193 protein-coding genes and 1 riboswitch (1 of these 194 running past the window's edge) are annotated in these 230,686 nt (G+C 72.1%); of the genes, 135 read left to right on the top strand and 58 right to left on the bottom strand.

Annotation, left to right across the window (positions count from 1 at the left end):
* The first annotated feature begins 261 nt into the window (after nt 1–261).
* Together ACH4U8_RS20455 and ACH4U8_RS20450 are read left to right on the top strand one after the other, a co-directional pair.
* Entirely contained in the window at nt 262–1,635 is a 1,374-nt protein-coding gene (locus tag ACH4U8_RS20455; protein WP_360306383.1) for a sensor histidine kinase, read from the top strand.
* On the top strand, nt 1,632–2,309 hold the full coding sequence (locus ACH4U8_RS20450) for a response regulator transcription factor (RefSeq protein ID WP_020552051.1): 678 nt from the start codon (nt 1,632–1,634) through the stop codon (nt 2,307–2,309). Before ACH4U8_RS20455 ends, ACH4U8_RS20450 begins: the two co-directional genes overlap by 4 nt.
* A gap of 37 nt (nt 2,310–2,346) precedes the next feature.
* Here the strand turns inward: ACH4U8_RS20450 and ACH4U8_RS20445 are convergent, their stop codons facing one another.
* Nucleotides 2,347–3,294 carry a RecB family exonuclease gene (locus tag ACH4U8_RS20445; RefSeq protein WP_395779147.1) on the bottom strand — a complete coding sequence of 316 codons (948 nt, stop codon included), beginning with the start codon at nt 3,292–3,294 and terminating at the stop codon, nt 2,347–2,349.
* A gap of 137 nt (nt 3,295–3,431) precedes the next feature.
* Here ACH4U8_RS20445 and ACH4U8_RS20440 point away from each other — a divergent pair, with 137 nt between their 5' ends.
* Nucleotides 3,432–4,871: a cellulase family glycosylhydrolase gene (locus ACH4U8_RS20440; RefSeq protein WP_395779145.1), complete on the top strand. Its 1,440-nt coding sequence runs from the start codon at nt 3,432–3,434 to the stop codon at nt 4,869–4,871.
* 46 nt (nt 4,872–4,917) lie between these two features.
* Here ACH4U8_RS20440 and ACH4U8_RS20435 read toward each other — a convergent pair whose 3' ends face one another.
* The gene (locus tag ACH4U8_RS20435; protein WP_395779143.1) at nt 4,918–6,093 is read right to left on the bottom strand and encodes a M50 family metallopeptidase; all 1,176 of its coding nucleotides are present in this window, start codon (nt 6,091–6,093) and stop codon (nt 4,918–4,920) included.
* Nucleotides 6,094–6,188: 95 nt separating this feature from the next.
* Between ACH4U8_RS20435 and ACH4U8_RS20430 the strand changes: the two genes are divergently transcribed.
* Both ACH4U8_RS20430 and ACH4U8_RS20425 read left to right on the top strand, forming a co-directional pair.
* Complete coding sequence (locus ACH4U8_RS20430) at nt 6,189–7,097, top strand: tRNA (adenine-N1)-methyltransferase (protein WP_360306371.1); 909 nt, start codon at nt 6,189–6,191, stop codon at nt 7,095–7,097.
* Nucleotides 7,098–7,177: 80 nt separating this feature from the next.
* Entirely contained in the window at nt 7,178–7,942 is a 765-nt protein-coding gene (locus ACH4U8_RS20425) for a hypothetical protein (protein ID WP_360306368.1), read from the top strand.
* A 33-nt stretch (nt 7,943–7,975) separates the two neighbouring features.
* On the opposite strand, the gene ACH4U8_RS20420 is transcribed toward ACH4U8_RS20425, so the two are convergent.
* The gene (locus ACH4U8_RS20420; protein ID WP_360306365.1) at nt 7,976–8,263 is read right to left on the bottom strand and encodes a ferredoxin; all 288 of its coding nucleotides are present in this window, start codon (nt 8,261–8,263) and stop codon (nt 7,976–7,978) included.
* A 223-nt stretch (nt 8,264–8,486) separates the two neighbouring features.
* Here ACH4U8_RS20420 and arc point away from each other — a divergent pair, with 223 nt between their 5' ends.
* From arc to prcA, 6 genes are all read left to right on the top strand, one after another.
* Nucleotides 8,487–10,253, top strand: coding sequence for a proteasome ATPase (gene arc, locus ACH4U8_RS20415; protein WP_360306362.1), 1,767 nt, complete (start codon nt 8,487–8,489; stop codon nt 10,251–10,253).
* A 220-nt stretch (nt 10,254–10,473) separates the two neighbouring features.
* Entirely contained in the window at nt 10,474–11,979 is a 1,506-nt protein-coding gene (dop, locus tag ACH4U8_RS20410) for a depupylase/deamidase Dop (protein WP_360306359.1), read from the top strand.
* Nucleotides 11,980–12,154: 175 nt separating this feature from the next.
* Nucleotides 12,155–12,364, top strand: coding sequence for a ubiquitin-like protein Pup (locus tag ACH4U8_RS20405; protein ID WP_360306356.1), 210 nt, complete (start codon nt 12,155–12,157; stop codon nt 12,362–12,364).
* 6 nt (nt 12,365–12,370) lie between these two features.
* Entirely contained in the window at nt 12,371–12,976 is a 606-nt protein-coding gene (locus ACH4U8_RS20400; protein WP_360306354.1) for an endonuclease VII domain-containing protein, read from the top strand.
* A complete protein-coding gene (prcB, locus tag ACH4U8_RS20395; RefSeq protein ID WP_395779141.1) occupies nt 12,928–13,773 on the top strand; it encodes a proteasome subunit beta in 846 nt (281 codons plus the stop codon). Before ACH4U8_RS20400 ends, prcB begins: the two co-directional genes overlap by 49 nt.
* 64 nt (nt 13,774–13,837) lie before the next feature.
* Nucleotides 13,838–14,623, top strand: a complete 786-nt coding sequence (gene prcA, locus ACH4U8_RS20390; RefSeq protein WP_395779139.1) for a proteasome subunit alpha — start codon at nt 13,838–13,840, stop codon at nt 14,621–14,623.
* A 70-nt stretch (nt 14,624–14,693) separates the two neighbouring features.
* On the opposite strand, the gene ACH4U8_RS20385 is transcribed toward prcA, so the two are convergent.
* A complete protein-coding gene (locus ACH4U8_RS20385) occupies nt 14,694–15,773 on the bottom strand; it encodes a LacI family DNA-binding transcriptional regulator (RefSeq protein WP_395779137.1) in 1,080 nt (359 codons plus the stop codon).
* 98 nt (nt 15,774–15,871) lie between these two features.
* On the opposite strand from ACH4U8_RS20385, the gene ACH4U8_RS20380 reads away from it, so the two are divergent.
* The 5 genes from ACH4U8_RS20380 (at nt 15,872) to ACH4U8_RS20360 (ending at nt 20,924) form a co-directional block, all read left to right on the top strand.
* Entirely contained in the window at nt 15,872–17,101 is a 1,230-nt protein-coding gene (locus ACH4U8_RS20380) for an MFS transporter (RefSeq protein WP_360306346.1), read from the top strand.
* Nucleotides 17,102–17,110: 9 nt separating this feature from the next.
* Complete coding sequence (gene pafA / locus ACH4U8_RS20375) at nt 17,111–18,472, top strand: Pup--protein ligase (RefSeq protein WP_360306344.1); 1,362 nt, start codon at nt 17,111–17,113, stop codon at nt 18,470–18,472.
* A gap of 162 nt (nt 18,473–18,634) precedes the next feature.
* Nucleotides 18,635–19,471 carry an ABC transporter ATP-binding protein gene (locus ACH4U8_RS20370; protein ID WP_395779135.1) on the top strand — a complete coding sequence of 279 codons (837 nt, stop codon included), beginning with the start codon at nt 18,635–18,637 and terminating at the stop codon, nt 19,469–19,471.
* Nucleotides 19,472–19,554: 83 nt separating this feature from the next.
* On the top strand, nt 19,555–20,463 hold the full coding sequence (locus tag ACH4U8_RS20365; RefSeq protein WP_395779133.1) for an FKBP-type peptidyl-prolyl cis-trans isomerase: 909 nt from the start codon (nt 19,555–19,557) through the stop codon (nt 20,461–20,463).
* Between the two features lie 83 nt (nt 20,464–20,546).
* On the top strand, nt 20,547–20,924 hold the full coding sequence (locus ACH4U8_RS20360) for an FKBP-type peptidyl-prolyl cis-trans isomerase (protein WP_360306339.1): 378 nt from the start codon (nt 20,547–20,549) through the stop codon (nt 20,922–20,924).
* Nucleotides 20,925–21,041: 117 nt separating this feature from the next.
* Here ACH4U8_RS20360 and ACH4U8_RS20355 read toward each other — a convergent pair whose 3' ends face one another.
* Complete coding sequence (locus ACH4U8_RS20355; protein ID WP_395779131.1) at nt 21,042–22,127, bottom strand: DUF3866 family protein; 1,086 nt, start codon at nt 22,125–22,127, stop codon at nt 21,042–21,044.
* A gap of 127 nt (nt 22,128–22,254) precedes the next feature.
* Between ACH4U8_RS20355 and ACH4U8_RS20350 the strand changes: the two genes are divergently transcribed.
* The 9 genes from ACH4U8_RS20350 (at nt 22,255) to ACH4U8_RS20310 (ending at nt 31,652) form a co-directional block, all read left to right on the top strand.
* Nucleotides 22,255–23,238 (top strand): helix-turn-helix transcriptional regulator, encoded by a 984-nt coding sequence (locus ACH4U8_RS20350; RefSeq protein ID WP_379990896.1) that lies wholly within the window; start codon nt 22,255–22,257, stop codon nt 23,236–23,238.
* Nucleotides 23,235–24,209 (top strand): WYL domain-containing protein, encoded by a 975-nt coding sequence (locus tag ACH4U8_RS20345; RefSeq protein WP_360306333.1) that lies wholly within the window; start codon nt 23,235–23,237, stop codon nt 24,207–24,209. The genes ACH4U8_RS20350 and ACH4U8_RS20345 overlap by 4 nt, the downstream gene beginning before the upstream one ends.
* A gap of 113 nt (nt 24,210–24,322) precedes the next feature.
* Nucleotides 24,323–24,526 (top strand): hypothetical protein, encoded by a 204-nt coding sequence (locus tag ACH4U8_RS20340; protein WP_078978606.1) that lies wholly within the window; start codon nt 24,323–24,325, stop codon nt 24,524–24,526.
* Between the two features lie 42 nt (nt 24,527–24,568).
* On the top strand, nt 24,569–24,796 hold the full coding sequence (locus ACH4U8_RS20335; protein ID WP_360306331.1) for a hypothetical protein: 228 nt from the start codon (nt 24,569–24,571) through the stop codon (nt 24,794–24,796).
* Nucleotides 24,797–24,925: 129 nt separating this feature from the next.
* On the top strand, nt 24,926–25,207 hold the full coding sequence (gene tatA / locus ACH4U8_RS20330) for a Sec-independent protein translocase subunit TatA (protein ID WP_360306329.1): 282 nt from the start codon (nt 24,926–24,928) through the stop codon (nt 25,205–25,207).
* A 106-nt stretch (nt 25,208–25,313) separates the two neighbouring features.
* Nucleotides 25,314–26,192, top strand: coding sequence for a twin-arginine translocase subunit TatC (tatC, locus tag ACH4U8_RS20325; RefSeq protein WP_379990898.1), 879 nt, complete (start codon nt 25,314–25,316; stop codon nt 26,190–26,192).
* 26 nt (nt 26,193–26,218) lie between these two features.
* A complete protein-coding gene (locus ACH4U8_RS20320; protein WP_379990895.1) occupies nt 26,219–27,106 on the top strand; it encodes a diacylglycerol kinase in 888 nt (295 codons plus the stop codon).
* 216 nt (nt 27,107–27,322) lie between these two features.
* Nucleotides 27,323–30,052 (top strand): DEAD/DEAH box helicase, encoded by a 2,730-nt coding sequence (locus tag ACH4U8_RS20315; protein WP_395779532.1) that lies wholly within the window; start codon nt 27,323–27,325, stop codon nt 30,050–30,052.
* 175 nt (nt 30,053–30,227) lie between these two features.
* Nucleotides 30,228–31,652 (top strand): amidase, encoded by a 1,425-nt coding sequence (locus tag ACH4U8_RS20310; protein ID WP_395779129.1) that lies wholly within the window; start codon nt 30,228–30,230, stop codon nt 31,650–31,652.
* A gap of 97 nt (nt 31,653–31,749) precedes the next feature.
* Here ACH4U8_RS20310 and ACH4U8_RS20305 read toward each other — a convergent pair whose 3' ends face one another.
* The 5 genes from ACH4U8_RS20305 to ACH4U8_RS20285 all read right to left on the bottom strand — a co-directional run bounded on the left by ACH4U8_RS20305 (nt 31,750) and on the right by ACH4U8_RS20285 (nt 37,413).
* Nucleotides 31,750–33,486 carry an RNA polymerase sigma factor gene (locus ACH4U8_RS20305; protein ID WP_395779127.1) on the bottom strand — a complete coding sequence of 579 codons (1,737 nt, stop codon included), beginning with the start codon at nt 33,484–33,486 and terminating at the stop codon, nt 31,750–31,752.
* Nucleotides 33,487–33,728: 242 nt separating this feature from the next.
* Complete coding sequence (locus ACH4U8_RS20300; RefSeq protein WP_360306317.1) at nt 33,729–34,457, bottom strand: hypothetical protein; 729 nt, start codon at nt 34,455–34,457, stop codon at nt 33,729–33,731.
* Nucleotides 34,458–34,608: 151 nt separating this feature from the next.
* On the bottom strand, nt 34,609–35,550 hold the full coding sequence (locus ACH4U8_RS20295) for a 5'-3' exonuclease H3TH domain-containing protein (protein ID WP_395779125.1): 942 nt from the start codon (nt 35,548–35,550) through the stop codon (nt 34,609–34,611).
* Nucleotides 35,551–35,590: 40 nt separating this feature from the next.
* Nucleotides 35,591–35,965 (bottom strand): STAS domain-containing protein, encoded by a 375-nt coding sequence (locus ACH4U8_RS20290; protein WP_360306313.1) that lies wholly within the window; start codon nt 35,963–35,965, stop codon nt 35,591–35,593.
* Between the two features lie 197 nt (nt 35,966–36,162).
* On the bottom strand, nt 36,163–37,413 hold the full coding sequence (locus ACH4U8_RS20285; protein ID WP_360306311.1) for an amino acid deaminase/aldolase: 1,251 nt from the start codon (nt 37,411–37,413) through the stop codon (nt 36,163–36,165).
* A 145-nt stretch (nt 37,414–37,558) separates the two neighbouring features.
* Here ACH4U8_RS20285 and ACH4U8_RS20280 point away from each other — a divergent pair, with 145 nt between their 5' ends.
* Both ACH4U8_RS20280 and ACH4U8_RS20275 read left to right on the top strand, forming a co-directional pair.
* Nucleotides 37,559–39,133, top strand: a complete 1,575-nt coding sequence (locus ACH4U8_RS20280; protein WP_360306309.1) for a carboxyl transferase domain-containing protein — start codon at nt 37,559–37,561, stop codon at nt 39,131–39,133.
* Between the two features lie 676 nt (nt 39,134–39,809).
* Nucleotides 39,810–40,547 carry an SseB family protein gene (locus ACH4U8_RS20275; protein WP_380018050.1) on the top strand — a complete coding sequence of 246 codons (738 nt, stop codon included), beginning with the start codon at nt 39,810–39,812 and terminating at the stop codon, nt 40,545–40,547.
* A 356-nt stretch (nt 40,548–40,903) separates the two neighbouring features.
* Here ACH4U8_RS20275 and ACH4U8_RS20270 read toward each other — a convergent pair whose 3' ends face one another.
* Nucleotides 40,904–41,263: a DUF1844 domain-containing protein gene (locus ACH4U8_RS20270; RefSeq protein WP_360306467.1), complete on the bottom strand. Its 360-nt coding sequence runs from the start codon at nt 41,261–41,263 to the stop codon at nt 40,904–40,906.
* Between the two features lie 393 nt (nt 41,264–41,656).
* On the opposite strand from ACH4U8_RS20270, the gene infC reads away from it, so the two are divergent.
* The 7 genes from infC (at nt 41,657) to pheT (ending at nt 49,074) form a co-directional block, all read left to right on the top strand.
* On the top strand, nt 41,657–42,370 hold the full coding sequence (gene infC, locus ACH4U8_RS20265) for a translation initiation factor IF-3 (RefSeq protein WP_360306464.1): 714 nt from the start codon (nt 41,657–41,659) through the stop codon (nt 42,368–42,370).
* Between the two features lie 96 nt (nt 42,371–42,466).
* Nucleotides 42,467–42,661, top strand: a complete 195-nt coding sequence (rpmI, locus tag ACH4U8_RS20260; RefSeq protein ID WP_360306305.1) for a 50S ribosomal protein L35 — start codon at nt 42,467–42,469, stop codon at nt 42,659–42,661.
* Nucleotides 42,662–42,781: 120 nt separating this feature from the next.
* Nucleotides 42,782–43,174, top strand: coding sequence for a 50S ribosomal protein L20 (gene rplT / locus ACH4U8_RS20255; RefSeq protein ID WP_020552013.1), 393 nt, complete (start codon nt 42,782–42,784; stop codon nt 43,172–43,174).
* Between the two features lie 73 nt (nt 43,175–43,247).
* Complete coding sequence (locus ACH4U8_RS20250; protein ID WP_360306303.1) at nt 43,248–44,096, top strand: RNA methyltransferase; 849 nt, start codon at nt 43,248–43,250, stop codon at nt 44,094–44,096.
* Nucleotides 44,097–44,232: 136 nt separating this feature from the next.
* Nucleotides 44,233–45,282 carry an ATP-binding protein gene (locus ACH4U8_RS20245; RefSeq protein WP_360306301.1) on the top strand — a complete coding sequence of 350 codons (1,050 nt, stop codon included), beginning with the start codon at nt 44,233–44,235 and terminating at the stop codon, nt 45,280–45,282.
* A 163-nt stretch (nt 45,283–45,445) separates the two neighbouring features.
* On the top strand, nt 45,446–46,567 hold the full coding sequence (pheS, locus tag ACH4U8_RS20240; protein ID WP_360306299.1) for a phenylalanine--tRNA ligase subunit alpha: 1,122 nt from the start codon (nt 45,446–45,448) through the stop codon (nt 46,565–46,567).
* Nucleotides 46,567–49,074, top strand: coding sequence for a phenylalanine--tRNA ligase subunit beta (gene pheT, locus ACH4U8_RS20235; protein ID WP_395779123.1), 2,508 nt, complete (start codon nt 46,567–46,569; stop codon nt 49,072–49,074). The genes pheS and pheT overlap by 1 nt, the downstream gene beginning before the upstream one ends.
* A gap of 61 nt (nt 49,075–49,135) precedes the next feature.
* On the opposite strand, the gene ACH4U8_RS20230 is transcribed toward pheT, so the two are convergent.
* Nucleotides 49,136–50,998, bottom strand: a complete 1,863-nt coding sequence (locus tag ACH4U8_RS20230; RefSeq protein ID WP_395779121.1) for a hypothetical protein — start codon at nt 50,996–50,998, stop codon at nt 49,136–49,138.
* Nucleotides 50,999–51,089: 91 nt separating this feature from the next.
* Here ACH4U8_RS20230 and ACH4U8_RS20225 point away from each other — a divergent pair, with 91 nt between their 5' ends.
* Nucleotides 51,090–51,764: an SDR family oxidoreductase gene (locus ACH4U8_RS20225; RefSeq protein WP_395779119.1), complete on the top strand. Its 675-nt coding sequence runs from the start codon at nt 51,090–51,092 to the stop codon at nt 51,762–51,764.
* Between the two features lie 33 nt (nt 51,765–51,797).
* Here ACH4U8_RS20225 and ACH4U8_RS20220 read toward each other — a convergent pair whose 3' ends face one another.
* The gene (locus tag ACH4U8_RS20220; protein WP_395779117.1) at nt 51,798–53,657 is read right to left on the bottom strand and encodes a hypothetical protein; all 1,860 of its coding nucleotides are present in this window, start codon (nt 53,655–53,657) and stop codon (nt 51,798–51,800) included.
* A gap of 79 nt (nt 53,658–53,736) precedes the next feature.
* A complete protein-coding gene (locus tag ACH4U8_RS20215) occupies nt 53,737–55,623 on the bottom strand; it encodes a hypothetical protein (protein WP_360306289.1) in 1,887 nt (628 codons plus the stop codon).
* Between the two features lie 261 nt (nt 55,624–55,884).
* Here ACH4U8_RS20215 and argC point away from each other — a divergent pair, with 261 nt between their 5' ends.
* The 23 genes from argC to ACH4U8_RS20100 all read left to right on the top strand — a co-directional run bounded on the left by argC (nt 55,885) and on the right by ACH4U8_RS20100 (nt 86,443).
* Entirely contained in the window at nt 55,885–56,913 is a 1,029-nt protein-coding gene (gene argC, locus ACH4U8_RS20210; RefSeq protein ID WP_360306287.1) for an N-acetyl-gamma-glutamyl-phosphate reductase, read from the top strand.
* A complete protein-coding gene (argJ, locus tag ACH4U8_RS20205; RefSeq protein ID WP_395779115.1) occupies nt 56,910–58,064 on the top strand; it encodes a bifunctional glutamate N-acetyltransferase/amino-acid acetyltransferase ArgJ in 1,155 nt (384 codons plus the stop codon). The genes argC and argJ overlap by 4 nt, the downstream gene beginning before the upstream one ends.
* 32 nt (nt 58,065–58,096) lie before the next feature.
* Nucleotides 58,097–59,053, top strand: a complete 957-nt coding sequence (gene argB / locus ACH4U8_RS20200; protein ID WP_360306283.1) for an acetylglutamate kinase — start codon at nt 58,097–58,099, stop codon at nt 59,051–59,053.
* Entirely contained in the window at nt 59,050–60,258 is a 1,209-nt protein-coding gene (locus ACH4U8_RS20195; protein WP_395779113.1) for an acetylornithine transaminase, read from the top strand. The genes argB and ACH4U8_RS20195 overlap by 4 nt, the downstream gene beginning before the upstream one ends.
* 45 nt (nt 60,259–60,303) lie before the next feature.
* Nucleotides 60,304–60,852, top strand: a complete 549-nt coding sequence (locus tag ACH4U8_RS20190) for an arginine repressor (RefSeq protein ID WP_360306279.1) — start codon at nt 60,304–60,306, stop codon at nt 60,850–60,852.
* A 123-nt stretch (nt 60,853–60,975) separates the two neighbouring features.
* A complete protein-coding gene (locus ACH4U8_RS20185) occupies nt 60,976–62,175 on the top strand; it encodes an argininosuccinate synthase (protein WP_360306277.1) in 1,200 nt (399 codons plus the stop codon).
* Nucleotides 62,172–63,590: an argininosuccinate lyase gene (argH, locus tag ACH4U8_RS20180; RefSeq protein WP_395779111.1), complete on the top strand. Its 1,419-nt coding sequence runs from the start codon at nt 62,172–62,174 to the stop codon at nt 63,588–63,590. Before ACH4U8_RS20185 ends, argH begins: the two co-directional genes overlap by 4 nt.
* 255 nt (nt 63,591–63,845) lie before the next feature.
* Nucleotides 63,846–65,084, top strand: coding sequence for an alpha/beta hydrolase family protein (locus tag ACH4U8_RS20175; protein WP_395779109.1), 1,239 nt, complete (start codon nt 63,846–63,848; stop codon nt 65,082–65,084).
* Entirely contained in the window at nt 65,081–66,733 is a 1,653-nt protein-coding gene (locus tag ACH4U8_RS20170; protein ID WP_395779107.1) for a wax ester/triacylglycerol synthase family O-acyltransferase, read from the top strand. The genes ACH4U8_RS20175 and ACH4U8_RS20170 overlap by 4 nt, the downstream gene beginning before the upstream one ends.
* A complete protein-coding gene (locus tag ACH4U8_RS20165) occupies nt 66,730–67,560 on the top strand; it encodes an SDR family NAD(P)-dependent oxidoreductase (RefSeq protein WP_395779105.1) in 831 nt (276 codons plus the stop codon). The genes ACH4U8_RS20170 and ACH4U8_RS20165 overlap by 4 nt, the downstream gene beginning before the upstream one ends.
* A gap of 261 nt (nt 67,561–67,821) precedes the next feature.
* Nucleotides 67,822–68,298, top strand: a complete 477-nt coding sequence (locus tag ACH4U8_RS20160) for a GNAT family N-acetyltransferase (RefSeq protein WP_360306267.1) — start codon at nt 67,822–67,824, stop codon at nt 68,296–68,298.
* Between the two features lie 391 nt (nt 68,299–68,689).
* A complete protein-coding gene (locus ACH4U8_RS20155; RefSeq protein WP_360306265.1) occupies nt 68,690–69,751 on the top strand; it encodes an ATP-binding cassette domain-containing protein in 1,062 nt (353 codons plus the stop codon).
* Between the two features lie 2 nt (nt 69,752–69,753).
* The gene (locus tag ACH4U8_RS20150) at nt 69,754–70,410 is read left to right on the top strand and encodes a methionine ABC transporter permease (RefSeq protein WP_360306263.1); all 657 of its coding nucleotides are present in this window, start codon (nt 69,754–69,756) and stop codon (nt 70,408–70,410) included.
* Between the two features lie 52 nt (nt 70,411–70,462).
* Complete coding sequence (locus ACH4U8_RS20145; protein WP_395779103.1) at nt 70,463–71,284, top strand: MetQ/NlpA family ABC transporter substrate-binding protein; 822 nt, start codon at nt 70,463–70,465, stop codon at nt 71,282–71,284.
* A 424-nt stretch (nt 71,285–71,708) separates the two neighbouring features.
* Entirely contained in the window at nt 71,709–73,787 is a 2,079-nt protein-coding gene (locus ACH4U8_RS20140; RefSeq protein WP_395779101.1) for a putative cobaltochelatase, read from the top strand.
* A gap of 87 nt (nt 73,788–73,874) precedes the next feature.
* Nucleotides 73,875–74,489: a cob(I)yrinic acid a,c-diamide adenosyltransferase gene (gene cobO, locus ACH4U8_RS20135; protein WP_360306257.1), complete on the top strand. Its 615-nt coding sequence runs from the start codon at nt 73,875–73,877 to the stop codon at nt 74,487–74,489.
* Complete coding sequence (locus ACH4U8_RS20130) at nt 74,486–75,934, top strand: cobyrinate a,c-diamide synthase (protein ID WP_379989029.1); 1,449 nt, start codon at nt 74,486–74,488, stop codon at nt 75,932–75,934. Before cobO ends, ACH4U8_RS20130 begins: the two co-directional genes overlap by 4 nt.
* 121 nt (nt 75,935–76,055) lie before the next feature.
* Complete coding sequence (gene cbiE, locus ACH4U8_RS20125) at nt 76,056–77,270, top strand: precorrin-6y C5,15-methyltransferase (decarboxylating) subunit CbiE (protein ID WP_360306253.1); 1,215 nt, start codon at nt 76,056–76,058, stop codon at nt 77,268–77,270.
* Nucleotides 77,271–77,326: 56 nt separating this feature from the next.
* The gene (locus ACH4U8_RS20120) at nt 77,327–77,794 is read left to right on the top strand and encodes a cobalamin biosynthesis protein (protein ID WP_395779099.1); all 468 of its coding nucleotides are present in this window, start codon (nt 77,327–77,329) and stop codon (nt 77,792–77,794) included.
* 226 nt (nt 77,795–78,020) lie between these two features.
* Nucleotides 78,021–79,124, top strand: a complete 1,104-nt coding sequence (cobC, locus tag ACH4U8_RS20115) for an Rv2231c family pyridoxal phosphate-dependent protein CobC (protein ID WP_360306249.1) — start codon at nt 78,021–78,023, stop codon at nt 79,122–79,124.
* Nucleotides 79,121–84,130: a nicotinate-nucleotide--dimethylbenzimidazole phosphoribosyltransferase gene (gene cobT / locus ACH4U8_RS20110; RefSeq protein ID WP_395779097.1), complete on the top strand. Its 5,010-nt coding sequence runs from the start codon at nt 79,121–79,123 to the stop codon at nt 84,128–84,130. The genes cobC and cobT overlap by 4 nt, the downstream gene beginning before the upstream one ends.
* Nucleotides 84,131–84,350: 220 nt before the next feature.
* Nucleotides 84,351–85,574 (top strand): uroporphyrinogen-III C-methyltransferase, encoded by a 1,224-nt coding sequence (gene cobA / locus ACH4U8_RS20105; RefSeq protein ID WP_360306245.1) that lies wholly within the window; start codon nt 84,351–84,353, stop codon nt 85,572–85,574.
* Nucleotides 85,575–85,651: 77 nt separating this feature from the next.
* Nucleotides 85,652–86,443 carry a TrmH family RNA methyltransferase gene (locus ACH4U8_RS20100; protein WP_395779530.1) on the top strand — a complete coding sequence of 264 codons (792 nt, stop codon included), beginning with the start codon at nt 85,652–85,654 and terminating at the stop codon, nt 86,441–86,443.
* Nucleotides 86,444–86,491: 48 nt separating this feature from the next.
* Here the strand turns inward: ACH4U8_RS20100 and ACH4U8_RS20095 are convergent, their stop codons facing one another.
* Nucleotides 86,492–87,385 carry a hypothetical protein gene (locus tag ACH4U8_RS20095; protein WP_395779095.1) on the bottom strand — a complete coding sequence of 298 codons (894 nt, stop codon included), beginning with the start codon at nt 87,383–87,385 and terminating at the stop codon, nt 86,492–86,494.
* A 412-nt stretch (nt 87,386–87,797) separates the two neighbouring features.
* Between ACH4U8_RS20095 and ACH4U8_RS20090 the strand changes: the two genes are divergently transcribed.
* Nucleotides 87,798–88,916, top strand: a complete 1,119-nt coding sequence (locus ACH4U8_RS20090) for a DUF2637 domain-containing protein (RefSeq protein WP_379990468.1) — start codon at nt 87,798–87,800, stop codon at nt 88,914–88,916.
* A 201-nt stretch (nt 88,917–89,117) separates the two neighbouring features.
* Here ACH4U8_RS20090 and ACH4U8_RS20085 read toward each other — a convergent pair whose 3' ends face one another.
* A complete protein-coding gene (locus ACH4U8_RS20085) occupies nt 89,118–91,175 on the bottom strand; it encodes a protein kinase (RefSeq protein WP_360306239.1) in 2,058 nt (685 codons plus the stop codon).
* 199 nt (nt 91,176–91,374) lie between these two features.
* Between ACH4U8_RS20085 and ACH4U8_RS20080 the strand changes: the two genes are divergently transcribed.
* Complete coding sequence (locus tag ACH4U8_RS20080) at nt 91,375–91,602, top strand: hypothetical protein (protein ID WP_020548744.1); 228 nt, start codon at nt 91,375–91,377, stop codon at nt 91,600–91,602.
* Nucleotides 91,603–91,756: 154 nt separating this feature from the next.
* Nucleotides 91,757–92,332 (top strand): phosphoribosyltransferase family protein, encoded by a 576-nt coding sequence (locus ACH4U8_RS20075; RefSeq protein ID WP_360306237.1) that lies wholly within the window; start codon nt 91,757–91,759, stop codon nt 92,330–92,332.
* Between the two features lie 26 nt (nt 92,333–92,358).
* On the opposite strand, the gene ACH4U8_RS20070 is transcribed toward ACH4U8_RS20075, so the two are convergent.
* A complete protein-coding gene (locus tag ACH4U8_RS20070; RefSeq protein WP_395779093.1) occupies nt 92,359–92,721 on the bottom strand; it encodes a WhiB family transcriptional regulator in 363 nt (120 codons plus the stop codon).
* 262 nt (nt 92,722–92,983) lie between these two features.
* Here ACH4U8_RS20070 and ACH4U8_RS20065 point away from each other — a divergent pair, with 262 nt between their 5' ends.
* The 7 genes from ACH4U8_RS20065 to ACH4U8_RS20035 all read left to right on the top strand — a co-directional run bounded on the left by ACH4U8_RS20065 (nt 92,984) and on the right by ACH4U8_RS20035 (nt 104,810).
* On the top strand, nt 92,984–94,876 hold the full coding sequence (locus ACH4U8_RS20065) for a penicillin-binding transpeptidase domain-containing protein (protein WP_395779091.1): 1,893 nt from the start codon (nt 92,984–92,986) through the stop codon (nt 94,874–94,876).
* A 324-nt stretch (nt 94,877–95,200) separates the two neighbouring features.
* The gene (locus ACH4U8_RS20060) at nt 95,201–95,431 is read left to right on the top strand and encodes a hypothetical protein (protein WP_360306231.1); all 231 of its coding nucleotides are present in this window, start codon (nt 95,201–95,203) and stop codon (nt 95,429–95,431) included.
* 121 nt (nt 95,432–95,552) lie between these two features.
* Nucleotides 95,553–95,954 carry a hypothetical protein gene (locus ACH4U8_RS20055; protein ID WP_379992418.1) on the top strand — a complete coding sequence of 134 codons (402 nt, stop codon included), beginning with the start codon at nt 95,553–95,555 and terminating at the stop codon, nt 95,952–95,954.
* A gap of 211 nt (nt 95,955–96,165) precedes the next feature.
* A complete protein-coding gene (locus ACH4U8_RS20050; RefSeq protein WP_360306227.1) occupies nt 96,166–97,581 on the top strand; it encodes a HEAT repeat domain-containing protein in 1,416 nt (471 codons plus the stop codon).
* Between the two features lie 89 nt (nt 97,582–97,670).
* Nucleotides 97,671–99,218, top strand: coding sequence for a hypothetical protein (locus tag ACH4U8_RS20045; protein ID WP_360306225.1), 1,548 nt, complete (start codon nt 97,671–97,673; stop codon nt 99,216–99,218).
* Nucleotides 99,215–100,066, top strand: a complete 852-nt coding sequence (locus ACH4U8_RS20040; protein WP_360306223.1) for a hypothetical protein — start codon at nt 99,215–99,217, stop codon at nt 100,064–100,066. The genes ACH4U8_RS20045 and ACH4U8_RS20040 overlap by 4 nt, the downstream gene beginning before the upstream one ends.
* A gap of 193 nt (nt 100,067–100,259) precedes the next feature.
* Complete coding sequence (locus tag ACH4U8_RS20035; RefSeq protein ID WP_395779089.1) at nt 100,260–104,810, top strand: hypothetical protein; 4,551 nt, start codon at nt 100,260–100,262, stop codon at nt 104,808–104,810.
* Here ACH4U8_RS20035 and ACH4U8_RS20030 read toward each other — a convergent pair.
* Nucleotides 104,807–105,379: a nuclear transport factor 2 family protein gene (locus tag ACH4U8_RS20030; RefSeq protein ID WP_395779087.1), complete on the bottom strand. Its 573-nt coding sequence runs from the start codon at nt 105,377–105,379 to the stop codon at nt 104,807–104,809. The two genes, ACH4U8_RS20035 and ACH4U8_RS20030, sit on opposite strands and share 4 nt — an antisense overlap.
* A gap of 98 nt (nt 105,380–105,477) precedes the next feature.
* Between ACH4U8_RS20030 and ACH4U8_RS20025 the strand changes: the two genes are divergently transcribed.
* A complete protein-coding gene (locus ACH4U8_RS20025) occupies nt 105,478–106,605 on the top strand; it encodes a serpin family protein (RefSeq protein ID WP_395779085.1) in 1,128 nt (375 codons plus the stop codon).
* 28 nt (nt 106,606–106,633) lie between these two features.
* On the opposite strand, the gene ACH4U8_RS20020 is transcribed toward ACH4U8_RS20025, so the two are convergent.
* Entirely contained in the window at nt 106,634–107,437 is an 804-nt protein-coding gene (locus tag ACH4U8_RS20020; protein WP_395779083.1) for a sugar phosphate isomerase/epimerase family protein, read from the bottom strand.
* A 76-nt stretch (nt 107,438–107,513) separates the two neighbouring features.
* Between ACH4U8_RS20020 and ACH4U8_RS20015 the strand changes: the two genes are divergently transcribed.
* The gene (locus ACH4U8_RS20015) at nt 107,514–108,488 is read left to right on the top strand and encodes an LLM class F420-dependent oxidoreductase (protein ID WP_395779081.1); all 975 of its coding nucleotides are present in this window, start codon (nt 107,514–107,516) and stop codon (nt 108,486–108,488) included.
* Between the two features lie 17 nt (nt 108,489–108,505).
* Here the strand turns inward: ACH4U8_RS20015 and ACH4U8_RS20010 are convergent, their stop codons facing one another.
* From ACH4U8_RS20010 to ACH4U8_RS19995, 4 genes are all read right to left on the bottom strand, one after another.
* Nucleotides 108,506–109,372, bottom strand: coding sequence for an amidohydrolase family protein (locus tag ACH4U8_RS20010; RefSeq protein ID WP_395779079.1), 867 nt, complete (start codon nt 109,370–109,372; stop codon nt 108,506–108,508).
* Nucleotides 109,373–109,475: 103 nt separating this feature from the next.
* The gene (locus ACH4U8_RS20005) at nt 109,476–110,669 is read right to left on the bottom strand and encodes a lipid-transfer protein (RefSeq protein ID WP_360306209.1); all 1,194 of its coding nucleotides are present in this window, start codon (nt 110,667–110,669) and stop codon (nt 109,476–109,478) included.
* Nucleotides 110,666–111,112, bottom strand: a complete 447-nt coding sequence (locus ACH4U8_RS20000) for a zinc ribbon domain-containing protein (RefSeq protein ID WP_360306207.1) — start codon at nt 111,110–111,112, stop codon at nt 110,666–110,668. Before ACH4U8_RS20000 ends, ACH4U8_RS20005 begins: the two co-directional genes overlap by 4 nt.
* A gap of 133 nt (nt 111,113–111,245) precedes the next feature.
* Nucleotides 111,246–112,157: a diiron oxygenase gene (locus ACH4U8_RS19995; RefSeq protein ID WP_395779077.1), complete on the bottom strand. Its 912-nt coding sequence runs from the start codon at nt 112,155–112,157 to the stop codon at nt 111,246–111,248.
* 165 nt (nt 112,158–112,322) lie between these two features.
* Here ACH4U8_RS19995 and ACH4U8_RS19990 point away from each other — a divergent pair, with 165 nt between their 5' ends.
* From ACH4U8_RS19990 to gcvP, 16 genes are all read left to right on the top strand, one after another.
* The gene (locus ACH4U8_RS19990; RefSeq protein WP_395779075.1) at nt 112,323–114,350 is read left to right on the top strand and encodes an acetoacetate--CoA ligase; all 2,028 of its coding nucleotides are present in this window, start codon (nt 112,323–112,325) and stop codon (nt 114,348–114,350) included.
* 644 nt (nt 114,351–114,994) lie between these two features.
* Nucleotides 114,995–116,431, top strand: coding sequence for a glycosyltransferase 87 family protein (locus tag ACH4U8_RS19985; protein ID WP_395779073.1), 1,437 nt, complete (start codon nt 114,995–114,997; stop codon nt 116,429–116,431).
* Nucleotides 116,432–116,548: 117 nt separating this feature from the next.
* Complete coding sequence (locus ACH4U8_RS19980) at nt 116,549–117,157, top strand: CDP-alcohol phosphatidyltransferase family protein (RefSeq protein WP_395779071.1); 609 nt, start codon at nt 116,549–116,551, stop codon at nt 117,155–117,157.
* Between the two features lie 113 nt (nt 117,158–117,270).
* Complete coding sequence (locus ACH4U8_RS19975) at nt 117,271–119,766, top strand: sugar phosphate nucleotidyltransferase (RefSeq protein WP_395779069.1); 2,496 nt, start codon at nt 117,271–117,273, stop codon at nt 119,764–119,766.
* A gap of 204 nt (nt 119,767–119,970) precedes the next feature.
* Nucleotides 119,971–120,948 (top strand): DUF881 domain-containing protein, encoded by a 978-nt coding sequence (locus ACH4U8_RS19970; RefSeq protein ID WP_360306195.1) that lies wholly within the window; start codon nt 119,971–119,973, stop codon nt 120,946–120,948.
* A complete protein-coding gene (locus tag ACH4U8_RS19965) occupies nt 120,945–121,277 on the top strand; it encodes a small basic family protein (protein WP_020548716.1) in 333 nt (110 codons plus the stop codon). The genes ACH4U8_RS19970 and ACH4U8_RS19965 overlap by 4 nt, the downstream gene beginning before the upstream one ends.
* A gap of 442 nt (nt 121,278–121,719) precedes the next feature.
* Nucleotides 121,720–122,610 (top strand): DUF881 domain-containing protein, encoded by an 891-nt coding sequence (locus tag ACH4U8_RS19960; RefSeq protein WP_395779528.1) that lies wholly within the window; start codon nt 121,720–121,722, stop codon nt 122,608–122,610.
* A gap of 74 nt (nt 122,611–122,684) precedes the next feature.
* Complete coding sequence (gene gcvH / locus ACH4U8_RS19955; protein WP_360306193.1) at nt 122,685–123,071, top strand: glycine cleavage system protein GcvH; 387 nt, start codon at nt 122,685–122,687, stop codon at nt 123,069–123,071.
* A 373-nt stretch (nt 123,072–123,444) separates the two neighbouring features.
* Complete coding sequence (locus ACH4U8_RS19950) at nt 123,445–123,963, top strand: FHA domain-containing protein (protein WP_360306191.1); 519 nt, start codon at nt 123,445–123,447, stop codon at nt 123,961–123,963.
* Nucleotides 123,964–123,989: 26 nt separating this feature from the next.
* A complete protein-coding gene (locus ACH4U8_RS19945) occupies nt 123,990–124,712 on the top strand; it encodes a MerR family transcriptional regulator (protein WP_379988731.1) in 723 nt (240 codons plus the stop codon).
* Nucleotides 124,713–124,859: 147 nt separating this feature from the next.
* Entirely contained in the window at nt 124,860–125,333 is a 474-nt protein-coding gene (locus ACH4U8_RS19940) for a bifunctional nuclease family protein (protein WP_020548711.1), read from the top strand.
* Nucleotides 125,334–125,749: 416 nt separating this feature from the next.
* Nucleotides 125,750–126,364, top strand: a complete 615-nt coding sequence (locus tag ACH4U8_RS19935; RefSeq protein WP_360306187.1) for a MerR family transcriptional regulator — start codon at nt 125,750–125,752, stop codon at nt 126,362–126,364.
* A 57-nt stretch (nt 126,365–126,421) separates the two neighbouring features.
* Nucleotides 126,422–127,108, top strand: a complete 687-nt coding sequence (locus tag ACH4U8_RS19930; protein WP_395779067.1) for a vancomycin high temperature exclusion protein — start codon at nt 126,422–126,424, stop codon at nt 127,106–127,108.
* A 62-nt stretch (nt 127,109–127,170) separates the two neighbouring features.
* Nucleotides 127,171–128,520, top strand: a complete 1,350-nt coding sequence (locus ACH4U8_RS19925; protein ID WP_395779065.1) for a DNA polymerase IV — start codon at nt 127,171–127,173, stop codon at nt 128,518–128,520.
* Between the two features lie 55 nt (nt 128,521–128,575).
* Entirely contained in the window at nt 128,576–129,268 is a 693-nt protein-coding gene (locus ACH4U8_RS19920) for a DUF4230 domain-containing protein (RefSeq protein ID WP_360306181.1), read from the top strand.
* A 48-nt stretch (nt 129,269–129,316) separates the two neighbouring features.
* A riboswitch (glycine riboswitch) is annotated at nt 129,317–129,413 on the top strand.
* Nucleotides 129,414–129,613: 200 nt separating this feature from the next.
* On the top strand, nt 129,614–132,535 hold the full coding sequence (gcvP, locus tag ACH4U8_RS19915) for an aminomethyl-transferring glycine dehydrogenase (RefSeq protein ID WP_360306179.1): 2,922 nt from the start codon (nt 129,614–129,616) through the stop codon (nt 132,533–132,535).
* A 27-nt stretch (nt 132,536–132,562) separates the two neighbouring features.
* Here the strand turns inward: gcvP and ACH4U8_RS19910 are convergent, their stop codons facing one another.
* The 6 genes from ACH4U8_RS19910 to ACH4U8_RS19885 form a co-directional block, all read right to left on the bottom strand.
* Complete coding sequence (locus tag ACH4U8_RS19910) at nt 132,563–133,153, bottom strand: TetR/AcrR family transcriptional regulator (RefSeq protein ID WP_360306177.1); 591 nt, start codon at nt 133,151–133,153, stop codon at nt 132,563–132,565.
* 164 nt (nt 133,154–133,317) lie between these two features.
* Nucleotides 133,318–133,518, bottom strand: a complete 201-nt coding sequence (locus ACH4U8_RS19905; RefSeq protein ID WP_078978673.1) for a DUF5999 family protein — start codon at nt 133,516–133,518, stop codon at nt 133,318–133,320.
* 154 nt (nt 133,519–133,672) lie between these two features.
* On the bottom strand, nt 133,673–134,242 hold the full coding sequence (locus ACH4U8_RS19900; RefSeq protein ID WP_360306175.1) for a hypothetical protein: 570 nt from the start codon (nt 134,240–134,242) through the stop codon (nt 133,673–133,675).
* A gap of 222 nt (nt 134,243–134,464) precedes the next feature.
* On the bottom strand, nt 134,465–135,454 hold the full coding sequence (locus ACH4U8_RS19895) for a hemolysin family protein (RefSeq protein WP_395779063.1): 990 nt from the start codon (nt 135,452–135,454) through the stop codon (nt 134,465–134,467).
* On the bottom strand, nt 135,451–136,683 hold the full coding sequence (locus tag ACH4U8_RS19890) for a hemolysin family protein (RefSeq protein WP_395779526.1): 1,233 nt from the start codon (nt 136,681–136,683) through the stop codon (nt 135,451–135,453). Before ACH4U8_RS19890 ends, ACH4U8_RS19895 begins: the two co-directional genes overlap by 4 nt.
* A 340-nt stretch (nt 136,684–137,023) precedes the next feature.
* Nucleotides 137,024–137,863 carry a polysaccharide deacetylase family protein gene (locus ACH4U8_RS19885; protein WP_360306171.1) on the bottom strand — a complete coding sequence of 280 codons (840 nt, stop codon included), beginning with the start codon at nt 137,861–137,863 and terminating at the stop codon, nt 137,024–137,026.
* A gap of 298 nt (nt 137,864–138,161) precedes the next feature.
* Between ACH4U8_RS19885 and ACH4U8_RS19880 the strand changes: the two genes are divergently transcribed.
* The 13 genes from ACH4U8_RS19880 (at nt 138,162) to ACH4U8_RS19820 (ending at nt 158,810) form a co-directional block, all read left to right on the top strand.
* The gene (locus ACH4U8_RS19880; protein WP_395779061.1) at nt 138,162–139,640 is read left to right on the top strand and encodes a glutamate--cysteine ligase; all 1,479 of its coding nucleotides are present in this window, start codon (nt 138,162–138,164) and stop codon (nt 139,638–139,640) included.
* Nucleotides 139,641–139,668: 28 nt separating this feature from the next.
* Nucleotides 139,669–140,466, top strand: a complete 798-nt coding sequence (locus ACH4U8_RS19875; protein ID WP_395779059.1) for a CPBP family intramembrane glutamic endopeptidase — start codon at nt 139,669–139,671, stop codon at nt 140,464–140,466.
* A 138-nt stretch (nt 140,467–140,604) separates the two neighbouring features.
* On the top strand, nt 140,605–141,186 hold the full coding sequence (locus ACH4U8_RS19870) for a hypothetical protein (RefSeq protein ID WP_395779057.1): 582 nt from the start codon (nt 140,605–140,607) through the stop codon (nt 141,184–141,186).
* Between the two features lie 100 nt (nt 141,187–141,286).
* Nucleotides 141,287–142,510 carry a hypothetical protein gene (locus ACH4U8_RS19865; protein WP_395779055.1) on the top strand — a complete coding sequence of 408 codons (1,224 nt, stop codon included), beginning with the start codon at nt 141,287–141,289 and terminating at the stop codon, nt 142,508–142,510.
* A complete protein-coding gene (locus ACH4U8_RS19860) occupies nt 142,507–144,519 on the top strand; it encodes a caspase family protein (protein ID WP_395779053.1) in 2,013 nt (670 codons plus the stop codon). Before ACH4U8_RS19865 ends, ACH4U8_RS19860 begins: the two co-directional genes overlap by 4 nt.
* Nucleotides 144,512–145,684 carry an AAA family ATPase gene (locus ACH4U8_RS19855; protein WP_395779051.1) on the top strand — a complete coding sequence of 391 codons (1,173 nt, stop codon included), beginning with the start codon at nt 144,512–144,514 and terminating at the stop codon, nt 145,682–145,684. Before ACH4U8_RS19860 ends, ACH4U8_RS19855 begins: the two co-directional genes overlap by 8 nt.
* Nucleotides 145,685–145,687: 3 nt before the next feature.
* On the top strand, nt 145,688–148,426 hold the full coding sequence (locus tag ACH4U8_RS19850; protein WP_395779049.1) for an SAV_2336 N-terminal domain-related protein: 2,739 nt from the start codon (nt 145,688–145,690) through the stop codon (nt 148,424–148,426).
* Between the two features lie 276 nt (nt 148,427–148,702).
* Nucleotides 148,703–150,640 (top strand): hypothetical protein, encoded by a 1,938-nt coding sequence (locus ACH4U8_RS19845; RefSeq protein WP_395779047.1) that lies wholly within the window; start codon nt 148,703–148,705, stop codon nt 150,638–150,640.
* Nucleotides 150,637–151,596, top strand: a complete 960-nt coding sequence (locus ACH4U8_RS19840; RefSeq protein WP_395779045.1) for a hypothetical protein — start codon at nt 150,637–150,639, stop codon at nt 151,594–151,596. The genes ACH4U8_RS19845 and ACH4U8_RS19840 overlap by 4 nt, the downstream gene beginning before the upstream one ends.
* Nucleotides 151,597–151,599: 3 nt before the next feature.
* The gene (locus tag ACH4U8_RS19835; RefSeq protein ID WP_395779043.1) at nt 151,600–153,597 is read left to right on the top strand and encodes a VWA domain-containing protein; all 1,998 of its coding nucleotides are present in this window, start codon (nt 151,600–151,602) and stop codon (nt 153,595–153,597) included.
* A 61-nt stretch (nt 153,598–153,658) separates the two neighbouring features.
* On the top strand, nt 153,659–157,396 hold the full coding sequence (locus tag ACH4U8_RS19830) for a VWA domain-containing protein (protein ID WP_395779041.1): 3,738 nt from the start codon (nt 153,659–153,661) through the stop codon (nt 157,394–157,396).
* A 5-nt stretch (nt 157,397–157,401) separates the two neighbouring features.
* Nucleotides 157,402–158,199 (top strand): PhzF family phenazine biosynthesis protein, encoded by a 798-nt coding sequence (locus tag ACH4U8_RS19825; RefSeq protein ID WP_395779039.1) that lies wholly within the window; start codon nt 157,402–157,404, stop codon nt 158,197–158,199.
* Between the two features lie 158 nt (nt 158,200–158,357).
* Nucleotides 158,358–158,810, top strand: a complete 453-nt coding sequence (locus ACH4U8_RS19820; protein WP_360306145.1) for a VOC family protein — start codon at nt 158,358–158,360, stop codon at nt 158,808–158,810.
* A 62-nt stretch (nt 158,811–158,872) separates the two neighbouring features.
* Here the strand turns inward: ACH4U8_RS19820 and ACH4U8_RS19815 are convergent, their stop codons facing one another.
* Nucleotides 158,873–159,784 carry a LysR family transcriptional regulator gene (locus tag ACH4U8_RS19815; protein ID WP_395779037.1) on the bottom strand — a complete coding sequence of 304 codons (912 nt, stop codon included), beginning with the start codon at nt 159,782–159,784 and terminating at the stop codon, nt 158,873–158,875.
* A 120-nt stretch (nt 159,785–159,904) separates the two neighbouring features.
* Here ACH4U8_RS19815 and ACH4U8_RS19810 point away from each other — a divergent pair, with 120 nt between their 5' ends.
* Both ACH4U8_RS19810 and ACH4U8_RS19805 read left to right on the top strand, forming a co-directional pair.
* Nucleotides 159,905–161,407 (top strand): MFS transporter, encoded by a 1,503-nt coding sequence (locus ACH4U8_RS19810; protein WP_395779035.1) that lies wholly within the window; start codon nt 159,905–159,907, stop codon nt 161,405–161,407.
* Nucleotides 161,404–162,174 carry a siderophore-interacting protein gene (locus ACH4U8_RS19805; protein ID WP_360306141.1) on the top strand — a complete coding sequence of 257 codons (771 nt, stop codon included), beginning with the start codon at nt 161,404–161,406 and terminating at the stop codon, nt 162,172–162,174. Before ACH4U8_RS19810 ends, ACH4U8_RS19805 begins: the two co-directional genes overlap by 4 nt.
* A gap of 54 nt (nt 162,175–162,228) precedes the next feature.
* On the opposite strand, the gene ACH4U8_RS19800 is transcribed toward ACH4U8_RS19805, so the two are convergent.
* Both ACH4U8_RS19800 and ACH4U8_RS19795 read right to left on the bottom strand, forming a co-directional pair.
* Nucleotides 162,229–162,636 (bottom strand): RNHCP domain-containing protein, encoded by a 408-nt coding sequence (locus ACH4U8_RS19800; RefSeq protein ID WP_360306139.1) that lies wholly within the window; start codon nt 162,634–162,636, stop codon nt 162,229–162,231.
* 2 nt (nt 162,637–162,638) lie between these two features.
* On the bottom strand, nt 162,639–163,022 hold the full coding sequence (locus tag ACH4U8_RS19795; RefSeq protein ID WP_379992578.1) for an RNHCP domain-containing protein: 384 nt from the start codon (nt 163,020–163,022) through the stop codon (nt 162,639–162,641).
* Between the two features lie 371 nt (nt 163,023–163,393).
* Between ACH4U8_RS19795 and ACH4U8_RS19790 the strand changes: the two genes are divergently transcribed.
* The gene (locus tag ACH4U8_RS19790; protein ID WP_395779033.1) at nt 163,394–163,888 is read left to right on the top strand and encodes a GNAT family N-acetyltransferase; all 495 of its coding nucleotides are present in this window, start codon (nt 163,394–163,396) and stop codon (nt 163,886–163,888) included.
* Between the two features lie 36 nt (nt 163,889–163,924).
* Here the strand turns inward: ACH4U8_RS19790 and gdhA are convergent, their stop codons facing one another.
* Nucleotides 163,925–165,286, bottom strand: coding sequence for an NADP-specific glutamate dehydrogenase (gene gdhA, locus ACH4U8_RS19785; protein WP_395779031.1), 1,362 nt, complete (start codon nt 165,284–165,286; stop codon nt 163,925–163,927).
* Nucleotides 165,287–165,479: 193 nt separating this feature from the next.
* Here gdhA and ACH4U8_RS19780 point away from each other — a divergent pair, with 193 nt between their 5' ends.
* Both ACH4U8_RS19780 and ACH4U8_RS19775 read left to right on the top strand, forming a co-directional pair.
* On the top strand, nt 165,480–166,430 hold the full coding sequence (locus tag ACH4U8_RS19780) for a glutamate ABC transporter substrate-binding protein (protein ID WP_360306131.1): 951 nt from the start codon (nt 165,480–165,482) through the stop codon (nt 166,428–166,430).
* A 53-nt stretch (nt 166,431–166,483) separates the two neighbouring features.
* Nucleotides 166,484–167,401 (top strand): LLM class F420-dependent oxidoreductase, encoded by a 918-nt coding sequence (locus ACH4U8_RS19775; protein WP_395779029.1) that lies wholly within the window; start codon nt 166,484–166,486, stop codon nt 167,399–167,401.
* A gap of 62 nt (nt 167,402–167,463) precedes the next feature.
* Here ACH4U8_RS19775 and ACH4U8_RS19770 read toward each other — a convergent pair whose 3' ends face one another.
* Nucleotides 167,464–168,678 carry a pyridoxal phosphate-dependent aminotransferase gene (locus ACH4U8_RS19770; RefSeq protein WP_395779524.1) on the bottom strand — a complete coding sequence of 405 codons (1,215 nt, stop codon included), beginning with the start codon at nt 168,676–168,678 and terminating at the stop codon, nt 167,464–167,466.
* 300 nt (nt 168,679–168,978) lie between these two features.
* Between ACH4U8_RS19770 and ACH4U8_RS19765 the strand changes: the two genes are divergently transcribed.
* The 3 genes from ACH4U8_RS19765 to ACH4U8_RS19755 all read left to right on the top strand — a co-directional run bounded on the left by ACH4U8_RS19765 (nt 168,979) and on the right by ACH4U8_RS19755 (nt 172,255).
* Nucleotides 168,979–169,500: a GNAT family N-acetyltransferase gene (locus ACH4U8_RS19765; protein ID WP_395779027.1), complete on the top strand. Its 522-nt coding sequence runs from the start codon at nt 168,979–168,981 to the stop codon at nt 169,498–169,500.
* A 132-nt stretch (nt 169,501–169,632) separates the two neighbouring features.
* Nucleotides 169,633–170,625 (top strand): 2-dehydropantoate 2-reductase, encoded by a 993-nt coding sequence (locus ACH4U8_RS19760; RefSeq protein ID WP_360306125.1) that lies wholly within the window; start codon nt 169,633–169,635, stop codon nt 170,623–170,625.
* Nucleotides 170,626–170,878: 253 nt separating this feature from the next.
* Nucleotides 170,879–172,255, top strand: a complete 1,377-nt coding sequence (locus tag ACH4U8_RS19755; protein ID WP_395779025.1) for an SDR family NAD(P)-dependent oxidoreductase — start codon at nt 170,879–170,881, stop codon at nt 172,253–172,255.
* A gap of 152 nt (nt 172,256–172,407) precedes the next feature.
* Here ACH4U8_RS19755 and ACH4U8_RS19750 read toward each other — a convergent pair whose 3' ends face one another.
* The gene (locus tag ACH4U8_RS19750) at nt 172,408–173,004 is read right to left on the bottom strand and encodes a PadR family transcriptional regulator (RefSeq protein ID WP_395779023.1); all 597 of its coding nucleotides are present in this window, start codon (nt 173,002–173,004) and stop codon (nt 172,408–172,410) included.
* A 255-nt stretch (nt 173,005–173,259) separates the two neighbouring features.
* Between ACH4U8_RS19750 and ACH4U8_RS19745 the strand changes: the two genes are divergently transcribed.
* From ACH4U8_RS19745 to ACH4U8_RS19735, 3 genes are all read left to right on the top strand, one after another.
* Nucleotides 173,260–173,586 (top strand): hypothetical protein, encoded by a 327-nt coding sequence (locus ACH4U8_RS19745; RefSeq protein WP_395779021.1) that lies wholly within the window; start codon nt 173,260–173,262, stop codon nt 173,584–173,586.
* Nucleotides 173,587–173,630: 44 nt separating this feature from the next.
* The gene (locus ACH4U8_RS19740; RefSeq protein WP_395779019.1) at nt 173,631–174,059 is read left to right on the top strand and encodes a proteasome activator; all 429 of its coding nucleotides are present in this window, start codon (nt 173,631–173,633) and stop codon (nt 174,057–174,059) included.
* Nucleotides 174,060–174,170: 111 nt separating this feature from the next.
* Nucleotides 174,171–175,028, top strand: a complete 858-nt coding sequence (locus tag ACH4U8_RS19735; protein ID WP_395779017.1) for a thioesterase family protein — start codon at nt 174,171–174,173, stop codon at nt 175,026–175,028.
* A gap of 57 nt (nt 175,029–175,085) precedes the next feature.
* Here the strand turns inward: ACH4U8_RS19735 and ACH4U8_RS19730 are convergent, their stop codons facing one another.
* Nucleotides 175,086–175,958, bottom strand: coding sequence for an AIM24 family protein (locus ACH4U8_RS19730; RefSeq protein ID WP_360306113.1), 873 nt, complete (start codon nt 175,956–175,958; stop codon nt 175,086–175,088).
* A gap of 179 nt (nt 175,959–176,137) precedes the next feature.
* Between ACH4U8_RS19730 and ACH4U8_RS19725 the strand changes: the two genes are divergently transcribed.
* Nucleotides 176,138–177,121, top strand: coding sequence for a TIGR03620 family F420-dependent LLM class oxidoreductase (locus tag ACH4U8_RS19725; protein WP_395779015.1), 984 nt, complete (start codon nt 176,138–176,140; stop codon nt 177,119–177,121).
* A 75-nt stretch (nt 177,122–177,196) separates the two neighbouring features.
* On the opposite strand, the gene ACH4U8_RS19720 is transcribed toward ACH4U8_RS19725, so the two are convergent.
* Together ACH4U8_RS19720 and ACH4U8_RS19715 are read right to left on the bottom strand one after the other, a co-directional pair.
* Nucleotides 177,197–178,264: an aminotransferase class V-fold PLP-dependent enzyme gene (locus tag ACH4U8_RS19720; RefSeq protein ID WP_360306109.1), complete on the bottom strand. Its 1,068-nt coding sequence runs from the start codon at nt 178,262–178,264 to the stop codon at nt 177,197–177,199.
* Nucleotides 178,265–178,430: 166 nt separating this feature from the next.
* A complete protein-coding gene (locus ACH4U8_RS19715; protein WP_360306107.1) occupies nt 178,431–178,910 on the bottom strand; it encodes a hypothetical protein in 480 nt (159 codons plus the stop codon).
* 255 nt (nt 178,911–179,165) lie between these two features.
* Between ACH4U8_RS19715 and ACH4U8_RS19710 the strand changes: the two genes are divergently transcribed.
* The 3 genes from ACH4U8_RS19710 to ACH4U8_RS19700 all read left to right on the top strand — a co-directional run bounded on the left by ACH4U8_RS19710 (nt 179,166) and on the right by ACH4U8_RS19700 (nt 184,176).
* Nucleotides 179,166–180,632 carry an MFS transporter gene (locus ACH4U8_RS19710; RefSeq protein WP_395779013.1) on the top strand — a complete coding sequence of 489 codons (1,467 nt, stop codon included), beginning with the start codon at nt 179,166–179,168 and terminating at the stop codon, nt 180,630–180,632.
* Between the two features lie 176 nt (nt 180,633–180,808).
* Nucleotides 180,809–181,642, top strand: a complete 834-nt coding sequence (locus ACH4U8_RS19705; RefSeq protein WP_360306103.1) for an ABC transporter ATP-binding protein — start codon at nt 180,809–180,811, stop codon at nt 181,640–181,642.
* Nucleotides 181,642–184,176, top strand: coding sequence for an ABC transporter permease (locus ACH4U8_RS19700; protein WP_395779011.1), 2,535 nt, complete (start codon nt 181,642–181,644; stop codon nt 184,174–184,176). The genes ACH4U8_RS19705 and ACH4U8_RS19700 overlap by 1 nt, the downstream gene beginning before the upstream one ends.
* 174 nt (nt 184,177–184,350) lie before the next feature.
* Here ACH4U8_RS19700 and ACH4U8_RS19695 read toward each other — a convergent pair whose 3' ends face one another.
* Nucleotides 184,351–185,025 (bottom strand): response regulator transcription factor, encoded by a 675-nt coding sequence (locus tag ACH4U8_RS19695; RefSeq protein ID WP_360306099.1) that lies wholly within the window; start codon nt 185,023–185,025, stop codon nt 184,351–184,353.
* Nucleotides 185,022–186,401, bottom strand: a complete 1,380-nt coding sequence (locus ACH4U8_RS19690; protein ID WP_395779009.1) for a sensor histidine kinase — start codon at nt 186,399–186,401, stop codon at nt 185,022–185,024. The genes ACH4U8_RS19695 and ACH4U8_RS19690 overlap by 4 nt, the downstream gene beginning before the upstream one ends.
* 315 nt (nt 186,402–186,716) lie before the next feature.
* On the opposite strand from ACH4U8_RS19690, the gene ACH4U8_RS19685 reads away from it, so the two are divergent.
* Genes ACH4U8_RS19685 through ACH4U8_RS19675 form a run of 3 tightly spaced genes read left to right on the top strand, consistent with a single transcriptional unit; the run spans nt 186,717 to nt 190,738 of the window.
* Nucleotides 186,717–187,415, top strand: a complete 699-nt coding sequence (locus ACH4U8_RS19685; RefSeq protein WP_395779007.1) for a hypothetical protein — start codon at nt 186,717–186,719, stop codon at nt 187,413–187,415.
* Nucleotides 187,412–188,191 (top strand): ABC transporter ATP-binding protein, encoded by a 780-nt coding sequence (locus ACH4U8_RS19680; RefSeq protein ID WP_360306093.1) that lies wholly within the window; start codon nt 187,412–187,414, stop codon nt 188,189–188,191. Before ACH4U8_RS19685 ends, ACH4U8_RS19680 begins: the two co-directional genes overlap by 4 nt.
* A 6-nt stretch (nt 188,192–188,197) precedes the next feature.
* A complete protein-coding gene (locus ACH4U8_RS19675) occupies nt 188,198–190,738 on the top strand; it encodes an FtsX-like permease family protein (protein WP_395779005.1) in 2,541 nt (846 codons plus the stop codon).
* A 344-nt stretch (nt 190,739–191,082) separates the two neighbouring features.
* Here the strand turns inward: ACH4U8_RS19675 and ACH4U8_RS19670 are convergent, their stop codons facing one another.
* Both ACH4U8_RS19670 and ACH4U8_RS19665 read right to left on the bottom strand, forming a co-directional pair.
* Nucleotides 191,083–191,523: a VOC family protein gene (locus ACH4U8_RS19670; protein WP_395779003.1), complete on the bottom strand. Its 441-nt coding sequence runs from the start codon at nt 191,521–191,523 to the stop codon at nt 191,083–191,085.
* A 373-nt stretch (nt 191,524–191,896) separates the two neighbouring features.
* Nucleotides 191,897–195,733 (bottom strand): ABC transporter ATP-binding protein, encoded by a 3,837-nt coding sequence (locus ACH4U8_RS19665; RefSeq protein WP_395779001.1) that lies wholly within the window; start codon nt 195,731–195,733, stop codon nt 191,897–191,899.
* A gap of 193 nt (nt 195,734–195,926) precedes the next feature.
* Here ACH4U8_RS19665 and ACH4U8_RS19660 point away from each other — a divergent pair, with 193 nt between their 5' ends.
* Together ACH4U8_RS19660 and ACH4U8_RS19655 are read left to right on the top strand one after the other, a co-directional pair.
* Nucleotides 195,927–197,267, top strand: a complete 1,341-nt coding sequence (locus ACH4U8_RS19660; protein WP_395778999.1) for a GH1 family beta-glucosidase — start codon at nt 195,927–195,929, stop codon at nt 197,265–197,267.
* Between the two features lie 266 nt (nt 197,268–197,533).
* Nucleotides 197,534–197,737, top strand: a complete 204-nt coding sequence (locus tag ACH4U8_RS19655) for a hypothetical protein (RefSeq protein ID WP_360306083.1) — start codon at nt 197,534–197,536, stop codon at nt 197,735–197,737.
* A 195-nt stretch (nt 197,738–197,932) separates the two neighbouring features.
* On the opposite strand, the gene ACH4U8_RS19650 is transcribed toward ACH4U8_RS19655, so the two are convergent.
* Nucleotides 197,933–198,490, bottom strand: coding sequence for a heme-binding protein (locus ACH4U8_RS19650; protein ID WP_360306081.1), 558 nt, complete (start codon nt 198,488–198,490; stop codon nt 197,933–197,935).
* A 268-nt stretch (nt 198,491–198,758) separates the two neighbouring features.
* On the opposite strand from ACH4U8_RS19650, the gene ACH4U8_RS19645 reads away from it, so the two are divergent.
* The 6 genes from ACH4U8_RS19645 to ACH4U8_RS19620 all read left to right on the top strand — a co-directional run bounded on the left by ACH4U8_RS19645 (nt 198,759) and on the right by ACH4U8_RS19620 (nt 207,412).
* A complete protein-coding gene (locus ACH4U8_RS19645; RefSeq protein WP_395778997.1) occupies nt 198,759–199,946 on the top strand; it encodes a sensor histidine kinase in 1,188 nt (395 codons plus the stop codon).
* Nucleotides 199,943–200,575 carry a response regulator gene (locus ACH4U8_RS19640; protein ID WP_379988441.1) on the top strand — a complete coding sequence of 211 codons (633 nt, stop codon included), beginning with the start codon at nt 199,943–199,945 and terminating at the stop codon, nt 200,573–200,575. The genes ACH4U8_RS19645 and ACH4U8_RS19640 overlap by 4 nt, the downstream gene beginning before the upstream one ends.
* A gap of 105 nt (nt 200,576–200,680) precedes the next feature.
* The gene (locus ACH4U8_RS19635; protein WP_395778995.1) at nt 200,681–201,586 is read left to right on the top strand and encodes an SDR family NAD(P)-dependent oxidoreductase; all 906 of its coding nucleotides are present in this window, start codon (nt 200,681–200,683) and stop codon (nt 201,584–201,586) included.
* Nucleotides 201,583–202,599, top strand: a complete 1,017-nt coding sequence (locus ACH4U8_RS19630; protein WP_395778993.1) for a TIGR03617 family F420-dependent LLM class oxidoreductase — start codon at nt 201,583–201,585, stop codon at nt 202,597–202,599. The genes ACH4U8_RS19635 and ACH4U8_RS19630 overlap by 4 nt, the downstream gene beginning before the upstream one ends.
* A gap of 789 nt (nt 202,600–203,388) precedes the next feature.
* Nucleotides 203,389–204,960, top strand: coding sequence for a putative Ig domain-containing protein (locus ACH4U8_RS19625; RefSeq protein ID WP_360306071.1), 1,572 nt, complete (start codon nt 203,389–203,391; stop codon nt 204,958–204,960).
* 223 nt (nt 204,961–205,183) lie between these two features.
* The gene (locus tag ACH4U8_RS19620) at nt 205,184–207,412 is read left to right on the top strand and encodes a UvrD-helicase domain-containing protein (protein WP_360306069.1); all 2,229 of its coding nucleotides are present in this window, start codon (nt 205,184–205,186) and stop codon (nt 207,410–207,412) included.
* 60 nt (nt 207,413–207,472) lie between these two features.
* On the opposite strand, the gene ACH4U8_RS19615 is transcribed toward ACH4U8_RS19620, so the two are convergent.
* The 3 genes from ACH4U8_RS19615 to ACH4U8_RS19605 all read right to left on the bottom strand — a co-directional run bounded on the left by ACH4U8_RS19615 (nt 207,473) and on the right by ACH4U8_RS19605 (nt 210,954).
* Nucleotides 207,473–208,408, bottom strand: coding sequence for an alpha/beta hydrolase (locus ACH4U8_RS19615; protein WP_360306067.1), 936 nt, complete (start codon nt 208,406–208,408; stop codon nt 207,473–207,475).
* A gap of 29 nt (nt 208,409–208,437) precedes the next feature.
* Nucleotides 208,438–209,358, bottom strand: a complete 921-nt coding sequence (locus ACH4U8_RS19610) for an SDR family NAD(P)-dependent oxidoreductase (RefSeq protein WP_360306065.1) — start codon at nt 209,356–209,358, stop codon at nt 208,438–208,440.
* Between the two features lie 111 nt (nt 209,359–209,469).
* Nucleotides 209,470–210,954: a flavin-containing monooxygenase gene (locus tag ACH4U8_RS19605; protein ID WP_395778991.1), complete on the bottom strand. Its 1,485-nt coding sequence runs from the start codon at nt 210,952–210,954 to the stop codon at nt 209,470–209,472.
* A gap of 255 nt (nt 210,955–211,209) precedes the next feature.
* Between ACH4U8_RS19605 and ACH4U8_RS19600 the strand changes: the two genes are divergently transcribed.
* Both ACH4U8_RS19600 and ACH4U8_RS19595 read left to right on the top strand, forming a co-directional pair.
* On the top strand, nt 211,210–211,524 hold the full coding sequence (locus tag ACH4U8_RS19600) for a ubiquitin carboxyl-terminal hydrolase 14 (protein ID WP_395779522.1): 315 nt from the start codon (nt 211,210–211,212) through the stop codon (nt 211,522–211,524).
* 78 nt (nt 211,525–211,602) lie between these two features.
* A complete protein-coding gene (locus ACH4U8_RS19595) occupies nt 211,603–212,592 on the top strand; it encodes a sigma-70 family RNA polymerase sigma factor (protein WP_395778989.1) in 990 nt (329 codons plus the stop codon).
* Here the strand turns inward: ACH4U8_RS19595 and ACH4U8_RS19590 are convergent.
* Entirely contained in the window at nt 212,503–212,910 is a 408-nt protein-coding gene (locus ACH4U8_RS19590; protein WP_395778988.1) for a lipid asymmetry maintenance protein MlaB, read from the bottom strand. The two genes, ACH4U8_RS19595 and ACH4U8_RS19590, sit on opposite strands and share 90 nt — an antisense overlap.
* Before the next feature lie 189 nt (nt 212,911–213,099).
* Between ACH4U8_RS19590 and ACH4U8_RS19585 the strand changes: the two genes are divergently transcribed.
* Nucleotides 213,100–213,915 carry an SAM-dependent methyltransferase gene (locus tag ACH4U8_RS19585; protein ID WP_360306057.1) on the top strand — a complete coding sequence of 272 codons (816 nt, stop codon included), beginning with the start codon at nt 213,100–213,102 and terminating at the stop codon, nt 213,913–213,915.
* Nucleotides 213,916–213,996: 81 nt separating this feature from the next.
* Here ACH4U8_RS19585 and ACH4U8_RS19580 read toward each other — a convergent pair whose 3' ends face one another.
* On the bottom strand, nt 213,997–214,503 hold the full coding sequence (locus ACH4U8_RS19580) for a hypothetical protein (protein WP_360306055.1): 507 nt from the start codon (nt 214,501–214,503) through the stop codon (nt 213,997–213,999).
* Nucleotides 214,504–214,574: 71 nt separating this feature from the next.
* Complete coding sequence (locus tag ACH4U8_RS19575; protein WP_395778986.1) at nt 214,575–215,231, bottom strand: CoA transferase; 657 nt, start codon at nt 215,229–215,231, stop codon at nt 214,575–214,577.
* A gap of 198 nt (nt 215,232–215,429) precedes the next feature.
* On the opposite strand from ACH4U8_RS19575, the gene ACH4U8_RS19570 reads away from it, so the two are divergent.
* Complete coding sequence (locus ACH4U8_RS19570) at nt 215,430–215,786, top strand: hypothetical protein (protein ID WP_395778984.1); 357 nt, start codon at nt 215,430–215,432, stop codon at nt 215,784–215,786.
* Between the two features lie 15 nt (nt 215,787–215,801).
* Here the strand turns inward: ACH4U8_RS19570 and ACH4U8_RS19565 are convergent, their stop codons facing one another.
* Nucleotides 215,802–216,608, bottom strand: coding sequence for an enoyl-CoA hydratase-related protein (locus tag ACH4U8_RS19565; RefSeq protein WP_360306049.1), 807 nt, complete (start codon nt 216,606–216,608; stop codon nt 215,802–215,804).
* A gap of 88 nt (nt 216,609–216,696) precedes the next feature.
* On the opposite strand from ACH4U8_RS19565, the gene ACH4U8_RS19560 reads away from it, so the two are divergent.
* Both ACH4U8_RS19560 and ACH4U8_RS19555 read left to right on the top strand, forming a co-directional pair.
* On the top strand, nt 216,697–217,161 hold the full coding sequence (locus ACH4U8_RS19560) for a DUF4442 domain-containing protein (RefSeq protein ID WP_395778982.1): 465 nt from the start codon (nt 216,697–216,699) through the stop codon (nt 217,159–217,161).
* A 129-nt stretch (nt 217,162–217,290) separates the two neighbouring features.
* The gene (locus ACH4U8_RS19555) at nt 217,291–219,552 is read left to right on the top strand and encodes a hypothetical protein (RefSeq protein WP_360306045.1); all 2,262 of its coding nucleotides are present in this window, start codon (nt 217,291–217,293) and stop codon (nt 219,550–219,552) included.
* Between the two features lie 28 nt (nt 219,553–219,580).
* Here the strand turns inward: ACH4U8_RS19555 and ACH4U8_RS19550 are convergent, their stop codons facing one another.
* The 3 genes from ACH4U8_RS19550 to ACH4U8_RS19540 form a co-directional block, all read right to left on the bottom strand.
* Nucleotides 219,581–220,045 carry a hypothetical protein gene (locus tag ACH4U8_RS19550; protein WP_360306043.1) on the bottom strand — a complete coding sequence of 155 codons (465 nt, stop codon included), beginning with the start codon at nt 220,043–220,045 and terminating at the stop codon, nt 219,581–219,583.
* Nucleotides 220,046–220,156: 111 nt separating this feature from the next.
* Nucleotides 220,157–220,747, bottom strand: a complete 591-nt coding sequence (locus ACH4U8_RS19545; protein ID WP_360306041.1) for a DUF3558 family protein — start codon at nt 220,745–220,747, stop codon at nt 220,157–220,159.
* The gene (locus tag ACH4U8_RS19540) at nt 220,744–221,424 is read right to left on the bottom strand and encodes a DUF3558 family protein (RefSeq protein WP_395778980.1); all 681 of its coding nucleotides are present in this window, start codon (nt 221,422–221,424) and stop codon (nt 220,744–220,746) included. The genes ACH4U8_RS19545 and ACH4U8_RS19540 overlap by 4 nt, the downstream gene beginning before the upstream one ends.
* A 153-nt stretch (nt 221,425–221,577) precedes the next feature.
* Between ACH4U8_RS19540 and ACH4U8_RS19535 the strand changes: the two genes are divergently transcribed.
* Nucleotides 221,578–222,324, top strand: coding sequence for an NDP-sugar synthase (locus ACH4U8_RS19535; protein ID WP_395778978.1), 747 nt, complete (start codon nt 221,578–221,580; stop codon nt 222,322–222,324).
* A gap of 189 nt (nt 222,325–222,513) precedes the next feature.
* On the opposite strand, the gene ACH4U8_RS19530 is transcribed toward ACH4U8_RS19535, so the two are convergent.
* Both ACH4U8_RS19530 and ACH4U8_RS19525 read right to left on the bottom strand, forming a co-directional pair.
* Nucleotides 222,514–222,984, bottom strand: coding sequence for a MarR family transcriptional regulator (locus tag ACH4U8_RS19530; RefSeq protein WP_360306035.1), 471 nt, complete (start codon nt 222,982–222,984; stop codon nt 222,514–222,516).
* 148 nt (nt 222,985–223,132) lie between these two features.
* Nucleotides 223,133–224,332, bottom strand: coding sequence for a DegT/DnrJ/EryC1/StrS family aminotransferase (locus tag ACH4U8_RS19525; RefSeq protein ID WP_395778976.1), 1,200 nt, complete (start codon nt 224,330–224,332; stop codon nt 223,133–223,135).
* 113 nt (nt 224,333–224,445) lie between these two features.
* Here ACH4U8_RS19525 and ACH4U8_RS19520 point away from each other — a divergent pair, with 113 nt between their 5' ends.
* Entirely contained in the window at nt 224,446–225,381 is a 936-nt protein-coding gene (locus tag ACH4U8_RS19520; protein WP_360306031.1) for an aldo/keto reductase, read from the top strand.
* Complete coding sequence (locus ACH4U8_RS19515) at nt 225,378–226,154, top strand: GntR family transcriptional regulator (RefSeq protein WP_360306029.1); 777 nt, start codon at nt 225,378–225,380, stop codon at nt 226,152–226,154. The genes ACH4U8_RS19520 and ACH4U8_RS19515 overlap by 4 nt, the downstream gene beginning before the upstream one ends.
* A 474-nt stretch (nt 226,155–226,628) precedes the next feature.
* On the opposite strand, the gene ACH4U8_RS19510 is transcribed toward ACH4U8_RS19515, so the two are convergent.
* From ACH4U8_RS19510 to ACH4U8_RS19500, 3 genes are read right to left on the bottom strand one after another with little or no spacing between them, the layout of a single operon-like run.
* Nucleotides 226,629–227,375: a succinate dehydrogenase/fumarate reductase iron-sulfur subunit gene (locus tag ACH4U8_RS19510; protein ID WP_395778974.1), complete on the bottom strand. Its 747-nt coding sequence runs from the start codon at nt 227,373–227,375 to the stop codon at nt 226,629–226,631.
* On the bottom strand, nt 227,372–229,357 hold the full coding sequence (locus ACH4U8_RS19505; protein WP_360306025.1) for a fumarate reductase/succinate dehydrogenase flavoprotein subunit: 1,986 nt from the start codon (nt 229,355–229,357) through the stop codon (nt 227,372–227,374). Before ACH4U8_RS19505 ends, ACH4U8_RS19510 begins: the two co-directional genes overlap by 4 nt.
* 5 nt (nt 229,358–229,362) lie before the next feature.
* Entirely contained in the window at nt 229,363–230,076 is a 714-nt protein-coding gene (locus tag ACH4U8_RS19500) for a succinate dehydrogenase cytochrome b subunit (protein ID WP_360306023.1), read from the bottom strand.
* Between the two features lie 88 nt (nt 230,077–230,164).
* Here ACH4U8_RS19500 and ACH4U8_RS19495 point away from each other — a divergent pair, with 88 nt between their 5' ends.
* On the top strand, nt 230,165–230,686 hold the 5' portion of the coding sequence (locus ACH4U8_RS19495) for a LysR family transcriptional regulator (RefSeq protein ID WP_395778972.1). Its footprint extends 396 nt past the window's final position; 522 of the gene's 918 nt are visible here — the first part of the coding sequence; its start codon is at nt 230,165–230,167; its stop codon lies beyond the right edge, outside the window.

Here is a 230,686-nt window from a genome sequence, read left to right as displayed (position 1 = left end):
CCCCCGTACTACCCCCGTAGTACAGCCCCGAGGTTCCCGTTCCCGGGTTCCCCGTGTGTTGTCCAGTGTTGGCGATCGGGAAGACCAGGGCTTCAGGGAAGTCCCTCGCGTTCTCCGCATCCCCTTGCCCATCCCGCCAGACCGTTGAGTACGGACCGCGACTCCCTCCGGAGGAGGAGATCGGCCCACCGCTCCTCCCAGGGGACGAGACCGGGCCCCCAGGGGGTCAAAAGCCCCGGCCAGGGGCCCTACCGTAAGGGTGTGCGCGCCGTGACCCCCGACCCGGACACCCCCGCCGGGACCCCAGCCCGACCCGGACCCAGCGATGGCCTGCCCGGGCTCGCCCGAGCACGCGCCTGCCTCGCCGACATCGCCCACGAACTCGACCGCGACGCCCGCCAGCCGTGGCCGCGCCCCGGCGTGCTCGACGTGGCCCTGGTGGTGCTGCTGTCGGTGTTCGCCGTGGGCGGCCTGTACTTCCGCGACCTGGGCATGCGCAACGTCCGCGACCCGGACATCTGGGGCATCCTGCTCGCGTTGCTCACCGCCGTCCCACTGCTGTGGCGCGGGGCACACTCGCTGCGGGTGCTGATCTGGGTCAGCGTCGCCGGGCTGATCCTGGCCGGCGCGCACTACGAGTCCGCCGGGGCCGGACTGGGGCAGATCGTCGCGCTGTACGCGGTCGCCATCGGCCGCTCCCGAGTGCCCGCCGCGGCGGCGCTCGCCTTCACCGAGAGCGCCACCATCGTGTGGCTGGCGCTGCGCGACAGCAACATCGTCTTCCTCGACGTGGTCGCCAACATGGCCGCGATGTTCGCGGTCTGGGCCTTCGCCCGCAGCGTCGGATTCCGGCGCGCCTACACCGCCGAGCTGGAGGCCCGGGCCGACCGCCTGGAGCGCACCCGCGAAGCGGACACCCGCGCGGCGATCGCCGAGGAACGCGGTCGCATCGCCCGCGAACTGCACGACGTGGTCGCGCACCACGTCTCGGTGATGACCGTGCAGGCGTCCGCCGCGCAGCGCATGGTCGCGCGCAACCCGGACCGGGCGAAGGAGGCGATGGCGGCGGTCGAACAGACCGGCCGGGGCGCCCTGGTCGAGATGCGCCGCCTGGTGGGCATCCTGCGCGACACCACCGACGCCGTCGGCGGCCCCAACGAGGGCCACAACGCACCCCAGCCGGGCCTGGACCAACTCGACACGCTGGTCACCCAGGTCCGCGAGGCCGGGCTCCCGGTCGAGCTGTCCCTCGAAGGCGCCCCCTGCGAGCTCCCACCGGGCATCGACCTGGCGGCCTACCGGATCGTCCAGGAAGCCCTCACGAACACGCTCAAGCACGCCGGCCCCGCCGAGGCCAGGGTGCTGCTGCGCTACAGCCGCAGCGAACTGCTGGTACGCGTCGCCGACGACGGCCGAGGCGGCACCACCGTACCCACCGGCGACCGCACCGGACACGGCCTGCTCGGCATGCGTGAGAGGGTCTCCCTCTACGGTGGACGCCTGTACGCGGGACCGCGGGCCCAGGACGGCTTCGAGGTCCTCGCGCGCATCCCCCTGTCCGCCACGAACACCACCGACACCGCCGCGCCGCCGGACGGTGCCGCCCCCGACCGACTGGAGCAGACCCGCCCATGACGATCCGCGTCATCCTGGTCGACGATCAGCCACTGCTGCGCACCGGCTTCCGGATGATCCTGGAGGCCGAGCCCGACATCGCCGTCGTCGGCGAGGCCGCCGACGGCGAACAGGCCGTCGAACAGGTCCGCGCCCTGCAGCCCGACGTCGTGCTGATGGACATCCGCATGCCCCGCATGGACGGCGTCGAGGCCACCCGGCGGATCGCCGGCTCCGGCCGGGACGGGGAGAACACCGCCCGAGTGCTCGTGCTCACCACGTTCGACCTGGACGAATACGTGGTCGAGGCGCTGCGCGCGGGCGCGAGCGGCTTCCTGCTCAAGGACGTGCCCGCCGACGACCTGGTCACCGCGATCCGGGTGATCGCCGAGGGCGAGGCGCTGCTCGCGCCGAGCATCACCCGGCGACTCCTGGACATGTACGCCGCGCGGCTGCCCTCCGCCGAGGACCCCACCCCCGACACGCTCGCGATGCTCACCGAACGCGAGGTGGAGGTACTGCGGCTGGTCGCGCGCGGGATGTCCAACGCCGAGATCGCCGCCGAGCTCTACGTCAGCGAGACCACGGTCAAGACCCACGTCGGCCACGTGTTGACCAAACTCGGCCTGCGCGACCGGGTCCAGGCCGCCGTCTACGCCTACGAGAGCGGCCTGGTGCGCCCCGGCGCGATCTAGACCCACCCGATCTCCACCAGGATCCGCCGGGCGGGGTCTAGCCGAAGGCGGGAGCCTCCTCGGACGGGCCCCGGGCCGGCACCACCGGCAGCGGATACACCGGGGGTGTGCCACCGAACTCGGGGCACACCTCCCGGTGATCGCACCACCCGCACAACTTGGACTTGCGCGGCAGCCACTCGCCGGTCCGGGTGGCCAGGTCGATCGCCTCCCACAGCGCCCGCAACTTGCGCTCCACCGCGATCAGTTCGCTCTCGTCCGGGTCGTAGGTGATCACGTCGCCGCTGCCCAGATACACGAGCTGCAACCGACGCGGCACCCGCCCGTGCTCGCGCCACAACACCAGCGCGTAGAACTTCATCTGGAACAGCGGCTTGTCCCGGAACATCGGCGACGGCGCCTTGCCCGTCTTGTAGTCCACCACCCGCAGATCGCCCGCCGGCGCCACGTCCAGCCGGTCCACGATCCCGCGCAGCACCAGGCCGTCGTCCAGCGTCGTCTGCACGTAGAGCTCGCGCCGAGCCGGCTCCAGGCGGTTGGGATCCTCCAGCGTGAAGTAGCGCTCGACCAACTCGTCCGCATGCTGCAACCAGGTGCCCAGGCTCGCGGCGTCCTCGCCGAACAACTCGGCCAACTCCGGCCGTTCGGCCAACAACTCGTCCCACGCCGGCCGCACCATGGCCACCGCCCGGGCCGCGGTGCGCTCGCCGCTCGGCAGGTCGAACAGGCGCTCCAGGACGGTGTGCACCACCGTGCCGCGAGTCGCCGCCGCACTCGGCTTCTCCGGCAGCTTGTCGATCACCCGCAGTCGATACAGCAACGGACACTGCATGAAGTCCGCGGCCCGCGACGGCGACAAGGACACCGGCGGCCGCGGGGTCCGCTCGCCGGCCGGAGCGGGCACCACGACGCTCGCGGACTCGGCGGCCGGCTCGGCCGCGGGGGATTCCTCGGCAGGGGTGGTTTCGGAGGGGCTGACGCTCATGCCGACCACCCTAAGCGCGCGCGGCGACACCCTGTGCACCCCAGCGGCCGCAGCCCCTGTCAATCGTCGCTACCGCTCAATAGAGTCCCGGCACCCGCGAGTCCCAGGCACCCCATCCGCACCTCGACGGAGGTCCCATGCGCGTCCTCACCCGCCCCCGTACGCACGCCGCCGCCGCGCTCGCGGCCGGCCTGCTCCTGGCGAGCCTGCCCGCCCCCGCGTACGCGCACGGCGACCGGCACGGCCGCACGCCGGACAAGGTCACCGTCGGCGATCGCACCTTCATCGCCGACGAGCACGGTCGGGCGACCCAGTGGCGCGGCTTCAACATCGGCGACAAGGAGCACCGCGGCGCGGACGCGTTCAAGGACGTCACCGAGACCCAGTTCCGCGAACTGTCCGAACGCGGCTTCAACCTGGCCCGGGTGCTCTTCTTCTGGGACGACCTGGAGCCGCGCCCCGGCCGGTACAGCCGCGACTACCTGGCCCGGATCCACAAGATCCTGGGCTGGGCCGACAAGTACCGCGTCAAGGTCGTCCTGGACGCCCACCAGGACATCTACGGGCCGTACTTCAACGACCACCGGGGCAACCCGGAATGGACCACCCGGGACGAGGGCCTGCCCTACGAACCGGTGCCCGGCGACTGGTTCGCCGAGTACTACACCCCGGGCGTGCAGGCCGCGTTCGACCACCTGTACGGGGATCGCGACCTCCGGCGCGCGCACGCCGAGATGTGGATCAAGGTCGCCGCGACCTTCGGCCGACACCCCGCCGTGCTCGGCTACGACCTGATGAACGAACCGATGGGCCGCTTTCGCGACGGCGAGGACATCCCCACCGCCGCCGCCCGGCTCGAATCCACCCAGATCACCGACATGTGGAACCGGCTCGCCGACGCGATCCGCCTGGTCGACCGCCGCAACTGGATCCTGGTCGAACCCACCCCCGTGGTCGGCCTCGGCCTGCCCACCGCGCTCGGCCCGATCACCGACGACAAGGTCGCCTACGCCCCGCACTTCTACGAGAGCGCGATGGAGACCGGCGCCGACTACGACCCCGACGGCGGCTTCATCGAGAACTACGAGGCCGCGATCGGCGCCTACCCCAAGGCGAACAAGCTCCCGGTGATCGTGGGGGAGTGGGGCCCGCCGGACCAGTCGCTGCCCAACATCCCGCTGTTCTACCGACGAATGACCGCGGCCATGGATCGGTTCGCGAGCGGCTGGGCCGGCTGGCAATGGTGCAACGGCGGCGGCTACTGCACCCTGGACGCCGACGGCCGGATGAAGCCCAACAACAAGCTGCTCGTGCAGCCCTACGCCCGCGCCGTGGCCGGCGACCCGGAGAGCTACCGCTACGACCCGGACACCCGCACCTACACGCTGACCTTCGGCACCCGCCGAGGCGCCGACGGCCCCACCGAGATCGCCCTCCCCAAGGACGTCTACGCCAAGCCCCCGACCATCCGCATCACCGGTCCCGGCCGCACCCACACCGAGACCCGCGACAACACGGCCCGAATCACCACAACCGGCAGCGGCCGCTACACCATCACCATCACCCCGGCACCCTGACCCACCCACCCGGCCCGGCCGGCGCGTGCCGCCGAAAGCCCCGCCCTCAACCCCGCATCATGGCCAAAAACGCATGCTCGACATCCGTCCGGGACAACACCCCGTACACCTCGCCGTCCGACTCCACCACCAGGTACTCACTCGCCGGCGCCGCCCGCATCGCCACCAGCAGATCCTCCCCGGCCAGATCCGCGCCCACCTTCATCCCCGGCACCAGATCCCGCGCCAACGGCCCCACCGCCACCCACGGTCGGCGATGCTCCGGCGTCGCCAACACCGCGGCCTCACGCACCAGCCCGGTCGGTTCGCCGCCCCCGTCCACCACCACCAACCCGCGCGCACCCTCTTCGTGCGCCCGCCGCAGCGCCTCCGACAACGGCACATCCGCCGCCACCGGAATCGCCCGCCGGGTCAACAACCGCACCCGCAACTGCGGCAACCGCTCCCGGAGCCGCTCCGCGCGCAGCGACTGCACCGCACCCGCCCACATGAATCCGGCCACCAACGCACCGAAGATCAACGTGTACGTCCGCGCCCCGGCGTCCGCGCCCAACGACCACACCGCCGCCGCGACCAACACCACCACGGCCAGCACCCGTCCGGCCCAGGACGCCGCGATCGTGCCCGCCAACGGCCGACCGCTGACCCGCCACACCACCGCCCGCAACATCCGGCCACCGTCCAACGGCAGCCCCGGCAGCAGATTGAACGCCGCCACCAGCAGATTGGACACCGCCAACAACGCGATCATCCGCCCCGCCAACGTGTCCACGTCCAAGGCCAGGCCGATCACCCAGAACCCGCCACCGAGGACGAGCGACAACGCCGGACCCGCCGCCGACACCAGGAACTCGTGCCGAGCCGTCTCCGGCTTGTCGATCTCGGACACCCCGCCCAGAAACTGGATGGTGATCCGCCGCACCGGCAGGCCCAGCCGCAACGCCGTCACCGCGTGCGCCAACTCGTGCACCAGCACCGACACGTACAACAACACCGCGAAGCCGAACGACAACACGAAGCGCCACGGACCCAGATTCGGGAACAGGCTCTCGAAGGTCGGCGCGAACAACACCGTGATCACCGCGGCGATCACGAACCAGGTCGGCGCGACGTAAACCGGCACCCCGAAGGGGCGCCCCATGAGCAGGCCACGCCTCGGCTCCCGGCGCGGGGCGTCGTCCTGCCGCATCCTGCGTCCCTGCGGCCTGCTCGAATCAGTCACGTCCAAGATGCTATGCAACCGAGTCCGGGTTTGACCCCCACGGGGCCCGCACCCACGCGTCGGAGCGTCGCCCACGACCGACTAGGCTGACCCCCATGTCCGAACCGACCGGTGCCGCGCGCAGGCGCGGACCCTTCCAGGTCGGGGACCAGGTTCAGCTGACCGATCCCAAGGGCCGCCACCACACCTTCACGCTCGAAGCGGGCAAGGCGTTCCACACCCACAAGGGCTCGTTTCAACACGACGCGCTGATCGGCGCTCCCGAAGGGACCGTCGTACGGTCCACCGGGAACACCGACTACCTCGCGCTGCGACCTCTGCTCCCCGACTTCGTCCTGTCCATGCCCCGCGGTGCCGCGGTGATCTACCCGAAGGACGCCGGCCAGATCCTCGCGATGGCCGACATCTTCGCCGGCGCCCGCGTCGTCGAGGCCGGCGTCGGCTCCGGCGCGCTGAGCACCTTCCTGCTCCGCGCCATCGGCGACACCGGGCAGCTCGCCTCCTACGAACGTCGACAGGATTTCGCGGACATCGCCCGCAAGAACGTCGAGCGCTACTTCGGCGCGCCCCACCCCGCGTGGAAGCTCACCGTCGGCGACCTCCAGGACAACCTCGTGGAGACCGGGGTCGACCGGGTGATCCTCGACATGCTCGCGCCCTGGGAATGCCTGGACGCGGTCTACAAGGCACTCGCCCCCGGCGGTCTGGTGTGCTGCTACGTGGCCACCACCACGCAGCTCTCGCGCACCGTGGAGACCATGCGCGTGATGAACTGCTTCACCGAACCGCAGCCGTTCGAGTCGATGGTCCGCTCCTGGCACGTCGAAGGACTCGCGGTCCGCCCCGACCACCGGATGATCGGTCACACCGGCTTCCTGGTCACCGCCCGACGCCTCGCCGACGGGGTCGAGCCGCCGCTGCGCCGGCGCCGCCCGTCCAAGGGCTCCTACGGCGACGACTACGCCGGCCCCGGCGCGGAATCCGGTGCCCCGCTCGAACCCTGACCCATCGTCAGGCAATGGTTGAGACAAGGCGGGCCGGGACTCTATACCAGGGCCCGGCCCGCCGCATAGGGTCGTCCACCGTGGCGGACGATCACTTCGAGACCCGGCCCGTGCGCGGCGACAGTTCCCGCGGGCTCGTGACCACCGACGCACCACCCGACACCTCCGTGCCCCGGCACGTCGAGGTCCCCGACGTCCGCAACGGCATAGCCTTCGCCACCGCGGCCATCGTGTTCGTGTTCATCGTGGGCGCCGGCCTGGTGATCTGGGCCGCGGCCTCGCTGGACGGGGGTATACCGGGCGTCACCGCGCCCGCCCGACACCGCCCCAACCAGCAGGACCCACCGGCCGCACCGCGCACCCTGCAACCGGGCGAGAACCCCGCGAACACATCGAATCAGGGCCAATCGGTGGGTCACGCCCCCGAAGCGGCCCGGACCGTGCCACTCGCCGGCAGCCGCGGCCGCACCGCGGGCGGGCCGACGGAGGCGGAACTCGCGAACGTCGTGTTCCCGCTCGACTGCCCGGGTGTCGGAACCCGGATCGGGACCGTGTTGACCGATCCCACCGGCCCCACCGTGGTTCGGGTCGAGTGCGCGGCCGGCTCCGGCAGCCCACCCGCCGCGCTGCTGGCCTATGCCGACGCGGACCAGGGTTCACCCCGACTGGTGGCCACCCTGCTCGACACCGACGAGGGCCTCCAGGTGAGCGAGGTCACCCGCAGCGGCGACACGATCACCGCGCGCACCCTGGGCTGGTCCGCGCCGGACGTGCCCCGCTGCTGTCCCGACCTCGCCGGAACACTTCGTTGGCGACTGACTCCACTCGGTGCCGACCGGATCTGACGCGTCGCCAGACACCGGTGTACGAAGCGGAATTCAGGCCACGTCCGGGCCATACACCTCGACGCCGTCGGAAACCCGACGCATGTGGATGCATTCTCCCGGACACTTGCGTGTGGCGTCGATCACTTCCACGAGCAGCGGCCCGGGCACCGGGACCACCGCGCCCGGCTCGGTGCGCAGCTCGTCGTCGGCACCCTTGACGTACGCCAACCCGTCGATGTCCAGCTCGAAGACCTCGCGCGCGTATTGCACGCAGATGCCGTCCCCGGTGCAGAGATCCTGATCGATCCAGACCTCGAGAGGTTCGTTTTCTGCGGACATGGGCCTCACTCTTCACCGATTCGTATCGACACGCGCCCGACAGACCCTACTCGCGCCTGCTTCCCGACGTGGTGAGGTGGGTATCTGATCCTCACAAGCGTGGGGGCAATCGCACGGGTGAAGATCGGACACGCCCGGACAGTCTTGCTGATCAAGGGGTTTCAACCCCTCCTGCCGTAGGTAGGGTCGGAGACGTCGCAGCTCCCAGGAGGAGGTGAGGGCCGTGGCAGTCCACGACGACGACATGAACCGTGGTGGGAGGCCGGCTCGGGGTACGGACGACCTCGTAAGCCAGGTTTCTTTTCTAGAGCAGGAAGTCGCCGTCCTGCGTCGCAAGCTCGCCGACTCACCGCGCCAGAGCCGTTTGCTCGAGGAGCGGGTCGTCGACCTTCAGACGTCCTTGGCCGGAATGACCACACAGAACGAGCGATTGGTCGCGACCTTGAGGGAGGCTCGCGACCAGATCGTGGCCCTCAAGGAGGAAGTGGACCGACTCGCCCAACCCCCCTCGGGGTTCGGCGTGTTCCTACAGGCCAACGAGGACGGCACGGCGGACATCTTCACCGGCGGGCGCAAGCTCCGGGTGAACGTCAGCCCCAACATCGAACTCGACGAACTCCGGCGTGGCCAGGAGGTCATGCTCAACGAGGCCATGAACGTGGTCGACGCGATGGAGTTCGAGCGCGTCGGCGACGTGGTGATGCTCAAGGAGCTGCTGGAGGACGGCGAACGAGCGCTGGTCATCGGGCACACCGACGAGGAGCGCGTGGTGCGCCTCGCCGAACCGCTCCTGGACTCCCCGCTGCGTGCGGGGGACTCGTTGCTGCTCGATTCGCGATCGGGCTACGTCTACGAGCGGGTGCCCAAGAGCGAGGTCGAGGAACTGGTCCTCGAAGAGGTTCCGGACATCGACTACACCAAGATCGGCGGTCTGCGGAACCAGATCGAGATGATCCGGGACGCGGTCGAGCTGCCCTACCTGCACCCCGACCTGTTCAAGGAGCACGAGCTCCGTCCGCCCAAGGGCATCCTGCTCTACGGCCCCCCCGGCTGCGGCAAGACGTTGATCGCCAAGGCGGTCGCCAACTCGCTCGCGAAGAAGGTCGCCGAGGCCCAGGGCAACGAACAGGGCAAGAGCTACTTCCTCAACATCAAGGGCCCCGAGCTGCTCAACAAGTACGTCGGCGAGACCGAGCGGCACATCCGCCTGGTCTTCCAACGGGCGCGGGAGAAGGCCAGCGAGGGCACGCCCGTCATCGTCTTCTTCGACGAGATGGACTCGCTCTTCCGCACCCGAGGATCGGGCGTCAGCTCGGACGTGGAGAACACCATCGTCCCGCAGCTCCTGTCCGAGATCGACGGCGTGGAGGGCCTGGAGAACGTCATCGTGATCGGCGCCTCCAACCGCGAGGACATGATCGACCCGGCCATCCTGCGGCCGGGGCGGCTCGACGTGAAGATCAAGATCGAGCGTCCGGACGCCGAGGCGGCCAAGGACATCTTCGCCAAGTACCTCAAGGTCTCGCTGCCGCTGCACGACGACGATCTGGTGGAACACGGCGGCAACCGGGCCGCCACCGTCACCGGCATGATCCAGGTCGCCGTGGAGCGGATGTACTCGGAGAACGACGAGAACCGCTTCCTGGAGGTCACCTACGCCAACGGTGACAAGGAGACCCTGTACTTCAAGGACTTCAACTCCGGCGCGATGATCGAGAACATCGTGGGCCGCGCGAAGAAGATGGCGATCAAGGACTTCCTGGAGCACCGCCAGAAGGGCATCCGGGTGGCCCACCTGCTCGCCGCGTGCGTCGACGAGTTCAAGGAGAACGAGGACCTGCCCAACACCACCAACCCCGACGACTGGGCGCGGATCTCCGGCAAGAAGGGCGAGCGGATCGTCTACATCCGCACTCTGGTCTCGGGCAAGCAGGGCGACGAGGCCGGGCGCTCCATCGACACCGTGGCCAACACCGGTCAGTACCTCTGATCCCGATCGAGTACCGATTGACCACCGACACCGCGGCCCGTGTTCAGGTCGAACACGGGCCGCGGCGCCGTTCCGGGACGACATTTCCGCACAGGGCAATAGTTCCGGCCGTATCCCCAAGGCAATCCAACGGCAATAGGCTCGGCAGCATGACCAGGGTGTACCCGGACCACGGTGAGTGTGGATCGGGTACCGGCCGGGTGAGGGACGAGGGGGTCGCATGACCGTCCGGCGTGTGATGGGCATTGAAACCGAGTACGGGATCTCCGTACCCGGGCATCCGAACGCCAACGCGATGTTGACGTCTTCCCAGATCGTGAACGCGTACGCCGCAGCGATGCAGCGGGCCCGCCGGGCCCGCTGGGACTTCGAGGAGGAAAACCCGCTGCGCGACGCGCGCGGGTTCGACCTCGCGCGCGAACTGGCCGACTCGAGCCAGTTGACCGACGAGGACGTCGGCCTCGCCAATGTGATCCTGACAAACGGGGCTCGGCTCTACGTCGACCACGCCCACCCGGAGTACAGCGCGCCCGAGACCACCAATCCGCGCGACGCGGTGATCTGGGACAAGGCCGGCGAACGCATCATGGCCGAGGCCGCCCGGCGGGCGGGCGAGTTGCCCGGCGGGCAGCAGATCCTGCTGTACAAGAACAACACCGACAACAAGGGCGCGTCCTACGGCACGCACGAGAACTACCTCATGCAGCGCGCCACGCCGTTCGCCGACATCGTTCGACACCTGACCCCGTTCTTCGTCTCCCGCCAGGTGATCTGCGGCGCGGGTCGGGTCGGCATCGGCCAGGACGGCTCCGCGCACGGCTTCCAGATCAGCCAGCGGGCGGACTACTTCGAGGTCGAGGTCGGCCTGGAGACCACGCTCAAGCGGCCGATCATCAACACCCGCGACGAGCCGCACGCGGACGCCGAGAAGTATCGGCGCCTGCATGTGATCATCGGCGACGCCAACCTGTCCGAGGTGTCCACCTACCTCAAGCTCGGCACCACCGCGTTGGTCCTGTCGATGATCGAGGATCGTTTCCTCGGCAACGACCTGACCGTGGACCAGCCCGTGCGCACGCTGCACGAGGTTTCCCACGACCCCACCCTCAAGCAGCTGATCACGCTGCGCAACGGCCGCAAGCTGACCGCGATCCAGCTTCAGCTCGAATATCTGGAGCTGGCCCGCAAGTACGTCGAGAACCGGTTCGGCACCGACGTCGACGAGGACACCACCGACGTGCTCGACCGCTGGGAGTCGGTGCTGGCCCGGCTGGAGACCGATCCGATGTCGCTCTCGCGCGAGTTGGACTGGGTGGCCAAGCTGCAGCTCCTGGAGGGCTACCGGCAGCGCGACGCGCTGGACTGGGACGCGCCCAGGCTGCACCTGGTCGACCTCCAGTACGCGGACGTACGGCCGGACAAGGGCCTGTACAACAAGCTGGAGGACCGTTTCGAGCGGATCGCCGGCGAGGCGGAGGTGCAGCGCGCCGTGCACCTGCCGCCGGAGGACACCCGGGCCTACTTCCGCGGTCGATGTCTGGAGCAGTACGCCGACGAGGTCGCCGCCGCGTCGTGGGATTCGGTGATCTTCGACGTGGAGGGTCACGACTCGCTCCAGCGGGTACCCACCCTGGAACCGCTGCGCGGGACGAAGGCCCACGTGAAGGACCTGCTCGACCGTTGCCGCACAGCCGAGGATCTGGTCCGCGCCCTCACGGGTGGGTGACCTCGTTCGTTCGCGGGAACAAAGCGAATGAACGGATAAATCCCGTTCCGGAACACCTGGCATCCGACACTCGTTGGCACTTACACCCCCGATCCTTCGGGATCGGGGGTGTGGATGCTCCGAGGAATGGATAGGCACCGGTTCAAGGAAATGATCACAAGGTGGGGTGAGCTACATGGCCACTAAGGACAGCGGCGGTCAACAGCGCGCGACTAAGCGCTCGGAAGAGGTCGACGAGACCACTACCGAGGCGCAGTCCGACGTGCAGGAACGACACGAGAAGTTGACGGACGATGTCGACTCGGTATTGGACGAAATCGACGAGGTGCTCGAGGAGAATGCTGAGGAATTCGTTCGGGGATTTGTCCAAAAGGGTGGAGAATAGTAGCAAATGTCCGATTTGAAATCGGGCAAGAATTGCCCTGACTGCAAGGGATGGAAGCCCGCTCGGGACTTCGGCTCCAACGCGACAAGTCCCGACGGGCTTTCATTCTATTGCCTTGAGTGCAATAGGAGGCGGGCGGCGCACTCGTATCGCGCCAGGCGCGAGCGTGCGGGTTTCAAGGTGCGCCCGAAGGTTGATGTGCCGGTGGGGCACAAGCGTTGTCCGAAGTGTGAGCAGATCAAACCGCATTCGGAATGGCATAAAAGCTCCCGACAATGGGACGGTCTCGCGGCGCGCTGCAAATCGTGTCGTAAAGTCGACGGTCGAGCCGGATACTTCATGCGCAAATACGGTCTCACCGAGGCCGACCTGCAGGGCATGCTTGCCGACCAAATGGGCGTATGTCCGATCTGCCAGTCCACCAAGCCCGAACACGTCGATCATGATCACGAAAGCGGTAGGGTCCGAGCCGTACTCTGCTTCAACTGCAATGCCGCACTGGGCATGTTCAAGGATCGACCCGACGCGTTGCGCCGGGCCGCAACCTATGTGGAAGGGATCGTGTGGAAGCCAACACTCGTGGCACCGGGCGTCTACCGGCTGCCTTCCTGACCCCCGGGTCGTCCTCGTTCGCCGAATTTCTCGACGCCTACCGGCCCGAACTGTTGCCCGCGCGTAGGACGCCTCCGGTGCAGCCCGTGACGATCGAGGCGCCGCACGGCACGACGATCGTGACCGCGACGTTCGACGGTGGCGTGGTGATGGCCGGCGACCGGCGGGCCACGATGGGGAACCTGATCGCACAGCGGGACATCGAGAAGGTGTTCCCGGCCGACGATTACTCGGTCGTGGGCATCGCCGGCACCGCCGGCCTCGCGGTCGAGATGATCCGGCTGTTCCAGGTCGAGCTGGAGCACTACGAGAAGATCGAGGGCACCACGCTGTCCCTCGAGGGCAAGGCCAACCGGCTGTCGCAGATGATCCGCGGCAATCTCGGAATGGCCATGCAGGGTCTCGCGGTGGTGCCGCTGTTCGCCGGTTACGACGTCGACGGCGGGACCGGGCGGATCTTCAGCTACGACATCACCGGTGGCCGATCCGAGGAGCACGGCTTCCACTCGGTGGGCTCGGGCTCGCTGTTCGCCCGAGGCGCGTTGAAGAAGCTGTACCGCCCCCGGCTGAACGCCGACGACATCGTCACGGTGTGCATCCAGGCGCTCTACGACGCGGCCGACGACGACTCCGCCACGGGTGGGCCGGACCTGACCCGGCGGATCTTCCCGGTGGTGACCCTGGTGACCGAGGACGGCATCCGCCGGCTCTCCTCGGAAGAGGTCGGCGAGATCGTCCGCGCCGTGGTCGACGCCCGGATGGACGACCCCAACGGCCCGACCGCGCCGCTGAGGTGACGCCGATGTCGAGGACCCGACCAGCCGACCCATCGAGACCGGCTTCGACGAAAAGGACTCCACGGTGACGACGCCTTTCTATGTGTCGCCGCAGCAGGCCATGGCGGACCGGGCCGACTATGCCCGCAAGGGCATCGCCCGCGGCCGCAGTGTGGTCGTGCTGACCTACGCGGACGGCATCCTGTTCGTGGCGGAGAACTACTCTCGCGCCCTGCACAAGATCAGTGAGATCTACGACCGCATCGCGTTCGCCGCGGTGGGCAAGTACAACGAGTTCGAGAACCTGCGGATCGGCGGCGTGCGCTACGCCGACATCCGCGGCTACTCGTACGCGCGCAACGACGTCACCGCCCGCGGCCTGGCGAACGTGTACGCCCAGACGTTGGGCACGATCTTCTCCAGCGGTGGTGAGAAGCCGTACGAGGTGGAGCTGATCGTCGCCGAGGTCGGCAGCGCGCCCGAGGACGACCAGATCTATCGGCTCACCTACGACGGCTCGGTGGCCGACGAGCACAACTACGTCGCCATGGGCGGCAATGTCGAGCAGATCACCGAGCAGCTCAAGCGCCACCACCGCGAGGGGCTCACCCTCGAGGCCGCGCTCAAGGTCGCGGTGGACGCGCTCTCGCGCGACGGCGTGGGCGAGAAGCGCTCGATCACGGCCTCGCAGTTGGAGGTCGCCACGCTGGATCGCACCCGGCCGCAGCAGCGCAAGTTCAAGCGTCTGGTGGGCGGTCGGTTGACCCGCCTGCTCGGCGAGGCGGAGCCGGCCGCCGAGCCGGCCGAGGCCGATGCGGAAGGGGTGGCCGAGACCGCGCCCGAGGCCACGCCGGAGACCGGCGAGGAGTAGTCCCGCGCACGTCACAGGGCCCGCGTACCGCGTCGGTGCGCGGGCCCTGACGCGCGTGCGTCGGGTCGGTTCAGCCGGACGCCGGGGGCGCGGTCGAGCCGCGGACCAGCAGTTCGCCGGGCAGCACCACGTCCGGGCCCGCGTCGCCGGTGTCCAGCAGGTCGAGCAGCGCGGTCATGCCGCGCGCGCCCAGTTCGACGGCGGGCAGGCGCACGGTGGTCAGTTCCGGCTCGACCACGCGGGCGTAGCGCAGGTCGCCGAAGCCGGTGACGGACACGTCCCGGGGCACCCGGCGGCCGAGCGCGCGGGCCGCCTTGTAGGCGCCGGCCGCCTGGAGGTCGTCGTCGCACACCAGCACGGTGGGCCGGGCCGGCGAGGCGAGCAGCGCCAGGGCCGCCGTGCGCCCGCCGTCCAGGGTCAGCGGCGCGTGCGCCTCGGCGACCACCTCGGCGGGCCCGAGCGCGGCGCGGAAGGCCTCGTCCCGGGCCCGGAAGGTCCAGCTCTGCACGGCGGAGCGCAGCCGGGCGACCCGGCGGTGGCCCAGGTCGACCAGGTATTCGGCGAGTGCCCGCATGCCGTCGGCGACGTCGTCGTTCACGGTCGGCACGCCACGCCCGGGTTCGCTGTCCAGCATCACCAGCGGCAGGTCCTCGGTGCCGGGTCCGGCCGAGCGCAGCACGTCCAGCGGTTCGGCGGCCATCGAGGAGGCCAGCACGCCGTCGATGGCGGCCGAGGAGAACGGGTTCGGGGTCAGGTCGACGCCGTCGCGGGTGGGGTAGACCACCACGCCGAAGTCGCGCTCGGCCGCGACCTGTGCGGCCCCGGTGTGCACGGCGCCGAAGAACGGCGAGGTGAGCACGGGTACGACGAGCATCACCGTGTGCGTCCGGCCCAGCCGCAACGAGCGGGCCGAGGTGTTGGGCCGGTAGCCCAGTGCCGAGGCCGCGTCGCGGACCGCCTCGACGGTGGCGGCGGAGACCCGGCCGCGCCATTTGTCGGCGAGTACCAGGGACACGGTGGACTGCGACACGCCGGCGTGTTTGGCGACGTCCTTGCTGGTCGGACGACCGGCGGGGGGCTGGGGCGACGGCAAGGGGACCTCGGGCGGTGTCGGGGACGGTGCGGGCCCAGCGTAGAACCCGCTTGCCATCGGGTCGGCCCGACGGCACAGTGGTGATCGGGAGTCATACGTATGACTAAATAATGATCGGAGCGTGCCGGCCGCGGCACGGGAGGGCGGTACCGCGCATGCGGACCTATCTGGACCTGCTTCGGGTGCCGTATGCGGCGCGGTTGCTCGGCGGCACGTTGCTCGGGCGATTGCCGAACGGCATGGGCGCGTTGGCGGTGTTGTTGCTGGTGCGCGCGGACGGCGGCGGCTACGGGCTCGCGGGCGTGTTGTCCGCGGTCTACGGCCTGGCCACCGCGGCCGGGCAGCCGGTGCTGGGCCGGTGGATGGATCGGCGCGGCCAGACCGGCGTGTTGCTCGGCTCGGCGCTGGTCTCGGCGCTGGCCTACGCGGTCTTCGCGCTGGTGGGCGCGCATCCGTTGCCGCTCGCGGTGGGCGCGGTGCTGGTCGCCGGTTTCACCACGCCGCCCCTGGAGGCGGGGCTGCGCGCGTTGTGGCCCTCGGTGCTCACGCCCGAGCGGGTGCAGGCGGCGTACGCCCTGGACGCCGCGGCGCAGGAGATCCTGTTCACCGTGGGGCCGCTGATCGTGGTGGTCGTGGTGCAACTCGCCTCGGCGCAGTGGGCCGTGTTGCTGACCGGGCTGATCGGGGTGGCGGGCACGGTGGTCGTGGCCACCGCGCGGCCCTCCCGGGTCTGGCGCGGCGAGCAGCACACCCCGCACTGGGCGGGCGCGCTGCGTTCGGCCGGCCTGCGGGTGGTCCTGGTCGCGTTCACCTTGGCCGGTATCGCGCTGGGTGTGCTCAGCGTCGCGGCCGTGGCCTACGCGGACCACGAGGGCTCCGGCGCGCTCTCCGGGGTGTTCCTGGCGGCGATGTCGTTCGGTGCGCTGTTGGGCGGTCTGGTGCACGGGGTGCGGGCCTGGCAGACCCCGCCGGCCCGGCGGTTGTTGTGGTTCATGTGCTGGCTGACGGTGTGTTACCTGCCGCTGATCGCGGTGCCCGGGCCGTGGCTGATGGTGCCGCTCGCGGTGCTCTCCGGGGTGTTCCTGGCGCCGGCGATCGCGTGCGTGTTCACCCTGATCGACGAGTTGGCGCCACGCGGCACGGTGACCGAGGCGTTCGCGTGGCTGGTGGCGGCGATCGGGGCGGGTTCGGCACTGGGCATGGGACTGGCCGGCTGGGCCGGCGAAGTGGCCGGCGCGCGGGGCGCGTTCGCGGTCGCGAGCGTCGGCGCGGGGCTCGGATTGCTGGTATTGCTGGCCGGTCGGGGCCGGCTGATTTCAAACGTGATCCATTTGGTGGAAACCACCGACGCGGAGTTGTCCCGGAACGGCACGTCGTCGGCGTAATGTTGCCGCATGGACCGCCGCATCTTCGGGCTGGAGAACGAGTACGGCGTCACCTGTACGTTCCGGGGGCAGCGCAGGCTCTCCCCGGACGAGGTGGCGCGGTACCTCTTCCGCCGAGTCGTTTCGTGGGGCCGAAGCAGCAATGTCTTCCTACGCAATGGGGCCCGGCTGTATCTGGACGTGGGCAGCCACCCCGAATACGCGACGCCCGAGTGCGACTCGGTGCCGGAGCTTGTCGTGCACGACAAGGCCGGTGAGCGCATTCTCGAGGGCCTCCTCGTCGACGCCGAACGGCGGCTGCACGAAGAGGGCATCGCGGGCGACGTGTATCTCTTCAAGAACAATACCGATTCCGCCGGCAACTCCTACGGTTGCCACGAGAACTATCTGGTGGCGCGGCACGGGGAATTCTCCCGGCTCGCCGATGTGCTCATCCCGTTCCTGGTGACCCGTCAGATGTTGTGCGGCGCGGGCAAGGTGCTGCAGACACCGCGTGGTGCGGTGTACTGCGTCAGCCAGCGTGCCGAGCACATTTGGGAAGGCGTCAGTTCGGCCACGACCCGTTCCCGTCCGATAATCAACACGCGCGACGAACCGCATGCCGACGCCGAGCGCTATCGGCGGCTGCATGTGATCGTCGGCGACTCCAACATGGCCGAGCCCACCACGCTGCTCAAGGTCGGTTCCACCGATCTGGTGCTGCGGATGATCGAGGCCGGCATCGTGATGCGGGACCTGACCCTGGAGAACCCGATCCGGGCCATCCGCGAGGTCAGTCACGACATGACCGGTTCCCGCAAGGTCCGGCTCGCCAACGGCCGCGAGGCCAGCGCGCTGGACATCCAGCGGGAATACCTGACCAAGGCGCAGGAGTTCGCGGACCGCCGGGGCATTCGCACCGGCACCGTGGAGAAGGTGCTCGATCTGTGGGAGCGCACGCTCGACGCGATCGACTCCGGCAACCTGGACCTGGTCGGGCGCGAGATCGACTGGGTGATCAAGTATCAGTTGATCGAGCGGTATCGGGCCAAGCACAACCTGCCCATGTCCTCGCCGAGGGTCGCCCAGATCGACCTCGCCTACCACGACATCCACCGGCGCCGCGGTCTCTACTACCTGATGGAGAGACGCGGGCAGATCGAACGGATCGGCAACGATCTGAAGATCTTCGAGGCGAAATCGCTGCCGCCACAGACCACTCGGGCGCGACTGCGCGGCGAGTTCATCAAGAAGGCCCAGGAGCAGCGGCGCGACTTCACCGTCGACTGGGTGCATCTCAAGCTCAACGACCAGGCGCAGCGCACCGTGCTGTGCAAGGACCCGTTCCGGTCGGTGGACGACCGGGTGGAGAAGTTGATCGCCAGCATGTGAATCGCCGGCACCCACCGGCCACGATCCGCACGCGCACACCGACGATGATCGACGACCGGCGTTCTCGACCCGCGCCGGCGGCATGCGGCCACGGATGAGACGAATCGCTCGCCCGCCCCCTCCCGACGCCGGGAGCGGGCGGGCGAGTGGCATGCTGGCTCGATGGTCGATACACCTACATGGGACATCGCTCCACCCGTCTTCGAGCTCGACGCGGTGGATGTGTGGGCGCACGGGCCCGGCGGACGCACGGACATGCTCGTCGGCGTGGACTGGACGGTCCGCGAGGGCGAGCGCTGGGCGCTGCTGGGACACAACGGCGCGGGCAAGAGCACGATCCTGGCGCTCGCGGGCGCACTGCGTTTTCCCGGCAACGGTGCGGTGACCGTGCTGGGCAAGCGGCTGGGCCGGGTGGACGTGCGCGAGGTGCGGGCCCAGGTGGGCGCCGTCAACGCGGCACTGCGCATCCCCGAATACCTGACGGTGACCGACTACGTGCTCACCGGGGCGAGTGGCACGGTGCAGCCGTTGTACGGCAGGTACGGGCCGGCCGAGCGGGGTCGGGCCGCCGAGTTGATCGCGTTGCTGGGCCTGGAACGGCTGGCGCAGCGCGAGATCGCGGTGTGCTCGCAGGGCGAGCGTGGTCGGGCCCGGATCGCCCGGGCGCTGATGCCGGATCCGCGACTGCTGCTCCTGGACGAGCCGGCCAACGCGCTGGACCTGCCCAGCCGCGAGGAACTCCTGGAGGCGATCGACTCGCTGACCCGCGAGTATCCGCGGCTGACCCTGGTGATCGTCACCCATCACCTGGAGGAATTGCCCAGCGCGGTGACCCACGCGCTGCTGCTGCGCCGCGGCGCGACCGTGGCGGCCGGGCCGGCCCACGAGGTGATGACGGACGCCAACCTGAGCGAGTGTTTCGGCATCCCGCTGTCGGTCAGCAGCGAGGACGGCCGGTGGGCCGCGCGGCTCAAGCGACCCGGCCGCGAGGTTGCCTGAACGCGGTTGTCGTCTTCACGTCGTCCTCACATCCGGACCCCATAGAGTGTCCCGGTCCTTGTCCATCTCAGCAGAGGAACATCGTGCGCCGTCTCGCTGCGCTCCTTCTGGTCCCCGCACTGGCCTTCACCGCGGTCGCGTGTGGCGATGACGACGGAGGAAAAACCGTTACCCCCACCGTGACCGGAGCCTTCGGTCAGAAGCCGGACATCAAGATCCCCAAGGGCAAGTCGGGCGACAAGACGACGTCCGCGGTCCTGATCGAGGGCACCGGTGAGGTGATCAAGAAGGACGACTACGTCATCGCGGACACCGTCGGCAAGAACTGGGACGGCTCGGACGCGGGCAACTCGTACGACAGCAAGACTCCCGAGGTCTTCCAGGCCGGCGATCAGCAGCTCCTGAAGGAGATCGGGCAGGGGATAATCGGCAAGAAGGTCGGCACCCGACTGCTCGTGGTGGTACCGGCCAAGGTCACCCAGGAGAAGCAGGCCGTCGTGCTGACGGTGGACCTGAAGTCGACCAAGACGCTCGACACCAAGGCGGAGGCCAAGGGCGCCCCGGTGACCCCGCCGGCCGGCCTGCCGGTCGCCAAGGTCGAGTCCGGCAAGGCCGCGGAGATCACCATCCCGCCGGGCACCGCCGCGCCGACCAAGCTGATCGTGCAGCCGCTGATCGAGGGCACCGGCCCGGTGGTCCAGAAAGGCCAGACGCTGGTCGCGCAGTACACCGGCGCCCTGTTCGACAAGGGCACCAAGTTCGACTCGTCGTGGGACCACGGCGGCGCGACCGCGTTCAAGATCGGTGTCGGCCAGGTCGTGACCGGGTGGGACGAGGGTCTGGTGGGGCAGAAGGTCGGCAGCCGTGTGCTGCTGGTGCTCCCGGCCGACAAGGGTTACGGCGCCGAGGGCAAGCCGCCGACCATCCCGGCCAACTCGTCGCTCGTGTTCGTCGTCGACATCGTCGACGCGCTCGGTGGCACGGCGGCCTGACGGCTCGTCCGATGACCGGGTCGGGCGACCGGCCCGGTACGTTGGACCCCGCATTCAGCACTCGAACGGATACGGATAACGCTGTGAGCGAGCTTACGAAGCCCGAGATCGACTTCCCCGAGGGTGGCGTGCCCGCCGACCTGGAGATCACCGAGATCTGGGAGGGCGACGGCCCGGTGGCCCAGGCGGGTCACCACGTCAGCGTGCACTACGTCGGTGTCGCCTTCTCCTCCGGTGAGGAGTTCGACGCGTCCTGGAACCGCAACTCCCCGCTCGACTTCCGGCTCGGTGTGGGCCAGGTCATCGAAGGCTGGGACAAGGGTGTGCAGGGCATGAAGGTCGGCGGTCGGCGCAAGCTGGTCATCCCGTCGCACCTGGCCTACGGCGACCGCGGCGCGCCGGGTGCGATCGCGCCCGGTGAGACGCTGATCTTCGTGGTCGACCTGATGAAGGTCGGCTAGTCGGACCTCGTTCGGCCCCGGTTCGCGCATCCCGCGCGGATCGGGGCCGTCGGCGTTTTCGGGCCGGTTGTGCGGGGGCTGCCCGCTCGCCTCGGCTCGGGTGCGGTCCGAAACCGGCTACCGGGAGGGGAGTTGCGCCGCGAAGCGGCCCGCGGCGGCGGCGGCGAGGAAGTAGGCGTGGTCCGCGTCGAGGCCGCGGCCCATCGTGGACAGCCGGGCCGGACTCGTGCGCAGCGCCGCGTCGAGGCCGTCGACGGACACCGTGTGCACGTCGTGCGCGTCCCGCAGCGGCTCGACGTCCGCCGCGACCCGATCCGCCAGCGGCCGCGGCAACGTGGGCACGACCACATCCGCCCGGGCCAGTGCGACTCGGCCGTACGCGGTCAGGCAGTGGTGCGAGACGCCTCGGTGGCGTTCGCGCCCGTCCGCGTCGGAGAGCCGCAGCGAGGCCACCGGCCGGCCGCCGAGCGCGGCGATCGCGTTGATCGCCTCGCCCGCCGCGACGCCGGAGAAGCCCCACGGTGTGCCGGTGCCCAGGTTGCCCGGCCCCTGCGCGACGATCGCCAGATCCGCGCCCTGGACGTGCCGGGCCGCGAGCAGGCCGGTGTGCAGGGTGACCGCCTCCAGGTCGCCGCCGAGCGCCTGGCCCACCGTCACCGAGCCCGCCAGCCACCCGTGGTCGCGCAGGATGTCGACGGTCATCGAGAACCACAGCGGCAGCGTGCCGCCGTCCGTCATCACGTACACCACCCGCGCGTGCGGGCGCGCGGCGCGGATCCCGGCGCAGATCGCGGGCAGCGCGGAGTGCAGGTCGGCGACCACGACCGGCATGCCGTCCAGCGAGTCCGCGTCGCGCAGCGTCGCGTGGTGCGGCGAGTCCTGCTCGTCCACGCCGAGCACGACCGCCTGCATCGGGGTGTATCGGGCCTTGACCACGTGCCCCGGTCCGGGCGCCGGGTCCTCGGGCAGTCGATCGGGCAGGGCCACCACCAGCGCGTAGCCGCCGGTGCCCAGGCCCATGTCCTGGGCGGTGGTGTTGAGCAGCACGGTGTCGCCGACCACCGGGGTGCCGGTCAGGTGCGGGTAGGCGATCGCGCGCAACTCCCGCGCGGGGGCGGGTTCGGGTACGGCCACGGTCAGCTCGACCGCCCCGCGCCAGGCCCGTCGGATCGCCGTCACTTCGCCGCGTCGCCAGGTGATCACGGTCCGGCAGCCTAACGCCGGCGGGAGCGGTCGGGCGAACCGGAGGGCAAGATCGGCGGCCGCGACCAACCGACGCGCCGAACGCGGTACGGTCGGGGCTGCGCCTTGTGGGAGGGACTGGGATCTGATGGCGATTCCGAAGCAGGAGCGGTTGGTGAGCCTGGTGATGTGTCTGCTCGCCGCCCGTCGCTACGTCACGAAGGAAGAGCTGCGGCAGTCGATCGAGTCGTATCGGCTGTGCACGTCCGACGAAGCCTTCGACCGCATGTTCGAGCGGGACAAGGACGACGTACGCGAACTCGGCTTCATCGTCGAGACCGGGGCCAACGACCCGCTGATCGAGTCGGCGGACGGCTATCGGATCCGCCCCGAGAAGAACGCGCTGCCGCCGGTGGAGCTGGACCCGGAGGAGGCCGCCGCGCTCGCGCTGGCCGCCGGTGCCTGGCAGCAGTCCGCGCTGGCCGGCGCCGCGACCGGCGCGCTGTACAAGCTCAAGGCCGCCGGTGTCGAGATCGACTCGGCGCCGCTGACCAGCGTCGAGCCCCGGGTGACCGCGCGCGAGCCCGCGTTCGGGCCGCTGCTGGACGCGCTGCGCACCCGCCGCCCGGTCCAGTTCGCCTACCGCCGCTCCGGCGCCGCCGAGGCCACGCCCCGAGTGGTGGAGCCGTGGGGGATGAGCTGCTGGCGCGGCCGGTGGTACCTGGTCGGCTTCTCCCGGGACCGACAGGAGCAGCGGGTGTTCCGGCTCGACCGGATCGCCGACAAGCCCAAGCCGAAGCCGCTCAAGGAGCAGTTCCGGGCCGAGGTGCCGGAGAAGGTGGACGTGCGCGGCCAGGTCGCGCGCTTCGCCGGGGAGGGCGGCGAGGGCATCGCCCGGATCCGGGTCCGCACCGGTGCCGGGTTCCCGCTGCGCGCCCGGGCGAGCGCGGTGGTGCCGGCCGGTGAGGGCTGGGACGAGTTGGAACTGAGCCACGGGCACGGACTGCACCACTGGCTCGCCGAGTTCGGCCCCGACGTGGTCGTGCTGGAGCCGCCCCATCTGCGCGCCGCCGTGGTCGCGCAACTGCGTGAGGCCGCCGGAGAGGCGACGGGACAGGTGAAGGTCGGATGAGCAACGCGATCGACGACACCCGGCGGCTGCTGTCGCTGGTGGCCTACCTGCGCGAGCGCCCCGGCACGCATCTGGACGACGTGGCGCGGGCGTTCGGCCTGCCGGTGGCGCAGGTCGAGGCGGACCTGGGCACGCTGCACATGTGCGGCACCAGCTTCATGGCCGACGACCTGTTGGAGCCGCACGTCGACTTCGAGGGCCGGGTCTTCCTGGACAACGCCGACGCGCCGGTGCGGCCGGTGCGGCTGGCTCCGCACGAGGCGCTGGCCCTGCTGGTGGCGCTGCGCGCGCTGGCCGGCCTGTCCGGGCTGCGCGAGCGGGACAAGGTCGCGCTGGGCCGGGTGACCGCCAAGCTGGAGGACGCCGCCGGTGAGGCCGCGCGTGCCGCGCAGGGCGTGACGGTCGAGTTCGAGGGCGACGACGCCGCCCAGGAGTCGGCGTTCGCCACGATGGACCGCGCGGTGAGCGAGAAGCGCCGGCTGCGGCTGCGCTACTACGTGCCGCGCCGGGACGAGATCACCGAGCGCGAGGTGGATCCGATCCGGCTGGTGCTGGTCGACGGGCACACCTACCTGGTGGCGTGGTGCCGACAGGCCGAGGGCCGCCGGTTGTTCCGGCTGGACCGGGTCGCCGAGGCGGTGCTCCTGGACGAGGCGTCCGAGCCGCAGCCGATCGAGCCGCTGGATCTCGCGGACGGTTTCGCGCCCACCGCGGCCGACGGCATCGAGGTGGTGCTCGAACTGGGACCCGGCGGGCGCTGGGTCACCGAGTACTACCGGCACGACAAGGTCGAGGAGCTGGCCGACGGCGGCCTGCGGTTGACCCTGCGCACGCCCGACCCGGCCGGGATCCGGCGGCTCGCGCTGCGATTGGGCGGGCACGGCAGGGTGATCTCCCCGCCGGAACTCGTCGACGATGTACGACGGACCGCCTCGGCCGCGCTCGCGGCCTACGCGGACCCGGCCGGCTGATTCGCCGCGGCCGGAGGCGATTGTCCAAAAACGGCACACGCCCCCGACCGCGGCCCAGCGGCACCTCCGGTACCACCGACGACAACCTTCCCGAGATTGCGAGGAGGCCCACGGTGTCGACGTTCACGGCGCGCTGCCCGGTTTGCGGGCGCGTCGAGCTGACGGCGGATCAACTGCGGCTGGTGCTCCGACCGAACAAGTCCTTCTATCTGTTCCGCTGTCCCACCTGCGCCGACTCGGTGCGCCGGCCGGCGGGGGAGCGGATCGTCGAACTGCTCACCGACGGCGGCGTGTCGTCGATGCAGGTCGCACGCTGAACGGGGGCGCGTGGCGGACTCGGGGGCTGTTAGGGTCGCCGCATGTTGCCGTGGGTCCTCGTCTTCATCGTGCTCGTCCTCGCCGGACTCGGCGTCATCGGCTGGTTCGCCTGGCGATTGTTCGGTGACGTGCGTCACCTCGGAGCGACCGTCGCGGACGCCTCGACCCGGCTGTCCGCGGCCGCCGCCGAGCTGGACGCGGCCGGTGGCCGGTCCCTGCGGCGCGATTCCGTCCCGCACGCCCGCCCCTCGGCCTCGCACCGATCGTGATCCGTACTCGTGACCCCTGGGGGTTACGTCCGGTGCAGTTGTTCGCCACCATTGCGTTGCACGTCTGTCATACGCACCGGCGTACGATCGAACCCATAACCCCCCGGCCCCGGCAATGAGGTACTGACTATGTTTGGCAAGCTCGGTTGGCCCGAGATCATCCTGATCCTGGTTGTCGTCGTGCTGCTGTTCGGCGCCAAGCGTCTGCCGGACACGGCGCGTGCGCTGGGCCGTTCGCTGCGCATCCTCAAGAGCGAGACCAAGGCGATGAAGGAGGACGGGACGGCCGAGGCCCCCGCCGCCGACAAGCCCGCCAAGACCACCGAGGCGCCGCCGCGCACCATCCAGGCGGCTCCCGGCGACGTGAGCGAGGCGCGGCCGGTCGGCGAGCCCGACCACAACCGTCGCTGAATCCGCGCGCGCCTTTTAGGAGTCGGCCCTCAAGGTGCTTGACAAGGCAGGGCGCGGACGAGAGTCCGGCCCGAAACAAAAGAAGATCAAGGACGCCGAGGGGCGCATGCCCCTCATGGAGCATTTGCGCGAACTGCGCAATCGCCTCGTCAAGGCGCTCCTGGCCATCATCGTCGTGACCATCGTCGCCGCGTTCTTCTACGAGGACATCGGCGCGTTCCTGGTCAATCCCGTCTGTGACCTCAAGAACGTCAAGGGCACCGGCGTCACCAAGTGCGGCCAGGGTGTCCTGGTGCAGCAGGGTGTGTTGTCGCCGTTCTCGATGGCGCTGAAGATCTCGCTGGCCACCGGCATCATCGCGGCCTCACCGATCTGGCTCTACCAGATGTGGGCCTTCCTGGCGCCGGGGCTGCACAAGAACGAGAAGAAGTACTCGCTGGCCTTCGTCGGCGTGGGTGTGCCGCTGTTCCTGGGCGGCGCCTACTTCTCGTACTGGATCCTGCCGCACGCCCTCCAGGTGCTCCTGGACTTCACGCTCACCGACGCCAGCAACCAGATCCAGCTCGACGACTACCTCAACTTCGTCATCCGCATGGTCGTGGTGTTCGGCATCGCGTGCGAGCTGCCGCTCGTGCTGATCATGCTGAACTTCGGCGGGGTCGTCACCGCGAAGCAGCTCGCGAGCTGGTGGCGCTGGGTGGTGATGGGCATCTTCATCTTCGGCGCGGTGGCCACGCCCACCACCGACCCGCTGACGATGATCCTGCTGTCGATTCCGATCACGATCCTGTACGGGATCGCGCTGATCGTGGCCTGGGTCAACGATCGCCGGCGCGGCAAGCGGCACGCGGAAGTGTTCGGCGCCGACCTCGACGACGACGAGGCGTCCGTCCTGGACACCTCGGTGCGCCCGGTCGAGCGCCCGAGCGCCGTCGCGGACGATTCGGACCCGGGCCCCGCTGCCAGGGTGGACGACATCACCTGAGGTCGGGTGGGCTAATCTCGCGCCTTGTGTCTCGGGAGATAGCAGTATTCGTCAACCCCACCGCGGGTCGTGGTCGCGGCCTGAAGGCGGCGTCCGTCGCCGCCGATCTGCTCCGCGAGCGGGGGCTGACACCGCATCAGGTGTCCGCCCCCGGCGCCGCGGAGGGGATCGCCCGGCTGCGCGGGGTGGTGCGCCGCGGTGTGGACGCCGTGGTCGCCGTGGGCGGTGACGGCACGGTGGCGGCCGCGTTGCAGGCGGTGGCGGGTACCGGTACGCCGCTGGGCGTGGTGCCGATCGGCTCCGGCAACGACTTCGCGCGGGCCCTGGAGCTGCCGCTGGGCGACGTGGCGGGCGCGGCGCGCGTGGTGGCCGACCTGTATGCGCGGCCGATGGACCTCGGCCGGGTGGGCGAGCGCTGGTTCGGCACGATCCTGTGCACCGGCTTCGACTCGCGGGTCAACGAGCGCGCCAATCGCATGACCTGGGCGCGCGGGCGGACCCGCTACAACGCCGCGCTGCTGGGCGAGCTGGGCGCGTTGAAGCCGATCGCCTACGAGCTGGAGCTGGACGGCAAACCCTTCGACGTCGAGGCCACCCTGATAGCGGTGGGCAACGGCCGCTCCTACGGCGGCGGCATGCGGATGTGTCCGGACGCCGATCCCGGTGACGGTCTGTTCGACGTCACGGTGGTGGCCGGCTGCGGGCGGGCCGAGTTGTTGCGGGTGTTCCCCAAGGTCTACAGCGGGAAGCACGTGAGCCACCCGCTGGTCTCGGTGTACCGGGCCGCGACCGTGTCGATGACTGCGGGCGGGCTCAGCGGGTGGGCCGACGGCGAGCGGCTGGGCGCGTTGCCGCTGACCGCGGACTGCATACCCGACGCGGTCCGGGTCCTGATACCCCGGCCGCGCGACTGAGCGACGCCGGAGAGCGAGCCGGGTCCGGTGATCGAGGCCCGGGTCTTGATCGAGCCGCCTGTGATGATCGTGCTGCCTGTCTTGATCGAGCTGCTTGTCATGATCGAGCTGCTTGTCATGATCGAAAAAAGGTGATCACAGCCGTCGGCCCCGGCCGGTAGTCTGCTTGACGAGATGCCTCTCGATCCTTCACGCGGCACGGACCGCGACACCCAGATGTCCCCCGCCGAGCGCTACGCGGCCTCGCGCCGCCGGGCCGCCGACGAACGGACGAGCCTGCACGCGTTCCGCGAGCAGTATCCCTTCGGTCTCGACCCCTTCCAGGTCGAGGCGTGCCGCGCGTTGGAAAGCGGCAAGGGGGTGCTGGTCGCGGCGCCGACCGGTTCGGGCAAGACGGTGGTCGGCGAGTTCGCCGTGCACCTCGCGCTCGAACAGGGCCGCAAGTGCTTCTACACGACGCCCATCAAGGCGCTGTCGAACCAGAAGTTCGCCGACTTCCAAAAGCTCTACGGCGCGGCGAACGTGGGCCTGCTCACCGGGGACAACTCGGTCAACAGCGACGCCCCGGTGATCGTGATGACCACCGAGGTGCTGCGGAACATGCTCTACGCGTCCTCGAACGCGTTGAACGGCCTGGGCTACGTCGTGATGGACGAGGTGCACTACCTCTCCGACCGCTTCCGCGGCGCGGTGTGGGAGGAGGTGATCATCCACCTCTCCGAATCGGTCACCCTGGTCTCCCTCTCGGCTACCGTCAGCAACGCCGAGGAGTTCGGCGACTGGCTGGGGACTGTGCGCGGCGACACCGCCGTCGTGGTCTCCGAGCATCGTCCGGTGCCGCTGTGGCAGCACGTGATCGCGGGCAACCGCACCTACGACCTGTTCACCGACGAGAACCACACCGAGGTCAACCCCGAGCTGATCCGGCTGGGCCGGATGGAGAGCGAGCGCGCGGGCCGACCGCAGGACCGCTACCGGCGCAACCGCGGCCAGGAGACCCGGCCGACGCGCAGCCGGATCTGGGCGCCCAGCCGCGCCGAGGTGATCGACCGGCTCGACGCCGAGGGCCTGCTGCCCGCGATCACCTTCATCTTCAGCCGCAAGGGCTGCGAGGCGGCCGTCCAGCAGTGTCTGCACGCGGGCCTGCGGCTCAACGGCGACGCGGAGCGGGCCGAGGTGCGCGCGATCGTCGAGGCACGCACCACCGGCATCCCGGACGAGGACCGGCACGTGCTGGGCTACCACTCGTGGCTGGAGGCGCTCCAGCGCGGGATCGCCGCGCACCACGCGGGCATGTTGCCGACCTTCAAGGAGGTCGTCGAGGAACTGTTCGTCAAGGGCCTGGTCAAGGCGGTGTTCGCGACCGAGACGCTGGCCCTGGGGATCAACATGCCCGCCCGCTCGGTGGTGCTGGAGAAGCTGGTCAAGTGGAACGGCGAGACGCACGCCGACCTGACCGCCGGCGAGTACACCCAGCTCACCGGGCGCGCCGGGCGGCGCGGCATCGACGTGGAGGGCCACGCCGTGGTGTTGTGGCATCAGGGCTTCGACGCCGGTCACCTGGCCGGCCTCGCGGGCACTCGTACCTATCCGCTGCGCTCGTCCTTCAAGCCGTCGTACAACATGGCGGTCAATCTGGTCGGCCAGGTCGGCCGGCATCGTTCGCGCGAGCTGCTGGAGACCTCGTTCGCGCAGTTCCAGGCGGACCGCTCGGTGGTCGGGCTGACCCGCCAGGTGCAGCGCAACGAGGAGGGGCTGGCCGGCTACCACGAGGCGATGACCTGCCACCTGGGCGACTTCGCCGAGTACGGGCAATTGCGCCGCGCGCTCAAGGATCGCGAGACCGAGCTGGCCCGCGAGGGCGCCTCGCAGCGCCGGGCCCAGGCCGCCGCGTCGCTGGAGAAGCTCCGGCCGGGCGACATCATCGTGGTGCCCACCGGCAAGTACGCGGGTCTCGCGGTGGTGCTGGACCCGGGCACCGACCAGGGACCGGAGGGGCCGCGCCCGTTCGTGCTCACCTCGGACCGGCAGGCCCGCCGACTGGCCGGGATCGACTTCCCCGTGCCGGTCACCGCGATCGACCGGCTGCGCATCCCGCGCTCGTTCAACGCGCGCAATCCGCAGTCCCGCCGCGACCTGGCGTCCTCGCTGCGCAGCAAGGTCGGCTACGTGGACCAGCCGCGGGCCCGCAAGCAGCGCTCGCCCGCGGCCGACGACCCGGAGCTCACCCGGCTGCGGCAGGCCATCCGGCAACATCCGTGCCACGGCTGCGACGAGCGCGAGGAGCATGCGCGCTGGGCCGAGCGCTATTACCGGCTGCTGCGCGACACGCAGGTGATCGAGAGCCGGATGAAGGGGCGCACGCACACCATCGCGCGCACCTTCGACCGGGTCTGCGCGATGCTCACCGACCTGGACTACCTCGTGGGCGACACGGTCACCGAGGACGGGCGCCGACTCGCGCGGATCTACGCCGAACTGGACCTGCTCACCGCCGAATGCCTGCGCGAGGGCCTGTGGGAGGAACTGACGCCGGCCGAGTTGGCCGCGTGTGCCTCCGCGCTGGTGTACGAGTCGCGGCAGCCGGACGACGCGATGGCGCCCAAGCTGCCGGGTGGCGCGGCGCACGCCGCGCTGGCCGACATGGTGCGCCTGTGGGGTCACCTGGACGCGCTGGAGGGGCAGCACCACCTCGACTTCCTGCGCGAGCCGGACCTGGGCTTCGCCTGGACGGCGTACTCGTGGGCCTCGGGGCTGAGCCTGGACGTGGTGCTGGGCGAAGCCGACCTGCCGGCGGGCGACTTCGTCCGCTGGATCAAGCAACTCGTGGACGTACTCGGCCAGATCGCCGCCGCAGCCCCCGACGACAGCAAGGTCGGCGGCACCGCGCGCAAGGCGATCGAGGGGCTGCGCCGCGGCGTGGTCGCGTACTCGTCGGTGGGCTGAGCGGGCGCCGCGGCGGCACCTTCGGTGGCGCCGCGTGGTGGGGCTCGGGGCGCCTGCCGTGGTCAACGCGCGGCCACGCGCCGGATTTTGCCGATCCGGCCGCGGGCGGACGGCGCCGGGCAACCATCGCGTACGGTGCGGGACGGATGTGTTCACCAGCGCTGGAGGTCGTGCCGTGCGGATCGACGAGTATCAGTCCTATGACGCCACCGGGCTCGCGGGCCTGATCGCCCGCGGCGAGGTGACCGCGGACGAGGTGCTCGACGTCACCTTCGAGGCGATCAAGGAACGCGAGCCGGCCCTGGGCGCGGTGGTCGCGTTGTGCGAGGAGCAGGCCCGGGCCGCGGTCGCCGGCCTGTTGCCCGGGGTGCTCGCGGGTGTGCCGTACCTGATCAAGGACCTCGAGTGCGACGTGGCCGGGATGACCACGAGCAACGGGTCGCGGTTGTTCGCCGGTACGGTCGCGGCGCGTGACAGCACGCTGGTGACCCGGCTGCGGGCGGCCGGTGTGCTGATCGTGGGCAAGACCAACACGCCCGAGTTCGGGCTGGGTACGACCACCGAGTCCGGCCTGTTCGGCCCCGCGCACAACCCCTGGCACCCCGAACGCAGCGCGGGCGGCTCCAGCGGCGGGTCGGCGGCGGCGGTCGCGGCGGGCATGGTGCCGGTCGCGCACGCCACCGACGGTGGCGGTTCGATTCGCATCCCGGCCGCGTGCTGCGGGGTGTTCGGGCTCAAGCCGAGTCGCGGCCGGGTCACCCCGGGGCCGGACCACGGCGAGTCGTGGGCCGGTCTCGCGGTCGCGCACGCGGTCACCCGCACGGTGCGCGACAGCGCGACGCTGCTCGACGTCACCGGCACCCCGGAGCCGGGCGACCCGTATCACGCACCGCCGCCGGTGGGCCCGTACGCGGCCGAAGTGGGCGCGGAGCCGGGGCGGTTGCGGATCGGGCTGATCCTGACGCCGGTGGACGCGGAGGTCCTGGTCGACCCCGAGTGTGTGCGGGCAGCCGAGGAGGCCGCCGCGTTGTGTGTCGCCCTGGGGCACGACGTGGAGCCGGTGACCTGGCCGGACACGCTGACCCGACCGGGCGAGGTGATCGCGCCGATCAGCGCCGCGCACATGGCGCGCATGGTGGATCTGCGGCTGGCCGAGTTGGGGCGCGAACTCAGGGCGGACGACCTGGACGCCGCGACCCGGCTGATCGTGGACAAGGGCCGCGGGTTGTCGCTGGCGCGCTACCTGGCCGCGGTCGACCGGATGCACACGATCGGGCGGGTGGTGACTCGGCTGACCGGGCGCTTCGACGTGTTGCTGACGCCGACCATGGCGGTGGTGCCGCCGCTGCTGGGCGAGTTGGACCCCAACCGCGATCCGCGGGCCGCGCTGGGCGGGATGCGCGGGATGGCGGCGTTCACCGGCTTGTTCAACGTGACCGGGCAGCCCGCCATGTCGGTGCCGCTGGGGCGCACCTCGGACGGGCTGCCGCTGGGGGTGCAGTTCGCCGGCCGCTACGGGGACGAGAGCACGCTGTTCCGCCTCGCGGGTCAACTGGAGGCGGCGGCACCATGGGCGGGTACGGCGGGCGTGGCGGGTTAGGCCCTGTTCGGCATTTCCTTGCCGCGGGGTGCCCGCAGGCGGCGGTGGGCGGGCCGCGGGAGGTGTCGGCCCGGGGTCGGGCGGACGGGGTGTGGGGTCAGCGCCGGCACAGCGTGTAGTGCGAGCCGTTCTTGCCCTTCACCTCGGTGCACTCGGCGGTGGAGCCGGCCGGCATCAGCGGTGCGGCCAGTGCGCTGGGCACGGTGATGGTCGGGTTCTCGCACCACTTGCCCGCGCCGTTGTCGCATTTGAAGCCGACCTTGTTGTCGTCGGCACGGAACTCCTTGTTGTCGACCACCAGGGTCGGACCGGACCGGGTCGGCTTGACCTTGGTCGGGGCGGGCCTGGTCGGCGGGTACTTGGTGGGCGGGGGCGGCGGGGGCGGCAGTGGGGTCGCGGCCGGCGGCGGTGTGGCGGCCGGCTCGACCTCCGGGTCGGGCGGCGAGGGTTGCGGGGGAGGGGTATCGGCGGCGGCCGGCGGCAGCGGGGCGGGCGCGGAGGCGGCCACCGGCGGGGCCGGGCGCTTCGGCTTGGGTTTGTCGGAGTCCACGAGGGCGAACGCGGCCACCGCCACGGCCACCACCACACCGCCCGCGATCAGCGACGAGCGGCCGGCGGTGTGGCCGGCCTGACTCGCGCCCTTGGCCGCGGCCGCGCCCACGCCGGCGCCGGCCGCCGCGCTCCCGGCCGCGGCGGCGCCCGCGGCCACACCGCTCGCGACGCCGCTCGCGCCGGTGGCGCCCGCGGCCAGGCCCATGCCGCCGGCCACGGCCGCGGCCGCCGCGGTGGTGCCCGCGGCCACGGCCGTGCCGCTGAGGAAGATCGGCGCGGTGATGCCGATCAGCCCCAGCGCGATCGGCCCGTACCGGTCGCGGACGTCGACCATCTCGGCGTAGGTCTCGTTGCACCGGCTGCACTTCTTCAGGTGCGCGTCGATGCTTTCCCGGCGCTTTTCGGAGTCCATCCGGTTGCGGATGTGCCGGCCGTAGTGCCGGGTGAACTTCTTGCAGTTCTCGTCCTTGACGCCGCCGGTGGCGAACGCCACGAAGTAGTTGTCGCGCAGTTCCTGGCGGGCCCGCTCCAGGATCTTGCGCACGTTGTCCGGGTTCTCGCCGACCAGCGGGGCGACCTGCACGGCCTGCTCGCCTTCGATGTCCACGTGCCACAGCACCGTCCGGGACCGCTCGGGCAAGCCCTGGAAGGCCTGGAGTGCGAGCCGCGCGTCGTCGGCCTTCACGATCCGGTCCTGGTTCTCCCACGCGGACTCGAAGACGGTGAAATCCTCGGTGAGCCATTCGCGGCGGTCGCTCTTGGTCCAGTCGCCCGCGACGTGCCGCACGGTGGTGAGCAGGTAGGCCCGGAACGCCTCCTTCGGCCCCTGGCCCGAGCGCAGCGCCTGGAGCGTGCGGGCGAACGCCTCGGCGCACAGGTCGTCGGCGGCCTCGGGGGTGCGGGTGCAGGTGCGCGCGAAGCGGCGGACCGAGCCGACGTGGCGTTGGTAGAGCGGGCCGTAGGCGTCGCCGTCGCCGGCGCGCACCAGGTCGGCCAGTTCGCCGTCCGCCGGGCCCTCGAACGACACGGCCGCGGCGTCGCTGTGGCCGCCGCCCGGGTCGGTCGCGAAGGGGTGGGGCGTTGCGGTGTCGGGCGACCAGGGCTCGGCCGGTTGGGTTGCGGCCGGCTCGGGCCCGAGGTCGCCGTCACAGAACCGGGGGTGGTGTACGCCGCGTTGGCCGGGGACGAAGGGGGGACATGCGCCGGAGCCGGTCGCCTCGGCGGAGCCGCCGTTCGCGTCGCCGCTGGGGTCCGGGGTCGCCGCGTCGTCCTCGCGTGCCACCGTTTGCCCCCTTGTTCCCGTGCCGTACCCGATCGTTCGGACAGCATCGTGACCATCCGGACACGGTCTGTCCAGAAGCGGTGGGCCCCGGGAAGGCACCCGGAGTGCGCTCCGGCGCGGGTGGTGTGACACGGGCGCGAGGTCGGAACGCCCGCGCCCGTGCCGTGCGGCGGTCGGCGGTGGGCGTGACGCTGGGTCATTCGGGTGACGAGCATGTGTACGAAGAGCCGGTTCATCTCGGGTTACCGACCCGTCGTGCCCGGCGCGGTGGTCAAACGCACGCTCGAACGTGGGATGCGCGGGGCGCCACCGGGGACCCCGCCGGGACCGTCCAGCGGGTCCACGGGCGCCCGGCACAGGCGGTCCAGGCGGTCCGGCAATTCGGGGTCGTCGCCGTCGAGCAGGGCCATCAGTCGGCCGGGCGGCACCGCGTACGCCCGGTCGCCGAGCGCACGTTCCAGGTGGCGGGCGGTCAGCAGCAGGTGGCGCAGGTGGCCCCACATCAACGACTCGGGGACTTCCAGGCGCACCACGACGATCCGCACGTGCTCGCCCGCGGCGGCCCGCCGGCCCAGACCTTGTTGCAGGAGCGCGGCCGAGGGGAGTTCGGTGATCGGGTCGGTGCCGGGCGGCAGGGTGCCGGGCGGGATCGCCCGGGCGCGGGTGCTCAGGTAGGACTGCACGAGCGGGCCGGGCGCGCCCTGTGCGAGGCCGCACAGGAACAGCGCGTCCAGTTCGGCCAGTGCCACGTCCAGCGGGATCTCGGCGGCGGCTCGATCCCGGGCCAGGGCCGGGCACGCGGACTGCATGTCGCCGTTGCGGACGAAGGCGTCCAGGCATTGCTCGACGGCGTCGCTGTGCCAGGCGACCCGGCCCGGCCAGCCGGCCCGCAAGGTCACCCGTTGCCATTCGCCGCGGAGCCGATCGCGGTCGGGTCGGGTGGTGATCGTGGTGTCACACTCGGTACGCATGCCCGGGGAGACATGGCTTCGCGGTGAACGTGACAGATTCCGCGGAACTTTCCGATGTGACCTGGGTCACATTGTCGCCCGTGCGCCCGGCGCGTTCGGGAGCGACCCTTTCGAGTGGCCGGCCGCCGTCCTCAGGCGGAGATTCCGGGCATCACCGACCGGGGGTGAGCACGTCGAGCAACCGGTGCACCGGACCGCTCAGGCCCCACTGCCGGCGCAGCGCGTCGAGCGCGACCGGATCGGCCGGCTCGGTGGGCAGCGGCCGATCCCACTCGGCCGCCGGCGGCAGCGGTACGTCCCGCACCACCCGCACCACGCCCGGGGCCACGTCCAGGTAGTCGCCCGCCTCCAGGATCCGGGCCCGCCGCGCCGGGGTCAGCCTGGCCGCCGGGTCGGCCGCCGCGGCCCGCACGCCGGCCAGGTCGCCGTACTCGCCGATCAACTGCGCCGCGGTCTTGTCCCCGATGCCCTTGACCCCGGGCAGGCCGTCGCTGGCGTCGCCGCGCAGCGTGGCGAAGTCCGCGTAGGCCGAGGCGGGCACGCCGTAGCGGGCGAGCACGGCGGCCTCGTCGATCACCTCGTGCGCGGCCACGCCCTTGACCGTGTAGAGCACCCGGATCGCGCGTGCGTCGTCGACGAGTTGGAACAGGTCCCGGTCGCCGGTGACGATGTCCACCGCGATGCCGGCCCGCTCGGCCAGGGTGGCGATCACGTCGTCCGCCTCGAAGCCCGGCACGCCCACCCGCGGGATGCCCAACGCGTCCAACACCTGCTCGATCACCGGCACCTGCGGGGCGAGCGTGTCCGGGATCTCCTCCTCGTCCGGCCCGGCCGCCTCGGCGACCCGGTGCGCCTTGTAGGAGGGGATCGCGTCGACCCGGAACTGCGGTCGCCAGTCCGCGTCCATGCATGCCACCAGCCGGGTGGGCCGGCGGTCCTCGACCAGGCGGGTGATGAAGTCGACCAGGCCGCGCACGGCGTTGACCGGCGTGCCGTCGGGAGCCTTGACCGATTCCGGGACGCCGAAGTAGGCGCGGAAGTACAGGGACGCGGTGTCGAGGAGCATCAGACGTTGAGTCACCCGCCCGATCATGCCGCACCGCACCGACGCGGGCCCGCGCGGCGACGCGGACTCAGTCGGAGAACTCGTCGAGTACTTCCTGCAGGGTGTCGCGCACGCCCAGCACGTCGATCAGGCCGGTCATCCGCAACGTCGCGCGGACGTTGCGATCGGGTGCGGCCAAGCGCAGTTCGCCGGAGAACGCGTGCATCGACTTGAACGCGTCTATCAGCACACCCAAACCGACCGAGTCGCAGAAGTTCAGCCCGGTGGCGTCCACGACCACCCGGCGACAACCGCCGTCGATCAGCTCGATCAGCGTGCGATGCAGCAACGGGGCGTTGTGCAGGTCCAGTTCGCCGGCCAGGTGGACCACCGCGCAACCGCGCCAGATCGTTACCCCGGTCACGGGGTGTTCCTGCCCGAGCGTGCCCAAGCGCGCGATCATGGCTGCGACCTTTCAGCGGCCGGACGTACTGCCGCGCCGATACGGCGCCGGCAATGGGCATTGTGGGCCATCCGCAGTGGTGCCGGACAGCCCCTCAACGGGTCGTTTTTTGTCGGGTGGGCCGAACGGGTGGGTCTTGTCCGGTTAACGGCCGGTCGGTTCCCGTCGTCGACGTGATTCGACCGGCCCCGCGGCGGTCACAGGAAGGTGTGTCCCTCGCCCCGATAGGTGGGCACGGTACGCACCACCCGATCGCCGTCCACCAGATGCAGCGCGTCGAAACGCTCGCACAGTTCGCCCGCCTTGGCGTGCCGGAACCACACCGAGTCACCGATCCGCAAGTCGTCCGCCGGCGCGCCGCGCAGCGGCGTCTGCACCTCGCCGGCCGCCTCCTGCGACTGGTACGACAGGCCCGGCGGCAGGTACGGCTGGGGCAGCCGGTCGGCCGCGGGCACCCCCGAGGCCGGATAGCCGCCACCGAGCACGGTCACGCAGCCGTGTCCGTTGCGGCGCACCACGGGCAGCGCGAACAGCGCGGCGGGGCGGCCCCGGAAACAGGTGTAGTGGTCGAACAGGCGCGGTTGGAAGAGCCCGGAGCCGGCCGCGACCTCGGTGATCGAGGATTCCGCGGCGGTGCGCTCCACGCTGCCGGTGCCGCCGCCGTTGACGAACTCCAGCGGGGCGATCGCGCGCACCGCGCGGACGATCTCGGCCCGGCGCCGGCTCAGTTCGGCGCCCGCCCGCGCCTGCATCGCGCGCAGGATCCGGCCGTACAGCGCGCGGCCCTCGGGCGCGTCGCCGACCCCGGCGATGTGCGCCTCGTAGGCCATCAGTCCCACGAGCCGGAAGCCCGGCCGTCGGGTCACCTCCTCGGCGACCGCGACCACCTGCTCCGGTGAGTGCAGCGGCGAGCGGTGCGCGCCGATGTGCACCCGGCCGCCCAGCGGTTGCCACGAGGTGTCGATGTCCACGCACACCCGCAGCTCTGCCCGGGGCCGCACATCGGCGATCGCCCGCTCGATCAGGTCCAACTGGGCCGGGTCGTCGATCATGATCGTCACCCGTGCCGCGGCCTCGGCGTCCGCCGCCAGCCGGCGGTAGCCCGCCCGGTCCGTCGAGGGGTAGGCCACCAGCACGTCGGTGATCCCCTCGCCCGCCAGCCACAATCCCTCGGGCAGGGTGAACGCCATCACGCCCTGGAAGCCGTCCAGCGCCAACACCTCGTGCAGCAGCGGCAGGCAGCGCACCGACTTGCTCGCCACCCGCAGCGGTGTGCCACCCGCGCGCCGCACCAGGTCCGCCGCGTTGGCCCGGTAGGCGGCCAGATCCACGATCGCGAACGGTGCGTCCAGGTGCGCGGTGGCCCGGTCGTAGCGGGAACGGTCGGCGCCGAGGGTGGGCGTCGCGGCGGGAGCGGACACGGGCGGGGCGGCGGTGAGAGGAGCCATTCCCGCAGCCTGCCAGATCGGCGTACCGACCGGTAGGACTCATCGCCGGCGACGCACCGGCATCGGTCGGCGGGTGTACGGGTGTCGGGTGGGTCGCACGCCGCGACGGGGTGAACGTTGCCGGGCGTGGCGCTAGCTTGATCGTATGAGTCACCCCGAGCGAGTGCGGGCGCTCGATCTGATCGAACGCGTCCTGGATCCGGGCAGTTTCCGTGCCTGGAACGACCCGCTGCCCACACTCGCGGAGCCGGATCCGACGTACGCGGCCGAGTTGGCGGCGGCCCGCGCGCGCACCGGCCTGGACGAGGCGCTGGTCACCGGGGAGGGCCGGATCCACGACCGTCGGGTGGCGGTGGCCGCGTGCGAGTTCGACTTCCTGGCCGGCTCGATCGGAGTGGCGGGGGCCGAACGGCTGACCCTCGCGGTGGAGCGGGCCACCGCCGAGGGCCTGCCGCTGGTGGCCTCACCCACCTCCGGGGGCACCCGCATGCAGGAGGGCACCGTCGCGTTCCTGCAGATGGTCAAGATCTCCGCGGCGGTGGCCGCACACCGCGCGGCCGGCCTGCCCTATCTCGTCTATCTGCGACACCCCACCACCGGTGGCGTGTTCGCCTCGTGGGGCTCGCTCGGGCATGTCACGGCGGCCCAGCCCGGCGCGTTGATCGGGTTTCTCGGGCCGCGGGTGTACGAGGCGCTGCACGGGCACCCGTTCCCGACCGGTGTGCAGGTCGCGGAGAACCTGTACGAGCACGGCCTGATCGACGCGGTCGTGCCGCCCGGGGAACTGCGGCAGGTCGCGATCCGGGTCTTCGACGTGCTCGACTCGGGCTTTGCCGGGTCGGGGCCGGCGGCGGGCCCACCGGCCGATCCGGTGGCGGGGGCGCAGGTGGGGTCGCCGACGGGGTCGTCGGGTGTGGGCGAACCGCTGTTCGAGGACGTGCCGGCGTGGACTTCGGTGGAGCGTTCGCGTGATGCGCGCCGCCCGGGGTTGCGCGCGTTGTTGCGGCACGGTGCGCGCTCGGTCACCCCGCTGCGCGGGACCGGCGAGGGGGAGAGCGAGCCGGCGCTGCGCCTGGTGCTGGCCCGGTTCGGGGTCGGCCCGGGGCCCGGCGCGCCGTGCGTGGTGCTGGGCCACGATCGCACCCGGCAGAGCGAGCACGGTCCGTTCGGCCCGGCCGGGTTGCGTCAGGCCCGGCGGGGCATGCGGCTGGCCGCCGAGTTGGGCCTGCCGTTGGTCACGGTGGTGGACACCGCCGGCGCCGCGCTCTCGCGCGAGGCGGAGGAGGGTGGGTTGGCCGGCGAGATCGCCCGCTGCCTGGCCGAGTTGGTGCTGTTGCCCGCGCCGACGGTGTGTCTGTTGCTGGGTCAGGGCTCTGGCGGCGGCGCGCTCGCGCTGTTGCCCGCGGACCGGGTGATCTGTGCGCAGCACGGCTGGTTGTCGCCGCTGCCGCCGGAGGGTGCGGCGGCCATCCTGTTTCGCGGCACCGAGCGCGCCGCCGAGATCGCCGGACGACAGGGCATTCGTTCCGCCGACCTGTATCGGGACCGGATCGTGGACCGGGTGGTGCCCGAGCACCCGGACGCCGCCGAGGAACCCGAGGCGTTCGTGCGCCGGGTGGCGGGTGTGCTCGACCACGAACTCGGCACGCTGCGGGCGCTGGACGCGGAGGAGCGCCTGGCCGCGCGGAAGCTGCGCTATCGGCGCCTCGGCCTCTCCTGAGCGCTTCGGAAGTCATCGGGAGTCATCGGGAGTCACTCGAATGGGTGAGCTTTCTGGGAGTCCCGGACGGCAAATCCCGCCGCTTCCTACGCTGAACCCGGTTCGGGAACCGGACCGGTCACAGCCCACCCGTCCGAGCACGGGCCAGGACGGGCCGGCTCGGCCCGGCGCTCGGCCCGTTCGGACACGACGCCTCGATGATGCCGTCGTGGCTCGATCCGGTTCGAGCGAGCCGGACCTCGGTAGAGGTCGCGGGTCGGCAAGTGGTCGCCGAGCCGCGACCTTTGCCGTGGGCGGCCGGGGGTTTGGGGCGGCGGGGCCCTGTGTCTTGGCCGGGTGTGGGGCCGGGACACGCCCGGAGCTCGACGGATTGCCGGTGGTGGTCGCCGGTGTGGTGCGTCGTTGCCGGCGTGGGGTGGCCCGGACACGCCGATCGTGTCGCGTCGGCGCCGCTTTGTTCGGTGCGGGAGGGCGGTCGTGCGGTGTCCTTTGCCGCACGGATCGTGCCGGGTGTCGTGGCGATGGGGCGGTGGGTGGGGCCGGGGTCGGGTGCCGCGTTCGAGGGTGGCGGACGGGGCGACCGTTCGGGGCGTGGGGTGTTTCGGGGGCGCGGACGGGGCCGGGGTGGGCGCCGTGCCGGGATGAGCTTCGTCGGGCACGGGACTAGAGTCGACGGGTGGATTTCAGCGGCAAGAGCATTCCCGACACCGGTTTTCCCGACGACGACGGCAGCGCGCATCCGGCTCTGGCCGAGGCCCTGGCGGCTCGGGAGGTGGACGACGAGGCGGTCTCGCTGGCGTTGCGCGAGGCGCGGCTGCTGGTACCGGTGGTGGCGATCCTGACCGAGGAGGAGGACGTCGCGCCGGGCGAATTGCGCCGGGAGAAGTCCAGTGACATGGCCGTGCCCACGATCCAGGGGCCGGACGGGCGCCGGGCGCTGCCCGCGTTCACCTCGGTGGCGGCGCTGGCCCGCTGGCGCGCGGACGCGCGGCCGATTCCGGTCGAGGCCGCGCGTGCCGCGCACGCCGCGTACGCGGAGGAGGCGGACACGCTGCTGCTGGACCTGGCCGGGCCGCACCCGTACGAGCTCAGCGGGAGCCGGTTGCGGGCGGTGGCCGAAGGGCGGGCGCACCTGGCGCCGCACCGGGATCCGGAGATCCTGGGCGCGGTCCGGGCGGCGGTGCTGCCGGAGGGGGCGGTCTCGGCGGTCTACCTGACCGAGGGCGGCGAGCAGGAGCTGACGCTGAGCCTGGTCGCGGCGGCGTCGCCGACCGAGGTCACCGAGGCCGCGCGGCGGATCGTGGGACGGCTGGCCGAGGACGACGTGGTGCGGGCGCGGTTGGATCGTGGCCTGGACCTGGCGATGCTGCCGCCCGGCAGCGCGCTCGACGTGGACCCGCTGTACGTGCGCTGAGCGCGGGCGGGTGAGGTCGCGCCGACCCACCTTGTCCTCGGACGCCGGACGGGCTGGATGGCCGACCGGGCCGGGGCGGCGCGAGCCGGACGGGCTTGCCGGGTCGGGGTGGGCCGGCCTGCGGCCTGCTTGTCCTCAAGCGCCGGACGGGCTGGATGGCTTGGGCGGGCAGGGTGGGGCCGGCCGGGGTGGCGCGAGCCGGGAGGGGTCGGCCGGGAGGGGGTGGGCCGGCCTGCGGCCCGCTTGTTCTCAAGCGCCGGACGGGCTGGATCGTCGACCGGGGCGGGCGGTGGCTGCTTGGTTTCGAGTGCCGTGGCCGGGCGGGCCGGGGGGCGGCCCGGCCGGCCGGGGTGGGGTCAGGCGTGGACGGGGCCGGTGAGCTTTTCGCCGGGGCCCTTGCCGACCTGGTCGGGGTGTGTGGAGGCTTCGCGGAAGGCGAGTTGCAGGGTCTTGAGGCCGTCGCGCAGCGGGCCCGCGTGATAGGAGCCCACCTCGGGAGCCGCGGCGGTGACCAGGCCCGCGAGGGCGGTGATCAGCTTGCGGGCCTCGTCCAAGTCCTTGTGCGCCTCGCCGTCCTCGGCCAGACCCAGCTTGACCGCCGCCGCGCTCATCAGGTGCACGGACAAGGTGGTGATGACCTCGACCGCCGGCACGTCGGCGATGTCGCGGGTCATGGTCTCGACCCCGTCGAGGTCGTCGGAGGGGGCGGGTGACATAAGTGGGGCGCTCTCGCTCATGTGCCCAGTCTCGGGTATGCCCCGGAATCGGGGAACAACGGGGCCCTTCGGCATGTTCGAGCCAGTGGTAGAGTGGTGTATCGACCGACCGGGCATCTGCATGCCCGGCCTGCAAGCGGAGGCTCCGTCTCCCACCCGATCGACCTCACGGACGACGGGTACCGGTCCGGCGTGTCGCACCTCGTGTGCGTTCGTTTCGCGTTCGTCGCCCCCTGGGCGGCTTCGTTGCCGGTGGTGGAGCCTCGCATGCAACCGTGCGAGGCTTTTTCGCGTTGCCTGGATGGCTTCGCGCGGAACCTGGCTCGGGGGGAAGTTACACCGAGACACATGTGGCCGCTTCGCCCGCGGCCGCTTCAGGTATGAGGAGGCCCCATCAGCGCCGAGCCCCGCATCAACGACCGGATTCGCGTCCCCGAGGTGCGACTCGTTGGTCCTGGCGGCGAGCAGGTCGGAATCGTCCCGCTGGCCAAGGCCATGGAACTTGCCCAGGAGTACGACCTCGACCTCGTCGAGGTCGCGGCCAACGCCCGGCCGCCGGTCTGCAAGCTCATGGACTACGGCAAGTTCAAGTACGAGTCGGCCATGAAGGCCCGTGAAGCGCGCAAGAACCAGGCGCACACGGTCATCAAGGAGATGAAGCTCCGGCCGAAGATCGACCCGCACGACTATGACACCAAGAAGGGTCACGTCGAGCGGTTCCTGAAGCAGGGCGACAAGGTCAAGATCACGATCATGTTCCGTGGTCGCGAGCAGTCCCGGCCCGAGTTGGGCTACCGACTGCTGCAGCGTCTCGCGACGGACGTCCAGGATCTCGGGTTCATCGAGTCGAACCCGAAGCAGGACGGCCGCAACATGATCATGGTTCTGGGCCCGCACAAGAAGAAGACCGAGGCCATGGCCGAGGCCCGCGAGGCCCAGGCGGCTCGCAAGGACGCGCGCCGTGTGGCCGTCGAGGCCGGGGACGACCACCCCGACGAGACGGACGCCCCCGAGGCTCAGGCCGAGGCGGCCCCGGCCGAGGCCGCTCCGGCCGCCGAGGCACCCGTCGCGAGCGACGCGGAGCCGAAGGCCGAAGAGCAGGTCTGACCCGGAACGGGTCGCCCCGCGCCCGATATGCACACACATCTGTGCCTGCCCGGTGACCACCGGGCGGGTACGGCACGACGAGGAGACTGCGGCGACATGCCGAAGAACAAGACCCACAGCGGTGCCAGCAAGCGCTTCCGTATCACCGGCTCCGGCAAGGTGCTGCGTCAGCGTGCGGGTCGCCGTCACCTTCTCGAACACAAGCCCTCGACCGTGACCCGGCGCCTCGCCGGCACCGTCGAGGTGTCCCCGGCCGACGTCAAGAAGATCAAGAAGCTGCTCAAGAAGTAGTAGCAGCGAGCACGTCGTCGCACCGGCTGACGAGAACCCACCGGTCGGCGACAGGCGTCGGTCCCAGACTTACCCGGGTCGCGGTCGCACACCGCGGTCTGACATCAAGGAGTTCATCAAGTGGCACGCGTCAAGCGGTCAGTCAACGCCCACAAGAAGCGCCGCGTCATCCTCGAGCGGGCGTCCGGCTACCGCGGCCAGCGGTCCCGTCTGTACAGGAAGGCCAAGGAGCAGGTCACCCACTCCATGGTCTACAACTACAACGACCGCAAGAAGCGGAAGGGGGACTTCCGTCAGCTGTGGATCCAGCGCATCAACGCCGCTGCCCGCCTGAACGGGATGACCTACAACCGCTTCGTGCAGGGCCTCAAGGCCGCCGGTGTGGAGATCGACCGCAAGATGCTCGCCGAGCTCGCGGTCAACGACGCCCCGGCGTTCGCCGCCCTCGTCGAGGTAGCGCAGAAGGCCCTGCCGGCCGATGTCAACGCGAAGAAGGAAGACGCCGCGGCCTGATCGTCGACTCACGTCGTCGATGTCGCAGCATTTCCTACGTCGTTACAGGCCGAGAGCAGAGAACGGTAACGCGATGGCGAGCCCCGAGCTGACGTCCACCCGATCACCACGAGTGGCGGCGGCCCGGCGGCTCGCCAAACGCGCTTTCCGGGCCCGTGAACGGTTGTTCCTGGCCGAGGGCCCGCAGGCGGTGCGCGAGGCGGTGGCGCTGCCCGGGACGTTGCGCGAGTTGTACATCACCCCCGAGGTGGCCGAGCGCTACCCCGATCTGGTCACGGGCGCGGCAGCGGCCCGGGTTCCGGTGTTCACCGCCACCGACGAGGTGGTCGGGGCGATCAGCCAGACCGTGACGCCGCAGGGCGTGGTCGCGCTGTGCCGGTTCGTGGACGTACCGCTGGAGCAGGCGATGGCCGCGCGGCCGGACCTGGTGGCGGTGCTCGCGAACGTGCGCGACCCCGGCAACGCCGGCACCGTGCTGCGCGCGGCGGACGCGGCCGGCGCCGAGGCGGTCGTGCTCACCGACGCGTCGGTGGACCCGTACAACCCCAAGGCCGTGCGTGCCTCGGTGGGCAGCCTCTTCCACCTGCCGGTGGTGACCGGGTCCCGGATCGAGGACACCGTCGCCGCGCTGCGCGCCGCCGGGATGCGCGTTCTGGCCGCCGACGGCGCCGGGGACGCGGATCTGGACGGGGAGTTGGACGCGGGCGGGCTCGGCGGACCCACCGCGTGGATATTCGGCAACGAGGCGTGGGGGCTGCCCGAGGAGACCCGGGCGCTGGCCGACGCCGTGGTGCGCGTGCCGATCCACGGACGGGCCGAGAGTTTGAACCTGGCGACCGCCGCAGCCGTGTGTCTGTACGCGTCCGCTCGTGCGCAACGCGGGCCGGGGGGCTGTCGCTCGGGTGCGCGAAGCGAGCGATGACCCCGACGTACTCGGCTTGACGACCGGTGGTGGGGGAACGAGTCCGTTGCGTCCGGCGCATCCGGACGGCACGTCGCGCGTTGGGATAGTGTGTCCGGCCCGGAACTCCCTCGGGCCCGAAACGGGAAGGGGGCCGATGGACGCCGACATGCTGCCCGACGGCCTGGTGATCGCGGACGAGAACGGCACGGTGGTCACGTTCAACACCGCCGCCGCCCGAATCACCGGGACGCGTCCCGAGGACGCGCTCGGCAAACACATCGCGGACGCGCTGCCGCTGGAGGACCTCGAGGGCAGGCGCTGGTGGGTGTGCACCGACCCGTACGGCGGCCTGGGCACCCGGACCCGGCAGCCGGAGCGCAATCTGCTCCTGGCCGGTCGGGAGATCCTGGTCACGGCGTCCTTCGTGCACGCGGACGGGCCGCACAGCCCGCTGGACAAGCTGGTGGTGTCGCTGCGCTGTACCGACGCGCGTCGGCGGATCGAGCGCGGCCACTCCGACCTGATCGCCACCGTCGCGCACGAGCTGCGCTCGCCGCTGACCTCGGTCAAGGGCTTCACCGCGACCCTGCTGGCCAAGTGGGAGCGGTTCACCGACGAGCAGAAGCGGCTGATGCTGGAGACGGTCGACGCGGACGCCGACCGGGTCACCCGGCTGATCACCGAACTCCTGGACATCTCCCGGATCGACGCGGGCCGGCTGCAACTCAACCGGCAGGTCGTCGACATGGAGGAGGCGGTGCACCGGCATCTGCGCGCGATGGAATGCAACGGATGGCCCGACGAGCGGTTCGTGGTCGCCGTGGACGGGCCGCTGCCCAGCATGTGGCTGGACGCCGACAAGCTCGACCAGATCCTCGGCAACCTGCTGGAAAACGCGGTGCGCCACGGCGCCGGAACCGTCACCATCGAGATGCGCGCGGTCTCCATCGGGTCCGCGCCCGGTGCGCAGGGGACGGAGATCACGGTGAGCGACGAGGGCCCGGGCATCCCGGACGAACTCCTCGACCGCGTCTTCACCCGTTTCTGGCGCGGCAACCGCCGCGGTGGCACCGGCCTGGGGCTGTACATCGTCAAGGGCCTGGTGCAGGCCCACGCGGGCAGCATCGGCGTGGATCGTGCCGAGTCCGGCGGAGCCCGATTTCGATTCACCCTGCCGGCCGCGATGCCGGACGTCCTGATGTAGCTCGCCGTCGACGCGGCAAGCCGGGACGCTCCACCGCAGTTCGTCGCGGTCCGGCCGACACACGCACGCCCATGCGGCGTCAGTAAACTCGGAGCGCGGACGTCGCAGGACGTCGTTGCCGCCTCCACCACCGGCGGATCCCCCACAGGAGCACTGGACACAGATGTCGGCACCGAACAAGTCGTACGACCCGGTCGAGGTCGAGGCGTTGAAACCAGAGGAAGTCGAGCGGGCCCGCGACGCGGCGCTCGCGGCGGTGGCCGCCGCGAGCGACCTGGCCGAGTTGCAGGAGGCGAAGGTCGCGCACACCGGCGACCGGTCGCCGCTCGCGCTCGCCAACCGCGAGATCGGCGCGCTCCCGCCGCAGGCCAAGGCCGAGGCCGGCAAGCGGGTCGGGCAGGCCCGCGGCGCGGTCAGGCAGGCCCTGGAGCGGCGCCAGGTCGAGCTGGAGGCCGAGCGCGACGCGCGCGTGCTGGTCGAGGAGGCCGTGGACGTCACGCTGCCGTGGGACCGCGCTCCGCGCGGCGCGCGGCACCCGCTGACCACGCTGTCCGAGCGGATCGAGGACCTCTTCGTCGCGATGGGCTACGAAGTCGCCGAGGGTCCGCAGGTCGAGGCGGAGTGGTACAACTTCGACGCCCTCAACATCCTGCCGGACCACCCCGCGCGGACCATGCAGGACACCTTCTTCGTGCGCGCCGAGGACGGCTCGGCGGACTCCGGCGTGGTGCTGCGCACGCACACCTCGCCCGTGCAGATCCGCACCATGCTGACCCGGACCCCGCCGATCTACGTGATCTGTCCGGGCCGGGTGTACCGCACCGACGAGCTGGACGCCACGCACACCCCGGTCTTCGGCCAGATCGAGGGTCTGGCCGTGGACAAGGGCCTGACCATGGGCGACCTCAAGGGCACCCTGGACCACTTCGTCCAGGCGATGTTCGGCGAGGGCATCGTCACCCGGTTGCGCCCGTCGTACTTCCCCTTCACCGAGCCCTCCGCCGAGCTCGACCTCAAGTGCTTCGTGTGTCGTGGCGCCTCGGTGGGCGACCCGGAGCATCCGTGCCGGACCTGCCGGTCCGAGGGCTGGATCGAGTGGGGCGGCTGCGGCATGGTCAACCCGCGCGTGCTGATCGCGTGCGGCATCGACCCCGAGGTGTACAGCGGTTTCGCGTTCGGCGTGGGCCTGGAGCGTGCGCTGATGTTCCGGCACAACGTCGAGGACATGCGAGACATGGTCGAGGGTGACGTTCGGTTCACCCTTCCGTTCGGGATGGAGATCTGATGCGGGTCCCGCTTTCCTGGCTGCGGGAGTACGTCGACCTCCCCGCCGGCGAGTCCGGGCGCGACGTCGCCGACAAGCTCGTGGCGCTGGGCCTGGAGGTCGAGACGGTCGAGCAGCTCGGCGCGGACCTCAAGGGTCCGCTCGTGGTCGGCCGGGTGCTGGAGATCGAGGAGCTGGAGGGCTTCAAGAAGCCGATCCGGTTCTGCAAGGTCGACGTCGGCGATGCCAACGGCACCGGTGAGCCGCAGGAGATCGTCTGTGGCGCGCGCAACTTCGAGGTCGACGACAAGGTCGTGGTGATCCTGCCGGGCGGCGTGTTGCCCGGCCCGTTCGAGATCGCCGAGCGCAAGACCTACGGCCGTGTCTCGCGCGGGATGATCTGCTCGGCCCGCGAGTTGGGCATGGGCGACGACCACGACGGCATCATCGTGCTGCCGATCGAGGCGCAGGTCGGTGCGGACGCGATCGAACTGCTCGGTCTGGTCGACGAGGTGCTCGACATCGCGGTGACCCCGGACCGGGGCTACTGCCTGTCGATGCGCGGCGTCGCCCGGGAGACGGCGATCGCCTACGGGCAGCCGCTGCGCGACCCGGCGCTGCTGGACGTGCCGGACGCGAACTCGTACGGCTATCCGATCCTGGTCGAGGACGCGGCCGGGTGCGACCGGTTCGTGGCGCGCACCGTGGTCGGCATCGACCCCGAGGCGCCGTCCCCGCTGTGGTTGCAGCGCCGGGTGCAGATGGCCGGCATGCGGCCGATCTCGCTCGTCGTGGACGTCACCAACTACGTGATGCTCGAACTGGGCCAGCCGCTGCACGCCTACGACCGGGCCCGGTTGCAGGGCCCGATCGTGGTGCGCCGCGCGCACGAGGGCGAGACGCTGACCACGCTGGACGACGTGGAGCGCAGGCTCGACCGCGAGGATCTGCTGATCTGCGACAACCGCGGGCCGATCGGCCTGGCGGGGGTGATGGGCGGCGAGAGCACCGAGATCGGCGCGGAGACCGCCGACATCGTGATCGAGGCGGCGCACTTCGACCCGGTGGCGATCGCGCGCACCGCGCGCCGGCACAAGCTGGGTTCGGAGGCGTCGCGCCGGTTCGAGCGCGGTGTGGACCCGGAGGCGGCCCGGGCCGCGGCGCAGCGTGCGGTGGACCTGCTGGCCGTGCTCGGCGGCGAGCGGGCCCAGGCCGAGGCGGGCGTGACCGAGGTGGACGCGCCGCGCGAGGCGGTGCGGATCGTGCTCGCGGCGGACCACGCGGCGAAGGTCGCGGGCGTGCCGTACACCCGCGAGACGGTGGCCCAGCGGCTGCAGGAGGTGGGCTGCTCGGTCGAGGGCATCGACGAGCTGACCGTGCTGCCGCCGACCTGGCGGCCCGACCTGACCGACCCGAACGACCTGGCCGAAGAGGTCATCCGGTTGGAGGGCTACGAGCAGGTGCCCTCCACGCTGCCGCAGGTGCCGGCCGGTCGTGGGCTGACCGCGGACCAGCGGCGTCGGCGGCGGATCGGACGGGCGCTCGCGGGCGCGGGCTTCGCCGAGGTGCTCGACTATCCGTTCGTGGGGCAGAGCGCGTTCGACGACCTCGGGCTGGCCGAGGACGACGCGCGGCGACGCACCGTCGTGTTGGTCAACCCGATCTCCGAGGAGGAGCCGGCGCTGCGCACGACGTTGCTGCCGGGGCTGCTCGGGACGCTGCGCCGCAACCTGGGGCGCGGTAACGGGGACCTGGCGCTGTTCGAGTCGGGAGTGGTCTTCCTGCCGAACGCGTCGACCCCGCGCGCGCCGCAGCTCGCCGTGGACCGGCGGCCGACCGACGCGGAACTGGCCGAGTTGGCTGCGGCGTTGCCGAACCAGCCGCAGCGGGTCGCGGTGGTGCTGGCCGGCGAGTGGGAGCACTCCGGCTGGTGGGGCAAGGGCCGGCCGCAGCTCTGGGCGGACGCGGTCGAGGCCGCGCGGGTGGTCGCGGATGCCGTCGGCGTCGAGCTGACGGTGCGTCAGGACCAGTACGAGCCGTGGCATCCCGGGCGCTGCGCGGCGCTCGTGGCGACCGCGCCGGACGGGACCGAGCGGGTCGTGGGGCACGCGGGCGAGTTGCACCCCCGGGTACTCAAGACGCTGCACCTGCCCGAGCGGGTGGCCGCGATGGAACTGGACCTGGATCTGCTGACCGCGGACCTGGACGGGGAACACCTGCCGCAGGCGGGCCACATCTCCTCGTACCCGGTGGCCACGCAGGACGTCGCGCTGGTCGTGGACGCCTCGGTGCCGGCCGCGAGCGTGGAGGCGGCGCTGGTCGAGGGCGCGGGCGCGTTGTTGGAGTCGGTGCGACTGTTCGACGTGTACACCGGTGCGCAGATCGCCGAGGGCGGCAAGTCGCTGGCCTACGCGCTGCGTTTCCGGGCGACGGACCGCACGCTGACGGTCGAGGAGGCGACGGCCGCGCGCGACGCGGCGGTGGCGCTGGCGACCGAGCGGACCGGGGCGGTACTGCGCGGGGCGTGACGCGCTCGTGGACGGTCGGATGCGGCCCGCACTCCTTCGGGGGTGCGGGCCGCTTCCGGGTTCAGGGCGGGGTCGTGGTCGCGGTCGGGGGTGGCGGGGTGGGGAGGACGCCCGGCTTCAGGACGTCGACGCCGCAGATGCGGCGGGCGGCGGCGATCGGGTCGTCGGGGAAGCGGAAGGCCGTGCGGTCCACCGCGCCGATCAGGTTGGTGGTGAAGCGCCGCCAGGTCATCGGGGCGTGCACCGAGTCGCGCAGTTCCTTGAGTCGGCCGCGGTCGGTCGGGCCGCAGGTGAGGGTGTAGCGGGCGGCGGCGATCCGGATCGGGTCGATGCCCGGGGGCGCGGGCGCGGCCGGGTCGGCGTATTCGGCCAGCACCCATGCCGGGTCGATCCGCTTCTCGTGTCCGGGTCGGCCCCGGGTGGTCAGTCGGATGTGTGCGCCGAGCGGATAGGCCAGGCCGAGGTCGTCGAGCGCGATGCCGGTCACGGGGGTGGCGGCGCCGTTCATGCCCAGCGAGGGCCATATCGCCACGATCGACGCGCGCAGGTCCGGGCGCAGCGGGACCACGAAGGAGTGGGTCGGCGATCGGTCGACCAGGGTGTGTCGATATTCCGGATGCGGGCCTTGGATCATCGTCGGGAAGCCGGGGAAGCCGTTGACGAACGCGTCGGCGGTGACCGGGTTGGCGACGCCCAGGACGGACGTGTAGAAGCCGCGTTCGTCGGCGATGCCGCTCGGGCCGATGCCGGCGTAGGGCACCCGGAAGACGGTCGCGGTCAGCAGGGACCAGGCCAGCAGGGCGCCGACGGCGGGTGCCGCGAGTCGGCTCGCGGGGACCAGCAGGATCGGCAGGAGCAGCAGGAACAGGCCCGGGAGCAACATCCGGCCGTGCATGAAGTCGCCGCCGACGCGGACCACGTAGAGCAGCATCACCAGGCCGCACAACACGGGTGTGGCGTACAGGATGCGTCGGCTGCGATCGGCGGGTCGGTCGGGTCCGACGGGGCGCGGTCGGCCGACGACGGCGGCTGCGGCGAGGCCGGCCAGTACCAGCGCGGGCAGCCACAGGTGGTACGGGTCGGTCAGGTCGCGGACGTAGGCCCAGCCCCGGGGCCAATCGGCGGCGGTGGCCTCCTTGGTGATCGCGGGGAGGGGGAGCAGGACGCCGTAGTAGCCCATCCGGAAGATCTCGTAGGCCAGTGGGAGCGCGCCGGCGGTGCCGAGCAGGGCGAGTGCGCGGCCTGCCCGGGGACGGTGCAGGAGGGCGAGCGCGATCAGGAAGCCGGCGCCGGCGACGGCCAGGTCGGGGCGGACCAGCGGGCCCAGGCCGGCGAGCAGGGCCAGGGCGTACGCGGTGCGGGCGCGGGGGTCGTGGGGGAGGCGGACCAGGAGCCACCAGCAGCCGGCGGTCCACAGGGTGGTCAGGCCGGTTTCCAGGCCGGAGGTGGCGAAGTCCCACACCGGCGGCAGCGCGAGCAGGATCAGCGCGCCGCACGGGAGCAGGAAGGCGCTGCCGGGCCTGGCCCGGTGCAGTCGGCGGGCGGCGTCGGCGGCCAGGAACCAGCCGATCACGCTGCACAGCAGGCCCAGCCGCACGGCCAGCGGCGCGGGGTCCTGGCCGGTGAGTCGGGTGCCGGCCACCAGCAGCCACTGCCACAGCGTGCCGGTGGCCGCCTCGGCGCGCTCGCCGGGATTGAACACGGGGCCGTGGCCGGCCAGGATCTGCCGGACCGGTCGGGTGAAGATCAGGCCGTCGTCGCACAGCCAACTGCGTCGGCCGCCCACCACGGCGACGAACACGGCGGGCAGCAGCACCATCGCGAGGTTCCAGCGGGTGGCCGCGGCTGCCGGCCGGTCGGGGTGCGGGGCGGCCGGATCGGCGGGGGGTGGGCCGTGTCCGGGGAGGGTGGTGGTCAGGGTCATCGGTCGGCGGGCTCCAGTCGGGCGGGTGAGGCCGCACGAGACCGGACGAGAACGTCGGTCCCGGTGCTCGCGCACCTCGTAGGGTGGCGGGATGAGTACTTACGTGATCACCGGTGCAGGCAGTGGTATCGGCGCGGAGATCGCCCGCCTGTTGCGGGAGGGCGGCCACGACCTGGTCGCGATCGTGCGGTCGCAGCGGCGGGCCGCCGAGTTGGCCGGGCCCGGGGTGCGGACCGTGGTCGCGGACCTGGAGCGTCCCGAGACGATCGCGGACGCGCTTGCGCCGCTTGCCGAGGAGACGTTCGCGGGCCTGGTGCACAGTGCGGGCATCGCGGAACTGGGCACGGTGGCGGAGACGGCCGCGGACGTGTGGTCGCGCACACTGACCGTCAACGTGGTCGCGGTGGCGGAGGTTACGCGGGTGTTGTTGCCGGCGTTGCGGCGCGGGCGGGCCGGCGTGGTTTTGCTCAACAGCGGGGCGGGGCTGCGGACGAACGCGGGCTGGGCGGCGTATTCGGCGAGCAAGCACGCGCTGAAGGCGTTGGCCGACGGGCTGCGGGAGGAGGAGCCGGCGCTGCGGGTGACCAGCGTGTATCCGGGGCGGACGGCGACGGCGATGCAGCGTGCGGTGCGGGAGCAGGAGGGCGGGGTGTTCGAGCGCGAGCGTTACAGCGATCCGGTGACGGTGGCCGGTGTGGTGTTGTCGACACTGATGTTGCCGGTGGATTCGCGGGTCGACGACGTGACGGTGCGGTCTCGGGGGTGAGCGGGGGGTGAGGCCGGCGCCGCGCGGGTGGGGTCAGCGGTTGGGGTTGTCCGCGGGGAGCACGTCCTTGGCGAGGACGTCGATGCCGCAGATTTCCTTGGCGGCATCGACCGGGTTGCTCGGGAAGCGGAACGAGGTGCGGTCGAGGGCGCCGGTGAAGTTCTCCTTGAAGCGGCTCCAGGACATCGGCTCGTGGACCGAGTCCTGGAGTTCCTTGAGCTTGCCCCGGTTGGCGTCGCCGCAGGTGAGGGCGTAGCGGGCGGCCTTGACCCGGATCGGGTCGATGCCCGGGGGCAGGATCGCGTCGGGTGCGGCGTACTGGGCGAAGACCCAGGCGATGTCGAGCGACTTCTCGTGGCCGGGGCGGCCGCGAGTGGTGAGTTCGACGTGTGCGGCGAGCGGATAGGCCAGGCCCAGGATGTCCACGGAGACGCCGTCGAGCGGGGTGTTGGCGCCGTTCATGCCCAGGTTGGACCACACGGTGGCGACCGGGGCGGGCAGGTTCGGGTCGAGCGCGGTGACGTAGAAGCCGTCGTACCAGGGATAGACGATCACGTGCGTGTGGTCGGTGCGGGCGGCGTTCGCGGCGGCCGGGAAGCGCGGGTAGTTGGCCACGTAGGAGTACGCGGTGACCGGGTTGGCGACCTTGAGCGCGCTGACGTAGAAGGCGCGTTCGTCGGCGATGCCGCGGGGGCCGATGCCCTCGTAGGGCACCCGGAAGCTGATCGCGCAGACCGCGGCCCAGCCGACCAGGACGGTGGCCGCCGGGATCGCGAGCCGGTTCGCGGGGACCAGCAGGATCGGCAGGAGCAGCATGAACAGTCCCGGCAGCAACATCCGGGCGTGCATGAAGTCGCCGCCGACGCGGACCACGTAGAGCAGCATCGCCAGACCGCACAGCACGGGTACCGCGAACACGGTGATCCGGGCCCGGCCCGCGCGGTCGATCGCCCGCAGCCGGGCGCCCACGCCGGCGGGGTCGCGCAGGCGGGGCAGCGATCGGCCGATCGCCACGGCCACGAGCACGACCAGCGGGATCCACAGGTGGTACGGGTCGGTCAGGTCGCGGACGTAGTTCCAGCCGCGGGACCAGTCGGCCGCGGATGCCTCCTTGGTCACGGCGGGCAGCGGGAGCAGCACGCCGTAGTAGCCCATGCGGAAGATCTCGTACAGCAGCGGCACGGTGAACGCGGTGCCGAGCAGGCCCAGGGTGTGCAGGACGCGCGGGCGGCGGACGATGGCGAGCGCGATCAGGAAGCCGAGCGTGGCGATCGCCAGGTCGGGCCGCACCATCGGGCCCAGCCCGGCCAGGAAGGCCAGACCGTAGGTGACGCGGGCGCGGGGGTCGTGGGGGAGGCGGACCAGGAGCCACCAGCAGCCGGCGGTCCACAGGGTGGTCAGGCCGGTTTCCAGGCCGGAGGTGGCGAAGTCCCACACCGGCGGCAGCGCGAGCAGGGCGATCACGCCGAGCGGGACCAGCGGGACCGTCCGGGTGCTGCGGGTGTGCAGCCGGCGGGTGGTGTGCAGGGCCAGCGCGTAGCCGGCGGTGGTGCACAGCAGGCCCAGGTGGACCGCGAGCCGCCCCACGTCCATCTGGGTGATCCACGAGGTCAGGACCAGGAGCCACTGCCACAGCGTGCTCGTGGACGCCTCGGCGCGTTCGCCGACGTTGAACACGGGGCCGTGGCCGGCCAGGATCTGCCGGACCGTGCGGGTGAAGATCAGGCCGTCGTCGCTGATCCAGCGTCGATGCCAGCCCAGGACCAGCAGGATCAGCGTGGGCACCAGCACCATCGCGGTGTTCCAGCGGGTGATGCCGCGGGGCTGCGGGCCGTCCGTCGCGGGATCGGCCCGCGGCCCGGAGCGCCCGGACAGCACACTCACGAGGCTCATGGTTCGTTGACTCCAGACGGGGCGGGCGGACCGACCACACCATAACCACTGTTGAACGCCCGCCGTGCCGATGGCGGGCTCAGGAGGACGCGCAGAATTTCTTCTCGGCCTCGATCGGGTCGGCCGGAATCCGCAGGTCGGTGCGGCCCGCGGCGCCGGTCAGGTTCTTCCAGAAGCGCGACGCGGACATCGGCTCGCTGACCGAGTCGACGAGCTCCGCCAGGTCGCCGCACCGCAGCGCGGCCCGGGCGGCCCGGATCTGCTCGGCGGTCGCGGCCTTCTCCGGGACCAGCGCGTCGCCCGAGGGGTCGACGTAGAGCGCGACGTTCCAGGCGAACGGCAGCAGCTTCTTGTGACCCGCGGCGGTGTGTTGGGTCTCGGTGATGTGCGCGCCGACCGTGTTGGACAGACCCCACACGTCGACCACGACACCTCCGAGCGGGGTGATCGAGCCGCCCACGCCCAGGCGACCGATGACCAGGCCCTTGTCGAACGGCAGATCGCGGCGCAGCGGCAGCGGTGGGATCTGCATGTAGTTCGGGTCCACGAACAACAGACGCTCTCCGGTCGCCTTCTCGTTGCGGAACGCCTCTTCTATCGTCGGCAGCGTCCGGATGTGCGCTTCCTCGGTGGTGGGGTTGTCGGTCCGGGTCCAGGCCGCGTAGGTGTCGCGTTCGTTCCAGACCTGGTTGCCGTGGCCGTTGGGGGCGGGCGTGGTGATCACGCCCGAGCGCAGTGTGGTGCCGCAGACCACGGCCCAGGCCGCGACGAGCACGATCGCCGGGGTGACCAGCCGGTCCAGCGGGGCGAGCAGGAACGGGAGCAGCACCAGGAGCAGGATCGGCAGCCACATCCGGCCGTGCATGAAGTCGCCGCCGACCTTGAGCACGTAGACGGTCTGGCCCAGGGCCGCGACCAGCGGGGTGGCGACGACGATCCAGGTGCGGCGGTCGGCGGGGCGGCGCCGGGTGAGGGCGAGGCCGACGGCGGCCAGGATCAGGATCATTGGGATCCACAGGTGGTACGGCCGCATGTAGTCGGTCAGGTAGTCCCAGCCGCGACCCCACAGCGAGCCCGACGCCTCTTTGGTGAGCGCGGGCATCGGGAAGATCAGGCCGTAGTAGCCCATCCGGAAGATCTCGTACGCGGCGGGCAGGAAGCCGGCGCACGCCAGCATCGCCAGGCCCTTGGGCCAGCGCGCGCCGATCAGCAGGAACTGGGCGACGAGCAGGATCACCATGGTCAGGCCCAGGTCGGGGCGGACCAGCGGGCCCAGGCCGAACCACAGGGACAGGGCCAGGGTGCGGCGGGTGGTGTGGGTGTCGACCGGGCGCAGCCAGGTGCCGATCAGGAACCACCAGGACAGGCCGATCCAGAACAGGATCAGGCCGGTCTCCATGCCCGCGGTGGCGAAGTCCCACACCGAGGGGACGGCGATGAACACGAGCACGCCGGCGGGCAGCAGCAGGCGGGTGACGGCCATGCCGCGGAAGAGTCGGCGGGTGCCGTCCAGGGACAGCCACAGGCCGGCGACGGCCAGGATCAGACCGGCGTAGACGGCGGTGGGGGCGTAGTCGAACGGGGTGAGCCGGCCGAGCAGCGCGAGCAGCCATTGCCACAGGGTGCTGGTGGACGTCTCGATGCGTTCGCCCGAGCTGTACACGGGGCCGTTGCCGGCCAGGATCTCGCGGACCGCGCGGGTGAAGATCAGGCCGTCGTCGGTGATCCAGCGCTGGTGCCAGCCCATGATCGCGAACACCAGCGTGGGCAGTCCCAGCGCGAGCAGGTCCGGCAACGGGACGCGGGCGAGTCGAGGGCGCGCCGGGGACGTCTCGACCGAGCCGTCCGGGGATTGCGCCGGGTCCGCCTCGGGAGCCGATCGCGGCTCGCCGGTCGAGGACTGTAGGTCCGAGCCGGTGGCGCTGGCGGCGCCGGCGGGCCCGGAGGTGCCGGGGGGAGGGGTCACGTGGTCTCGTTCGTTTCCTGGGCGGGGGCGCCCGCCGTCTGCTGCGCGTCGCTGCCGTCCCGCCGGCGGTCGACTGCCCACTGGGGGGCGCGTATCCGAAGTCGGCTGATCCTAACGCACCGGCCTACGCCCTACTGGGGTGGCGCGACCGGCGGCAGGCTTGCCGGAACGACGCGGGGTGGGTCCGGCCGGGCGGTCACCCACCGTACTTGCATAGAGATTCGTAGTTCCGTATAGTCATGCTCCTCACGAGGAGGCGGTATGGGGGCCAAGGCGGCACTGGCCGGGGCGAGTGGCTACGCGGGCGGAGAAATCCTGCGCCTGTTGCTCGCGCACCCGGAGATCGAGATCGGCACGCTCACGGCGGGATCCAACGCGGGCCGACGCCTGGGCGAGTTGCAGCCGCACCTGTTGCCGCTGGCCGACCGCGTGCTCGCCGAGACCACCGCCGAGAACCTCGCCGGGCACGACGTGGTCTTCCTGGCCCTGCCGCACGGACAGTCCGGCGCGCTGGCCGCGCAACTGGGCGCGGACGTGCTCGTGGTGGACTGCGGTGCGGACTACCGCCTGCGGGAGGCGACGGACTGGGAAGAATTCTACGGATCCTCCCATGCCGGGACATGGCCGTACGGACTGCCCGAGCTGCCGGGCGGCCGGGCCGCGCTGGCGAACACCAAACGCATCGCGGTGCCGGGCTGCTACCCGACCGTGTCGCTGCTGTGCACGGTGCCCGCGCTGGCCGCCGACCTGGTCGAACCCGACTGGGTCGTGGTGGCCGCCTCCGGCACCTCCGGAGCGGGCAAGGCGCCCAAGACGCACCTGCTCGGCAGCGAGGTGATGGGCTCCGCGAGCGCCTACGGCGTGGGCGGCGTGCACCGGCACACCCCGGAGATCATCCAGGGCCTGCGCGCGGTCACCGACGCGGACGTCACGGTGTCCTTCACCCCGACCCTGGTGCCGATGTCGCGCGGCATCCTGGCCACCTGCACCGCCCGGCTCAAGCCCGGCGTGAGCGCCGAGGCGGTGCGCGCGGCGTACCGCGCGGCCTACGCCGACGAGCCCTTCGTACACCTGCTGGCCGAGGGACAGTGGCCGGCGACCGCGATGGTCTACGGCGCGAACACCGCCGTGTTGCAGGTCACCGTCGACGAGCGGGCCGGCCGGCTGGTCGTGGTCGGCGCGATCGACAACCTCGCCAAGGGCACCGCCGGCGGCGCGATTCAAAGCACCAACATCGCCCTCGGACTGGCCGAGGACCTGGGACTGACCAAGACGGGGGTAGCGCCGTGAGCGTCACCGCAGCAAAGGGCTTCCGGGCCTCGGGCGTGGCCGCGGGCCTCAAGAGCACCGGCCTGCCGGACGTGGCCCTGGTCGTCAACGACGGCCCCTCGATCGCCGGCGCGGCCGTGTTCACCTCGAACCGGGTCAAGGCCGCACCGGTGGTGTGGTCGGAGCAGGTGGTCAAGGCCGGCCAGGTGCAGGCGGTGGTGCTCAACTCCGGCGGCGCCAACGCGTGCACCGGCACCGAGGGCTTTCGCAACACGCACGCCACCGCCGAACGGGTCGCCGAGCTGCTCGGGCTCAACGCGGGCGAGATCGTGGTGGCCTCCACCGGGCTGATCGGCCTGCAACTGGCGATGGACAAGCTGCTGCCGGGCGTGGCCAAGGCCGCCGCGGCGCTGAGCGCGGACGGCGGCGAGGACGCGGCGATCGCGATCAAGACCACCGACACCGTGCACAAGCAGTCCGTCGTCACCGACCCCGCGGGCTGGACGGTCGGCGGCATGGCCAAGGGCGCGGGCATGCTCGCGCCGGGCCTGGCCACGATGCTCGTGGTGCTCACCACCGACGCCGCGGTCGACGCCGAGGCGCTGGACGCGGTGCTGCGCGGCGCCACGCACACCACGTTCGACCGGATCGACTCCGACGGCTGCATGTCCACCAACGACACCGTGCTGCTGATGGCCTCCGGGGCCAGCGGCGTCGAGCCCGACCCGGCCGCGTTCGCCGAGGCGGTGCGCACGGTCGCCGGGGATCTGGCCCGGCAGCTCATCGGCGACGCCGAAGGCGCGAGCAAGGACATCCGGATCGACGTCGTGGACGCCGCGACCGAGGCGGACGCGCTGGAGGTGGCCCGTTCGATCGCCCGGAACAACCTGTTCAAGTGCGCCGTGCACGGTGAGGACGCCAACTGGGGCCGGGTGTTGGCCGCGATCGGCACCACCGAGGCGGCCTTCGACCCGGATAGGCTCGACGTCGCGTTCAACGGCGTATGGGTGTGCCGGGACGGCTTCGTGGGCGAGGACCGCGAGTTGGTCGACATGACCCCGCGTGAGACGCACATCGTGGCCAGGCTGAACGCGGGCGAGGCCGCGGTGACCGTGTGGACCAACGACCTCACGGCCGACTACGTCCACGAGAACTCGGCCTACTCGTCATGACCGGTACGGGCAGCCAGACGAGGGGGAGCGGGATGCGGACGGAATCGGCCGGCAAACAGGGGCGCAACAATGCGGCACTGACCAAGGCGCGCACGCTGATCGAGGCGCTGCCGTGGTTGGAGCGCTTCTACGGCAAGACCGTGGTGATCAAGTTCGGCGGCAACGCCATGGTCGACGACGCCCTCAAGCGCGCCTTCGCGCAGGACCTGGTGTTCCTGCGCTTCGCCGGGCTGCGCCCGGTGATCGTGCACGGCGGCGGCCCGCAGATCAGCGCGCAGTTGGACCGACTCGGCATCGAGTCCTCGTTCGCGGGCGGCCTGCGGGTGACCACGCCCGAGGCGATGGACGTGGTGCGCATGGTGCTCGCGGGCCAGGTACAGCGCGAGATAGTCGGCCTGATCAACGACCACGGCCCGTTCGCGGTCGGCATGACCGGCGAGGACGCGCACACGATGACCGCCGAGAAGCGGCACGCGATCGTGGACGGCGAAGCGGTCGACATCGGCCTGGTCGGCGACATCGTCGAGGTCGACCCCGGCGCGATCAAGGCGCTGCTGCAGGACAACCGCATCCCGGTGATCTCCTCGATCGCCCGCGGCGCCGACGGGCACGTCTACAACGTCAACGCGGACACCGCGGCCTCCGCGCTGGCGGTCGCGCTGGGCGCGGAGAAACTGGTCGTGCTCACCGACGTCGAGGGCCTGTACGCGAACTGGCCCACCAGCGACGAGGTGATATCGCGCCTGGACGCCGACGAGTTGGCGACGCTGATGCCGACGTTGTCCAGCGGCATGCTCCCCAAGATGGAGGCATGCCTGCGGGCGGTGCGGGCCGGGGTGCCCGCCGCGCACGTCCTGGACGGGCGGGTCGCGCACTCGCTGTTGCTGGAAGTGTTCACCGACGAGGGGATCGGGACCATGGTGGTCCCGGCCCGGCAGGCCGGCGCCTTCGCCGGACAGGACGACCACCAGGCGGAGGGGACGGCATGACGACCACCGGGACCGGCGCACTGACGCGGCGGTGGAACGAGTCGCTGATGAACAACTACGGCACACCCCCGATCGAGCTGATCAGCGGCTTTGGGGCGCGGGTCGTGGACAGCGAGGGCAACACCTACGTCGACTTCCTCGGCGGCATCGCGGTCAACTCGCTCGGCCACGCCCACCCGGCGATCGCCGCCGCGGTGAGCGAGCAGCTCGGCCGGCTGGGCCACGTGTCCAACCTCTACATCGCCGAGCCGCCGGTCGCGCTCGCCGAACGGCTGCTCGGCCTGTTCGGCCGCCCCGGCCGGGTCTACTTCGGCAACTCGGGCGCCGAGGCCAACGAGGCCGCGTTCAAGCTCGCCCGGCGCACCGGCCGGCCGCAGATCATCGCGGCCGAGGGCGGCTTCCACGGCCGCACCATGGGCGCGCTGGCGATGACCGGCCAGCCGGCCAAGCGCGAGCCGTTCGCCCCGCTGCCCGGCGGTGTCGACTTCGTGCCCTACGGCGACATCGAGGCGCTGCGCGCCGCGGTCGGTCCGCGGACGGCCGCGGTGATCCTGGAGCCCATCCAGGGCGAGAACGGCGTGGTCATGCCCGGTGAGGGCTACCTGGTCGCGGCCCGGGAGATCACCGCCGCGCACGGCGCGTTGCTGATCCTGGACGAGATCCAGACCGGCATAGCCCGCACCGGCGCCTGGTTCGCGCACCAGCCGCTGGGCATCGAGCCGGACGTGGTCACCCTGGCCAAGGGCCTGGGCGGCGGCCTGCCGATCGGCGCCTGTGTGGCGTTCGGCGCGGCGGCGGAGCTGTTTCGGCCCGGCCAGCACGGCACCACGTTCGGCGGCAATCCGGTGTGCTGCGCCGCGGCGCTCGCGGTGCTGGACACCATCGAGGACCAGGACCTGTGCGGGCGTTCGGCGCGCCTGGGCGAGCAACTTCGGGCGGGGATCGAAAAGATCGCCCATCCGCTGGTCGCCCGGGTCAGCGGAGCCGGCCTGTTGATCGGTATCGTGCTCACCGCACCGGTGGCGCCGGTCGTGCAAAAGGCGGCGCAGGACGCGGGCTTCCTCGTCAACGCCGCCGTGCCCACCCGGGTCAGGCTCGCCCCGCCGCTCGTCGTCGACGACGCGGACGTGGACGCGCTGCTCGGAGCCCTGCCCGCCATCCTGGACGCCGGCCTCGCCGCCGCACCCGCCGGAGGAACACCGTGACCGACATCCGACGACGACGAGTCCGACGCTAGGCGAGGTCGTCCCATGAGCAGCGAGCAGAGCAGTGAAGCGACCCCGGTCGAGGGCGTGTACGCGGTGCCCAGCACCCGGATCGCCCGACACCGGCGGATCGTCGACATCCTGACCCGGAACGGGGTCCGGTCGCAGAACCAACTCGCCCGACTGCTCGCCGAGGACGGCCTGGCCGTCACCCAGGCCACGCTCTCCCGGGACCTGGACGAGCTCGGCGCGGTCAAGATCCGCGACGGCGAGGGCTCGCTCATCTACGCCGTACCGGCGGAAGGCGGCGACCGCACCCCCCGCGCGCCGCTCGAGGAGTCCGCGGTCGAGGGACGGTTGTCCCGGCTGGCCGGCGAACTGCTGGTGTCGGCCGAGGCGTCGGGCAACCTCGTGGTGGTGCGCACCCCTCCCGGGGCGGCCCAGTTCCTGGCCTCGGCGATGGATCACGCCGAGTCCCGGCTGATCCTGGGCACCATCGCCGGCGACGACACCATCCTGATGGTCTCGCGCGACCCCGAGGGAGGCGCGGCGCTGGCCGCCCACCTGCTGGCGCTCGCCGAGAACAAGGCGTAGCCGGCCCGGACCCGGCCCACCCGTACCTGTGCACTCCCGTACTTCCGCACCCCGCTCGAGCGCTCGGCTCCGGCGAAACACCGCAGCACATCTGCCCGACCACTCATTCGAAGGAGCACGCTCGTGACCGAGCGCGTCGTACTCGCCTACTCCGGAGGTCTCGACACCTCCGTGTGTATCCAGTGGATTGCCGAGGAGACCGGCGCCGAGGTCATCGCGGTGGCCGTCGACGTCGGCCAGAACGGCGAGGATCTGGACATCATCCGCAAGCGGGCGCTGGCCTGTGGCGCGGTCGAGGCCGAGGTCGCGGACGCCCGCGACGAGTTCGCCGAGGGCTACTGCCTGCCGGCGATCCGGGCCAACGCCCTGTACATGGACCGCTACCCGCTGGTGTCCTCGCTCTCGCGCCCGGTGATCGTCAAGCACCTGGTCGCCGCCGCGCGCAAGCACGGCGCCGGCACGGTCGCGCACGGCTGCACCGGCAAGGGCAACGACCAGGTCCGGTTCGAGGTCGGCATCTCCTCGCTGGCGCCCGACCTCACGTGCATCGCCCCCGTCCGCGACTACGCGATGACCCGGGACAAGGCGATCGCCTTCGCCGAGGCGAAGAACCTGCCGATCGCCACCAGCAAGAAGTCGCCGTACTCGATCGACCAGAACGTCTTCGGGCGGGCCGTGGAGACCGGCTTCCTGGAGGACATCTGGAACGCGCCGATCGAGGACGTGTACGAGTACACCCAGAACCCGGCCACCCCGCGCGAGGCGGACGAGGTCGTGATCACCTTCGAGCACGGCGTGCCGGTCGCCATCGACGGTCGTGCGGTCGGCATGCTCCAGGCGATCGAGGAGCTGAACCGGCGGGCCGGCTTCCAGGGCATCGGCCGGATCGACATGGTCGAGGACCGGCTCGTGGGCATCAAGAGCCGCGAGGTCTACGAGGCGCCGGGCGCGATCGCGCTGATCACCGCGCACCAGGAGCTGGAGAACGTCACCGTCGAGCGCGAACTGGCCCGCTACAAGCGGACCGTCGAGCAGCGCTGGGCCGAGCTGGTCTACGACGGCCTGTGGTTCTCCCCGCTCAAGCGGGCCCTGGACGGCTTCATCGCCGAGGCCAACCGGCACGTGTCCGGCGACATCCGGATGACCCTGCACGGTGGGCGGGCCGTGGTCACCGGTCGGCGCAGCGACCAGTCGCTCTACGACTTCGACCTGGCCACCTACGACACCGGCGACACGTTCGACCAGTCGCAGGCCAAGGGCTTCATCGAACTGTTCGGCCTGTCCAGCAAGATTGCCGCACGACGGGACAACGATCACTCGTGACCAACAACCCCGATCGGGTGAGCCTGTGGGGTGGCCGTTTCTCCGGCGGCCCCTCCGAAGCCCTCGCCCTGCTCTCCGCCAGCGTGCACTTCGACTGGCGGCTCGCGCCGTACGACATCGCCGGCTCGCGCGCGCACGCCCGGGTGCTGCACGCGGCCGAGTTGCTCACCGACGACGAGCTGACCCGGATGCTCGCCGGCCTGGACACGCTGGAAGCCAAGGTCGAGTCCGGTGACCTGGTCGCCACCATCGCGGACGAGGACGTGCACACCGCGCTGGAGCGCGGCCTGCTCGAAATCCTGGGCCCGGACCTGGGCGGCAAGTTGCGCGCGGGCCGCTCGCGCAACGACCAGATCGCCACCCTGGGCCGGATGTACCTGCGTGAGCACGCCCGGATCCTGGGCCGGCTGCTGGCCGACCTCCAGGAGGCGCTGGTCGAACAGGCCGCCGCGCACCCGGACGCCGTCATGCCGGGCCGCACCCACCTCCAGCACGCCCAGCCGGTGTTGCTCGCGCACCACCTGCTCGCGCACGTGCAGGCGTTCGCTCGCGACGCCGACCGGCTGCGCGACTGGGACCGGCGCGCGGACGTGTCCGCGTACGGCTCGGGTGCGCTCGCGGGTTCCTCGCTCGGCCTCAGCCCCGAATCGGTGGCCCGCGACCTGGGTTTCTCCGCGTCCGCGGCGAACTCGATCGACGGCACCGCCTCGCGCGACTTCGCGGCCGAGTTCGCGTTCGTCACCGCGATGCTCGGGGTGAACCTGTCCCGGCTGGCCGAGGAGATCATCATCTGGAACACGAAGGAGTTCTCCTTCGTGACCCTGGACGACGCCTTCTCCACCGGGTCCTCGATCATGCCGCAGAAGAAGAACCCGGACATCGCCGAGCTCGCGCGCGGCAAGTCCGGGCGGCTGATCGGCAACCTGACCGGGCTGATGGCCACGCTCAAGGCGTTGCCGCTGGCCTACAACCGCGACCTCCAGGAGGACAAGGAGCCGGTCTTCGACTCGTGCGACACGCTCGAGGTCCTGCTCCCGGCGTTCACCGGGATGATCGCCACGCTGACCTTCCACCGGGAGCGGCTGGCGGAGTTGGCTCCGGCCGGGTTCTCGCTCGCCACCGACATCGCCGAGTGGCTGGTTCGTCAGGGCACGCCGTTCCGGGTCGCGCACGACGTGGCGGGCGCCTGTGTGAAGTACTGCGAGCCGCGTGGGCTCGAACTGTGGGACCTGACGGATGATCAACTCGCGGAGATTTCGCCGGAGTTGACCCCGCAGGTGCGCTCGGTGCTGACCGTGGCCGGTTCGGTGGCCTCGCGGGACGGGCGCGGTGGCACCGCCCCGGTCCGGGTCGCCGAGCAACTCGCGGAGATTCGGCTGGACTTGGCCGCCCAGCGCAAGTGGGCCGGCGTGTAACACCACGGCGCCGCGTTCGAGCTGAGACGATGGGCCCGCATTCTCCGGGGGGAGGAAGCGGGCCCATCGGCATGTCGGGAATCGGCGGTCGTGCCCAGGGACGAATTGCAGTCGGTTTCGCGCCTGTTGCGCGGATGTGAGCGGAAGTCGAGGTTCCAGTCCCATATGTGAAATCGCTGTTACCAAACGCGATTGGCCGTGTTCGCTCCGTGCGTCGCGTACTAGGGTCGGCCCTGATCGAGGGGAGGGATCGGCGTGCTCGATCACCTGCGCCGCATACGTTTCGAGGCTGCGAAGTCCGCTTCCATGCTCTCGGAGCTGCCGATCGGCGGGCTGCTGCGCAGCGTGCCGCAATCCGTGGGATTCGGCGTGCGCTCGTATGTGCGCTCGCTGCGGGCCGAACGCCGCCACTATCCGGACATGCCGACCGTGTTTCCCACGCCGGGGCTGGTCTACGCGGCCTTCCTGGACGAGGTCGTGGTCGCGCTGCTGGCGACCGGCCGGCTCTCGCCGGATCCCGACGACGCCCGGCGCATCCGCGAGGAAATCTCCGACGCGGTGCACAAGTTCCGCGCCGAGACCTATCTGGACGACCCGACCCTGTTCCATCCCCGGCCGCCGGCGCTGATCGATCCGGTGGTGCGGGGCAGGCTCTACGGCACGATCGGGTACGAACAGCTCGCCTTCGACAGCGAATACGTGCCCTGGGCGGGCGTGCCGGGCGCCACCCGGTGGCAGGCGGCGGGCGCGAACCAGCGGGTGTGGGCGTATGTGCTGCGCCACCCCGGCAAGCCGCGGCCGTGGCTGGTGAACCTGCACGGCTTCGGCATGGGGCGTCCGGGCGACCTGACCGCGTTCCACTCGCTGCGGTTGCACCGCGAACTGGGCGTCAACGTGATCCACCCGGTGTTGCCGATGCACGGGCCGCGCAAGTCCGCGCGGGCCCAGGACACGCCGTTCATCTCGTTCGACTACCTCGGCAACGTGCACGGCCTGGGCCAGGCCGTGTGGGACGTGCGCCGCTGCCTGGACTGGATCCGCCGGCAGGGGGACACCCCGATCGCGGTGCACGGCCTCTCGCTCGGCGCGTACGTCGCCGCCCTGGTCGCGGGCCTGGAGGAACTCGACTGCGTGATCGTCGGCGTCCCCTCGGTCGACATGGCGTGGGTGATGTCGCATCACGCGCCCGAGGACATCAGGCGCGAGGTGCGCGCGGCGGGCCTGCTCGGCGACGAGGCCGAGACGGTCCACCGGGTGGTCTCGCCGCTGGCGATCACCCCTCGGGTGCCGTTGGAGCGCCGCTTCGTCTACGCCGGCCTGGCCGATCGCATGGCCACCCCGCAGCAGGCGTATCGGCTCTGGAAGCACTGGGAGGAACCATCCGTCTGCTGGTACCGCGGCTCGCACCTGGGAGCCGTGTGGAACCGGGAGGCGCGCCGCTTCATCGAGGATGCCCTGACCTCGTCGGGCATCGGGAGGAGGAATACCTGGTGAAGCTCTCCGGTCTGGATTCGGCTTTTCTGGCCCTGGAGTCGCAGGAGTGGCCGGCGCACGTGGTCTGCCTGACCATCGTCGACGCCTCCGACACCGGGGGCCGGGTCGACCACGCGGCCTTCGAACGCACGTTGGCCGCGCGGCTGCCCCGGCTGCCGCTGCTGGGACGCAAACTGGTTCAGGGCCCGTGGGGGCTGGCCCGACCGCACTGGGTCGAGGACCCCGACTTCGAGCCGGCGAACCACCTGCGCCGGGCCACCCTGGAGGCCCCGGGCGGCCGGCGTGAACTCACCGCCATGGCCGAGGAGATCTACCGACACCGGCTGCCGCGGGATCGACCGTTGTGGGAGTGGTGGATCATCGAGGGCCTGGAGCACGGGCGGGTGGCGCATCTGTGGAAGGTGCATCACGCGTGCATCGACGGCCGTTCCGGCGCGGCCATGCAGGAGATCTTCTTCGACGCGGATCCGCACGCGCCGGTCGACGTGGACCCGGCTCCGGTGGGCACGCCGATCGAGGTGATCGAACCGCCGCAGGGTTGGCAGGCGGTGCGCGAGGGCGCGCTCTCGCTGGCCGGCACCCCGGTCCGGGTGGGTCGGCAACTCGGGCGGCTGGGGCAGGGTGTCGTGCAGGCCGCGCTGACCGGGCGGCTGGCACAGGCGTTGCCCCTGAACGTGCCCAGGACCCGGTACAACGAGCCGATCGGCGAACGGCGTTCGTACGGGTTCTGCACCGTGTCGTTGCCCGACGTCAAGCTGGTCAAGAACGTCTTCGGGGTCAAGGTCAACGATGTCGTGCTCGCGATCGTGGCCGGAGCGCTACGCGAACAGCTCGACGGGCTGGGCGAGTTGCCCGAGCGGGAGCTGATCGCCACGGTGCCCGTGGACGCCACGCACGGTGGCGAACGGGCGGGCGGCAACCTGATCACCGGCATGCTCGTGGGGTTGGCCACCGATGTCGCGGAGCCCGCCGAGCGGCTGCTGTGCATCCACGAGAACTCCGACGCGGCCAAGGCCGTACAGAGCGCGATGGGCAGCGAGTTGCTCACCGGCCTGGCCGAGACCCCGCCGCCGGCCCTGCTGGGCCTGCTGGGCGGTCTGTACCGGGACGCGCGACTGGCGTCCGTGCTGCCCGCGTTGTGCAACGTCACCGTGTCGAACGTGCCCGGTCCGCGCACGCCCCTGTATGCCCACGGGCAGAAGGTGGAGGCATTTCATTCGATGGGAATCATCGCCGACGGCTTCGGATTGTTCATCGGTGGCATGAGTTACCACGACCGGATCGACATCGGCGTGCTCGCGGACAAGGAGGCGCTGCCGGACCCGTTCGCGCTGGCCGACAGCATCGTCGAGCAGCTCAACCTGCTGCTGAAGGCGGCCGACGAGATCGCGCCGGCACGGCACGCGCACGATCTCCCGGTCGAGCCCGAGCCCGAGACCGAAGCCGAAGGCGAAGTCGAGCCGGCGGCCGTGGTCAAGGTGCCCCCGCCGCGGCGCGGCCGGGGGGCCGGGGCGTCGGATGCGGGCTCGCCCACACGGGCCGGCAAGGGCGCGAGCATGAGCGCCGCGGCCAAGCCGGTCCAAGGCGCCGGCGCGCGCCGCGGGCAGCCGAGATCGCGTGCCGCCGGCGTCGAGGCGGGTCGCGCGTGAGCAGAACGGCACTGGTCACCGGGGCCAACTCGGGCCTGGGGCTGGCCACCGTGCTCGCGTTCGCCGCGGCGGGCGTGCACACGGTGGGCACGGTGCGCACGGCGGCGAAGGCGGAGGCGGTCGCCGAGGCGGCGGCCGCGGCCGGCGTCGAGGTGCGCACCGTGCTTTTGGACATCACCGACGCGGCGGGCGGCAAGGACGTGATCGAGGAGGTGCGCCCCGACGTCCTGGTGAACAACGCGGGCGGCACCTCCTTCGCGCCGGTGCTGGACGTGTCCGAGGAGGACGCCCGACACCAGATGGAGACCGCGCTGTTCGGCCCGATGCGGCTGGCCCGACTGGCCATTCCGCACATGCGCGGGCGCGGCTGGGGTCGGGTGATCCAGATCTCCTCGCTCGCCGGACAGATCAACTACCCGCTGCTGGGCTGGTATCAGGCCGGGAAGCACGCGATGGAGGCGGTCTCGGACGCGCTGCGGGTGGAGGTGGCGGGCGCCGGGGTCGACGTCGTGGTGGTCTCGCCCGGCGGCTTCCGCAGCGGTGTCACCGACGAGATGGCCGAGGCCGTCGAGCGGCACCGCGGTGGGGCGTTCGCGACCGCCTTCCAGCGGATGGACCTGGGATTTTCGATCATGAAGCCGCTGTGGAGCGAGCCGGAGACGGTGGCCGCCACGATCGTCGAGGCGGCCACCGTCAAGTCGCCCAGATCGCGATACGTGGTGGGCGCCGACGCGCACCTGACCCTGCTGGTGCACCGGGTCACCGAGCCGTTCTCGACCGTGCGGGCGATCAAGGAGGGCGTCGTGCGTCGGGTCACCGGCCTGTAGCGGACCGACCGAGCGACCCGCCGATCACTCGATCGAGGGCAGTTGGCCGAAGCGGTTGCCTGAACGGCGGATTGCGCGTAGGTGAGGGCCGGGTAGAAGACCGGGAAAAGCCGTGTGGAACAGTGACGAATGCAGTGTTCGAGCGAGTGCTCAAGCGAGCGTTCGAAAGGGGACAACCCTCCCCCTTTGCGAAGGCACTGTGACAGGACGCTGCGGCACACACATCCGCACGGTGATCAGGGCGATCAGGGGAGCAATCCGATGGGGCAGAACGTAGGCATCGGCACGGCGGACGTATCCGACGCCGAGCAGATCCTCAAGCTTCAGTACCTCTGTTACCAGGGCGAAGCAGCCCTGTACAACGACTACGGCATCGAGCCGCTGACGCAGAGCCTGGAGAGCCTGCGCACCGAGTTCGACACGCACACCATCCTGGTGGCACGCCTGGGCGACGAGGTCGTCGGCTCGGTGCGCGGCACCGTCGAGGACGGCGTGGCCCGGATCGGCAAACTGGTCGTGCACCCCCGGCTGCAGCGGCACATGCTCGGGACCCGCCTGCTGCGCGCGATCGAGGAGAAGCTCGCCGACGCGGCCGAGTACGAGTTGTTCACCGGTCACCGCAGCGAGAACAACCTGCGCCTGTACGAGCGCCTCGGCTACGTCTCCGGCCGGATCGAGAAGATCAGCCCCCGGCTGAGCCTGGTCTACCTGCGCAAGACGGCCGTGCTCGCGGCCTGATCGACCCGCGCCGCGCGAAGCGACGCGCGGCGGCCCCGAAGCCCCGGTGACCATGGAATCCATGGCCGCCGGGGCTTCGCCGGTTCCGGTCGCAGGCAGCCCGGCGGGATGACATTTCCATTGCCGGGTGGGTGTCTGCTTTAATCGGATCATGTTCACGACGGCTCACACATCCGACACCGCGGCTGACGCCATGGGTTGTCGTCGCATGTGCCGTTCGTGTCGGACCTGTCGAATGTGTGGCTGTTGAGGATTTGAGGGCCTGATCCCTCACCCGGGCCGAGCGCTTCGCGCCCCCGGTGTCATCCCCGCCACGCCCCCCTGTGTGACGAAATCGCGCGGCCCCTGATCGGGCCCGATTCGGCACGCGCATCCACCCGAGGACTTCACGGTGATCCGTACCACTGCCCTGAGCAAGGTCTATCGCAGCCGAGAACGGCAGGTGACCGCGCTCGACCACGTCGACCTGCAGGTGCGGGAAGGCGAGATCTTCGGCGTGCTCGGCCGCAGCGGCGCCGGCAAGAGCACCCTGATCCGCTGCCTGAACCTGCTTGAGCGCCCCACGTCGGGCGTGGTCGAGGTGGGCGGGCGCGACCTGACCGCGCTGTCCGCGAGCGCGCTGCGCGCCGAACGGCGCGGCATCGGGATGATCTTCCAGCACTTCAACCTGCTCTCCAGCCGTACCGTCGCCGGGAACGTCGCGGTGCCGCTGGAGATCGCCGGCATCCCGCGCCGGGACCGGGCCCGCCGGGTCGGCGAACTGCTCGATCTGGTCGGGCTGGCCGAGCACGCCAAGGCGTACCCCGCGCAACTGTCCGGCGGGCAGAAGCAGCGGGTGGGCATCGCCCGTGCGCTGGCCGCCGAGCCGCGGGTGTTGTTGTCCGACGAGGCCACCTCGGCGCTCGACCCGGAGACCACCCGCTCGATCCTGGCGCTGCTGCGCGACCTGCGCGACCGGCTCGGCCTGACCATCCTGCTGATCACCCACGAGATGGACGTGGTCAAGAACATCTGCGACTCGGCGGCCCTGATGGAGGGCGGCCGGATCATCGAGTCCGGGACGGTGGCTGAACTGCTGGGCCGTTCCGATTCGCGGCTGGCCCGGGAGATGTTCCCGCTGGGCCCGCCCGGCGTGCCGGCGGGCCGCACCGTGGTGGACATCACCTTCCGCGGCGAGGAGACGGCGCAGCCGTTCATCTCCACCCTCGCGCGCACCTACAACGTGGACGTCAACGTGCTGGGCGCGGCCGTGGAGAGCGTCGGCGGCCGGCAGATCGGCCGGATGCGGATCTCGCTGGACGGCACGTTCGAGAACAACGTGGTGCCGATCGGCTACCTGCGCGAGCAGGGCCTGCAGGTCGACGTGCTCGACGAGGGCCCGGCCACCCCCATCGAGTCGGACGCCGACGTCGCCGCCGCCGACGGCGTGGCGCTCGCGGGCAAGGAGATCTGAAGATGACCTGGTCCGAGATGCGGCCGCTGCTGGAGACCGCGACCCAGGAGACGTTGTACATGGTCGGCGTCGCGACGCTGATCACCGTGCTGATCGGATTGCCGATCGGGCTCCTGCTCGTGCTCACCGACCGGGGCGGTCCGCTCGCGTTCGCGCCGGCGAACAAGTTGCTCGGCCTGGTGGTCAACGTGGGCCGTTCGGTTCCGTTCCTGATCCTGCTGGTCGCGCTGATCCCGTTCACCCGCTGGGTGACCGGCACCACGATCGGCACCGACGCCGCCATCGTGCCGCTCACCGTGGGCGCCATCCCGTTCTTCGCGCGGCTGGTGGAGACCGCGGTGCGCGAGGTGGACCGGGGACTGATCGAGGCCGCGCAGTCGATGGGCGCGAGCACGATCACCATCGTGCGCAAGGTGCTCGTGCGCGAGGCGGTGCCCTCGATCATCTCCGCGATCACGGTGACCATCGTCGCGATCGTCGGCTACTCCGCGATGGCGGGCGTGGTCGGCGGCGGCGGCCTCGGCGACCTGGCCATCCGCTACGGCTACCAACGCTTCGAGACGAACCTGATGCTCGTCACCATCGCGGTGCTCGTCGTCCTGGTTCAACTCGTGCAATTCCTCGGCGATCTGCTCTCCCGCAGGCTCGCCCACCGTTAGGACGCGAGGCATTCCGCCCGCGTACACCGCACCACCCGGAAAGGCACTCTTCGTGCGTATCGACAAGTTCGTCGCCCTCTCCGCCGTCGCCGCCCTCGGACTCGGTCTCGCCGCCTGCGGCAGCGACGACAAGAAGGGCTCGTCCGCCTCCGACCCGCTCAAGGTCGCCGCCTCCGCCGTCCCGCACGCGCAGATCCTGAAGTACATCAAGGACAACCTCGCGGCGAAGGAGGGCCTGAAGCTGGACGTCAAGGAATTCGCCGACTACACCCAGCAGAACCCGGCCCTGGACGAGGGCAACGTCGACGCCAACTTCTTCCAGCACAAGCCGTATCTGGAGGAGTTCAACAAGGAGAAGAAGACCACCCTGGTCCCGGTCGTGCCGGTGCACCTGGAGCCGCTGGCCCTCTACTCCAAGAACGTCAAGTCGCTCGCCGACCTCAAGGAGGGCGCGACCGTCGCGTTCCCCAACGACGCCACCAACGGTGGTCGCGCGCTCAAGCTGCTCGCCGACAACGGTGTGATCAAGCTCAAGGACGGCGCGGGCACCACGGCGACCGAGAAGGACATCGCGGACAACCCGAAGAAGCTCAAGTTCAAGGCGATCGAGGCGGCCCAACTGCCCCGCGCGCTGGACGACGTGGACGGCGCGGTGATCAACGGCAACTACGCGCTGACCGCCAAGCTGACCCCGGGCAAGGACGGCATCGCGGTGGAGAAGGCGGAGAACAACCCCTACGCGAACGTCCTGGTGGTCAAGAAGGGCAAGGAGAACGACCCGCGCGTGCAGAAGCTGGCCAAGCTGCTGAACTCGCCCGAGGTGAAGAAGTACATCGCCGACGAGTACAAGGGCAACGTGCTCCCGGCGTTCTGATCCGACCCGCGCCCGGGACGCCTCCCGAGCACACTCGCGGCAACCGCGGCCCCCGTCCTCGGGCGGGGGCCGCGGCGCGTTTTCGGGCGTATGAGAGGCTGTCGCCGACAGCAGGGAAGGAATCCGGCGTATCGCGCGGAGCACCTTCGGGCCCGGTGTCGAGGTATGTGCGTGCTCCACGAGGGTTCGGGCACACCTCGACACCGGTACGTCCGAGGGAGGCGGCGCGGTGCGGCAACCCGGAGCGGTCCCGCCACTGTGAACGCGCGCCGTCGGGCGGGCGTGAGCCAGAGACTTGCCGCTGTCCGGGGCCCGGTTCGCGGGTTCCGCAACCGACCAGGGCGTGGACACCCGAGGGAGGCCGACGGCGCATGCCTGCGTGCTTTGTGACAACTGACGGCATATCCGGCGCGGGAGCCCGCCGGTGAGCGCCGCGTACCCGTTCTCCGCGATCGTGGGCCTGGCCGATCTGCGGCTGGCGCTCGTCCTCAACGCGGTCTCGCCCGCGGTCGGTGGCGTGCTCGTGCGCGGCGAGAAGGGCACCGCCAAGTCGACCATGGTGCGGGCCCTCGCCGGCCAACTGCCCGAGGTCGCGGTGGTGCCCGGTTGCCGCTTCTCCTGTGATCCGGACGCCCCGGACCCGCACTGCCCGGACGGCCCGCACGACGCGGCGATCGGCGGGAGCGCCCGCGCCGCGCGCCTGGTCGAACTGCCGGTCGGCGCCAGCGAGGACCGACTGGCCGGCTCGCTGGACATCGAGCGCGCCCTGACCGAGGGCGTCAAGGCGTACGAGCCCGGCCTGTTGGCCGCGGCCCACCGGGGCGTGCTGTACGTCGACGAGGTCAACCTGCTGCACGACCACCTGGTGGACCTGCTCCTGGACGCGGCCGCGATGGGCACCTCGCACGTCGAACGCGAGGGGGTGTCGGTGCGGCACGCCGCGCGGTTCCTGCTCGTGGGCACGATGAACCCGGAAGAGGGCGAGCTGCGACCGCAGTTGCTCGACCGCTTCGGGTTGACCGTGGAGGTCGCGGCCAGCCGGGAGCCGCGCGAGCGGGCCGAGGTGGTGCGCCGACGGTTGGCGTACGAGGCCGACCCCGACGCGTTCGCGGCGCGCTGGGCGGGCGAGGACGCCGAGTTGGCCGAGCGCATCCTGCGTGCCCGCACGGCGCTGGCCCATGTGGTGCTTCCGGACGCCGAGTTGGAGCGGATCGCGCGGGTGTGCGCGTCGTTCGAGGTGGACGGGATGCGTGCGGACCTGGTCACGGCGCGCACCTCGATCGCGCTGGCCGCCTGGCACGGGCGGACCGAGGTGACGGCGCAGGACGTGCGCCGGGCGGCGCTGCTCGCGTTGCCGCACCGGCGGCGGCGCAACCCCTTCGACGCCCCGGGGTTGGACGAGGAACTGCTCGACGAGGCGCTGCGCGACCCGGACGAGCCGGAGCCGGAGCCGGAACCGGAGCCGGAGCCGGAGGGGGACGGGCCGGACGACGGTGGGCCGGACGGTGGCGGGTCGCCGCCGTCGGACGCCGACGGCCCGGACGGGTCGAACGGCTCCGACGGGTCGGGGAACGCGACACAGGCGCCGAAGTCGACCGAGGCGGCGCCCGGTTCGACGCCCGGTACCGAGGACGCGTCCGTCGAGGGTGCGCCCGCCCCCTCCGGCACGGGACGCGAGCAGGCCGCCGTCGCCGCGGCCGAGCCGTACCGCACCCGGTTGTTCTCGGTGCCCGGGGTGGGCCAGGGAGCGGCCGGGCGCCGCTCGCGCGCACGGACCGCGAGCGGGCGCACCACCGGGGCCCAGGTCGCGGCCGGCCGGGTGACCCGACTGCACGTCGCGGCCACCGTGCGGGCGGCGGCGCTGCACCAGAAGGCGCGCGGCCGCACCGGCGCGGGGCTGGTGTTGCGGCGCGCGGATCTGCGCGAGGCGGTCCGGGAGGGCCGCGAGGGCAACCTGGTGTTGTTCGTGGTGGACGCGTCCGGGTCGATGGCGGCGCGCAAGCGCATGAGCGCGGTCAAGGGCGCGGTGTTGTCGCTGCTCCTGGACGCCTACCAGCGGCGGGACAAGGTCGGCCTGGTCACCTTCCGCGGCGCAGACGCCGCGCTGGTCCTGCCGCCGACCTCCTCGGTCGAGATCGGCGCGGCCCGGCTTGCCGCGCTGCCCACCGGCGGGCGTACCCCGGTGGGGGCCGGACTGCTGCGTGCCCACGAGACGTTGCGGGTGGAGCGGCTGCGCGATCCGCTGCGCCGGGCGCTGGTGGTGGTGGTCACCGACGGGCGGGCGACGGGCGGCCGGGACGCGCTGGGCGAGAGCCGGCGGGCGGCTCGGCTGCTGGCCGCGACGGGGGTCGCGTCGTTGGTGGTGGACTGCGAGAGCGGGCCGGTTCGGCTCGGGTTGGCGGCGCGGCTGGCCGGCGATCTGGGCGCTCCGGTGGTCACGTTGCAGGAACTGGCGGCGGACGGTCTGGCGGGGCTGGTGCGGGATGTGCGTTCGGTGGCCTGACGCCCGGCCCGCCGGTCGGTGTCACGCTCGTGTTTTCGTCAACGTGCCCGGTCAGGGCCGACGTTCCACATACCAAGGGAGATCATCATGCCGCAGGGCGTTCCCACGCACGTGCCCGCCGACGGGCTGACCACGCGTCAGCGTCGCAATCGGGCCCTGGTCGTCGTGCACACCGGGCCCGGCAAGGGCAAGTCCACCGCGGCGTTCGGGCTGGCCCTGCGCGGCTGGAATCAGGGGTGGCCGATCGGGGTGTTCCAGTTCGTGAAGTCGGCGAAGTGGAAGGTCGGCGAGGAGAACGTGTTGCGCACGCTCGGGCGGCTGCACACCGAGACCGGCGAGGGCGGCCCGGTCACCTGGCACAAGATGGGCGAGGGCTGGTCCTGGATCCAGCGCGAGGGCACCCAGGACGATCACGCCGAGGCGGCCCGCCAGGGCTGGGAGCAGATCAAGCGCGACCTGGCCGCCGAGACCCATCGGGTGTACGTGCTCGACGAGTTCACCTATCCGATGAAGTGGGGCTGGGTGGACGTGGACGAGGTGGTCGCGGTGTTGCGCGATCGGCCCGGCAGCCAGCACGTGGTGATCACCGGCCGCGACGCGGACCCGCGCCTGATCGAGGCGGCCGATCTGGTCACCGAGATGACCAAGATCAAGCACCCGATGGACGCGGGGCAAAAGGGCCAGCGAGGCATCGAGTGGTGAGTGCTTCGGCGCTGCCGCGCGTGGTGATCGCCGCGCCGGCCTCCGGACACGGCAAGACCACCGTCGCCACCGGGCTGATCGCGGCCTTCACCCGACGCGGCGACGTCGTGTCGCCGCACAAGGTGGGGCCGGATTACATCGATCCCGGCTATCACGCGCTCGCGGCCGGCCGGCCCGGGCGCAACCTGGATCCGTTCCTGGTCGGCGAGGAGCGGATCGCGCCGCTGTTCGCGCACGGCGCGCGCGGCGCGGATCTGGCCGTGGTCGAGGGCGTGATGGGCATGTTCGACGGTGCGGCCGGGCGCGGTGGATACGCCTCCACCGCGCACGTCGCGCGGCTGCTCGCGGCGCCGGTGGTCCTGGTCGTGGACGCGCGGGCGCAGAGCCGCTCGGTGGCCGCGTTGGTGCGCGGATTCGACGCGTTCGATCCGGACGTGGGCGTGGCCGGGGTGATCCTGAACCGGGTCGGCTCGGACCGGCACGAGAGCATGTTGCGCGAGGCACTGGACGAGATCGGCATGCCGGTGCTGGGTGTGCTGCGCCGGCACGAAGCGATCGCCAAACCGGCCCGGCACCTGGGCCTGGTCCCGGTCGCCGAACGGCACGCGGACGCCGTGCGCACGGTGGACGCGCTCGGCGAACTGATCGCGCGCAGCGTGGACCTGGCCCGGGTGCGGCGGATCGCGGCGGGTGCGGGTCCGCTGCCGGACGCGCCGTGGGACCCGGTGCGCGAGGTGGCCGGCCCGATTCCGGGGCGGCCCACCATCGCGCTCGCGGGCGGTTCGGCGTTCACCTTCGCCTATGCGGAGACCGCCGAACTGCTCGGCGCGGCCGGGGCCGAGGTGGTCACCGTGGACCCGCTGCGGGACGAACGGCTGCCGGCGGGCACGGCGGGCCTGGTGCTGGGCGGCGGCTTTCCGGAGGTGTACGCGGCCGAGTTGTCCGCCAATTCGGCGCTGCGCGCGGACGTGCTGGCGTTGGCCGCGCGCGGCGGCCCGATCGCGGCCGAGTGCGCGGGTCTGCTGTACCTGGCCCGGACGTTGGACGGTGCGCCGATGTGCGGTGTGCTGGACGCGGACGCGCGGATGACCGAGCGGCTGACCCTGGGCTATCGGGAGGCGACGGCCGCGCACGACTCGGTGCTCGCCCCGACCGGTCGGGTGGTGCGCGGACACGAGTTCCACCGCACGACGTTGACGCCGCGGGCCGGGCGCCGGGCGGCGTGGAGCCTGGGCGACTCGGGTCTGGAAGGGCACATCGCCGGATCGGTGCACGCGTCGTATCTGCACGCGCACTGGGCCGGCGCGCCCGATCTGGCCCGGCGGTTCGCCCGGTCGTGCGCGCTCGCGGCGGACCCGGCGGGCGCGGGTGGCGCGGATCCGGGTGCGGACGCGCGGGCGTGGCCGATTACCGACCGCGCGCGGGAGCGCACGCTCGGGCGGTGATCGCCGCAACCTCGGACGGGGGAGTCGACGTCGTGACGGGTACGGGCTCCCCTTCGGGGGCGCCGCCGCGTGACCACGCGCCGAACCTCCCCCGGGATTCGGCGCGGCGAGGGGGATGGCCATGGCTGATCGGGTGATCGTGATCGGGTACGACGGCGCGCCGCTGTCGGCCGCGGCGGTGCAGGCGTTGCGGACGGCGACCCTGGTGGCGGGCCCGGAACGGCTGTTGGCCGCCGTCGCGGTGCCCGAGGGCGCCGAGCGGATGGTGCTGGGCAACGTGCACGTGGCCGCGCAACGCATCGGCGCGCATCGCGGCGTCGCGGTGGTGTTGGCCGTCGGCGACCCCGGGTTCTTCGGGATCGTGCGGTTGTTGCGCCGGGCCGAGTACGGCCTGGAGCTGGAGATCGTGCCGGCGGTGTCCTCGGTGGCACTGGCGTTCGCGCGGGCCTCGATGCCGTGGGACGACGCGCGGGTGGTCAACGCCCTGGGGCGGGACGTGCGGCGCGCGGCGAACGTGTGTCGGGCGTTCGGCAAGGTCGCGGTGCTCACCGGTCCGGGCGCGGGTCCGGCCGAACTCGCCGCGCTGCTCCCGGATGTGCCGCGCACCTTCGTGGTGTGCGAGCGCCTGGGCACCGATCGGGAGGAGATCTCGATGGTCTCCGCCGAGCATGCGATCGAGCACGAGTGGTCCGACGTGGACGTGGTGATCGTGATCGGGCCGGCCCTGCGGGCGGGCGCGACGGCGGGTTGGCTGGCGGGCGAACGCCCCGGCTTTCCGGGGTCGGTGCGCGGCTGGGCGGTGGCGGAGGACGTGTACGCGCATCGGGCGGGCGCGATCACCCGGGCCGAGGTGCGCGCGCTGGCGGTGGCCCGACTCGGGCCGCGGCTGGGCGACCTGGTCTGGGACATAGGGGCGGGCAGCGGGTCGGTGGGCATCGAGTGCGCGCGGCACGGCGCGGCGGTGGTGGCGGTCGAGCAGGAGGCGTTCGGGTGCGACCTGATCGCCGAGAACGCCGGCCGGTTCGGGGTCGAGGTGCGGGTGGTGCACGGGAAGGCCCCCGAGGTGTTGTCCCGATTGCCGTTGCCGGACGTGGTGTTCGTCGGGGGCGGCGGGCCCTCGACGGTGGCCGCGTGTGCGGCGCGTCGGCCGGAGCGGATCGTGGCCGCGATGTCCGAGGTGGATCGGGTGGCCGAGTCGCGCGCGGTGCTGGAGCGTGCGGGTTACACCGTGGAGGGTTGTCTGTTGCAGGCTTCGCGGCTGGCGCCGGTCTCCGGTGGCGCCCAGCGACTGGAACCGGCGCATCCGGTGTTCGTGGTGTGGGGGGACCGGACTTGACGGCGGATCGGGTGTCGGGCGGGCGGGCGACTGCCGCCCGGGCGGCGGGAGTCGAGGTGGCGGACGCCGCGCGGGGGCTGGATTCGGCCACGGTCGACGCGGCGTCGATGGTGCCGGATCTGGTGGTGGGGGTCGGGGCGGCGCGTGGGGTGGACGCCAGGGAGGTGTGCGCCAGCGTGTGCGCCGTGCTCGCGCGGGCCGGCCTGGCGCGTTCGGCGGTGTGGGCGCTGGTGACCGTGACGGCCCGGGTCGACGAGCCGGGTCTGGTCGGGGGAGCGGCGCTGCTCGGACTGCCGTTGTTCGCGCGGGCGGCACAGGAACTCGCCGCGGTGCCGGTGCCGCATCCGAGCGAGCGGGTGCGGGCGGTGGTCGGCACGCCGGGCGTGGCCGAGGCCGCCGCGCTGCTGGGGCCGGTACCGGGCCTGCCGTTGGGCGAGTTGCTGGTGGCCAAGACGCGCGGCGTGGGTGCGCGTCCGCGCTGTACGGTCGCGGTGGCCCGCCGGCGGCCGGTCGCCGGCGGGTGAACGTGACGGCGAGCCGGGAAGCGGAACAACAAACGCCGTGATCGGTACCGGAATGGGCGGATTCGGCGATGTGGCAGTCGATTTCGTACCGCGAACCGATCGGGAAGTGCCGGCTCACGGTCAACGCCGGGACCCCGGCCGTCGGACCGGGCACCATCACCACCATCATGGACACGAACGACACGGGCGGGGCAGGGGCACCGGGCAGGGGTACGGAACCACGGACATGGGCAGTGACGCGATGACGGAACTCGACGGGCCCAATCCCGACGAACGGGACGGCGCACCGGGCGCGGACGTCGCACCGGACGTGGATCTGCGCCACCACGGCGACGCGGAGATCGGGCCGGGACTGGTGGACCTGGCGGTCAACGTCCGGCTCGCGGCCCCGCCGCCGTGGCTCGTGCGCCGTCTCACCGCGAGCCTGGCCGACCTGGCCGCCTACCCCGACACCGGTCGGGCCCGGGCGGCCATCGCGGCGCGACATCGGCGCCCGGTCGCCGAGGTGTTGCCCACGGCGGGCGCCGCCGAGGCGTTCGTGTTGCTCGCCCGCACCCTGACCCCTCGGCACGCGGTGGTCGTGCACCCGCAGTTCACCGAGCCCGAGGCCGCGTTGCGGGCCGCCGGGCACACCGTGCATCGGGTGCTGCTGGACGAGCACGACGGCTTCGCCCTCGACCCGGCCCGGATTCCCGACGAGGCCGACCTGGTCGTCCTGGGCAACCCGACCAATCCCACCTCGGTGCTGCACCCGGCGGCCACGATCGCCGCACTCGCGCGCCCCGGCCGAATCCTGGTGGTCGACGAGGCGTTCGCCGACACCATTCCGGGCGAGCCCGAAAGCGTGGCCGAGCGACGCGATCTGCCCGGGCTCGTGGTTGTGCGAAGTCTCACGAAAACCTGGGCGTTGGCCGGACTTCGAATCGGTTACGTCCTGGCTTCCCCGGATCTGGTGCGCATCCTCACGGACGCTCAGCCGTTGTGGTCGGTGTCGACACCGGCGTTGATCGCCGCCGAGGCGTGCTGCACGCCGGAGGCGCTCGCGCAGGCGGAGGCGTTGGCCGTTACGCTCGCGGCTGACCGTTCGTACCTCGTGGAGAGGCTGCGCACGGTTTCGGGGATTCGGCTACCGGTCGTTCCCCGTTCCTCGTTCGTGCTCGCGCGGATCGAGGGGGGCCCAGAGATCCGCGAGCAGCTGAGGGAGCGAGGCTACGCGGTTCGGCGGGCCGACACTTTTCCGGGCCTCGGCCCGGATTGGCTTCGGATCGCGGTGCGGGATCGTGCCACGACGCTGGCCTTCGCGGCTGCCCTGGAAGGAGTAGTTACATGAGCGAAGCCGACGAGCGCCGACCTGCTGGGGAGGGCGTGGGCCCTGCCCCCGCCAGGCACGCCGCCGGCACCGGTCCGGTGGGGGAACCGGCCGGTCCATACCCGTACGACGATCTGGACGACGAGGACTCGCTGTTGATGCCGGGGCCACAGGCCGGCTGGGCCGACCCGAACGTGCCGATGCCGGCTGCACCGGGGATGTCCCTGGCCGATCGCATGGCCGCGGCCGGCGACGACGCCTCGGGACAGGTACCGGTGTCGCCGATCGAGCAGGCGTACGACGCCGTACCCGGCCCGCAGTCCGGCATGTTCGCCGCGATGATCATCGACGAGCCGGAAGCGCCGGAGACCTATGCCGCGCCGATGACGGCCGGTCAGATCCCGTATCCGCCCGGCCCGATGACGCCGCATCAGGAAGTCCCGCAGCCGGTCCAGGGGTTCGGCCCCGGGGAGTACGGCGCACCGCAGGGCGTGGCCGAGCCGTATCCGGCGCCGGCCCAGGGTGTGCCCGTGCAGGGTGTGCCCGGGCAGGGTGTGCCCGGGCAAGGCGTGCCGGCCCAGGCCGTGCCCGCTCCCGCCGCGCCGCCCGCGCAGGCGGTGCCCGTCGTACCGCCGCCCGCCGCGCCGCGGTTCGTGCCGACGATCGTCGGGCAGCCGGGCGCCGAGTACGGCACGGACGTGCCACCGGCCGTACCCGCGGCCGGGCCCGAGGCGCCGTCGGGTGCCGTGCCCGACCCGGCGGCCGGCGCGTTCGTCGAGCAGCCCGGGATCACCGGCGGTCGGCTGCGCCAACGGGTGCGCGTGGCGCAGACCGTGGACCAGCCGCAGCAGACCGAGCAGTCGCCGGCACCGCAGCCGCCGGCACCCGCGCAGCCGAGTGCCCCGGCCGGTGGGAATCCGGCGGACACCCCGCCGTTCCCGGTCGCCGCCGCGGTGCCGCAGCGCACCACCCTGCCGCCGCGTCGGCAGCGCCGGGTCGGCCGCGGCCCGGTGCCGCAGCAGGCCGGGCCGCACAGCGGGGCACATCCCGTGGGGGACGCGGTGAACACCGGTATTCCGGCGCAGCCGACGCCGATGCAGGCGGTGCCGGTGGTACCGCCGCCGGCCGCGCCGCAGCCGGTCGAGTCGGTGCCGGTCGCGGCAGCCGCACCGGTCGAGGCGGTCGCGCCCGCCGCGCCGGTCGCCGAGCAGCCCGCGCCGCCGGCTCCGCCGGTGGTCGAGCACGCGCAGGGGGTCACCGCGCCGGCCATACCGCAGCCGTTGCCGGGTGTGCCGCCGCAGTCCGCGCATCCCAGGTTCGTGCAGGCCGCGCCGGACGCGGTCGTCGACGCGCTGACCGGACCGCCCGCCGCGCCCGTCGCGGGCCCGATCGACAGCCCGGAAGCGGCCGCTTCCGTGCCGCCGCCGGCCGTGATCGAGGCGGGCGGGGTCGATCCGGCGGTGCCGGCGGTCGCGGCCGTGCCCGAAGCCGAACCGCTGGTCGCGCCGGCGCCGGTCGAGGCCGCTCCGGCGGTGGCCGAGGCCGTCGTCGAATCCGCGCCGCCGGCCGTCGCGGAGCAGCCGGGCCTCGCGCCCGCGGCGCCGGCCGAGCAGGCGCCGCCGGCCGGGTCCGCCGTGCCGGAAGGCACGGGCGGGCGGCGACGCAAGCCCGAGACCGGCTCGGAGTCGGCCGATTCGGGTGAGCACGAGGCGATTCCGGTCGGAACGCAGCTCGGGCCGGTACCACCGCCCGAGCCGGTGGCCGTGCAGGTCGCCGAGGAGGCCGCGGTCGCCGAGCCGGCGGCCGAGCCGGTCGCGCCCGTCGCCGCTGCGGTCGCGGCACCGCAAGCGCCGGTGGCGACCGCGGGTCCGACGGTGGCGGAGGTGCCGGCGCAGCGTGCGCCGGTCGCATCGCCCGTACCGGCGGAGCCCGTCGCGGCCGATCAGCCGTCCCATGATGCGAACGCCGCGCCGTCGGTCGTGGCCGCTGCGCCACCGGCCGCGCCGGCGACCGAGCCGCAGGTCGAGTCCGTCGCGGTCGCGCCGGAGGCCGTCGCGGCCGTGGCGCCCGCCGACGGCGGGGCGGGCGAAGCGGTGGTTCCGGAGCAGAGTGTGGCTCCGGTGGCGCCGAGTGCGCCCACCGAGGCGGCGGAGCCGGCCGCGCCGGCCCCGACCGTGCCGACCACCGAGGCGGCCGTACCGCTCGCGCAGGCCGCTCCGGCGCAACCGGCCGCGCCGGTGGTGCCGGCCGAGGCGGCGGTGCAGGCCGAGTCGGCCGCGCAGCCGACTCCGGTGGCGCAGTCCGCACCCGCGGCCCAGCCGGTGCCGCCGGTGGTGCCCGTCGCGCCCGGGCCCGTGGAGCAGGCCGGGTCGGCTGCTCAAGGTGCGCCGGTCACGCCGACCGGGCCACCGGCGACGGCCGCGCCCGTCGAGCAGGCCGCGCCGCCCGCACCGCCCGCGCCGCCCGCCGAGGAGGTGGCCGACGCACGACCCGTCGCCGAGGCCGTCCCGGTCCCGGCGCCCGCCGAGCCGGCCCCGAGCGGTCCCGGCCCCGAGTCGGTCGCCGAGGCCGCGCCGGCCGCGGTCGAAGCGGGCGACGCGTCCGTCGAGGCGACACCCGTCGCCTCGGCCAACGACGCGTCGGCCGAGGTCGCCCCGGCTCGGCCCGGCAACCCGGCGCCCGCCGTCGCGGTCCCGGCCGGACCCACCACGCAGTCCATCGCGGCGGAACTCCTCGCCGAGGAGATCCCCACCGCACCGACCGCCGAGCACCCCGCGACGGCTGCCGAGTCCGTCCCGGCAGCCGCCGCCCCGGCCGCGCCACCCACCGGGCCGGTCGAGGTCGGCCCGGCGGATCCCCGTACATCCGAAGAAAGCACTGCCATGCACGGCCCCCAGAGCACCACCGGCGCCGAGTCCGAGCCGCAGCCGCAGCCCGCGGTCGCCGGCGGAAGCGGCGAGATCCCCAGGATTCCGCCGCCGCCGGCCGAGCCGGTCGGCACCCCGGCGGCGGACCCGGCCCAGGGCGGGCAGGCCGACGCGGTCGCACCCCGGGTACCCGCGCCCGCCGAGCCCGAGGGCGAGCCCGTCTCGGCGACCGCGGTCACCGTGCTGCTGCCCGCCTCCGAGCCGGTGGCCGCCGAGCCGCCGGCGCCGGCCGACCCCGCGCCGTCGGCCGAGGAACCGGCACCCGAGGCACCCGAGGCGCCCGCGGCCGAGTCCACGCCCACCCCCGGGGACGACGCGACGCCGGAGGCGGAGGCGGAGCCCGAGCCCGAGATCGAGCGCGGCCCCGCCGCTCCCGGTTACGACGACGCGGCGCGCGAGGCGGTGCATCGGGTGATGCGCGAGCGCCGGGACGTCCGAGCCGGCTTCCGGCCCGACCCGGTGCCGGACGACGTCCTGGTCCGGGTGTTGGAGGCCGCGCACGCGGCGCCCAGCGTCGGCTACTCGCAGCCGTGGGACTTCGTGGTGATCCGCTCCGAGGAAACCAGGGTCACCGTCCAGGAACTGGCCCAGCGGCAGCGCGAGGCGTACGCCACCTCGCTGCCCAAGGCCCGGGCCAAGCAGTTCCTGGAGATCAAGGTCGAGGCGATCCTGGAGACCCCGGTCAACATCGTGGTCACCGTGGACTCCACCCGCGGCGGCCGGCACACGCTGGGCCGGCACACCCAACCGCAGATGGGCCCCTACTCCAGCGCGCTCGCGGTGGAGAACCTGTGGCTGGCCGCCCGGGCCGAGGGCCTCGGGGTCGGCTGGGTGAGCTTCTTCGACGAGCGCGAGCTGGCCACGGCACTGGGTCTGCCCGAACACATCGACGTGGTCGCCTACCTGTGCGTGGGCTACGTGGACGCGTTCCCCGACGAGCCGGAGCTGGCCACCTCGGGCTGGGCCAAGGCCCGACCGCTGTCCTGGGTGGTGCACGAGGAGACCTACGGTCGCCGCGGTCTGCCCGGCGAGGAGCCGGTCAGCCTGCTCGACGAGACGTTGCAATCGGTGCGTCCGCTCGACGCCAAGGCGTTGGGCGCGGCGTGGGAGCACCAGCGCAACATGACCAAGCCGCCCGGCTCGCTGGGCATCCTGGAGACGATCGGCGCGCAGTTGTCCGGGCTGGCCCGGACCTTCCCGCCGCCGATTCCGGAGCCCGCCGCGGTCGCGGTGTTCGCCGCCGACCACGGGGTGCACGCGCAGGGCGTGTCGCCGTGGCCGCAGGAGGTCACCGCCCAGATGGTGGGCAACTTCCTCGCCGGCGGCGCGGTGGTCAACGCGTTCGCCAAGCAGATCGGTGTCGAGGTGTGCGTCGTCGACGTCGGCGTCGCGACCGAGCTGCCGAACGCGACCGGACTGCTGCCGCGCCGGATCCGGCCGGGCACCGCGGACATGACCCAGGGCCCCGCGATGACCCGCGAAGAGGCGATCGCGGCCATCGAGGTCGGCATCGAGACCGCCCGGGACCTGGTCACCGCCGGCAACCGGGGTCTGCTCACCGGCGACATGGGGATCGCGAACACCACCGCGTCCGCCGCGCTGATCTCGGTGTTCACCGGGATGGAGCCGGCCGAGATCACCGGTCGCGGGACGGGCATCGACGATGCCACGCACCGGCGCAAGATCGAGGTGGTCAAGGCGGCGCTGGCGCGGCACGAACCCGATCCCGGTGACCCGATCGGCGTACTGGCCGCGATCGGCGGTCTGGAGCACGCGGCGCTCGCCGGCTACATCATCGGCGCGGCGGCGCTGCGCGTACCGGTCGTGCTCGACGGGGTGATCGCCGGTGCGGCGGCCCTGGTCGCGCAGGCCATCGCGCCGGAGTCGATCCAGGCGTGCGTCGCGGGTCACCGGTCGGCCGAACCCGGCCACGCGGCGGCCCTGGCGAAGTTGTCGCTGCGTCCGCTGGTCGAGTTGGAGATGCGGCTCGGCGAGGGCACCGGCGCGGTGCTCGCCCTGCCCCTGGTGCAGAGTGCGGTCCGCGTACTGCACGATGTGGCCACGTTCGACGCGGCGGGAGTCAGCGGCAAAACCGACTGATTTCCACCCCCGCCCGCAGCAGCCGAAGGGCACCTCCGCCACGATGGAGTGGCAGAGGTGCCCTTTCCGCGCGGAAAAACCGCCCAGGCGACGGCCGACGCGACACCGGAGCGATACCGGGATCGTGGGGACCGCCGCCGAGGCAGCAACCGTCCGTGCACCGAAAGATCAAGAAACACCGTACGCAGCGCACCCCGCGCCACCCGGAAAAGTGAGAACGATGTCCCGACTCCCTGGTCCTCCCGCCTATCCCGCCGGCCTGCGTCTGGAAGGACGCCGGGTCGTCGTGGTCGGCGCCGGTACGGTCGCCCAGCGCCGACTGCCCGCCCTGCTCGACGCGGGCGCGGACGTGCTCGTGGTCGCCCCCGAGGCGACGCCGGCGGTCGAGGGCATGGCGACCGGCGGCGAACTGCGTTGGTTGCCGCGCGCCTACGCGCCCGGTGACCTGGACGGCGCGTGGTACGCGCTGGCCGCCACCGACGTGGCCGAGGTCAACGAGGCGGTGGCCGCCGACGCCGAGGCGCTGCGGGTGTTCTGCGTGCGCTGTGACGACGCGTCGCACGCCAGCGCGTGGACGCCGGCGAGCGGGCGACACGACGGTTTGACCGTGGCCGTGCTCGCGGGCGGCGACCCGCGGCGCGCCGCGGGCGTGCGCGATCGCATCGTCGAGGGCCTGCACGACGGTTCGCTGGCCGCTCGCGGGGAGCGCCCGATCGGCGCGTTGCCCGGGGTGGCCCTGGTCGGTGGCGGACCCGGCGACCCGGACCTGATCACCGTGCGCGGGCGGCGACTGCTCGCCGAGGCCGACGTGGTGATCGCCGACCGGCTGGGCCCGCGCGCGCTGCTGGGCGAGTTGCCGCCGCATGTCGAGGTGATCGACGCGGCGAAGATCCCGTACGGACGGGCGATGGCCCAGGAGGCGATCAACGCCGCGATGATCGAGCACGCCAAGGCGGGCCGGTTCGTGGTCCGGCTCAAGGGCGGCGACAACTATGTCTTCGGTCGGGGCTTCGAGGAGGCACTCGCGTGTGCCGAGGCCGGGGTGCCGTGCCTGGTGGTGCCCGGGATCACCAGCGCGATCTCGGTGCCCGCGATAGCCGGCATCCCGGTCACCCACCGGGGCGTGGCGCACGAGTTCGTGGTGGTTTCCGGGCATGTCGCGCCGGAGGATCCGCGCTCGTTGGTGGACTGGGCGGCGCTGGCCGGGCTGCGCGGCACGTTGGTGCTGCTGATGGCGGTGGAGCGACTCGGGCCGATCACCTCGGCGCTGCTGGCGCACGGGCGGGCGGGGACGACTCCGGTGGCGGTGATCCAGGAGGGCACCATGGCCACCCAGCGGGTGTTGCGCACGACGTTGGCCTCGGCCGCCGCCGATGTGGTGGCGCAGGGGATTCGGCCGCCGGCGATCGTGGTGGTCGGCGACGTGGTGGCGCTGTCGGGCTGACCGCGAGCCGGCCGCGGTCCGAGGGCGGTCCCGGGTGGCCGGGCCGCGGCTGGGACACTGGGGCGGTGCCCGTGATCATGCTCGACGACCCCGCCGACGCGCGCCTCGTCGACTACACCGACCTGACCGACGTGGAATTGCGCCGCCGCCGCGAACCGGCCGAGGGGCTGTTCATGGCGGAGGGCGAGAAGGTGATCCGCCGCGCGTTGGCGGCGGGATACCCGATGCGCTCGATGCTGCTCTCGCAGCGCTGGATCGAGACCATGGCGGAGGTGATCGAGACCGCCGACGTGCCGGTGTACGTGGGCAGTCCGGACGTGGTCGAGCGGGTGACGGGCTATCAGGTACATCGTGGCGCGCTCGCCTCGATGGGCCGCAAGCCGCTGCCGGCGGCCGCCGACGTGGTGGCGGGGGCACGTCGGGTCGCGGTCCTGGAGGGCGTCAACGATCACACCAACGTGGGTGCGATCTTCCGCGGTGCGGCGGCTCTGGGCATGGACGCCGTGTTGTTGTCGCCCGATTGTGCGGATCCGTTGTATCGGCGTTCGGTCAAGGTTTCGATGGGTGCCGTGTTCTCGGTGCCCTACGCCCGCCTGGAGCCGTGGCCCGGTGGGCTGGACGTGCTGCGCGGGGCCGGTCTGACCCTGCTCGCGCTGACTCCCGCGCCGGGGTCGGTCGCGCTGAACGAACTGCCGGCGGCGGACCTGGAACGGTGTGCGCTGATGCTCGGCGCCGAGGGTCCCGGGTTGACCGCGAAGGCGCTCGCCGCGGCCGATCGACTCGTGCGGATCCCGATGTCGCACGGGGTCGACTCGCTCAATGTGGGTGCCGCGGCGGCGGTCGCCTTTTACGCGGTGAGCTACGGGTGAGCCGCAGCGGCCCCGGGCGCACGGGTCGGCGGCGCGCCTGTCGCGGGCTCATTCGTCGACGGGGATGTTCGCCAGGCGTTCGAACGGGGTCTTGCCCGATCGCTGGATCTCGTTGATCGAGTGGGTCCGGTAGAGCGCGGGCCGACGCGTGACCCGTCGGCCGCGCATGCGCTCCTTGCGGATCTCGGTGCCGCGCACCCAGATGTGCCGGCGGACCGCGTCCTCGGCGTAGTAGCCCCGACCGGTGAACCGATCCGGTGGCACCGGCAGTGCCTCGATTTCGCGGCGGGCGGTGCGCGCCGCGCTGACCCGGCGTCGGTAGTCGTGGAAGATCTGGAACGTGTACCGGTGCAGGTACTCGTAGGCCATCGGCGCCCCGCCGGACACCGTCAGGCTCGCGATCGACACCGCGTCGTGCAGCAGCGTCCCGGTGGTTCCGGGCAGTACCAACAGACCGTCGCGCACGGTGTGGTGCGGCTTGCGCTTGTGCCGGTGCTCGCGCTCCCGATTCACCGGGGGCGCCGGGTGCTTGCGCTGCCAGGCGGCGCGGTCGGCCAGTGCGGTGGTCAACCCGTGGGTGTGCCAACGCACGGTGGCGGTCGGTGTGCCCAGGGTGGGCAACACCCGGCGCAGATCGCGCGCGGCGCGGCCACCGAACGGCGTGCGCTCGGTCGCGAACAGCACGATGGGCAGCGAGGGTTCCGCCTCGAAGGGGGTCGGGTCCAGGAACCGCCGGTCGATGACCACGACGGTGTTCTCGTGCCGCCCGTAGGCCAGGCCCCACGACAGCCGGGCGAACAGCAGGGCGCCGGCCCGGTCGGAGAGCACGTGCCAGGAGTCGTGGAAGTGGTTGACGGCGAACCGGGTCGTGGTCGACGGTCGCAAGGTGATCAGCGTGTAGGGTCGTCCGTCCAGGTAAGCGACGGTCCGGTGCAGTTTCATCCGATCGTTCGCGTCCTGATTCGCGCCCGAAAGTGAGCGTTTGCGCGATTGGTTGGTAGTGATCCGCTTCCCTCTTTCTTGCGTTTCTTGAGACGTTTCTTCCGATCGATCGGAAATGGGCGTCAAGACCTTCCCTGATTTCTCCCACGACATGCCGATCGTGTCATGCCAATTTCGATCGAATGTGATCTTGGACTAGCGTGTGCGCGGAAGTGCAGTACGGTCGAGCGTCGCCCCGATTGGCGCAGTGGCCTGTTGGGGTCGCACGGGCGGCCGAAAATGTGGTTGTGCAGGGGAATGTCCTGTCACCCACACGCGGGATATTCGGTGGATTCGACCCGCACCAGGCGAAATTCCGCCAGTATGGGACGCCGCGCAATCGGATCAGGAACGGGAAGCGAGGCAAAGCTCGTTGGAGATCATGGGTGTACCCCTGGCCTGGGCCCTCGTCGGCTTGGCGGAACTGGTCGCCCTTATGGCGCTTGTGGCGTATCTGGTCGTCCGACGCCGCAAGGTCGACGCGACGGATACCGGGGAAGGATCCGACAACTGGGAGCGTGAGCAGGACCGCCGGCGGCGCAAGGAACTGATGTACGGGGTCGCCTCGTACACCCTGCTGTTCGTCTGTGCCGGTGTCGCGGCCGCCCTGTCGTTCCACGGCCTGGTCGGCTTCGGCCGGGAGAACCTCGGCTTGGCCAACGGCTGGGAATACCTGGTGCCCTTCGGGCTCGACGGTGCGGCGATGTTCTGCTCCGTGCTCGCCGTGCGCGAGGCCAGCCACGGTGACGCGGCGCTCGGTTCGCGGATACTCGTCTGGACGTTCGCTGGTGCCTCGGCCTGGTTCAACTGGGTGCACGCGCCGCGTGGCGACATGCACGCCGGTGCGCCGCAGTTCTTCGCCGGTATGTCGCTCTCCGCCGCCGTCCTGTTCGACCGCGCGCTCAAGCAGACCCGCCGGGCCGCGTTGCGCGAACAGGGCTTGGTCCCACGTCCGTTGCCGCAGATCCGGATCGTGCGTTGGTTGCGTGCCCCGCACGAGACGTTCAACGCGTGGTCGCTCATGCTGCTCGAAGGTGTGCGCACCCTCGACGAGGCCGTCGAGGAGGTCCGCGAGGACAAACGGGCCAAGCAGGACGATCGCGAGCGTCGGCGGATCGACGGCAAGCGGGAGCGGGCGCAGCTCAAGGCGCTCAGTCGTGGTGAGGGCGGTGGCGGGCACTTCGGCCGCCGCGGCGCCGCGCGTCAGGAAATGGCTGCTCTGCCGGGAGGTGGCGGCTCCGAAGCACTCTCGGAGCCTGCTATAGCCGGAAACGACGTTTCCGGCCACGGCGGCTCAGCCGACTCGAACAACCCTTCCGGCCGTCCGGCTCTTGCCCCCTCCGCGCGAGCGAGCGAGCTCCCTGCGACGGCCGGCACCGGTGGCGAGCGGCGCGACGTCATCGACCTCACCGCCGAGGACGACACCATGACGTTGCCCCGGCTCGACTCGCTGGAGCGCAAACTGAAGGACCTGGAGCGCCAGTTCGGCTGAGCCCGGACCGCGCGATCCGACGCGACGAGATGTGATCGCCACGAGGAGGGGCACCCGGCTTCGGCCGGGTGCCCCTCCTCGTGCGTCGGGTGGCTACGTCCCGCTCGTTGTCCTGTCGTGCCCCGAGTGGGGAACCGCCCTCGCCCGGTGTGGGGTTCGGCCGGGTCGGGGACCGGTGGGCTTTCCCTCCGGGCTTGCCGCTCAGACCCCGGCCGGGACCAGTACACCGTCGGGGCCGACCACGTAGCGGGTCGTCACGTCGGCGACGTCCACGTAGGACTGGATGCGCACGATCGCGCCGTCCACCACCGTCCACCGGGTGGCGACCGCCTGCAGGTCGGCGGCCGTGGCCAGCGCCGCGACCGCGACCGGGGTGCCGTCGGCGAACCGGTAGAGCTCGACCAGATGGGTCGGCGGGCCGCCCGCCCCGGGGGAGCGGGTGAGCACCACGATCACGGCCGGCGCGCCGTCCAGGCTCGCCGGGACCACGTCGCCGAGGGTGACCCGGTCACTGCCGACCACCGCCGAGCCGTCGGTGAGGGTGACGGTGGCGCCGCCGGCGGAAGGGTCCGCGTAGGTGCGGTCGGACCAGCCGACGATCGGGATGGAGCCGTGTGCCGGACCGATCCGGAACGCGCCCGGGCCCGGCGGTGGCGGCGCGGGTTGGGCGACCGTCGAGGTCTTGGTGTCGTCCTTGTCGTCGCCGTCGTCGTTCTGGAACGCGGCGATGGCGAACGCGGCGATCGCGGTCACCACGACGAACACGATCAACTGCTGGATCAGCAACCGCCGTCGGTCCTCGGGCCGGCGTCGGTGCGGGGTGCCGGCGGTGCTCCCCGCCCGCGAGCGCGGCCCGTGATCGACCCGGCCGGCGCGTTTGGCGTCGGTGCGGTCCGGACGCTCCTGCCGGTCCGGCGTGGCACCGCGCGTCGGCTCGTTGCGTTCGCCGCGTTCGCCGCGAGTGACGTCGTGTCGCCCGCCGTCGGGTCGCCCCGCGTCGGCCCGACCCGGCTCGTGCCGCACCGGCTCCGCCCGCCCGGCCTCCGTCGTGCGCCCCTCGTGCCCACGTCCCTCGTGGCCGCGGCCGTCCGACCCGCGCCCCTCGTGTGCCCGCGGGTCCGGTCGCCCGCCGTCGGGTCGGGTCGACTCGTGCCGGCCCGACTCGGGGCGGGACGTCGAACGTCCCTCGACCGGCACCCGCCCGGCCTCCGCCCGTCCCGACTCGGCCCGGCTCGCCGCGGCGCGCTCGGGCCGGGTGTCCTCGTCCCGCCGCGCACCGTCCCGGCGGGCCGCCTCACGCCTGGCCCGGTCCCGATCCCGCTCGCGCGTCGGAGTGGGAACCGTCCGGCCGCCGTCGGTCCGGCCCGCGGCGGCGACCGGGGCCGAGCCGGACGCGGTCGCCGCCGCGGCCGATCCGCGGCTCGGGGTGCCGCGTTCGGCCTCGCGTTGGCGTGCGATCGCGGCCAGCCGTTCGCGTACCTGTTCGGCGGACGGTCGCATCCGGGGGTCCTTGGACAGGCAGGCCGAGATCAACGGCACCACCTGCTCCGGCACCCCCTCCAGATCCGGCTCCTCGTGCACGACGCGGTACAGCAGCGCGTCCACCGGCCCCGACCCGAACGGCGGTGCGCCGCGGCCCGCGTAGGCCAGCGTGACGCCCAGCGCGAATATGTCGGTGGCCGGGGTGACGGTCTGCCCGCGCACCTGCTCCGGGGCCAGAAATCCCGGTGAGCCGACCGCGGTTCCGGTCACCGTCAGGGTGCCCGCGCCGTCCGCGTAGGCGATGCCGAAGTCGATGATCTGCGGCCCGTCGGGGGACAGCAGGATGTTCGACGGCTTCACGTCGCGGTGCACGACGCCGACCGCGTGTACGGACACCAGGCCGTCGGCCACCGCCGAGCCGACCCGGGCCAGGTCCAGACAGCCCAGCGGGCCGCGATCGCCGACTCGGCGCTGCAGCGAGGGGCCGGGCACGTAGACGGTGGCCAGCCAGGGGCGGTCGGCGCTCGCGTCGGCGTCCACGAGGGCGGCCGTGCGATTGCCGCGGACCATCCGGGCGGCGTCCACCTCGCGGGCGAACCGGGAGCGGAACTCCGGGTTCCCGGCCAGCTCTTGGCGGATCAGCTTGAGCGCGACCCGGTTGCCGTGTCGGTCCACGCCGAGATAGACCACGCCCATGCCGCCGGCGCCGAGCCGACGCAACAACCGATACGAACCGACGATGCGCGGATCCTGCCGTCGCAGCCGCACCATCGTCATGTGTGCCCGATCCCCTCGCGTGTTGCCGTCGTCCGGGTGTCGTGTGCCCGAATCCCCTGTGTGCGACACACGTTAGAGGAACGCCGGTGCCCGGCGCGGTAAGGCGCCCCGGAGTCGGCGCCGGACCACCCGCATCGGGGAGACGGTCGATGTCGGACCTGTGGGAGAAGATGGGGGTAATCGGTCGAAGGGGGCACGTATGAAGGGCGATCGGGTCGAGATAGTGGTCGACGCGGGCGACAGCACCAAGACCTACGAGATGACCGCGACGCGCGCGGGGCGCCGGCTGGATGTCGCGGTCCGCCGCGGTGTCGTCGAGGTGAGCGAACTGACCCGGACGGGCACCGTGGTGCGCACCGCGCGGTTCATGGCCAGTCGGGTGCTCGCACTGGTCGAGCAGCCGTTGGACCGTCCCGGCGCCGACTGACGCGTTGTCCGGTGGCTCGGTCGGCCGTCGGGTGCCGGCGGTCGAGTGCGGGCCGCCCGGGGCGGGTTCGCGGATCCGAGCCGACCCGCACCGGTAGCCTGTCCGGTCGAAGATCCGGACATGCCGGTGCGGGAACGGAACGGGGTGCGCCTAGGTGACGAGCCGTCAGGGCAGCGTGGGAGCCATCGCGCGGCGACTCGCGGACGCGTTCACCTGGCGGGAGACCCCGTGGGGCACCTTCGCCGACGCGTCCGGCTGGTGGCACGACCCCGAGGTGTTGGCCATGCTCGGTCCCGGACTCGGCGCGCTGCACGCGGAGGCGCGGCCCACCCTGATCGTCGGCATCGAGACCCGAGGTCTGGTCCTGGGGCCGATCACGGCGCTGCACCTGGGCGTCGGCTTCGTCGAGATCCGCAAGGATCGACGGATCGTGGGCGACGGGGGCCGGCCCGGCGAGGACCCCATGTTGCGCGCCGCCACCCCACCCGAATACCAGGACGGCGGCCTCACCCTGGTGGTCCCCGGCCGGCTGTTCCGCCCGGGCGATCGCGTGCTCCTGGTCGACGAGTGGATCGAGACCGGCGCGCAGGCCAGCGCCGTGCGGCGGATGGTCACCGAGGCCGGCGCCGACTGGATCGGCGCGGCGGTCGTGGTGGACGCGTGCGCGCCGCACGTGCGGGCCCGACTCGACGTGCGTGGCCTGCTCACCGAGGACGACCTGCCGGCCTGAGCCCGAACCGGGCCGCGCCGGCGCGGTCAGGCCGCCGTCGTGGTTTTCTCCCGCTCGTGCTCGTGCTCGTGTTCCTGCTCCTGCTCGCGCAACAGCGCGGCGCGTTCGGTCTCGCCCAGACCCGCCCACACACCTCGGCGTTCCGGGACCGACATCGCGTGCTCGTGGCAGCGCCGCCGCACCGGGCAGGAGATGCAGACCTTCTTGGCGACCCGCTCGCGGGCCCGGCGCTCGCCGGGTCGCTCCTGGTCGTCACCGAAGAAGAGCCCGGCGTCCAGGCCCCTGCATGCCGCGTCCTCCTGCCACCCGTAACGCGGTGGTGTCGGTATGGCGATCCGTGTGGTCCCCATCGCCCCGTTCTCCTCCTGCTCGACGGTGCCAACGGTCAACGCGGGTCCCCGTCCCGGCGGACCCTCATGCTCCTACCGACGCACCGGGTGGGAGACCGGTTTCCTCCCGCCGGGAATTCGGCTCCCGTTCGCCCAGGGTTGAGGGCGATCCCTCACCCGGGGTGTTTCGGGCACCTCAACAACCAGGTCACAAGTCGGCCGTACGCCTGCCCGATGGCCGACGCCCGCCGGCGGTCCGGGTAGCGTGATCGAAGACCTCCGGCGGGCTGCCGGGGGTTCGTGGACGTTCGGGAGGAATCTGGTGGGCAGCAAGATGCGGCGGATCCCGTCGGCCGTGCCGTTGGCGTTGTCCGTTGTCGTGGTGGCCGCGCTGACCTCGTGCAGCGGCGGCGGCGACGAGAAGAAGGACACGTCCGAGGCGACGGCCAGGAACTTCCTGACCGCGTGGCAGAGCGGCGATCTGCCGAAGGCCGCGTCCTTCACGGACAACCCCACCACGGCACAGCAGGGACTGGACACCACGGGCAAGCAGCTCGGCATCGTCAAGGCCGAGTACAAGCCCGGTACGTACACCAAGGGCAAGGACAACGCGCCCGCCACACTCAGCTACAACGCGACGCTGACCCTCAAAGGCGTGACCGACCCGGTCAAGATCGAGTCGACCGTCCCGGTGGTCACCGCGAACGGCAAGACCACCGTGCACTGGACGCAGTCCATCGTGCACCCGCAACTCGCCGACACCGGCAAGATCAAGCGTGACCGCACGCTGCCCAAGCGCGGCGAGATCCTGGACCGCTCGGGCAAGGCGCTGGCCACCTCGACGCCGGTGGTGGCGTTGTCCCTGTGGCCGGCCAAGATCACCAACCCGGACGCGCTGTACGCCGCGCTCGCCGACCCGCTGTTCGACCTGGACATAGCCAAGCTCAAGTCCCGGGTCGCGGCCGCGGATCCGAACCAGTCGCTGCCTCTGGTGACCCTGCGCAAGGAGAAGTGGGACGGCAACGGCCAGCTCAAGCTGGCCGGTCTCGGCGGGATACAGGTCAAGGAGAGCACCCAGCAGGCCAGCGACGTGGCGAAGCAGATCGTCGGCACCGTCGGCTCCGGCGACAACGCGGACCTGCTCAAGAACGCCGACCCGAGCGCGTCCTCCGCGGACTCGGTGGGCGCCTCCGGTCTGCAGTATCGCTACGAGAAGAAGCTGGCCGGCACCGCCGCGCTGAAGATCAGCATCGTGGACGCCGCCGGCTCGGAGAAGACCACGCTGGTCGATGTCAAGGGCAAGCCGTCCGAGCCGCTGAAGACCACCCTGGACCCGAACACGCAGAAGCGGGCCGAGGAGGCGCTCAAGGCGGTCACCGGCGGCAACAACGCCTCGATCGTGGTGATCGACGCCAAGACCGGAGGCATCTCGGCCGCCGCGAACACCCCCGCCAACGGCGACAATCGTGCCTTCACCGGTCGGTACCCACCGGGCTCGACGTTCAAGACCGTGTCCTCCGGGGCGCTGCTGCGGGCCGGCCTCAAGCCGACCGACAAGGTGCCGTGCGAGAACACGCTCGTGGTCAACGGCCAGACCTTCAAGAACTACGACGGTCTCCAGCCGATGCCCAACGCGCTCTTCCAGGACGACTTCGCGCAGTCCTGCAACACGGCGTTCATCGGCAACCGGTCGAAGATCGAGAACGACACGCTGAACAAGCTGGCGGGCGATCAGTTCGGGATCGGCGCCAAGTGGGACGTCGGCACGGTGACCTTCGACGGCTCGGTGCCCGCGGCCAACAGCGAGAACGACAAGGCCGCGTCGATGATCGGCCAGGGCCGGGTGCTGGCCAGTCCGCTGGTGATGGCCTCGGTCGCGGCGACGATCGCCTCCGGCAAGTTCAACCAGCCGGTGCTCGCGCCGGACGACGTGCCCGGTCGGGTGCCCTCGCACGATCTGGACCCGGCGATCGCCGGTCAGCTCAAGGCGCTGATGCAGGGCGTGGTGGCCAACGGCTCGGGCAAGATGCTCCAGGGCATCCCGGGCACCGTCGGTGCCAAGACCGGCACCGCCGAGTTCGACGAGAAGGGCGAGACCCTCACGCACGGCTGGATGATCGCGTTCAAGGACGATGTCGCGATCGCGGTGCTGGTGGAGAAGGGCAAGTCCGGCGGCTCGGCGGCGGGACCGGTGGTGAAGGCCTTCTTCGGCTGATCCGCCCGTGATCGGGTGCGGTGTCGGGCAGTTCCCCCGCTCGGGGGCGATCCGGATCGTCCGCGCCGGTCAGCCTGCGCAGCAGGGGCAGTTCCCCCGCACGAGGGGCGATTTCACCCACCTGCGGGGGAGTTCCCCCACACGATCGACGAGACGGCCCCGGCGCACATCGTGCGTCGGGGCCGTCTCGTGCGTCGGGACGCGCCTTGTGCGCTCCCTGTGCCTCCGGAGACACCTGGACACGGTCCGTAGGCGATGCGAGCGTGAGTGGTGACCGGCAATGACAGCGGCGATCGTTTTCGCTCTCCGAAGGGAGTCGACGTCATGTCGAACAATGTCACCCTGGTGGCCCGGGTTCCGGTGCTGCCCTCCGCCGACGCGGATCGTCCGATCGAGTTGAGGTTCGGTCCGCACACCGACGCCGAAGGCCGTCCCACGACCGAGTGGACGGTCGAACGACTGACCGCGGACCAAGCCGTGAATCTGGTGGAGGATCTGGCCGCGATGCTGGGCCTGAGCGTGGTCGCTCCGGCCGAGCTTCGGGTGGTGTCCTGACGGATCTCACCACCGTGCCCGTCCCACTCGCGTGGCGCCCCGTGCGCCGTACGGGTGGGACGTCGGCGTGCTGCGGCGGCTTTCGGGCCGGCGGGCCGCGCTCGCGCCGCACAATGGCCGCGTGAGCAGCAAGACCGCAACAGAACCGAGTACGGCCGCCGGCGATCCGCCCACTCGCGCGCCCGGTGCCGCCGGCCGCCGCGAGCCGCCCTTCGGCCCGGTCGGCGGGCGCCGCAAGGAGGCGGATCCGCGCCCGACGGGCCCGCGGGTACGGATGTTCCTCCCGGACGGACAACACCTGGAGGTCACCCTGGTGAGCTGGCATCAGTACCGGGACGGCAGTTGGCGCGCCCGCGTGCGCTGGCCCGTCTGGGGGGCGTACGGCTTCGCCGCCGACGTGCAGACCAGGGCCTGGGCGATGGAGTCGTTCGTGCCCGCGAGCGTACTGGGCCCGCTCGACGGCCAGGACTACGGCATCGTGCGCCGGGATCGACCGCGCGTGCAGGTGCCCAAACAGCAGTGAGCCGGTCCCGGTCGGGCGCGCGTGACGCGCCGGCGCACGCCGGGCGGGGCACGTCCGGGCACACCCGGGCGGCGAACGCGCGAACGTGGACGGTACAGTCCATAGCTTGCGGTGACGAAACGGCAACACGGTTTCCCCGAAACAACGGGCAACGGGTACATGTGTCCTAAATCCTGTTGCTCCAGGGTTGCCGGCCACCGATGCTTGCGGCATGTTCGATCCGGTCATCACCTCGCATGACGCTCTCCTTGGCCTGCTCCGCAGCGGCCACGGTCAGGGCGCCCGGCGGGCCCTCGTCGCCGACCGCGTCGCTGTGCTCGACGCGCTCGACGGCTGTGTGGTCCGCGATCCCCGTGCCGTTCCGGCCACCGAGTCGCGGTCGCTGTACTACGCACGCCTGTACACGGACCTCGACGCCGGTCTCGACGGCCTCGCCCGACATCTCCTGTGCGACGACGACTGGACGGACGAGGACGCGGACCGCACCGCGCTCCCGCTCGCCGTCCTGGGCACCCTCGCCCGTCTCGGCCGCGCCGACGCGACCGCGCTGCTGCGCGCGTACGTCGAGGAGGGACGCGACTGGGCGGAGGCGTTGGACCGGCTCGCCGCGGTCGGCCAGGACACGGCCCTGGCCGGTCTGCTGGAGGTGGTCCTGGAGCGCGGCGAGGACGACGAGCTCTACGACTGCGTCAAGCGCTCCACCGGGATGCGCCCGTGGCGGGTCTGGGCGGCCGAGGACGAGCGGGTGCGCGCGGTCGTGGAACAGGTCGACCTGGACTGGTGGCGGTGGGAGTTGACCCGCTCGATCAAGATCCCGACCGGGCCGCCGACCGCGCCCGCGCAGACCGTCGACCAGGTGCTCGCCGAGGCCGCCGACGGTCCCCGACAATCGCTCGCGTGCGGACGACGGCTGAGCGCGGTCGCCGGGCCCGAGCACCGCGGCGCGATCCTGGCCGCCGCGTGGGCCGGGCCGGACGGCGCCAGATCGGCTGCGCTGAGATACCTCGGCGAACAGGGCGACGGCGCACTCCTGGACCTGGCCGAAGGGGCCCTCGCGCCGGAGACGCCGGCCGGGGTGCGGCTTGCCGCCGCGCACGCCATCGGCGGCCTGCGCAGCCCGGCCGCGGTCGCCCGGGCCCGGGTCTGGGCCGGCCGCGAGGACCTGCTCGGCGAGGTCGCGGTGCGGATACTGGCCGGCGCCGGGGAAGCCGTCGACGGGCCGATCCTGCTGGACGCCCTGCGCACCCGGGTGGCCGCGCCGATGCGCGTCGGCGACCCGATCACCGATCAGGCCGACCACTTCCGCCTGTGCGACCTGGTCGCCGGCATCGGGCGGCTGGCCCTGGTCGACGCGCTCGACCTGGTCAAGGGCGTCTACCAGGAGGCCGCGTCCGCCGGCCTGCGCGCCTGCGCGGTGCAGACGCTGGCCCGGATAGAGCCCTCGTTCGCCGCCGACACGGCCGTGGAAGCCCTGTGGGACTGCCAGGCCGACACCCGATTGATCGCCGCGCGCCACGTGGACGCGCGCCGCCCCGAGGCCGTGACGCGACTGCGCCGGCTCGCGGGCGACCCGGCCGAGCAGGACGACGTGCGCACCGCCGCCCTGGCCAGGCTGAGCGAGATGTAGCCGCACACCCGCCGCCCCGCGCCCGTTCGGCCCCCTCCGGCGCGGGCGGGCGCCGAACCTGTCGGCGAGACGTCCTAGGCTCTACTCCCATGACCGTTCCCGCCCGAGCCGGCCTGCCCGGGGAAGCGCCGCCGACTTCCGGCCCGGCGCTGCCCCCGGGCGCGGCACACCCGCGCTCCGGGGTGACCGAGGAGGGGCTCGCCCGCCGCCTCAAGGCCCTCGCCTGTACCGCGCCGCTGCACGACCTCGAGGCGCGCAAGGCGAACCTGGCGGGCGAGTACACCGTCTACGCGATGGCCGAGCTCGGTCTCAGCGCGATCGACCTGGTCACCATCACGATGGACTTCGACACCGGGGCCGACCACGACGAGATCGTGGCCCGGCTCCGCCCCCGGGTGGCCGCGCAGGCCCCCGGGCGCGACCCCGCCGAGTACGAACGGGTCGCGCGCTGGGTGTTGGAGAACCTGATCAACGTCGGCAGCGTGGACCGCGGCTTTCGCGCGGTCTACGGGATGTGGACCCGAGAGGGTGAATACATCCGCCGCGACTACGACTTCAAACTGCTCGAAGAGGTCCCCGGCCCGGACGGGCACATCTTTCTGCGCGCCACCGACGAGGCGATCAACGTCCTGGTCGGCGCACTGGACACCGACGTCACCAGCGCCCAGATCGCCGCCGACGTCAAGCTCGAACACCTGATTCGGCGCGGCCGGTTGGCCGAGGCCAGGTTCGCCGCCGAACAGGCCCGCTACCGCACCGTGCAGTACGCCGAATCGCTGCGCCGCGCGCTGGACGCGACCCGGCGCAACGTGCGCGCGGTGGACTGGTTGCAGGGCGTGCCGGACCTGATCGACGAGGCGTTCGAGCACGTCGCCGACCGCTACCGGCACGAGAACGCGATCCTGATCAACATCCGGCGGGCCCGGGACGAGGCCGAGGAGAGCGAGCGCAAACGCGGTGCGGCCGAACTGGTCGACATCGTGCAGGACTGCATCCGGCGGCACACCCAGTTGCAGACCCGGTTGATGGAGGCCGGCCCGCTGTTCCGGGCCGAGCAGGACCGGCAGGCGTTCGCCGCGCCGAGCACCCGCACCGGGCTCGACCTCTACGGGCAACTGCTGGGCCCGCTCCTGGAGTTGCCGGTCGGCGACGCGCGGCGGGTGAGCGACCGGTTCTTCGCCGCGGGCACCGGGCTGCGCACGCCGGTCGCGGTGCGGCTGCACGACCTGACCGAGATGTTGCTCACCCCGCCCGCGCCGCGCGACCACCTGGGCGCCGAACTGCCCGAGCCGGACGTCTCGCTCACCCCCGACGACAGCCGCTACAGCGAGAGCCAGCACGACGCGGCGGCCCGGCTCCTGGACATCCCGCCGGAGACGCCGCGCCGGCTCTCCGGGCTGCTCGCCGAGGCCCGCGAAGGGGATCCCGACCTCGGCTACCTGGTCGCGCTGCTCGCCTTCCACGCGGCCTCCCCGCCGGTGGGCACCGCGCTGCGCCAGGGCGATCGCACCCTCCTGGTGGCCGTGGACGACGGCACCGAACTCGACGACCACGAGGTCGGCGGCGCCGACCTGATCATCGGCACGGCGGTCCTGACCGGCGCGCGACCCGAGCCGGAAGGGCCCACCCCCGCATGAACCACGACACGGTCACCGAGGCCGCGCCGATCACCTCGGCCGACGTCGGCGACGCCGCCCGGCTGGTCGCCTTCGGGCTCCAGCCCAAGTTGCTGCCCGCGCGCGACGCCGAGTACGGCGACCTGATCCGCAGACACCGGGAGGACCCGCGCTTCGCCGCGCTGGCCGGGGCGGTCGCGGCCGGGCTGGGGCTGGTGGTGCTGGAGGTGTCGCCGCGCGCCGGGATGGCGGTCACCGCCGGCGAGGACTCGGTGTTCGCGGTCCGGATGGGCGACTACGCGCGCCGGGCCGGTACCGAGTCGGCCGACCGGTTCCTGCACGGCCTCGCCCACCTCGCGGTGGCCGCGATGGCCTTCCCGCGCCCCGAGGACCTCGCCGACGACGCCTACGTGGGCCGGCTCAGCGTGCACGGCGTGGACGCCTTCGTGCGCCAGGCCTGCCTGCGGCTGGAGGAACGCGCCGAGCAGCGCGGCGAGATCAGCGACCCCGAGGTGGACGGCCCCGGCCTGGAGGCGGCCTGGCGGGTCTACGCCCGGCGCAGCGCCACCGGCGCGACCAAGGACGCCCGCAGGTTGGCCGCGTCCACCATCGGGATCGTGGCCAAGGCGGTCGCGTTCCTGGTCGACTCGGGCTTTTTGCAGCGGGTCTCCGACGACGCGGGCGGTACGTACCGCAGCACCGCCCGCTATCAGCTCCAGGTGCGCGACACGGCCGGTTCGGCGGCCATGTCCGAGCTGCTGGAGCTGGGTGTGGTGGCGGTCACCGACGGCAGTCCGAGTCTGCTGGCCGCCGCGATCGACGGCGGCGAGCTGGCGCCCGGCGCCGGCCTGCCCTTCCACGGGGTCTGACCCCCGGTCGTCGCGGCGTCGGGCCGGGCCGTTTCGGGCCGATCCGGCGGCGAACCCGGTCCGTCGTGTGCGGCCTGCGGGCGCCGGGTGCCCCGCCCGTCGGGTGTTTTCCCCGCCGGGAGATCGTCCGTCGGACGATCCTCCCTTGTGTGATGTCTTGTCCTGTGCTTCGACCAGAGAGATTTGACCGCCGATGTACGAGCTGTCCCGGGTCCGCCTGTTTTCCATCGGGCCCGCCGGTGCGCGTTACGCCGACACCGTGCTCGACCTGCGCGGCGTCGGTGCGCCCGTGCCCGATCCGGCGCCCAGGCAGGCGCAGCTCTTCGAGGGCGAGCCGGTCGGGCCGCCGCGCCGACCGGCGCCGGCGGGCGTGTTGTTCCTGGAGAACGGCGGCGGCAAGTCGGTCCTGCTCAAGCTGATCTTCTCGGTGATGTTGCCCGGACACCGCAACACGCTCGGCGGCGCCAGCTCGGGCGTGCTGCGCAAGTTCCTGCTCGCCGACGACTGCGGGCACGTCGCGCTGGAATGGCAACACGTGCTCACCGGCGAGACGGTCGTGGTCGGCAAGGTCAGCGAGTGGCGCGGGCGCCAGGTCTCCTCGGACCCGCGCAAGTTCGCCGAGAGCTGGTACTCGTTCCGGCCCGGCCCCGGGCTCACCCTGGACGGGCTGCCGGTGCAGGTCGGCGGGCGGCGGCGGACCATGCGCGGCTTCCGCGACGCGATGAGCGAACTGCACAAGGTCTACCCGGACGTGGACGTGGTGTGGGAGGAGATCCACGACCGCTGGATCGAGCACCTGAACGCGCTCGGCCTGGATCCCGAACTGTTCCGCTACCAGCGCGAGATGAACGCCGACGAGGGTGAGGCGGCGGGTCTGTTCGCGGTCAAGAACGACGCGGACTTCGTCGACCTGCTGCTGCGCGCGGTCTCCGATCCGGCCGACACCGACGGGCTGGCCGACCTGGTCGACGGGTTCGCGGTCAAGCTCGCCCAGCGGGCCGAACTGACCGCCGAGCGGGACTTCGTCGAGGGCGCGGTCGAACTGCTCGACGCGGTGGGCGAGGCGGCCGGCCGGCGTACCCGGGTGCGGGCGGCGCATCGCGGCGCCGAGGACACCGCGCGCGGCCTCGGCCGCGAACTGGGCGCCCGGGCCGAACGCGAGCGTGAACGGGCCGCCGAACTGGCCCGCCGGGCCGCCGAGTCCAGCGCCGCGGTGGAGGCCGCCGACCGGGCCCGGGCGCATGCCGCGCTGGTCACCGCCGAGATCACCCACCGGCACGCCGGGATGCGGCTGACCGGCGCGGAGAAGGACGCCGCGCGGCTCAAGCGCGAACTGGGCGACGCCCGCGGGCTGCACTCGGCCTGGTTGGCCACCGAGGCGGTGCTGCGGCACCGGGCGGCGGTGGACCGCGCGGAGCGGGTGGACGTGGCGATCCGGGCGGCCGAACGCGACGCGGCGCCCGCGCTGGCCGCCCGCCAGGAGGCCGCCGGCGCGCTGGTGCGGGCGCTGCACGCCGCCGCCGCCGGGGCCGAGGGCCGGGCGGACACCGAGGAGCGCCGGGCCGCCGAGTTGCAGGAGCGCGGCGAGCGGGCCCAACGGGCCGCCACCACCGCGGCGACCGAGGCGCAGCGCACCCGCAGCGAGGCCGCGCACCTGCGCGGCCGGCTCGCCGAGGTGGGCGCCGAGCTCGACCTCGCGGTGCAGGCGGGCTGGCTCGACGACGACGGTGATCCGGCCGAGTCCGCCGCGCACGCCTCGGACGAGGAGAAGGAGGCCGCCGCCGCGTGGGCCGAGGCCCGGGCGAGCGCCGAACAGCTCGCCGCGGGAGTGCGCGAGGCCGAGTCGGCGCGCGGGCGGGCCGAGTTGGTCGCGGCGCGGGCGGCGGACCGGCTGGGCGTGGCCGAGGCCGACCTGGCCGCGGTGCACACGAACGCGGCGGCGCTGGCGGCCGAGCCGCGGGTGCGCGAACTGCTGGGTCCCGACGCGGAGGAGGCGGTCGGCGAGCAGGCCGCGCGGGCCTTCGACCGGGCCGCCGACGTGCTGCGCGAACTGCTCGCCGAGGCGGTCACCGACGGCGAGCGCACCCTGTTCCAACTGCGCACCGGCGCCGCCGACGACTCGCGGATCCTGGGTGCGCTGGGCGACGGCGGTCTGCTGCCCGCCGGACCGGACGTGCTGGCCGCGGTCGAACTCCTGGGCGAGCACGGCATTCCGGCGCTGCCGGGCTGGCGCTACCTGGCCCAGTCGGTGCCCGCCGAGCGGCACTCGGCGGTGCTTGCGGCCCGGCCCGAGCTGGTCGACGGCGTGATCGTGACCATGCACGACGCGATGGGCCGGGCCGCGGAGGTGCTCGCCGAGGCCGCGTTGCTGCCGCGCTCGGCGGTCGCGGTGGGCACGCCACAGGCGCTGCTCGAACCCGGCCCGGACCGCCCCGACACGTTCCTGGTGCCGCCGAACCCGGCGATGCACGACGAGCGCGCCGCCGACACCGAGCGGGACGCGCTGCGCCGCCGGGCGGGGGAGCGGCAGGAGGCGATCCGGGTGCGGGCCGCGCGCCTGGAGGGCGACCGGGCGTTGGCCGGGCGGCTGGCGACCTGGCGGGCCGCGTGTCCGGCAGGGCGGCTCGACGCGCTGTTCGAGGCGGTCACCGACGCGCGGCTCGAACTGGCCGCCGCGCAGGCCGCGGGCGAGGCCGCGGAGATCGCCGCGGTGAGCGCCGAGCAGGCCCGGGCGCAGGCGGTGGATCGCCGCGATCGGCGGATGGACGCCGCGCAGACCGCGCGCCGGCGGGCCGACGCGCTGGCCGGGCTGGCCTTTCGGCTGCGCGAGCGGGCCGGCTGGGGGCGCCGCATTCGCGAGTTGGAACAGGAGACCGGCGAACACGAGGCGGGCGTCGAGGCGGACCGTACGCTGGCCCGGACCGCCGACGAGGACCGCCGGCAGGCGCAGCGCTCCGCCGACGACGCCCGGCGTACCGCGCGGGCGCTGCGTGAGGAGCGGGCCGAGATCACCGGTGCGCTGGAGGAGCAGGTCGCCGACGTGCCGGCCGACGAGGCCGCCGCGCGTGCGTCGTTGCCCGCGTTGCGTGAGGCGTACCGCACGGCCCGCGCGCTCTACGAGAAGGTCGGCGTGGGCGCCGACCTGCGCGCCGAGCAGGCCCGGGCGGAGAGCGAGGAGTCCACCGCGCAGAGCACGCTGGACCGGCTCAGTGCGAAGGTGCGTCGTCAGGCGGCCGAGCTCCTGGACGGTTTCGACGGCTCCGACGGTCCGTCCCGGTTGGCCGCGGCCGGCCGCGCCGAGGATCACGTACGCACCCTGGAGGGTCGGGCCGACGCGGCCAGCGAACTGCTGGGCCGACTGCGCGGCGAGGTCGAGCGGCATGCGCCGGCCGAGGGCCGCGAGCATCACCTGGACCTGCCCGAGGAACAGCGGCCCCGGGACGGCGCGCACGCGCTGGAACTGCTGCGTGCCGCCGGCTCCGAGCACGCCGCCCGGACCGAGGCGCTGACCTGGGCCCGCGAGACGCACGGCCGGCTGGCCCGCGAGCACACCGACGCCGACCACGCGGCGGGCGCCTTCGGTGAGGTGGCCGCCTCGCTCACGGACACGCTGCCGGCCGTGCCGGTGGACCCCGAGCAGCCGCCCGCCATCCCCTTCGCGGGCCCGGTCGCCGACGCGCGGGACGCGGCGACCACGTGTCGGCGCGCGCTGCGGGCGGCCGCGGCCGACCTGTCCGCCGCCGAGGCCCAGGTCCGCGACCGGACCGAGACGCTCGTGCGGCACGCGGGCGCGGCCCGGTTCGAGCAGGTCCGGATGCCCGCCCGGCAGCAGATCCGGGAGCTGCCGCCGGCCGCGCTGGCCGAGCACGCGCCCGCGTGGTCGGCCGCGTTCGCACCGCGGCTGCGCGTACTCACCGACGAACTGCGCCAGATCGAGCGCAACCGGGACAGCATCGTGGACCGGATGCGCGGCATGGTCGAGGCCGCGTTGACCACGCTGCGCGCGGCCCAGCGGTTGTCCCGCCTGCCGGAGGAACTCGGCGAGTGGTCCGGCCAGGAGTTCCTGCGCATCCGGTTCGACGAGCCGGACGCGGCGGGCCTGGTGGAGGCGCTGGGCGAGGTGGTCGACGAGGCGACGCGCACGATCAAGCGTGGCCGGGACGGCACGGTCGGCGGCGTGCGTCGGGACGGGATGACGCTGCTCCTGCGTGGGGTGCACGCGGCGTTGCGCCCGCGCGGGGTGCAGGTGGAGATCCTCAAGCCGGACTCGGTGCTGCGGGCCGAGCGGGTGCCGGTGGGGCAGATGGGCGACGTGTTCTCCGGCGGGCAACTGCTCACCGCGGCCATCGCGCTGTACTGCACGATGGCGGCGCTGCGCAGCAACGATCGTGGTCGGGCCCGGCACCGGCACGCCGGGACGTTGTTCCTGGACAACCCGATCGGGCGGGCCAACGCGTCCTATCTGCTGGAGTTGCAGCGCGCGGTCGCGGACGCGCTCGGCGTGCAACTGGTGTACACGACGGGCCTGTTCGATACCACCGCACTGGCCGAGTTCCCGCTGGTGGTGCGGCTGCGCAACGATGCGGACCTGCGTGCCGGGCTCAAGTACATCTCGGTCGAGGAGCACCTGCGGCCCGGGTTGCCGGTGCCGCAGGATCCGGACGCGCCGCAGATCGTCGGCGAGATCCACGCGACCCGGGTCTTTCGCCGACCGCCCGAGACCGCCGCGGAGCCGATCGGCTAGCGCGGGTCGGGCGGGCCGGACGGGTCGAAGGCGCCGGCCGGGCCGGCGGGAAAGGGCGCGTACACCGCGTCCGTGCGGTCCCGTCGGCCCGTGCGCATGCCCTCGGGCACCGGCCACTGTCCGGCGGCGTCGTCGACCCGGACCCATTCGGTGACGGCCACCCGGCGGGCGATCCGCCACACGCCCTCGCGTCGGGCGAAGTCGTCGATGTAGCGGAAGCCGGTGATCAGGTTGCCGCTGGGCGCCGGGTCGGCGCTGCGATGGAAGGCCGTCCCGTACGTCTCCGAACGGGCGAGATCGGGCGTGTCGTCGCGGAATTCCACCAGGTGGTTGCCGGTGAGATGCATGGTCGAGGTGTACCGGGGGAGCAATCGCCCGATCCATGCGAGGTATTGGTCCACCGTCCCGATGAAGCTGCCGTGCTCGTCGGTGGCGTCGGGGTGGTAGCACGCGCGGACGGCGTCCAGGTCCATCCGGTCGATGCCCCGGCAGTAGCGCAGGACCACGTCGTGGATGGCCTGACGGTCGATCAGCCTGCGCAGCTCCAGGTCCCTGCCGAAGTCGTTCATGACGCACGACACTACGGTCGGGAGGCATACATCCGGCCGGCCGGGGGACACCGAACAGTTCCGGGCGGCGACGACGCGGCGACGACGAGGGTGATCAGATGGAACCGGCTCTGCGCGAACACGCGGGCACCGTGCGGGAGCTGGCCTCGCGCTGGCTCGACTCGATGTTGAGCGACCCCGGGGTGCGGGGGGCCGGCGGCGACGTGGTGTGCTCGCCGACCGGTCTGTGGCTCGCGCTCGCGGCGGTGGCCACCGGAGCGGAGGGCGACACCGCGGAGGAACTCGCCGATCTGGTCGGCCTGGCGTGGCGCGAGTCGGCGCCGGTGGTGAGCGCGGTGGCGCGCGACCTGGCCGGCACCGAGGCGCTCGCGGTGGCGACCGGGGTGTGGAGCGCGGTGCCGCTGCGCGAGGGATTCCGGGCGGCGCTGCCGGGCATCGGGTTCGGCGCGTTGCGGGCGCAGGCCGAGCTGGACGCGTGGGTGGCCCGGGCCACCGACGGGCTGATCGAGCGCATACCCGTCGAACTCGACGCGTGGACGCGTGTGGTCCTGGTCAACGCGCTCGCGCTGCGGGCCCGCTGGCACGAGGAGTTCGACGTCGTGCGCACGCACGACCGGCACTTCCACGCCGCCGACGGCACCCGTACCCCGGTGCCGACGATGCACCGCGAGGTGCCGGCTTCCCAGGTGTGGACGATTTCCGGCCGGGACGGCGAGGTCACCGTGGTCGAGTTGGTGTGCGCGGGGGAGCAGCCCGCCCGGGTGCGGTTCGCGCTCGGCCCGGAGCACGCGCCGCCGGCGTCGGTGATCACCGCCGCGTGGGCGCCGCGCGACACGGGAAAGGCGTACGAGGGCGAGGACGTCGAGGTGCGGCTGCCGCGCTTCGAGCTGCGCACCCGGCTGGAGGTGCTGCCGCACTTGATCGACCTGGGGGTGCGGACCGCGTCGACCGACGACGCGGACTTCGGCGGCATGACGGACGAGCCGGTGCGGATCGACCAGGTGGTCCAGGAGTCGCTGTTGCGGATCGCCGAGGAGGGCGTCGAGGCCACCGCGCTGACCACGGTCACGCTGGACTGGATGAGCCACGAGCCCGAACCGGTGCGGCGGCTGGTGGCCTTCGATCGGCCGTTCGCGTGCGTGGTGATGGACGCGTCCGGCTACGTACCGCTGTTCGCGGCCTTCCAGGCCACGGCACCGCGGGACGCGCCCGATCAGGGGTTGTGACGGCGGATCGAGGTGATCGGCCCGCTCGTCAGGCCCAGTGCCGTGCCACCGCCGCCCGCGCGGCGCGTGCGTACGGTGCGGCGCCGAGCCCGACCAGCCCAGGATTGATCACCTCGACGCTGACCAGCCCGTCGTACCCCTTGGTCAGCAGCGCGTCCCGGAACGTGCCGAGCTCGAACACCCCTTCGCCGGGAAAGACCCGTCGCGACATGCACTCGGTGTAGAAATCCGCGCCCGGCGGCAGCAGTTCGGGGTGGTCGTCGATCTGCACGTAGGCGATCTCGGCGACCGGCAGCGCGTCGAGCGTGGTCCAGGTGTCCGCGCCCTGGAAGAAGTGCCACGCGTCGACCAGGACACCGGAGTTCGCGGTCCCCGCGTGCGCCACCAGGGTGCGGGCGTCGGCGATGGTGGCGACCGGGGTGAACGGCAGGAACTCGACCGCCGCGCGCGCCCCGGCCTGCGCGATGATCTCGGCGCAGCGGGCGAACAGGTCCGCGCAGCGCGCGTCGGGCGCGAGCATGACCATCCCGAGCGCGAAGTCGGCGCCGAACGCCGCGCACGCCTCGGCCACCTGCCGCGCCCCGGCCAACGCGGCGGCCTCGTCCGCGTCGACCACGAAGCCCAGCATCTCCGGACAGCGCAGCCCGGCCGCCGCCACCTCGGCGGCGAGTTCGGCGAGCGGCCGACCGTAGCCGAGCACGGAGAACACGTCGAGGCCGATCGCGGTGAACCCGGCGTCGTGCACCGCCGCCAACAGCTCGGGCAGGGACGGGGGTTCCTTCGTCCCGGCGAACGGCGAGAAGGCGAACGTGTTGAGGCACAGGGTCGACATGGAATCTGACGGTACATCAGGTATCCGGCCGGTTGTGGTAGTCCTGATCAACCATCAGGACCGCGGAGGAGCACGCATGAGCCAGTCCCGATACGGCATCACCGTTCCGCTGAACGCGCCGCTCGCCGACCAGCCGCGATTGTTGCGCGAACTGTGCGCGGCCGGCTACACGGACTTCTGGTCGGCCGAAGTGGACGGCCCGGACGGCTTCACCCCGCTCACCGTGGCCGCGCTGGCCGATCCGAACGTGCGCCTGGGCACCGCGATCGTCTCGCCGTACACCCGCGGCCCCGCGACGCTGGCGATGACCGCGGCGGCGCTCGCCGAGGTGGCTCCGGGGCGCTTCCACCTGGGGATCGGCGCCGGGTCCGCGCCGATCGTCGAGGGCTGGAACGGGGCGAGGTTCGACCGGCCGTACCAGCGGGTGCGCGACACCGTGCGGTTCCTGCGCGCGGCGTTCGCGGGGGAGAAGGTGAGTCGGGACTACGAGACGTTCTCGGTGCGCGGCTTCCGGCTGTCCCGGCCGCCGCAGAGCCCGCCGCCGATCCTGGTCGCGGCGCTGCGCCCGGGGATGTTGCGGCTGGCCGGGCGGGAGGCGGACGGCGCGATCCTGAACTGGCTCTCCGCCGCGGACGTCGAGCGGGTGGTGCCGTACGTGCACGAGGGCGGGCCGGACAAGGAGATCGTCGCGCGGATCTTCGTGGTGCCGATCGAGGACCGGGACACGGTGCGGGCGATCGCCCGGCGGATGATCACGAGCTACCTGACCGTGCCGGTCTACGCCGAGTTCCACCGCTGGCTGGGCCGCGCCGAGGAACTGGCGCCGATGTGGGCGGCCTGGGCCGAGGGCGACCGCAAACGGGCCCTCGACCTGGTCCCCGACGCGGTCCTGGACGACCTGATCGTGCACGGCAGCCCCGACCGCTGCCGGGCCGGGATCGCCCGCTACGTCGAGGCGGGCGTCACGGTGCCGGTCCTGGCGATCGTCGACCCACGCCCCGACGCCGACCCGATCCGGGCGGCACTGGCGCTGGCGCCCCGGGCGCGGTGACGGCCCGGCCCGCCCGGTCACAACCCCAGGACCCGCAGCGCGTTGGTGCGCAGGAACCTCGGCCACACCTTGTCCTTGAACCCGACCCCGGGCAACTCGGCGAAGATGCGATCCAGGGTCAGGCCGTACGGGAAGTAGCCCGCGTACAGGATCTTGTCGGCCCCGCGGGTGTTCGCGTAGTTGACGATCGCGCGCGGGTAGTGCTTGGGCGCGAAGGCCGACGAGGACCAGTGCAGCCCGGGCCACTTGAGCATCAGCTTGACCGCCAGGTCGCACCACGGCTCGCCGCCGTGCCGCATCACCACGGTGAGCTCGGGGAAGTCGTAGCAGACCCGGTCGAAGCGCATCACCTCCTGCGCGGCGGCCGGCACCCGGGGGCCGGGGATGCCCGCGTTCACGAACACCGGCAGGCCCAGCTCGACGCAGGTCGCGTAGAGCGGATAGGCCAACCGGTCGTCGATCGGCACCGGCGGTGTGCACCCGCACGGGAAGAAGGTCGCGGCCACCACCCCCGCCTCCTCGCGCGCCCGGCGCAGACCGCGCACGCCCGCCATCACGTCGGTGGGGTCGACCTGGAAGCTGCCGAGCAGCCGATCCGGGTGCCGGCGGACCGCCTCCAGGGTGTCCGGGTCCTCGAACGAGACCGGGATCAGCGCCTTCTCGACGCCGAACCGGTCCATCTCGCGCAGCAGGTCCTCGGCCGAGGAGTCGGTGCGCTCCATCTCGGGCAGGTCCTTGAACATGTACCCGGCCGGGTGGGTCATCCCGGTCCGGCTGTCCTGGTCCCGCAACGTGCCCGCCATCGCGGTGGCCCACCAGCGCCGATCGCGGTTCGGCAGGCCCATCAGCAGGTCGACCACGCCGATACCGTCCGGAAATCCCATACAAACCCTCCGCTGAAACGGAAACGATCCCGGAGTCGAGGGGGATCGGCAGTGCCGAGAACCCCGCCGACCCCGGGACCGTTTCGATGGATCCGAGTGCGCTCTACCGGGTGACGATGATCGACGAACCGTGCCCGAACAGGCCCTGGTTGGCGGTGATGCCCACCGTCGCGCCGGGCACCTGGCGCTCGCCCGCCTCGCCGCGCAACTGCCAGGTGAGCTCGCAGACCTGGGCGATCGCCTGGGCCGGCACCGCCTCGCCGAACGAACCCAGGCCGCCGGAGGCGTTGACCGGGATGCGGCCGGTGATCTCGGTCGCGCCGTCGCGCAGCAGCTTCTCCGCCTCGCCGCGCGCGCAGATGCCCAGGTCCTCGATCCAGTCCAGTTCCAGCGCGGTGGACAGGTCGTAGACCTCGGCCAGGCTCAGGTCCTCCGGGCCGATGCCCGCCTCCTGATAGGCCGCGTGGGCCAGCGACGCCCGGAAGGACAACTCGTTCGGCGCGACCGCCACCGAGGAGTCGGTGGCGATGTCGGGCAGCTCGATCAGCGCGCTCGGGAAGGTCGGGGTGACCGTGGAGACCGCCGAGATCCGCACCGGGGACGTGGTGTGCCGGGCGGCGAACTCCTTGCTGCACAACACCACCGCCGCCGCGCCGTCGGAGGTGGCGCAGATGTCCATCAGCCGCAGCGGGTCGCACACGATCGGCGAGGCCGCGACGTCCTCCAGGGTGAACGCCTTGCGGTAGCGCGCGTTCGGGTTGGCCAGCCCGTTGCGCGCGTTCTTGACCTTGACCCGGGCGAAGTCCTCGACCGAGGCGCCGTACAGGTCGATCCGGCGCCGCGCGTACATCCCGAAGTAGGCCGGGTTGGTGGCGCCGAGCACGTGGAAGCGCACCCAGTCCGGGTCGTCCGGGCGGTCGCCGCCGACCGGCGCGAAGAAGCCCTTGGGGGCCGCGTCCGCGCCGACCACGAGCGCGACGTCGCACAGGCCCGCGAGGATCTGCGCGCGGGCGCTCGCGATCGCGTGCGAGCCGGACGCGCAGGCCGCGTAGGAACTGGAGATGCGCGCGCCGGTCCAGCCGAGCGCCTGGGCGAAGGTGGCGCCCGCGACGAAGCCCGGGTAGCCGTTGCGGATGGTGTCCGCGCCGGCCACGAACTGGATGTCCTGCCAGGCCAGCCCGGCGTCCTTCAGCGCGTCCTGGGCGGCCTTGACGCCGTACTCGACGAAGTTGCGGCCCCACTTGCCCCACGGGTGCATGCCCGCGCCCAGGACGACGATCTCGCGGTCGGTGCTCATGCCTTGACCTCCACGGGCCGCACGTTCCACGTCGTGTAGACGTGCTCGTCGTTCTCGTACAGCACGCCGGGCACGATCTCGACCTCGACGCCCACCTTCAGGTCGTCCACGCCGACCCCGGGCGCGCCCTGGCCGAGCACGATCAGGCCCTCGGCCTCCAGGCGCACCGCGACGATGGTGAACGGCTGCCACTCGGTGTCCGGGTCGGACACGAACGGGGCCGGCGGGCGGTAGCCGGCGTTCGTGTAGGACCAGACCGTGCCACGCCGGGACAGCGGCACCTCGGCGAACTCGGTGCCGGCGCACGCCGGGTTGCTGCAGAACGTCTCCTGGCGCGGGAAGAACACGGTCCCACAGGCGGTACACCGGGTGCCGAGGAGGGAGAAGTCCTCCCCGGACGTGGTGAACCAACCGGGGACCACGGGCTTGTGGTCCTTCGTCACGGGGCCCTCCAACTCGTCTGGCCGTCTCGTCCGATGTGTGTACGGACCACAGTCTGACGGATCGTCAGTTCCGGGCGCCAACCCGACCGGGGTATTTACGGTCACATCCGCGCGGCGGATGCGCACTCGGCCGCTATATCCGACGCCCCATCAGTCCCGAGGCCCGCCACAGCCGTTGCCCCGGCCCGCCGAGCAGACCGTGCTCGTCGTAGAACGCGATCAGCCGCCGCGACCAGTGGCCCAGGGTGTCCAGCCGATACGGATTCGCCCGCGCCGCCCGCTGCGCCGCGGCCGGGTCCAGGCCCACCGCCGCGTATACCCCCGGATGCACCAGACGGGTGGCGATGATGTGCGCGGCCCGGGCCAGCGCGAGGCGGGTGATCGCCCGCTCGGCCCCGGACATGTGCGGCGCGCCCCGGGCCACCTCGTCACGGGCGTAGCGCACGTGCCGGGCCTCCTCGATCACGTGGATGCGCGCGGTCTGCCGGGTGATCGGCTGGAGCGACTCGTCGGCCGTCATCTCGCGCTGCATCGTGTCCAGCACCTCCTCCGCGATCAACGCCATCGCGAACGCCTGCACGCCCGAACCGAACGTCTTCATCGCCCGCGCGGCCGCGTGCGCGTACGGGCCGGGCCCGTACTCGGGGCAGTCCAATTTCTCGATCAACCGGCCGAACATGGTCGAGTGCCGGCACTCCTCGGCGATCTCCATGAACGCGTACTGCACGTGTCGCGAGGTCAGCGGACGGTCGTAGACGTGCCGGATGAGCAACTGCATCAGCACCACCTCGAACCAGATGCCGACACTGGCCATCGAGGCCACCTCGTGCCGGGACAGGTCGATGCGCTGCCGCTCGCTCATCCGCTCCCAGATCGGCGTGCCGTACAGGCTGACCCGGTGCGCGGGCAGGAAGAACGCGCCGTCGACCAGCGGCGCGTCCCAGTCGATGTCGGTGATCGGGTCGAAAGCGTGCGCGTGTGACGCGGCGAGCAGCCGCTCCGCGACGCGCTCGCGGTCGGTGCCGATGCCGTGCGTGCCGGGCATGCGAGGCCTCCTCTGCCGGACTTGTTTCCCGTCGGTAACATCCCGCGTCCGGCGCGGCGCGTCCAGAGTGGCCACGAAGATCCTTTCGCGACCCGCCCGGGGGATGCGCGCCGGGGCGGGAGATGGCAGGGTCGGGGGGCACATCGCGCGGAGGGGACTTACGACATGACGGAATCGAGCGAGCAGGCCGAGCTGCTGTGGCAGCCCTCGGCCGAACGGGTCGCCGCCGCAGCGGTCACCCGGTATCGCGAGTGGCTCGGCGCCGAACGCGGCGTCCGGGCCGAGGACTACGCACAACTGTGGGCCTGGTCGACCACCGAGCCCGAGGCGTTCTGGGCCTCGCTGTGCGACTGGTTCGAGCTGGACCTGGGCGACCGGGAGGTGGTGCTGGCCGATCGGACCATGCCCGGCGCCCGCTGGTTCCCCGACGCCCGCCTCAACTACGCGCAGCAGGTGCTGCGGCACGTCGAGGACGGCGACCCCGAGCGGGCCGCGATCGTCCACCTGGACGAGGAACTGCTCCCCCGCGAGATCTCCTGGGCCGAGCTGCGCCGTCAGGTCGCCTCCTGCGCGGCCACCCTGCGCGAGCTGGGCGTGCGACCGGGCGACCGGGTGGCGGCCTACGTGCCCAACACCCCGCACGCGGTGATCGGGCTGCTCGCGTGCGCGTGCATCGGCGCGGTCTGGTCGGCCTGCGCCCCCGACTTCGGGGCCCGCAGCGTGCTCGACCGGTTCCAGCAGATCGAGCCGGTCGTGCTGATCGCGGTGGACGGCTACCGCTACGGCGGCAAGGAGGTCCGCCGCGCCGACGTGGTCGCCGATCTGCGCGCCGGTCTGCCGACCGTGCGACACGTGTTGCATGTGCCGCTGCTCGACGAGCCGGCCCCGGCCGACGTGCTGACCTGGGCCGAGGCGATCGGCCGGGACGTGTCCGCCGCCGACCTCGACTTCGAGCAGGTCGGCTTCGAGCACCCGCTGTGGATCCTGTACTCCTCCGGCACCACCGGCCTGCCCAAGGCGATCGTCCAGGGCCACGGCGGCATCGTGCTCGAACACCTCAAGCAGGCCGCGTTCCAGCTCGACCTGGGCCCCGGCGACCGGTTCTTCTGGTACACCTCCACCGGCTGGATGATGTGGAACATGCTGGTCGGCGGCCTGCTCGCGGGCAGCACGATCGTGCTCTACGACGGCAGCCCCGGCTACCCCGGCCCCGAGGCGCAGTGGACCGTGGTCGAGCGGGCCGAGGTGACCTGGTTCGGCACCTCCGCCGCGTACGTGATGGCCTGCCGCAAGAAGGAACTGACCCCGCGCCTCACGCACGACCTGAGCCGGCTGCGCGGCATCGGCACCACCGGTTCGCCGCTCCCGCCGGACGGCTTCCGCTGGATCTACGAGGCGGTGGACACGGACATGTGGCTGGCCTCGGTCAGCGGCGGCACCGACGTGTGCAGCGCCTTCGTCGGCGGCAGCCCCGACCTGCCGGTGTACCTGGGCGAGATCCAGTGCCGCGCGCTGGGCTGCGCGGTCGAGGCGTGGGACGAGGACGGCCGGCCGGTGGTCGAGGAGGTGGGCGAGCTGGTGCTCACCCAACCGATGCCCTCGATGCCGGTGTACTTCTGGAACGACCCGAACGACGAGCGCTACCGGGCCAGCTACTTCGACACCTACCCGGGCGTGTGGCGACACGGCGACTGGATCACGCTCACCGAGCGCGGCACGATCGTCGTGCACGGCCGCTCCGACTCGACGCTGAACCGGCAGGGCGTGCGGATGGGCTCCAGCGACATCTACGAGGCGGTCGAACGCCTGCCCGAGGTGCGCGAGTCGCTCGTGGTGGGCCTGGAACTGCCCGACGGCGGCTACTGGATGCCGCTGTTCGTGGTCACCGCCCCCGGACACACGCTCGACGACACACTGCGGAACCGGATCCGCACGGTGATCCGCGAGGAGGTCTCGCCGCGACACGTGCCGGACGAGATCATCGCCGCGCCCGGCGTGCCGCACACCCTCACCGGCAAGCGCATCGAGATCCCGGTCAAGAAGCTGCTCCAGGGCCGTCGCCTGGAGGACGCGGTCAACCCCGGCTCGGTGGACGACCTCGACGTGCTCCGCTTCTACGCCGAGGTGGGTCGGTCGCGGGCCCGCGCGCAGGAGGACAAGCAGGAGGCGAAGCCGGGGGAGAAGCGGGCGTAGACGGCCGAACCGTACCAACACCCGGTAATCATCGGAAAAGCACAACGATATGACGCACATGAAGTAGTGCGGAGCAATCAGGCGCGTCCGATGGCGCGATCAGGTTTATGCCCAAGACGTCACGGCGCACCCGGCGTTCGCCCGGACGTCTCCCGGCGCCGGCCGCGGTCCTGATCGCGACATCGGTCGCCGCCCGCCTCGCGCTCGCGCCGACCCGACCGGCCACCCTGTGCCGGCTCGGCGACCCACGGGTCCGCCGGGCCGGCGGGCGCACGATCGTGGACGTGCGATCCGCTTCACCCACCGGTTGCCCCGCCAGGCCCGGTGTGGCCGGCCCTCGCCATCGGGTGCTCGCCGACGCGTACACTCTCGCCGGGCTCCCCGCGCCGATCACGATCGTGGTGGGAGCGCCGGCGAGCCGACGAAAATGGGCGAGTCGCACCACCGAAGCCGTTACGCTCGATCCGCCGGAACCGCAGGGCCGAACGGCCCCGGGCCGCACCACCCCGGCTCCGGCCGGGGTCCGGGCCGCGTCCGGGAGCATTCGCCGGTTCCCGCAACCAGGCACCGGGCGGGGCCGATCCACCGTGTGGATATCCTGACCCGGCGCCACCCCGGCCAGGCGCCCATTGAACCGTGCAGTTGTGGAGTCCCCGACCGACATGTCCTTCCCCCACGTGCTCGTGACCTCCTGCCGCGAGCTCCTGACGCTCGCGCCCCGCGTCCCGTTCGGGCAAGAGCGCAGCCGGGAAGCCCGTCGGCCCGGTCGCGTCGCCCTGATCGGCGGCCTGCTGATGGTGCTGTCGCTCGGCCTGTGGGTGTTGTGGACCTACCTCGGCCGCCGCGACATGTGGCACATGCTCGACCTGAGCGTCTACCACGACGCCGCACACGAGTTCCGCCACGGCGACGACATCTACACCGAGAACTACGGCTCTTGGACCAACAAGCTGCCGTTCATCTATCCGCCGTTCTCCGGACTGCTCTTCTACGTCCTGCTGCCGTTGGGCTTCGCCGGACTCAAGTGGTTCATGGCGATCGTGAACCTGTTGTCCCTGTTCGCGGTGGTCTGGTCCGCGTGGGGGATGCTCGGCTACCGCCGCGGAGCGGGTCGGTTCGGGGTCAGCGCGGCCACCTTCGCCGTGGTGTTGTGGCTGGAGCCGGTCGAGTGGACGCTCGTCTGGGGGCAGGTCAACCTGCTGCTCCTGGCGTTGATCGTGCTCGACCTCGGGCTCCCGGACAGCCGCCGATACAAGGGCATCGGGGTCGGCATCGCGGCCGGACTCAAGCTCACGCCCGCGATCTTCATCGTCTACCTGCTGATCACCCGCAGGTTCCGCGCCGCCGCGGTGGCCGGTGGCGCGTTCCTGGCCACCATCGTGGTGGGCCTGGTCGCCGCACCGTCCGCGTCCGTCTACTACTGGACGCACCTCGTGTCGATCAGCGGCAAGGTCAACAGCAAACTCAGCGTGGGCACCCTCAACAACCAGTCCGTACAAGGCATGTTCACCCGAATGCTCGGCGACGGCGGGGCGGCCTCGGCGCTGTGGTTCCTGCTCTGCGTCCTGCTCTGCGTACTCGGCCTGGTGGCCGCGGCACGTGCCTCGTTGCGCGGGGACGAACTGGTCGGCGTGGTGATCACCGGCGGGCTGTCGCTGTTCGTGTCGCCCATCTCGTGGTCGCACCACTGGGTCTGGGTGGTGCCCGCGTTCGTCCTGCTCGCGCACACCGCGCGGACCCGCGCCCGGCCGCTGTGGTGGTGGCTGACCGGTACCTTCTTCGTGTTCTTCGCCGCCTGGCCGATGCGGCTGGATCTGTTCGGGAACTGGGACGGCTCGCGGACCCTGCAACCCTGGGGCCTGATCTGGCTCGCCCCCCGGGACGACGACCGGGAACGCACCTGGACACCGATCGAGTTCCTGCTCGGCAACGGCTACCTCTTCGCGGGCATCGCCCTCACCCTGATCCTGACCTGGCGCATCCTGCGCGACCGCACCCCGCTGCCCACCCTCGCCGAGCCGATCCCCCCGCCCGTCGCCGCGGATCCGGACCCGGTGAGCAGCGGATCCGCGCGTCACTAGGCTGGATACCGCATACCGAACGAGCTGGACCCAGAACGAGCAGGCCCACCGGCAGAAAGCAGAGGTCCCGTGGAGGCCCACGTGGACGCGGCACCGCCGCACCCCCGGGAGGGCGGCGTGGACGCTCCCAGCGACCGGGTCCTGACCATCCCCAACGCACTGAGCTTCGCCCGCCTGCTGGGCGTCCCGGTCTTCCTGTGGCTCATCCTGGCGCCCGAGTTCGGCGGTCCCAAGCACGACCTGTGGGCACTCGCGCTGCTCATGCTCAGCGGGGTCAGCGACTACCTCGACGGCAAACTGGCCCGCCGGTGGAACCAGGTCAGCAAGGTCGGCGCGATCCTGGACCCGGCCGCCGACCGGCTCTACATCCTGGCCACCCTGGTCGGCCTGACCTGGCGCGAGATCCTGCCGATCTGGCTGACCGCGATCATCCTGGGCCGCGAGCTGTTCATGGGCGTGGTGTTGTTGATCCTGCGCCGACACCGCTACGGCGCGCTCTCGGTCAGCTTCGTCGGCAAGGCCGCCACCTTCAATCTGATGTACGCGTTTCCGCTACTGCTGCTCAGCGACGGCACCGGACGTGTCGCAACTCTCGCCGCCATCTTCGGATGGGCGTTCGCCTGGTGGGGTACCGCTCTGTACTGGTGGGCAGGAGTCCTCTACGCAGCCCAGGCCAAACGCCTCGTGGCCGCGGACAAGGCGAGTCGCAGGGCGACCGCCGGGTAAGCGCAGGGATCGCCGGAGACCCGGGCGATCACCACGTACAGAAGGCACGCCACCCGGCCCCGGCAGTTCAGCCGTGGGTGCGGGTGGTGTGACGCGATAGGAGGACGAGACCGATGAAGGCCGTCGTCATGGCCGGAGGCGAGGGCACCCGCCTGCGCCCGATGACCTCCAGCATGCCCAAGCCGCTTCTGCCGGTGGTGAACCGGCCGATCATGGAGCACGTGCTACGGCTCCTGAAGCGGCACGGGCTTTCCGAGACCGTGGTCACCGTCCAGTTCCTCGCGTCGCTGGTTCGCAACTACTTCGGCGACGGCGAAGAACTCGGCATGACCCTGACGTACGCGAACGAGGAAACCCCGCTCGGCACCGCGGGCAGCGTCAAGAACGCCGAGGAGGCGCTCAAGGACGACACGTTCCTGGTCATCTCCGGCGACGCGCTCACCGACTTCGACCTCACCGCCCTCGTGGAGTACCACCGGGCCAAGGGCGCGATGGTCACCGTATGCCTGACCCGGGTGCCCGACCCACTCGAATTCGGCATCACGATCATCGACGACGAGGGCCGGGTGGATCGGTTCCTGGAGAAGCCGACCTGGGGCCAGGTCTTCTCGGACACCGTCAACACCGGCATCTACGTGATGGAACCCGAGGTCTTCGACTACGTCGCCGCGGGCGTGTCGGTGGACTGGTCGGGCGACGTGTTCCCCAAGCTGCTCAAGGAGGGCAAGCCGATCTACGGCTATGTCGCCGAGGGCTATTGGGAGGACGTGGGCACGCACGAGAGCTACCTCAAGGCCCAGGCCGACGTGCTCACCGGCAAGGTCGACGTGGACATCGACGGCTTCGAGCTCTCCCCGGGCGTATGGGTGGCCGAGGGCGCCGAGGTGGACCGGGACGCGGTCCTCAAGGGCCCGCTGTACATCGGCGACTACGCCAAGGTCGAGGGCGGCGTGGAGATCCGCGAGCACACCGTGCTCGGCTCCAACGTGGTGGTCAAGCGCGGCGCCTTCCTGCACAAGGCGGTCGTGCACGACAACGTCTACGTCGGCCCGCAGACCAATCTGCGCGGCTGCGTGATCGGCAAGAACACCGACGTCATGCGCGCCGCCCGGATCGAAGAGGGCGCGGTGGTCGGCGACGAGTGCCTGATCGAGGAGGAGTCCCTGATCGCCGGGGACGTGCGGATCTACCCGTTCAAGACGATCGAGGCCGGCGCGGTCGTCAACACGTCGGTGATCTGGGAGTCGCGCGGGCAGAAGTACCTGTTCGGCCCGCGCGGGGTCTCCGGCATCCTCAACGTCGAGATCACCCCGGAACTGGCCGTGCGCCTGGCCGGCGCGTACGCCACCACGCTCAAGAAGGGCGCCACCGTCACCACCGCGCGCGACCACTCGCGCGGCGCCCGGGCGCTCAAGCGGGCGGTCATCTCCGCGCTCCAGACGTCCGCGATCAACGTGCGAGACCTGGAGAACGTGCCGATGCCGGTGGCGCGTCAGGAAACCGCCCGCGGCTCGGCCGGCGGGATCATGATCCGCACCACGCCCGGGGTGCCGGACTCGGTGGACATCATGTTCTTCGACGAGCGCGGAGCGGACCTGTCCCAGGCCGCGCAGCGCAAGCTCGACCGGGTCTTCTCGCGCCAGGAGTATCGCCGCGCGTTCCCCGGCGAGATCGGCGAACTGACCTTCCCCGCACGACCGTTCGACAGTTATTCGGGGTCGCTGCTGAAGGCGCTGGACATCACCGGCGTGCCCGAGTCCGGGCTCAAGGTGGTGGTGGACGCCGCGCACGGCAACGCCGCCCTGCTGCTGCCCAGCATCCTGGGCCGGCTGGGCATCGACGCGCTCACCGTCAACTCCGGCCTGGACGACGCCCGGCCCACCGAGACCGCGGACGAACGGCAGGACGGGCTCACCCGGCTGGGCGAGATCGTGGCCTCCTCCAAGTCCGGGTTCGGCGTGCGCTTCGACCCGGTCGGCGAGCGCATGTCGCTGGTGGACGAGCGGGGCCGGATCATCGACGACCACCGCGCGCTGCTGGTACTGCTGGACTGCGTCGCGGCCGAGCGCGGCGGCGGGAAGATCGCGCTGCCGGTGACCACGACCCGGATCGCCGAGCAGGTCGCCGCCTATCACGGGGTCCAGGTGCAGTGGACCACCACGTCGCCGGACGACCTCGCGCGGGTGGCCATGGCCGACGACACCATCTTCGGCGGCGACGGCCGCGGCGGCTTCGTGATCCCCGAGTTCAGCACCGTCTTCGACGGCACGGCCGCGTTCGTCCGGCTGATCGGCCTGGTCGCCCGAACCCAACTCACGCTGAGCCAGATCGACGCGCGGATCCCACGTGCGCACGTGCGCCGGCGGGACGTGCCGACCCCGTGGGCGGCCAAGGGCATGGTCATGCGCCGGGTCGTCGAGGCGGCGGGCGAACGGGAGATCGACACCACCGACGGCGTCCGGGTCGTGGAGGCCGACGGCCGGTGGGCGCTGGTGTTGCCGGACCCGGCCGAGGCGGTCACCCACGTGTGGGCCGAGGGCCCGGACGACGACGCCGCGGACGAACTCCTGGACGAGTGGAGCCGGGTCGTGGAGCACGCGGGCGACTGACCGCGGGCCTTCGGGCCGCCGGGCCCGAGCGGGCCCGGTAACGGTCTTGTAGGGTCTTCTCCGGCCGTGGATCGCCTGCCGTGATCCGCGGCCGGAACCGGTGTCGGACCCTGCATCGAGCACTCCGTCGGGCATGGAACGATGGGGCGCATGTCATCGCGGGAGACACCAGGCACGAGCCGGTACAGGCGACCGGACGCCTCGATGTCCCTGCTCGTGGACATGATGACGAACAGCCTCGACGCGGGCTACGCGGAGGCCACCGCGCGCCGTGCGGTGCGCGGCGACACGGGGATGAACAAGGGCCCGCTGGCCCGCGTGCTGGCCGTGGTCGGCGTCGCGCTGATCGCGATGATCCTGATGGTGGCCGCGATGAAGGTGCACGCGGCCGCTCCGCAGGCCGAGCGGGAGCGCCATCAGCTGGTGGACCGGATCCACACCGACGAGACCGAGGTGGATACGCTCACGGCCACCGTCGAGCGGTTGCGCGACGAGGTCGACGCGATCCAGGAGGTCTCGCTGCCCAAGGCCGCCAAGGACCGGGTACAACTGCTCGCGCTGCTCACCGGATCCGACCCGGTCGAGGGACCGGGCCTGAAGGTGATCGCGGACGACGCCAAGGGGTCGGACAATTCGGACGGTTCGAGCGATCCGCGCCAGGCCGAGGCGGCCGCGAACGGCCGGATCCTGGACCGCGACCTCCAGCGACTGGTCAACGGCCTGTGGAAGGCCGGCGCCGAGGCCATCTCGATCAACAACCAGCGGCTGACCGCGCTGTCCGCGATCCGCGCCGCGGGCGCTTCGATCCTGGTCGACAACCGGCCGCTGGCGCCGCCCTATACGATCCTGGCGATCGGCAACGCCAAGCCGATGCAGGTCGAGTTCATGGTCGGTGCGGACGGGCGCGCGCTGCGTCGGCTCGAAGACGACTACGGGATCCGGATCAACATCAGCGCGCAGAAGAAGATGAAGCTGCCCGCCGCGCTGGGCACTTCGCTGCGCTACGCGGGGGTGCCGGGCGCCGCGCCCGGGAGTCCGCCGCCGAGCACGCCGGCGCAGCCGACCCCCGGCACCCCGCCCGCCACACCCACGGGTCGCGGCGGGTCGCCGAGCGCCTCGGCCCCGCCGGCCGCCTCATCGACAGCGTCGCACAAGCCGACCGAACGAAAGGGTAAACCGTGATCGCCGTCCTCGGCCTGGTCCTCGGGGTCGTGGTCGGGTATCTCGCCCGACCCGTGATCCCGCACGAGCTGGAGCCGTACCTGCCGATCGCGGTGGTGGCCGCGCTGGACGCGGTCTTCGGCGGCCTGCGCGCCCTGCTCGACGGCATCTTCGACGACAAGGTCTTCGTGGTCTCGTTCCTGTCGAACGTGGTCGTCGCCGCGCTGATCGTCTTCCTCGGCGACAAACTGGGCGTCGGCGCGCAGTTGTCCACCGGCGTGGTGGTCGTGCTCGGCATCCGGATCTTCTCCAACGCGGCGGCCATCCGCCGGCACGTCTTCCGGGCCTGACGGGGAGTCACACATGGCCGACGAAACGGACGAGACGCGCGGGCGGCACGCCCGCCACGACGAGGACCCCCGCGAGCTGGGGATTCCGCGCACCGCCGAGGAGCCCGAACGCGAGCCCGAGCCGGAACCCGAGCCGGTGCCGGAACCCGAACCCCGACCCGGGCCCGCGGCGGAGTCCGAGGCGCCGTCCACGCGCAAGCCCACGGTCGAGACCCGGCGCCCGGTCGACCTCTACCACGAGGGCCGGCACATCCGGGAACGCATCCGCGAGCAGGCCGCCGAGGTGACCTCGGAGATCCCGCCGATCGCCGCGTCGGTGCGCGAGTCGGCGCACGAGCTGCGACAGACCCCACCGCCTACGCCGCGGCCGGTCCGGCCGCAGCCGGACCCGCGGGCGCCGCGCGTGCCGATACCGCCGCTGGTGCCCGCGTCGTCCGCCGGAGTGAACCGGCCGCACGCGGCGCCCGGTCCGCATGATCCGCGCGACCCGCATGCGCCCTCGCACGCGGGAGCGCATGCGGCGGCGCGCGACACGCCCGAGCCGGAAACGGATTCGAACGCGGTTTCCGAGCCGCACGCGCACGACCCGGTGGACGATCAACCGGGTCGGCGCAGGCTGCTCGACGCGTTCTGGCCGCCGCGGGTGAGCCGGGCGCAACTCGTGGGCGCGGTGCTGCTGTTCGCGCTCGGCGCGGGGCTGGCCATCCAGGTGCGTTCCAACACCGAGTCGGACCCGCTGCGCGGCGCGCGGCAGGAGGACCTGGTCCGGGTGCTGGACGAACTCGGCGAGCGCACCCGGCGGTTGGAGGACGAGAAGCACCGTCTGGAGAACAGCCGCACCCAACTCCAGAACAGCAACGACCGGGTCCAGGAGGCGCGCGAGCAGAACACGGCCAAGGCGGACGCCCTGGGCGTGCTGGCGGGCACCGTCAAGGCCACCGGGCCCGGTATCACGCTGACCATCACCGACCCGCAGCGCACGGTCAGCGGCGACGTGCTGCTGGACACGCTCCAGGAGCTGCGCGCGGCGGGCGCCGAGGTGATCCAGATCAACGACGTGCGTGTGGTGGCGGGCACCTGGTTCAACGGCACCCCACCCGGCGACATCGAGATCGACGGCACCAAGGTACTGCCGCCGTACGTGTTCAAGGTGATCGGCAATCCGCAGGATCTCCAGCCCGCGCTGAACATCCCCGGGGGCGTCGTGAAGACCCTGGAGAAGAAGCAGGCCGGCGCCATTGTCACACCGTCGCAGGAGGTGCTGATCGACGCCTTGCGGCCCGCGAACAAGCCTGGTTACGCTCGCTCGGCACCGGGCGCCGGTAACGGGTGAGTACACCTGACAGAATCAGTCCGCCGGTCGCCGTCGGTGCACCACTCGTCAGGCAAGAAGGGCAGGCTGTCCGCATGTACCCCGCAGATCTCGCGTACACGACGGAGCACGAATGGGTGCGCGTCATGGAAGAGATCTCCGGGACGGTGCGGATCGGTATCACCGAATTCGCGCAGGACGCGCTCGGCGACATCGCCCACGTCACGCTGCCGCCGGTCGGCACCCGCGTCGTGGCCGAAGAGCCCTGTGGCGAATTGGAATCGACCAAGAGTGTCAGCGACCTCTTCGCACCGCTCGACGGCGTCGTGACCACCGTCAACGACGCGCTCGACGGTGCACCGGAGCTGGTCAACTCCGATCCCTACGGCGACGGTTGGCTGTTCGAGGTGCGCCTCGACGATCCCGCCGCACCGGCCGCGCTCTTGGACGCGGCCGCCTATCAGAACAGCCTGGGCTCCTGACGGCCCGGCGAAGCGGTAGGCAGTCCATCACCACGACCCACTCCTCCTGCCCCACGGGCGGGCCAGGTTCTCTCGGGGAGGTTCGCCCGTGAAGTTGTTCGCGAAATTGTTCGGTCGTTCCCGTCGCTCCGGCGACGCGCCGGCTGCCGATGCGGGGAGGTCCGGCAACCCGCCGGCCGCCCCGCCGACCATGCCGCCGGGCACCCCGTACGGGGCGTCCGCCGGCTCCCCTCCCGCACCCGCTCCGCAGCTCGGCGAGTCCGACGCGACCGCCGGGCATGTCGCTGTTGACCACGAACACACGGCGCGCATAAGTTTCGGGCAACTCTCGACCGAAGGTCGAGGTTCGACCGGAACGGGTCAGGAGGCCGACGTGGTGGTGTGCAGCACGTGCGGGCATCACAACCCGCCCGGTGGCCGGTTCTGCTCCAACTGCGGCTCGCGCCTGGGTGCGGGTGCCGAGCGCGCGTCCGAGCAGACCTCGACCATCTCGATCAGCGGTATCGAGGCGCTGGACGCGGAACCCGCGCCCCGCGAGATCCTCACTCCCGAGGCGCAGGCCGCGGTGGACGCGCTGCCGCCGGGCACCGCGCTGCTCGTGGTCCGCCGCGGGCCCAACTCGGGCAGTCGCTTCCTGCTCGACTCGGACCGCACCACGGCCGGCCGGCATCCGCAGAGCGACATCTTCCTCGACGACGTGACGGTCTCGCGCAAGCACGCCGAGTTCCGCCGCACCGCCGGCGGCTTCGCGGTCGCCGACGTGGGCAGCCTGAACGGCACCTACGTGGGGCGCGAGCGGATCGACGAGGTCCCGCTGACGCCGGGCGACGAGGTACAGATCGGTAAGTACCGACTGGTCTTCTTCCCCAGTCGGCAAGGGCAGATCGGGTGAGTCCGGCGGCGGCCGGATCGGTCTCCTTGAGCATCGGCGGGGTGTTGACCCTGCTGCGTCCCGAGTTTCCGGACATCAGCATCTCCAAGATCCGGTTCCTCGAGGCGGAAGGGCTCATCGAGCCGCAGCGGAGCCCTTCGGGCTATCGCAAGTTCGGCGCCGCCGACATCGAACGACTGCGTTATGTGCTGCGCGTGCAGCGCGACCGCTATCTGCCGCTTCGGGTGATCAAGGATCAGCTCGACGCGATGGATCGCGGTCTCGAACCGGCCGGCCCGACCCCGGCCGAATCCGAGCGATCCGAGGACGCCGACGGCGATCCGGGTTCGGCCGGCCGGGACGCCACCATGGTGCTGCTCGACCGGCCGGGCCTGATCGCCGCAGCCGGCATCCAGGACGTGGACCTGGCGCGGCTGGAGGAGTTCGGCCTGATCCAGCCGCACCGTCCGCGCCCCGGCGACACCGACGGCGAGCACGCGGTGGTCTACGACGGCGACGCGCTGGTGGTGGCCCGGTTGGTGGCCGCGCTGGGCCGCTACGGCGTCGAACCGCGACACCTGCGCCAGACCAAGGCCGCCGCGGACCGCGAGGCCGCGCTGGTCGAACAGATCGTCGCGCCGCTGCTGCACCGCCGGGGCGCGCGGGCCAAGGCGGGCGCCGAGGAGACCGTGCGCGATCTGCTCGCGCTCACCTCGCGGCTGCACACCGTCCTGGTCACCACCGCGCTCGCGCCCCGGCTGGGCCGCTGAACGACCCGGCGTGCGGCCGAGAGTGATTTCGCCCGCCCGGCGCACCGGGGGCGGGCACGCCGCGTCACGAAGAAAAAACGACGAATCCCCGACCTATTCGGCCCCCGGGGATCGGTGACCGACAGTCGGGCGCGCTAGTGTGGCGATGTGAACGAGCTAGAGGTTGTGGGCGTCCGGGTGGAGATGCCCTCTAACCAGCCGATCGTGCTCCTACGGGAGACGGGGGGCGATCGTTATCTCCCCATCTGGATCGGCCCGGTAGAGGCGACAGCCATCGCGTTCGCCCAACAGGGCGTGGTACCCGCGCGTCCTCTGACGCACGATCTCTTCCGGGACGTGCTGGAGGCGTTGGGACAGGAATTGACCCAGATCCGGATCACCGACCTGCGCGAGGGCGTGTTCTACGCCGAGCTGGTCTTCTCCGGCGGCGTGGAGGTCAGCGCGCGCCCGTCGGACGCGATCGCGCTCGCGCTGCGGACCGGGACGTCGATCGTCGGCAGCGACGCGGTCCTGGACGAGGCGGGCATCGTGATCCCCAACGAGCAGGAGGACGAGATCGAGAAGTTCAGGGAATTCCTGAACGACATCTCGCCCGAGGACTTCGGCACCACGAGCCAATAGCCGGCCCGCCCGGCCCGGTGCGCGTCCGAAGCCGCCGACCGTCTCGCCCGCCGTCCCGGCGAGGGGCATGGTCGGCGGTTCTTTGCGTTCGGACGCGCCGCCGGCCGGCCGCCGCGCCGCGGACCACGACGCGCCGACGGACGAGGTCGATCCGACTCGTTCGGTTCGTGATCCGTTTCGATCGGCCGCAAAGTGGCCAGATCTACCCCTGGAACGCGGCTTCAAACCACTCGTGCGAGGAGCGTCACTCGGCGTGCCGAACGGCGCGGTCGTTGACGCGCTGTTGGTGACTGCCTACCGTCGAAAACGACAGTTCCGGGATGACCCCTGCGCGTTGCACCTCGCCGCCTGCGGCCCGGGACTGAAGAGACTCTCCGCGCCGTACCCGGGCGCGGGGAGACGAAAGGGAGGTCGGCGTGAGCAGCACCGGCGACATCACGGCGGCGGAACGCGCCCGCACGGCACGTCCTCTGCCGGCGACCGACCCCGGTGCGGGCCCCCGGCGGCAGGATGTCCCGCCCGCCGGCACCCCGTCGGAGGATGTCGGCTATCGAGGCCCGACGGCCTGCGCGGCGGCCGGCATCACCTACCGCCAACTCGACTACTGGGCGCGCACCGGTCTGGTCGAGCCCACCGTCCGCCCGGCTCACGGCTCGGGCACCCAACGCCTGTACGGCTTCCGCGACATCCTGGTGCTCAAGATCGTCAAGCGGCTCCTGGACACCGGCGTCTCGCTGCAGAACATCCGGATCGCGGTGGCCCACCTGCGCGGTCGCGGCATCGGCGACCTGGCCGGGATGACGCTGATGAGCGACGGCGCCAGCGTGTACGAGTGCACGTCGTACGACGAGGTGATCGACCTGGTGCAGGGCGGGCAGGGGGTCTTCGGGATCGCCGTGGGGGCGGTGTGGCGCGAGGTCGAGGGCTCGCTCGCGCAGCTCCAGGGCGAGCACACCGGCTCCGGGGAGTCGATCGCGCAGGTCCATCCGGGTGACGAATTGGCGCGCAGGCGGCGCGACAAGGCGGTCTGAGGCGGGTCCGAGGCGCCCGAGGCGGATGGGAACCGGTCCGCCGGGCAGGACGTCCCCATGGACGTGATCATTCGCCGGCCGACCCTGCCGCGTTCGCGGCGCGCCCAACGACGCGGTTACCAGGCCGCCGTCCTGCTCACCGTGGCCGGCCTGGCCCCGATCACGGGGCTGCACCTGTACGCCGGGGGACGGGTGCGCACGCCGGCGAACGTGCCGTATCAGGACGTCACGATGGTGCTCGGCGCGGGTGTGCACGGGGACCGGCCGTCCGATCTGCTGGCCCGCCGGCTGGACGTGGCACTCGGGTTGTACCGGACCGGCCGGACCCGGGTGATCCTGGTCAGTGGCGACGGCGGCGGCAACCGCTACGACGAGACCGGGGTGATGCGGCGCTACCTCGCGGAGCGTGGAATACCGCAACACCGGATCGTGACCGACGAATCGGGATTCTCCACCTGGGAATCCTGCATTCGCGCGAAGCGCGTCTACGGGATCGACCGGGTCATCGTGGTCACGCAGAGCTTCCATCTGCGGCGTGCGCTCGGGCTGTGCAAGGCCGCCGGAATATCCGCGTACGGCGTTCCGGACGAGTCCTTCACGTGGGGCCACGTCGGGCCCACCGTGTACGGCACCGGACGCGAGGTGCTCGCCGCGGTCAAGGCGACCGGGCAGATCGTGTTCCGACCGGATCCGCGGGCACACGATCCGAGGAACGACGAGATCCGCCGCGCCCTGAGCGACTGAGCGAGCGCCCCGAGCGAGCCGACGCGGGCCGATGTCGGTCCCGTGCGTCATCATTGCCCGGTGTGAGACACGCGCCGGGCATCCTCCATCTCGACATGGACGCGTTCTACGCGTCGGTCGAGCAGGTCGCCAAGCCCAGCCTGGCCGGCAAGGCGGTGATCGTCGGCGGCATCGGCGCACGCGGTGTGGTGGCCACCGCCTCCTATCAGGCCCGGGTGTTCGGCGTGCACTCGGCGATGTCGATCGGCGAGGCCCGCCGACGCTGCCCCAACGCCGCCTTCCTCAGCCCGCGCTTCGCGCTCTACCGGCAGGTCAGCGACACCGTGATGGAGCTGCTGCACCGGCTGTCGCCGCTGGTGGAGCCACTCAGCCTGGACGAGGCGTTCGTCGACCTGGAGGCGGGCCCGCACGGCGGCACGCTGGACACCGAGCGGGTCACCGCGATCGCCGTGCGCCTGCGCGCCGACATCCACGCGGCCACCGGGCTGACCTGCTCCGTCGGCGCGGCCACCTCCAAGCTGCTGGCCAAGATCGCGTCCGAGGCGGACAAGCCGGACGGGCTGTGCGTGGTGGCTCCCGGCACCGAGCGGGCGATGCTGGACCCGCTGCCGGTGCGCGCGCTGCCCGGGGTCGGGCCGGCCACCGGCGACGTGCTGCGTCGGGCCGGCCTGGACACCGTGGCCGACCTGGCCGCCGTCGACGAGAGCGAACTGGTACGACTGCTCGGCCAGGCGCACGGACACGGCCTGCACGTGCTGGCCGCCGGACTGGACGCCCGCCCCGTGGTCGCCGACCGGGACGCCAAATCGGTGTCGGTGGAGGACACCTTCGCCACCGACCTGGTGGACCGCGAGCGCATCTCCCGCGAGTTGGACCGGCTCTCGATCCGGTGCGTGGAGCGGTTGCGCGCCGCCGGGCGCTCCGGGCGCACGATCGTGCTCAAGCTGCGCCGCTACGACTTCGGCACGCTGACCCGCTCGGAGACGCTGCGCGGGCCCACCGACGATCCGGGCGTGGTGCGCGAGACGATCCGCCGACTGGCCGCCCAGGTGGACGTCACCGGCGGGGTGCGGCTGCTCGGGGTGGGGGTGAGCGGCCTGGCCGACTTCGCCCAGCAGGACCTGTTCGGCGCGGCCGGGCCCGGGCCCGGGGAAGTGGTCGAGGAGGACCCGGTGAGCGACCCGGAAGTGCCCGCGGCGGCCGAGCCGGAGCGGGTCTCCTGGTCGCCGGGCCAGGACGTGCTGCACGAGGAGTTCGGGCCCGGCTGGGTCCAGGGCAGCGGCGTCGGCCGGGTCACCGTGCGTTTCGAGGTGCCGGGCGGACGGCCGGGTCGGGTGCGCACGTTCGCGATCACCGATCCGGCGCTGCGACCGGGGGAACCGATTCCGCTGCCCGCGCTCGACCGGGGATAGCCGCGTCGATCCGGGGCAGGCGCCGGGCAGACGACTCCTCGGGGGTGTCCCCACCATGACTGATGTCAAAGAGCGGCCGATACGAGGGCAGGGTGCCTTTCGATCGGCTCGCCGCAGGCTCGGACTGCCGGCCTTCCTGGTCACGCTGCTGGTCGGCTTCATCGTGCTGGCGCTGGTGCTGGTCGGCCTGGTCAACCTGTTACCCGGCAAATTCAATCCGTTCGGCGAGACCACCAAGGACCACAGTGGGCCGGTGATGCTCAAGGCGGTGCAGGACCTCAGCCGCTACGAGGCGGTCAGCGGCACCTTCCAGGTCGTGGTGGACCTGGAAAAGGACGCCAAGTTCCTGCCGGACGCCGTGCGCGGCCAGCGCACGCTGTTCGTCGGCGTCGGCCAGGTCGGCGGTTTCGTCGAATTCGGCGGGATCGGCCAGGACGCGATCCGGACCTCGCCGCAGGACAAGAGCGTGACCATCAGGCTCCCGCACGCGCGGCTCGCGCCCGCCGCGCTGGACCAGAAGAACAGCCACGTGATCGCCCAGGATCGGGGCCTGTTCGACCGCATGGGCGACTTCTTCTCCGGCAATCCCGGCGATCAGCAACAGTTGTACGTGCTCGCGACCAAGAAGATCGACGACGCGGCGAAAACCGCCGGACTGGTGGAGCGCGCGGAGCGGAACACCACCGGCATGCTCCAGGGCATGATGCGCTCCCTGGGCTACCCGACCACCACTGTGACCTACGCCTAGTGCGCAGGCCGCGGCCGGTGTCACGCTGATACCGTTGAGGTCGCCCATTACGTTCGCGCGGGAGAGTCCTCGTGTCGTGCACACGAGGCGCCGAAGGAGCAACTCCTCCCCGGAATCTCTCAGGCACCCGTACCGCGTGGTCGTGGGCACTCTGGAAAGCAGGATCCGTACGTGGCTCGCCGAGTCGGGTCGGGTCCTCGCCGACGGTGCAAATCGCGCCCGCGGGAACCGGTTCGACCGGTGCTCCGGGCGCGGTGAAGCTCTCAGGTACCGATGACAGAGGGGGAGGCCGGTGGACGCGCGACCCGCGTGTCCGTCCAGGAGCGATCCAGGAGGCCTTTCGCGATGACCCCGCGCACCCCTGCCCCGACGCGTGCTCACGCCGTACTCCCCTCCGGTCCCGGCTCGTTGACCGGCCTGGAGGCCGCGTCGCCGTTCACCGGCCGGCACATCGGTCCGGACACCGACGAGCAGGCGAAGATGCTCGCCGCGATCGGCTACGGATCCCTGGACGAGCTGACCGACGCGGCGGTGCCCGCCGCGATCCGCGCGCTGGAGGGCTTCGAACTGCCCGCCGCGCGCTCCGAGGCCGAGGTGCTCGCCGAACTGCGCGAGTTGGCCTCCCGCAACAGCGTGCTGACCTCGATGATCGGGCTCGGCTACCACGGCACCTTCACTCCGCCGGTGATCACCCGCAACGTGCTGGAGAACCCCGCCTGGTACACCGCCTACACGCCCTACCAGCCGGAGATCTCGCAGGGCCGGTTGGAGGCGCTGCTCAACTTCCAGACCGTGGTCACCGACCTGACCGGGCTGGACGTGGCCGGTGCCTCGCTGCTCGACGAGGCCACCGCCGCCGCCGAGGCGATGACCCTGGCCCGGCGGGCCGGCCGGGCCAAGAGCGACGTGTTCGTCGTGGACGCGGCCACGCTGCCGCAGACCATCGCGGTGGTGCGCACCCGGGCCCGGGCGCTGGGTATCGAGGTCGTGGTCGCCGACACCACCGACGGGCTGCCCGAGGGCGGCTGCTTCGGCGTGTTGCTGCAGTACCCCGGCGCCGACGGCCGGGTCCGCGACCTGACCCCGGTGATCGAGGCGGCACACGCCCAGGGCGCGCTGGTGGCGGTCGCCGCCGACCTGCTCGCGCTCACCGTGCTGCGCGCGCCCGGCGTGCTGGGCGCCGACATCGCGGTCGGCACCACGCAGCGATTCGGCGTGCCGATGGCCTTCGGCGGTCCGCACGCGGGCTACCTGGCGGTCCGCGAGAAGCTCACCCGCAGCATGCCGGGCCGGCTGGTCGGGGTGTCCGTGGACGCCGACGGCGCGCCCGCCTACCGGCTCGCGCTGCAGACCCGCGAACAGCACATCCGCCGGGAGAAGGCGACCAGCAACATCTGCACGGCGCAGGTCCTGCTGGCCGTGATGGCCGGCATGTACGCGGTCTACCACGGGCCGGACGGGCTCACCTCGATCGCGCGGCGCACCCACCGGTACGCGGCCGTACTCGCGGCCGGGCTGCGGGCGGGCGGCGTCGAGGTCGTGCACGGCGACTTCTTCGACACCGTCACGGCGCGGGTGCCGGGTCGGGCCGAGGAGGTGCTCGCGGCGGCCCGTGCGGCCGGGATCAACCTGCGCCCGGTGGATGCCGACCACGTGGGGATCACCTGCGACGAGACCACCCTGCGGGCGCATGTCGAGGCCGTCTGGGGCGCGTTCGGGGTCACCGGCGACGTGGCCGCGCTGGACGCGGACACCGTCGACGCGCTGCCCACCGCGCTGCTGCGCGACACCGGGTTCCTGACCCACCCGGTCTTCCACACGCACCGTTCCGAGACCGACATGCTGCGTTACCTCAAGCGGCTCGCGGACAAGGACTACGCGCTCGACCGGGGCATGATCCCGCTCGGCTCGTGCACGATGAAGCTCAACGCCACGGTCGAGATGGAACCGATCACCTGGCCCGAGTTCGCCGACCTGCACCCCTTCGCACCGGTGGATCAGGCCGCCGGATACCTGGAGCTGATCGACGGTCTGGCCGAATCGCTGGCCCGGATCACCGGCTACGCCAAGGTCTCGCTCCAGCCCAACGCCGGTTCGCAGGGCGAGCTGGCGGGCCTGCTCGCGGTGCGCGCCTACCACCACGCCAACGGTGACACCGCCCGCGACGTGTGCCTGATCCCCTCCTCCGCGCACGGCACCAACGCGGCCAGCGCGGTGATGGCGGGCATGCGCGTCGTGGTGGTCAAGACCGGCGAGAACGGCGACGTGGACCTGGCCGACCTGCACGCGAAGATCGACCTGCACCGGGACACGCTCGCGGTGCTGATGGTGACCTACCCGTCCACGCACGGCGTGTTCGAGGAGGGCATCGAGGAGGTCTGTGCGGCCGTGCACGAGGCCGGCGGCCAGGTCTACGTGGACGGCGCGAACCTCAACGCGCTGGTCGGGCTGGCCCAGCCGGGCGGTGCGATCGGCGCCGACGTGTCGCACCTGAACCTGCACAAGACGTTCTGCATCCCGCACGGCGGCGGCGGTCCGGGGGTCGGCCCGGTCGCGGTGCGCGCGCATCTGGCGCCGTACCTGCCCAATCACCCGCTCCAGCCCACCGCCGGCCCGGAGACCGGCGTGGGGCCGATCTCGGCGGCTCCGTGGGGCTCGGCGGCGATCCTGCCGATTCCGTGGACGTACCTGCGGCTGATGGGCCCGGACGGGCTCAAGGAGGCCACCCAGGTCGCGGTGCTGGGCGCCAACTACATCGCCAAGCGGCTCGCACCGCACTTCCCGGTGCTCTACACCGGACCGAACGGCCTGGTGGCGCACGAGTGCATCATCGACGTGCGCGGGATCACCAAGACCACCGGGGTCAGCGTCGACGACGTCGCCAAGCGGCTGATCGACTACGGCTTCCACGCGCCGACCATGTCGTTCCCGGTGCCCGGCACGCTGATGATCGAGCCGACGGAAAGCGAGAACCTGCACGAGATCGACCGGTTCTGCGACGCGATGATCGCGATCAAGGGCGAGATCGACCGGGTCGCGTCGGGTGAGCTGCCCGCCGACGACAACCCGCTCGCCAACGCGCCGCACACCGCCGCGCTGCTCGCCGGCGAGTGGGCGCACGCCTACACCCGCGAGGAGGCGGTCTTCCCGGCCGGTGTGGTGCCGGCCGAGAAGTACTGGCCGCCGGTGCGCCGGATCGACGGCGCCCAGGGCGACCGCAACCTGGTCTGCTCGTGCCCGCCGATCGAGGCGTACGGCAACAACTGATCCGAGCGGCGTGCGGTCCGCTCCCGATCAGGGGCGGGCCGCGCCGTGGGTCAGCAGGTGCGCCACCGAGGCGGCGAAACCCGGCTTGGCGGCCAGATCGCTGCCCAGGACACCGAACATCAACGCGCCGCTGAGCGATTCGAAGAGCAGATCGGCGTCCACGTCCGGGCGGGCCTGGCCGCGGGCCACCGCGTCCGCCACGAAGGCCCGGAAGATCGCCCGGACCGGATCCATCCGGGCCACCAGCAGTTCCTTGAGCTCGGGCTGGTCGCGGTACTCGGCGAGCAGCCCGGGCACCGCGGCCGCGGTCTCCGGGCGACGGAACGATTCGAGCGCGGCCTCGGCGAAGCGCAGCACGCCGGTCGCGAAGTCCTCGTGCGGCAGCGGCCGAAAGCTCATCTCGCGAGCCGGGTAGACCGCCTCGTGCACCAGGTGCGCCTTCGAGGGCCAGCGGCGGTACACGGTCGGCCTGGTCACGCCCGCCCGACGGGCGACGGCGTCGATGCTGACCCGGTTGTAGCCCTGCGCGGCGACCAGTTCGCGGGCCGCGGCCAGGATCAGTTCGTCGGTGCGTGGATCACGCGGGCGGCCGGGCCGAGGGGTGCCGCCAGTGCCCATGGGGATGGAACTCCCAGTCGTCGTCGCGCTCGACCTCGTGTCGTCGCGGTACGGCTTGTCGCCGCTCGGACTGTACCGGGAAGGCGGCGCGCCCGGCTCGGGGCAGGCGAGAGCCGGAGGCCCTTCCGAGGAGACCTCCGGCTCGATGGGGCCGTGCGAACGGATCAGGCCGCCGAAACCAACCCCACACGGGGGCGGTGCGGGGCGATGGTGCGTCCGTCCGGCAGCAGTTCGCCCGTGTCCTCGAACAGGACGACGCCGTTGCAGAGCAGGCTCCATCCCTGTTCGAAATGGGCGGCCACAACGGCGGCGGCCTCACGATCGGGACTGTCCGCCGGTGGGCAATGCGGTCGGTGCTGGCACATCCTCGTACCTTCTCGGTGTCTGCGCGGAGCGCGTCGGGCAGCCTTGCCCGGCAGCTCACAGTGTCCGCCTCGAAAGGCCCGCGCGCAGGACTTCTCGCAGTTCTCACCCGACTGCGCCCAAGATGTGACCACACGTGTGAACGGCGGGGTGTGATCAGCTTTCCGGAGCCCCCACGGCGGCCGGCCGGCGGGTGCGCACGGCCAGTACGCCGGCCAGTTCGGCCGCGGTGTAGCAGCGCAGCGCCTGCACTCCGCACGGCGCCGGCGCGAGCGGGATCAGCAGGTCCACACCGCCCGCCTCGTCGGCCAACCACAGCGCGACCATGTACATCCCGGGCACGTTCAGCAGGCGCGCCTCGTCGCGGCGGAGCACCGTCTGCGGGAGCGCCCGGGCCGCCGCGGCGGCCGGCGCGGTGGCGACGGTGAACGGTCCCTCGACGAATCGGCCGACGCCGTGACCGGTCGGGTCGGGGCGGACCTCGATGCCGCCGACGACCGTGTCGTCGGACCACATGAGCCAGCGCCAACCCACCGGGCGGGCGCTGCGTACGCCCTGATCGGCGACCAGGTCGTGCAGGTCGATCTCGAAGACGCGGTGCGGGAATCCGGCCGTGAGCGCGGCTTGATCGGCGCGGCAGTCGGCCGGGAGCAGGGTGCGGGATTCGAGCACGGCTCGGGCCGCTCGACGGGCCGACTCGGGAGCCTCGGGCACACGCAGGACCATGAGACCGCCTCATTTCGATGCAGGAGTCCAAAAACCCGGAGAATCCGGGGAGGGGAAAGCGGCGCTGTGCAGTGGGGAACCGGGTATCCGGCCGGGGGACGACCCGGCGGCGTACAGAGGGACCCGGCAGGGCCGGTCAGCGCATTGTACCGAAACGGCTTCGAAAAGTAACGGTGTATTGCGAACTGACACCCGTTTGAAGACCTTTTGGAACGATCTCGATCAGGGGAACAATGAGGACATCACGTCGTCGAGCGTGACCAGGCCCAGCGGCACCGCGCCCGGCTCGCCGACCAGGGCCAGGTGGGTACGGGAACCGCGCATGCGGGCCAACAGGCTGGTCAGCATGGCGTCCGGGCCGACCGTGACGAGGGGATAGATCGGCACCGAACCGTCGGCCTCGGGGGCCAGCACGTCGAGCACGTGCACGTAGCCCACCGGCCGCGCGGCCGGGTCCAGAACCGGGAAGCGGGACAGGCCGGTGCGCACCGCGACCTCCTCCAGGGCCGTCGCCGAGACCGGCCGGGGCAGTGCCACCACGTCGGTCCACGGCCGCATCACCGAGGCGGCGGGGCTGGAGTGCAGCGCCAGGGCGCCGGCGAGCCGGTCGTGCTCACGCACGTCGAGCAGGTCGTGCTCGCGCGACTCGGCCAGCAGCGCGGGGAGTTCCTCGGCCGTGTACACGCTGCGCACCTCGTCCACCGGCCGCACCCCAAAGGCGCGCAGGAACAGGTTGGCCGCGTGGTTGAGCAGCCACAGGATCGGCGCGGTCAGCCGGGCGATCAGCAGCAGCGGCGGGGTCAGCCACAACGCGCATTCCTCCGGCCCGGCCAGGGCGATGTTCTTGGGCACCATCTCGCCGAGCACCATGTGGCAGAACACCACCACCGCCAGGGCGAGCACGAACGCGATCGCGTGTACCGCTCCGCCGGGCAGTCCGCTCGCCTGGATCGGGCCGGCCAGGGCGTGCGCCAGCGCGGGTTCGGCGACCGCGCCCAGGCCCAGCGAGGCCACGGTGATGCCGAGCTGGGCGGCGGCGAGCATGGTGGACAACCGGCCCATCGCGGTGAGTACCATCGCGGCCCGGCGCGAGCCCGCCTCGGCCTGGGGCGCGATCCGGGTGCGGCGGGCCGAGATCACCGAGAACTCGGCGCCGACGAAGAAGGCGTTGGCCGCGAGCAGGACCAGGGAGAGCAGCAGGTCGCCGATCACGAGTCGACCTCCGTGCGCAGCTCGACCTCGTCGATCCGGTGCCGGTCCATCGCCACCACGGTCAGCCGTCGGCCGTCCACGTCCACGTGGTCGCCGACCTCGGGCAGTCGACCCAGCCGGGCCAGGATCAACCCGGCCAGGGTGCTGTAGTCGCCCTCCGGCAACCGCCAGCCGCTGGCCTCCTCGACCTCGTCCGTGCGCAGCAGGCCGGACAACCGCAACACGCGCGAGCTGGGCACCCGTTGCGGCGGCGCGTCCGGCTCGTCCGCCGGGTCGTGCTCGTCGGCGAGGTCGCCCACCAGCTCCTCGGCGAGGTCCTCGGCGGTGAGCACGCCGGCCGTGCCGCCGTACTCGTCCACCACGATCGCCAACTGGGTCCGACCCTCGCGCAGCCGTTCGACCGCCCGCTTGAGGTCGAGCGAGGTCGGCACCAGGACCGGGGCGCGGGCGATCCGGGCGAGCGGGGTGTCCGCCCGATCGGCGGCCGGGACCCGCAACGCGTCGCGCAGCACCGCCACGCCGACGATCTCGTCCAGGTCCTGACCGCGGACCGGGATCCGGCTGTGGCCGCACGCGCGGGCGGTGTCCAGCAGTTCGCCCACCGACGCGTCGGCCGGCAGGGTGACCAGCTCGGTGCGCGGGGTCATCGCCTCGGCGGCCTGCTTGTCGGCGAAGCGCAGCGTCCGGTGCAGCACCCGGGCGGTGTTCACGGGCAACACCCCGGCGCGGGCCGAGTGCCGGACCAGTTGGCCCAGTTCGTCGGGCGAGCGGGCCGAGCCCAGCTCCTCCTGCGGCTCGATGCCGAGCCGGCGCACGAAGAAGTTGGCCGAGCCGTTGAGGAACACGATCAGCGGGCGGCACAGCCGGGAGAAGCCGACCTGGAACGGGCCCGCGACCCGGGCGACGCCGAGCGAGCGGGCGATCGCGGCGTTCTTGGGCACGAGTTCGCCGAGCAGCATCTGCAACCCGGAGGCCAGGACCAGGGCGGTGAACCTGGGCAGTCGAAAGGCCGCCTCGGCGAGGTAGCCGGCGATCAGCGAGGTGAGCGTGATGCCCAACTGGGCGCCGGACAGTTGGAAGGACAGGGTGCGCAGTGCGCCCAGCACCCGGCCCGCACCTCGATCGCCGGCCTCGGCCCGGGCCGCCACGTTGCCGCGCTCGACGGTGACCAGGGAGAACTCGGCGGCGACGAACATGCCGTTGCCGGCGATCAGCAGCACGAGCAGCACGAGGGCCAAGGCGGCGTCGATCGGGCGGCCTCCCGGGGTGCGGGGTGTGCGGGCCTGGCACACATGCCCGGTGGGCGCCCGGACACACGTGCCCGATGGGCGCGGTTGGGCCGGACGGGGGTCGGCGCGGGTGCGGGTTTCCTCGAACGCCGTACGGGCCGGGGCGGTTGGGGGCGTGCGGTTGCCGTCGGGTGGTGTCTTCGCACGCCGGACGGGCCGGAGTGGGTCGGGGAGCGTGAGGGTTGCCGTCGGGCGGTGTCCGCAAACGCCGGAGCGGGTCGGTGGGTCCGGGCTTGTCGTCGGGTGGTGGCCGCACGCCGGCCGGGCCGGCGTTGGGGGGCTACGGGATGACGAAGGTGTAACCGGCGGACTTGAGTTCGGGGAGGAGGCGTTCCAGCATGGCCATCGTCTGGCTGCGTTCGCCGCCGCCGTCGTGGCACAGGATTATGCCGCGCGGGCCCAGTTGGCTGTGGACGTTCTGCAGCATCTTGTCCACGCCGGCCTTCTGCCAGTCGTTGGTGTCCACCGTCCAGTGCAACGAGCCCATGCCCAGCGACGCGGCGGTCTGGCGCACCTCGTCGGACCAGTTGCCGCCCGGCGCGCGGAACCAGCGCACGGGGGTGCCCGGGGACGCCTTGTGGATCCAGTCCAGGGTCTGTTGCATCTGGCCGCGAATCTCGTCCGGCGTGCGCTTCTTCAGGTTGATGTCGTGCGTCATGCTGTGGTTGCACAGCCCGTGGCCGGCGGCGACCACCTTGCGGACCAGGTCGGGGTGGTCCTTGGCCTGCTGGCCCACCATGCAGAAGGTGGCCTTGATGTCGTACTGGGCCAGCAGCGAGAGGGCCCGGTCGGTCCACTCCGGCCACGGCCCGTCGTCCAGGGTCAGCGCGACCAGCTTGCCCTCGCCCTTGACCTTGGAGACCAGGGTGGAATCCACCGGGGGCGGCGGAGCGGCGGGCGGGGTGGCCGGCTCCAGGGCGTTCGGGTTGCCCGGCGGCAGCGGCGGGGCCTGTATCTCCTTGGGCGCATTCGCGGCCCGAGGTGAGGCGGCGGCCTCCGACCACCGGCCGGCATTGCCGACATTCCAGATGAGGGCACCGCAGACGAGTATCGAGATCATCGTGATCACGACCTGGAAACGCAGTCCCTGTATCGGCAGTGCCCGAACCGACTCCCGCACGGCAACCCCCAAGATCTCGCTACGCCCGCCACGGCAAGAGGACACCCTAGGTGATCACCGGCAAGCGGTGAAGATCGACCGGTGGGTGCTTCCTCGATGTGATCAGTGACGTGATTGCCGGCCCTGCGGTTCCCCTGTGATTCGTCACGGTCGATCGGTAATGTTCCCAATGTCGGCCCGATGCATCGGTTTGGGAGAACGTCGGCGGGAACGATCAGGTCGTCCCGATCCGGCAGGTACCGGATTGCGATCACTCGACCGGCTCCGCGGGAGTCGGGTACACGGGGGAGGGGCATTCATGGGCGAAAAGGTCGAGGTCACCGAGTTCAGCCGATCCGATCGGCAGCGATACCGGCACAAGTTGCGCCGCTGTCTGGAAACACTGCAGCGCATGCTGGACGAGGACCGGTTCGAGAGCGCTCGCAAACTCATGGGCGTCGAGATCGAACTCAACCTGGCCGACGCCGCCGGCCGACCCCGGATGAGCAATGCCGAGGTGTTGCGCCGGATCGCCAGCCCGGATTTCCAGACCGAGTTGGGTCTGTTCAACATCGAGGTCAACATTCCGCCGCACCGGCTTACCGGGCCGGTGTTCTCCGAATTGGTGGAGGAACTGCGGACGAGTTTGGACTACGCCGACCGCAAGGCCGCGGAACTCGATGCGCGAATCGTGATGATCGGTATTCTGCCGACCCTGACCGATGCCCACATGGCGTTCGAGACGATATCCGACAACGCCCGCTATACTCTGCTCAACGATCAGATCCTCAATGCCCGCGGGGAGGACATACGGCTGCATATCGGAGGCGTCGAGCGGCTCGACACGACGTCCTCCACGATTGTGTCCGAGGCCGCCTGTACGTCCGTGCAGTTCCACCTCCAGGTCACCCCGAAAAATTTCGGTGCGCTGTGGAACGCGGCGCAATCCATCACCGGGGTGCAGTGCGGAATCGGGGCGAATTCACCGTTCCTGTTCGGCCGCGAGTTGTGGCGCGAGACCCGTCCGATCCTGTTCGAGCAAGCGTGCGACACCCGCCCCGAGGAACTGATCGCGCAGGGTGTGCGACCGCTGACCTGGTTCGGCGAACGCTGGATCGATTCGGTGGTGGACCTGTTCGAGGAAAACCTCAAATACTTCCCGTCGTTGTTGCCGATCTGCGACGACGAGGACCCGATCGAGGCGCTGGACCGCGGCGGCGTCCCGCACCTGCGCGAACTCAAGTTGCACAACGGCACGATCTATCGCTGGAATCGCCCGGTCTACGACGTGGCCCGCGGCAAACCGCATCTGCGGGTGGAGAACCGGGTGTTGCCGGCCGGGCCGACCGTGGTCGACATCATGGCCAACGCGGCGTTCTACTACGGCGTGGTGCGTTCGCTGGTGGACGACGAGCATCCGGTCTGGGAACGCATGCCGTTCGAGGTCGCCACCGAGAACTTCCACGCCGGTGCCCGGTACGGAATCGACGCGCGGCTGAACTGGCCGGGCCACGGCACCGTCCCGGTCACCGAACTGGTGCTGGAGGACCTTTTGCCGCGTGCCTACGAGGGCCTGGACCGGTGGGGGATCGATCCGCGCGAGCGGGACGAGTACCTGGGCATCATCGAGCAGCGCTGCCGACTGCGCACCAACGGGGCGACCTGGCAGAGCGCGCAGTACCACCACTATCGGGACACCAAGGGCATGGACCGGTTGGAGGCGCTGCGCGCGATGACCCTGCGCTACGCCGAACACATGCGCGGCGGGGACGCCGTGCACACGTGGCCCGTGGGCTGACGGCGGGCTTATCCGCGCTCGGTAACGTGTGCGGGTGATCACCGAGCCCGAGTCCGTCGAGACCCCCACCGTGCCCCGGCGCCGAGTGCTGCGCTCGGAAGTGGTGCTGGTGCTCGCCCTGTCCCTGGGCGCCTCCGGGGTCTCCTCGCTGATCTCCTTCCTCGGCTCGTTGACCGCGCCGGGCGGCCTGGGGCACAAGGCCGCGGTGCTCAACGGCTCCCGGGCGCTCGATCGGCCGTGGCTGGACCTGGCCTGGCAACTGTTCGGGATCGCCACCGCGCTGGTGCCGGTGTTCCTGGTCGCGCACCTGCTGATGCGCGAGGGCCACTCGCTGCGGGTGCTCGGGGTCGACCGGACCCGGCCGTGGTGGGACCTGGGTCGCGGCGCGGGGGTCGCGGCGGCGATCGGCGGATCGGGGCTGGCGCTGTACCTGGGCGCGCACGCGGCGGGGGCGAATCTGACCGTGGTGCCCACCACGCTGCCGGACGTGTGGTGGCGGATTCCGGTGCTGGTGTTGTCCGCGATCCAGAACGCGGCCCTGGAGGAGGTGATCGTCCTCGGCTATCTGCTGCGCCGGCTCGGGCAGTTGGAGGTGCCGTGGGTCAAGGCGGTGGCGATCAGCGCGGTGGTGCGCGGCTCGTACCACCTGTATCAGGGCATCGGCGGGTTCTTCGGCAACATCGTGATGGGCGGCGTGTTCTGCCTGCTGTACAAGCGTTGGGGTCGGGTGATGCCGTTGCTGGTGGCGCACGCGCTGATCGACATCGTGGCGTTCGTGGGCTACGTGCTGCTCGCGGGCCGGGTGGACTGGGTCCCGACGCCGTAGCGGTCGATTTATGCGCTCGTTAAGACGTCTGGCGCGCGTCGTTGGTGTCTGATGGTCATTGTGGGCATACCTCTCTCGTCCGAGAGGGGTTCGTCCCGACACGTGCATATCGGGCGACACGGGGACGCAGGGGGTCGTATGGACAACCGGAGGCGGGTGGAGTTCTTCTCCACCCCGACGCCCATCGGCGGGCCGCCGCGTGGACGGTTCGGATTGAACGCGCTGAGTCGGCATCCGGTCCGGATCCTGATGGTGGTCGGCGGACTGATCCTGTTGGTGATCGTCTTCTTCGTGGCACTGCTCACGGTGGACGGCGGCGGTTCGGGCGACAAGAAGACCAAGACGGCCGGTACCGGTTCGAGCAAGAGCTCGTCGGCCACGCCGAGCCCGGGCAAGTCCGGCACCGGCAAGGCCACTTCCGGTACCGGGCAGAGCGGGGCCGGGCCCAGGCCCGGTTCCGTGGCGGCGACCGTGCACACCGGCGGCTGGCTGGTGATGTACAAGGGCACGTCGTACCAGTCGGACAAGGTCGTGCAGATCAAGACCGGCACCCAGGTCCGGGCGAACTGCCATGCGGAGGGCTCGATCGCCTACTACGCGGGCTCCTCCAGCCGCACCTGGGCGCAGATCGACGTGGAGGGCAAGACCGGTTACGTGCCCGCGATATATCTGGAGAGCGGCGGCGACCTGAGCAAACAGGTTCCCGCGTGCACGAGTTGACGGATCGGGTGGGACGGCGCCGGAAGTGACTCCATCGGGTCGGTTGGATCACTAACGTACGGCGGGCAAGGGCGGATCGACTGCGTATCCGGGGGAGCCCATGACCACGATTGTTTTCGTGCACGGAACCGGCGTGCGGGAAATCGCCGACTCGGCGGCGGTGCGCACCGTCACCGCGAAGGTCGCCGAGCGGCTGCCGGGCGTAGCGGTGGAAGCGGTCGACTGGGGCGCGGCGTGCGGCGTCGAGGTGTCGCCGACGCTGCGCACCCTGATCGGCATCGCCGACCCCGAGGAACCCGGCCGGGCCGTGGAGGTCGATCCGGAGGAGGCCGACCTGCGCCTGGGAGCGACCCTGGAGGTCGACCCCCTGCACGAGTTGCGCGCCGTGGCCGAGGCGCGGGCCCAGGCCGGCGCCCTGCGGCGCTCCGAGGCCGGCGACGACCTGCGCTGGGCCGTGCGGCACGCGGTGGTGGAGACCGCGCTCGCGGACGTGTTGCCCGGTGGGCCGGCCGAGTGGGGCGAGTCGTTCACGACGGCGGCCCGGCGGGTCGCCGAGTCGGTCGAGTTCGAGGCGGCGGCGGACGTGCTCGCCGCGTCCGCCGACTACGACGTGATCGGGCGGGCCGTGGTGGGGGCGTTCGGCCAGGCCCTGGCCGGTCGGGCGGACGGACCGGGTCCGTGGCCGGTGGAGTGGCGCGGCCTGCTCGTCGCGGCGGTGCGGGACGCCTGCGGTGGCGATGCGGCGGGCGGGCGGATCTCCGGCGCGCTCAAGGGCAGCCTGATGTACGCGAGTTGGCCGCTGCAGAGCCTGTTGCGCGGGGGCACCCTGGGCGGCAGCGTGCCCGCGATCGGCGACATCCTGTACTACCAGGCCCACGGGGAGAACCTGCGCGCCTACCTCGCGGCGCGGATCGCCCGGATTCGGGGACCGGTCGTGGTGCTCGCACACTCGCTCGGCGGCATCGCCTCGTTCGAGACGCTGACCCAGGCGCGGTCGGCGAGCGAACCGTACCAACCCCGATACCCGTTGCCCCAGGTGCGCGCACTGATCACCGCCGGCTCCCAGATCGGCTACTTCGGCGCCCTCGGCGCGCTGGCCACGCAACCCGCGACGAGCGGCCCGCCCAGGTCCCCGTCGATTCCGTGGATCAACCTTTGGAACGCGCGCGACTGGTTGTCCTTCCGGGCCCACCCGGTCTTCGCCGACGCGGTGCACGATGTCGAGGTACGGGTACGGCGCCCGTTTCCGCAGGCGCACGGTGTCTACTGGAAGTGCGACGAGCTGTACACGGAGATCGAACGTGTGGTGCGGGGCGGCCGGTGACGACGCACGCCCTGTTGGTCTGCGTCGAGCACTATCCCGAGCATGCCGGGAGCCCGGGCGACCTGCCCGGTGCACCGGCCCAGACGCTGGAACTCGTGCAGTGGCTGACCGAGACCGGTGCGGCGGAGCGCGAGCACATCACCGTGCTCGCCTCGATCGCCGCGGCGTCCGAGCCGGTCGCCGAGCGGTTGGCCGAACTGGTCGGCGAGCACTCGGTGTTGCTCGGTCCAGGCGGCTCGCCCGGCGAGTTGACGTCCATGCACTTCGAAGCGGCGATCGACCGGGCGCCCGTCGACTGGCGCGACGGCGACCGCTTCCTGCTGCACTGGGCGGGCCACGGCTACCGCAACGCGGGCAGACGGCGGCTCGAACTGCCCGCCTATCACGTGCCCGGCTTCCCGCAACCGTGGCAGCGGGCGATCGACGTCGACGATCTGCTGTCCCGATTCACCTCGGTGGCCTGTCGGATCGACCAGTTCGCGGTGTTCGAGGTGTGCGCCGACGACCGGGCCGACGCGCAGGGCACGGTGGTGAACGTGCTCAAGGAGGAGCCGGTCAAAAAGTCGGGCAAGGCACGTCTTTCCGCGGCCTTCGCGGCGGGCGAGGGGCAATTCGCGCGCCGCATGGCGGACGAGGCGATCTTCACCCGAGCCCTGATCGAGGAGTTGCGGGCCGAAGGCCCGGACGCACTGACCGAGCGCCGGTTCCGGATCATGTCGGAGACGATCGACACCAGGCTCGTACGGTCCGTTCCCGGCGGCCGGCGCCTGACCCAGTCGATGCTGTATCGCGGACCGAACACGACCGACTGGCGCGCGGTCGAACGAGACCCGGACCGGCGGTTCGAGGCGGACGGCAGCCGCCTGCTCTCCGCGTTGCGGGGCGCCCGGATCGGCGCGGACGAGCAGAAACTGCTGCGCACCTACCTCCGCGAGCAAGGGGTTCCCCCGGGCGTCTTCGTCGAGGAGGATCCCGTCGAGTGGGCGACGGCACTGATGGCGCTCGCGGCTCCGACGGGCGAACATCCGATTCGGTACCTGCTGGAGTGGCTGTACGTGCGGTCCGAGCAGACGTGGGTGGCGGAATGGGCGGAGCGACTCAAGGGCCGCGACATCGAAGACTTCCGGCCCGCCGACGTAGCCGAACGTCAACCGTTGACCCTGGTGGTGTTCATCCGGGAGAACGACCAGTCGCCCGACGACCCGAGGCTGGTCCGATACGACGCGGAGCCGCTGTTCTACGTCGGCGCCGACCGCTTCGCGCTGCCCGAGGGCCTGCCGTCCGGGGCGGACCTGCCCCGCGATCGACTGGTGCCCTACCTGGTCGAGTTCTATCGGGCGGTGTGGGCCCAATGGACCTCGGTCGCCCAGGCGCGACTCCAGGTCGTGCTGCCGACCGAACTGTTCAACGAGCCCTTCGAGTTGGCCGATGCCGGTGACGGCGAGCAGGTCTTCGTGCTCGGCGAGCACCACGAACTCGTGCTCAGGCCGATCCTGCGACACGGGGTCGCCCGGCCGATGCACTACGCCACGTGGACCGAATCGTTGCACCTGCGCTCGGGGCCCGCACTGGCGCACCTGAACCGACACCACTGCGGTGACCGCCTGGAGCGTTGCCCCGGGGAGGCCGTGGGCTTTTTCCAGGACTACCGATGGGAGCACCACCCGGATCGGCGCGGGCGGGTCGAGTACCAGCTCGATCGCGGAAAATGGGCGCTGGTGTGGACACACGGGACGACGTGCACCGGCGACTGCACCGGCACGAACGGCGCGAACGCCCCCTGTCCCGGCGCCGATGTGGGAAACCTCCTGCACCGAACGCTGGAGGCGGAGAAGCAAACGCTCGGCGGATTGCCTTCCGTTGTGATGCGCCTGCGGCACACCCTTAATGACGATGGACCGTCATCGCAACGAGTCGTGCTCCTGTTCGACGACCCGGGCTGGTGTCCATGGGCCGGTACGGGACGGCTGAACAGCGTCTTGGTGGAAAAGGGGACACGGCATGGTTGAGTCGGTACCGGACGCGAACGCCGCGAGTGTCGTCGGTGCGGACGGCCCGCCCGCGCCGTGGTGGGTCTATCGCGGCGACAACGGTCACGACGCCCGGTCGGCCGGCGAGACCGATCCGATCCCGCTTCCCGACCCGCCACCCTGGCGCAGCTTCGGCACGAACGACACCGGGCCGGAGGTCGCGGCCGACGCGAAGCTCCCCGGTGATCGACCCGGTGAGCCGTATTCGGGCGAGTTCTACGGCGACCCGACGGTCTACAACCTCGTCAACGCCGCGATCTATCTGCGCCGCCCGCTCCTGGTGACCGGGAACCCCGGTACCGGCAAGACCACGTTGGCCAAGAGCATCGCCACCCGGCTGGCTCTGGGGCCGGTGCTCCGCTGGGGGATCACCAGTCGTTCCACGCTGCGCGAGGGACTGTACGAGTACGACGTGCTCGGTCGGTTGCACGATATGAATCTGCGCCTGAACGCCGCGCGGGGCGGCGGCACCGCCGGCGAACTCGACGCACGCGATGCCCGGGAGCAGGGGCGGGACGCCGGCGCGGACGCCGGCCGCGATGCCGGCGACGATATCGGCAGCTACATCAGACTCGGCCCGCTCGGCGACGCCCTGCTGCGCCGGCCCCGACCGCGCGTGTTGTTGATCGACGAGATCGACAAGGGCGACGTCGACCTGCCCAACGACCTGCTGCACGTCTTCGAGACGGGTGCCTTCGAGATACCCGAATTGCGCCGGGCCCGACTGAATACCGCGAAAGTGACGCCGTACGACGGCGACTTCGGCGATTCGGTCGAGGTGCGCAACGGTCTGGTGCAATGCGCCGCCTTTCCGATCGTGGTCCTCACCAGCAACGGCGAGCGGGCGTTCTCGGCGGCGTTTCGACGGCGCTGCGTGCCCCTGCATCTCAAGCTGCCGCAACGGGACGTGCTGCTGCGAATCGCCCGGAGCCGGCTGGACGACCGCGTGCGGATCGACGAACGCCTGCTGGACGACTACCTGAACCGGGCCCAACGCAACGACGGATGCCTCTTTCCACCCGATCAACTGCTCAACGCCCTCCAGTTCCGCGCCCAGGTCGAGGATCAACCGGATTGCGCCGGGCAGTCGTTGGACAACGATCTCCTGGCCACTCTCCTGTTCCACGACCTGAACGAGGGGTGAGCGATGGCCGAAGCGGACCCCGACGGGGTCACGGTCGACTCGATCCTGGACTGGGCCTGGATGCGCGCGGTCGTCGGCGCGCCGAACGAGCGCCACCGGGCGGACCGGGCCGAGCCGCCCCCGGTCGTCCCCGTGCCCACCTCCGCGCCCGAGCCCGGCCCGCCCCCGGAGATACCGAGCGGGCCGCCGGTCGGCATCCCGCCACCACGGGTGCCGGGGCCGGAGACGGCGGCCGGCTCGGCCGCGGATGCCTCCGGCCCGGACACCCATTCCGGCTACACCGTGAAATCCGGCACCGACGAGGCGCCCGACGGCATCGGCAGCGGCTCGCGCGCGGCCGGGTTGCGGCTGCCGGAGTGGCTCGGCGAAGCGCCCGCGCCGGCCGCGTTCGTGCTCCCCGATCGGCTCGAACTGGCCCGACTGCTGCGCCGATTGAGACAGTTCGGCGCCGCGCCGAACTCGGTGGTGGTGGACGAGGACGCGACCGCCGAACACGCCGCGCTGACCGACCTGATCGTGCCGGTCCTCGCGCCGGCCCGGGAGCGCTGGTTCGAACTCGCGCTGGTCGTGGACAGCGCGGCCTCGCTCGACCCGTGGCGCCGGCTGCTCGCCGAGTTCGCCCGACTGCTGGACGGGAACGGCACCTTTCGCGCGGTACGGACCTGGTCGCTGGACACCGAGGTGGACGGCCGCGCGGTGTTGCGAACGCCGATCGGGACCACCAGTCGCAGCGCCGCGCCCGTGGGTGTCGCCGGGCGGCGGATCATCATGGTGATCAGCGACGGCGTCGGTCGCGCGTGGTCGGATCCGGGCACCGCGGCGATGCTCGCGACCTGGGCCAAGCAGGGGCCGGTCGTGTTCTTGAACCTGCTGCCCCGTCGGTGGTGGGAACGCTCGCGTATTCCGCTGACCCCGGTCGTCTTTCGCAGCCAGGGCACCGGCCCGGCACGCCGGTCGGCCTTTCGGGTCCGGCACGGCAAGCGCTGGACGTATTCGCACGAACGGGTCGCGATCCCGGTGATCGGCGTGCATCCGGACGGCCTGCGCCCGGGCGACCCGCCGGACCGGCGGTCCGGCCGGTGGAGCGAATTGTCCCGGTGGACGCGGATGATCACCGACGAGCGCGGCAGCGAGTTCGCCAACCCCGCGTGGGTGCTCGATCCGCGGCGTCGGCCCGAGGCCGCGGAACCGGCGTTCGTACCTCCCGAGGACACACGCACCCCGGCGGCGCGGCTCGCCGACTTCCGGGCCGGTGCGTCCGCCACCGCCGTCGAACTGCTCGGCAAGCTGGCCGCCGCGCCGATCAGTCTCGCGACCGTACGCGTGGTGCAGTCCTCGGTGTTGGCGGCGGAGGATCCGGCGTTCGCGGCCGAGGTGTTCCTCAGCGGTCTGCTCGTCGCCTCCCGCGACCGGGTGACCGAGGCGAGAGCGGACGACGAGCTGTACGACCTGGACGTGGGCGTGCGCGAGACGCTGCTGAGCGGGATGAGCCGGAAATCGGCCCTGGAGGTCTACTTTCGGGTCGCGCAGTTCATCGACGATCGGTTCGGCCGGGTCGAATTCGACTTCCACGACCTGCTCACCGCGCGCGAGCCGCTCCCGGTCGGTCTGATCGGCCCGCACAGTCGCCCGCTGGCCCGGGTCGGCGCGGCGCTGCTGCACGGGTTGGGACCCGACTACCAACAGGCCGCGAGCCGCCTGGCGGCCCGGGCCGACGGGCCGATGTTGTGGCGACGCAAGGACATCACCCACTGGTGGACCCACTCGCTGGATCAGTGGATCCGAGCACGTCCGCTCCTGGTGAACGGGCTGGTCGTGGTGGTCGACACGGCGGGTGGGGTGGCCCTGATCGACTCGTTGACGGGCGTGTTCCGACACCGCACCACGGTGGGTGAACCGGTGTGGTGTGCCCCCACCGTCACCCCCGGGCTCGTGTGGGTGGGCGGGGGATCGGGCCATGTGCGCAGGTTCGACCTGGCGACCGGGGCGTGGCGCGGGGTCGCGATCCGGGCCGGGACGGGCGCCGTCGCGGCGCTGGCACCGGTCGGCGCGGATGCCGTCTTCGCGGCCACCCTGGACGGCGCGGTCACCGTGCTCGGCGACCCGGAGTCGGGCGTGCGCACCCGGATGTCGGCGGGAGCGAGTGAACCGGTGGGGGTGTGCACCGCCGGTGACCGGCTCGCGGTGCTCGAACGCAGCGGGCGGGTGCGCGCCTGGCAAGCGGGGCGCGAGCACGAGGAGGGCTGGATCGCCCAACCGTCCGGAGCCGTGCACGGTGCTCCCGCGGCGGACCGGGAACGCATCTATGTTCCGCTCGCGCTGCGCGGTGTCACCGCCCTGCACTGGGAGACGGGGGAGGCGGCGTGGACCGCCGAGCTCGCCGGTGGGGTGTTGACCGCGCCCGAACTCGCGGACGGGCGGGTGTTGGTCGCGACCGCGGAGGGGTTCGTGTACGCGCTCGACGCGGCGACCGGCGCGGTGCTCTGGCGCGCCGTCGACGAGCCGCAACCCGAGTTGCGGGTGACCGCCGTCGGCCCGCTCGTGCATGTCGCCGGCGCCGCCGGGGGGATTCGCACCTACGACGCGGACACCGGTCGACGGCTGGCCGAAATTCGTTCCGCCACGGGGGTGTCGGTGGCCGGCGGCGCGCACGGGCAACTGATCCTGGCCGGCTTCGACGGGAAGGTGACCGCGCTGGAAGGGCCGGTGACGGCGCTGGAAGTGCCGGTGACGGTCGACTGAGCGACGCCCGGATCACGCGTGCGCGGAGGTCCGATCACAACCCGACGGAAACGCCACGACTCGGCCACGCACGGGACTACGATCGGCCACTGCGGGTAAGTGGTCGTCACTGCGAGCCGGCCTGCCCGGCCGGCGCCGTGGGCGGCCACGAGCGTGGTTCCACTGTCGGCGAGCCTTGGGACGGGCCTGCCGGATGGGACGAACAGGGGGATTCGTGCCGGGAGTTCAGCGACGGATGTGCGGATCGGGGCGGGCCGTCCGACGGGTTCGGATGCGGTGAGCGACCAGGACCGAGTCGTGGATGTGGTGTGCCCCGTCTGCTGGGATCTGCTGCAACCCGCCGGGTGGTGTGCCGGCTGCGGCTGGCCGCCGTCGGCGCCCGGGCCCACCGCCTATCGGGACGCGGCGCGGGCGTTCGATCACGCGGCGGCGATCCGGGTGGCGCACGCGCGCGGCTACGGCCGGGTGCCCGAGCCCCTGGCCGAGTTGGTGCGATTCGGGCCCGTGCCGCGCGATGCCGAGTTCCCGGCGGCCGAATCCGCCGCGCCGTCCGGTCGGGCGGCGGCGCTGACCCTGCTCACCGCGTTGAGTGCGGGTGAACTGGACCTGGTGTTGTTCCTGGAGATCGGGACACGGCACCTGACCACCCAGTGGGTGCTGCCCGACCACCACGGCTTCATCCGGGCCCCCGCGGAGAACCGGGTCCGTCAGGAGTGGCGCAGTGTGGTGCCGTGGTTGCCCGAGGACGTCGCGGTCCGGGAGTTGACCCTGGCCGGCGGGGTGGGCCGCAGGCCGGCCGTGGGCACGGCACAGGCCCCGGAGGCGCTGCGGCGGCGGGCTCGGCGCACGCTGCGCGAGGACTGGGGCCGGAAACTGGCCGAGGTACGGTCGGGCAGCGCCGATCTCGCGGGCCGGGCCTGGGCCTTCGTACTGGTCGAGCGGTGCCCGCAATGGAGCTGGTGCGCCCTCGCGGCCGAGATCGTGCACGAGGTCCTGCCGCCGGCCGCCGTGCTGCGGGGCGGCCCGTTCGCCGTCGAGGGGACCGAACTCGCGGTCCTGGTCGAGCAGTTGGCTCTGGACGCGCCGGTTCGGCACGCCCTGCACCTGGTCAGCGGCGATCCGCGGGCGAACGAGCCGGCCCGGGAGCGCCACGACGTGTTGCTCGAACGCGGCGCCATTCCCGGTACCGAGGCCGCGCCGCTCGCCGAGATCACCCTCGGGTTGCGCGGGGAATCGGCGTACGGGCACGAGGTGTCGGTGTTGGTCGCCGACGCGGCGGACGCGCGCGAATGGTCGGAACTGGCGCGAGTCAAGGTGATCGCGCCGCCGGGCGAGGTCTGCCTGGCGGTACGGATGCCCACCCCCGGCCGGTTGCTCTTCGACTCCGGCCGCGGCGCAGCCTGGGAGGTGGCCGAGGAGCCCGCCGAGGTCCGCCCGCTCGCGCCCCTCACCCGGGGGCCGGCGACGCAGCGGCCGTGGTGGGCGCGCGAGCAGGTCACCTGCGATCTGTTGTGCGCGGTCGAACTCGGCGGCGAGCCCGACCGGACCCAGGCCCGACTGGACCTGGTCCGGGCGCTGTTGGCACTGGCGGCGGCGGCACCCACGGCCGGCGCCGCGCGGTGGGGCCGGGCCGGTGTGGTGGGCTACCACGATCACCCGCAACCCTGGCGGGCCGGCCACGATCCGCTGCGCCGGGTGGACTTCACCGACCCGGCCGCGGCCCGGGCGGCGATCGCGGACTGGACCGGCTCGCCGATCGTGGATCCGTATGCCGCGCCTCTGGAGCGGCTGTGCGCGCTGTTGCGCGGGAACGCGCTGGCCTGGTCGCCGCAGCGGCCCACCGTGGTGATCACCGTCGGTCGACGCGGCCCGCATCCCTATGTCGCGGGCCGGGACCCCGCTCGCGCGCACGGCGGCTACCGCTGGGACGTGGACCTGATGGCACATCAGGCCGCCCGGCGGGTACGACACATGCTGGTCACCGACGACCTCGAATACCCGCGCGCGCTGGACTCCTGGGCCCGGCGGCGCACCCTGCAGGCCTGGCGTCTGCTGGGCGCGAGCGGGTGCTTCACGCTGGGCCGGAGCAGGCCCGAGGACCTGCTGCGATTCGGCCTGGGCGCGGCCACCGACGCGGGCGGTCCGCCGCTGCTGCTCGAGTTGCTCGCCCGGCCGGGGGCGGACCCGGCCGGCTCGAAGGAGGATCGCCGATGACCGACCCGATCGCGCCCGCGGCCGACCCGGCCGAGGATCCGCCGGTGGCCACCCTCCCGGAGAAGCGCATAGCCCTGTGGGGCGCGCCGGGCTCGGGTCGCACCACCTTTCTCGCGATGATCGAGGAAGCCGCCAAGGAATCCTGCCGCCGAGTCGAACAGGGACCGGACTCGGGCCACCACGCGCCGGGTTGGCGGGCGCTGCCCCACAGCCCGGGCACCCTGGCGTTCCAGGAAAGGGCTCGGGCCATGTTGTTCGAGCCCTACGCGTTCCCGACCGGGTTGCCCGAGCCGGCGGAGTACCGCTTCCTGTTCCGCCGCCTCCCGCGTGTGCGGTTGCTTCGCGGGCTCGCCGATTCCACCCGGTTCGTGGCCGACGTGCGCGAACTGCCGATCCTGACCGACGACAACCAGCAGGCGGTGCAGGACGATCTGAACACCCGCACCGGCCTGATCCTGCTGTTCGATCCGACCTGCGAGGACGAGCACTGGTTGGAGAACCTGGGACGTCTGCTCCGCGGCGCGATCGCCCATCAGCAGGACCGGGCCCCGGATGTCGACCTGTTGCCGCTCGAACTGGCCGTGTGCGTCTCGAAGATCGACGCCCCGAAGGTGTTCCGTGAGGCCAGGTCGGGCGCGTGGGCGAAGCTGGATCGACACGGCCGGGTGCGGGTGCGCGACCCGCAGGCGTTCTTCGGCTGGTTGTGCGATGGCCGCAGCACCTTCGGGAGGGCGGCCGTCGGCCTGCCGCCGTTGCTGGCCCAGTACTTCGACCGGATCCGCTACTACGCGACCAGCTCGGCCGGCTTCCGCAGTCCGGAGAATCAGCGGATCGATCCGGAGGCGTGCCACAACGTCATCTCGAGCCTGGGGCGCCTGGAAGGTCGCCCGCGACCCCAAGGGATCATCGAGCCCATCCTGGCGATGCGTGCCACGCGTACGACCAAGGAGGGATGACCTTTGTCCGCAGCCACCCCCTCGTCGATGCCCCGGCCCGCGTCGAGCCACGCCGTTCGAACCGAGGGTCGGGCCCGACCGTCCCGGCCCGGTCCGCTCGCCCTCGTGCTCGCCCTCCTGCTCGTGCTGCTGTGCGCGCCCGCCACACCCGCGGCCCGCCGGGCCGACGATCCGCGGACCGCCGACCCGGTGGTGGCCACCGGCCGCCTGCTCGACGAGTTGGGCGCGGACAGCCAACCGGCCGATTTCTACGTCGTGCTCGACGTCTCCACCTCGATGCTCGACGACGGCAACTACGACGCGGCCAAGGCGGCCCTGAAGGACTTCCTGCTGGCGATGCCCGCCCACGACCGGATCTCGGTGATCAGGTTCGGCGCGAAGACGACGACCCATCTGCCGCTGACCACGGCGCCCCAGGGCGCCGCCGCGATCGCCGACTTCCTGGCCAAACTGCCCAAGCCGAACGACACGGAGAGCGACTTCGGCGCCGCGATGGTGTCGGTGTCCGAGATCATCGCCGCCGACAAGCGGCGCACGGCCGGATACCTGCCGCCCACCGCGATCGTGGTGCTCACCGACGCCCAGTTGTACGCGCCGGGCAATCCGGACTTCGCGAACGCCAAGTCCCCCGGCTGGGCCACCCTGCGGCAGGAGTACGCGAAGGCGGTCGAGGAGCGCGGTCCGATCGCCGCCTACGCGCTGCCGCTCGGCGAGAACGCCCGCGGCGTCGACCTGATCGCCGAGGTGTTGCCCAAGGCGCAGACGCTCAGCGGCACGGTCAGCCAACAGGCCGCCCGACTGCGCGACCTCGAACACGACGCGCGCAAGCGCAAGGGCGTCGCGCTGATCAGGGTGGATCAGGGCGCGACGGTCCGGGCCGAGTTCGGACCCGGGCCCGTACCCGTGCGCGGCGTGCGTCCCGATGCGGCCGCCTGTGCGGGTGCCGCTCCCGCCCCGGTGCAACGGGTCGATCTGTCCCGGCCCACCACGCTGTGTCTGACCCTGACGTCGAGCGCGCTGCACATCCGGGTGACCGTCTCCGGTCTGCAGATCGACGACCCGGCCCTGAACAGCGGACTGCCGACCTCGATCACGTTGGAACCGGGCATCCCGGCCCATGTCCCGGTCACTCTCCGGGCCCACGATCGCACCCGATCCGATGCGTTCGCCACCTCGACCGGATACGAGGCCGAGGCCACTTTGCTCGGCACCGTGTCGGCCACGCAGGCCGCCGAGTTCGCCGATCTCCTGCAGGCCGACGGTCCGTACGTGGTGTCCCGACTGCGCGGTGGCGGGCTCGCCTACACCGGCGCCGTGCGTGGTTCGGTCGACTGGTCGATCTGGGTCTGGCTCGCGGTGGGGCTCGCGCTCACCGCCGCGGCGGCGACCACGTTCTGGCGGCTGTTCCCCAAGGACGTGTCCATCGAACTGACCCTGGACTACAAGGAGTCGTATCGGTTCCCCGAGGCCGCCACGCGCCGGCTCCGCGGCATGCGCCACGAGTGGCAACACAACCACCCACTGCTCCAGGGCGCGACCACGTCCTTCGTGGCCCGGGGACGCCGGCCCCGAGCCGGTCGGGGGGTGACGATCACCGCACGACACGAACACGAGGGCCGAACGAGCACGTCCCGGCGCCGGCTGCGGATCGGCGAGAGCACCATGCTGTACGGCGTGTGCGTTCGGGTGCGCAGCCGACCGAGGCCGGTGGAGCACACGGATCCGCTGCCCTACGAAACGGCCGGCGCAGGCATCCGGACCGGGGACGACGTGCCGACCGAGCCGACGTCCTTCCGCCGGGCCGAGTCGGGTCCGTACGGCGCGGAGCCGGAGCCCTCGGCCCGGGCCGAGGACGACTCGCCGACCCCGGAGTCGCAGGGTTGTGCCCGGGCCGAGGATCCGCAGAACGGGGAACGCGGGAGGATCACGACGACCATTCCCGGGGAACAACCGAAACCGGACCAGCAAGCGATCCACCGACCGCCCCGCCCGCCCGGCTGAACCCCCGGCGGGCGGACCGACTCCCGATCCCGACCGGCACCCCGCGCACAGAAGGGCCCACGTGGACGCGACCGACCGACACGACCGCCCCCGCGAGACCGCGGGCACGCTGCGGGCGCATTGGGCCTGGTACCACGACGGTCGGGTGCCGGCGTGCAGCGCGGGGCCGGAACGGCGGGCACACTTCGAGCGGCTGGTGCGACCCACCCTCGACGAATACGCGCCGCCCGGGTGGGTGGGCCTGACCAGTACCGGACGCGAGGACCCGTTCGTCGCGATGACCCTGCGCGATACGGACGGGGTTCGCTACTTCACCGCGCCGTACGCCGAGATCGCCGCCGCCGCGGCCGGCTACACCGCACTGTGGCTCGCCTTTCGCGGCATCGAACTGCCCACCGACCGGGAGCGACCGCTGCGGGTGCGGCTGCCCGGTTCGCCGGCCGAGGTCGGCGTCCGGGCGGGCGACTTCGAATGGCTCGCGGGTGTCGCGGCCGCGGTCCTGGCCGGCCCGGTGGTGATCACCGGCGCGGAGCGCCTGGACACCCGGGGTCGGCTGGAACTCCTGGACCGGGTGGCCGCGTTGTTGCCGTACGGCTGCCGCGCCGGGCTGCGCTTCGCGACCTCGATGGGCGCCACCGGGCGACTGCGACCCCGATTGGCCTTCGGCCGGGTGCCCGCGCCCGGCACCGTGCGGGTCGCCCTGGACGGCATGCCCGACCTGCCCGACCTGCCCGCGGCCCGTGCCTACCTGGGCGAACTGACCACGCTGCGCCGCCGGGTGGGGCTCGACCCGCTGATCGCCGCGCTCGCGACGCTGCACGAACCCGGCACGCCCGCCGCCGGGGACCACCTGCTCGGGCTGCTCGCCGAGGCGGGTGCCCGGGCCGCCGGGGACGGCGAGGGCGCCGACGGGCGGCGCTCGGCCGCGGAGTTCGTGGGTGCCGCCGCGGCACGGGCACCGGCGGTGGCGGTCCGCCCCGCGTCGATCCTGGACCGGTTGTTGAGCGGGGACACCACGTTGGCCGCGCCGATCGCCGAGCGTTGGCGGGCGGAGGACGGCGACGAGGTGACCCGGGACATGGCCGCCGCGCTGCGGGCCCGGCCGGCGGGATTGGCGGTCGGCTGGAACACGGCCGTGGCGGCGGGCCGGGGGGATCGGCTGGTGCACGTCCTGCTCGGCCCGGTCCCACCGCTACTGGCCGGTGCGACCCCGCCCGCCGGCACCGCGCTGCGGGCCTCGCGGGGCCCGGACTCGCGGGGCCCGGACCCGCGCGGCCCGGACCCGGCGACGGACGTCGCCGGCCGGGCCGATGCCGATTCGGTCTCGCCGGAGGCGCTGGTCGCCGACCTGTGCCGACTGCTGGGCCCGACGCCGACCACGGACGTGCCCGCGCTCTACGACGCGCTGTGGAACCACCCGGTGGTGTTGCGCCGACTCCTGGACACCTCGGGCACGGATCTGCGCGCGTGGCTGGAGGTGATCCGGCCGTGGGACGACCGCGCGCCCGAATGGCTCGCGCCGTACGCGCTGTTGGCGGGCGAGCGGTTGCGGACGGCCGAGATACCCAGTGCCGAGGCGGTGTTCACCCTGCGGGTGGCCGGGCACACCGACCCCGCCACGATCGCCGCCGTCCTGCACGACCTGTGGCCGACGCTGGTCCCGCTCACCGACCGCCGTGCGGATCCGGCCGCCCAGGGCCTGGCCGCACTCCTGGAGACCCCGCTGGGTGCCGGAGCCCCGGTCGCGGCCCGGGTACGCGCCGACGTGCTGCGGCTCGCGCTGGGCGGCCCGCCCGCGGACGGGCCGTACGTCGCGGCGGACCTGCTGGCGCTGCGGCACGAGCCGGTCGCCCGGGGGCGGTTCGCCGGCTGGATCGCCGCGTTGCTGCGTGCCGTGCCGGTCACCGCCGAACTGCTCGGCGAACTGGTCCGGGCCGGCGATCCGGCGGTCACCGCCGCGGTCGCGGACGCGGTGCTCGCCGACGCCCGCCTCGCCGAACTGCCCGGGCTGGACAATGCGTGGTGGGCGGCGGTCGCCCGGGCCCGCCCGGAACTGGCCGCGCGCGCCGCGAGCGGCTGGTTCCGCGACGCGCTGCGCGGGGCGGACGCCGACGCGGCGGCCCGGGTATGGGCGGGCGAGATCGTCGACGGCCCGGCCCGGGCGCGCCGTGACCTGTACGTGCACGAGGTCGGTCGCTGGTGGCAGGGCGCGAGCGACCGCGAACGCGACCTGCTGCTGCCCCACCTGGAACGCGAACTGACCGCCCGCGGACCGACCTCGGCCCGGGCCCGCGAGGAACTGCGGGCGATCCGGGTGCTGATCGCCGCGCACAGTTGGGGGCCGGAGGCCGCACTGCTGATCGTCGAGCGCGAACAGGACGAGTTCGACGCGTTCCGCCGCCACCTGAAACAACTGCGGGCCGCGCTCAAACACGGCGAGGGGCCGCGCGCGCTCGCCGTCGCGGTGGTGTTGACCCTGCTCGCGCTGTGGGCCGCGGCCCCCGCGCACGACGCCGCGGCGGTCGGCCGGCCGGCCTCGGCGATCGCCGCCGAACCACCCGATCCGTACGGCGCCGAGCGGCTGATCGCGAGCCTGGGCGCCGATCGGGAGGGGGCGAACTACGTGATTCTGGTCGATGCCTCGGAGTCGATGAGGCGCACCGGCCGCTACGCCGCGGTCAAGAGCGCGACGACCACGTTCCTGGGCCGGCTCTCCCCCTTCGATCGGGTCTCGCTGATCAGCTTCGACACCACCGCGACCGAGTACGGCAACGGCCTCGAACCGGTCGCCGATCCGGTCGCGATGGCCGCCCGGTTGCCCGCCCCGCAGGCCGGTGCCGCGTCGGAGGGCGACCCGGCGGGCGCCCCGCCGGCGAATCGGGCGCCGGAACCCGCCGATCTGCACGCGGCGCTCGACCGGGCGCTGACCGTGCTGCGCACGTCCGCGCCGAACTCGGTGAACGGGGTACTGCTGCTCTCGGACGCGGCCCGCGACGCGGTCGGCCCGGACCTGCGCAAGGACTTCGACCGGCTCGGCGAGGAGGGCCGCACGGTCGCGGGCTTCGCGATCCCGTTGGCGAGCGACAGCAGCGCGGGACCGGCCCTGCAGCGGGTGTTGCCGGACACGCGTGTCCTGCGCGACAACCCGGCCGACCCGGGCGCCGGCCTGGCCCAGGCCCGTACCGGCCTGCAACTGCGCAGCGCCGCCCGGATCGTGGCGGCGGACAAGGATCGGGGCGTGCAGGCGACCTGGTTGCGGCCGCCGGCCGAGCAGCCGGACGCGCTGGACTGCCGGACGTTCCAACCGGTGCCGCCGAACACCCGGCTCGACCTGTCCTCGGGCCGCGAGTTGTGCCTGCGGCTGGTGGCGACCACGGCCCGGGTCCCGCTCCAGGTCACCCGGTTGCGGGTGGACGGGGTGGGGGTGGTCGGCCTCAAGGACGGTGCGCCGCTGTTGGCGCCGGGCGTACCCGTCTACTTCTCGGTCAACCTCGCCGCGCGCACACATCGCACCGACGGCATGTGGGCGGACGCGGGCCACTACGAGGCCAGGGCGCGGGTGGTCGGCGAGGTGCACTCGCCGCTGGCCGAGTCGTTCAAGGAGCACCTCCCGAACACCCGGCTCGAACTGCGGCCGGAGGTGTCCGGCGAGGATCTGCTCTATCGGGGCGACGAACGGGTGGACGTGAGCTGGTGGCCGTGGCTGTTGGTGGGCCTGGGCACGCTCGCGTTCGGTGGCGTCGTGTGGTTCGGGTGGTCGTGGGTTCGCCCTCGTGTTCGTCGCCGCCCGGTAGCGTGAGCGTCATGCGGATCTTCATCGTGGACGCGTTCACCGATCGACCGTTCCGCGGCAATCCGGCGGGCGTGTGTCTGCCCGATTCCGCGCATGCCGACGACGTCGCCTGGATGCAGTCGGTCGCGGCCGAGCTGCGGCATTCCGAGACCGCGTTCGCGGTGCCGGCGGCGGGTGTGGACGCGGACTTCGCGCTGCGCTGGTTCACCCCGCTGACCGAGGTGGACCTGTGTGGGCACGCGACCCTGGCGACCGCGCACGTGTTGTTCGGGCAGGGCCCGGCGAGTACTTCACGGATCCGCTTCGCGACCCGCAGCGGAGTGCTCACCGCGACCCTGGACAGCGACGGCGTGCTCCTGGACTTCCCCGCGCTGCCGCCGCGCGAGGTGCCGGTGCCGGCCGAACTGGGCCTGGCGCTGGGGGTCGAGCCGGTCCGGGTGGCCGCCGGCGGTGACGATCTGCTGGTGGAGGTGGCGTCCGAGGCGGTGGTGCGGGCGGTGGACCCCGACCTGGAGCTGATCGCCACGCTGCCGTACCGGGCACTGATCGTCACCGCCGCGGGGGAGGGTCGGGCCGACTTCGTCTCGCGGGTGTTCGCGCCCTCGGTGGGCATCGCCGAGGACCCGGTCACCGGGTCGGCGCACTGTGTGCTCGGACCGTACTGGGCGCCGCGGCTGGACCGCAGGCGGCTGACCGGCGCGCAACTGTCGGCGCGCGGCGGCACGGTCGGCGTGGAGTTGGTCGGCGACCGGGTGCGGTTGTCCGGACGGGCGGTCACGGTGCTGGAGGGCGATCTGGTCGCCGACTGAGTCGGGCGCGGGTCGGCGGTCGGGTCCGGGCCGGTCGGCGGCGCGGCTCGGCGCCGCGTGGGTCGGTGGAAAACGGCGGTGGATCATTGGGCCCGCCGTTGCTAGCGTGCGGACACCAACCGATCTGACGCGCCGTCAGTAAAGCCGGGAGTCGCACCATGTCCGAGGCCATCAGCTACAACGCGTCCCACCTGGGTCTGTGCGTCACCGATCTGGACCGGTCCCTGCGGTTCTACTGCGACGGCCTGGGCTTCGCCCCGGTGACGCGCTACGACGTGGGCAACGAGGTCGCCCACACCCTGGAGGTCGAGGGGGATGTGCGCCTGGTGTCGCAGATGATCGCCAAGGCGGGCATGGTCGTGGAATTGCTGCACTACGCCTCGCCGGACCCGCTGGGCGCGCCGTCGCGGCGACGCAATCAGCTCGGGCTGACCCACCTGTCCTTCATCGTCGAGGACGTGGACGCCGCCGCGGCTCGCCTGGTCGAGCACGGCGGCACGCTGCTGCCCGACACGCGGGCCAGTCTGCCCGGCGAAACCGGCTCGACCGAGCTGGTCTTCCTGGCCGACCCGGACGGGACCCGGGTGGAACTGATGAAGCTCGAAGGCTGACCCGTACCGGCCGCGGCCGGCGCCGGTGAAGCTCGCCGGCCGACCCGCACGGAGCCGCACGTTCATTCGGCCGGCTGCGTCATCACGTCGCGCATACACTCGCGCAGCCACGCGTGCCCGGGATCGGCGTTGTTGCGCGGATGCCAGGCCAGGCCCATCGGCAGCGGCGGCAGGTCCAGCGGCACCTCGAAGGTGCGCAGCCCCACCTCCTCGACCATCGTGGCGAGTTGGCCCGCGATCAGGCCGACCAGGTCGCCGGCGCGCAGCACGAACAGCGAGGACGGGAAGGTCGGTACGGTGCCCACCACCCGGCGGGTCAGCCCCAGTTCGGCGAGCGCGGCGTCGATCGGTCCGTGCAGCTTGCCCCGGCGCGAGACGATCAGGTGCTCGGCGGCGGCGAACCGCTCGGGGGTGCACCGACCGTTCAGCAGCGGGTGACCGACCCGGACGCACGCGACCATGCGGTCGTCGAAGAGGTGCTCGGTATGCACCTCCGGCGAGACGGTGTCGATCACGCCCACCTCCAGGTCGGCGACCCCCTCGCGCAGCGCCGGGGTGTCCACGTGGCTCTCCGCGAGGAACTTCAGTCGCACCCCGGGTGCCTCCCGGGCCGCGCGCGCGAACAGCAGCGCGCCGCGCGCCGCGGTGAAGGCGTCGTGCGAGAGCACGGTGAAGGTGCGGGACAGGGTGCGCAGATCCACCTCGCGGGCGGTGGTGAACAGGGTCCGGGCGCGCTCCACGATGATGCGCACCTCGGCCCGGATGGCCAGCGCGTGCGGAGTGGGCACCATCGAGCGGCCGGCCCGGACCAGGATCGGATCGCCCAGCGCCTTGCGGATCCGGCCGAGGGTACGGCTCATCGCGGGTTCGGACAGGTGCATGCGCTGCGCCGCGCCGGAGACGCTGCACTCCTCCAGGAGCGCGTCCAGCGCGGTGAGCAGGTTGAGATCCAGCCCCGATTGCGTCACACGCATCCTTCCCATGCAAAACATGCACTGGAGTCAATCGACGCTCCACCCTACGGTGAAGAGGTCCGGACACGCAGTCCCCGCATCACCTCTCTTCCTCGTCAGTCGGCTCCTCCTGGGGGACCCATGTCCACGACCGTCCCGGCCACGTCGGCGCCTCGCGCCGGTCGCGCCGAACCCGACCGTGCCGGCGCGTCGCGCGCCGTACTGATCGCGATGTGCGCCTGCGTGCTGGTCGCGCAGAGCATGGTCGCCGCGATCAACCTGGCCATCCCGCAACTGGCCGCGTCCGGGCTGCATCCGTCCGCCGACAACATCCTGTGGATCGTCGACGCGTACGTGATCGTCTTCGCCGGACTGCTCATTCCCGCCGGCGCGCTGGGCGACCGCTACGGCCGCAAGGGCGCGCTGCTCGCCGGGCTCGGTGTGTTCGCCGCCGGCGCCGTGGTCAGCGCGCTCGCCACGAACTCGGCCACGCTGATCGTCGGTCGCGGTGTCTCCGGCGCGGGCGCCGCGCTGATCATGCCCGCGACCATGTCCATCCTGATGCACGTCTTCCCCGCCGAACGCCGGCCGCAGGCGATGGCGTCCTGGACCCTGGCGGTCGGCCTGGGTGGTCTGCTCGGCAACGTGGGCGGCGGCCTGGTCCAGGAATACCTGCCCTGGCAGGGCCTGTTCTGGATCATGGTCCCGCTCGCCGCGGTGCTCGCCGTGCTCGTGCAGTGGGTGACCCCGCGGACCGCGACCCACCCGGCCGCGCTCGACCCGATCGGATCCGCACTGCTGGTCACCGGCCTGGTCGCGGTGTTGTACGGGATCATCGAGGGCCCGGAGTTCGGCTGGGTTTCCGCTCATGTGCTCGGCGGCTTCGCGCTCGGCGGCCTGCTGCTGGCCGGCTTCGTGCTGCACGCGTTGCGCGCGGAACACCCGCTGCTCGACCCGCGCGTGTTCAAGTCCGCCAAGTTGCGTGCCGGTGTGCTCGGGATCGGCGCGAGCTTCTTCGGGCTGTTCTCGCTGTTCTTCATCAACGCCCAGTACCTGCAATACGTGAAGGGCTTCTCGGCGCTGCGCACCGGCTTCGCCATCGTTCCGCTGACGATCGGCATGGCGCTCGCGCCCAAGGTCGCGGTCAAGGCCCAACAGCGCTACGGCACACGTGCGTTGGTGGTGTTCGGGCTGAGTCTGATCGGGATCGGGCTGTTGTGCATGGCGAGTGTGGACGCACACACCCCGTACGCGGTGTACGCCGGGTACCTGTTGATCCTGTCCGCCGGCATGGGGCTGTGCGCGCCCGCGCTCTCCTTCGGGGTGGTCTCCGAACTCCCGCCTCATCAGGCCGGGTTGGGCTCGGGACTGAACACCGCCGCGCGCGAGATCGGCGCCGCGTTGGGGGTCGCGGTGTTCGGCACCGTTTTGGCCGTGCGATTCTCCGGCCGACCGGCCGCGGCACTGTCCGGCACCCGGGGCGCGGAGCACGCCCACGTCGTGGACTCGTTCACCGACGCGATGTCGGTGGGCTTCCTGGTCGTCGGCGGCCTGCTGCTGGTGGCCACGGCGGTGGTCGCCAGGGGCTATCGGGACCGAGCGGGTGCCCTCGCCACCCCGGCGGGCTCGGGCGGTGCGGCGTGAGTGGGGTGACGAGTCGGCGGCGCGGGCCGGTGGGCCGACTGTTGGACCGGGTGTTCCTGACCGGCACGATCGTGGAGACCGAGGAGATCGCGGCCCGGATGCGGCGGATCCGGATCGGCGACGACGCGCTGCGCGGACTGACCTGCCGGCCCGGGCAACAGGTCCGGGTACATGTGAACGACGTGCTCACGATGGCCGGTTGGCGGCAGGGCGCGGGCAATCTGCTGCGCACCTACTCGGTGTGGGGCAACGACTCGACGGCCGGGACGCTGGACCTGTGCGTGCTGGACCACGACGGCGGCCCCGGGCCGGGAGCCGCGTGGGGTCGGGCGGCGCGGCCCGGCGACCGGGTGCGGTTCGGCCGGCCCGAGGGCGGCTTCGTGCTGCGGCCGGACGCGCCGTACCACGTGTTCGTCGGTGAGGAGACCGCGTCGGTGGCCCTGGGCGCGATGATCGCGGCGGTGGGTCCGGCGGTGAACGTGTACGGAGTGATCGAGACCGCGACCGAGGCCGACCGGCTGCCGATCCCGCACGCCGAGCGGCTCACCTGGCTGACCCGAGGCACCGCGTCGGCGGCGTCCTCGGCGCCGCTGGCCGAGGCGGTCGGCCGGCTGGCGCTGCCGGCGACACCCGGCATCGCCTATGTGGCGGGGGAGGCGAAGACGGTCAAGCTGGTCCGCGACCGGCTCGTCGCCGACCACGGCTGGGACCGCCGCTCGGTGCTCACCAAGCCCTTCTGGTCCCCGGGTCGAACCGGGATGGACTGACGGCGGCCCGGGTGCCGGTCGAGTCGACGTCGACTCGACCGGCACCCGGTCCTGTCACAGCGTGAGCAACGCGCGGATCGGGCGGGTCGGATCGGTCAGCGGGCGCATCGCCAGCCGGATCAGCGCGAGCGGGTTGTCGTCGCCCGCGATCCGGTTCGCGCCCAGCACCCCGCAGGACTGGCACTGGTGGATCAGCTGCCACTCGCCGTCCGCCCGAACGGACATGCTGAGCACGCTCATCCGACCCCGGCAGTCGGCCGCCCGATCGCCCGGGACGCGGCGATCGAGGTGCAGGCTGGTGAGGCAGTGCGGACAGTGGTTGCGATGCGCCGTGCCGGGCGCGAGCAACGGTACGTCGAGCCGACAACCCACGCAGCGGAAGGCGTCGCCGCGCCCGGTCCGCCGGTGCGTGACGTCCTTGTACCGCTGCGGGCGCCGACCCGCCGGTTTGCGTCGGGCCATCGTCACCACTCCCCGAACACTTCGAGCGGGAACGGGGGGTGGGCCAGTGGCCGGACGGCCATCCGGATCAGGATGAGCTGATTGTCGTCCGGCGCGATCGCGTTCGAGGTCAGTTCGTCGCACCGGATGCACCGATGCACGACCATCCAGTCGCCGCTGCGCAACACCGCGATCGAGATCGGCGACATCCGCGCCAGGCATTCGGACGGGCCGCCCTCGACCCGGTCGAGGACGTGCCGCGAGTGCAGGCAGCTCGGGCAGTGGTTGCGCCGGCCGCCGGCGGGGTCGACCGTGGTCACGGTGAGGCCGCAGCGGACACAGTCGAAGGTGTCGGTACGCGGTGGGACGGTGTGCTGTCTACCGGAGTTGTGGTTGGCGGTGGACACTCGGAAATCTCCTTGCCGGAGGCGGAAGCAAAGGCAGCAAGGAAGCGCCGAGCGCTCTCGGGAGGGGCCGTGCACACGGCCCGCCGCAGTAAACGCGGACGGGTCGGTGGGCCCACCGGGGGATCAGCGGCGGTCGGGAGGATTCCCGACGCCGGATCCGGCCGCGGTCGGATGAGGCGCGCTCGGCGCGGTCACGGGCATCAACACCTGATTTCGGAAAGGGGTGGACGTCCGCGCTGAGCGGACGTGACCCGTCGAACGTAACAGCGGGCGCGGCGACCCGGCCAACGCTTTTCGCCCGGTCGCGGGCGGCGCTGCGAGGTGCGGCCCGCACCGTCCGGTCGCGCGATCGGCACTGCCAGACTGCTCCGATGATCGTCGCACTCGCACACGAGGCCGACCGGCCCGGCTTCCTGACCCTGGCCGCCGAGGTGGAGCACTGGTTCGGGCCGATGGTGGACGAGCCCGGCTTCCACGCCGCACTGGACGCACACATCGCGGCCGGCCTGGCACTCGTGGTCCGGGAGGACGCGGGGCGGCCCGGGTTGCTCGGCGGCCTGCTCTTCGGCGTCGAACCGCCGGTGCATCACGTGCACTGGCTGGTGGTCTCCGCGGCCGCCCGGGGCCGCGGTGTGGGCCGGGCGCTGATGGCGCAGGCCACGCGGCGCTTTGTGCGCGGGCCGGGCAGCATCGAGTTGATCACCTTCGGGGCGGACCACCCCGGTGCGATCGAGGGTGGTTCCCGCGCGTTCTACGCGTCGCTCGGTTTCGTCGCCGCCGAACCGGCCGAGCCGGGTCCGGAGGGCGGCTCGCGCCAGGTGTTCCGCCGCACGGTCGGCGCGGAGCCCTCGCCCGACCGGTACTGACCGTCGGGCGAGGGCAACGAAGCGGGGACTACCCGGTCACACCACGCCGAAGGCGGTCATCGCCTCGGCGACCCGCAGGAAGCCGGCCACGTTGGCGCCCAGCACGTAGTCGCCCTCGTGGCCGTGCTCGGCGGCCGTCTCCAGGCACGTGGCGTGGATGTCGCGCATGATCGCGCCCAGTCGGGCGTCGGTGTCGGCGAAGCTCCACGACGTGCGCGCGGCGTTCTGCGCCATCTCCAGCGCCGAGGTGGCCACGCCGCCCGCGTTCGCCGCCTTGCCCGGGGCGAACGGCACGCCCGCCGCCTGGAAGACGTGCACCGCGTCCGGTGTGCACGGCATGTTGGCACCCTCGGCGACCGCCATCAGACCGTGCTTGACCAGGTGCGTGGCAGCCGCACCGGAGAGCTCGTTCTGCGTCGCACAGGGCAGCGCGACATCACACGGGACCTCCCAGACCGAGCCGCCGGACACGTAGCGCGCGTGCGGCACCCGGTCCGCGTATTCCGCGATCCGCCCGCGCCGCTCCAGCTTGATCTCCTTGAGCAGGTCCAGGTCGATGCCCTTGTCGTCGACGATGTAGCCGGCCGAGTCGGACGCCGCCACGACCCGGGCGCCGAGTTCGCGGGCCTTCTCGATGGCGAAGATCGACACGTTGCCCGAACCGGAGACCACCGCACGGCGATCGACCAGGTCGTCGCCGCGCACCCGCAACATCTCGGCCAGGAAGTACACGCAGCCGTAGCCGGTCGCCTCGGTGCGCACCTGCGACCCGCCCCAGCCCAGGCCCTTGCCGGTGAGCACGCCGGACTCGTACCGGTTGGTGATCCGCCGGTACTGGCCGAACAGGTAGCCGATCTCCCGCCCGCCGACGCCGATGTCGCCCGCCGGCACGTCGGTGTGCTCGCCCAGGTGCCGGTACAGCTCGGTCATGAACGACTGGCAAAAGCGCATCACCTCGGCGTCCGAGCGGCCCTTCGGATCGAAGTCCGAACCGCCCTTGCCGCCGCCGATGCCCAGCCCGGTGAGGGCGTTCTTGAAGATCTGTTCGAAGCCGAGGAACTTGACCACGCTCAGGTTGACCGAGGGATGGAAGCGCAGCCCACCCTTGTACGGCCCGAGCGCGCCGTTGAACTCGATCCGAAAGCCGCGGTTGACCCGCACCCGTCCGGAGTCGTCGGTCCACGGCACCCGGAACAACACCTGGCGTTCGGGCTCCACGAGCCGCTCCAGGAGCGCCGCGTCGGCGAGTTCGGGACGCCTGGTCAGCGCCGCGGCGAGGCTCTCCAACACCTCGTGCACCGCCTGGTGGAACTCGGGCTCGCCGGGGTTGCGGCGCAGCACCTCGTCGAAGGTCCTTGCCGCCGGGCCGGTCAGCTCGGCGAATGTCTGGGGACTCATGGGTGGTTGTCCTTCCGTCGACGGGCGCGTCGCGGGCGATCGCGTGCGGGGTCACGCTATCCGCCCCGCGGCCCCGGACGGTCGCAGCCGGCCCCGCGCGTCGGGATGAGGGAACGCCCTCATTCCTGCGGAACCCCCACCTGCGATGCTGCATCCCGTGTGGCCCAAAAGATTTGATGCAGCGTCACGTCGAGTGGCGGCCCTGACCCTCGTGCTCCTGACGGCCGCGTGCGGGATGGGGGGCTCGGCCGGGACCGACCCGCGGTCCGAGCCGCCGGCCCGATACAGCCCGATCGAGGTGGGTGTGCCCGATCCGGTGCTCGCGCCCCCGGTCCCGGCGCCGCCGTGCGACCCGAGTCGGAGCCTGACGCCGACCACGCCGGGCCGGGCGGGCGCGATGCCGGCCGGTTCGACGATGCGGGCGATCCAGGACCGGGGTCGGCTGGTGGTCGGCGTGGACCAGAACACCCGGATGTTCGCCGCACGCAACCCGAGCACCGGGGCGCTGGAGGGCTTCGACATAGACCTGGCCCGAGAGGTGGCCAAGGCGATCTTCGGCGACGCCGACCGGATTCGGTTCGTGACCATCCCGCCGGGCCGCCGGATCGACGTCCTGGTCGGCGGCGAGGTGGACATGGTCGTGGACGCGATGACCATCACCTGCGAGCGCCGCCAACAGGTGGAATTCTCCGGCGTGTACCTGGACGACGCGCTGCGTTTCCTGGTGCCCAAGGGCACGAAGGTGACGAGCCTGGCCGATCTGGCCGGCAAGTACGTGTGTGTGTCCTCGAACACCACGCCCGAGCGTCGCGTGGCCGAGTCCAAGGCCCGGGTGTACGCGGTCGCGGACCGCACCGACTGCCTGGTCGCGCTCCAGGAGGGCCGGGTGGCGGCGGCGTACACCAACGCGTCGCTCCTGGAGAGCCTGCGCGAGCAGGACCCGTGGCTGGAGGTGGTCGGGCCGACCGCGGTGGAGGAGGTCAAGGGCATCGCGATACCCAAGGGGCAGACCGATTTCCTGCGCTTCCTCAACGGCGTGCTGGAGCAGGTGAAGAGCAACGGTCAGTGGCAGGCGCTCTACGACAAGTGGTTGCGCGCGGCCCTGGGCGCGGCCAAGCCGCCGACCACCAGCTACGGCGGATGACCTTTGTGGCAGCGGTTACTGACGATGCGTCAGGTCGCTGCTACGTTGCCGCCATGTTCCTTTCGCTCGGACTGCCCACACACCTGGTGGAGGCCGGCGCCGATCTGATCAGCGCCGAGGCCGTGATGGAGATGTCCCGCGCGGCCGAGTCCGCCGGGTTCGACGCGGTCTTCACCACCGACCATCCGTTCCCCGGCGACCAGTGGCTCGCCCACGGCGGCCATCACACGCTCGACCCGATGGTCACGCTGTCCTTCGCGGCGGCGGCCACCACCCGGCTGCGGCTGCACACCAACCTGTTCGTACCGGCGTACCGCAATCCGTACCTGTCCGCGAAAATGGTCTCCTCGCTGGACGCGCTGTCCGGCGGACGGGTGATCCTGGGCGTGGGTGCGGGCTACCTGGAGCCGGAGTTCGCCGCGCTGGGCGCCGACTACGCGAACCGCAACGACGTGCTGGACGACGCGCTGCGGGCGATGCGCGCGGCGTGGACCGGGGAGAGCGTGGGCGGCAACACCATGCGCCCGCGCCCGGCGCAGCCGCGGATCCCGATCTGGGTGGGCGGCAACAGCAAGCGGGCGATCCGCCGGGTGGTGGACCTGTGCGACGGCTGGCTGCCGATGCCGGCCCCGGCGGGCGCGTCCAAATACCTCAAGACCCCGGGCCTGGAGACGCTGGCCGACCTGGCGGCGCGGCTGGACTACGCCCGCGAGTACGCGGCCTCGGTGGGCCGTACCGACCCGATCGACGTCACCTTCATGCCGCGCGGGATGAGCATGTTCGACGGCGACGGCATCGATCACGAGGCGATCGTCGCCGACCTGACCGAGCAGGCCGCGGCCGGGGTGACCGGGGTGACGCTGACGCTGCCGGCCACGTCGCGGGCGCGGTACCTGGAGCAGACCGCCGCGTTCGGCGAGCTGGTCGTGCCGCACGTCAGGAAGTTGGCCGTGCGCCCGCTCCTGGGCTGAGCGGGCGGGCCCGGCGCCGATGCGACGCCGGGCCCGTGCGGGGGCGGGAAACGCCCCGCGGCTCACTGGCTGTAGGAGCCGATGAAGTCGCCGATCCGGGTGATCGCGTCGGTCAGGTCCTCGACCTGGGGGAGCGTCACCACCCGGAAGTGGTCCGGCTGGTGCCAGTTGAATCCGGTGCCCTGCACGACCAGGATCCGCCGGCTCTGGAGCAGGTCGAAGACGAACTTCTCGTCGTCGACGATCTTGCACACGTCCGGGTCGATCCGCGGGAACGCGTACAACGCCCCCTTGGGCTTGACGCAGGTCACCCCCGGGATCGAGATCAGCGCCTCGTACGCGGCGTCGCGCTGGGCGTGCAACCGGCCGCCGGGCAGGATCAGGTCGTTGATGCTCTGGGAGCCGCCCAGCGCGGTGGCGATCGCGTGCTGCGAGGGCACGTTCGCGCACAGGCGCATGTTGGCCAGGATGTTCAGGCCCTCGATGTAACTGGCCGCGTGCCGCTTGGGACCGGACAGCAGCAGCCAGCCGGAGCGGAAGCCGGCCACCCGGTATGCCTTGGACAGGCCGTTGAAGGTCAGGCACAGCAGGTCCGGCGCGAGCGAGGCCAGCGGGATGTGCACGGCGTCGTCGTAGAGGATCTTGTCGTAGATCTCGTCGGAGAGGAGGAGGAGTCCGTGCCGGCGGGCGAGATCGACGATGCCTTCCAGGATCGGCTTCGGGTAGACCGAGCCGGTCGGGTTGTTCGGATTGATCACCACGATCGCGCGGGTGCGGTCGGTGATCTTGGCCGCGATGTCGTCGAGGTCGGGGTACCACTCCGCACCCTCGTCGCACAGATAGTGCACCGGCGAACCGCCGGACAGGCTCACCGCGGCCGTCCACAGCGGGTAGTCCGGCATCGGCACGAGCACCTCGTCGCCGTTGTTCAACAGCGCCTGCAGAGCCATCACGATCAGCTCGGACACGCCGTTGCCCAGGTAGACGTCGTCGACGTCGACACCCTCGATGCCGCGGGTCTGATAGTGCTGCACCACCGCTCGGCGGGCGGACAAGACGCCCTTGGAGTCCGAGTAACCCTGCGCGGTCGGCAGGTTGCGGATCATGTCGTGCAGGATCTCGTCGGGTGCCTCGAAGCCGAACGGGGCCGGGTTGCCGATGTTCAGCTTGAGGATCCGGTGCCCCTCGTCCTCCAGGCGTTTCGCCTCGTCGAGGACCGGGCCGCGGATGTCGTAACAGACGTCCGCGAGCTTCCCCGATTGGCGCACCTCGGGCAACGGACGATGTTGTGGCTGCGACAACTCTTCGACGCTCACCTGGATATCTCCTCCTCGCAGGGCAATCGCCCGCGCGATCCTCGGGTGCACGGTGTGGGCGGGCGACCCCGCGAGTCTTCCACGCCCGGGGGCCGTGACGCAGTGGGATATTTGCCACGTGGATCACCCGGTACCCGTTCGGGACGGGGCCGGCACCGGCTCGGGACGCTGCCGGTTGGACGACAAGAGTTCATCCGCGCGTTGCCCGCGTGGCAGATCCAAATCACCCGACGGCGCGCTCGCGGTGCCACCCTGCCGCATATGGACGTGTCGTACTTCTACGGAACTGCGGGCGAAATCGACGCCGCGAGTCTGTATCGGCTGTTGTCGCTGCGCAGCCGGGTATTCGTGGTCGCACGCCGGCAGCCCTGGCTCGATCCCGACGGCCGTGACATCGAACCCGGTACCGCGCACCTGTGGGCGGAACAGGACGGGGTGGCGGTGTCCACGCTGCGCCTGACCGAGGAGGGGGACGGCCTGTTGCGGATGGGTCGCGTGTGCACGTTGTTGTCGCACCGCAGACAGGGACACGCCACCGTCCTGGTGCGACACGCCCTGGTCCTGGCGGGCCCGCGCCCGGTGATCTCCGACGTGTACGCGCGCAGCGCGGACTGGTTCACCCGGCGCGGCTTCGAACCGCGCGGCGGGCGCACCGTCGTGGACGGCGAGCCGCACACGTCCATTCAACACGTTCCGGCGGCACGCCGTGTACCGGCGCCGTCCGGCGGGTCCGGGTCCGGACAACGAGGGGGTGGGTACGTGCCGGCGTGGGCGTCGACCTGACCACGAGCCGCACCCACCGCCTCGCCCGCGCGTGACGAGCCGCGCCGCCGGCCGGAAACCGGTGGCCTCGCGGGCCCCACGGCGCTGCCGGGACGTGTTTGGATGGCCTCTCGTGTCGGGGAGGGATCGGCCATGCGATTTGTAGTCCTGGGGGCCGGGGCAATCGGCAGCGTCCTCGGTGCTCGCCTCGCGCAGGCGGGGCACGACGTGCACCTGGTGGGCCGACGCGCCCACGTCGACGCCATCCGCGCGCACGGGCTGCGGGTCCAGTCCCCGGACCGTGAGGACGTGGTGCGGCTCGACGCGGTGACCGACATCGCCACGTTGGATTCGCTCGTGGACTGGGCCCGGGTGCACGCGGTGGTGTTGTGCGTGAAGTCCCAGGACACCGCCGGCGCGCTGCGCGAGCTGGCCCGATACGCCGATTCGCGAGTGCCGATCCTGTGCGCCCAGAACGGGGTGAGCAACGAGGACACCGCGCTGCGCCTGTTCGCGAACGTGTACGGCGTGCTGGTCGCGTGCCCGACCGCCTTCCTCGAACCGGGCGTGGTGCGCACCTACTCGTCGCCGGTGACGGGGGTGCTCGACATCGGCCGCCATCCGCGCGGTCGGGACGCGTTCGCGGCCCAGGTGTCACGTGTCCTGTCCGGCGCCGGCTACGGCTCCGAGGTGTACGAGGACATCACCGCGTACAAGTACGGCAAGCTGGTGACCAACCTGGGCAACGCGGTCGAGGCGCTGTGCGGCCCGAACGCGCGCGGCGGGAACCTGGACCGACTGGCCATGGACGAGGCCCGTACGGTGCTCTTCTCGGCCGGCATCCACGCCGAGTTCGCGCCGGTGAGCGCGCTCGTGCAGGTACGCCCGGTGCGCGGCGAACGGCGGCCGGGCGGCTCGTCCTGGCAGAGCCTGTACCGCCACACCGGCGGCATCGAGACCGACTACCTCAACGGCGAGATCGTTCGGCTCGGCCGGTTGCACGGCGTGCCGACCCCGGTCAACGCGGAGCTGCAACGCGCCGCGAACCGACTGGTGGCGGTCGGCGGCGAACCCGGCTCGGTGTCCGAACTCGACCTGCTGCGCGCCGTCGTGGACGGTCGGGACCAGCCCCGTCGGGAAGCCTGAGCGCGGCCGGGGAGCGCGGGAGCGCGGGGAAAAGCCGGTGACCGCCGGGTCGGCAGCTCGCTAACCTGACGATCCGTCGGCGAACCGCCGACGTGCCGACCCGACGCTTCGTCGGCAGCGCGCCCATGATCCGCCCGCGAAGGGAGTACACCGATGGGAGCCGCAAGTGCACCCGGTTGACGCCCGCTTCGCGGATCCCGCGGAGCCATAGGGCCGGCCGCCGGATCCGCCGCACGTCCCTCGGGGGAACCTCATGAACGACCCGGACACCCGCGCCGACTTGCCATCCCTCGAGGACTGCCTCGCCGTCCTCGGCGCGCTGTCGGACCTGGCTCCGGAGGCACCCGAGCGGCGACGGATCGAGCAGGCGCTCGCGTCCTTCGTGCGTTCCGGGCGCCATCGCCGCCGGGCCGAGCAGCGCGCGCTGCGCACCCGGGAGCGCACCGAGGTGACCGAGCGCACCGCGCTGGGCGCCGCCGACCGGATCGAGGACCGTGCGCTGGACGACACCGGACTGCCCTCGTGCGTGGGCGTGGTCGAGATGGGCCTGCGCTGCTACGTCTGCAAACAGCCCTACCGGCGGGTCGACGGTTTCTACCACCGGCTGTGCCCCGCGTGCGCGGTGGAGAACCGGCAACGACGCCACGCGCGCACCGACCTGACCGGGCGACGGGCGCTGGTCACCGGCGGCCGGGTCAAGATCGGCCACGAGCTGGTGCTCAAACTGCTGCGCGACGGCGCGGAGGTGATCGTGACGTCGCGCTTCCCGCACGACACGCACGAGCGGTTCGCCGCCGCGCCGGACCACGACGCGTGGGCGCATCGACTGCACGTGCACGCGATCGACCTGCGCGACCTCGGCGGCCTGGTGGCGTGGTGCGATCGACTGGTGGCCGAGGGGCGCCCGCTCGACATCCTGGTCAACAACGCGGCGCAGACGATCCGTCGACCGGCGTCGGCGTACGCGCCGTTGTTGGCGGCCGAGCGGGCCGCGCTGGGGCCGGGCGCGTTCGAGTTCGCGTCCGGGGCCGGGTCGTTCGCGCTAGACCGGTGGCCCGCCGACGGGTGGGACCCGGCCGGGACGCCGCCGGGCGCGGAGCCGGCTCGGGTCGAGCCGGACGCGGCGGGGCTGATTCCCGACCGGGCCGTCGCCAACTCGTGGTCCAAACGGGTCGACGAGGTGGATCCGGTGGAACTGCTGGAAGTGCAACTCGTCAACGTCACGGCGCCGTTCGTGCTGGTCGGCCGGCTGCTGCCGCTGCTGCGCGCGAGTGCGCGCGAGCGGCGCTACATCGTCAACGTGTCGGCGGTGGAGGGCCAGTTCGGGCGGGCGTACAAGTCGCCCGGGCATCCGCACACGAACATGGCCAAGGCCGCGTTGAACATGCTGACCCGAACCAGCGCCGAGGATCTGGCCGCCCACGGCGTGTACCTGAGCAGCGTGGACACGGGCTGGATCACCGACGAGAAGCCGCTCCCGGGCAAGGCGCGGGTCGCGGCCGCCGGGTTCCGCACGCCGTTGGACATCGTCGACGGCGCGGCCCGGGTGTACGACCCCATCGTGCGCGGGGAGCGGGGCGAGCCGGTGTTCGGGTGCTTCCTCAAGGACTATCGGGTCGCGCCCTGGTGATCGGGGAGTTGCCGACGGTCGGGTTCGACGGTGGCGGGAGGGTGCCCCGGTGGTCGGTCTCGACTACCGGGGCACCTGCTGCGGCACCGGCCTGCGGCTCGGCACGGAGGTGCCGAACCGCAGCCGGTGGTCGGTGATCCGGGCGACCCACATCAGTCGGCCTCGGCCAGGATCAGGTAGAGCCGCTTGCGGGTGTCGTTGACGACTTCCAGGGCCTTGGCCCGCTGCGCCTCGGTGCCGTTCATCATGAGCTGGCGCAGCGCGTCGCCGATGCCGTGCATCGCCGAGCGCAGGTCGTGGACCGCCTCGAAGTCGACGCCCCGGCTGGCCTCGTCCCAGGGCTTGGTGCCCTCGGGGAGTGCGGCGGCCTCCTCGCGACCGGCGTCGGTGAGGGTGAACAGCTTGCGGCCGCTGCCCTCGACGCCCTCGATCACGCCCTCGTCCTCCAGGAGCTGGAGGGTCGGGTAGACCGAACCGGGGCTGGGCTTCCACACGCCACCGGTGCGCTCGCCGATCTCCTGGATCATTTCGTAGCCGTGCATCGGCCGTTCGGTGAGCAGAGCCAGGATCGAGGCTCGTACGTCGCCGCGTCGGGCGCGACCACGCCCGCGGCCGCGACCGCGTCCCTCCGGTCCGCCGCGGCCGTGCCCGCGTCCCCACGGGCCGGGGCCGGGCGGGCCCCACGGGCCGAAGGCCGGGCGGTCTCGTCCTTCCGCGCCCCACTGGGGGCGTCCCTTGCTGCGGTGCATGAGTTTCTCCTTGTTGATCTTGTGTGTGTATCGCGATCGTTCGCGATGGCTCAACGATATATCGGGAGTGCTTCTTTCGCAAGCAAGTGAGGTGCGGTGCGTTCGGCCGGGCCGGCGGTGGCGTGAACGGCGATCTGCGCGGGTTCTCCACGGAACCCGCACGAGGCGGACGCACGAGACGCGTTGGGCGGGCCTTGCCTACGGGTAGATTTCGGTTGATAGCTCTTGGTGATCGACTGGCGTGGGGAGAGGGCTGTGTGGACCTGGTTGGTGGTGGGCGCGGTCGCATACCTGCTGTTCCTCGCGGGCGTGATCGTGGTGCTGCGGGCGGCCAAGGCGCGGGCGCGGGCGGAGCGGGCCGCCGACGCCCGGGCGGTCGGGGCGCCGACGGTGGCGCAGGCATCGGAAGGGGGCCCGATTCCGCCGCTGCGCGGGGGTGAGCGGCCGGCGGCCGAGCCGGCCGCCGAGGACGACGAGGCGCGTGCGCACCCGCTGCCCGACGAGCACACCCCGCCGGTGCGCGAGTGCGATCCGGGGCCGTCCGGACCGTCCGCTCCGCCCGCCTCGCGGGCCCGGGGCTGACCCCCCGGCGGTTTTCCGGCTTCCGCGCCGGGTAGGCGCGGCGCATGGTTGATCCGATTGTCACCACCACCCACGACGGGGACGACCGGCGTGCACTCGGCGAACTCGTGCCGGCGCCCGACCGCGTGATGCGCGTCGCCGAGATGATTCGCCACCTTCTGGAGGAACTGCGGGACGCGCCGCTGGACGAGTCCGGCCGAGGCCGGGTGCGCACCGTCTACGAGCGCTCGCTGCCCGAGCTGCGGCGATCGCTCGCGCCCGACCTGTACGAGGAACTGGCGCGCCTGGCCCGGCCGTTCGCCGACGGCGACGCGCCGAGCGTGGGGGAACTACGGATCGTGCACGCGCAGTTGATCGGCTGGTTGGAAGGGTTGTGGGGCGGCATCCGGTTGACCCTGATGTTGCGGAACAACGCCGAGGTGGGACCACCGCACGGGTTTCCGGGCGGGGAGGACGACGGCTCGTATCTGTGAGCGGGGCCGGTCCGGGCGCGCGGTCGCCGGCCGGTGGACGCGCCGGCCGGCCGGATCCATGACTGTGCCAAGCTGATTGTTCGTCAGTCGAGCACCCGTGGAGTCGTCACCATGACCGAACAGGCATCCGCCGAGACCGGGCCGGTCGCCGCGCCGCTCCATGAACTCGATCGGGACACCAGGTGCGTTCCGCGCCCGGACGCGTCGGGCGTCTACGACACCACGCTCTCGCCGGACTGGGCGTTCGGCATGGGCCTCAACGGCGGTTACCTGCTCGCCCTCGCCGGCCGCGCGCTCGGCGCGGCCCTGCCGCATCCGGACCCGTTCACGATCACCGCGCACTACCTGACCACGTCGCATCCGGGGCCCGCCGAGGTGCGTACGGAGGTATTGCGCACCGGGCGCACGCTCAGCACCGGCACCGCCCGGATCGTGCAGGACGGCGAGAGTCGGGTCCAGGTGACCGCCACCTACGGCGATCTGGCCGGGTTGGATCCGCAGGTGCACACCACCGCCCGGCCGCCGGAACTGCCCTCGCCCGAGCAGTGCGCCGCGAGCTTTTCCGATGTGGCGCCGATCCGGCGCAGCACGTTCATGGACCGCACCGAGCAACTGCTCGATCCGGCGGCGGCCGGCTGGCTGACCGGGAAGCCGTCCGGACGCGGTGAGGTGCGCGCCTGGTGGCGGCTCGCGGACGGCCGCGACCCGGACCCGCTCGCGTTGTTGCTCGCGGTCGACGCGCTGCCGCCGACCGCGTTCGATCTGGGCCTGCGCGGCTGGGTGCCGACCGTGGAGTTGACCGTGCACGTGCGGGCCCGGCCGGTGCCGGGGTGGCTGCGGGTGTCGCTGACCACGCGCAACCTGGCCGGCGGCTACCTGGAGGAGGACGGCGAGGTGTGGGATTCGGCGGACCGACTGGTCGCGCAGTCACGGCAGTTGGCGCGGGCGCCTCGGCCGCGGGTGCGGTAGGAGGGGTGGGCCGGGTGCCCGCCGACGCGGGGCCCGGCCGACGCCTGGGCGCAGGAATCAGCGGGGTGGGCCGTACGGCCCGGGCGGACCGTACGGGCCCTGGGGGCCGGGGCCGTAGGGGCCGGGGCCGCCGTATGGCCCACCCGGGCCGGGCGGCGGGGGCGGTGCGCCGTGCGGGCCGCCGGGGCCGGCCCAGGTGTTGTTCTGGAAGCCGTCCCGACCCATGCCCACGAAGCGGTTCCCGTCCATCGCGGTCAGGTTCACCGGCAGGATCTCGCTGGGCTGGACCACCACGTAGCCCTCGCCGGTGAAGGCCATCGTCCAGCCTTCGCCGGTCTGTCGGCGCCGGCGCCAGATCCGCGAGGACGTGGCCTGCGCCTGAAGGCTGGTCTGCAGGCCGGCGGTCCAGGCGATCACCGCGTCGGCGTCCGCGAACACCTCGCGATCGTGGGACGCGCGCAGGACCAGCGGCGCGCCGGACGTGGTGATCACGATCTTGCCGGTGCCGCCGATCTGCATCGAATAGGCGCCCATGCCGCCCACGTTGTAGCCCGCGTCGATCTGTACGACGCTCCAGTTCAGCGTGTTGTCCAGGGCCAGGACGTTCTCGTCCTCGACGATCAGCGACTCGTTGTGCAGATTCAGGATGTGGATGCTCTGTGCCTGATTGGCCAGGTAGACCGTGCCGTGTCCGTGGCAGCGCATCAGGTCCAGCATGTCGCCGGTCAGCGCGCCGGTGCGGATCTCGGCGGCGGTCTGGAACGCCCCCTCGAATTGCACGCTTCCCTGGTAGGCCACCATCGCGCCCTTGCGGGCGAGTACCTCGGTGCCCACCTCCGGGGCCAGCAGTACCCGGAGCATGTGCGCGTTCTGCAGGCTGTAGCGCTCTGCGGACTGGCGCAGCGTGTGGTTGAACAACGGACTCTGCACGAGGTCTCCGACGGATCCGGCAACGGCATGGGTGCGGTTGGCACCTGGTACGTGTGACCAGACCATGATTCCGCGTCCATGGTTCCCTCGGAACCAAGGGTGGACCATGTCGACCGGTATGGTGCGGGAGAATCTCTCTGTTACAGCGTTACAGGACGCCAGGATCTCGGGAGCGCGCCATGACCACACCGCCGTCGACACCGGCACCCATACCCTCGTCGATACCGACCACCACCGGGCCTCGGTCCGCGCCGGGGCTCGCGGGAGGGTCCGGTCCGGACCTGGGCCGGATCGGGCTGTGGACCGCGGCGCTCGACTTCCTGCCCGTGCCGAAACTGCGCGAGACCGTGGCCGAGTTCGACGAACTCGGCTACGGCGCACTGTGGTGGGGCGAGACGGTGGGCCGCGAGGCGTTCACCCAGGCGCTGCTGGTGCTGGGCGCCGCACCGCGGATCGCCGCCGCGACCGGGATCGCCAATGTGTGGGCCCGGGACGCGATGGCCGCCAACGCGGCGGCGCGCACGGTGCACGAGGCCCACCCGGGGCGTTTCCTGACCGGGCTGGGGATCAGTCACGGCGGGCTGGTCGAGGGCCTGCGGCCGGGCGGGCGCAGGTACGAGAAGCCGCTCGCGCACATGCGCGAGTACCTGGACGCGATGGACTCCTCGCTGTACTTCGCGGCCGGCGGCGACGCCCCGCGCCCGCCGCGGGTGCTCGCGGCGCTCGGCCCGCGGATGCTGGACCTGGCCCGGGAGCGGGCCGACGGCGCACACACCTATCTGGTCACGCCCGAGCACACCGCCCAGGCGCGTGCGGCGCTGGGACCGGATCGGCTGCTCGCGGTGGAGCAGGCCGTGGTGGTCGCGACCGACCGCGAGACGGTGTTGCGGCGTGCCCGCGAGCACCTGCGGATCTACCTCGAACTGCCCAACTACCGGCGCAACCTGCTGCGTCTGGGCCTGGCCGAGGAGGACTTCGCGGACGGCGGCAGCGAACGGCTGGTCGACCGACTGGTGGTCTCGGGTGACGAATCGGCGATCCACGCGGGCGTGCACGCGCAGTTCGCGGCCGGAGCCGACCACGTCTGCGTCCAGGTGCTCGGCGAGACGATGACGCAGGCGCCGATGGCGGATTGGCGGTCGCTGGCTTCGGTGCTGCTCTGAGTCGGGGAGGGGACGTGGGCCCGTCCGGTGTGTCCGGCCCGCTCGGCGTGGCCGTCGGCGGGCGGGCCCGGTGGGTCAGGCGGTGAGCGCGGCCACGGCCGCGTCCACGTCGGCGTCGGTGTTGTACACGTGGAAGGCGAGCCGGGTGCGGCCCGCGCGCGCCGAGAAGTGGATGTCGGCGGCGGCCAGGCGGGCCTGGGCGTCGGGGAGGTCGATCGCGACGATCGCGCTGTCGCCGGGCGGCAGGCCCAGGCCGGTCCGGAAGCGGTCGGCCAGGGCGATGTCGTGGGCGTGGATGTGCTCGACCCCGATCCGCTCGACCAGTTCGAGCGCGGGGTCGGCGCCCACCTGGCAGAACCACGACGGCGAGGTGTCGAACCGGCGCGCGCTGTCGGTCAGCCGCAGCGGCGGGCCGTAGTAGGGGTCGACGTCGGGCGCGCCGGCGTACCAGTTGGCGGCGTGCGGGAGGGTGCGGGCGGCCAGTTCCGGTGCGACATAGCCGTACGCCGCGCCGCGCGGGGCCATCAGCCACTTGTAGGCGCTGACCACGAACAGGTCGTACCGGGTCGCGTCCACCGGCAGCCACCCGCAGGCCTGGGTGCCGTCCACGTAGACGCTCGCACCGTACGCGCGGGCCGCCGCGACGATGTCCGCCTCCGCCGCGATCGACCCGTCGGCGGACTGGACCAGGCTGAACGCGACGGCCGTGGTGCGTTCGTCGATCGCCTCGACGAGTTCGGCGGTCGGCACCGTGACCACCTCGACGCCGCGGGCCTCCTGGACCAGCCACGGGAACAGGTTCGAGGTGAACTCGACCTCCGGCACCACGAGTCGCCCACCGGCGGGCAGGCCGGCGGCGAACGGCGCGAGCAGTCCGGAGGTGGTGTTGCCCGCCATGATCGCCTCGGCCGGCGCGCCGACGATCCGGCCGAAGCAGGCACGCGCCCGTTCACCGGCCGCGTGGAATCCGTCCATGTCGATCCGCCCGCGCCGCCAGGTCTCCTGGGCCCGGGTCAGCGCCGCGATGGCGACATCCGGTGGCAGGCCGCTGCTCGCGGTGTTGAGCCAGCCGGGCTCCGCGCTCCAGTGCGCAAGCTCCCGGTCCGGGTCCGACGTCGGATTCGAGTCCAGTTCCGTGTCCATACCGCGAGGCTAGGCGGCTTGCGGCCTCCGATGACAGATCCACCTGCCCACAGGTGGCCTGATTTTCCGTGCCTGCGGCCAGGCCCCACTGCGCGCCGCGCCCGCCGCGCCGTCCCGCGACGGGTCGCGTTGCGTGTTCGATCCACCGGGATCCGCCGGACCGGGCCTAGGCGCCGGGGTTGCCGTCGGTGCGGGTGGCCAGCCAGTCGGGCCAGGGGACCGGGGGGTTGGGGAGGGGGGTGATGTCGCGTTCGGCGCACAGGCGGTCGAAGCCCTCGCGGTCGGCGGGGACCGCGCGGGGGTCGCCGCACATGACCTCGTACAGCGTCGCGCCCTCGGGGCCGGCGATCAGCGGGCCGAAGGCGGCGCCCTGTTCGAGGGTGATGTGGGTGCCGGCGGGGCACGGGCGGTCGCCGATCAGGACCTCGCCGGCGAGTACGAAGACGTAGTGCTCGGACATGTGGCCGTGCCGTTCGACCACGACACCCGCGTCGTAGCGGGCGTAGATCACCATGCGCTCGGGGGACCACTCCAGGAACTTCTCCCAGACCGAGGTGCGTCGGCCCCCGTGCGACTGGGCCTTGACCTCGTGCCATGGGGTCTCGGAGATGTGGGTGATGCGCAGCTCTGGTTCTCGATCCGCCACGGGGTTGCCCTCCCAGGAAGTGACGATGCGTCAGATCGATCTTGGCACAGAATCGCCCGTCGAGGTTTGGCCGTTATTTGACAGATTGTGGAAGATTGCGCAGCAAATACTTACGGGGAATTTACCCCGGCGTCTCGTTGAACGGTGATCAAGTCTTCCTGCGCCGCATAAAGTCGGTTGGTACACCCAACCAAAAACCCTGTCACGGGGCGCCGTGCGTTCCTGTCGGTGGCCCGTACATGTAAGGAACCAACCTTGAAGAGCGCGCAGCAGGCGCCGTCCGCCACTGTCCCGCCCATCGCACCCGAAACCCCGGTCGAGGCCGCGCCCGCGGGCATGAGCCGGACGGGGTTCGTCCTGCTCGTCCTGATCATGGGTGCGCTGACCTACTCGCTGCTCCAGTCGATGCTGGCGCCGGCCCTCCCGCAGATCCAGACCGAGATCGGGGCCACCGCCGACGCCACCTCGTGGCTGATGACCGGCTACCTGCTGTGCGCCTCGGTGACCACGCCCATCCTGGGGCGGCTGGGCGACATGTACGGCAAGAAGCGCCTGTTCGTGTTCACCATCGGCATGCTCGCGTTCGGCTCGCTGGTGTGTGCGCTCGCCGACTCGGTCGGACTGATGATCATCGGTCGGGTGATCCAGGGCTTCGGCGGCGCGGTGTTCCCGCTCTCCTTCGGCATCGTGCGCGACGAGTTCCCGCCGGAGCGCCGCGCGGGTGCGATCGGCCTGATGTCCGCGATCATGGGCATCGGCGGCGGCATCGGCATCGTGATCACCGGTCCGATCATGGACCACCTGTCCTACCACTGGCTGTTCTGGATCCCGATGGCGACCTGCCTGGTCACCGCGATCGCCTCGTGGTTCCTGATCCCCGAATCGCCGGTCCGGGTCAAGACCCGGATCCACTGGCTCGGCGGCGCGTTGTTGTCGCTCGGTCTGGTCGGCGTGATGCTGGCGCTGAGCAAGGGCGAGTCCTGGGGCTGGGGCTCCCTGAACACCGTCGGCCTGTTCGTGGCCGGCTTCGTCTTCCTCGGACTGTGGGTGTTCGCCGAGTCGCGCACGGACGAACCGCTCGTGGACATGCGGGTGATGCGGCTGCGCGGAGTGTGGGCGACCAACCTGGGCGGCCTGCTCGTCGGCTTCTCGATGATGGCGGGCATGCTGCTCGTGCCGCGCTTCCTGCAGATGCCCGAGAGCACCGGTTACGGCTTCGGCACCACCGTGACGGTGTCAGGTCTCTACGTGTTGCCGCAGGCGTTCGCGATGTTGCTGATCGGCCCGATGGCCGGCGTGATCGACAAGCGGTTCGGCTCGAAGCTGGCGATGGTCGCCGGCTGCGTGCTGATGGCCGCGGGCTTCACGTTCCTGGCGCTCCTGCACACCAGCGGCTGGCACATCCTGGTCGCCATGTTCATCTTCGGCATCGGTATCGGGCTGGCCATGTCGGCGATGGCCAACCTGATCGTCGGCGCCGTCCCGGTCGAGCAGACCGGCATCGCCACCGGCATCAACACCATCGCCCGCACCGTCGGCATGTCCTGCGCGAGCGCGATCTCCACGACGCTGCTCACCGCCAACCCCGGCCCGGGCGGACTGCCCGCCGAACGCGGCTTCGTACTGACCTTCGTCTGCGCGGCCGTCGCCGCCGTCGTCGCCCTCGGCGTCACCTTCGTGGTGCCCAGCCGGGCCAAGCCGGGCGCCCGCCCGGTCGCCTGAGCACCCGCGGCCCCAGGCACCGCCTCGGGGCGGCCCGTCCCCACCCCCTCGCCGTGTCGGGGGTGGGGTTGCCCCCACCCCCGATCCGCGTGGTCGCACCCTCGTGCCGCACAGCCCCCGATTTGTAGCGTCGAACCTGTTGGTTTCGACAGGCGTTACGAGGCACGGGAGGCAGCATGTTCGGGCGAGGCGGTCGCGGTACACGGCAGGCGAAGAAGGATGCCGCGTACACCCCGCGGTACGCGGCGCCCGCTTCGGTGGACTGCGCGGTGCGGCTGGACGCGGTGACCAAGGCGTACGGCAAGGGCGCGGCGGCGGTACACGCGCTGCGCGGCATCGATCTGGCCATCCCCCGGGGCACCTTCACCGCGGTGATGGGCCCGTCCGGATCCGGCAAGAGCACCTTCCTGCACTGCGCCGCGGGCCTGGACCGGCCGGACGGCGGCCGGGTGCTGCTGGGCACCGACGACCTGACCGCGATGAAGGAGAACGAGCTCACCCGGCTGCGCCGGACCCGGCTCGGCTTCGTCTTCCAGGCGTTCAACCTGCTGCCCTCGCTGACCGTGGAGAAGAACGTCCTGCTCCCGCTGCGCCTGGCCGGGGTGCGCGCCGATCGCCGGCGCGCCGCCGAGGTGCTCGCGACGGTCGGCCTGGACCGGCACGCGAATCGGCGACCCGCGCAACTGTCCGGCGGTCAGCAACAGCGCGTGGCGATCGCCCGCGCCCTGGTCACCCGGCCCGACGTGCTGTTCGCGGACGAACCCACCGGCGCGCTGGACACCACCACCGCCGCCGAGGTGCTCACCCTGCTGCGCCACGCGGTGGACGGGACCGGCGCCACCATCGTGATGGTCACCCACGACCCGGTCGCCGCGTCCTACGCGGACCGGGTGGTCTTCCTGGCCGAGGGCAACCTCGCGGGCGAGCTGTACCGGCCCACGCCCGAGGCGATCGCCGCCCGGATGGTCGACCTCTCGCAGGTGGGCACCCGACAGGAACAGGCCGCCTGATGTCGCTGCTTCGACCCAACGGTCTCGCGCGCACCTCGGTGCGCTTTCGGCCCGCGTCCTTCGCGGGCTCGTTCGTGGCGCTGCTGTTCGCCGCGATGCTGGTCACCATGTGCGGTGTGTTCATGGAGAGCGGCATCCGCGCGCATGCCACCCCCGAGCGGTACGCCGACACGCCGATCCTGGTCAGCGGGCCGGACAAGGTGAGCAAGCAGTTGGGCAAGGGGGAGGGCAAGTACACCGAATCGGCCCCGTTGCCCGAGCGGACCCGGATCGACGCCGGGCTCGCCGGGCGGATCGCGGCCGTGCCGGGGGTGCGCGCGGTGATCCCCGACCTGACCTTCCCGGCGCAGATCGAGCGGACCACACCGGCCGGGCACGGCTGGTCCTCGGCGCCGCTGGCGGGCACCCGTGAGGGCACCGCGCCGGGCGCCGGCGAGGTGGTGTTGACCATGGCCGCGGCCGGGTCGGCCAAGGTCGGCGACACGGTGCGGGCGACCACGCCCGGCGGCGAGGTCGCGCTGCGGGTGAGCGGCGTGGTGCCGGGAGAGGGCGCGCACCTGTACGTGGCCGACGCGGACGCGCAGCGGTTGGCCGGACACCCCGGCACGGTCACCGCGATCGGGGTGCTCCCGGCGGCCGGCGCGGACACCGGCAAGGTCGCCGAGGACGTGCGGGCCGCGGTGGCGGGCACCGGTGCCAAGGTGGCCACCGGGAACGCGCGTGGGGCGGCCGAGTACAGCGATTTCGGCAACACCAAGGAGATGTTCACCGCGATCGGCGGCACCCTGGGCGGCATCGTGCTGATGGTGGCGATCTTCGTGGTCGCCGGCGCCACCGCGCTGTCGGTGGGGCAGCGCCGGCGCGACATCGCGCTGCTGCGCGCGGTGGGGGCCACGCCGTGGCAGATCCGCCGGATGATCGCCACCGAGACCGCTCTGGTGTCCCTGGTGGCGGGCGCCGTCGGGGTGCTGCCCGGCACGCTGCTGGCCCGCTGGTGGTTCTCGGCCATGGACGACCGGGGCCTGGTCGCGCACGGCGTCACGCTCTCGGTGGGCTGGATCCCGATGGTCGTGGCGATCGGCGCGGGCACGCTGACCGCGCTGGGCGCGGGACTGCTCGCGGCGCGGCGCAGTGCGAAGATCAAGCCGACCGAGGCGCTGGGCGACGCCGCCACCGAGCGGGTCTTCGTCGGCTGGATCCGGCTGGTGCTCGGACTGGGCACGCTCGGCGGCGGCATCGCGGTGACCCGGGTCGCGCTGAACGCGACCGGTGACGACGCGATCGCCGCGGCCGGCGGCGTGATCATGCTGTTCATGATCGCGATCGGCCTGCTCGGCCCGATTCTGGCGCACCTGCTCGTGTCGGTGTTCGGGTGGGTCGGCAGCCTGTTCGGCACCACCGGACAACTCGCCTTCGACAACGCCCGGGCCAACTCGCGGCGACTCGCGTCGGCGATCACTCCGATCGCGCTGGCGGTCGCCTTCGCGGCCACGCTGAGCTTCATGTTCGCGGCCGAGGACCACCACGCGAGCGTGCAGTCCAAGGAGGCGATCACCGCGGATCGGGTACTGGCCGGGCCGGGCTTCGCTCCGCAGACCACCGCCCGGGTGGCCGCCACCCCCGGTGTCGCGTCGGTGACGTCGGTGCTGAACACCTCGGTCGTGGTCGTTCGGGACGGCGGCCTGGCGAAGCAGAGCGCGCAGGGCGTCGGCGGCACCACGCAGGATCTGTCGACCACGTTGGATCTGGGCGTGCGTGAGGGCAGCACCGACGCGTTGCGGTCCGGTGCGCCGCAACCGCAGGGCGGCGTGGTCGCGTTGGATCGGCAGATGGCGTCGGCGCTGCACGGCAAGGTCGGCAAGCCGGTGTCGATGTGGCTGGGGGACGGGACCGCGATCAACCCCATCGTGGTGGCGATCTACGAGCGCGGCCTGGGCACCGCAGCGGTGACGCTGCCGCGGGCCGCGGTCGAGCGACACGTGGAGACGGCGCTGGACACGCGGCTGTTGGTGCGGTTCGCCGCCGGAGCGGACGTGCGGGCCGCGGACGCGGCGCTGACCGGTCTGACGCAGCGTCACCCGGGGGTGTCGGTGCAGGACCGGGCGGCGTACGCGACCCAGGTGGACAAGGACCGCGAGACGAACAAGTGGCTGAACTACATCATGCTGGTCATCCTCGCGGGCTTCGCGACGATCGCCGCGATCAACACGATGGCGGTCACCACGGCGGCCCGGAACCGGGAACTGGGCCTGCTGCGGATGATCGGCAGCACGCACGGCCAGGTCCGCGCGGTGTTGCGGCGCGAGGCGATCATGGTCGGTGCGATCGGCCTGGGGCTGGGCATGTCGGTGGCGCTGGCCACCCTGGTGCCGTTCAACAAGGGCTCGTTCGACACCACGACCCCGTACGTCCCGCTGCCGCTGTGCCTGGCGATCAGCGCGGCCGCCCTCCTGCTGGCGCCGCTGACGGTGGCCCCGGTGGCCCGCCGGTTGTTGCGGCCGGCCCCGATCGACGCGGTCGGCGCCAAGGAGTAGGGCGGTAGCGGCGGAATCGAGGAGCGGGCCGAGGAATCGGCCGCGGCGGAAGTCGCCGCGTCACGAGCGCCGGACGGGTCGAACACGGCCCGTCCGGCGCTTTGTCGGTGGTGCGGTCGGCGGGCCGTCGATCGCCCCGGTCGCCGGCCGCGCCGATGCGCTCGGGTCGCCTGCTCAGGGGGAGGTGCGGCCCGGGGTGACCAGGCCGGTCTCGTAGGCGAAGACCACCAGTTGGGCCCGATCGCGCACGGACAGCTTGGTCATCGCCCGGCTCACGTGGGTCTTCGCGGTGAGCGGACTGAGCACCAGGTGTCCGGCGATCTCGTCGTTGGACAACCCGCGGCCGACCAGCCCGACGATCTCCCGCTCGCGCTCGGTGAGCAGCGCCAGTTCGGCGGACGGCGCGACGGCGGGCCGCGCGGCGCCGGCCGCGTACTCCTCGATCAACCGGCGCGTCACATTCGGCGACAACAGGGCGTCGCCCGCCGCGACCACCCGCACCCCGCGCAGGAGTTCGGCCGGTTCGGTGTCCTTGACCAAAAAGCCGCTCGCGCCATTGCGCAGCGCCTCGAAGACGTACTCGTCCAGGTCGAACGTGGTCAGGATGACCACCCGCACGTCGGTCAGCGCCGGGTCCGCCGCGATCACCCGGGCCGCCTCCAGGCCGTCCATGCCGGGCATCCGGATGTCCATCAGCACCACGTGAGGGCGCAGTTCGCGGGTGAGCCGGACCGCCTCGCCGCCCTCGCCCGCCTCGCCCACGACCTCCATGTCCGGCTGCGCGGACAACAGGGCCCGAAAGCCCGCGCGCACCAGAGCCTGGTCGTCGGCCAGCACCAACCTGATCATGCGTCCCCCTCGATGGACTGCGTCGGACCGCCGGCGGTCGCCGCCCACGCGGTCGGCGCAGCCTTGCCGCGGCCCTGCGCGTCGGCGCGATCACCGTAGGGCAGGTGGGCCTGGACGTGAAAGCCGCGCCCCGGCACCGGTCCCGCGACACAGCGGCCGCCGAGCGCGGCGGCCCGCTGGCGCATGCCGTGCAGCCCGTTGCCGCCGGAGGTCAGCGCGTCGGCGGGGGACGAGCTCGGCTCGGGCCCGCAGCCGTTGTCGCGGATCGACACCTGCAAACCGGTCTCGCCGTAGGTCACCCCCACCACGGCCTCGCTCGCCGCCGCGTGCCGCAGGGTGTTGGTCAGCGCCTCCTGCACGATCCGGTAGGCCGCCAGGTCCACCGCCGCGGTCAGCGGGCGGACGGTGCCCGTGCGCTCGACCCGCACGGTCAGCCCACCGGCGGAGGTGCGCGCGACCAGGTCGTCGAGCCGGTCCAGACCCGCGGTGGGCGCGCGAGGGGCACCGTCGGGACCCGAATGGTCGACCGAGTCGCCCTTGAGGATGTCCAGCACCGAACGCAACTCGCCCAGCGCCTCCCGACTCGCGTACTTGACCGCGGTCAACGCCTCGCGGGCCTGCTCCGGCGAGGTGTCCATCAACTCCAGGCCCACCGACGCCTGCACGTTCATCAGCGAGATGTGATGCGCGAGCACATCGTGCAACTCGCGGGCGATGCGCAGCCGTTCGTCGCCCGCCCGGCGGCGCTCGGCCTCGGCCAGGCCGAGCGAATGCACCCGGGCCCGCTGTGCCTCCGCGGCGTTGAACGCGCGACGCAGCCGGACCACCTCGCCGATCCCCGCGAGCACCAGCAACCACGCGGCGATGCCCAGCGCCGGCCCGAGGTCGGGCGTCGACTCGGAGGTCACCAGCGGTGATATCCAGACGAAGCCGGTGTAGCCCAGCACCAGGACCACATACGCCAACAGGCGCAGGCCGGCGGCGAAGGCGCCCCACAACGCGATGATCATCGCGAAGAAGATCGGGCCGCGCGGATAGTCGAGCATCGTGTAGACCAGCGCCGAACCGACCGTCACCACGAGCACGCCCGCGCGGTGGCGGCGGCGCACGATCAGCGCCAACGGGCCGGCGACGATCAGCAGCACCCCCCATGCGTCCAGGGCCCGGGCGGGGTCCGGCTGGCGATGGTTCGCGAAGAGCATCGTGCCCATTTGCACCGCGCAGACCAGCACCCCGAGCGCGATGTCGCGCACGACGGGTGGGACCGGGCCGAGCGTGTGCGCGAGCCAGTGTGCGCCGGGGCGGGAAACCCGCGACCACGGTGCTCGGGGCCGCGAGCCCGGGCTCCGGGTCGGGGGATTCGAGGGGCTCGTCATGTGATCAACGGTAGGGGGAGCGGGGGGCCGCGCGCGTCCGCTGCGCGTGGGCTTGTCGGATGCTCCCGGGGAAGCAGACGGGTCCCTGGAGGCTGCTCCCCAGGGAGCAGGAACGTGCTGGTCGAGGGCCTCTTGGACCTGCCGGGGCAGCAGGGCCGGTGCATCCCCGGGCCGGACGCCGGCCGGGCCGCGAATCGGAAGAGTTGTTCCCGTCGACGAGGCCCCCGGAGCGAGGCCGTTTCCGCACCTCGCCGACGGGCCCGGGCCCACGCCCCGACCCGCGCTCCCGTCCGGCATTGCTTCCAGGAGGTCACCGTGAACGCGTCCCCGACGACCGGGAAACGGCGCTATTCGAGGTCGGTCCGCAGGGCGGTCAACTCCGGGCACGTGGTGTTCGCGGTCGGCCTGCTGGGCGTCGAGTGGGTCATGCTGCTGATCGGCATCGTGGCCCGCGCGACCGACGACCCCGCGCTGCGACACGGCGCGTATCAGCTGATGCGGATATTCGCGCTGGCGGGCGGGATTCCGTTCGCCGTGCTGTCGCTGATCACCGGTGTGCTGCTGTGCCTGCGGACGCCCTGGGGGCTGTGGCAGCACCTCTGGATCAAGATCAAGATCGTGCTGCTGATCGCGGTGATCGTGGCCGGCGCCGGTGTGGTCAGCCAGTTCGCGCATCGGATGATCGCCGCCTCCGCCTCCGGTGGCAACGCGGACGCGTTGCCACCGCTGCAGACCTGGCACCTGGTCGTGGTGATCTTCCAGTTGCTCGCGTTGATCGCCGCGACGGCGCTGTCCGTCTTCAAGCCCTCGGGCGACCGCGGCCGGGGTCGGACCCGGTCGAGCCGGCGCACCGACGACACACCGCGCGATCGGCGCGTCCCGGCCGGCACGGCCGGCACGGCCGACCGGGTCGACCGGGTCGACCGGGCCGACGCCGCGACTGCGCCCGCCCATGTGGGTCGACCCGCACCCCTTGCTTCCTCCCGTCCCCTCTCCCGAGAAGGATCGTCATGACCACCACCATCGACCCCACGAAGCACTACGCGGCGCGCGCCGAACACGTCTCGCGTGTGCACGGCGTCGGGGACACCGTCGTGCGCGCCCTGGACGACGTCACCATCGGCTTCCCCCGCGGCCGGTTCACCGCCGTGATGGGTCCCTCCGGGTCGGGCAAGTCCACGCTGCTGCACTGCCTGGCCGGCCTGGACGACGTCACCGACGGCGCGGTCTTCCTCGGTGACACCGAGCTGGGCTCGCTCACCGACCGGCAGCTCACCCGGCTGCGCCGGGACCGGATCGGATTCGTCTTCCAGGCGTTCAACCTGCTGCCCACGATGACCGCGCTGGAGAACATCGTGCTGCCCGCGTCGCTCGCGGGCCGCAAGTCGGACCCGGCCTGGCTGGACCGGGTGGTCACCGCGGTCGACTTGGCACAGCGACTGCACCACCGGCCCGGCGAGCTTTCCGGCGGGCAACAGCAGCGGGTCGCGGTGGCCCGGGCACTGGTCGGGCGGCCGGAGATCGTGATGGCCGACGAGCCGACCGGCAACCTCGACTCGCGCTCGGGCGCCGAGGTGCTCGCGCTGCTGCGCGACGCCGTGAACGAACTCGATCAGACCGTGCTGATGGTCACCCACGACCCGGTCGCCGCGGGCTACGCGGACAGCGTGGTGTTCCTGGCCGACGGCCGGATAGCCGACGAGATGCAGGCGCCGACCCCGGACCGGGTGCTGGACCGGATGAAGGCATTCGACCGAGTCGCCGCGGGTGCCGGCGCCCGAGGGGAGTGACGCGCGATGCTGATTCGTCTCTCGCTCGCCAACCTGTGGGCCCGCAAACGCCGGCTCGTGGGACTCGCCCTCGCCGTGCTGCTGGGCACGGCCTTCCTCTCCGGCGCGCTCGTGCTCGCCGACACGATGAACTCCTCCATCGGCGGGCTGATCCGAGACAGCGGCGCCGGCACGGACGTGGTGGTGCGCAACGCCACCTCGGTGACCGACCGGCCCGGCAGCCAGCGGGGCGCGATCGACGGCGCACTGGTGGACCGGGTCCGGGCGGTGCCCGGCGTCGCGGGCGCCGAACCGGTGATCCAGGGCTACGGTCAGGTGATCGGCAAGGACGGCAAGGCGCTCACCGGCAACGGCCCGCGCACGGCGGGCAATTGGGTGACCGATCCGGCCCTGACGCCGTACCGGCTGGCCGCCGGCCGCGCGCCGACGGGGCCCGACGAGGTGGTCATCGACCGGGCCACCGCCAAACAGGGGCACCTGGCGCCCGGCGACCGGACCACCGTGCTCACCCCCGGGCCGGTGCCGGTGACCATCGTGGGCGTGGCCACCTTCGGTGACCTGGACGCCTTCGGCGGCGGCTCGTATACCGCCTTCGACCTCGACGGCGCGCGCCGATACGTGCTGCGCGACCCCGCCAAGGTCGGCACCATCGCGGTCCGGGCCGCGCCCGGCACCGACCAGAAGGACCTGGCCGCGCGGATCCAGCGAGCGCTGCCGGCCGACGTGCAGGCGGTGCCCGGCAACGTGGCCACCGGCGAGGCGGTGTCCGCCGTGGAGGACAGCTTCCTGAAGGTCTTCCGCACCTTCCTGACCGTCTTCGCCGCGATCGCGCTGGTCGTCGCGGCCTTCTCGATCAACCACACGTTCTCCGTGGTGGCCGCGCAGCGCACCCGCGAGGTCGCCCTGATGCGGGCGCTGGGGGCGAGCCGGGGCCAGGCGCTGCGACAGGCGCTGATCGAGGCCCTGGTGATCGGCGTGGCGGCTTCCGCGCTCGGCCTGGCGGCCGGGCTCGGGCTGGCCGCCGGGCTCAAGGAGTTGTTCGCCGGGCTCGGCTTCGAACTACCGGCCCGCGGGCTGACGTTCAAGACGTCCACCGCGCTCACGGTGTTGCCCGTCGGCATCCTGGTGACCGCGTTCGCCGCACTGGTGCCGGCCGTGCGCGGCTCGCGGGTGGCACCGGTGACGGCGCTGCGCGGCGCGGGCGCGGAGCGCACCGAACTGCCGCGTGGGCGGCTGCTCGCGGGCCTGGTGCTGCTCGCGGCGGGCCTGGCGGTGGGCATCGCCGGCGGCGGCCTGGTGGGTCTGGCGATCGCCGCGCCGGCCCTGCTCGCGGGCGTGTTGTCGGTGGCCCCGGCGGGCATCCGGGCGGCCGGCGGTCCGCTCACCGCGCCGCTGCCGCGACTGCGGGGCGCGCCGGGCGCGTTGGCGCGCGGCAATCTGCTGCGCAGCCCGCGTCGAACCGCCGGTGCGGCGACCGCGATGTTGCTCGGGATCGCCATCGTCACCCTGTTCGCGGTGTTCGCGGCCTCGCTCAAGGAGGGTGCCGGTGAGCAGACCCGGAAGGTGATCGCCGGACAGTTGGTGATCGGCGGATCCTCGCCCGCCGGCTGGGCCGGGGGCGGCCACAGCCCCGAACTCACGCGGCGGGCCTCCGAGTTGCCCGGCGTGGTCGCGGCGACCGGGATCCGCAACGCGGGTGCGTTGGTGGACGGGCACGGTCGGCAACTGCTGGCGGTGGACTCGGGCCGGCTGGACCGGGTGTTCGATCTCGACGTGCGGCAGGGGCGGGTGACCGGGCTCGGACCCAGTGGTCTGGCGGTGTCCGCGGACGCCGCGAAGGACCGGGGCTGGCGGCTCGGTTCGACCACCGAGGTGACCTTCCCGGACGGTGCGCGGCAGACGTTCACCGTCACCGGGCTCTACGACCGCACGGCCGTGGTCGGCGACTACCTGATCGACCGCGTCGCGTGGGAGTCGCACGCCGACGCGGCCCTGGACGCCGCGACGGTGCTGCGGCTCGCGCCGGGCGTCTCGACGCACACGGTCGAGGGCGAGGTCGAGCGGTTGGCCAAGGACTACGGCGCGCCGCCGGTACGGGACCGGGAAGGGTTCGTGGCGGCGCGGGCGGAGATGTTGCAGACGCTGGTCGCGGTGGTCTACGTGCTGCTCGCGCTCGCGTTGGTGATCGCGTTGGGCGGTATCGCGAACACGCTGTCCCTGGCGGCCTACGAACGCACGCGCGAGCTGGGCCTGTTGCGGGCGATCGGCGCGGCGCGATCCCAGGTGCGGTCGGCGCTGCGCTGGGAGTCGACGTTGGTCGCGGTGATCGGCGCGGTGAGTGGGCTCGTGGTCGGCCTGTTCCTGGGCTGGGTGGCGATTCGTGCGATCGGCGGTGTCGATACGGGGGCGGCGCTGCCGTTCTCGGTGCCCACGGTGCAACTGGCGGTGCTGGTGGGCGTGGGCGCGCTCGGTGGGCTGGCAGCCGGAGCACGGCCTGCCGCGCGGGCCGCGCGGTTGCCTGTGCTTCGTTCGATCGCGACGGAGTAGGTTCGCTTCGTCCTCGGGGGCCGGCCGGGTTCCGTGACCCCGCCTCCGGCCGAGGTGGCCTCAAGCGCCGGCCGGGCCGAATTTCGGTCCGGCCGGCGCTTCGCCGTTGGCGTGCGCGGTGAATCGGCTCCGGTGGCCTCGAACGCCGGCCGGGTTGGTTCCGTCCGTGGCCGGCCGGGCGCCGTTGCTGTGCGAGATCCGCCGCGCGTGGGTGGACGGGACACCCTCACCGGGTCTCTCCGCGAAGGCCGCGGCGCGTCCGAGGCCCTGCACGTCCGGCCGCAAGCGCCGATTGCCGGCGGAGGACACCAGGTCGGCGCCAACATGAGCGGACTTCCCTCTTCTCAGTTCAGTTGCTCGGCCAGCGCGAGGATGATTCCGCTCGGCCCGCGGAGATAGCAGAGCAGGTAGCTGTCCTCGAAGCGTGTCACTTCGCCGACGAGTTCGGCGCCGTGCGGGCGGAGGCGGGCGAGGGTGTCCTCGATGTCGTCGACGGCGAACATGATGCGGTGCAGGCCCAGCGTGTTCGCCGGGGCGATCTCCGGCTCGGGGGTGATCGCCTTGGGGGTGTGGTACTTCGCCAGTTCGATCCGGCCCGGGGCGTCCGGGATCCGCAACATCGCGATCTCGCTTCGCATGTCGTCGAGCCCGACGACGTTCCCCGCCCAGCGTCCTTCGATCGGCATCCTGCCTTCCAGCTCCATGCCGAGTGCGATGAAGAAGGCGACGGCGGCGTCGAGGTCGTCGACGACGATGCCGACATTGTCCATGCGCTGAATGGTCATGTCCCCGAGGGTAGGGTCCGGGTCCGACGCCGTCGGCTCGACCGGCCGTCTCGCCGGTCACCACTCCTTTCCTTCTTGTGGTTGTCGGGGTCGAGCGGCGGGACGACGTCGACACGGCCGAAGCTCCTCCCGTCCGAGCCTTCCGGCGAATCCGGATACACGCATCGGATTTCCGGCCGAGGAAACCAGGGCCTGTCTTCGATCCCCCGCCGAGCTCCGCGACGCCCGGCACCGCACCTCGCCGCCCCGGAGAAACACCGGAATGGAACCACTACGCAGGCGCTTCTCCGGCACGCCGATGCACGGCATCCGCCCTTCGGGCTCCTCGCTGCGCTCACGCCGCAGAGCCCGACGGGGGATTGCAGACACGCCCCTAGGCCGCGTGTTCCTTGGCGCCGGTGAAGGCGGCCCACAGGGAGGCGTAGGGGCCTGCCTGGGTGAGGAGTCGGGTGTGGGTGCCGAGTTCGACGAGGCGGCCTCGGTCGATGACGGCGATGCGGTCGGCGCGGGCGGCGGTGGTCAGGCGGTGGGCGACGACCAACGTGGTGCGGCGGCCGGTGAGTGCTTCGGTGGCCCGGGTGACCGCGGCCTCGGTGGCCAGGTCGAGTGCGGCGGTGGCCTCGTCGAGCAGGAGGATGTCCGGGTCGACCAGATAGGCGCGGGCGAGCGCGATCAGTTGGCGCTGGCCCGCCGACAGGTTGCGCCCCCGCTCGCCGACGTCGTGCAGATAGCCCCCGTTCAGCTCGGCGATCGCGGCATGCGCGCCGACCGCCCGGGCCGCCGCCTCGACCTCGGCGTCCGTGGCCTCCGGGCGGCCGTACGCGATCGCGTCCCGCACGCTGCCCGGAGCCAGATACGCCTCCTGCGGGACGATGCCGAGCCGGTGCCGATAGGCCGCGAGGTCGTAGTCGCGCACGTCCACGCCGTCCACCAGCACCGCGCCGCCGGTCACGTCGTAGAACCGGGCCACCAGCTTGACCAGCGTGGACTTGCCCGCGCCGGTCTGCCCCACCAGCGCGACCGTCTCGCCCGGTTCGATGTGCAGCGAGATGCCGGACACCACCTCGGGCGACTCGGCGGCGGCGCCGGCAACGCCGGCATCGGTGACCTCGTCGTCCACGAAAGTGGGCGCGTTGTACGCGAACCGCACGTCCTCGAAGGTGATCGCCCCCTTGAGCCCGCTCGCCGGCACCGGTACCGGCACGGCCGGCGGCGGGGTCGTGGTGGGCGTGCGCAGCAGGTCGCGGATCCGGCGCAGCCCCACCGCCGCCTGCTGGTAGCCGTCGAAGACCTGGGAGAGCTGCTGGATCGGTGAGAAGAACATGTCGATGTACAGCAGGTAGGCGATCAACGCGCCCGCCGACAACGTGCCGCCGCCGACCCGATGCGCGCCGACGATCAGCGCGATGCCCGCCGCGACGCTGGACAGGAACTGCCCGAACGGGAAGTAGATCGCGATATAGCGCTGCGCCCGCAGCCGCGATGCGCGGTAGTCGTCGCTGCGTTCGGCGAACCGCTCCGAATTGCGGCCCTCACGGCGAAACGCCTGCGACACCCGCAGTCCCGCGACGTTCTCCTGCAGATCGGCGTTGACCACGCTGACCTTCTCGCGCGCCTCCGTGTACGCCTTGGACGACTTGGATCGAAACACCACGGTGGCCGCGATCAGGATCGGCAGCACACTCATCACGATCAGCCCGAGCTCCCAGTCGAGCACGAGCAGCGCGATCATGATCCCGAAAAAGGTCAGCACGCTGACCACCGCGCTGATCAACCCGGTCTGCAAGAACGTGGACAGCGCGTCCACGTCGGTGGTCATCCGGGTCATGATCCGCCCGGACAACTCGCGTTCGTAGTAGTCCAGGCCCAGTCGTTGCAGGTGGGCGAAGGTCTTCACCCGCAGTGTGTAGAGCAACCGCTCGCCGGTGCGACCCGCGATCAGTGCCTGGCCGACGTTGACGAACCAGTCGGCGGCCACGATCACGACGGCGATCAGCGACACCGTCATGATCGCGCCGGTCGCCCCGTCGTCGATGCCCCGGTCGATCCCGTCCCGGATCAGCGCCGGCAGCGCCAGTTGTGCGCCGGTGTCCAGGATCACCAGGACCAAGGCGAGCGACAACGCCCACCGGAACGGCCGCAACAACGAGCGCAGATCGAACGCCGAGTCCAAGCGGCGCGCCCGCGCGTCGTCCACGTCGGGCCGATCCGTCGCGGGCGGAAGCTTGGCCACCTGGGCGAGCAACTCCGGCGTGGCCTGGAGCATCGCCGCCCACCCACGCGGGCCACCGCCCGTCCCGGTCCCGGCGACCGCACCCGGCGCGACCGCGGGCACCGCATCGGTCGAGGCCGAACGCTCCCACAGCGCGGGCGTCACCCCACCGGCGGCCGACGGCTCGCCCGGTTCCCCGAGCACACCCGGCGCGCCCGCCCCGATCGCCTCGTGCGCGTCCACGCCCTCCGCGTCCTCGCCCGGCCCCGACAGCAGCAGCCGGTACAACGGGCAGCGCCCGCTCAGCTCGTCATGGCTGCCCACGTCCACCAGCCGACCCCGATCCAGCACCGCGATCCGGTCGGCCAGTTGCAGCGTCGAGCGGCGGTGCGCGACCAGGATCGTGGTGCGCCCGGCCATCACCCGGTGCAGCGTGGCGTGGATCTCCGCCTCGACCTTGGGGTCCACCGCCGAGGTCGCGTCGTCCAGCAACAGGATCCGCGGATCGGTGATCAACGCCCGGGCGAGCGCCACCCGTTGCCGCTGCCCGCCGGACAGCGTCAGGCCCTGTTCGCCGACCACCGTGTCGTAGCCCGCCGGCAGTTCGCGGATGAACGCGTCGGCCTCGGCCGCCCGCGCCGCCGCGAGCACCTGCTCCTCGGTCGCGTCCGGCCGGCCGTACGCGATGTTGGCCCGCACGGTGTCCGAGAACAGGAAGCTGTCCTCCATCACCAGGCCGATCGCCGAGCGCAGCGAGTCGAACGTCAGATCCCGCACATCGTGCCCGTCCACCAGGATCGCCCCGGACTGCACGTCGTAGAACCGGGGCAGCAACATCGACACGGTGGACTTGCCCGATCCGGAGGTGCCCACCAGGGCCAACGTCTCGCCCGGTTCCACCCGCAGCGACAACCCGTCCAGCACCGGCCGGGAGGCGACGTAGCCGAACCGCACATCCGCCAACTCCACCGAGGCGGCCACCACCGGCAGCACCCGGGCGTCCGGCTTCTCGGTCACGATCGGCTGGGAGTCGATCACCTCGAAGATGCGCTCCACGCTGGCCCGGGCCTGCTGCCCGAACGTCAACAGGCCGGAGAGCATGCGCACCGGCCCGACCAATTGGCCGAGGTAGGTGGAGAAGGCCAGGAACGTGCCCAGGGTGATCTCGCCGCGCACGGCCAACCAGCCGCCGAGCGCGAGCACCCCGACCTGGCCGAGTGCGGGGATCGTGGCAAGGGTCGGGGTGTACCGACTGTTCAACCGGACCGCGCGCAGCCGGGAGGCGAACAGCCTGCGGCCGGCCGTCTCCAGCCGGAGCAATTCCTGCTCCTCCTGACCGAAGCCCTTGACCACCCGGACCCCGGTGACCGCGTTGTCCACCACGCCGGCCAGCGCGGCGGCGTCCTGCTGAGCCTGCCAGGTGGCCGGGAACAGCCGCTTCCGGGACAGGTAGGCCACCGCGAACAGGCCCGGCCCCACCGCCAGCGACACCAGCGTGAGCAGCGGCGAGAGCCAGAACATCACCCCGAGCGAGATGACGAAGAGCAGCACGCTGCCGGTCATCATCGGGATCATCGACATGAAGCCCTGGACCATCGTCACGTCGGAGATGCCCCGACTGACGATCTGCCCGGTCTGCAATTCGTCCTGCCGCGCACCGTCCAGCCGGGAGAGCGCGCCGAAGATGCGGGTGCGCAGGTCGTACTGCACGTCCAGGGACAACTTGCCGCCGACGTAGCGCCGCGCGTAGGTACAGCCGAAGACGACCACGGCCGCGCCCAGCAGCAGCACCGACAGCGGCAGCAGATCGCCCAACTCGCCGGCGACCGCGTCGTCGACCACCTTGCGCTGCACCAGCGGAACCAGCGCGGTGACCGCCATCCCCACCAGGGACGCCCCGAACGCGATCAGCACGCTGCTCCGGTACCGCCACGAGGCGGCCAGCAGGCGGCGCAGCCAGCCGTGTTCGGGGCGGCCCGGCGCGGGTGTGGTTGTCATGGACAACCATTCTAATTGTCAACCGGCAAAACGATGTTCGGATGACCCGAAGACACCCTGGACCCCACACACCGCGCGGGCCATCATGGGCCGCGATCCGCCGCCCGACCGGACCGGCCCACCGGGGCGCCCGACCGCCGACGGATCACCCGAAACCGCCCGGACCGCCCGCGAACCCCACCCAGGAGCCGCCATGACGTCCCCCGCCACCCCCTGGGAGCTGCCCGCGGGCTTCTCTTGGGGCACCGCGACCGCCGCCTACCAGATCGAGGGCGCGGTGACCGAGGACGGCCGAGGCCGCTCGGTCTGGGACACCTTCTGTGCCGAACCGGGCCGGATCCGCGACGGCCACACCGGCGAGATCGCCTGCGACCACTACCACCGCTGGGCCGAGGACGTCGCGCTGATGGCCGACCTGGGCGTGGACGCCTACCGGTTCTCCATCGCCTGGCCGCGGATCCAGCCGGATGGGCGGGGCAAGCCGAATCCGGCGGGTCTGGACTTCTACGACCGCCTGGTCGACGCGCTGATCGAACGCGGCATCACGCCGACCCCGACGCTGTTCCACTGGGACCTGCCGCAGGCCCTGGAGGACGGCGGCGGCTGGCTCGCGCGCGACACCGCCGCCCGATTCGCCGACTACGCGGAACACGTCGCGGCCCGGCTCGGCGACCGGGTGCGCACCTGGATCACGCTCAACGAGCCGTTCATCCACATGGCCTGGGGCTATGCGCTCGGCGTGCACGCGCCGGGCCACGCGCTGCTCCTGGACGCGCTGCCCGCCGCGCACCACCAACTGCTCGGCCACGGTCTGGCCACCGCCGTGCTGCGCGAGGCCGGCGCGGAACGGGTCCTGGTGTCCAACAACCTGACCCCGGTGACCGCGGCGAGCGAGAGCGCGGCCGATCGGGCCGCCGCGGCGGCGTACGACACGCTGCACAACCGGCTGTTCACCGACCCGCTGCTGCTCGGCCGCTACCCGGATCTGAGCGCGTACGGCCACGACGCCGCGGCGCTGCCCTTCGTCGAACCCGGCGATCTCGACCTGATCGGCGGCTCGGTGAGCGGCCTGGGCGTCAACTACTACAACCCGACGGTGATCGCCGAGGGCGAGCCGGGCGCGCCGCTGCCGTTCACCACGGTGGAGATCACCGGCGTGCCGCGGACCGCCTTCGACTGGCCGGTGGTCCCCGAGGGACTGAGCACCCTGCTGACCGGGCTCGGGGCGCGCTACGGCGACGCGCTGCCGCCGATCTGGATCACCGAGAACGGCTGCTCGACGGCGGAGGGGCTCGACGATCCGGAACGCATCGCGTTCCTGGACGGGCATATCGCCGCGGTGAGCGCGGCGAGCAAAGCCGGAATCGACGTCCGCGGCTATTTCGTCTGGTCCCTGCTGGACAACTTCGAATGGGCCGAGGGCTATCACCAACGGTTCGGCTTGATCCATGTCGACTTCCCGACCGGGATCCGGACACCGCGAGCTTCGTATCACTGGCTGCGTGAGCGCATCGGCGCCGGGCGGCCCGAATAACGCCCGGCACGGTACATGGACACGTGCGGGAGCGCGCAGGCGCATAATACTCACCCTTCCGGGTGAAATTGCGTGTCCTGGACCCTGGGCCAACCGATGACGTCACCCGGGAGGGCGAACGGTGTCTTTTCCTTTGCCGACAAAACCCTAGAGTTGCCGCGCCGCCATGAAACCCCCGGGCGGTGCGGCGGAGCCGTGTCCGGAATTCCGGAGCGCGGCGGGACGCCGATTCGTTTCCCCCGACGTCCCCGGTGAAGGGCAATTCCATGGTCAAGCACGGATTTCGCAAGGCGGCCGTGATCATCACGGCGGTCATCTTCGGCTCGATGGCCTCGCTGTACATTCCCGCGGCACGCGCCGCGCAGACGCCTCGCGAGCCGCTGATGCCGGACAGCTTCCTGCCGGCCCAACTGCTGTTGCCCTTCCAGAGCGCGATCTTCAACACCCAGGGCACGGTGGTCTTCGGCTGACCGCCCACCGGCGCCGCCGCGTGGCGCCACCGGCGGCGGAGTCGACCCCGGAGTCGAGGGGCGAGGAGCGGTGCCTCGTCCCTCGACCCGGGATCGCCCGCCGCCCGAGGCCATCCCGGACGCACGGCGGCGCCCGATGCCCGAAGGCGCCCGGTACAGGGCGGCGCCCGGCGCACGGCCGGGTCCGACGGTCGGCTACTTGAGCTGACCGGCGATCGCCTTGAGGCCCTCGGCGGCGTACTTCTCGTCCAGGTCGCCGGCGGGGGCACCGGCCACCCCGATGCCCACGATCGGGGCGCCGTCCACGGCCACCGGCACCGCGCCGGCCAGGAACAGCGTGCCGGGGATGTCCCGGAGCGACGCGCCCGGGGCGGTGACCCGCTGGGCGAGCGTCGAGGTCGGGGCGTTCCAGGACACGGCGGTGTACGCCTTGCGCCGGGCCGACTCCTCCGACTGCGGGCCGGCGCCGTCACCCTTGAGCACCACCCGGGTGGAGCCGTCCCGGGCGACCACGACCACGGTGACCCGCTGACCGTCCTTCTCGGCGGCGTCGAGCGCGGCCTGGGCCGCCTTGCTCGCGGCGTCCACGCCCAGCGTCTTGACCGACACCACGGCCGCCGCCGGGCGCTCGTCGTGCTTGGCCTCCGAGGTGCCGGGCACCTGGGCCGCCGCGACACCGGCGGTGACCGCGCCGACCGCCGCGAGCGAGAAGACCCCGGTCAGCACCCGACCACGCGTCGAAAAGTTGCTCATCGTCCGTACTCCCTATTCCTGCGTCGTTCCCGGGCGTTGTCCCGATGCCTCCACACTCCCGTCGATCCGCCCGCCCGCCATCGGCAGAGTCGCCGGTCCCGGCGCGCCGGTCGGGCGGTGCGAAGATCAACCGATCGGCCGATCCGGACCCCGGCGCGCCGGCCCACGGTGGAGGGGACCGTCGATCCGCGCGCGTTCGCGCGTGGTCGAGCCGAACGGGACAGGGAACAGGTACGTCGTGCCCCGACAGCGAACAGAGCCATGGCCGGTGCGGCACGCCGGACTGGTGATCCACGCGGGTTTCCTGCTGCTGCTCGCCGCGTCGCTCGCCCGATACACGGTCCGACACGGCACCGACGGCCGGGCGCCGTGGGTGCTCGCGCTCGCGCTGCTGCTCGCCGTGCTCTACCTGGCCGGCCTGGCCCTGCCCGAGGACGCCGCACCCGCGCGAGCGGCCTGGCTGACCGCGGTGCTCGCCACGTGGCTGGCGCTGGTCACCGTCGCGCCGAGCTTCGCGTGGTGCGCCGTGCCGCTGCTCTACACCGGTCTGCGGGTCTTGTCGACGCGGGCGGCGATCGGCACGGTGCTGCTGCTCACCACCGCCGTGGTGATCGCCCAGTACCGACTCGCCGACACCATCGACCCCAGCCTGTTCCTCGGCCCGCCCGCGGTCGCCGCGATCGCCACCGCCGTGTTCACCCGGATGCGCAGCGACGAGCGCCGGCTGCGCGAGACCGTCGCCGAACTCGCGGTCAGCGAGCGCCGCGCGGGCGTGCTGGCCGAGCGCGAGCGGTTGTCCCGGGAGATCCACGACACCATCGCGCAGGGCACCTCCAGTCTGCGGATGTTGCTCCAGGCCGCGGACCGGAGCTGGGACGCCGATCCCGTCGCCGCCCGTGCGCACGTGCACCGGGCGGAGCAGGTGGCGGCGCTCGGCGTCGAGGAGATCCGCCGGTTCGTCCGCGACCTGGCCCCCGCCGAACTCGCCGACGACCCCGGGCTCGCGGGCGGCCTGGCCCGGGTCGTCGAACGTTTCCGGACCCAGGACGGGCCCGATGTCACGCTCGCCGTGGACGGCCGGATCCGCGCGCTGGCCGAGCCGGTGCAGGCCGCGCTCACCCGGACCGCGCAGGGCGCGCTGGCCAACGTGCGCGAACACGCCCGGGCCCGGGCCGTGCACGTGACCCTCACCTACCTGCCGGACCGGGTGGCACTGGACATCCGCGACGACGGCGTCGGCTTCGACCCGGGCCGGACCCGGGTGGGCGACCTGCGTGGCTACGGTCTCCCGTCGCTGCGCCGCCGACTGGCCGAGGTGGGCGGCGAACTCACCGTCGAGAGCGCCCCGGGCGAGGGCACCGCGCTCGCCGCCACCGTCCCCGACGCCGCACCGCCGCCCGCCGCGGCCGCCGACACCGAGCCCTCCTCCCGTCCGAGCCCAGGAGCCACCCCGTGAACCCGATCCGCCTGATCGTGTGCGACGACCACGCCGTGGTCCGGGCCGGCCTGCTCGCGCTGTTCGCCGGGGAGGCGGGCATCGAGGTGGCGGGCGAGGCGGCGAGCGGCGAGGACGCGGTCCGGCAGGCCGCCGCGCTGCGCCCCGACGTGGTGCTGATGGACCTGCAACTGGTCGGCGGGATCGACGGCGTCGAGGCCACCCGGCGCCTGCTCGCGCTGCCCGAGCCGCCGCACGTGCTGGTGTTGACCATGTACGACACGGACGCGGACGTCTCCCGGGCGATCGAGGCGGGCGCGGCCGGCTACCTGCTCAAGGCGGGCAGCCCCGAGGACCTGTTCCGCGCGGTGCACGACGCCGCGGCGGGCCGGACCGTGCTGGCCCCCGAGGTGGCCGCGCGCCTGTTCAGCCGGATGCGCAAGCCCGACAGCACGCTGACCGCCCGCGAGGTGGAGATCCTGCACCTGCTCGCGCGCGGCGTCGGCAACGCGGAGATCGCCCGCGAGTTGTTCATCTCACAGGCCACGGTGAAGACCCACCTGGGCCACATCTACGCGAAGCTCGGCGTGGACACCCGCACCGCCGCGGTGAGCGTGGCCACCGAACGGCGGTTGATCCGGCTGACCTGACGATCCGTCATTCCGGCGGCGCGAGCACTCGGACGACCTTGCAAACCCGCCACCCGCACCGCATAGTGCTAAACACAGTCAAGCATCTATCCGGCGGAGCGTGCCATGCCATTCGGACCCGACACCACCACCGACGAGGTCCTGGCGGGCCTCGACCCGACCGGCCGGGTCATCGTGATCACCGGCGGCACCTCCGGCCTGGGTCGGGAGAGCGCCCGGGCGCTCGCGGCGGCCGGCGCGCGGGTGGTGGTGACCGCGCGCGACGCGGACAAGGGTCGGGCGGCGGTCGCGGACCTGCCCGGCAAGGTGGAGTACGCCGTCCTTGACCTCACCTCGCTCGCCTCGATCCGCGCCGCCGCCGCCGAACTGCGCGAGCGATTCCCGAGGGTGGACGTCCTGGTCAACAACGCGGGAGTGATGGCGACCCCGTTCGGTCGCACCGCGGACGGCTTCGAGCTGCAATTCGGCACCAACCACGTGGGCCACTTCCTGTGGACCAACCTGCTGGTGCCCGCCCTGGGTCCCGGTGCGCGGGTGGTCAACCTCAGCTCCGCCGGGCATGTCGCCTCCGGGATCCGCTGGGCCGACCCCAACTACCGGGACGCGCCGGAGGATTACCAGCCCTGGAAGGCGTACGGCGCGTCCAAGACCGCCAACATCCTGTTCACCGTCGAATCGGACCGCCGGTTGCGCGGGCGCGGTATCCGGTCCCTCGCGGTGCACCCGGGCATGGTGGCGACCAACCTCGGTCGGTACATGACCCGGGACGCGGGACGCGATCTGCAGAAGAAGGTCACCGCCGCGAACATGCCGCCGCTCAAGCAGGTCGCGAGCGGTGCGGCGACCCAGGTCTGGGCGGCGGTGGGCGGTGAACTCGCCGACGTCGGCGGGGTCTACCTCGCGGACTGTGCGATCACCACCGAGCACGCGCCGTGGGCGCTGGACGAGGCGGACGCGGCGCGGTTGTGGACGTTGTCCGAGGGCCTGGTCGGCGAGGACTTCCCCTGGTGAGGGTCTACACGGGGATGGATCCGCGGCTGCCGCTGCGCGAGGTGGCCGCGCACGCGCGCCGGGCCGAGGCGGCCGGGTTCGACGGGTTGCACGTGGCCGAGACGGTGCACGACGCGTTCGCGGTCGCGTTGCTGGCCCTGGAGCACACCGAACGGATCGTGGTGCGCACCTCGGTGGCACTGGCCTTCGTGCGCTCGCCCCTGCTGACCGCGTACGGCGCGTGGGACCTGGCCCGCTTCTCCGGCGGCCGGTTCCAACTCGGCCTGGGCAGCCAGGTGCGGCCGAACATCGAGGAGCGGTACGGCATGCCGTGGTCGCCGCCGGTGGCCCGGATGCGCGACTACGTGGGCGCGGTGCGGGCCGCCTTCGAGGCGTTCCGGACCGGCGAACCGCCCGCGCACGAGGGGCCGCACCACCGACTCACCCGGATGCAGCCGTACTTCAACCCCGGCCCGGACCCGGACACCGTCGCCCCGCGCATCCTGCTGGGCGGGGTCGGCCGGGCGATGTGCACACTCGCGGGCGAACTCGCGGACGGCCTGGTCACCCACCCCACCAACTCCGGGCCGCGCTGGTTGCACACCGTCGCCCGCCCCGCGGTCGCCGAGGGCCGATCCCGCGCCGCGGTCCCGCGCACGTTCGAACTGATCGCCGGCACCCAACTGATCGCGGGCGCGGACCGTGCCGGGCTGGACGCCGAACGCGAGCGGCAGCGGCGGCTGTTCGCGTTCCTGTACTCGACCCCCGCGTATCGCGGCACGCTCGACCTGTACGGCTGGGGCGAACTCCAGGACCGGTTGCAACTGATGATCCGCCGGGACGACTGGTCCGCGTTGGCGCGGCACGTCACCGACGAGGTGCTCGACACGCTGGTGCCGATGGCGCTGTACGAGGAGATGCCCGCGCTCATCCGCAAGCGCTGGGGCGGCCTGGCGGACGCGGTCACCGTGCCGCTGCCGGTCGATCCGGCGCAGGACGCGCGGATCCGGGACGTGGTGCTCGCGCTGCGCTGAACGGGCGCGCCGGATGGTGCGTCGAAGGTTTCGAGTGGGGCGACGGGCCCGCAAGCGGGGGGAATGCTCGCGGGCCCGTCTTCCTCGGCGGCGCACTGGGGGGAGGTGCACGCCGCCGGCCGCCCCGCCGGTACCGTCCCGGGCCCGGCGGGAGCTTGAGGCCACGATGCCGCGTCGGTACCCCTTCGCGCCGGAGGATCGCCATATCCGGTCCCCATCGGTCGGCAAACACAGTCCACCTCCCGAGGATTGGCTCTTTGTGGGCAGGCCAGTCGGATCGAGAATGGGAACTGGCCTGGTTGTTGTGCGGGCCGATTCCATCGTGCCGCCGGGAGTGTGTCTCGTGAACGCGTATGTCGTCTGGTTCCTGGTCCTGTTCGTCGTGGCAACCGCCCTGCTCGGCCCGCGATTCGGCGCCGACACGCGCGACGGCGCGGATTGGTCCGCACCCCGCGGGCGGACCGGGACGCCGGGCGTCGACCCGCCCGAACCGGCGCCGGCCGGCGAACCGGCGCCGGCGCGGATCGTGGCGGCGTCGACGAAAACTGACGGATGGTCAGCTTTGCCGGGTCGTGCACGTACGGGCGGCCCGGACCAGCGAATTCCATCGAGTGATCTTCTGGTCGGGGGCACTCCCGGTCGCTCCCGGTGAGCGCTAGCATCCGCGCTGAGGAGCTGCCGGAAAAGCCGTGCGCGCGGAATCCGCCGACCCCGTGAAACGGGGACCGCGGTGGGCCGTCCGGTGCCGTCCGGTATCGACAGCCGCAGCCCACCCGGGGGTCCATCTCCATGCACAGCGCCATCCGCCGTCGTATCCGCCCCGGAACACTCGCAGCCGGGCTGCTCGCGACGGTGTGCGCACTCGCCGCGCTCGCGCCGGCGGCGGTCGCCGGCGCCGACCGGCCGGGCGCCGTCCGAGCGCGGCCCGCCGCGCCGACGACGCCCGGCGGCACGACCCAGGTGCAGACGGCGGTCACCGGCGGCGGCGACCACCGGGTGACCGTGCCGGTCGGGGCCACCGCGATGACCGTGACCGTGTACGGCAAGGCGGCCGGCACCGTCCCCGGCTCGTCGGTGGCCGGCTCGGCCGCGGTCGCCGCGAACGGTCCGGTCCAGGCCGGCGCGACCCTGGTGGTCGGGATCCGCGACAACGGCACCACACTGTCCTCGGCGACCGCCCCGCTGCCCTGGCTGTTCGCCCCCGCCGCCGGCGGCAACGGCGCGTACGCCGACCCGATCGTCTTCCCCGGCGCGCAGACCTCCGCCTCCGGCGGGGTCGGCGACGGCCACGCCCTGCTGTCCTTCACGGTGCCCGCCGCCCAGGTCGGCGACCTGCTTCCGGCGATCGACTTCGGCGTCTCGCCGGTGGGCCGGGCGGTCACCCGCAATCTGCCGATCACCACGACCGGCGACGTGCCGTTCATGATCGCCTCCGCCAAGGTCGACGGCCCCTTCGCGGTCGACGCCAACGGCACCACCTGCGCGTCCGGCCCGGACACCAACGTGCCCGGCGGCTCCGCGTGCTCCTTCGCGATCACGTTCACCCCGACCAAACGCGGCTCGGCCGGCGGCACCCTCACCCTGACCGGCAACATCCCCGGCGGCAGCCGCACGGTCACCCTGTCCGGGGTGGGCAGCGGCAAGCCCGGCGCGCCCGGGGGCCTGGCCGCCACCGCCGGCCAGGGACAGGCGGTGTTGTCCTGGATGCCGCCGGCGGACACCGGCGACAGCCCGATCACCGGCTACCGGATCCTGCGCTCGACCAACGGCGAACCCGGATCGGCGGCGCCCCTGGCCACCCTGGGCGCGGACACCCTGACCCACACCGACCAGGGCCTGACCAACGGCACCACGTACTCGTACACGATCGTCGCGATCAACGCGATCGGCGAATCCGACCCGTCCCCGCCCGTCGACGCGGTGCCCTCGGCCACCCTGGTGCTGCCCGCCGCCGAGCTGCCGCCCGCGACCGTCGGCCGCCCGTACACCGCCAAGCTCGCCGCCCAGGGCGGCACCGCCCCCTACCACTGGGTCGCCGACGACCCGCTGCCGCCGGGACTGACCCTGGACCCGGACGGCGGTGTGATCACCGGCACTCCCAGCACCCCCGGCGAGACCGGCTTCGGGATCACCGTCTCGGACAACGCGCCGATCCGGCACGAGGCCAAGGCCCGCTTCGGGATCACCGTGACCGCCCCGGCCGGGACGGCCGCCGGATCCGCGCAGGCCGCGCTCACGCCGAGCGGTACGGACGGCGACGACGGCTCGCACGTGAGCACCTGGCTGTGGGGGATACTCGGACTCCTGGGCCTGATCGGGGTCGCCGTCGCGGTGCGCCGGCTACGGGCCAGGCAGGTCTGAGCGGGTCCCGAGCGCCCTGCCGAACCGTCCCGCCGGGCCCGGGCGTCGCGAAGACCGACGCGGGTCCCGAATACTGTGTCCCTCCGGGGGAGCACCCCCGACCCCAGCCGCAACCCCCGTGGGCGGATCGGCCCGCGGGGGACAGCGCCGGCGACGCCATACGATCGTCGGCGCCTCGTCCATCGTGGGCGCAGACCTGTGTCACGTCACAAGGAGCATCACTATGCCCGCGCCGGCAGGCGACCCCCAGGCCAAGGAACGCGAGCTCGCCGCGGAACAGGGCCATGTCGATCGCTCCTACACGCGCCTGGAACACATGCGCGACGAAGCCCAGGCGCTGCTCCGGCAGGGCTACCGGCAGGCGCAGGTCGGCACGCGCGCGGCGCTGGTCGAGCGGGACGTCATGGTCTACCGCGCCGAACTGTGGGCCCGCTCACTCGACGCCGCCGACGACGGACTCGTCTTCGGCCGACTCGATCAGCTCGACGACGAGGTCCGGCACATCGGCCGGATCGGCATCCGCGACGAGGACAGCGAGGTGCTCGTCGTCGACTGGCGCGCGCCCGCGGCGGAGGCGTTCTACCGGGCCACCCCGGACGACCCGCGCGGTGTGGTCCGCCGCCGGGTGCTGCACTGCCGAGGCCGCTCGGTGGTCGACATCGAGGACGACCTGCTCGACCCGGACGCCGCCGGCGACATGGTCATCGTCGGCGACGGCGCCTTCCTGGCCGCGCTCTCGCGCACCCGGGACGGCTCGATGCACGACATCGTGGCCACCATCCAACGCGAGCAGGACGAGGCCATCCGGGCGCCGATCGACCGCTCGGTGATCGTGCGCGGCGGCCCGGGCACCGGCAAGACCGCCGTCGCGCTGCACCGGGTGGCGTACCTGATGTTCCAACACCGCCGCCGCTTCGGCTCCCGCGGTGTGCTCGTGGTCGGCCCCAACCCGCGCTTCACCGCCTACATCGAACGGGTGCTGCCCTCGCTCGGCGAAGGCGGCGCGGTACTGCGCTCGCTGGGCGACATGGTCGACGGCGTCGAGGCGGCCTACCACGACGACGCGGCGGCGGCCAGGCTCAAGGGCGCCGCCGCGATGTCCCACCTGCTCCGCCGCGCGGTGGCCGACGTGCCGGCCGGCGCGCCGACCGAGTTCGCGATCTCGCACCGGGGCACCAGGATCGTGCTGGACCACAAGGCGCTGCGCCGGATCCGCCGCGAGGTGCTGGCCAAGAACCGCGGCGGCCCCAACACCGCCCGACTCCAGGTGGCCCGCCAACTGCTCACCGAGCTGTGGGGTCGACTGCTCTCGCGCGGCGCCGGGCGCGGCGAGAAGGACGCGTTCCACGAGGACGTGGCCGCGCGCGAGGAGTTCGCCGCGTTCCTGCGCGCCTGGTGGCCGCTCCAGCGGCCCGCGGACGTGCTGGCCGGCTTGGCCGATCCGGAACGGCTGCGCCGTTTCGAACGCGACCTGACGCCCGCGCAGGTGTCCGTACTGGCGAGTTCGTGGGCGCGCACCGCGCGCACCGGCGAGGTCTCCTTCCACGACGTGGCGCTGATGGACGAGCTGACCGGCCTGCTCGGGCCGCTGCCGCGCAAGCGCACGGTGGCCTACGGCAACCCGGACGAGGACAACCCGTACGTGGTGGACGGCCGGGACATCTTCAGCGGCGAGGCGGTCGGCCGGGACGTCCCGGACGAGATCACCGAGGTGACCACCTACGCGGACCGGATGGCCGGCGGCCGCGGTGCGCGCAGGCCGCGCGACGAGGACGAGGACGAGCCGGTCGAGTACGCGCACATCGTCATCGACGAGGCGCAGGACCTGACCCCGATGCAGTGGCGCATGCTCGGCCGGCGCGGCCTGCACGCGACCTGGACCATCGTCGAGGACCCCGCGCAGAGCGCGTGGGAGGACCCGAGCGCGTCGGCGGCGGCGATGGCCGAGGCGTTGCGCGAGCGGGGCCGGTACGAGTTCGAGCTGACCACCAACTACCGCAACCCGGTGGAGGTGGCCGACGTCGCCGCGCGGGTGCTGGTGCGGGCGGTGCCCGGGGCACGGCCGGCTCGGGCGGTGCGCAGCGGCGGCGAGCCGCCCACCGTGCACGCCACGGCGGGGGAGCGGACCGGCCCGGTGGTGCGCAAGCTGGTGCGCGAGCTGCTGGAGACGGTCGAGGGCACCATCGGCGTGGTCACCCCGGTCGGGGCGACCGAGGAACTGGCGGCCGAGCTGGCGGGCCTGGATCCGCGGGTGCAGCCGATGGACGCGCTGGACGCCAAGGGCCTGGAGTTCGACGTCGCGGTGATCGTCGACCCGCGTGGGATCGTCGAGCAGTCGCCCAACGGCATGCGCACGCTCTACGTGGCGCTGACCCGGGCCACCCGGCTGCTGGCCGTGGTCACGGCGGACCCGGATTGGACCGCGGAGTTGCTGGGGATCGAACCGCGCTGACCGTCGCGGGGACCGAGGGCCGGCCTGCCCTCGGTCCCCGCGGGCGCGGTCGGGCGGGTGCTACCCGGCCACGCCCGCGCACAGGGCGCGCAGCGGTGCGATCACGCTGTCCGGGCGTTCGGTGAACACCATGTGCCCGCAGTCGGGCTCGACGTGCAGCGTGGCCTCGGGGAGTTCGGCCGCCAGCGCCCGGCTGTGCGCGAGCGGGGTGAGCCGGTCGTGCGCGCCCACCACGATGTGCACCGGCACATCCGCGAGCGCGGTCAGCGCGCCGGCCTTGTCGTGCCCGGCCAGGGCCGGGAAGAAGCCGCACACCGTGGTCATCGGCGTCGCGAACACCATCTGCGCACAGTCGCGCACCACCGTCGGGTCGGCCGTCGGGCCGAACAGGCCGCGCTGCACGACCCGCAGATGACGCGGCCGGTCCGGGCCCGGCAGCAGGGTCCGGCCCCGGGTCACCAGGCGTGGGTGGCGCCGCCCGAACGCGAAGAATCGGGTCTGCGCGGCCGACCTGAGCCGCACCGCCGCGGGCAGCCCGCGTCCGGTCGGCACCAGGTCGCCCGCCGAGGTGCCGACCAGGACCACCCCGGCCACCCGAGTCCCGAACAACTCGGGACGGGCCGCGGCCAGCGCCATGATCGTCATGCCGCCCATGGAGTGTCCGCACAACAACACCGGACCACTGGGCGCGACCGCGTCGAGCACGTCGGCGAGGTCGTCGCCCAGCAGGTCGATCGTCCACGGCGCGGCCCGCCCGGCCGTGGATCGCCCGTGTCCGCGATGGTCGTAGCCCACCGCACGCACCCCCGCCGCCACCAGTGCCTGGATCTGCGCCCGCCAGATGTCGCCGTGCAGGGTCCAGCCGTGGGCGAAGACGACCGTCACCGCCGCGTCGGGCGGCCCGGACACGCTCACCCGAAGTTCCGCGCCGTCACCGGTGCGAACCGTGACGTCCTGTCGTACGGGTGACCCGGTGCTCCCGATGTCCGCCGTCATGCTCGCCTCCCAGTGCCCTCTGCTGCTTTCTACCCACCGGTAACGGGGTCTGAATACCCGTCCGAGGGCAAAACCGGCACCGCGGCGGGCGGCTGTGACGCCGCGCGCGGGCCGGGCGCCGACGTGGTGGGCCCGGTGCGTCCGGAGACCAGGCGCACCACCGGTTCGAAGATCGACCCGAGCAGCCGGGAGCCGACGTCGATCACGGTCGCGTCCGCGCCGACGAACACCCGGGCCCGACCGCGAAGCACACCACGCAGGATGATCCGGGCCGCCCGCTGCGCCGAGGTGCGCGACACCGCGTCGTGCAGCGCCACCACCGCGTCCCTGTCGTGCCCGGCGGCGGCGCGCGAGTTGCGCACGATGTCGGTCTTTATTCCGCCCGGGTGCACGGTCGTCACCCCGACCCCGGAGCCGGAGAGCCGCATCTCCTGGCGCACCGACTCGGTGAAGCCGCGCACGGCGTATTTGGCCGCGCAGTAGGCGCTCTGCGAGGGCACGCCGAACAGCCCGAACACCGAAGAGATGTTGACCAGGTGGCCCTGGGAGGAGCGGCGCAGGTGCGGCAGGAACGCCTTGGTGCCGTAGGCGACACCCCAGAAGTTGATCCCCATCAGCCATTCGAAGTCGTCCCAGGACATCTCCTCGACGTCCGCGGTCAGCGCGACGCCGGCGTTGTTGACCACCAGGTCGACCCCGCCGAACCGCTCGGCGGTGGCGTCCGCCCAGGCGAGCACGGCCGTGCGGTCGGCGACGTCCAGGACCGTGCAGTGGATCTCCCGCGCGCCCAGTCGCGCGGCCTGCGCCTCGGTCTCGTCGAGCCCCGCCGCGTTCACGTCGGCGAGGGCGAGCCGCGCGCCGTGCGCGGCCAGTTCGCAGGCCAGGGCTCGCCCGATGCCCGACCCCGCGCCGGTGACGACGCACACCCGACCTGTGAATTCCCGGATCACACGCACTCCCTGTCCATACCGCCCGAACCCTCGCCGGGCGCCGCGCGCGCCCGACGCGTGCATCCCATCAGATCCCGACGACCGGTTGAATCCGATAATCCGATAACTGGCCTAGGCAAACCGGTCCCACCGCCGAGCCCGATGACCCGCCGGCGAGAACCGGCGGGTCATCCGCCGGAACCGGGTCAGCGAACCCGGCCACAGCGCGGTGACCCGGCCGTTGCGCTCGTCCAGATACCAACTCGTGCACCCACCGGTGGCCCACACCGTGCGGCCCATGCGCTCGTCGAGCCACCCGTTGTACGCGTCCTGCGTCGTGGGCAACACCTCGACGTCGGCGATGCCCTGATCGTGCATCTGCCGGATCGCGTCCACCGCGTAGCGCACCTGCGCCTCGATCACCACGGTCATCGACGAGTGCCCCAGCCCGGTGCCCGGACCGATCACCAGGAACAGATTCGGGAAACCGGCCACCATCGCCCCCCGATGGGCCGCCATGCCCTCGCGCCACACCTCGCTCAGCGTGCGCCCGTCGCGCCCGGTCACCACGCTCGCGATCGGCGGCCGGGTGGCCTCGAAGCCGGTGCCGAAGACGATCGTGTCCGCCTTGTGTTCGACCCCGTCCGCGGTGACCAGCCCGCCCGGCCGCACCGAGTCGATCGCCGAGGTGATCACCTCGACATTGGGCTTGGTCAGCGCCGGATAGTAGTCGTTCGACAGCAGCACCCGCTTGCAGCCGAACCGGTAGTCGGGGGTCAGCCGGGCGCGCAGTTCGGGGTCGGCGACCTGCGCGCGCAGATGCGCCAGGGCCTGCTTCGTGGCCGCCGCGCTGATCAGCTCGCGCGGCCCCAGGAACGCGCCGAGGGTGGCCTCGCGCTGCCAGTACAACCCCTGACGCACCAGTTGCTGCGCCGTCGGCAGCCGCCGGTAGAGCCATCGCTGCCAGTCGGGCAGCGGTCGGTCGTGGCGCGGCAGGATCCATGGCGGGGTGCGCTGGTAGACGTCCAGGCGGCTCGCCCTCGGCTGGATGTGCGGGACGAACTGGATCGAGGAGGCGCCGGTGCCCACCACCGCGACGTGCCGGCCGGTCAGGTCGTGCTCGTGGTCCCAGCGGGCGGAGTGGAACACGTGCCCGCCGAAGTCGGCCAGACCGGGCAGTGCGGGCAGTGCGGGCTCGGTGAGCGGGCCCGCCCCGGCGATCACCACGTCGGCGGTGTAGCTGCCGGCGTCGGTGGTCAGGTGCCAACGCGCCCGCTCGTGCTCCCATCGGGCCGCGGTGACCTCGTGACCCAGCCGCAGGTGCGGCAGCAGTCCGAACCGGTACGCGCAGCGGCGCAGGTACGCCTGGATCTCCGCGCCCGGTGAGAACGCGTGCGACCAGGTCGGATTCGGCGCGTACGAGAAGCAGTACAGGTTGGACGGTACGTCGCAGGCCGCGCCCGGGTACGTGTTGTCCCGCCAGGTGCCGCCGACGTCGTGGGCGCGCTCCAGGATGACGAAGTCCTCGATGCCGGCATGGTGGCGAAGCCGGTGGCCGGCGGCCAGGCCGGAGAAGCCCGCCCCGATCACGGCCACCCGAACGTGCGTCGTGTCCACTGCGGCCTCCGTACCGGGTAGGGGCGCTGCACCTGGAGGCTACTGACAAGTAGCCTCGGCGCGGAAGACCGGACGCGGTCCTTGCGTCCATCGTTGCCGCCGCACGGTGATGCCGCCGGCGCACCCCGCGCCCGCCGCCCCGTCGTCGTTCGGGCACGCGTACGGCCCCGCGTGGTAGGGAAGGGGAGATCGATCGGGCCCGCGGGATCGCGGCACGCCCGCGGCACGGCGGTGAGGAGCACGACGATGGCCGGGATGCGTTACCAGGTGGTCCAGGACGGTGCCGGGCGGCCCTCGAACGGGCCCTGCGAGCACCTGGCCTCGCTGCCCGAGACGGTGCGGCCGGGTTCGACGAAGGGCTGCGAGGACTGCCTGCGCGACGGTACTCGGTGGGTGCACCTGCGGGAGTGTCTGACGTGCGGTCACATCGGCTGTTGCGACAGCTCGCCGCACCGGCACGCGACCGCGCACTGGCACGCCGTGAGTCACCCACTGGTGCGCTCGTTCGAGCCCGGCGAGGACTGGGCCTGGTGCTACGCGGACGAGCTCGTCGCGGTGCCGGTGGACTGACGCCCGGGGACATGTGTCGGTGCGGCTGCCTAGACTCCGAGGCGTGGTCGACACAGCCGGAATCGGTGGGAGTACCCGATGAGTGATCTCGTGACAACGGACGGCGCCGACGTGGTGGAGGTGCACTTCGAGCCGTTTCGGATGGAGCTCACCGGCTACTGCTACCGGATGCTCGGCTCGGTCTTCGAGGCGGAGGACGCGGTCCAGGACACCATGGTGCGGGCCTGGAAGAGCTTCGACCGATTCGAGGGCCGCTCCTCGGTGCGGTCCTGGCTGTATCGGATCGCCACCAACGTGTGTCTGGACAGCCTGAACGGGCGCGAACGCCGGGCCCGACCGATGGACCTGTCCTCGCCGGTGTCCGCCTCCTCGGCACTGACCCCCGCACTGCCCGAGGCCACCTGGATCGAGCCGATCCCGGACGGCCGGGTCGTGCCGAGCGTGGCCGACCCGGCCGAGCTGGCGGTCGCGCGCGAGAGCGTGCGACTCGCCTTCGTCGCCGCGCTCCAGCACCTGCCGCCCAAGCAGCGCGCCGTGCTGATCCTGCGCGAGGTGCTGGCCTGGAAGGCGAGCGAGGTCGCCGAACTGCTCGGCGGCACGGTGGCGTCGGTGAACAGCGCGCTGCAGCGGGCCCGGGCCGCGCTCGCGGAGAACGAGCCCGCCGCGACCGACCCGGTGCAGCCGCTGGACGAGGAGCAGCAGTCGCTGCTCGCCCGCTACGTGGACGCCTTCGAGCGCTACGACCTCGACTCGCTCACCGCCCTGCTGCGCGAGGACGCGACCTTGTCGATGCCGCCGTACGAGTTGTGGCTGCGCGGGCACGAGGACATCCGGGCCTGGTTCCTGGGCACCGGCAGTGGTTGCCGCGGTTCGCGGTTGCTGCCGATCGTGGCGAACGGCACGCCGGGCTTCGGGCAGTACCGCCCCAGTGGCCCCGGTGGCAGCTTCGAGCCGTGGGCGCTCCAGGTGATCGAGATTTCACAGGGGCAGATCATCGGCCTCAACTCGTTCCTCGATGTCCCGCACCTGTTCCCCCTGTTCGGCCTGCCGGCGACACTGGACGCCTAGCGATGCGCCGTGGCCGGCCGGGACGATGGTGTCCAGGCCGGTCAGGGTCAGCAGGTCGCGCAACTCACCGCCCACGCCGTGCAGTCGGATCCGCCGATCGAGGCCGCGCGCGATGAGTTGGAGTCGGGCCAGTGCCTCGATCGCGGCCAGGTCCGGGCGGGTCAGCGCGCTCACGTCGCAGGGGAACGGGTCGGCCGGATCGTCGTGCAGCAGTGCGAGCAGGCGTACGCACAGGCCGGGGACGTCCGTGCGGGCGAGCGGTGCGCGGACGACCAGTGCGCCGGGTGGCGTGGTGGGTGCTTCGGGTGGATCGACCATCGACGACCTCCTGTGACGACGCTGTACCCGGTTATGACCGCGTCGGCGGGCAAAACTCATCACCCGGGTTTGCCCGGAGGTCGTCGAGGGTTTCCCGGTGGGGGTGCAAAGTGTGGCAAGTCCCTTGTGGAACGGGCTGTTTGGCGTGACCTAGGCTGGCGCCGTACCGACTTTCGAGGGGATGACACGTTGTCCGAGCAGGACTGGGCACCCACCGGGATCGACGTCAGTCGCCCCCACCCCGCCCGTGTGTACGACTACCACATCGGCGGCAAGACCAACTATCCGGTCGACCGCGAGCTGGCGGAACGGTTCATCGCGGTCGCCCCGCAGACCTCGGTCACCGCGTTGGACAACCGGGCCTTCCTCGGGCGCGCCGTGCGGTACGCGGCGGAGCAGGGCATCGAGCAGTTCCTCGACATCGGGACCGGGATCCCGGCGCCCGGCAACACGCACGAGATCGCCCAGGAGGTCATCCCGTCGGCCCGGGTGGCCTACGTGGACAACGATCCGATCGTGCTGGCGCACGCCCGCGCGCTGATGCCCGCCACCGATCGCGGCCGGACCACCTTCACCATGGGCGACGTGCGCGAGCCGGAGAAGATCCTGGCCGCGCCCGAGGTGCGCGAGGTGATCGACTTCGAGCGCCCGGTGGCGCTGATGCTGGTGGCGATCCTGCACTACGTCTCGGCCGCCGAGGATCCCGCGGGCGTGGTCGACCGGTTGTTGTCGGCGATGCCTTCGGGCAGCCTGCTGATCGCCTCGCACACCACGTCGGACTTCCTGCCGCCGATCGCCGCGGAGCGGGTGCTGGAGATCAACGACGACTCCGAGTTCATGCTGCCGCGTCCGCACGCCGAGATCGCGTCCTTCCTGACCGGCGTGGAACTGGTCGAACCCGGCCTGGTCCAGGCGCCGTTGTGGCGTCCGGAAGAGGGCGCGGACCTGTCGCCCGAGCGGCTGGCGCAGTCGTGGATCTACACCGCGGTCGGTCGCAAGGTCTGAGCGGCGCCGGGGCGCCCGAACACGGCGCGAGTGCGGCGTCCGGCCGCCGGATCGGTGGCCGGACGCCGCACTCGACGCGCGCTACGGCAGGGTGTCCGCGACCGCGGCGACCAGTGCGCGCATCAGCGGTGTCTCGTCGATCCAGGCGACCGCGTCGCCGCGTCGGCGCGGCTCGGCGTCGGCCCGGATCGCGGACGCGTTGCGCTGCAGCCAGGCCGCCGCGTTCGCGCAGTGGTAGGGATGCATGTCGGCGATGGTCAGCACCGCGCCGCCCGCGGTGGTCCAGGTCAGTTCCCGGCGCAACAACTGCGCCCACGCGCCCTTGCGATGCCCGCCGCGCGCGATCAGCGCCTGACGGCCGGCCCGGGTGATGCCCATGTTGCGCCCGCGCAGCGGCACTTCGGCGCCGAGCCGGACCAGTCGGCCGCGCTGGAGGGTGGCCAGGGTGCGCAGCGAAATGCCGGGGGCGCCGTCGCGCACGCCGTCCGGGTGGGTGCGCACGGTCTTGGTGTCGATCCGGGTCAGGGCCCGGCGCACGGTCGCGGGTTTCACAGGGGTCAGCCGGATCATGGTGTTGACAGTGGTCATCGAGGGATCCTCCTCTGCGTCGAGCCGCGGCGGGTCGGCCGCGGTGGCGCTCAACCCATGCGTCCAGCATCTCATCCGGCACCGACATCAAGACCGGCGCGACCTGCGCATTCGTCAATCAAGTCCGGTTGTCGGTACGCAAGTTGACGGTGGGTCGGGAGGTTCGCCCGCGCCGCCGGACCGATGGATCGGGCGGGCTCGCGCGCGGGATCAGGCGGGGAGCCACGCGGGTGCGTCGTGGCCCCACGGGTGGGCGGCCGACGCCATGCCGTGGGCAGCCCGGGCAGTGCGAACGGCGGCAGCGCGTGGGTGAGCGGGCCGAGGGCCGTGTCGGTGGTGGCCGGATACGGGGCCGGGTCGTACGGCGGGGCTTCCTCGACCTCGCCGGGCGCGTGGGCACCGATCGCCCAGTGGGCGGTCCGGGCCGGCGCCGGGTCGATCCGACTGCCCCGGCGGTCGGCCAGGCGCAGCGTCAGGGCGCGCAGTACGGCCGCCGCGAGCAGATACCCGGTGGCCCGGTCCAGTGCCTGGGTCGGCAGCGCGCCCGGCTCCGGCCGGTCGCTCGCCTCGATCCGGGCGATGCCGCAGGCGGCCTGGACCAGGCTGTCGAAGCCGCGCCGGTTCACCCACGGCCCGGGACCCCAGGCGTTGAACGCGGCGGTGATCAGCCCCGGGTGGCGGGCGGCGAGGGTGTCCTGGTCCAGGCCCGGCGCGGGGGTGGTACGCATCGAAGCCTCACAGTTCTCGGAACTCCGCAGCCGATGGGGCGCCTGTTCGAGGGCCCCGGTCGGCAAACCGGCGGGTCGTCGGTGTCCGACCGTGCTCGCGTCCGCACTGTGGGCGTCCGGGCAAACGATTGGTCACTCGTTTGTGTAGGGGTTGTGCGGTTTGCCCTGTCGGGTGCGGTCGTGTTCGAGACTGAAGTCATGAGGCGGATCTGGGGCGGGGCCGGCGGGTCGGGGCTGGGGTCCCACGACGCCCTCTTCAAGGACGCCCGGCTGAGTGTGTCGGCGCGCGGCCTCGCGGTGTATCTGCTGTTGTTACCGGACGGCGCCCTCCCGGATCCGCGGGTGTTGGCCACCCGTCCGGGGGAGAGCGTCGAGTCGATCACGGGCTATCTGGACGAGTTGGCGACCGCGGGCTACCTGACCCGGGTTTTGGGCCGGAACGCGCGCGGCGACGCGATCGAGGAGGTCCGGCTCGCGGCGAATCCGGGCGAGCACGCGGCGGCGGCCGGGCGGCCGTTCCGCTGGGCGTTGCCCGGGCGTCCGGTGGGCGACTGAGTCCCCTTCGGCGCGCTACATGTCCTGCCAGATCGGGGGCCGGCGCTCGCGGAAGGCGGCGGCGGCCTCGCTCATGTTGCCGGTGAAGGTGCCGAGCACCTGGGTGCGGTTCTCCAGTTCGATTTGTTGGCGCAGCGAGGTCGCGCCGATCCCGGACCACAGGCCCTTCTTGGTCATCCACACGCCGTATTCGCTGTTGGCCGCGATGCCGCGGGCCAGGTCCAGTGCCGCGGGCAGGTGTTCGCCGGCCGGCACGCGGGCGTTGAGCAGGCCGTAGGCGTCGGCTTCGGCGGCGTCGAAGTGTCGCCCGGTGAGCATCAGTTCGGCGGCGCGGGTGGGGCCGACCAGGCGCGGCAGCAGGTAGCTGGTGCCCACGTCGGCGGAGGACAGGCCGACCTTGATGAACACCGAGCCGAACCGGCTGCTCTCGTCCGCGACGCGCAGGTCGCAGGCCAGCGCCAGGGCCAGGCCGCCGCCGACGGCCGCGCCGTGCACGGCGGCGATCACCGGCTTCTCGCATTCGTGGACGGCCAGGATCAGCTCGGACAGGTGTTCCTGCGAGCGGTAGACGTGCCCGACCGGGCCGCGGCCCTCGGCGTCGGGCGCGTGGTCCGGGTCGCCGGAGAGGTCGGCGCCGGAGCAGAACCCGCGACCCTCGCCGGTCAGCACGAGCGCGCGCAGCCCGCGTTCGCGGTGCAGGCCGGCGAAGGCCGTCTTCAGGTCGCTCACCATGGTCGCGGAGAGCGCGTTGAGCCGGTCCGGCCGATCCAGCCGGACGATCGCGATGTGGGGTTCGGGTCGCTCGATGCGCACGTATTTCATGTGACTCAGTCAAACATATTCACCGGGTGAAGGAAATGCCGGCGAGGTGCCGCCCCGGACGAAGTTACCTGCCGGTAGCATCGCGACCATGACTGAATCGACGACCGACTTCGACGCCGTCGCCGAGGGCCTGCGTGCCTCGGTGCCCTTCGTGCGCACGCTCGGCCTGGAGTTCGTGGAGCTCGCGGCCGATCGCGCCGTGCTGCGCCTGCCGGACGAGTCCGCGCATCACAACCACATCGGCGGCCCGCACGCGGGCGCCATGTTCACCCTCGCCGAGTCCGCCTCCGGGGCGATCGTGCTCGCCGCGTTCGGCGATCAACTCACGCGCGCGACGCCGCTCGCGGTGGATGCCGGCATCCGCTACCTCAAGGTGGCGCGCGGCCCGGTGCTGGCCGAGGCCAGGCTGGGCCGCCCCGCCGCCGAGGTGGTCGCCGAACTGGACGCCGGCAAGCGCCCGGAATTCGTGGTCGCGATCACGATTCGTGACGAAGCGGGCACCACCACCGCGGAGATGACCGTCACCTGGACGCTGCGCCCCAACCGCGCCTGAGAGGCGCACACTGGCGGTGACCGGTGGACGTTTCCGATCACCGCGTGCGGGCAGGCAAGGGCCCTGCCGGTCGGGAACGTCCCGATCATGGGTTTCGTCGGATTGGTGATGGTTTCCTATTCTGTGCGGATGACCGGACCGATCGTGGTGGGCAAGGTGTCCCGCCGACTCAGGATCCGCGAGGCGTGGCGACCGTGGCGCCGCGTCCTGCGGGCCCTGACGACGGCTCTCGTCGTGTTGTCGATCACCGTGGTCACCGGACTCGCGGTCGCGCGGGCCACCGTGCTCTCCGGCGACTGGTACGACGGCGTGCTCGAACGCGAGCACGCCTACGACCGGCTCTACGACGAGGTGCTGGTCGACCCCCGTCTGGCCGGCGTCACCAACGACCTGCTGGGCCGGCTGCCGATACCGCCCAACCAGGTCACCGCCAACCTGCGCCTGGTGCTGCCGCCGTCCACGCTGCGCGGGATGGTGCGCGAACAGGTCGGGCACACCGTCGGCTACCTGCGCGGCGACGAACGCGAACTGCGGCTGACCGTCGACCTCAAGCCGGTGATCAACAACCTGGGCAAGGTCGCCGACGTCTTCGTCGGCGACCTCACCGGCGACGTGCCCCGGGTGACCGAGGACAACGCGCCGGCCCTGGTGGACGGTGTGTCCAAGGCGCTGGACGCGCTCGCCCAGGGCCGCCCGCCGCAGGCCCTGCCGGCGCTGAACCTGGACCCGGCCGCGGCCCCCGAGGTGGCCGATCTGATCCTGGCCCGGCTGCCGGTGGAGGCGCGTGCGCCGATCCGCGGCCAGGTGGTCGCCTCGCTGCGCGCCGACGACCTCGGCGGGGTGCTCGTGGCCGTCGTCCCGGCGATCTTCGGGGAGAAGGTCCGGCAGGCGCAGCTCGGCCTGACCGGACTCTCGGGTGGTGGCACCTGGGACCTGACCCTGGACCTGCGGGCGAGCCAGGCCGACCGGGACACCCGGCTCAAGCTGGGGCAGCTCGAACAACTGCGCGCGATGACGGTGTTCGGCCTGGGCCGGCTGCTCACCGCGGCGAGCGTGACCGCGCTGCTGGGCCTGGTGGTGCTGTGGCGGACCGGGTCGGCGCGCGGTGCGGCCCGGCTGCGGCTGCCCGCGTTGGCGCTCGCGGGCGGCGGGCTGCTCGCCGGGCTGGGCTGCCTGGTCGCGTGGGGCCTGCTGCCGCACGTGGTCTCGGAGAACCGGGACGGCTGGGCGCCCTCGGTGGTCCGGCTGACCGGCGACATCCAGGAGGCCGCGGCACGCGACATCGTCGGGGTCTGGCTGGCCGCGGCGGCGGTGCCGCTGGTGTTCGGCGGGGTGACCTTCGGTGCGATCGTGCTGTGGGACAAGCACAAGCACCGGCGGGCCGCGCCGGTGCGGCACACCACCCGGCAGGTGCTCACCTCGGGCGCCGCGGTGGTCGCGGCCGGGGCGATCGCGCTGACCATCTTCGTGCCGGTGCCCACCTCCGGCTCCGGCTCCGACGCCAAACGCTGCAACGGGATGACCGAGCTGTGCAACCGGCGCTACGACCAGGTCGCCTATCTGGCCACGCACAACTCGATGTCCTCCACCGCGGCCCGATTCCTCAGCCCGCTCCAGGACGCGGACATCGTCACCCAGTTGGACGCCGGCGTGCGCGGCCTGCTGGTGGACTCGTACACGTGGGAGGCGCCAGAGGAGGTGGCCGGCCGGCTCGCCGAGTCGGATCTGGACCCCGAGTCGCGCAAGATCGTCGCCGGCGTGGTCAACGACGTCGCGCCGGCCCGCCCCGGGCTGTGGTTGTGCCACTCGGTGTGTCGGGGCGGTGCGTTGCCGATGGTGGAGACGCTGCGCGCGGTGGGCCAGTGGATGGACCGCAATCCGCACGAGGTGGTCACCTTGATCGTGCAGGACGCGATCACCGCGCAGCAGACCGAATGGGCGTTTCGCGAAGCGGGCCTGGAGCGACTGCTGTTCACGCCGGCGGCCGACCCGAACGAGCCGTGGCCCACGCTCGGTTCGATGATCGAGCGCAACCGTCGCCTGGTGGTCTTCGCCGAACGCGCCGACGGCCCCGTCCCGTGGTACCGCAACTTCTACAAGTACGGGATGGAGACGCCGTACGCCTACGCCAGCCCGGCCGAGATGAACTGCGCGCCCAATCGCGGCGACGTGGACAAGCGGCTGTTCCTGTTGAACAACTTCGTCACCTCCACCGGCGGCAGCCGAATCGACGCTGGCCAGGTCAACTCGCGGCCGTTCCTGCTGGATCGGGCCCGCCGATGCGAACGCGAACGCGGCGCCCAGGTGAACTTCGTCGCGGTCGACTTCGCCACCATCGGCGACGCGAAGGGCGCCGTGGACGTGTTGAACATCACCCGGAAAACTCACTGACGGGCCGTCAATTTATCGACAGTCGGAGTCAGTAGGAGAGGCCGTGTCCGGTTTCGAAGAGCGGTTCGGCGTCGGCCGGCAGGTCGCTGGCGAGTCGGCCGGCGGGCGCGTAGCGGCCGAACACGACGTCGAGCACCCCCTCGTCGTCGGCCCCCCGGGTGCCCAGCAACGCGGCGCAGTAGCCGACCAGATCGGCCACCGCGGCCGGCCGGAAAAGGTCGATCACCGCGACCGTGGGCACCGACGCGGCGATGTCCACGATGCGTTCCAATTCGGCGCCGCGATGGTCCTCGGGCAGGCGCAGCAGGGCCACGTCGGCGTCCGCGAGGTCGGTCACCACCGTCGCGTAGCGGGCCGCGACACCGGTGTCGACGTGCTCGGTGTACACGCGCAACGCGTCGCGCAGGGGTAGGGCCGGTCCGCCGCTCGTGCTGATTCGCGAGCTGATGCGGTTCGTGAGCAGCACGACGGCGTGCGGGTCCCGATCCGTCATGGGTGAGCCCTCCTCCCGGCCGCGGCAGGCGCCGCCCTGACCCCGGACCCTACGCGCCGGGGACGACGTCTCGGGCACCAGGTTGCCGGTGCCTACCCCGAACCGGCCCACTCAGCCGGGCGCGTCCAGTGCCGCGGCCGCGGTGCGGGCCAGTGCGATCAGCCGTTCGCGATCGACGACCGGGACGGTGATGTCCACCGAGGTGACCAGTTCGCCGCGGGCCCGGGCGAAGGCGAGGCCGTCGCCGCGGGCGGGATCGCGGTAGATCACCGCCGCGTCCGAGATCCCGGGCAGCGGCTCGTACGGGCCGGGACCGGTGGCGGTCGCGCGCGCGGTGTCCAGCGGTCCGCCCACCATCGCCTGCGGCAACTGCCCCACGGTGACGGTCAGTACGCGCCGGCCCCCGGAGTCGAGGTACTCGCACGTGCGCCCGGCGTTCGCGGGCCCGGTGTGCACCGGGCCGAGCGCGAGCACCTCCTCGACCCGGGTGGGCGAGAGCAGGTCGCAACTGTCGGCGGGCGACGTGCTGTTGCCGATCGGGGAGGGGGTGGGCCGCGGTGGCGCGCCCGCGTTGTCGCCGGGCGCGGGGGCGGAGACGGCCGCGCGTCGCGGCGGCGGGTCCGAGTCGTCGCAACCACCCAGCAGGCACGCCAGACCCACCACCCCCACCAGGGTGGCGGCGGGCCCGACGCGCGCGGTCACAGCCGGCCGACCATCGTTCGGGCGATGCCGGCCAGGACGTCGGGTGGCACGTCCTTGTCGGTGCGGCTGACATACACGTCCACGTCCAGATAGGTGTCGCCGAGTTGCTTGCTCCAGACCACGCCGTTGGAGATCGAGCCGCGATAGGTGAAGGCCGCGTCGCCGACCGCCGGCAGGGTCACCGGGTTGTCGCTCGCGCTGATGGTGCCCTTGGCGGCCTGCTCGGCGGTGCTGTACCGGGGATTACTGGTGGACGTCATCACGGTCATCATGGACAACCCGCGGGAGTCCCGGTAATGGCAGAACGAACTGCTCGATCGTTTGGTCACTTCGGCCTCGACCACCGGCAGTCCGAGGGCCGTGGCCACCTGCGCGGGGGTGAGGAAGCGACAGGGGTCCTCCAGATAGGGCCCGGTGGGCCCGGTCGCCGGTGCCGAGGTGCCGGTCGAGGAGGCGCTCGACGAGGCGCTCGGCGGGGCGGTGGTGGACGAGGGCGTGTCGGTGGGCGGCGCGGTGCTGCGGCGCGGCGGCTTGGGCGGCGGTGTGCCGGTCGGCTCGCCGGTGGGCGCCTTGCGGCCGCTCTCCAACGCGCGAACGGTGTCCAGCGGCGACCTGTCGTCGTTGCCACAGCCGGCGGCGGCGCCGCCCACGGCCAGTGCGACGAGCACGGCCGTCACACCCCTACGGACATTCCTGATGCGCACTGTGGTGTTCCCCCCGGTGTTCGAAGTGCAGTCGTCCATGAGATGAACCTAGGGCCCGAGGCGTTCCCGAACGAGTGGTACCTCCCTTGCAAGTCGAGGGGGATGCGAGGGCGCGATAATGCGCCCATGACTTCCGCACCACACTCAACCACCCACCCCGGGGCTCGCGCGGTGACCCAGGCCGTGATCCTCGCCGGCGGGCAGGGTTCCCGGCTGCGCCCCTACACCGACGATCGACCCAAGCCGATGGTGGAGATCCCCGGCACCGGCACGCCGATCATCGGACACCAGCTTCGCTGGCTGGCCGCCGAGGGCGTGCGCGATGTCGTGGTCTCCTGCGGGCACCTCGCGGAGGTGCTCCAGGACTGGCTCAAGAGCGCCGATCTGCCGGTCCGCGTGGAGACCGTCGTGGAGACCGAACCGCTGGGCCGGGGCGGCGGGTTGAAGTTCGCCGCCGCCGCGCTGCCGCGCCCGGACGAGCCGTGGTACGCCACCAACGGCGACATCTGGACCCGGTTCTCGCTCACCGAGATGGCGGCCTTCCACCACGAGCGCACCGCGCTGGCCACGCTCGCGCTGGCCCGGCCCCGGATTCCGTGGGGAGTGGTGGAGACGGACAAGTACGGCCATGTCCTGGACTTCATCGAGGCGCCGCCCTCGCCGTATCTGATCAACGCGGGCGTGTACGTGTTCGCGCCCGAGTTCACCGCGCTGCTGCCGGATGTCGGCGACCACGAGCGCACCACGTTCCCCGGGCTCGCCCGGACCCAGCGGCTGGCCGGGTTCCCGATTCCGCAGGGTGCCTACTGGCGGGCGATCGACACCGCCAAGGACCTGTCCGAGGCGGCCAGGGAGTTGCGCGGCGACGGCTGAGCACCGCGCCCGGGGATCGAACCGTCCGGCCCAACCGCTCGGCGGCTGGGCCGGACCGTTCTCCCGGGGTTTGCTGCCTGACGGCTTCCTCCGTCAGCGAGTGGGTTGTTCGGGGTCTCGTCTACGCGTTTCCCGTGACCCCCGCGGCCACGGGCTCGAGCGTGTCGAGTCGATCGTTCGGCCGCGGTGTCAGGACGTGATGCCCGCCCGGGCACCCGGATTGGCGGTGTCGCGCACCACCCTCAGGCCGTCCAGCAGTCCGGCGAGCTGGCCCTCGGTCAGCGGATCGACCAACCAGGTCTGCAGCAGTTCGACATGGCCGGGCAGCACGCCGCCGATCCGGTCCGCGCCGTCGCGGGTGAGCACGGCGAACAGTGCCCGTCGGTCGGTGGGACAGTTCTCCCGGGCGACCAGTCCTTCCTTTTCCAGGCGATCCACCACCCGGGTCACGCCGGATGTGGACAACGATGTCTGGGCGGCGAGATCGCTCATCCGCAGGCGTTGCTCGGCCGAGCGGGACAACCGGACCAGCACGTTGAAGTCCACCGTGGACAGTCCGTGCTCGCCCAACTGCGGAGCGAGTCGGTCCATCAGGCCCGTGTAGACCTCCACGAGCAGTCCCATGGCGGTGATCCGTGGATCGTCGAAGGCGCTGATCATCGAAGGGACGGGGGATGCGGCTCTCGGGGGAGTTTGCATGCTCCTATCATAGCTAGTAGTTGATATGCGGAATATCTTTGATGAATCTATTGCCTGGAGTGATATCCGCAACGCAATTACTCCCCTCCGGGGAGTGCGGCATCCGCGCTCAGCGGCTCGCCAGGAACGCGTCCACCTGCTCGTGGATGTAGGCCAGGTCCTCGGCGTCCATCCGGTGGTTCATCGGCACGATCAGCGCGTGCTCCATCACCCGGTCGGCGTTCGGGTAGCCGGCCGGGTCGGCCCGGTGCGCGATGTCCTTGAAGCCCGGCTGGCGCAGGATGTTGCCCGACCACACGGTGCGGGTGGACACCCCGCGTTCCTCCAGCCACGCCTGCATCTCGCCGCGGGTGAAGGACAACCCCTCGTTCAACAGGATGGGGAAGTTGAGCCAACCCGTCTCCAGGCCCTCGGTCTGCCGCGGCGCGGTGAACTCGGGACGTGCGTCGAAGTAGGCGTGGTGCGCCGCGAAGTGCTCCTGGCGGGTGGCCAGGAACCGGGGCAGCTTGGCGAGTTGGGCCAGGCCGAAGGCGGCGCCCAGCTCCGAGGGCTCGAAGTTCCAGCCGATCTCGTCGAAGATGAACAGGTTGTCGTACAGCACGCCGTCGATCTCCTCGAAGAAGTCGCGGTTGCCGCGCTTGGAGCCGAACAACTGCAACTCGCTGCGCCGGCCCCAACGGCGCAACATCAGGCCCCGGTCGCGCAGGTCCTCGTCGTCGGTGAGCACCATGCCGCCGTTGCCCGCGCAGGTGATGATGTGCGACATCGCGAAACTGGTCACCGAGATGTCCGCGCGGGTGCCCGTCGGCGTCCCGCGCAAGGTGGCGCCGAGCGCGTCGCAGGAGTCCTCGATCACCCGGAGGTCGTGCCGGTCCGCGATCGCGCGGATGGTGTCCCAGTCGGGGGCGTTGCCCGCGAGGTTGGGGGTCAGGATGGCCCGGGTGCGCGGGCCGATCAGGGCCTCGATCCGGGCCGGGTCGATCTGGTAGGTGTCCGGTTCGACATCCGCGAGCACCGGTACCAGGCCGGCCTTGACCATCGGGGCGATGTCCGTGGAGAAGGTCAGCGTGGAGGTGATGATCTCGTCGCCGGGGGACAGTCGCAACAATTCGATCGCGAGGTAGAGCGCCGAGGAACCCGAGTTGCACATCAGGCCGTTGCGCTTGCCGAACAATTGCGCGACGCGCGTTTCCATGGCCGCCACGTTGCGCCCGATGCCCATCGCCGAGGGCGGCCCGTTCAACACCGCCAACATCGCGTCGATCTCGCTCTGATCGTGCACGCTGCCGGCGTATGGGATCTTGCGCATGAGTGCCTACCCTCGTGGTGATGTCGCGATCGCAGCACGGCTGACGAAGTGTCAGGGCGATGTGTCATAGCTATCATGGCTATGATGGGCGAACAAGACGACGGGAGCTGAGCGTGCGCTACACCACCGTGGGCAAGTCGGGTCTGAAGGTCTCCGCGATCGGCCTCGGCTGCAACAACTTCGGGATGCGGATCGACCAGGACGGCGCCGACAAGGTGGTCGGCGCCGCGCTCGACGCGGGCGTGACCCTGTTCGATACCGCCGACATGTACGGTGGCGGGAAATCCGAGGTGCTGCTGGGCAAGGCACTGGGCCACCGCCGCGAGGACGTGGTCGTGGCGACCAAGTTCGGCGCCAAGGTGGCCGAGGGGCCGTACGGCCGCGGCTCCTCGCGACGGCACATCGTGCGGAGCTGCGAAGGCAGCCTCCGGCGCCTGGGCACCGACCACATCGACCTGTACTACCAGCATTACGCCGACCCGGACACCCCGATCGAGGAGACCCTGGCCGCGCTCGACGACCTGGTTCGGGCGGGCAAGGTGCGCTATGTGGCCGCGTCCAACCTGGCCGCGTGGCAACTCGCCGACGCCGCGCACCTGGCGGGCTCGACCCGCTTCGTCGCCGCGCAGATCGAGTGGAGCCTGCTGAATCGCACCGTCGAGCGGGACATGGTGCCCGCCGCCCGACACTTCGGCGTCGGTGTCGTCCCATACTTCCCGCTCGCCTCCGGCCTGCTCAGCGGCAAGTATCGGCGCGGCGAGGAGTTCCCCCGGGACAGCCGGTTCGCGGCCGTCCCGTTCTTCGCCGAGGGGGTGGCCACCGACGACAACTTCGCCATCGTCGAGCGGCTCGCCGCCTACGCCGAGAGCCGGGAGCTGACCCTGCTGCAACTCGCGCTGTCCTGGCTTGCCGCGCAGCCCGAGGTGTCCTCGGTCCTGGTCGGCGCGACCCGACCCGAGCAGGTCTCGGCCAACGCCGCCGCGGTCGTGGAACTGACCGCGACCCAGGTCGCCGAGGTCGCCGAACTCGCCGCGGCGGTACCGGCGTGAACGCGGCGGCGCAACCGGTCCGCGCCGGCACCGAACGATCCCTGCGCAACGCCGGCATCGCGGACGAACTCGCCCGCCGGCTGCGCCGCCGGATCCTGGACGGCCCGCTGCGCGACGGCGACATGTTGCCCAAGCAGGACGACCTGATCGCCGAGTTCGGTGTCGGCCGCACCACGCTGCGGCAGGCGTTTCGGATCCTGGAGACCGAGGGTCTGATCACCGTCAAACGCGGCAACACCGGCGGTGCGGTGGTACACGTCCCGCAACCCGCGGACGCGGCACACATGTTCGGCATGGTGATGCACGCGCGTCAGGTCCGGCTGGACGACCTCGCGCAGGCGCTGCGCCGGTTGGAACCGGTCTGCGCCGCGTTGTGCGCGGCACGTGCGGACCGGGCCACGGAGGTGGTGCCGTGGTTGCGGGAGGTGCACGCGCGGATGGAACTCGCGGTCGAGGACGGGCCGGCCTACATCCGGGCCGGGCGCGACTTCCACGAGGCGCTGGTGTTGTTGTGCGGCAACGAGACGATGAAGATCCTGCTCGGTGCGGTCGAGGTGTTGTGGGCGCAGCAGGAGCGGGAGTGGGCCCAGGAGGCACTGGCCGATACGGGGGAGCGGGTTCGACGCGCGGGTTTGCGGGATCACGAGCGGTTGATCGCGTTGATCGAGGCCGGCGACGAGACCGAGGTCTACCGCGAGTCGGTAAGCCACCTCGAAGCGGCCCAGGACTACCCCTTGCGCGACCGCGGCGGCGCCCCCATCACCTCCCCCTGACCCCACCGCCCAACGGCCCCCAACCCGCCACCCAACACAGCCACCCATCCCGGTCACCCAACGCGGCCAAGCAGCCCGGCCACCCGGCCCGGCCACCCAGCCCGGCCACCCAGCCCGGCTGAGCAGCCCGGTCACCCAGCCCGGCTACCTTGCCGGGCCAAGCAGCCCGGCCACCCAGCCCCGTCACCCAGCCCGGCCACCCGGCCCGGCTGAGCAGCCCGGCCACCCAACCCGGCTACCTTGCCGGGCCAAGCAGCCCGGCCACCCGGCCCGGCCACCCAACCCGCCCAAGTTGCCGCCCGGCCAAGTTGCCCGGCCGAGCGGCCCGGTCACCCAGCCCGGCCGGCGTTTGAGGCCAACTCAGCCCGGCCGGCGCTTGAGGCCGAATAGCCCGGCCGGCGCCTGAGGCCACCCGCCCGTCGGGCGAAGGCCATGCAGCGCCATGCGGCGACGAGCATCGCGGCGACGAGCACCTCACCGGGAGCGCCACAGCGAGGTCAGGACGTCGCCGTTGAACCGGCCGATCACGCCCAGGGGGATGCCCTTGGGGCACACCGCGGTGCATTCGCCGGTGTTGGTGCAGCCGCCGAAGTCCGCTTCGTCGTGGGCGTGGATCATCGCGTCGACGCGGGTGTCCTGCTCCACCGCGCCCTGGGGCAACAGGCCCAGGTGGGTGGCCTTGGCGGCGGTGAACAACATCGCCGAGCCGTTCGGGCAGGCCGCCACGCACGCACCGCAGCCGATGCAGGTCGCGGCCTCGAACGCGGCGTCCGCGTCGGCCTTGGGGATCGGGGTGGCGTGCGCCTCGGGCGCCGACCCGGTGGGCGCGGTCACATAGCCGCCCGCCTCGATGATCCGGTCCAGGCCCGAGCGGTCCACCACCAGGTCCTTGACCACCGGGAAGGCCGCCGCGCGCCACGGCTCGACGTCGATGGTCTGCCCGTCGCGGAAGTGCCGAAGATGCAACTGGCAGGTCGTGGTGGCCTTCTGCGGCCCGTGCGGCACCCCGTCGATGACCAGGCTGCACGCGCCGCAGATGCCCTCACGGCAGTCGTGGTCGAAGGCCACCGGCTCGTCGCCGCTCTCGGTGAGCCGCTCGTTGAGCACGTCGAGCAACTCCAGGAAGGACATGTCCGCCGACGCGTCCGGCACGTCGTAGGAGACCATGCCGCCCCGTTCCTCGGGACCCTTCTGTCGCCAGATGCGCAGGGTGAGCTTCATGCGTAGTTCCTCGTGGCCAGGGTGACGTTGTCGAAGGTGAGTTGCTCGCGGTGCAGGACCGGCGCGCCGTCGGTGTACTCCCACGCGGCGACATAGGCGAACGCCTCGTCGTCCCGGGCCGCCTCGCCGCCGGCGCTTTGGTGCTCGGCGCGGAAGTGGCCGCCGCAGGACTCCTCGCGGTGCAGCGCGTCCAGGCACATCAGCTCGGCGAGTTCGAGGAAGTCGGCGACCCGGCCGGCCTTCTCCAGCGACTGGTTCAACCCCGCACCGGTCCCCGGCACCCGCAACCGCGACCAGAACTGCGCACGCAGCTCCGGGATCCGGGCCAGCGCCTCGCGCAGCCCGGCCGCGTCCCGCTCCATGCCGCACTTCTCCCACATCAGCAGCCCCAGCTCGCGGTGGAAGTGGTCCGCGGACAGATCGCCGTCGATGGCGAGCAGCCGCTTGACCCGGTCCTGGACACCGGCCTCGGTGGCCACCAGCTCCGGATCGTCCGCGTCCACCGGCTCGAACGGCCCCTGGGCGAGGTAGTGGGTGAGCGTGGTCGGCAGGACGAAGTAGCCGTCGGCCAGCCCCTGCATGAGCGCCGAGGCGCCCAGCCGGTTCGCGCCGTGGTCGGAGAAGTTCGCCTCGCCGATCACGAACAGGCCCGCGATGGTGGACTGGAGGTCGTAGTCGACCCACAACCCGCCCATCGTGTAGTGCACCGCCGGGTAGATCCGCATCGGCACGGTGTACGGGTCCTCGCCGGTGATCCGCTCGTACATCGCGAAGAGGTTCCCGTACTTCTCCTCGACCGCCGGCGCGCCCAACCGCTCGATGGCGTCCGCGAAGTCGAGGTAGACGCCCAGTCCGCCCGGCCCCACGCCGCGCCCCTCGTCGCAGACCCGCTTGGCCGCGCGCGAGGCGATGTCGCGCGGGACCAGGTTGCCGAAGGCCGGATACATGCGCTCCAGGAAGTAGTCCCGCTCCGCCGTCGGGATCTCGCCGGGTGCGCGCGTGTCGCCGCCGGTGGCGGGCACCCACACCCGGCCGTCGTTGCGCAGCGACTCGCTCATCAGGGTGAGCTTGGACTGGTGCTCCCCGGAGACCGGGATGCAGGTCGGGTGGATCTGGGTGAAGCACGGGTTGGCGAACAGCGCGCCGCGGCGATGTGCGCGCCACACCGCGCTCGCGTTGCAGCCCATCGCGTTCGTGGACAGGAAGTAGGCGTTGCCGTAGCCGCCGGTGGCCAGCACCACCGCCTCGGCCAGGTGGGTGGAGACCTCGCCGGTGACCAGGTCGCGCACCACCACGCCGCGGGCCCGCCCGTCCACCACCACCAGGTCGAGCATCTCGGTGCGCGCGTGCACGGTGACGTTGCCGGCCGCGACCTGGCGCGACATCGCCTGGTAGGCGCCGAGCAGGAGTTGCTGGCCGGTCTGGCCACGCGCGTAGAAGGTCCGGGAGACCTGGGCGCCGCCGAACGAGCGCGTGTCCAGCAGGCCGCCGTAGTCGCGTGCGAACGGCACGCCCTGCGCGACGCACTGGTCGATGATCTGCGTGCTGACCTCGGCCAGGCGGTGCACGTTGGCCTCGCGGGCGCGGAAGTCGCCGCCCTTGATGGTGTCCTTGAACAGCCGGGCCACGCTGTCGCCGTCGCCGCGGTAGTTCTTGGCGGCGTTGATGCCCCCCTGCGCGGCGATGCTGTGTGCCCGGCGCGGCGAGTCCTGGTAGCAGAACGAGGTGACGGGATGGCCCAGTTCGGCCAGCGTGGCGGCGGCGGAGGCGCCCGCGAGGCCGGTGCCGACCACGATCACCGGGAGCCGGCGCCGGTTCGCCGGGTTGACCAGCCGCGCGGCCAGGCGGCGCTGCTCCCAGCGCCCGGCCAGATCGCCGGCGGGGGCGGCGTGGTCGGCGATCTCCGCGCCGACGGTGTACCGCGCGTACTCGGTGTGCCCGGCGGGCTCGGTGTATTCGGTGTACTCGGTGTGCGGGTCCATCACGTTCACCCCACGATTCCGACGGTCACGGCGAACGGCACGGACAGGAATCCGACCGTCATCAGTACGGCGTAGCCGGTCGCGATCGAGGCGATCAGCCGCTCGGTCCCCGGTCGTTGCCGACCGAGCGTGCGGGTCATGCTCCATACGCCGTGCCGCAGGTGGAAGCCGACCGCGACCACCGCGACCGTGTAGATCGCGGTGATGTACCAGTGCTCGAAGTCGGCGGTGACGTTCGTGTACGGCTTGCCGGAGGCGCCGACCGGGTTGGCCACCCCGACGGTCAGGTCGAGCAGGTGGTAGACCACGAACAGGGCGATGATCACCCCGCCCCAGCGCATCGTGCGGGCCGCGTACGAGCCCTGCACCGGCGGGCGGTGCACGTACTTGACCGGCCGGGCCCGGCGGGCGCGGCGGGTGAGCAGGATCGCCATCGCCATGTGCACGAGCACGCTCACCGTCAGCGCCGCGCGGATGATCCACAGCGTGCCCTCGTGCGGAACCAGCGGTTCGCCGATGGTGCGCAACCAGTGGGCGTAGTGGTCGAAGCTCGACTCGCCGAAGAAGATCTTCAGATTGCCCAGCATGTGGGCGGTCAGGTAGGCAAGGAGCACGGCACCGCTGAGCGCCATCGCGATTTTCATCACCACGGTCGAGCGGTGCGACGCTCCCTGCCTGCGCCGCCCGGCGGATGCGGGAGCGCGGGTCAGGGTCGCCATGTGCTCGACGGTAGGTGGACCGAGGTCATGCCGTCCAAGACCGGAAATGCCTCGTTTCGATAGCTGCCGGCTATGCGAGGCTGGGGATATGCAGTTTCAGCAGCTCGTCTACTTCGTCGCGGTCGCCGAGACCCGGCACTTCACCCGGGCGGCGGCGCGCTCGCATGTCGCCCAACCGTCGTTGTCCAAGCAGATTCGGGCCCTGGAGCACGAGTTGGGCGCCGAACTGTTCACCCGGGTGCGCGGCAACATCGCGTTGACCCCGGCGGGGGAGCGGTTGTTGCCGATCGCGCGGCGGATCCTGGCCGACGTGGACGTGGCCCACCTGGAGGTGGCCGAACTGGTCGGGCTGCGCTCGGGTCGGGTGCGGATCGGCGCCACGCCGTCGTTGTCGGCGAGCCTGCTGGCCGAGGTGCTGCGCAGCTTCCAGGACCGCTACGCCGGCATCCGGCTGCTGGTCGACGAGAACGGCTCGCGCGACCTGGTGCGCTCGCTGCTGCGCGGTGACCTGGATCTGGCGCTGATCGTGGTGCCGCCGCAGGGGGTGGGCGCGGCGCTGACCACCGAACCGCTGCTGCGCGAGGACCTGGTGCTCGCGGGTACGCCGCCG

The organism is Embleya sp. NPDC020886 (assembly GCF_044333915.1).
GTDB lineage: Bacteria > Actinomycetota > Actinomycetes > Streptomycetales > Streptomycetaceae > Embleya.
This window is presented reverse-complemented; position numbering and strand designations above follow the sequence as displayed.

Coding starts and splice junctions, on each gene's coding strand:
- ACH4U8_RS19750 (WP_395779023.1), bottom strand. CDS start 173,004: ATGCACCGCAGCAAGGGACGCCCCCAGTGGGGCGCGGAAGGACGAGAC.
- ACH4U8_RS20315 (WP_395779532.1), top strand. CDS start 27,323: ATGTCCCCCGCCGAGCGCTACGCGGCCTCGCGCCGCCGGGCCGCCGAC.
- ACH4U8_RS20015 (WP_395779081.1), top strand. CDS start 107,514: ATGAGCCAGTCCCGATACGGCATCACCGTTCCGCTGAACGCGCCGCTC.
- ACH4U8_RS19810 (WP_395779035.1), top strand. CDS start 159,905: ATGTCCACGACCGTCCCGGCCACGTCGGCGCCTCGCGCCGGTCGCGCC.
- ACH4U8_RS19815 (WP_395779037.1), bottom strand. CDS start 159,784: ATGCGTGTGACGCAATCGGGGCTGGATCTCAACCTGCTCACCGCGCTG.
- ACH4U8_RS19595 (WP_395778989.1), top strand. CDS start 211,603: ATGAGTGATCTCGTGACAACGGACGGCGCCGACGTGGTGGAGGTGCAC.
- ACH4U8_RS19590 (WP_395778988.1), bottom strand. CDS start 212,910: ATGGTCGATCCACCCGAAGCACCCACCACGCCACCCGGCGCACTGGTC.
- pafA (WP_360306344.1), top strand. CDS start 17,111: ATGGACCGCCGCATCTTCGGGCTGGAGAACGAGTACGGCGTCACCTGT.
- tatC (WP_379990898.1), top strand. CDS start 25,314: ATGCCCCTCATGGAGCATTTGCGCGAACTGCGCAATCGCCTCGTCAAG.
- ACH4U8_RS20335 (WP_360306331.1), top strand. CDS start 24,569: ATGTTGCCGTGGGTCCTCGTCTTCATCGTGCTCGTCCTCGCCGGACTC.
- ACH4U8_RS20385 (WP_395779137.1), bottom strand. CDS start 15,773: ATGGCAAGCGGGTTCTACGCTGGGCCCGCACCGTCCCCGACACCGCCC.
- ACH4U8_RS20095 (WP_395779095.1), bottom strand. CDS start 87,385: ATGAAACTGCACCGGACCGTCGCTTACCTGGACGGACGACCCTACACG.
- ACH4U8_RS19510 (WP_395778974.1), bottom strand. CDS start 227,375: ATGAAGCTCACCCTGCGCATCTGGCGACAGAAGGGTCCCGAGGAACGG.
- ACH4U8_RS20350 (WP_379990896.1), top strand. CDS start 22,255: ATGGCGATTCCGAAGCAGGAGCGGTTGGTGAGCCTGGTGATGTGTCTG.
- ACH4U8_RS19740 (WP_395779019.1), top strand. CDS start 173,631: ATGGTTGATCCGATTGTCACCACCACCCACGACGGGGACGACCGGCGT.
- ACH4U8_RS20085 (WP_360306239.1), bottom strand. CDS start 91,175: ATGACGATGGTGCGGCTGCGACGGCAGGATCCGCGCATCGTCGGTTCG.
- ACH4U8_RS19635 (WP_395778995.1), top strand. CDS start 200,681: ATGCCATTCGGACCCGACACCACCACCGACGAGGTCCTGGCGGGCCTC.
- ACH4U8_RS19530 (WP_360306035.1), bottom strand. CDS start 222,984: ATGATCAGCGCCTTCGACGATCCACGGATCACCGCCATGGGACTGCTC.
- ACH4U8_RS20445 (WP_395779147.1), bottom strand. CDS start 3,294: ATGAGCGTCAGCCCCTCCGAAACCACCCCTGCCGAGGAATCCCCCGCG.
- ACH4U8_RS19660 (WP_395778999.1), top strand. CDS start 195,927: ATGACGTCCCCCGCCACCCCCTGGGAGCTGCCCGCGGGCTTCTCTTGG.
- ACH4U8_RS20060 (WP_360306231.1), top strand. CDS start 95,201: ATGTCGAACAATGTCACCCTGGTGGCCCGGGTTCCGGTGCTGCCCTCC.
- ACH4U8_RS19870 (WP_395779057.1), top strand. CDS start 140,605: ATGGACAACCGGAGGCGGGTGGAGTTCTTCTCCACCCCGACGCCCATC.
- ACH4U8_RS20270 (WP_360306467.1), bottom strand. CDS start 41,263: ATGTCACCCGCCCCCTCCGACGACCTCGACGGGGTCGAGACCATGACC.
- ACH4U8_RS19675 (WP_395779005.1), top strand. CDS start 188,198: ATGCTGATTCGTCTCTCGCTCGCCAACCTGTGGGCCCGCAAACGCCGG.
- ACH4U8_RS19665 (WP_395779001.1), bottom strand. CDS start 195,733: ATGACAACCACACCCGCGCCGGGCCGCCCCGAACACGGCTGGCTGCGC.
- ACH4U8_RS19775 (WP_395779029.1), top strand. CDS start 166,484: ATGTTCCTTTCGCTCGGACTGCCCACACACCTGGTGGAGGCCGGCGCC.
- ACH4U8_RS19930 (WP_395779067.1), top strand. CDS start 126,422: ATGGACGTGATCATTCGCCGGCCGACCCTGCCGCGTTCGCGGCGCGCC.
- ACH4U8_RS20295 (WP_395779125.1), bottom strand. CDS start 35,550: ATGATCGGGCGGGTGACTCAACGTCTGATGCTCCTCGACACCGCGTCC.
- ACH4U8_RS19990 (WP_395779075.1), top strand. CDS start 112,323: ATGACGGAATCGAGCGAGCAGGCCGAGCTGCTGTGGCAGCCCTCGGCC.
- pheS (WP_360306299.1), top strand. CDS start 45,446: ATGTCGGCACCGAACAAGTCGTACGACCCGGTCGAGGTCGAGGCGTTG.
- ACH4U8_RS19575 (WP_395778986.1), bottom strand. CDS start 215,231: ATGCGTACCACCCCCGCGCCGGGCCTGGACCAGGACACCCTCGCCGCC.
- gcvH (WP_360306193.1), top strand. CDS start 122,685: ATGTACCCCGCAGATCTCGCGTACACGACGGAGCACGAATGGGTGCGC.
- ACH4U8_RS19790 (WP_395779033.1), top strand. CDS start 163,394: ATGATCGTCGCACTCGCACACGAGGCCGACCGGCCCGGCTTCCTGACC.
- ACH4U8_RS19765 (WP_395779027.1), top strand. CDS start 168,979: ATGGACGTGTCGTACTTCTACGGAACTGCGGGCGAAATCGACGCCGCG.
- ACH4U8_RS19625 (WP_360306071.1), top strand. CDS start 203,389: ATGCACAGCGCCATCCGCCGTCGTATCCGCCCCGGAACACTCGCAGCC.
- ACH4U8_RS20370 (WP_395779135.1), top strand. CDS start 18,635: ATGGTCGATACACCTACATGGGACATCGCTCCACCCGTCTTCGAGCTC.
- cbiE (WP_360306253.1), top strand. CDS start 76,056: ATGGCTGATCGGGTGATCGTGATCGGGTACGACGGCGCGCCGCTGTCG.
- ACH4U8_RS20160 (WP_360306267.1), top strand. CDS start 67,822: ATGGGGCAGAACGTAGGCATCGGCACGGCGGACGTATCCGACGCCGAG.
- ACH4U8_RS19505 (WP_360306025.1), bottom strand. CDS start 229,357: ATGGACCCGCACACCGAGTACACCGAATACACCGAGCCCGCCGGGCAC.
- ACH4U8_RS20245 (WP_360306301.1), top strand. CDS start 44,233: ATGGACGCCGACATGCTGCCCGACGGCCTGGTGATCGCGGACGAGAAC.
- ACH4U8_RS20400 (WP_360306354.1), top strand. CDS start 12,371: ATGTCCGATTTGAAATCGGGCAAGAATTGCCCTGACTGCAAGGGATGG.
- cobO (WP_360306257.1), top strand. CDS start 73,875: ATGCCGCAGGGCGTTCCCACGCACGTGCCCGCCGACGGGCTGACCACG.
- ACH4U8_RS20250 (WP_360306303.1), top strand. CDS start 43,248: ATGGCGAGCCCCGAGCTGACGTCCACCCGATCACCACGAGTGGCGGCG.
- ACH4U8_RS20430 (WP_360306371.1), top strand. CDS start 6,189: ATGTCCGAACCGACCGGTGCCGCGCGCAGGCGCGGACCCTTCCAGGTC.
- ACH4U8_RS19820 (WP_360306145.1), top strand. CDS start 158,358: ATGTCCGAGGCCATCAGCTACAACGCGTCCCACCTGGGTCTGTGCGTC.
- ACH4U8_RS20290 (WP_360306313.1), bottom strand. CDS start 35,965: ATGATCGCGCGCTTGGGCACGCTCGGGCAGGAACACCCCGTGACCGGG.
- ACH4U8_RS19840 (WP_395779045.1), top strand. CDS start 150,637: ATGACCGACCCGATCGCGCCCGCGGCCGACCCGGCCGAGGATCCGCCG.
- ACH4U8_RS19865 (WP_395779055.1), top strand. CDS start 141,287: ATGACCACGATTGTTTTCGTGCACGGAACCGGCGTGCGGGAAATCGCC.
- ACH4U8_RS20045 (WP_360306225.1), top strand. CDS start 97,671: ATGACCGTTCCCGCCCGAGCCGGCCTGCCCGGGGAAGCGCCGCCGACT.
- ACH4U8_RS20285 (WP_360306311.1), bottom strand. CDS start 37,413: ATGGCTCCTCTCACCGCCGCCCCGCCCGTGTCCGCTCCCGCCGCGACG.
- ACH4U8_RS20025 (WP_395779085.1), top strand. CDS start 105,478: ATGGAACCGGCTCTGCGCGAACACGCGGGCACCGTGCGGGAGCTGGCC.
- ACH4U8_RS19855 (WP_395779051.1), top strand. CDS start 144,512: ATGGTTGAGTCGGTACCGGACGCGAACGCCGCGAGTGTCGTCGGTGCG.
- ACH4U8_RS19975 (WP_395779069.1), top strand. CDS start 117,271: ATGAAGGCCGTCGTCATGGCCGGAGGCGAGGGCACCCGCCTGCGCCCG.
- ACH4U8_RS19995 (WP_395779077.1), bottom strand. CDS start 112,157: ATGCCCGGCACGCACGGCATCGGCACCGACCGCGAGCGCGTCGCGGAG.
- ACH4U8_RS20020 (WP_395779083.1), bottom strand. CDS start 107,437: ATGTCGACCCTGTGCCTCAACACGTTCGCCTTCTCGCCGTTCGCCGGG.
- ACH4U8_RS20030 (WP_395779087.1), bottom strand. CDS start 105,379: ATGAACGACTTCGGCAGGGACCTGGAGCTGCGCAGGCTGATCGACCGT.
- ACH4U8_RS19825 (WP_395779039.1), top strand. CDS start 157,402: ATGCGGATCTTCATCGTGGACGCGTTCACCGATCGACCGTTCCGCGGC.
- ACH4U8_RS19970 (WP_360306195.1), top strand. CDS start 119,971: ATGTCCCTGCTCGTGGACATGATGACGAACAGCCTCGACGCGGGCTAC.
- dop (WP_360306359.1), top strand. CDS start 10,474: ATGACCGTCCGGCGTGTGATGGGCATTGAAACCGAGTACGGGATCTCC.
- ACH4U8_RS20005 (WP_360306209.1), bottom strand. CDS start 110,669: ATGAGCACCGACCGCGAGATCGTCGTCCTGGGCGCGGGCATGCACCCG.
- rpmI (WP_360306305.1), top strand. CDS start 42,467: ATGCCGAAGAACAAGACCCACAGCGGTGCCAGCAAGCGCTTCCGTATC.
- ACH4U8_RS19800 (WP_360306139.1), bottom strand. CDS start 162,636: ATGGCCCGACGCAAACCGGCGGGTCGGCGCCCGCAGCGGTACAAGGAC.
- ACH4U8_RS19650 (WP_360306081.1), bottom strand. CDS start 198,490: ATGAGCAACTTTTCGACGCGTGGTCGGGTGCTGACCGGGGTCTTCTCG.
- ACH4U8_RS19690 (WP_395779009.1), bottom strand. CDS start 186,401: ATGACGAGCCCCTCGAATCCCCCGACCCGGAGCCCGGGCTCGCGGCCC.
- ACH4U8_RS20300 (WP_360306317.1), bottom strand. CDS start 34,457: ATGCGTACCGAGTGTGACACCACGATCACCACCCGACCCGACCGCGAT.
- ACH4U8_RS20225 (WP_395779119.1), top strand. CDS start 51,090: ATGAGTACTTACGTGATCACCGGTGCAGGCAGTGGTATCGGCGCGGAG.
- ACH4U8_RS20190 (WP_360306279.1), top strand. CDS start 60,304: ATGAGCAGCGAGCAGAGCAGTGAAGCGACCCCGGTCGAGGGCGTGTAC.
- ACH4U8_RS20405 (WP_360306356.1), top strand. CDS start 12,155: ATGGCCACTAAGGACAGCGGCGGTCAACAGCGCGCGACTAAGCGCTCG.
- ACH4U8_RS19535 (WP_395778978.1), top strand. CDS start 221,578: ATGACTTCCGCACCACACTCAACCACCCACCCCGGGGCTCGCGCGGTG.
- ACH4U8_RS20150 (WP_360306263.1), top strand. CDS start 69,754: ATGACCTGGTCCGAGATGCGGCCGCTGCTGGAGACCGCGACCCAGGAG.
- ACH4U8_RS19600 (WP_395779522.1), top strand. CDS start 211,210: ATGCGTTACCAGGTGGTCCAGGACGGTGCCGGGCGGCCCTCGAACGGG.
- ACH4U8_RS20450 (WP_020552051.1), top strand. CDS start 1,632: ATGACGATCCGCGTCATCCTGGTCGACGATCAGCCACTGCTGCGCACC.
- ACH4U8_RS20380 (WP_360306346.1), top strand. CDS start 15,872: ATGCGGACCTATCTGGACCTGCTTCGGGTGCCGTATGCGGCGCGGTTG.
- gcvP (WP_360306179.1), top strand. CDS start 129,614: ATGACCCCGCGCACCCCTGCCCCGACGCGTGCTCACGCCGTACTCCCC.
- ACH4U8_RS19565 (WP_360306049.1), bottom strand. CDS start 216,608: ATGAAATACGTGCGCATCGAGCGACCCGAACCCCACATCGCGATCGTC.
- ACH4U8_RS20080 (WP_020548744.1), top strand. CDS start 91,375: ATGAAGGGCGATCGGGTCGAGATAGTGGTCGACGCGGGCGACAGCACC.
- ACH4U8_RS20230 (WP_395779121.1), bottom strand. CDS start 50,998: ATGACCCTGACCACCACCCTCCCCGGACACGGCCCACCCCCCGCCGAT.
- ACH4U8_RS19680 (WP_360306093.1), top strand. CDS start 187,412: ATGACCACCACCATCGACCCCACGAAGCACTACGCGGCGCGCGCCGAA.
- ACH4U8_RS19615 (WP_360306067.1), bottom strand. CDS start 208,408: ATGACGGCGGACATCGGGAGCACCGGGTCACCCGTACGACAGGACGTC.
- ACH4U8_RS19705 (WP_360306103.1), top strand. CDS start 180,809: ATGTTCGGGCGAGGCGGTCGCGGTACACGGCAGGCGAAGAAGGATGCC.
- argB (WP_360306283.1), top strand. CDS start 58,097: ATGCGGACGGAATCGGCCGGCAAACAGGGGCGCAACAATGCGGCACTG.
- ACH4U8_RS19670 (WP_395779003.1), bottom strand. CDS start 191,523: ATGACCATTCAGCGCATGGACAATGTCGGCATCGTCGTCGACGACCTC.
- ACH4U8_RS19700 (WP_395779011.1), top strand. CDS start 181,642: ATGTCGCTGCTTCGACCCAACGGTCTCGCGCGCACCTCGGTGCGCTTT.
- ACH4U8_RS19655 (WP_360306083.1), top strand. CDS start 197,534: ATGGTCAAGCACGGATTTCGCAAGGCGGCCGTGATCATCACGGCGGTC.
- ACH4U8_RS19725 (WP_395779015.1), top strand. CDS start 176,138: ATGACCACACCGCCGTCGACACCGGCACCCATACCCTCGTCGATACCG.
- ACH4U8_RS19580 (WP_360306055.1), bottom strand. CDS start 214,503: ATGACCACTGTCAACACCATGATCCGGCTGACCCCTGTGAAACCCGCG.
- ACH4U8_RS19910 (WP_360306177.1), bottom strand. CDS start 133,153: ATGGGCACTGGCGGCACCCCTCGGCCCGGCCGCCCGCGTGATCCACGC.
- ACH4U8_RS19500 (WP_360306023.1), bottom strand. CDS start 230,076: ATGGCGACCCTGACCCGCGCTCCCGCATCCGCCGGGCGGCGCAGGCAG.
- ACH4U8_RS20440 (WP_395779145.1), top strand. CDS start 3,432: ATGCGCGTCCTCACCCGCCCCCGTACGCACGCCGCCGCCGCGCTCGCG.
- pheT (WP_395779123.1), top strand. CDS start 46,567: ATGCGGGTCCCGCTTTCCTGGCTGCGGGAGTACGTCGACCTCCCCGCC.
- cobA (WP_360306245.1), top strand. CDS start 84,351: ATGTCCCGACTCCCTGGTCCTCCCGCCTATCCCGCCGGCCTGCGTCTG.
- ACH4U8_RS19695 (WP_360306099.1), bottom strand. CDS start 185,025: ATGATCAGGTTGGTGCTGGCCGACGACCAGGCTCTGGTGCGCGCGGGC.
- ACH4U8_RS19550 (WP_360306043.1), bottom strand. CDS start 220,045: ATGACGGATCGGGACCCGCACGCCGTCGTGCTGCTCACGAACCGCATC.
- ACH4U8_RS20100 (WP_395779530.1), top strand. CDS start 85,652: ATGCTCGACGACCCCGCCGACGCGCGCCTCGTCGACTACACCGACCTG.
- ACH4U8_RS20050 (WP_360306227.1), top strand. CDS start 96,166: ATGTTCGATCCGGTCATCACCTCGCATGACGCTCTCCTTGGCCTGCTC.
- ACH4U8_RS19555 (WP_360306045.1), top strand. CDS start 217,291: ATGACCGGACCGATCGTGGTGGGCAAGGTGTCCCGCCGACTCAGGATC.
- ACH4U8_RS20195 (WP_395779113.1), top strand. CDS start 59,050: ATGACGACCACCGGGACCGGCGCACTGACGCGGCGGTGGAACGAGTCG.
- ACH4U8_RS19755 (WP_395779025.1), top strand. CDS start 170,879: ATGAACGACCCGGACACCCGCGCCGACTTGCCATCCCTCGAGGACTGC.
- argC (WP_360306287.1), top strand. CDS start 55,885: ATGGGGGCCAAGGCGGCACTGGCCGGGGCGAGTGGCTACGCGGGCGGA.
- ACH4U8_RS20280 (WP_360306309.1), top strand. CDS start 37,559: ATGAGTCACCCCGAGCGAGTGCGGGCGCTCGATCTGATCGAACGCGTC.
- ACH4U8_RS20220 (WP_395779117.1), bottom strand. CDS start 53,657: ATGAGCCTCGTGAGTGTGCTGTCCGGGCGCTCCGGGCCGCGGGCCGAT.
- ACH4U8_RS19920 (WP_360306181.1), top strand. CDS start 128,576: ATGACTGATGTCAAAGAGCGGCCGATACGAGGGCAGGGTGCCTTTCGA.
- ACH4U8_RS19525 (WP_395778976.1), bottom strand. CDS start 224,332: ATGCGCAAGATCCCATACGCCGGCAGCGTGCACGATCAGAGCGAGATC.
- cobT (WP_395779097.1), top strand. CDS start 79,121: ATGAGCGAAGCCGACGAGCGCCGACCTGCTGGGGAGGGCGTGGGCCCT.
- ACH4U8_RS20040 (WP_360306223.1), top strand. CDS start 99,215: ATGAACCACGACACGGTCACCGAGGCCGCGCCGATCACCTCGGCCGAC.
- ACH4U8_RS20420 (WP_360306365.1), bottom strand. CDS start 8,263: ATGTCCGCAGAAAACGAACCTCTCGAGGTCTGGATCGATCAGGATCTC.
- tatA (WP_360306329.1), top strand. CDS start 24,926: ATGTTTGGCAAGCTCGGTTGGCCCGAGATCATCCTGATCCTGGTTGTC.
- cobC (WP_360306249.1), top strand. CDS start 78,021: ATGGGCAGTGACGCGATGACGGAACTCGACGGGCCCAATCCCGACGAA.
- ACH4U8_RS20010 (WP_395779079.1), bottom strand. CDS start 109,372: ATGGGATTTCCGGACGGTATCGGCGTGGTCGACCTGCTGATGGGCCTG.
- ACH4U8_RS20345 (WP_360306333.1), top strand. CDS start 23,235: ATGAGCAACGCGATCGACGACACCCGGCGGCTGCTGTCGCTGGTGGCC.
- ACH4U8_RS19560 (WP_395778982.1), top strand. CDS start 216,697: ATGACTGAATCGACGACCGACTTCGACGCCGTCGCCGAGGGCCTGCGT.
- ACH4U8_RS19760 (WP_360306125.1), top strand. CDS start 169,633: ATGCGATTTGTAGTCCTGGGGGCCGGGGCAATCGGCAGCGTCCTCGGT.
- ACH4U8_RS19850 (WP_395779049.1), top strand. CDS start 145,688: ATGGCCGAAGCGGACCCCGACGGGGTCACGGTCGACTCGATCCTGGAC.
- ACH4U8_RS19905 (WP_078978673.1), bottom strand. CDS start 133,518: ATGTGCCAGCACCGACCGCATTGCCCACCGGCGGACAGTCCCGATCGT.
- ACH4U8_RS20035 (WP_395779089.1), top strand. CDS start 100,260: ATGTACGAGCTGTCCCGGGTCCGCCTGTTTTCCATCGGGCCCGCCGGT.
- ACH4U8_RS19880 (WP_395779061.1), top strand. CDS start 138,162: ATGGGCGAAAAGGTCGAGGTCACCGAGTTCAGCCGATCCGATCGGCAG.
- ACH4U8_RS19570 (WP_395778984.1), top strand. CDS start 215,430: ATGAGGCGGATCTGGGGCGGGGCCGGCGGGTCGGGGCTGGGGTCCCAC.
- gdhA (WP_395779031.1), bottom strand. CDS start 165,286: ATGAGTCCCCAGACATTCGCCGAGCTGACCGGCCCGGCGGCAAGGACC.
- ACH4U8_RS19735 (WP_395779017.1), top strand. CDS start 174,171: ATGACCGAACAGGCATCCGCCGAGACCGGGCCGGTCGCCGCGCCGCTC.
- ACH4U8_RS19620 (WP_360306069.1), top strand. CDS start 205,184: ATGCCCGCGCCGGCAGGCGACCCCCAGGCCAAGGAACGCGAGCTCGCC.
- ACH4U8_RS19720 (WP_360306109.1), bottom strand. CDS start 178,264: ATGGACACGGAACTGGACTCGAATCCGACGTCGGACCCGGACCGGGAG.
- ACH4U8_RS19900 (WP_360306175.1), bottom strand. CDS start 134,242: ATGGTCCTGCGTGTGCCCGAGGCTCCCGAGTCGGCCCGTCGAGCGGCC.